Annotated in this window: 201 protein-coding genes, 1 pseudogene and 4 riboswitches (1 of these 206 running past the window's edge); of the genes and pseudogenes, 100 read left to right on the forward strand and 102 right to left on the reverse strand. The window is 69.6% G+C overall.

The genetic code is table 11. The annotated features are described in order from the left end of the window. Together DEIMA_RS08895 and DEIMA_RS18860 are read right to left on the reverse strand one after the other, a co-directional pair. Positions 1-350 carry the 5' end (the start) of a PRC-barrel domain-containing protein gene (locus DEIMA_RS08895; protein WP_013556913.1) on the reverse strand. Its footprint begins 1,300 nt before the window's first position, so only the first 350 of its 1,650 coding nucleotides appear in the window; its start codon is at positions 348-350; its stop codon lies off the left edge, out of view. A 29-nt stretch (positions 351-379) separates the two neighbouring features. Continuing rightward, a complete protein-coding gene (locus DEIMA_RS18860) occupies positions 380-505 on the reverse strand; it encodes a hypothetical protein (RefSeq protein ID WP_013556914.1) in 126 nt (41 codons plus the stop codon). Positions 506-733: 228 nt separating this feature from the next. Here DEIMA_RS18860 and DEIMA_RS08900 point away from each other — a divergent pair, with 228 nt between their 5' ends. The 3 genes from DEIMA_RS08900 to DEIMA_RS08910 all read left to right on the forward strand — a co-directional run bounded on the left by DEIMA_RS08900 (position 734) and on the right by DEIMA_RS08910 (position 2,966). After that, positions 734-1,510 (forward strand): DEAD/DEAH box helicase family protein, encoded by a 777-nt coding sequence (locus DEIMA_RS08900; RefSeq protein WP_013556915.1) that lies wholly within the window; start codon positions 734-736, stop codon positions 1,508-1,510. Continuing rightward, complete coding sequence (locus tag DEIMA_RS08905) at positions 1,501-2,595, forward strand: enolase C-terminal domain-like protein (protein ID WP_013556916.1); 1,095 nt, start codon at positions 1,501-1,503, stop codon at positions 2,593-2,595. Before DEIMA_RS08900 ends, DEIMA_RS08905 begins: the two co-directional genes overlap by 10 nt. Positions 2,596-2,702: 107 nt before the next feature. Further along, entirely contained in the window at positions 2,703-2,966 is a 264-nt protein-coding gene (locus DEIMA_RS08910; protein ID WP_013556917.1) for a hypothetical protein, read from the forward strand. A 161-nt stretch (positions 2,967-3,127) separates the two neighbouring features. Here DEIMA_RS08910 and DEIMA_RS08915 read toward each other — a convergent pair whose 3' ends face one another. From DEIMA_RS08915 to DEIMA_RS08930, 4 genes are all read right to left on the reverse strand, one after another. Further along, positions 3,128-3,796: a hypothetical protein gene (locus DEIMA_RS08915; RefSeq protein WP_148234936.1), complete on the reverse strand. Its 669-nt coding sequence runs from the start codon at positions 3,794-3,796 to the stop codon at positions 3,128-3,130. 103 nt (positions 3,797-3,899) lie between these two features. Next, on the reverse strand, positions 3,900-6,611 hold the full coding sequence (gene acnA / locus DEIMA_RS08920; protein WP_013556919.1) for an aconitate hydratase AcnA: 2,712 nt from the start codon (positions 6,609-6,611) through the stop codon (positions 3,900-3,902). A 141-nt stretch (positions 6,612-6,752) separates the two neighbouring features. After that, entirely contained in the window at positions 6,753-7,259 is a 507-nt protein-coding gene (locus tag DEIMA_RS08925) for a hypothetical protein (protein WP_013556920.1), read from the reverse strand. Between the two features lie 102 nt (positions 7,260-7,361). After that, the gene (locus tag DEIMA_RS08930) at positions 7,362-9,044 is read right to left on the reverse strand and encodes a VanW family protein (protein ID WP_043816605.1); all 1,683 of its coding nucleotides are present in this window, start codon (positions 9,042-9,044) and stop codon (positions 7,362-7,364) included. A 162-nt stretch (positions 9,045-9,206) separates the two neighbouring features. On the opposite strand from DEIMA_RS08930, the gene DEIMA_RS08935 reads away from it, so the two are divergent. Continuing rightward, the gene (locus DEIMA_RS08935) at positions 9,207-10,388 is read left to right on the forward strand and encodes an acyl-CoA dehydrogenase family protein (protein ID WP_013556922.1); all 1,182 of its coding nucleotides are present in this window, start codon (positions 9,207-9,209) and stop codon (positions 10,386-10,388) included. Between the two features lie 56 nt (positions 10,389-10,444). On the opposite strand, the gene DEIMA_RS08940 is transcribed toward DEIMA_RS08935, so the two are convergent. Further along, complete coding sequence (locus DEIMA_RS08940) at positions 10,445-11,185, reverse strand: Crp/Fnr family transcriptional regulator (RefSeq protein ID WP_013556923.1); 741 nt, start codon at positions 11,183-11,185, stop codon at positions 10,445-10,447. 59 nt (positions 11,186-11,244) lie between these two features. Here DEIMA_RS08940 and DEIMA_RS08945 point away from each other — a divergent pair, with 59 nt between their 5' ends. Further along, positions 11,245-11,898 (forward strand): ABC transporter ATP-binding protein, encoded by a 654-nt coding sequence (locus DEIMA_RS08945; protein ID WP_013556924.1) that lies wholly within the window; start codon positions 11,245-11,247, stop codon positions 11,896-11,898. A gap of 46 nt (positions 11,899-11,944) precedes the next feature. On the opposite strand, the gene DEIMA_RS08950 is transcribed toward DEIMA_RS08945, so the two are convergent. Next, complete coding sequence (locus DEIMA_RS08950) at positions 11,945-13,111, reverse strand: S-layer homology domain-containing protein (RefSeq protein WP_013556925.1); 1,167 nt, start codon at positions 13,109-13,111, stop codon at positions 11,945-11,947. A gap of 177 nt (positions 13,112-13,288) precedes the next feature. Here DEIMA_RS08950 and DEIMA_RS18250 point away from each other — a divergent pair, with 177 nt between their 5' ends. From DEIMA_RS18250 to DEIMA_RS08975, 6 genes are all read left to right on the forward strand, one after another. Further along, positions 13,289-13,444, forward strand: a complete 156-nt coding sequence (locus DEIMA_RS18250) for a hypothetical protein (protein WP_013556926.1) — start codon at positions 13,289-13,291, stop codon at positions 13,442-13,444. Continuing rightward, positions 13,441-14,160: a phosphorylase family protein gene (locus DEIMA_RS08955; RefSeq protein WP_013556927.1), complete on the forward strand. Its 720-nt coding sequence runs from the start codon at positions 13,441-13,443 to the stop codon at positions 14,158-14,160. Before DEIMA_RS18250 ends, DEIMA_RS08955 begins: the two co-directional genes overlap by 4 nt. An 11-nt stretch (positions 14,161-14,171) precedes the next feature. Further along, entirely contained in the window at positions 14,172-14,963 is a 792-nt protein-coding gene (locus DEIMA_RS08960; RefSeq protein ID WP_013556928.1) for an enoyl-CoA hydratase-related protein, read from the forward strand. Positions 14,964-14,970: 7 nt separating this feature from the next. Beyond that, entirely contained in the window at positions 14,971-16,011 is a 1,041-nt protein-coding gene (locus DEIMA_RS08965) for a phosphohydrolase (RefSeq protein ID WP_013556929.1), read from the forward strand. Between the two features lie 106 nt (positions 16,012-16,117). After that, positions 16,118-16,558, forward strand: a complete 441-nt coding sequence (locus DEIMA_RS08970; RefSeq protein WP_013556930.1) for a riboflavin biosynthesis intermediates N-glycosidase — start codon at positions 16,118-16,120, stop codon at positions 16,556-16,558. 690 nt (positions 16,559-17,248) lie between these two features. Further along, positions 17,249-18,898, forward strand: coding sequence for a methylmalonyl-CoA mutase family protein (locus tag DEIMA_RS08975; RefSeq protein ID WP_013556931.1), 1,650 nt, complete (start codon positions 17,249-17,251; stop codon positions 18,896-18,898). Between the two features lie 98 nt (positions 18,899-18,996). Here DEIMA_RS08975 and DEIMA_RS08980 read toward each other — a convergent pair whose 3' ends face one another. Next, positions 18,997-20,286 carry a hypothetical protein gene (locus DEIMA_RS08980; protein WP_013556932.1) on the reverse strand — a complete coding sequence of 430 codons (1,290 nt, stop codon included), beginning with the start codon at positions 20,284-20,286 and terminating at the stop codon, positions 18,997-18,999. A 330-nt stretch (positions 20,287-20,616) separates the two neighbouring features. On the opposite strand from DEIMA_RS08980, the gene typA reads away from it, so the two are divergent. Continuing rightward, the gene (gene typA, locus DEIMA_RS08985; protein WP_013556933.1) at positions 20,617-22,398 is read left to right on the forward strand and encodes a translational GTPase TypA; all 1,782 of its coding nucleotides are present in this window, start codon (positions 20,617-20,619) and stop codon (positions 22,396-22,398) included. Between the two features lie 54 nt (positions 22,399-22,452). Here the strand turns inward: typA and DEIMA_RS08990 are convergent, their stop codons facing one another. The 3 genes and pseudogenes from DEIMA_RS08990 to DEIMA_RS18675 form a co-directional block, all read right to left on the reverse strand. Continuing rightward, entirely contained in the window at positions 22,453-23,187 is a 735-nt protein-coding gene (locus tag DEIMA_RS08990) for a class I SAM-dependent methyltransferase (RefSeq protein WP_013556934.1), read from the reverse strand. A gap of 163 nt (positions 23,188-23,350) precedes the next feature. Further along, positions 23,351-23,635 (reverse strand): YchJ family protein, encoded by a 285-nt coding sequence (locus tag DEIMA_RS08995; protein ID WP_280985084.1) that lies wholly within the window; start codon positions 23,633-23,635, stop codon positions 23,351-23,353. A 39-nt stretch (positions 23,636-23,674) separates the two neighbouring features. Next, a pseudogene (locus DEIMA_RS18675) lies at positions 23,675-23,761 on the reverse strand (SEC-C metal-binding domain-containing protein); the annotation flags it as partial. Between the two features lie 35 nt (positions 23,762-23,796). Between DEIMA_RS18675 and DEIMA_RS09000 the strand changes: the two are divergent. The 8 genes from DEIMA_RS09000 (at position 23,797) to DEIMA_RS09035 (ending at position 30,202) form a co-directional block, all read left to right on the forward strand. Further along, on the forward strand, positions 23,797-24,597 hold the full coding sequence (locus tag DEIMA_RS09000) for a TrmH family RNA methyltransferase (protein WP_013556936.1): 801 nt from the start codon (positions 23,797-23,799) through the stop codon (positions 24,595-24,597). Continuing rightward, positions 24,587-25,816, forward strand: a complete 1,230-nt coding sequence (locus DEIMA_RS09005; RefSeq protein ID WP_013556937.1) for a hypothetical protein — start codon at positions 24,587-24,589, stop codon at positions 25,814-25,816. The genes DEIMA_RS09000 and DEIMA_RS09005 overlap by 11 nt, the downstream gene beginning before the upstream one ends. A 207-nt stretch (positions 25,817-26,023) precedes the next feature. Then, entirely contained in the window at positions 26,024-27,268 is a 1,245-nt protein-coding gene (glgC, locus tag DEIMA_RS09010) for a glucose-1-phosphate adenylyltransferase (RefSeq protein WP_013556938.1), read from the forward strand. A 134-nt stretch (positions 27,269-27,402) separates the two neighbouring features. Beyond that, complete coding sequence (locus tag DEIMA_RS09015; protein WP_013556939.1) at positions 27,403-28,155, forward strand: TSUP family transporter; 753 nt, start codon at positions 27,403-27,405, stop codon at positions 28,153-28,155. Between the two features lie 57 nt (positions 28,156-28,212). Next, positions 28,213-28,827, forward strand: coding sequence for a hypothetical protein (locus DEIMA_RS09020; RefSeq protein ID WP_013556940.1), 615 nt, complete (start codon positions 28,213-28,215; stop codon positions 28,825-28,827). 61 nt (positions 28,828-28,888) lie between these two features. Further along, on the forward strand, positions 28,889-29,416 hold the full coding sequence (gene msrA / locus DEIMA_RS09025) for a peptide-methionine (S)-S-oxide reductase MsrA (protein ID WP_013556941.1): 528 nt from the start codon (positions 28,889-28,891) through the stop codon (positions 29,414-29,416). Positions 29,417-29,520: 104 nt separating this feature from the next. Next, positions 29,521-29,859 (forward strand): hypothetical protein, encoded by a 339-nt coding sequence (locus DEIMA_RS09030; RefSeq protein ID WP_013556942.1) that lies wholly within the window; start codon positions 29,521-29,523, stop codon positions 29,857-29,859. A 55-nt stretch (positions 29,860-29,914) separates the two neighbouring features. After that, positions 29,915-30,202 (forward strand): hypothetical protein, encoded by a 288-nt coding sequence (locus DEIMA_RS09035; protein ID WP_013556943.1) that lies wholly within the window; start codon positions 29,915-29,917, stop codon positions 30,200-30,202. Positions 30,203-30,242: 40 nt separating this feature from the next. Here DEIMA_RS09035 and DEIMA_RS09040 read toward each other — a convergent pair whose 3' ends face one another. Continuing rightward, on the reverse strand, positions 30,243-30,878 hold the full coding sequence (locus tag DEIMA_RS09040) for an MOSC domain-containing protein (RefSeq protein WP_013556944.1): 636 nt from the start codon (positions 30,876-30,878) through the stop codon (positions 30,243-30,245). Between the two features lie 270 nt (positions 30,879-31,148). Here DEIMA_RS09040 and DEIMA_RS09045 point away from each other — a divergent pair, with 270 nt between their 5' ends. The 4 genes from DEIMA_RS09045 to DEIMA_RS09060 all read left to right on the forward strand — a co-directional run bounded on the left by DEIMA_RS09045 (position 31,149) and on the right by DEIMA_RS09060 (position 32,842). Beyond that, complete coding sequence (locus tag DEIMA_RS09045) at positions 31,149-31,604, forward strand: tellurite resistance TerB family protein (protein ID WP_013556945.1); 456 nt, start codon at positions 31,149-31,151, stop codon at positions 31,602-31,604. 101 nt (positions 31,605-31,705) lie between these two features. After that, positions 31,706-32,338 carry an ERF family protein gene (locus tag DEIMA_RS09050; RefSeq protein WP_013556946.1) on the forward strand — a complete coding sequence of 211 codons (633 nt, stop codon included), beginning with the start codon at positions 31,706-31,708 and terminating at the stop codon, positions 32,336-32,338. A 68-nt stretch (positions 32,339-32,406) separates the two neighbouring features. Beyond that, entirely contained in the window at positions 32,407-32,595 is a 189-nt protein-coding gene (locus tag DEIMA_RS09055) for a hypothetical protein (protein WP_013556947.1), read from the forward strand. A gap of 58 nt (positions 32,596-32,653) precedes the next feature. Next, on the forward strand, positions 32,654-32,842 hold the full coding sequence (locus DEIMA_RS09060) for a hypothetical protein (RefSeq protein WP_013556948.1): 189 nt from the start codon (positions 32,654-32,656) through the stop codon (positions 32,840-32,842). 51 nt (positions 32,843-32,893) lie between these two features. Here the strand turns inward: DEIMA_RS09060 and leuS are convergent, their stop codons facing one another. After that, positions 32,894-35,359: a leucine--tRNA ligase gene (gene leuS, locus DEIMA_RS09065; protein ID WP_013556949.1), complete on the reverse strand. Its 2,466-nt coding sequence runs from the start codon at positions 35,357-35,359 to the stop codon at positions 32,894-32,896. Positions 35,360-35,715: 356 nt separating this feature from the next. Next, positions 35,716-36,162, reverse strand: a complete 447-nt coding sequence (locus DEIMA_RS09070) for a GNAT family N-acetyltransferase (RefSeq protein ID WP_013556950.1) — start codon at positions 36,160-36,162, stop codon at positions 35,716-35,718. Between the two features lie 248 nt (positions 36,163-36,410). On the opposite strand from DEIMA_RS09070, the gene pckA reads away from it, so the two are divergent. From pckA to DEIMA_RS09085, 3 genes are all read left to right on the forward strand, one after another. Then, on the forward strand, positions 36,411-38,009 hold the full coding sequence (gene pckA / locus DEIMA_RS09075) for a phosphoenolpyruvate carboxykinase (ATP) (RefSeq protein ID WP_013556951.1): 1,599 nt from the start codon (positions 36,411-36,413) through the stop codon (positions 38,007-38,009). A gap of 208 nt (positions 38,010-38,217) precedes the next feature. After that, the gene (locus DEIMA_RS16930) at positions 38,218-38,922 is read left to right on the forward strand and encodes a hypothetical protein (protein ID WP_013556952.1); all 705 of its coding nucleotides are present in this window, start codon (positions 38,218-38,220) and stop codon (positions 38,920-38,922) included. A 99-nt stretch (positions 38,923-39,021) separates the two neighbouring features. Continuing rightward, on the forward strand, positions 39,022-39,492 hold the full coding sequence (locus tag DEIMA_RS09085) for a hypothetical protein (protein WP_013556953.1): 471 nt from the start codon (positions 39,022-39,024) through the stop codon (positions 39,490-39,492). A gap of 292 nt (positions 39,493-39,784) precedes the next feature. On the opposite strand, the gene DEIMA_RS09090 is transcribed toward DEIMA_RS09085, so the two are convergent. After that, positions 39,785-40,606: an alpha/beta hydrolase gene (locus DEIMA_RS09090; RefSeq protein WP_013556954.1), complete on the reverse strand. Its 822-nt coding sequence runs from the start codon at positions 40,604-40,606 to the stop codon at positions 39,785-39,787. Between the two features lie 132 nt (positions 40,607-40,738). On the opposite strand from DEIMA_RS09090, the gene treS reads away from it, so the two are divergent. Then, positions 40,739-42,388 (forward strand): maltose alpha-D-glucosyltransferase, encoded by a 1,650-nt coding sequence (gene treS / locus DEIMA_RS09095; protein WP_013556955.1) that lies wholly within the window; start codon positions 40,739-40,741, stop codon positions 42,386-42,388. A 154-nt stretch (positions 42,389-42,542) separates the two neighbouring features. Here the strand turns inward: treS and DEIMA_RS09100 are convergent, their stop codons facing one another. From DEIMA_RS09100 to map, 9 genes are all read right to left on the reverse strand, one after another. Continuing rightward, a complete protein-coding gene (locus DEIMA_RS09100; protein WP_013556956.1) occupies positions 42,543-43,235 on the reverse strand; it encodes a Bax inhibitor-1/YccA family protein in 693 nt (230 codons plus the stop codon). Between the two features lie 124 nt (positions 43,236-43,359). Then, the gene (gene treY, locus DEIMA_RS09105; RefSeq protein ID WP_013556957.1) at positions 43,360-46,185 is read right to left on the reverse strand and encodes a malto-oligosyltrehalose synthase; all 2,826 of its coding nucleotides are present in this window, start codon (positions 46,183-46,185) and stop codon (positions 43,360-43,362) included. Then, positions 46,182-47,954 carry a malto-oligosyltrehalose trehalohydrolase gene (treZ, locus tag DEIMA_RS09110; RefSeq protein WP_013556958.1) on the reverse strand — a complete coding sequence of 591 codons (1,773 nt, stop codon included), beginning with the start codon at positions 47,952-47,954 and terminating at the stop codon, positions 46,182-46,184. The genes treY and treZ overlap by 4 nt, the downstream gene beginning before the upstream one ends. A 187-nt stretch (positions 47,955-48,141) precedes the next feature. Beyond that, positions 48,142-50,250, reverse strand: coding sequence for a glycogen debranching protein GlgX (glgX, locus tag DEIMA_RS09115; protein ID WP_013556959.1), 2,109 nt, complete (start codon positions 50,248-50,250; stop codon positions 48,142-48,144). A gap of 261 nt (positions 50,251-50,511) precedes the next feature. Beyond that, entirely contained in the window at positions 50,512-51,033 is a 522-nt protein-coding gene (locus DEIMA_RS09120) for a hypothetical protein (protein WP_013556960.1), read from the reverse strand. Positions 51,034-51,085: 52 nt separating this feature from the next. After that, complete coding sequence (locus DEIMA_RS09125; RefSeq protein WP_169311935.1) at positions 51,086-52,054, reverse strand: ABC transporter substrate-binding protein; 969 nt, start codon at positions 52,052-52,054, stop codon at positions 51,086-51,088. A gap of 133 nt (positions 52,055-52,187) precedes the next feature. Further along, positions 52,188-52,961, reverse strand: a complete 774-nt coding sequence (locus DEIMA_RS09130; RefSeq protein ID WP_013556962.1) for a methyltransferase domain-containing protein — start codon at positions 52,959-52,961, stop codon at positions 52,188-52,190. A gap of 333 nt (positions 52,962-53,294) precedes the next feature. Continuing rightward, positions 53,295-56,558 (reverse strand): isoleucine--tRNA ligase, encoded by a 3,264-nt coding sequence (ileS, locus tag DEIMA_RS09135; RefSeq protein ID WP_013556963.1) that lies wholly within the window; start codon positions 56,556-56,558, stop codon positions 53,295-53,297. A gap of 364 nt (positions 56,559-56,922) precedes the next feature. Further along, positions 56,923-57,666 (reverse strand): type I methionyl aminopeptidase, encoded by a 744-nt coding sequence (gene map, locus DEIMA_RS09140; RefSeq protein WP_013556964.1) that lies wholly within the window; start codon positions 57,664-57,666, stop codon positions 56,923-56,925. A 121-nt stretch (positions 57,667-57,787) separates the two neighbouring features. Between map and fsa the strand changes: the two genes are divergently transcribed. From fsa to DEIMA_RS09160, 4 genes are all read left to right on the forward strand, one after another. Continuing rightward, positions 57,788-58,465 carry a fructose-6-phosphate aldolase gene (gene fsa / locus DEIMA_RS09145; RefSeq protein WP_013556965.1) on the forward strand — a complete coding sequence of 226 codons (678 nt, stop codon included), beginning with the start codon at positions 57,788-57,790 and terminating at the stop codon, positions 58,463-58,465. Beyond that, positions 58,462-59,745, forward strand: coding sequence for a transcription termination factor Rho (gene rho, locus DEIMA_RS09150; protein ID WP_013556966.1), 1,284 nt, complete (start codon positions 58,462-58,464; stop codon positions 59,743-59,745). Before fsa ends, rho begins: the two co-directional genes overlap by 4 nt. 155 nt (positions 59,746-59,900) lie before the next feature. Next, on the forward strand, positions 59,901-61,238 hold the full coding sequence (locus DEIMA_RS09155) for a peptidoglycan DD-metalloendopeptidase family protein (RefSeq protein WP_013556967.1): 1,338 nt from the start codon (positions 59,901-59,903) through the stop codon (positions 61,236-61,238). Further along, positions 61,235-61,594 carry a response regulator transcription factor gene (locus tag DEIMA_RS09160; protein WP_013556968.1) on the forward strand — a complete coding sequence of 120 codons (360 nt, stop codon included), beginning with the start codon at positions 61,235-61,237 and terminating at the stop codon, positions 61,592-61,594. Before DEIMA_RS09155 ends, DEIMA_RS09160 begins: the two co-directional genes overlap by 4 nt. Before the next feature lie 61 nt (positions 61,595-61,655). Here DEIMA_RS09160 and DEIMA_RS09165 read toward each other — a convergent pair whose 3' ends face one another. From DEIMA_RS09165 to DEIMA_RS09190, 6 genes are all read right to left on the reverse strand, one after another. Continuing rightward, complete coding sequence (locus DEIMA_RS09165) at positions 61,656-62,186, reverse strand: septal ring lytic transglycosylase RlpA family protein (protein WP_013556969.1); 531 nt, start codon at positions 62,184-62,186, stop codon at positions 61,656-61,658. Next, positions 62,183-63,226, reverse strand: a complete 1,044-nt coding sequence (locus DEIMA_RS09170) for a M24 family metallopeptidase (RefSeq protein ID WP_013556970.1) — start codon at positions 63,224-63,226, stop codon at positions 62,183-62,185. Before DEIMA_RS09170 ends, DEIMA_RS09165 begins: the two co-directional genes overlap by 4 nt. Before the next feature lie 123 nt (positions 63,227-63,349). After that, positions 63,350-64,105, reverse strand: coding sequence for a triose-phosphate isomerase (gene tpiA / locus DEIMA_RS09175; RefSeq protein WP_013556971.1), 756 nt, complete (start codon positions 64,103-64,105; stop codon positions 63,350-63,352). After that, positions 64,102-65,268, reverse strand: a complete 1,167-nt coding sequence (locus tag DEIMA_RS09180) for a phosphoglycerate kinase (protein WP_013556972.1) — start codon at positions 65,266-65,268, stop codon at positions 64,102-64,104. Before DEIMA_RS09180 ends, tpiA begins: the two co-directional genes overlap by 4 nt. 116 nt (positions 65,269-65,384) lie before the next feature. Then, complete coding sequence (gap, locus tag DEIMA_RS09185) at positions 65,385-66,380, reverse strand: type I glyceraldehyde-3-phosphate dehydrogenase (RefSeq protein ID WP_013556973.1); 996 nt, start codon at positions 66,378-66,380, stop codon at positions 65,385-65,387. 134 nt (positions 66,381-66,514) lie between these two features. Beyond that, positions 66,515-67,162 (reverse strand): chloramphenicol acetyltransferase, encoded by a 648-nt coding sequence (locus DEIMA_RS09190; RefSeq protein ID WP_013556974.1) that lies wholly within the window; start codon positions 67,160-67,162, stop codon positions 66,515-66,517. Positions 67,163-67,264: 102 nt separating this feature from the next. Between DEIMA_RS09190 and DEIMA_RS09195 the strand changes: the two genes are divergently transcribed. Next, a complete protein-coding gene (locus DEIMA_RS09195) occupies positions 67,265-68,671 on the forward strand; it encodes an aspartate kinase (protein ID WP_013556975.1) in 1,407 nt (468 codons plus the stop codon). Positions 68,672-69,181: 510 nt separating this feature from the next. Here the strand turns inward: DEIMA_RS09195 and DEIMA_RS09200 are convergent. The 6 genes from DEIMA_RS09200 to DEIMA_RS09225 form a co-directional block, all read right to left on the reverse strand. Further along, a complete protein-coding gene (locus DEIMA_RS09200; protein WP_013556977.1) occupies positions 69,182-69,976 on the reverse strand; it encodes a Cof-type HAD-IIB family hydrolase in 795 nt (264 codons plus the stop codon). Between the two features lie 51 nt (positions 69,977-70,027). Next, positions 70,028-70,756, reverse strand: coding sequence for an LOG family protein (locus tag DEIMA_RS09205; protein ID WP_013556978.1), 729 nt, complete (start codon positions 70,754-70,756; stop codon positions 70,028-70,030). A 46-nt stretch (positions 70,757-70,802) separates the two neighbouring features. Next, positions 70,803-71,693 carry a PhzF family phenazine biosynthesis isomerase gene (locus tag DEIMA_RS09210; RefSeq protein ID WP_013556979.1) on the reverse strand — a complete coding sequence of 297 codons (891 nt, stop codon included), beginning with the start codon at positions 71,691-71,693 and terminating at the stop codon, positions 70,803-70,805. A gap of 64 nt (positions 71,694-71,757) precedes the next feature. Further along, on the reverse strand, positions 71,758-73,512 hold the full coding sequence (aspS, locus tag DEIMA_RS09215) for an aspartate--tRNA ligase (protein ID WP_013556980.1): 1,755 nt from the start codon (positions 73,510-73,512) through the stop codon (positions 71,758-71,760). Between the two features lie 83 nt (positions 73,513-73,595). Continuing rightward, a complete protein-coding gene (gene hisS / locus DEIMA_RS09220) occupies positions 73,596-74,882 on the reverse strand; it encodes a histidine--tRNA ligase (protein WP_013556981.1) in 1,287 nt (428 codons plus the stop codon). Between the two features lie 103 nt (positions 74,883-74,985). Continuing rightward, on the reverse strand, positions 74,986-75,354 hold the full coding sequence (locus DEIMA_RS09225; RefSeq protein WP_013556982.1) for an IPT/TIG domain-containing protein: 369 nt from the start codon (positions 75,352-75,354) through the stop codon (positions 74,986-74,988). A 93-nt stretch (positions 75,355-75,447) separates the two neighbouring features. Here DEIMA_RS09225 and DEIMA_RS09230 point away from each other — a divergent pair, with 93 nt between their 5' ends. The 4 genes from DEIMA_RS09230 to DEIMA_RS09245 all read left to right on the forward strand — a co-directional run bounded on the left by DEIMA_RS09230 (position 75,448) and on the right by DEIMA_RS09245 (position 78,832). Continuing rightward, positions 75,448-76,401 carry a diacylglycerol/lipid kinase family protein gene (locus DEIMA_RS09230; RefSeq protein WP_013556983.1) on the forward strand — a complete coding sequence of 318 codons (954 nt, stop codon included), beginning with the start codon at positions 75,448-75,450 and terminating at the stop codon, positions 76,399-76,401. A 131-nt stretch (positions 76,402-76,532) separates the two neighbouring features. Continuing rightward, positions 76,533-77,486 carry a tyrosine-type recombinase/integrase gene (locus DEIMA_RS09235; RefSeq protein ID WP_013556984.1) on the forward strand — a complete coding sequence of 318 codons (954 nt, stop codon included), beginning with the start codon at positions 76,533-76,535 and terminating at the stop codon, positions 77,484-77,486. Positions 77,487-77,766: 280 nt separating this feature from the next. Next, a complete protein-coding gene (locus DEIMA_RS09240) occupies positions 77,767-78,114 on the forward strand; it encodes an HU family DNA-binding protein (protein WP_013556985.1) in 348 nt (115 codons plus the stop codon). Positions 78,115-78,241: 127 nt separating this feature from the next. Further along, the gene (locus DEIMA_RS09245) at positions 78,242-78,832 is read left to right on the forward strand and encodes a Rad52/Rad22 family DNA repair protein (protein ID WP_013556986.1); all 591 of its coding nucleotides are present in this window, start codon (positions 78,242-78,244) and stop codon (positions 78,830-78,832) included. Positions 78,833-78,986: 154 nt separating this feature from the next. Here the strand turns inward: DEIMA_RS09245 and DEIMA_RS09250 are convergent, their stop codons facing one another. The 4 genes from DEIMA_RS09250 to smpB form a co-directional block, all read right to left on the reverse strand. Continuing rightward, a complete protein-coding gene (locus DEIMA_RS09250) occupies positions 78,987-82,274 on the reverse strand; it encodes an AAA family ATPase (RefSeq protein WP_013556988.1) in 3,288 nt (1,095 codons plus the stop codon). A gap of 93 nt (positions 82,275-82,367) precedes the next feature. Continuing rightward, positions 82,368-82,910, reverse strand: coding sequence for a GerMN domain-containing protein (locus DEIMA_RS09255; protein ID WP_013556989.1), 543 nt, complete (start codon positions 82,908-82,910; stop codon positions 82,368-82,370). Further along, on the reverse strand, positions 82,910-84,235 hold the full coding sequence (locus tag DEIMA_RS09260; RefSeq protein WP_013556990.1) for an N-acetylmuramoyl-L-alanine amidase family protein: 1,326 nt from the start codon (positions 84,233-84,235) through the stop codon (positions 82,910-82,912). The genes DEIMA_RS09255 and DEIMA_RS09260 overlap by 1 nt, the downstream gene beginning before the upstream one ends. Continuing rightward, complete coding sequence (gene smpB / locus DEIMA_RS09265) at positions 84,232-84,654, reverse strand: SsrA-binding protein SmpB (RefSeq protein WP_013556991.1); 423 nt, start codon at positions 84,652-84,654, stop codon at positions 84,232-84,234. The genes DEIMA_RS09260 and smpB overlap by 4 nt, the downstream gene beginning before the upstream one ends. A gap of 158 nt (positions 84,655-84,812) precedes the next feature. Between smpB and asnS the strand changes: the two genes are divergently transcribed. Next, positions 84,813-86,147 carry an asparagine--tRNA ligase gene (gene asnS / locus DEIMA_RS09270; protein ID WP_013556992.1) on the forward strand — a complete coding sequence of 445 codons (1,335 nt, stop codon included), beginning with the start codon at positions 84,813-84,815 and terminating at the stop codon, positions 86,145-86,147. 59 nt (positions 86,148-86,206) lie between these two features. Here asnS and DEIMA_RS09275 read toward each other — a convergent pair whose 3' ends face one another. Beyond that, a complete protein-coding gene (locus tag DEIMA_RS09275) occupies positions 86,207-87,052 on the reverse strand; it encodes a DUF4384 domain-containing protein (RefSeq protein ID WP_013556993.1) in 846 nt (281 codons plus the stop codon). A gap of 106 nt (positions 87,053-87,158) precedes the next feature. Then, positions 87,159-88,628: an apolipoprotein N-acyltransferase gene (gene lnt, locus DEIMA_RS09280; protein WP_013556994.1), complete on the reverse strand. Its 1,470-nt coding sequence runs from the start codon at positions 88,626-88,628 to the stop codon at positions 87,159-87,161. Between the two features lie 49 nt (positions 88,629-88,677). On the opposite strand from lnt, the gene DEIMA_RS09285 reads away from it, so the two are divergent. Further along, on the forward strand, positions 88,678-89,379 hold the full coding sequence (locus tag DEIMA_RS09285) for a metallophosphoesterase family protein (RefSeq protein WP_013556995.1): 702 nt from the start codon (positions 88,678-88,680) through the stop codon (positions 89,377-89,379). Between the two features lie 53 nt (positions 89,380-89,432). Here the strand turns inward: DEIMA_RS09285 and DEIMA_RS09290 are convergent, their stop codons facing one another. The 5 genes from DEIMA_RS09290 to DEIMA_RS09310 all read right to left on the reverse strand — a co-directional run bounded on the left by DEIMA_RS09290 (position 89,433) and on the right by DEIMA_RS09310 (position 94,680). Beyond that, positions 89,433-90,035: a DedA family protein gene (locus DEIMA_RS09290; protein ID WP_013556996.1), complete on the reverse strand. Its 603-nt coding sequence runs from the start codon at positions 90,033-90,035 to the stop codon at positions 89,433-89,435. Between the two features lie 169 nt (positions 90,036-90,204). Beyond that, positions 90,205-91,350: an aminotransferase class V-fold PLP-dependent enzyme gene (locus tag DEIMA_RS09295; protein WP_013556997.1), complete on the reverse strand. Its 1,146-nt coding sequence runs from the start codon at positions 91,348-91,350 to the stop codon at positions 90,205-90,207. Positions 91,351-91,453: 103 nt separating this feature from the next. Further along, positions 91,454-92,032 carry a P-loop nucleotide/nucleoside kinase family protein gene (locus DEIMA_RS09300; RefSeq protein ID WP_013556998.1) on the reverse strand — a complete coding sequence of 193 codons (579 nt, stop codon included), beginning with the start codon at positions 92,030-92,032 and terminating at the stop codon, positions 91,454-91,456. A 68-nt stretch (positions 92,033-92,100) separates the two neighbouring features. Continuing rightward, entirely contained in the window at positions 92,101-93,210 is a 1,110-nt protein-coding gene (locus DEIMA_RS09305) for an acetate/propionate family kinase (protein WP_013556999.1), read from the reverse strand. 618 nt (positions 93,211-93,828) lie between these two features. Next, complete coding sequence (locus tag DEIMA_RS09310) at positions 93,829-94,680, reverse strand: MBL fold metallo-hydrolase (protein ID WP_013557000.1); 852 nt, start codon at positions 94,678-94,680, stop codon at positions 93,829-93,831. Between the two features lie 119 nt (positions 94,681-94,799). On the opposite strand from DEIMA_RS09310, the gene DEIMA_RS09315 reads away from it, so the two are divergent. After that, positions 94,800-95,318, forward strand: coding sequence for a ferritin-like domain-containing protein (locus tag DEIMA_RS09315; RefSeq protein ID WP_013557001.1), 519 nt, complete (start codon positions 94,800-94,802; stop codon positions 95,316-95,318). A gap of 52 nt (positions 95,319-95,370) precedes the next feature. Here DEIMA_RS09315 and trpA read toward each other — a convergent pair whose 3' ends face one another. The 4 genes from trpA to DEIMA_RS09335 all read right to left on the reverse strand — a co-directional run bounded on the left by trpA (position 95,371) and on the right by DEIMA_RS09335 (position 101,078). Further along, complete coding sequence (trpA, locus tag DEIMA_RS09320) at positions 95,371-96,174, reverse strand: tryptophan synthase subunit alpha (RefSeq protein ID WP_013557002.1); 804 nt, start codon at positions 96,172-96,174, stop codon at positions 95,371-95,373. After that, positions 96,171-97,400 (reverse strand): tryptophan synthase subunit beta, encoded by a 1,230-nt coding sequence (trpB, locus tag DEIMA_RS09325; protein ID WP_013557003.1) that lies wholly within the window; start codon positions 97,398-97,400, stop codon positions 96,171-96,173. Before trpB ends, trpA begins: the two co-directional genes overlap by 4 nt. A gap of 199 nt (positions 97,401-97,599) precedes the next feature. Next, positions 97,600-98,469: a tRNA glutamyl-Q(34) synthetase GluQRS gene (gene gluQRS, locus DEIMA_RS09330; RefSeq protein ID WP_013557004.1), complete on the reverse strand. Its 870-nt coding sequence runs from the start codon at positions 98,467-98,469 to the stop codon at positions 97,600-97,602. Beyond that, on the reverse strand, positions 98,466-101,078 hold the full coding sequence (locus DEIMA_RS09335; protein WP_169311936.1) for an ATP-binding protein: 2,613 nt from the start codon (positions 101,076-101,078) through the stop codon (positions 98,466-98,468). The genes gluQRS and DEIMA_RS09335 overlap by 4 nt, the downstream gene beginning before the upstream one ends. 96 nt (positions 101,079-101,174) lie before the next feature. Here DEIMA_RS09335 and DEIMA_RS09340 point away from each other — a divergent pair, with 96 nt between their 5' ends. From DEIMA_RS09340 to DEIMA_RS09370, 7 genes are all read left to right on the forward strand, one after another. Then, positions 101,175-102,593 carry an alpha-amylase family glycosyl hydrolase gene (locus DEIMA_RS09340; protein ID WP_013557006.1) on the forward strand — a complete coding sequence of 473 codons (1,419 nt, stop codon included), beginning with the start codon at positions 101,175-101,177 and terminating at the stop codon, positions 102,591-102,593. Positions 102,594-102,662: 69 nt separating this feature from the next. Beyond that, complete coding sequence (locus tag DEIMA_RS09345; RefSeq protein ID WP_013557007.1) at positions 102,663-103,322, forward strand: HAD family hydrolase; 660 nt, start codon at positions 102,663-102,665, stop codon at positions 103,320-103,322. A 12-nt stretch (positions 103,323-103,334) separates the two neighbouring features. Continuing rightward, the gene (locus DEIMA_RS09350; RefSeq protein ID WP_013557008.1) at positions 103,335-103,571 is read left to right on the forward strand and encodes a hypothetical protein; all 237 of its coding nucleotides are present in this window, start codon (positions 103,335-103,337) and stop codon (positions 103,569-103,571) included. 325 nt (positions 103,572-103,896) lie between these two features. Beyond that, a complete protein-coding gene (locus DEIMA_RS09355) occupies positions 103,897-104,901 on the forward strand; it encodes a dipeptidase (protein ID WP_076736862.1) in 1,005 nt (334 codons plus the stop codon). Continuing rightward, positions 104,898-105,767 (forward strand): C40 family peptidase, encoded by an 870-nt coding sequence (locus DEIMA_RS09360; protein ID WP_013557010.1) that lies wholly within the window; start codon positions 104,898-104,900, stop codon positions 105,765-105,767. The genes DEIMA_RS09355 and DEIMA_RS09360 overlap by 4 nt, the downstream gene beginning before the upstream one ends. After that, positions 105,764-106,978: a Gfo/Idh/MocA family protein gene (locus tag DEIMA_RS09365; protein ID WP_013557011.1), complete on the forward strand. Its 1,215-nt coding sequence runs from the start codon at positions 105,764-105,766 to the stop codon at positions 106,976-106,978. The genes DEIMA_RS09360 and DEIMA_RS09365 overlap by 4 nt, the downstream gene beginning before the upstream one ends. After that, on the forward strand, positions 106,975-107,694 hold the full coding sequence (locus DEIMA_RS09370; protein WP_013557012.1) for a GNAT family N-acetyltransferase: 720 nt from the start codon (positions 106,975-106,977) through the stop codon (positions 107,692-107,694). The genes DEIMA_RS09365 and DEIMA_RS09370 overlap by 4 nt, the downstream gene beginning before the upstream one ends. Before the next feature lie 2 nt (positions 107,695-107,696). On the opposite strand, the gene DEIMA_RS09375 is transcribed toward DEIMA_RS09370, so the two are convergent. The 3 genes from DEIMA_RS09375 to DEIMA_RS09385 all read right to left on the reverse strand — a co-directional run bounded on the left by DEIMA_RS09375 (position 107,697) and on the right by DEIMA_RS09385 (position 109,391). After that, on the reverse strand, positions 107,697-107,945 hold the full coding sequence (locus DEIMA_RS09375) for a hypothetical protein (RefSeq protein WP_013557013.1): 249 nt from the start codon (positions 107,943-107,945) through the stop codon (positions 107,697-107,699). An 88-nt stretch (positions 107,946-108,033) separates the two neighbouring features. Further along, positions 108,034-108,672, reverse strand: coding sequence for a histidine phosphatase family protein (locus tag DEIMA_RS09380; protein ID WP_013557014.1), 639 nt, complete (start codon positions 108,670-108,672; stop codon positions 108,034-108,036). After that, positions 108,669-109,391, reverse strand: coding sequence for an RNA ligase family protein (locus DEIMA_RS09385; RefSeq protein WP_013557015.1), 723 nt, complete (start codon positions 109,389-109,391; stop codon positions 108,669-108,671). Before DEIMA_RS09385 ends, DEIMA_RS09380 begins: the two co-directional genes overlap by 4 nt. A gap of 174 nt (positions 109,392-109,565) precedes the next feature. Between DEIMA_RS09385 and DEIMA_RS09390 the strand changes: the two genes are divergently transcribed. Then, the gene (locus DEIMA_RS09390; protein ID WP_013557016.1) at positions 109,566-110,165 is read left to right on the forward strand and encodes a hypothetical protein; all 600 of its coding nucleotides are present in this window, start codon (positions 109,566-109,568) and stop codon (positions 110,163-110,165) included. After that, positions 110,162-110,941 (forward strand): nucleotidyl transferase AbiEii/AbiGii toxin family protein, encoded by a 780-nt coding sequence (locus DEIMA_RS09395; protein WP_013557017.1) that lies wholly within the window; start codon positions 110,162-110,164, stop codon positions 110,939-110,941. Before DEIMA_RS09390 ends, DEIMA_RS09395 begins: the two co-directional genes overlap by 4 nt. A 29-nt stretch (positions 110,942-110,970) precedes the next feature. Here the strand turns inward: DEIMA_RS09395 and DEIMA_RS09400 are convergent, their stop codons facing one another. After that, complete coding sequence (locus DEIMA_RS09400; protein ID WP_013557018.1) at positions 110,971-113,358, reverse strand: EAL domain-containing protein; 2,388 nt, start codon at positions 113,356-113,358, stop codon at positions 110,971-110,973. 54 nt (positions 113,359-113,412) lie between these two features. Next, positions 113,413-114,486 (reverse strand): S8 family peptidase, encoded by a 1,074-nt coding sequence (locus DEIMA_RS09405; RefSeq protein WP_013557019.1) that lies wholly within the window; start codon positions 114,484-114,486, stop codon positions 113,413-113,415. Positions 114,487-114,526: 40 nt separating this feature from the next. Beyond that, a riboswitch (cyclic di-GMP riboswitch) is annotated at positions 114,527-114,611 on the reverse strand. Positions 114,612-114,759: 148 nt separating this feature from the next. Between DEIMA_RS09405 and uvrC the strand changes: the two genes are divergently transcribed. Continuing rightward, positions 114,760-116,610 carry an excinuclease ABC subunit UvrC gene (gene uvrC, locus DEIMA_RS09410; RefSeq protein ID WP_043816619.1) on the forward strand — a complete coding sequence of 617 codons (1,851 nt, stop codon included), beginning with the start codon at positions 114,760-114,762 and terminating at the stop codon, positions 116,608-116,610. Positions 116,611-116,663: 53 nt separating this feature from the next. Here the strand turns inward: uvrC and DEIMA_RS09415 are convergent, their stop codons facing one another. Continuing rightward, on the reverse strand, positions 116,664-117,188 hold the full coding sequence (locus DEIMA_RS09415) for a DUF4142 domain-containing protein (protein ID WP_013557021.1): 525 nt from the start codon (positions 117,186-117,188) through the stop codon (positions 116,664-116,666). Positions 117,189-117,886: 698 nt separating this feature from the next. Here DEIMA_RS09415 and DEIMA_RS09420 point away from each other — a divergent pair. Continuing rightward, positions 117,887-118,300, forward strand: coding sequence for an oxidoreductase (locus tag DEIMA_RS09420; RefSeq protein WP_148234938.1), 414 nt, complete (start codon positions 117,887-117,889; stop codon positions 118,298-118,300). An 83-nt stretch (positions 118,301-118,383) separates the two neighbouring features. Here DEIMA_RS09420 and DEIMA_RS18255 read toward each other — a convergent pair whose 3' ends face one another. From DEIMA_RS18255 to pdxS, 7 genes are all read right to left on the reverse strand, one after another. Then, positions 118,384-118,545 carry a hypothetical protein gene (locus DEIMA_RS18255; RefSeq protein ID WP_013557022.1) on the reverse strand — a complete coding sequence of 54 codons (162 nt, stop codon included), beginning with the start codon at positions 118,543-118,545 and terminating at the stop codon, positions 118,384-118,386. A gap of 39 nt (positions 118,546-118,584) precedes the next feature. Further along, positions 118,585-119,502, reverse strand: a complete 918-nt coding sequence (locus tag DEIMA_RS16935; protein WP_013557023.1) for a diacylglycerol/lipid kinase family protein — start codon at positions 119,500-119,502, stop codon at positions 118,585-118,587. A 94-nt stretch (positions 119,503-119,596) separates the two neighbouring features. After that, complete coding sequence (pepF, locus tag DEIMA_RS09430; RefSeq protein WP_013557024.1) at positions 119,597-121,420, reverse strand: oligoendopeptidase F; 1,824 nt, start codon at positions 121,418-121,420, stop codon at positions 119,597-119,599. Positions 121,421-121,461: 41 nt separating this feature from the next. Then, the gene (locus DEIMA_RS09435) at positions 121,462-122,250 is read right to left on the reverse strand and encodes an alpha/beta fold hydrolase (protein ID WP_013557025.1); all 789 of its coding nucleotides are present in this window, start codon (positions 122,248-122,250) and stop codon (positions 121,462-121,464) included. Next, complete coding sequence (locus DEIMA_RS09440) at positions 122,247-122,987, reverse strand: alpha/beta fold hydrolase (RefSeq protein ID WP_013557026.1); 741 nt, start codon at positions 122,985-122,987, stop codon at positions 122,247-122,249. The genes DEIMA_RS09435 and DEIMA_RS09440 overlap by 4 nt, the downstream gene beginning before the upstream one ends. Positions 122,988-123,149: 162 nt before the next feature. Continuing rightward, the gene (gene pdxT / locus DEIMA_RS09445; RefSeq protein ID WP_013557027.1) at positions 123,150-123,746 is read right to left on the reverse strand and encodes a pyridoxal 5'-phosphate synthase glutaminase subunit PdxT; all 597 of its coding nucleotides are present in this window, start codon (positions 123,744-123,746) and stop codon (positions 123,150-123,152) included. 57 nt (positions 123,747-123,803) lie between these two features. Further along, entirely contained in the window at positions 123,804-124,712 is a 909-nt protein-coding gene (pdxS, locus tag DEIMA_RS09450) for a pyridoxal 5'-phosphate synthase lyase subunit PdxS (RefSeq protein ID WP_013557028.1), read from the reverse strand. A gap of 214 nt (positions 124,713-124,926) precedes the next feature. Here pdxS and DEIMA_RS09455 point away from each other — a divergent pair, with 214 nt between their 5' ends. Next, the gene (locus DEIMA_RS09455) at positions 124,927-125,382 is read left to right on the forward strand and encodes a YbjN domain-containing protein (RefSeq protein ID WP_013557029.1); all 456 of its coding nucleotides are present in this window, start codon (positions 124,927-124,929) and stop codon (positions 125,380-125,382) included. A gap of 146 nt (positions 125,383-125,528) precedes the next feature. Next, positions 125,529-127,304, forward strand: a complete 1,776-nt coding sequence (locus DEIMA_RS16940; protein ID WP_052303299.1) for a diguanylate cyclase — start codon at positions 125,529-125,531, stop codon at positions 127,302-127,304. A 229-nt stretch (positions 127,305-127,533) separates the two neighbouring features. On the opposite strand, the gene DEIMA_RS09465 is transcribed toward DEIMA_RS16940, so the two are convergent. Then, positions 127,534-128,712: a PucR family transcriptional regulator gene (locus DEIMA_RS09465; protein ID WP_013557031.1), complete on the reverse strand. Its 1,179-nt coding sequence runs from the start codon at positions 128,710-128,712 to the stop codon at positions 127,534-127,536. 156 nt (positions 128,713-128,868) lie between these two features. Here DEIMA_RS09465 and DEIMA_RS09470 point away from each other — a divergent pair, with 156 nt between their 5' ends. The 7 genes from DEIMA_RS09470 to hpaI all read left to right on the forward strand — a co-directional run bounded on the left by DEIMA_RS09470 (position 128,869) and on the right by hpaI (position 136,814). Then, entirely contained in the window at positions 128,869-129,651 is a 783-nt protein-coding gene (locus DEIMA_RS09470; RefSeq protein WP_013557032.1) for a fumarylacetoacetate hydrolase family protein, read from the forward strand. Continuing rightward, complete coding sequence (hpaE, locus tag DEIMA_RS09475) at positions 129,648-131,210, forward strand: 5-carboxymethyl-2-hydroxymuconate semialdehyde dehydrogenase (RefSeq protein ID WP_013557033.1); 1,563 nt, start codon at positions 129,648-129,650, stop codon at positions 131,208-131,210. The genes DEIMA_RS09470 and hpaE overlap by 4 nt, the downstream gene beginning before the upstream one ends. A gap of 49 nt (positions 131,211-131,259) precedes the next feature. Then, positions 131,260-132,750, forward strand: coding sequence for a 4-hydroxyphenylacetate 3-monooxygenase, oxygenase component (gene hpaB / locus DEIMA_RS09480; RefSeq protein ID WP_013557034.1), 1,491 nt, complete (start codon positions 131,260-131,262; stop codon positions 132,748-132,750). Further along, positions 132,743-133,711, forward strand: a complete 969-nt coding sequence (gene hpaD, locus DEIMA_RS09485; RefSeq protein ID WP_013557035.1) for a 3,4-dihydroxyphenylacetate 2,3-dioxygenase — start codon at positions 132,743-132,745, stop codon at positions 133,709-133,711. The genes hpaB and hpaD overlap by 8 nt, the downstream gene beginning before the upstream one ends. Further along, positions 133,701-135,155, forward strand: a complete 1,455-nt coding sequence (locus tag DEIMA_RS09490) for an aldehyde dehydrogenase family protein (protein WP_013557036.1) — start codon at positions 133,701-133,703, stop codon at positions 135,153-135,155. Before hpaD ends, DEIMA_RS09490 begins: the two co-directional genes overlap by 11 nt. 64 nt (positions 135,156-135,219) lie before the next feature. After that, positions 135,220-136,032, forward strand: a complete 813-nt coding sequence (gene hpaH, locus DEIMA_RS09495; RefSeq protein WP_013557037.1) for a 2-oxo-hept-4-ene-1,7-dioate hydratase — start codon at positions 135,220-135,222, stop codon at positions 136,030-136,032. Next, positions 136,029-136,814 (forward strand): 4-hydroxy-2-oxoheptanedioate aldolase, encoded by a 786-nt coding sequence (gene hpaI / locus DEIMA_RS09500; protein WP_013557038.1) that lies wholly within the window; start codon positions 136,029-136,031, stop codon positions 136,812-136,814. The genes hpaH and hpaI overlap by 4 nt, the downstream gene beginning before the upstream one ends. A gap of 43 nt (positions 136,815-136,857) precedes the next feature. Here the strand turns inward: hpaI and DEIMA_RS09505 are convergent, their stop codons facing one another. Together DEIMA_RS09505 and miaA are read right to left on the reverse strand one after the other, a co-directional pair. After that, positions 136,858-137,499, reverse strand: a complete 642-nt coding sequence (locus tag DEIMA_RS09505) for a hypothetical protein (protein WP_043816623.1) — start codon at positions 137,497-137,499, stop codon at positions 136,858-136,860. Between the two features lie 108 nt (positions 137,500-137,607). After that, entirely contained in the window at positions 137,608-138,519 is a 912-nt protein-coding gene (miaA, locus tag DEIMA_RS09510; protein WP_013557039.1) for a tRNA (adenosine(37)-N6)-dimethylallyltransferase MiaA, read from the reverse strand. Between the two features lie 60 nt (positions 138,520-138,579). Here miaA and DEIMA_RS09515 point away from each other — a divergent pair, with 60 nt between their 5' ends. Together DEIMA_RS09515 and DEIMA_RS09520 are read left to right on the forward strand one after the other, a co-directional pair. Beyond that, positions 138,580-138,966, forward strand: a complete 387-nt coding sequence (locus tag DEIMA_RS09515; protein ID WP_013557040.1) for an Hsp20/alpha crystallin family protein — start codon at positions 138,580-138,582, stop codon at positions 138,964-138,966. 165 nt (positions 138,967-139,131) lie between these two features. Continuing rightward, a complete protein-coding gene (locus tag DEIMA_RS09520; RefSeq protein WP_013557041.1) occupies positions 139,132-140,364 on the forward strand; it encodes an MFS transporter in 1,233 nt (410 codons plus the stop codon). A gap of 159 nt (positions 140,365-140,523) precedes the next feature. On the opposite strand, the gene DEIMA_RS09525 is transcribed toward DEIMA_RS09520, so the two are convergent. Next, positions 140,524-141,525: a homoserine O-acetyltransferase family protein gene (locus tag DEIMA_RS09525; protein WP_013557042.1), complete on the reverse strand. Its 1,002-nt coding sequence runs from the start codon at positions 141,523-141,525 to the stop codon at positions 140,524-140,526. Between the two features lie 123 nt (positions 141,526-141,648). Then, positions 141,649-141,774: riboswitch (SAM riboswitch) on the reverse strand. A gap of 411 nt (positions 141,775-142,185) precedes the next feature. Here DEIMA_RS09525 and DEIMA_RS09530 point away from each other — a divergent pair. From DEIMA_RS09530 to DEIMA_RS09590, 13 genes are all read left to right on the forward strand, one after another. Further along, entirely contained in the window at positions 142,186-143,193 is a 1,008-nt protein-coding gene (locus tag DEIMA_RS09530; RefSeq protein WP_013557043.1) for an AAA family ATPase, read from the forward strand. Position 143,194: 1 nt separating this feature from the next. After that, positions 143,195-144,334 (forward strand): vWA domain-containing protein, encoded by a 1,140-nt coding sequence (locus tag DEIMA_RS09535; RefSeq protein WP_013557044.1) that lies wholly within the window; start codon positions 143,195-143,197, stop codon positions 144,332-144,334. A gap of 309 nt (positions 144,335-144,643) precedes the next feature. Then, entirely contained in the window at positions 144,644-145,699 is a 1,056-nt protein-coding gene (locus DEIMA_RS09540) for a LacI family DNA-binding transcriptional regulator (RefSeq protein ID WP_013557045.1), read from the forward strand. Between the two features lie 169 nt (positions 145,700-145,868). Beyond that, positions 145,869-147,119, forward strand: coding sequence for an ABC transporter substrate-binding protein (locus DEIMA_RS09545; protein ID WP_013557046.1), 1,251 nt, complete (start codon positions 145,869-145,871; stop codon positions 147,117-147,119). A 50-nt stretch (positions 147,120-147,169) separates the two neighbouring features. Beyond that, positions 147,170-148,156 carry a carbohydrate ABC transporter permease gene (locus DEIMA_RS09550; RefSeq protein ID WP_013557047.1) on the forward strand — a complete coding sequence of 329 codons (987 nt, stop codon included), beginning with the start codon at positions 147,170-147,172 and terminating at the stop codon, positions 148,154-148,156. Between the two features lies 1 nt (position 148,157). Continuing rightward, positions 148,158-149,030, forward strand: a complete 873-nt coding sequence (locus DEIMA_RS09555) for a carbohydrate ABC transporter permease (RefSeq protein WP_013557048.1) — start codon at positions 148,158-148,160, stop codon at positions 149,028-149,030. A gap of 40 nt (positions 149,031-149,070) precedes the next feature. Next, positions 149,071-150,459: a GH1 family beta-glucosidase gene (locus tag DEIMA_RS09560; RefSeq protein ID WP_013557049.1), complete on the forward strand. Its 1,389-nt coding sequence runs from the start codon at positions 149,071-149,073 to the stop codon at positions 150,457-150,459. A gap of 140 nt (positions 150,460-150,599) precedes the next feature. After that, positions 150,600-152,609, forward strand: a complete 2,010-nt coding sequence (locus DEIMA_RS09565; RefSeq protein WP_013557050.1) for a carbohydrate binding domain-containing protein — start codon at positions 150,600-150,602, stop codon at positions 152,607-152,609. A 76-nt stretch (positions 152,610-152,685) separates the two neighbouring features. Next, positions 152,686-153,690 carry a hypothetical protein gene (locus tag DEIMA_RS16945; RefSeq protein ID WP_013557051.1) on the forward strand — a complete coding sequence of 335 codons (1,005 nt, stop codon included), beginning with the start codon at positions 152,686-152,688 and terminating at the stop codon, positions 153,688-153,690. A gap of 17 nt (positions 153,691-153,707) precedes the next feature. Further along, positions 153,708-155,111 carry a hypothetical protein gene (locus DEIMA_RS09575; protein WP_013557052.1) on the forward strand — a complete coding sequence of 468 codons (1,404 nt, stop codon included), beginning with the start codon at positions 153,708-153,710 and terminating at the stop codon, positions 155,109-155,111. After that, positions 155,108-156,139, forward strand: a complete 1,032-nt coding sequence (locus tag DEIMA_RS09580; RefSeq protein ID WP_013557053.1) for an MBL fold metallo-hydrolase — start codon at positions 155,108-155,110, stop codon at positions 156,137-156,139. Before DEIMA_RS09575 ends, DEIMA_RS09580 begins: the two co-directional genes overlap by 4 nt. 62 nt (positions 156,140-156,201) lie before the next feature. Then, a riboswitch (ZMP/ZTP riboswitch) is annotated at positions 156,202-156,289 on the forward strand. A gap of 46 nt (positions 156,290-156,335) precedes the next feature. Continuing rightward, on the forward strand, positions 156,336-157,868 hold the full coding sequence (purH, locus tag DEIMA_RS09585) for a bifunctional phosphoribosylaminoimidazolecarboxamide formyltransferase/IMP cyclohydrolase (protein ID WP_013557054.1): 1,533 nt from the start codon (positions 156,336-156,338) through the stop codon (positions 157,866-157,868). A gap of 10 nt (positions 157,869-157,878) precedes the next feature. After that, the gene (locus tag DEIMA_RS09590) at positions 157,879-158,745 is read left to right on the forward strand and encodes a bifunctional 5,10-methylenetetrahydrofolate dehydrogenase/5,10-methenyltetrahydrofolate cyclohydrolase (protein WP_013557055.1); all 867 of its coding nucleotides are present in this window, start codon (positions 157,879-157,881) and stop codon (positions 158,743-158,745) included. 135 nt (positions 158,746-158,880) lie between these two features. On the opposite strand, the gene DEIMA_RS09595 is transcribed toward DEIMA_RS09590, so the two are convergent. The 13 genes from DEIMA_RS09595 to DEIMA_RS09655 all read right to left on the reverse strand — a co-directional run bounded on the left by DEIMA_RS09595 (position 158,881) and on the right by DEIMA_RS09655 (position 171,956). Beyond that, complete coding sequence (locus tag DEIMA_RS09595) at positions 158,881-159,621, reverse strand: amino acid ABC transporter ATP-binding protein (protein WP_013557056.1); 741 nt, start codon at positions 159,619-159,621, stop codon at positions 158,881-158,883. A gap of 49 nt (positions 159,622-159,670) precedes the next feature. Next, positions 159,671-160,885, reverse strand: coding sequence for an amino acid ABC transporter permease (locus tag DEIMA_RS17545; protein ID WP_013557057.1), 1,215 nt, complete (start codon positions 160,883-160,885; stop codon positions 159,671-159,673). Next, positions 160,882-161,700: an amino acid ABC transporter permease gene (locus tag DEIMA_RS09605; RefSeq protein ID WP_013557058.1), complete on the reverse strand. Its 819-nt coding sequence runs from the start codon at positions 161,698-161,700 to the stop codon at positions 160,882-160,884. Before DEIMA_RS09605 ends, DEIMA_RS17545 begins: the two co-directional genes overlap by 4 nt. Positions 161,701-161,790: 90 nt before the next feature. Next, positions 161,791-162,627 carry an ABC transporter substrate-binding protein gene (locus tag DEIMA_RS09610; RefSeq protein ID WP_013557059.1) on the reverse strand — a complete coding sequence of 279 codons (837 nt, stop codon included), beginning with the start codon at positions 162,625-162,627 and terminating at the stop codon, positions 161,791-161,793. 202 nt (positions 162,628-162,829) lie between these two features. Further along, positions 162,830-163,648, reverse strand: coding sequence for an amino acid ABC transporter permease (locus DEIMA_RS09615; RefSeq protein ID WP_013557060.1), 819 nt, complete (start codon positions 163,646-163,648; stop codon positions 162,830-162,832). A gap of 126 nt (positions 163,649-163,774) precedes the next feature. Beyond that, entirely contained in the window at positions 163,775-164,530 is a 756-nt protein-coding gene (locus DEIMA_RS09620) for an ABC transporter substrate-binding protein (protein WP_013557061.1), read from the reverse strand. 290 nt (positions 164,531-164,820) lie between these two features. Then, positions 164,821-165,981 (reverse strand): ABC transporter ATP-binding protein, encoded by a 1,161-nt coding sequence (locus tag DEIMA_RS09625; RefSeq protein WP_013557062.1) that lies wholly within the window; start codon positions 165,979-165,981, stop codon positions 164,821-164,823. 200 nt (positions 165,982-166,181) lie between these two features. After that, positions 166,182-168,785, reverse strand: a complete 2,604-nt coding sequence (gene secA, locus DEIMA_RS09630; protein WP_013557063.1) for a preprotein translocase subunit SecA — start codon at positions 168,783-168,785, stop codon at positions 166,182-166,184. Between the two features lie 196 nt (positions 168,786-168,981). Next, a complete protein-coding gene (gene tsaD / locus DEIMA_RS09635) occupies positions 168,982-169,971 on the reverse strand; it encodes a tRNA (adenosine(37)-N6)-threonylcarbamoyltransferase complex transferase subunit TsaD (protein WP_013557064.1) in 990 nt (329 codons plus the stop codon). 54 nt (positions 169,972-170,025) lie between these two features. Next, positions 170,026-170,292, reverse strand: a complete 267-nt coding sequence (locus tag DEIMA_RS09640) for a barstar family protein (RefSeq protein WP_013557065.1) — start codon at positions 170,290-170,292, stop codon at positions 170,026-170,028. Continuing rightward, positions 170,289-170,690 (reverse strand): guanyl-specific ribonuclease, encoded by a 402-nt coding sequence (locus DEIMA_RS09645; protein ID WP_013557066.1) that lies wholly within the window; start codon positions 170,688-170,690, stop codon positions 170,289-170,291. Before DEIMA_RS09645 ends, DEIMA_RS09640 begins: the two co-directional genes overlap by 4 nt. A gap of 23 nt (positions 170,691-170,713) precedes the next feature. Then, positions 170,714-170,941, reverse strand: a complete 228-nt coding sequence (locus DEIMA_RS09650; RefSeq protein WP_013557067.1) for a hypothetical protein — start codon at positions 170,939-170,941, stop codon at positions 170,714-170,716. Positions 170,942-171,125: 184 nt separating this feature from the next. Continuing rightward, positions 171,126-171,956 carry an undecaprenyl-diphosphate phosphatase gene (locus tag DEIMA_RS09655; RefSeq protein ID WP_013557068.1) on the reverse strand — a complete coding sequence of 277 codons (831 nt, stop codon included), beginning with the start codon at positions 171,954-171,956 and terminating at the stop codon, positions 171,126-171,128. Between the two features lie 111 nt (positions 171,957-172,067). Here DEIMA_RS09655 and DEIMA_RS09660 point away from each other — a divergent pair, with 111 nt between their 5' ends. Continuing rightward, the gene (locus DEIMA_RS09660) at positions 172,068-172,646 is read left to right on the forward strand and encodes a hypothetical protein (protein WP_013557069.1); all 579 of its coding nucleotides are present in this window, start codon (positions 172,068-172,070) and stop codon (positions 172,644-172,646) included. A 71-nt stretch (positions 172,647-172,717) separates the two neighbouring features. Here DEIMA_RS09660 and DEIMA_RS09665 read toward each other — a convergent pair whose 3' ends face one another. From DEIMA_RS09665 to ptsP, 3 genes are read right to left on the reverse strand one after another with little or no spacing between them, the layout of a single operon-like run. Continuing rightward, complete coding sequence (locus tag DEIMA_RS09665; RefSeq protein WP_013557070.1) at positions 172,718-174,517, reverse strand: PTS fructose-like transporter subunit IIB; 1,800 nt, start codon at positions 174,515-174,517, stop codon at positions 172,718-172,720. A gap of 3 nt (positions 174,518-174,520) precedes the next feature. Then, on the reverse strand, positions 174,521-175,477 hold the full coding sequence (gene pfkB, locus DEIMA_RS09670; RefSeq protein WP_013557071.1) for a 1-phosphofructokinase: 957 nt from the start codon (positions 175,475-175,477) through the stop codon (positions 174,521-174,523). After that, positions 175,474-177,984 carry a phosphoenolpyruvate--protein phosphotransferase gene (gene ptsP / locus DEIMA_RS09675; RefSeq protein WP_013557072.1) on the reverse strand — a complete coding sequence of 837 codons (2,511 nt, stop codon included), beginning with the start codon at positions 177,982-177,984 and terminating at the stop codon, positions 175,474-175,476. The genes pfkB and ptsP overlap by 4 nt, the downstream gene beginning before the upstream one ends. 174 nt (positions 177,985-178,158) lie before the next feature. Between ptsP and DEIMA_RS09680 the strand changes: the two genes are divergently transcribed. Further along, positions 178,159-178,947, forward strand: coding sequence for a DeoR/GlpR family DNA-binding transcription regulator (locus tag DEIMA_RS09680; protein WP_013557073.1), 789 nt, complete (start codon positions 178,159-178,161; stop codon positions 178,945-178,947). A 3-nt stretch (positions 178,948-178,950) separates the two neighbouring features. On the opposite strand, the gene DEIMA_RS09685 is transcribed toward DEIMA_RS09680, so the two are convergent. The 3 genes from DEIMA_RS09685 to DEIMA_RS09695 form a co-directional block, all read right to left on the reverse strand. After that, positions 178,951-180,084 (reverse strand): sensor histidine kinase, encoded by a 1,134-nt coding sequence (locus DEIMA_RS09685; protein ID WP_013557074.1) that lies wholly within the window; start codon positions 180,082-180,084, stop codon positions 178,951-178,953. A gap of 487 nt (positions 180,085-180,571) precedes the next feature. After that, positions 180,572-180,892 (reverse strand): quaternary ammonium compound efflux SMR transporter SugE, encoded by a 321-nt coding sequence (sugE, locus tag DEIMA_RS09690; RefSeq protein WP_013557075.1) that lies wholly within the window; start codon positions 180,890-180,892, stop codon positions 180,572-180,574. An 18-nt stretch (positions 180,893-180,910) separates the two neighbouring features. Continuing rightward, positions 180,911-180,980, reverse strand: a riboswitch (guanidine-III (ykkC-III) riboswitch). A gap of 177 nt (positions 180,981-181,157) precedes the next feature. After that, entirely contained in the window at positions 181,158-183,464 is a 2,307-nt protein-coding gene (locus tag DEIMA_RS09695) for an ATP-dependent helicase (RefSeq protein ID WP_013557076.1), read from the reverse strand. Between the two features lie 126 nt (positions 183,465-183,590). On the opposite strand from DEIMA_RS09695, the gene DEIMA_RS09700 reads away from it, so the two are divergent. Together DEIMA_RS09700 and DEIMA_RS09705 are read left to right on the forward strand one after the other, a co-directional pair. After that, positions 183,591-184,535 (forward strand): ferritin-like domain-containing protein, encoded by a 945-nt coding sequence (locus tag DEIMA_RS09700; protein WP_013557077.1) that lies wholly within the window; start codon positions 183,591-183,593, stop codon positions 184,533-184,535. Between the two features lie 75 nt (positions 184,536-184,610). After that, positions 184,611-185,078, forward strand: a complete 468-nt coding sequence (locus DEIMA_RS09705; protein WP_013557078.1) for an Rrf2 family transcriptional regulator — start codon at positions 184,611-184,613, stop codon at positions 185,076-185,078. Positions 185,079-185,123: 45 nt separating this feature from the next. On the opposite strand, the gene DEIMA_RS09710 is transcribed toward DEIMA_RS09705, so the two are convergent. Further along, positions 185,124-186,341 carry a cytochrome P450 family protein gene (locus DEIMA_RS09710; protein WP_013557079.1) on the reverse strand — a complete coding sequence of 406 codons (1,218 nt, stop codon included), beginning with the start codon at positions 186,339-186,341 and terminating at the stop codon, positions 185,124-185,126. A 194-nt stretch (positions 186,342-186,535) separates the two neighbouring features. Here DEIMA_RS09710 and DEIMA_RS09715 point away from each other — a divergent pair, with 194 nt between their 5' ends. The 8 genes from DEIMA_RS09715 to DEIMA_RS09750 all read left to right on the forward strand — a co-directional run bounded on the left by DEIMA_RS09715 (position 186,536) and on the right by DEIMA_RS09750 (position 193,661). Continuing rightward, a complete protein-coding gene (locus tag DEIMA_RS09715) occupies positions 186,536-186,952 on the forward strand; it encodes a DUF4395 domain-containing protein (RefSeq protein ID WP_148234941.1) in 417 nt (138 codons plus the stop codon). Between the two features lie 14 nt (positions 186,953-186,966). Continuing rightward, complete coding sequence (locus DEIMA_RS09720; RefSeq protein WP_013557081.1) at positions 186,967-188,517, forward strand: nitrite/sulfite reductase; 1,551 nt, start codon at positions 186,967-186,969, stop codon at positions 188,515-188,517. Continuing rightward, on the forward strand, positions 188,514-189,059 hold the full coding sequence (gene cysC, locus DEIMA_RS09725; RefSeq protein WP_013557082.1) for an adenylyl-sulfate kinase: 546 nt from the start codon (positions 188,514-188,516) through the stop codon (positions 189,057-189,059). The genes DEIMA_RS09720 and cysC overlap by 4 nt, the downstream gene beginning before the upstream one ends. Before the next feature lie 2 nt (positions 189,060-189,061). Beyond that, positions 189,062-189,730, forward strand: a complete 669-nt coding sequence (locus tag DEIMA_RS09730; RefSeq protein ID WP_013557083.1) for a phosphoadenylyl-sulfate reductase — start codon at positions 189,062-189,064, stop codon at positions 189,728-189,730. Positions 189,731-189,820: 90 nt separating this feature from the next. Next, on the forward strand, positions 189,821-190,978 hold the full coding sequence (gene sat / locus DEIMA_RS09735) for a sulfate adenylyltransferase (RefSeq protein ID WP_013557084.1): 1,158 nt from the start codon (positions 189,821-189,823) through the stop codon (positions 190,976-190,978). A gap of 121 nt (positions 190,979-191,099) precedes the next feature. Then, positions 191,100-192,080 (forward strand): ABC transporter substrate-binding protein, encoded by a 981-nt coding sequence (locus DEIMA_RS09740; RefSeq protein WP_013557085.1) that lies wholly within the window; start codon positions 191,100-191,102, stop codon positions 192,078-192,080. Then, complete coding sequence (locus tag DEIMA_RS09745) at positions 192,077-192,895, forward strand: ABC transporter permease (RefSeq protein ID WP_013557086.1); 819 nt, start codon at positions 192,077-192,079, stop codon at positions 192,893-192,895. Before DEIMA_RS09740 ends, DEIMA_RS09745 begins: the two co-directional genes overlap by 4 nt. 25 nt (positions 192,896-192,920) lie before the next feature. After that, a complete protein-coding gene (locus tag DEIMA_RS09750) occupies positions 192,921-193,661 on the forward strand; it encodes an ABC transporter ATP-binding protein (protein WP_043817276.1) in 741 nt (246 codons plus the stop codon). Between the two features lie 46 nt (positions 193,662-193,707). Here the strand turns inward: DEIMA_RS09750 and DEIMA_RS09755 are convergent, their stop codons facing one another. After that, the gene (locus tag DEIMA_RS09755) at positions 193,708-194,784 is read right to left on the reverse strand and encodes a GTP pyrophosphokinase (RefSeq protein WP_013557088.1); all 1,077 of its coding nucleotides are present in this window, start codon (positions 194,782-194,784) and stop codon (positions 193,708-193,710) included. Between the two features lie 330 nt (positions 194,785-195,114). Here DEIMA_RS09755 and metH point away from each other — a divergent pair, with 330 nt between their 5' ends. From metH to DEIMA_RS09770, 3 genes are all read left to right on the forward strand, one after another. Next, on the forward strand, positions 195,115-198,753 hold the full coding sequence (metH, locus tag DEIMA_RS09760) for a methionine synthase (protein WP_013557089.1): 3,639 nt from the start codon (positions 195,115-195,117) through the stop codon (positions 198,751-198,753). Beyond that, positions 198,753-199,505 (forward strand): methylenetetrahydrofolate reductase, encoded by a 753-nt coding sequence (locus tag DEIMA_RS09765; RefSeq protein ID WP_013557090.1) that lies wholly within the window; start codon positions 198,753-198,755, stop codon positions 199,503-199,505. Before metH ends, DEIMA_RS09765 begins: the two co-directional genes overlap by 1 nt. A gap of 88 nt (positions 199,506-199,593) precedes the next feature. Continuing rightward, entirely contained in the window at positions 199,594-200,145 is a 552-nt protein-coding gene (locus DEIMA_RS09770) for a hypothetical protein (RefSeq protein ID WP_013557091.1), read from the forward strand. Between the two features lie 68 nt (positions 200,146-200,213). Here DEIMA_RS09770 and DEIMA_RS09775 read toward each other — a convergent pair whose 3' ends face one another. Continuing rightward, positions 200,214-202,055, reverse strand: coding sequence for an arginine--tRNA ligase (locus tag DEIMA_RS09775; protein WP_013557092.1), 1,842 nt, complete (start codon positions 202,053-202,055; stop codon positions 200,214-200,216). 105 nt (positions 202,056-202,160) lie between these two features. Here DEIMA_RS09775 and DEIMA_RS09780 point away from each other — a divergent pair, with 105 nt between their 5' ends. Then, positions 202,161-202,745 carry a hypothetical protein gene (locus DEIMA_RS09780; protein ID WP_013557093.1) on the forward strand — a complete coding sequence of 195 codons (585 nt, stop codon included), beginning with the start codon at positions 202,161-202,163 and terminating at the stop codon, positions 202,743-202,745. 54 nt (positions 202,746-202,799) lie between these two features. Here the strand turns inward: DEIMA_RS09780 and DEIMA_RS09785 are convergent, their stop codons facing one another. Genes DEIMA_RS09785 through DEIMA_RS09800 form a run of 4 tightly spaced genes read right to left on the reverse strand, consistent with a single transcriptional unit; the run spans position 202,800 to position 204,953 of the window. Next, positions 202,800-203,258 carry a divergent PAP2 family protein gene (locus DEIMA_RS09785; RefSeq protein ID WP_013557094.1) on the reverse strand — a complete coding sequence of 153 codons (459 nt, stop codon included), beginning with the start codon at positions 203,256-203,258 and terminating at the stop codon, positions 202,800-202,802. Then, positions 203,255-204,109, reverse strand: a complete 855-nt coding sequence (locus DEIMA_RS09790) for a bifunctional 5,10-methylenetetrahydrofolate dehydrogenase/5,10-methenyltetrahydrofolate cyclohydrolase (protein ID WP_013557095.1) — start codon at positions 204,107-204,109, stop codon at positions 203,255-203,257. Before DEIMA_RS09790 ends, DEIMA_RS09785 begins: the two co-directional genes overlap by 4 nt. Further along, entirely contained in the window at positions 204,106-204,615 is a 510-nt protein-coding gene (gene nusB / locus DEIMA_RS09795) for a transcription antitermination factor NusB (protein WP_013557096.1), read from the reverse strand. Before nusB ends, DEIMA_RS09790 begins: the two co-directional genes overlap by 4 nt. 2 nt (positions 204,616-204,617) lie before the next feature. Then, on the reverse strand, positions 204,618-204,953 hold the full coding sequence (locus DEIMA_RS09800; protein ID WP_013557097.1) for an Asp23/Gls24 family envelope stress response protein: 336 nt from the start codon (positions 204,951-204,953) through the stop codon (positions 204,618-204,620). Between the two features lie 247 nt (positions 204,954-205,200). On the opposite strand from DEIMA_RS09800, the gene DEIMA_RS09805 reads away from it, so the two are divergent. Both DEIMA_RS09805 and DEIMA_RS09810 read left to right on the forward strand, forming a co-directional pair. Then, the gene (locus DEIMA_RS09805; RefSeq protein WP_013557098.1) at positions 205,201-207,963 is read left to right on the forward strand and encodes a hypothetical protein; all 2,763 of its coding nucleotides are present in this window, start codon (positions 205,201-205,203) and stop codon (positions 207,961-207,963) included. A 79-nt stretch (positions 207,964-208,042) separates the two neighbouring features. After that, the gene (locus tag DEIMA_RS09810) at positions 208,043-208,702 is read left to right on the forward strand and encodes a hypothetical protein (RefSeq protein WP_013557099.1); all 660 of its coding nucleotides are present in this window, start codon (positions 208,043-208,045) and stop codon (positions 208,700-208,702) included. A 60-nt stretch (positions 208,703-208,762) separates the two neighbouring features. On the opposite strand, the gene ligA is transcribed toward DEIMA_RS09810, so the two are convergent. After that, the gene (ligA, locus tag DEIMA_RS09815) at positions 208,763-210,778 is read right to left on the reverse strand and encodes an NAD-dependent DNA ligase LigA (RefSeq protein WP_013557100.1); all 2,016 of its coding nucleotides are present in this window, start codon (positions 210,776-210,778) and stop codon (positions 208,763-208,765) included. Between the two features lie 297 nt (positions 210,779-211,075). Here ligA and DEIMA_RS09820 point away from each other — a divergent pair, with 297 nt between their 5' ends. Next, on the forward strand, positions 211,076-212,176 hold the full coding sequence (locus tag DEIMA_RS09820; protein ID WP_013557101.1) for a BMP family lipoprotein: 1,101 nt from the start codon (positions 211,076-211,078) through the stop codon (positions 212,174-212,176). Positions 212,177-212,242: 66 nt separating this feature from the next. Here DEIMA_RS09820 and DEIMA_RS09825 read toward each other — a convergent pair whose 3' ends face one another. The 3 genes from DEIMA_RS09825 to DEIMA_RS09835 all read right to left on the reverse strand — a co-directional run bounded on the left by DEIMA_RS09825 (position 212,243) and on the right by DEIMA_RS09835 (position 215,470). Beyond that, positions 212,243-213,454, reverse strand: a complete 1,212-nt coding sequence (locus DEIMA_RS09825) for an NAD(P)/FAD-dependent oxidoreductase (RefSeq protein ID WP_013557102.1) — start codon at positions 213,452-213,454, stop codon at positions 212,243-212,245. Next, positions 213,451-214,527: a Semialdehyde dehydrogenase NAD --binding protein gene (locus DEIMA_RS09830; RefSeq protein WP_013557103.1), complete on the reverse strand. Its 1,077-nt coding sequence runs from the start codon at positions 214,525-214,527 to the stop codon at positions 213,451-213,453. Before DEIMA_RS09830 ends, DEIMA_RS09825 begins: the two co-directional genes overlap by 4 nt. Before the next feature lie 136 nt (positions 214,528-214,663). Then, positions 214,664-215,470, reverse strand: coding sequence for a phosphatase PAP2 family protein (locus DEIMA_RS09835; protein WP_013557104.1), 807 nt, complete (start codon positions 215,468-215,470; stop codon positions 214,664-214,666). 111 nt (positions 215,471-215,581) lie between these two features. Here DEIMA_RS09835 and DEIMA_RS09840 point away from each other — a divergent pair, with 111 nt between their 5' ends. After that, a complete protein-coding gene (locus DEIMA_RS09840; RefSeq protein WP_013557105.1) occupies positions 215,582-217,186 on the forward strand; it encodes an ABC transporter ATP-binding protein in 1,605 nt (534 codons plus the stop codon). 85 nt (positions 217,187-217,271) lie between these two features. Beyond that, positions 217,272-217,979 carry a purine-nucleoside phosphorylase gene (deoD, locus tag DEIMA_RS09845; RefSeq protein ID WP_013557106.1) on the forward strand — a complete coding sequence of 236 codons (708 nt, stop codon included), beginning with the start codon at positions 217,272-217,274 and terminating at the stop codon, positions 217,977-217,979. 83 nt (positions 217,980-218,062) lie between these two features. Here deoD and DEIMA_RS09850 read toward each other — a convergent pair whose 3' ends face one another. Both DEIMA_RS09850 and DEIMA_RS09855 read right to left on the reverse strand, forming a co-directional pair. Further along, positions 218,063-219,325, reverse strand: a complete 1,263-nt coding sequence (locus DEIMA_RS09850) for an RsmB/NOP family class I SAM-dependent RNA methyltransferase (RefSeq protein WP_013557107.1) — start codon at positions 219,323-219,325, stop codon at positions 218,063-218,065. Positions 219,326-219,393: 68 nt separating this feature from the next. Continuing rightward, positions 219,394-219,672, reverse strand: coding sequence for a stage V sporulation protein S (locus DEIMA_RS09855; protein ID WP_013557108.1), 279 nt, complete (start codon positions 219,670-219,672; stop codon positions 219,394-219,396). Between the two features lie 340 nt (positions 219,673-220,012). On the opposite strand from DEIMA_RS09855, the gene DEIMA_RS09860 reads away from it, so the two are divergent. After that, positions 220,013-224,539: a glutamate synthase-related protein gene (locus tag DEIMA_RS09860; protein WP_013557109.1), complete on the forward strand. Its 4,527-nt coding sequence runs from the start codon at positions 220,013-220,015 to the stop codon at positions 224,537-224,539. Between the two features lie 54 nt (positions 224,540-224,593). Here DEIMA_RS09860 and DEIMA_RS09865 read toward each other — a convergent pair whose 3' ends face one another. Then, entirely contained in the window at positions 224,594-225,544 is a 951-nt protein-coding gene (locus tag DEIMA_RS09865) for an oxidoreductase (protein ID WP_013557110.1), read from the reverse strand. A 125-nt stretch (positions 225,545-225,669) separates the two neighbouring features. On the opposite strand from DEIMA_RS09865, the gene DEIMA_RS09870 reads away from it, so the two are divergent. From DEIMA_RS09870 to DEIMA_RS09880, 3 genes are all read left to right on the forward strand, one after another. Continuing rightward, complete coding sequence (locus DEIMA_RS09870) at positions 225,670-226,056, forward strand: ACT domain-containing protein (protein ID WP_013557111.1); 387 nt, start codon at positions 225,670-225,672, stop codon at positions 226,054-226,056. 58 nt (positions 226,057-226,114) lie between these two features. Beyond that, positions 226,115-226,588, forward strand: a complete 474-nt coding sequence (locus DEIMA_RS09875) for a hypothetical protein (RefSeq protein WP_013557112.1) — start codon at positions 226,115-226,117, stop codon at positions 226,586-226,588. Positions 226,589-226,668: 80 nt separating this feature from the next. After that, on the forward strand, positions 226,669-227,754 hold the full coding sequence (locus DEIMA_RS09880; RefSeq protein WP_013557113.1) for a prephenate dehydrogenase: 1,086 nt from the start codon (positions 226,669-226,671) through the stop codon (positions 227,752-227,754). Positions 227,755-227,772 lie beyond the last annotated feature (18 nt).

The following is a 227,772-nucleotide window of genomic DNA, read 5'->3' on the forward strand; positions in this document are numbered from 1 at the left end:
GCCTCATCGAAGTACAGGTCCGCGAGTTTCCCGAGGTCGCGGCCGTCGGTGGTCATGAAGGTCAGGCCGCTCAGGCTGCGTTTGTCCGCGAGGAGGTCCGCGACGCGTTCCAGCGCGGTGGCGGGCACGACATCGTTCGTGCTGGGGATGACGACGGCGTCCTCGCCGATGGACCGCACGGACGCGAACGGAATGACGCGCGCGGCGCGGAACCAGCCGCCCTCGTCAACGAGCAGCGCGAGCAGTTGGTTGGCGTCGTGGTCGAAGACGAGGTCGCGGACGGTGTCGATGCGCGCGCCGGAATCGAGCGCGACGATGGGCCGGCCGATGATGTCTTTGCCTTTCAGCATGGGGCCTCCTGGGGCGGGGTGAGGGCGCCTCAGAGGACGCCGAGGTTCCAGATGTTGGTGTAATCCAGGACGGCAAGGACCGCCAGGATGATCACGATCAGGAGCAGAATGGCGCCGAGGCCGCCATTGCTGGTGTTGCCTTTGAGTCGAGCCACGTGGGGGTTCCTCCTTCAGGACGTGGGGTGCGCGTGGGGCGCTTGAGGTTCATTCTGCGTGGGGCGCTGGGCGGGCGCCTTTGCGCTTTCTGAATGCACGTTCCCCGAATGGCGCGCTGGGAGAGCGGGCGCTCCCAGAGGGGCCGGGTTTCCGCCCGCGAGGAGCCTCGACAGCGGGCATGTGGGCTTCCTGGCAAACGACAAATAATTTGATGTTTTTGTTTTAAAATGCTCAGGATGAATGCTGTGCCTCTCTCTGACCTGCACCCCCCAGAGGCCGCGCCCTCCGGCGCCCTCCCGCTCGCACTCGCGCCCCTGATCGTGCTGGTGGGCGTCACGGGGGTCGGCAAGAGCACCACCCTCGCCGCTCTGCGCGACGCGGGCCTGCACCTCCTCCCGGACCGCCGGGACCTGACGGACACCGCCATCATCACGCCCCTCGCGGGCCGCCGCGTCACCGACCGCGAAGAACGCTTCGCGCTGACCGCCCGGTACCGCGCGCTCCACCCGGGCGGCATGGCACACGCCCTGGGCAGCCTCCACGCCTCGGAGCACTTGGCGCGCACCGCGCTGGTGTTCGACGGGTTGCGCGGCCTTGACGAGGTGCAGCACGCCAGCAGCGCGTTCCCCGCATGGCGGTTCGTGAACCTTGACGCGCCCGACCTCGTCCGTGTGCGCCGCCTCCTCGGGCGCGCCGACGCCTTCGACCGGGTCAGCTCCAGCCACGCCGATCATGACCTCGCCGCGCAACTGCGCGCCCTGAACGGCATTGAGGGCGTTTTCACGCCCGCTGACCTCGAGGCCCTGACGGCTCTGCCGAATGAGGGTTTCGCGCCGCAGGACGTGCTGGCGAAGGCGCGGGTCGTCGTCTCCGAGCGGCAGCAGTACGACCCGTCGGCTGCGCTCACGCACCTCCGCACGCTCCCACGCGAACGGGCGCTGCTGCTCGACACGGTCCGCCTCACGCCCGAGCAGGTCGCCGCGGAGGTGCGCGCATGGCTGTGAGCGGCCCGGTCATCACGCGCGTGGAGGGCGTCCCGTACCGCCTCCCGCTGCGCGGCACGCTAGCCTGGGGCAAGCACAGCCGTCTCACGGCCGCCGAACACGTCCTGGTGCGCGTGCACCTCGCGGACGGCACGGTCGGCGTGGCGGAGGCGCCGCCGCGCCCCACCATCTACGGCGAGACGGTCGCGAGCATCCTCGGTCTGCTCGCGCACCTCAGCCCGAACCTGATCGGCATGGGCATCGACGACCAGGGCGCGCTCGGCGGGGTCCTGAACAGCGTCGTCAACAACCACACGGCGCGCGGCGCGCTCGACATGGCGCTGTGGGACGCGCGCGCGCAGGCGAGCGGACGCACGCTGATGGACGTGCTGCGCGGCCCGCGCGATCGCGTGCGCGTGAGCTTCATCCTCGGTATTGCAGCGCCGGACGCGATGCTCCGCGAAGCGGCGGAGGTCGTCCGTGCAGGCGTGCGTTGCCTTAAGGTGAAGGTCGGCCGCGATCACGCCCGTGACCTGCAGGTCATTCAGGCCCTGCGCGCCGAGTTCGGTGACGACGTGCAGCTGTACGCGGATAGCAACGAGACGCTCACCCCGGAAGGCGCGCCGGCCGCGCTCGCCGCCATGCGTGACGCGGGCCTGCTTTACGTGGAGGAGCCCCTGCCCGCGCGGAACCTGCGGGCCCGCGCGGACCTGCATGCGCGTGGGCTGCTGCCGATCATCGCGGATGACAGCGCGTTCACGCCCGCCGACCTGGAGCGTGAACTGGAGTTCGACACCTTCGACGTCCTGAACGTCAAGACGGCCCGCACGGGCTTCACGGACAGCCTCGCCATGATGCACGCGGCGGGCGTGGCGGGCAAGGGCGTCATGATCGGCAGTCAGGCGAGCACCGGCGTGGGCACAATTCACGCGGCGCTGCTCGCCAGCCATGACGTCGTGACGGAGCCGAGCGAACTGAGCTTCCCGCTGAAACTCAGCGCCGACCTGCTGAATGAGGACTTGGTGTTCCGCGATGGGTGGTTGGCGTTGCGTGATCTGGAGGGGTTGCGCGTGGATCCTGAGCGATTGGAGCGCGCGCGCCTGTAACGCCAACGATCAGATTTTTCACATCAGCTGATCACAATGTGTGGTGAACCTAAAGAATTGTTAAGCAATGCGCCTTCTCATGCGCGCCGTTCAGGCATCGTAATGGAGTGAACGAAGAAGGCCTCCTCACCATGCTCGGCCCCCTCCTGTTTGCCACCTTCGGCGGCAGCTGGGGCTACCTGAACCGACCCCAGAAGCGCCCCATGCTGCTGCTCACCCTCACGCTGTTCCTCGTGGTTGGCGCCCTCACCAACTACTGGATGCCGAATACTGGCCTGTTCACGATGCTGCTCCTGTACGCCGTGTACCTCGTGGTCCTGTACGTCCACCACATGCGCGCCGCGCCCACCAGCGACGCCCCCCCCGCCTGAGTCACGTGAGCAGAGGCGCCCCTTCGCAAGAAGGGGCGCCTCTGCTCACGTGACCTGATATCGGTGGCAGTCAGAGAGGTTGGCCCGCAAGGTGCTCCTCAGCAACGGCACAGCCGCACGCCATGGCATCTCGACAACCACCGCCTCAACCTGTACCGGGATCAATAGTCGTAGTGGCGTTCCATGACCGTGGTGGGCGCCGACGGCACCTGCAGACCATAGAGCGCGCCGAACGCCGCCCGGAACTTCAGAAGCTCCGGGCGCAGGCGCCTGAGCGTCTGCTGGGTCGGGAACTCATTGTTCAGGCCCGCCGCGTAAAACCCGTCCGCCAACCCCAGCGACGCGTTCACGATCAGCGACCACTGCGCCCGCCCATTCGGGTGCTCCGCCAGAACGCTGCCCGCTTCCCACGCCCGGTTCAGGTACAGGAACGTCAACTCCGGACTGGCCTTCAGGAGCCCACCGAAATCTGAGCCGCGCTGCGACAGCCGCGCCATGTTCAGGTTCGCCTGGGCGTCCAGGTACACGTCCGCCGCGGCGCGCGTGAACAGGAAGGACGTCCGCGCATCATACGCGCCCTCCGCGAATCCCTTGGACCCCGCGAAGTACACCACCAACCCCGCCTCGATCAGCGTCAGGTCCGGCTTCTGCGCATACGCCTGCACTGCCGCGAAGTTCCCGGCGCGCAGCTTTGCCTGCACGCCCTCATACCGCCCCCAGTCGCCCACGGGAAGCTTCAGTCGGTTCCCGACGTTGTCACGCAGGGCTTCCAGGCGGTGCGCACTCGCGCTGCCGATCATCAACACACTGGCCATCATCCATGTCCGCATGCGCTCAGCCTAAGGACGGACGCCACCCCGGGCGGCGCACCTGCGCTTGAAAGGGGAGGGCCGCTCCTGTATGCAGGAACGGCCCTCCCTGAGAACGCCGGGCTTACGCCTGGACTTCGTTGGTCTTCTTGAGGATGCTGCGCAGCACCGTCTGGAGGATGCCGCCGTTCTTGTAGTAGTCGATCTCGACGGGCGTGTCGATGCGGCACACGACGGTGATGTCGCGGGTGTGGCCGTCCTTGTCAGTCAGCGTGACCTTCACGTCCTGACGGGGTTTGAGGTCCGCCGGCAGGTCGAAGTGGAAGGTTTCCGTGCCGTCAATCCCGAGCGTTTCGGCGCTCTCGCCGGCCTTGTACTGCAGGGGCAGGACGCCCATGCCGACGAGGTTGCTGCGGTGAATGCGCTCGAAGCTCTCCGCGATCACGGCCTTCACGCCGAGCAGGAACGTGCCCTTCGCGGCCCAGTCGCGGCTGCTGCCCATGCCGTAGTCCTTGCCGGCCAGCACGACGAGCGGGATGCCCGCGTCCTTGTAGGCGGTGCTGGCGTCGAAGATGCTGGTCACTTCGCCGTTCAGGAAGTTGGTGGTGAAGCCGCCTTCCGTGCCGGGCGCCAGCTGGTTCTTCAGGCGGATGTTCGCGAACGTGCCGCGCGTCATCACGCGGTCGTTGCCGCGGCGGCTGCCGTAGCTGTTGAAGTCACGGGGCTGCACGCCGTGCTCGACCAGGTACCGGCCGGCGGGGGTGTCCGCCTTGAAGCTGCCGGCGGGGCTGATGTGGTCGGTGGTGACGCTGTCGCTGACCTTCACCAGGACGCGCGCGCCACTGATGCTGCTGATGTCCGCGATGCCGCCGCCGAGGTTCTCGAAGAACGGGGGGTTCTGGATGTACGTGCTGTCCTCGTTCCACTCGTACAGCGCGCCTTCCTTGACGGGAATGGCGTTCCAGTCCTGGTTGCTCTTCTCGATGCCGTCGTACACGCGCTTGAACATCTCGGCGGTGATGGCGCGATCCATGATGTCCTGGATTTCCGCGTTGCTGGGCCAGATGTCACGCAGGTACACCGGCTGGCCGTCCTGGTCCTGACCGATGGGGTCGTTCACGATGTCGTTCACGACGGTGCCGGCGAGGGCGTACGCGACGACGAGGGGCGGCGAGGCGAGGTAGTTCGCGCGGATGTGCGGGTTCACGCGGCCTTCGAAGTTGCGGTTGCCGGACAGCACGCTGGCGACTACGAGGTCCCCTTCGTTGATGGCGGCGACGATCGGCTCGGGCAGCGGGCCGCTGTTGCCGATGCAGGTCATGCAGCCGTACCCGACGGTGTTGAAGCCGATTTGGTCGAGGTACGTCTGCAGGCCGGCGTTTTCGAGGTACTCGGTCACAACGCGGCTGCCGGGCGCGAGGCTGGTCTTCACCCATGGTTTGCTGGTGAGGCCCTTCTCCACGGCTTTTTTGGCGACGAGGCCCGCGGCGATCAGTACGCTGGGGTTGCTGGTGTTCGTGCAGCTGGTGATGCTGGCGAGCGTGACCGCGCCGTGCCCGATCTGGATGTCCGTGCCGGGGATGGTGCCGGTCGCGCCGAGCTGCTCTTCGCTGAGCTCGAAGCCGCGCGCCTTGACGGGCGCCGTGAGCGCTTCCGCGAACACGGTGTGCATGCCGCTGAGGTCCACGCGGTCCTGCGGGCGCTTGGGGCCGGCGAGGCTCGGCACGATGGTGCCGAGGTCCAGTTCGATGACGCTGCTGAACACGGGGTCCGGCGTCTCGTCGGTGCGGAACATGCCCTGCGCCTTGTAGTACGCCTCGACCAGTTCGATTTCGTCCTCGAGACGGCCAGTGCGGCGCAGGTACCGCAGCGCCTCGTCGTCGACGGGGAAGAAGCCCATGGTCGCGCCGTACTCGGGTGCCATGTTCGCGATGGTCGCGCGGTCCGGGAGGGTCATGTTGCTGAGGCCCGCGCCGAAGAACTCCACGAACTTGCCGACCACGCCGGCGCTGCGGAGCATTTCGGTGACGCGCAGCGCGAGGTCGGTGGCGGTCGCCCCTTCAGGCATCGCGCCGGTGATCTTGAAGCCGACCACTTCCGGCATCAGCATGTAGATGGGCTGGCCGAGCATGACGGCTTCCGCTTCGATGCCGCCGACGCCCCAGCCGACGATGCCGAGGCCGTTGATCATGGTGGTGTGGCTGTCAGTGCCGACGAGGCTGTCGGGGTACACGACGACGCCGTCATCCTCGGGGCGGCTCTGGACGCCCTTGGCGAGGTACTCCAGGTTCACCTGGTGCACGATGCCGCTCGCGGGGGGGACGACGCCGAAGTTGTCAAACGCCTGCTGGCCCCAGCGGAGGAACTCGTAGCGTTCGCGGTTGCGTTCGAATTCGAGCGCCATGTTGTTCGCGAGGGCGAACTGCGTGCCGAACTCGTCCACCTGCACGCTGTGGTCGATGACGAGGTCCACGGGGATCAGCGGGTTGATCTTGCTGGGGTCGCCGCCGAGCTCGACCATCGCGGTGCGCATCGCGGCGAGGTCCACAACGGCGGGCACGCCGGTGAAGTCCTGCAGGATCACGCGCGCGGGCTTGAAGGGAATCTCGATTTCCGGGTTGACGGGTTTCCAGTTGGCGACGTTCTTGACGTCGTCCTCGGTCACGTCGTAGTTGTTCGCTTCGCGCAGCACGCTTTCGAGCAGCACCTTGATGCTGAACGGGAGCTTGTCGACGTCCAGGCCTTGTTCCTGGAGTTTGTCGAGGCGGTAGTAGTAGAGCTTTTGGCCTGCGCTGGTGTTGAGCACGTCGCGGGCGCCGAACAGGTTCATCGCCATGTGAACTTCCTCCTTACGGCCGCGCCCCCTCGGGGCGTGGCTGGGCACTGTTCATGTTACTGTTTCGGCCGCGTCAGCGCGCATTTGGCAGGTCGACACCCACGTTACTGTGCGGGGGACAACAAGTGCGTCCGCGGGCGCCTAGGCGAGGTGGCAGGCGCGTTCCAGCAGGTACCGCAACTCATCGCGGGTGAACCGCCGCGGCACCAGCGTCACGTCCCGCGAGAGGGCCGGCGCGCCACCCCCACGCGGGACGTACTGCAATTCCGGTTTCAGGATCAGGTCCCGGTCCCGCGTGAACGCCAGCACGAACACCACTGACAGCAGATACGCCTCGTCCATCAGCGCGCGCAGCGGCGCGGCGTCTCCGCCCAGCAGGGCCGTGAGCGCCGGATGCACCTCGAACCCGTCGTCCAGACTGGCCGTCACGCGGTCCAAGTCCAGCAGCGGCCCGGCGGCCGGCAGCTCGAAGCCACTGATGCGCCGCCGACACTGCCCCTCCGGCGCGCCGCGCGGCGTCGTCACCTGCCGACCCGCGCGCTCCGCCGCGTCGAGGTACGTCCACAGGCGCCGCAAGCTGCTGTACCGCTCCAGTTCCACGTACCCGTTGGGGCGGTTCGGAAGGGGTTCCGTGGGACGATGAGGCACACCCGGAATGTACTCGCGCGCGGCGCGTTGCAGGCGCGCAGCTCAAGATTCCCTCAAGAGGCAGCGGGGAGAGCTTGTGCTCTCCCCGCTGCCTGACAGTGCTCAGCTGGAGCCGACCTCGTACACGGCCCGCCACGGCTTGTAGTTCGTGCTGACCTTGTCCGTTCGGACCGTGCCGCCATCCCGGATGGTCCGCGTGATGTACAGGTTGTACCCGTCCACCGCCCAGTCCACCTGACGCGTCTGCCCACGCCGCAGGTTCGGCGTCGTCACGTACTGCGGCGCCGGGTGCGGAATGCGCGCCAGGATCGTCGCGGGCGAAACCGTGACCTTGCGGGTCTGCGGCAGGCCCCACACCTGCACTTCCAGGCGCTGCTGCGCCGGGTGGTTCACGGTGCGAATCAGGATCGGGCCGTTCGTGTCGTTCTTCATTTTGAGGTCCAGGCCCGGGTCGTACACGGCCGCCTCGAACCCCACCTGCGGGTCGTAGTAGTGGACGCGGTACGCGTGCTGGTTGCGTTCCACGACCGGCAGGCCCGCCTGATACAGCGCGCGGAACGTGGTGGTGCTCACCTGGCAGACGCCGCCGCCCAGGCCGTCCACCGTGCGGCCCCCGCTGATGATCAGGCCCCCCACGAAGCCGTTCTCGGGCGAGATGCTGCCCAGGGCATTCAGGAAGCTGAACGTCTCGCCGGGCGCGACGACCGCGCCGTTGATCTTGCTGGCGGCGACCGAGACGTTCGTGGCGCGCGCGCCACTCGACCCGTAGTACGTGCTGCTGCCCGTGGCGATCAGCGTCAGCTTCTTGACTTCCGGCAGGGCATTCACGGTGAGTGTTGGGGCCTGCGTCGTGCTGGGCAGCGCCATGGTTGCGAGGCTCGGCGTCGTGATCGCCTTACGCAGCAGCGGAAGCGCGGCTTTGACGTCCGTCACGACGCCCGGCTGTTCCTTCACGCGCACGAGCGCGCCGCCCTGGAGGGCGTACCGGGCGTTGCGTGCGGGGCGGTCCACGTTGCTCGTGATGGTCTTCATCGCGCGCGTGATGGCCGCCTCATCCAGTTCGATGCCTTTGGCGCGCACCCAGAACAGGTTCGCGACCTGCAGCGCCGTGAGGGCCGTCTTCCGCTCCCCGAGCGTGAAGGTCATGGGCCGCACCAGTTTGTTCCCGGCGTCCACCTGTACCTGCAAGGCGGCGGCCGTCAGGGCCGCCGAGCGCTTGCTGACGCTCACCTCGAGCGTGGTCGCGTCCGGCGACGCGGCGTAGGTGTTCGCGGCCGCGCTCACGTCCGCGAGTACGCCCGGGCGGTCCGGTACGACCGTGTAGCGGGTCTTGTCAAACACGATGCGCGCGTCCACCGGCGCTGTCTCGAGCGGTTTGACGAGCGCCGCGAGCTTCTGGCGGGTGGTAGCAACGTTCACGCGGGCGCGCAGCGGCAACTCCACGGTGTCCGCCTGGCCGAGCGCCGCCATGACGCGCGCGCCGAGGTTACGGTCACGGGAGGCCTGCACCGCCGCGTCGATGCTCGCCTGCGGGTCCGGCGCCCAGCCGAGGTCGGCGGCGGGCACCACCCACGAGCGGCCGGCGGCGCGTACGGTCACGTCGGGCGCGCTCGGCGTGTGGGCCTGGAGCGCCTGCAGGGCCCCGCGTTCATCGAGGCCGCCGAGGTCGACGCCGCCCACATGAATTCCGGGGGCAATGGTGTCGTTGCTGCTGGCCACGGCACCCAGGGCGAGGGCGCCGCCGAGCAGGGCGAGAGAGGAGAGGGCGATGGTCCAGGCCTTCATATGTTTCCCAGTGTAGGGAAGTGACGTGCCGCGCGCGGTATACATGCACAATCTCACCTTCATGAAGCCGGCGCGCCGCTCAGCGCCCCGCACCACAGTTCCGCGTTGCGGCCCTAACGGTTGTTTGTTAGGCTGAGGCATCTACGCACCACGGAGGAACCCATGCACGACCTGACCGCCGACCAGCGCACCATCCTGAGCGCCCTCACCGCCTTCCTCAAACAAAAAGTCGCGCCTGGCGCCGCCGAACGCGACCAGACCGGCGAATTCCCCCTCGACATCGTCCGCGAACTCGGCGACCTCGGCATCATGGGCGCCCAGACGCCCGAAGAGTACGGCGGCGCCGGCCTCGACACCGCCACCTTCGCGCTCATCATCGAAGAGATCGCCGCCGTCGACGGCAGCCTCTGCCTCACCGTCGCCAGCCACAACAGCCTCTGCCAGGGCCATATCCTCATCGGCGGCACCGAAGAGCAGAAACAGAAGTTCCTCCCCGACCTCGCCAGCGCCCGCAAACTCGGCGCCTGGGGCCTCACCGAACCCGGCAGCGGCAGCGACAGCGGCGGCCTCCAGACCCGCGCCGAACAACAACCCGACGGCAGCTGGATCATCAACGGCAGCAAGAACTTCATCACGCAGGGCTCCGTCGGCGGCACGTACGTCATCCTTGCCCGCACCGACGCCCCCCGCCCCGGCCGCAGCAAAAACGACGGCATCAGCGCCTTCGTCTTCAACCGCGACGAAGTCCAGGGCTTCAGCATCGGCCGCAAGGAAGACAAACTCGGCCTGCGCAGCAGCGACACCGCCCAACTCATCTTCGAGGACATGCGCGTCCCCGAAACCGCCCTGCTCGGCACCCGCGGCCAGGCATTCAAGGATGTCATGCGCGTCCTCGACGGCGGCCGCATCGGCATCGGCGCCATGGGCCTCGGCCTGGGCCGCGCCGCCTTCGACTTCGCCACCCGCTACACCCTCGAACGCGAACAGTTCGGCAAGGCCATCGCGCACAACCAGGCCATCGCCTTCAAACTCGCCGACATGGACACCCACCTTGAAGCGGCCCGTCTGCTCCTGCGCAAAGCCGCTGACCTCAAGGACGCCGGCCGGGACTTCACCGTCGCTGCCGCCCGCGCCAAACTGTACGCCACCGAAGTCGGCGTGCAGGCCTGCGACGACGCCATCCAGATGCTCGGCGGGTACGGCTATATCAAGGAATACCCCGTCGAACGCTACTGGCGCGACAACCGCCTCACCCGCATCGGCGAAGGCACCAGCGAAGTGCAGCGCCTCATCATCAGCCGCGCCCTCATGGCCCGCCACGCCCAGGAACCCACCACCGCCTGAACGCAGGCCACAAGAACGAGGGGCACCCCGTGTGGGGTGCCCCTCGTTCCTTACCGTTACTGGGTGCGGTCCAGGCCGAAGACCAGCGCTTCCAGGCCCTCCTCGTCCAGCAGCTGAATGCCCGTCGCGCGGCCACCCTCATCATCATCACCGCTCTTCGCGCGGCTGCTCAGCGTCACGACCTTCACGAGCCGCTCCTCCTCCAGCTTCCGCAGCACCCGCGAGATCGTCTCCCGCGAACTCGACAGGCGCGCCATCAGGTCCCCCTGCGTGAGCGGCAGGAACGCCGGGTCCTTCACGCCCGCCGCGAGCCGCTGACGGTACAGCGTCAACAGCGCGTAACTCATCGCCGCTTCCGTGTTCACGCCCAGCGCAATCAACTCATCATTGATCTGCGTAACGCGCTCCGCCAGCACCCGCGCGAGGTTCCACAGCACCTCCGGGTACCGCCGCATCACCTGCACGAAATGCTCGCGGTACAGCATCAGCGCGCGCACCGGCTCGATCGCCACGACGCTCGCCACACGCTCACTCGTCACCAGCACCGCAATCTCACCCACCACGGCCGGCGCGTACAGGTACCCCAGCACCCGCTCACGCCCACCGACGCTCACGCGGCTCACGCGCACCACGCCGGACGTGATGATATGTAACGCCTCACCCTGAGCCTCCTGCGACAGCAGCGTCTCACCGGCTTCATAACGGCGTTCCGTCACCGCACGCTCAACCATCGAAATGGCGTCCGCCGGGAGGTCCTTGAACAGCGGGGAACGCAGCAGATCATCACGCCTCGACATCGCCACGCATCCTACCGCTCATCCCCGTCAGGCGGAAGTCCCGCTACCATACGCCACGTATGACGCCCCCCGCCCTCCACGCCCGCGCCGTGCACCACGCCTACGGCCAGACGCCCGTGCTGCACGGCGTCACCCTCAGCGTCCAGCCCGGCGAGGTCGTCGCCGTCAGCGGCCCCAGCGGCAGCGGCAAAAGCACCCTGCTGCACCTCCTCGGCGGCCTCGACACCCCAAAAAGCGGCGAAATCCACTGGGCGGACGTCCGCGCCGACACCCTCAGCACCCAGGCCCGCGCCCACGAACGCACACGCCGCGTCGGCCTGGTGTTCCAGCATCATTACCTCCTCCAGGACCTCACCGTCCACGCGAATCTGCTCGTGCCCGCGCAACTGCTCGGCGTGGACCTCCGCGCCCGCGCCGACGAACTCCTCGCCCGCGTGGGCCTCACGGACCGCGCCCACCTCTACCCCGGCGCGCTCAGCGGCGGTGAACGCCAGCGCGCCGCGCTCGCCCGCGCGCTCATGACGCACCCCGCGCTCCTGCTCGCCGACGAGCCTACCGGCAGCCTCGACCGCGCCAACGCCGACCGCGTCGCTGACCTGCTCCTCGACCTCGCCCGCGCGAACGACACCGGCGTGCTCCTCGTCACGCACGACGAACGCCTCGCCGCGCGCGCCGACCGCACCCTCCACCTCGAAGACGGCCACCTGCACTAAACGCACCAGGGGCCGCGCGTATGCGCGGCCCCTGGAAGTCAGAAGTTTAGAAGAAGAACTTCAGGCCGGCCTTGGCGCCCAGGCCGAAGTTGGCCGTGGTGTTGGTGCCGGCGGGGTTCGCGTTGGAGAGGTAGTAGCGGCCGTTCACTTCGGCGAAGGCGCCGAGGCTGTCCGTGAACTTGTAGTCCACGCCGACCAGGCCGTTGGCGTAGTAGCTGTTGACGTTGCCGCCGGCCGAGGTGCGGCTGCTGTTCAGGCCGAAGCCAACGCCGACGTACGGCTGCAGGTTGCCGTCACCGAGGGTGTAGGTGGCGTTCACGTCACCGCTGATGGTGCCGTTGTTGGGCTGGTACTCGACCGCGACGCGCGCGCCGATCGGCCCGAAGAGCTGTTTGGTGCCGATGACGGCGCCGTAGCTGAGCTGCGTGCAGCCGGTGGCGTTCGCGCAGCCGGCGCTCAGGCCGACGTACAGGTTGTTGGTGTCGCCGGTGCTGACCGTGGTGGGGGTGGTGTCACCAATAACGACCGTATCGGACGGCGTGGGCGTGGTGGTGGTCGTGCCCGTGGTGGTCGTACCGGTGGTGGTGTTGGTGCCGGCGTTCACGCGGGCTTCGAGGGCGGCGAGGCGCGCTTCGAGGTCGGCGGTGTTCGCGGCGGCGCCAGCGGGGCCGGCCGGGCCCGCCGGGCCAGCAGGGATGTTGCGGATGGCGGTTTCGAGCGCGTCGATGCGGGCCGTGAGGGCGGTGGTGTCGCCGCCGGTGCCGGTGCCGATGTTCGCGATCTGGGACTCCAGCGCGGTGATGCGGGCCTGCTGGTCAGCGGTGAGACGCTCGAGGTCGGTGAGGCGGCTGCTGACGGCGGCCAGTTCCGTCGCGACGTCCTGCATGCCGCGGGTGATGGTGGCGAGGTCGGCGCTGCTGAGGTTGCTGCCGCCGAGCGCGCCGGTCTGGAGGAGGCGGTAGAAGATCAGCGCCGCCTGGTAGCGGGTGAGGTTCTCGTTGCCGCGGAACGTGCCGTCGGGGAAGCCCTGGATGAGGCCGCGCTGAACGATGACGTCCACGGCGTCTTTGGCCCAGTGGCCGGCGGGGACGTCGCTGAAGGTCGTGACCTGGCTGGCAGCAGTGGTGGTCGTGGTGGTGTTGGTCTGGGCGCTGGCAGCGCCGAGGCCGAGGGCGGCAGTCAGGGTAGTGAGAATCAGCACGTTCTTACGCATATGGGTTCCTCCGGTGCGTTCGGTCTGGTGCCCGAACACTTGTGCCACACCGTAAGGACGCGCCGTGAGCGAAGCATGAATTACGGCCCTGACGGGGTGGGCGTTCCTCACGTGCGTTGAACAGGAACCAGTCAGGTTTTAGGTTCTGAGAAAAAAATGAGAGAGTATGGTCTTTGAATGAGCGAATTTTTTCGCCTGCAGGCGCACATGTTCAAAAAAAAGACTGAGAAAAATGACGCTTCCTTTACGCAGCGCATTCATGAAAGAATTCTGCAGGGCCTGTTCGCGTCAACGCCCTTCCAGACGCACCCGGCCCGTATACTGCCCGCATGAGCCAGATTCATGTTCGAGCCAACCCAGGCGACATCGCGCCCTACGTCCTGCTGCCCGGCGACCCGAACCGCGCCCGCTGGATCGCCGAGACGTACCTGCAAGACCCCGTGCTGTACACCGACCACCGCGGCCTGCTGGGCTTCACCGGCACCTACCAGGGCGTGCGCGTCAGCGTCCAGACGACCGGCATGGGCTGCCCCAGCGCCGCCATCGTCGCCGAGGAGATCATCCGCCTCGGCGCCACGCACCTCATCCGCGTCGGCACCATCGGCGGCGCCACCCCACGCCTGAAACCCGCTGACCTCGTCATCGCGCAGGCCGCCGTCCCCAACGACGGCACCACCCGCCAGCTCCTCGGCGGCGCCCCCTACGCCCCCTGCGCCAGTTACGCCATCGTCGAAGCGGCCGTGAGCGCCGCCCGCGACGCCGACGTTCCCCACCACGTGGGCCTCGTCATGACCGAGGACGCCTTCTACGCCAGCACGCCCGAACACGCCCGCTCCTGGGCGGCGCGCGGCGTCCTCGGCTTCGAAATGGAAGCCAGTGCCATCTTCCTCGTCGCCGCCCTCCACGGCGTCCACGCCGGCTGCCTTACCGCCGTCAGCAACGACATCGGCGACCCGCAACTCGTGCCGGACGAAGTGCTCAAGCGCGGCGTCCAGCTGATGACCGAAACCGCCCTGAACGCCATCGTCCGCCTCGACCGGAACCACTAAAGGAGTCCCACATGTTCGACGAACTCGAATTCAACAACATCCAACTCGACCAGCACGGCACCATCGCGGTCCTCACCATCAACCGCCCCAAAGCCCTCAACGCCCTGAACGCCGAAACCCTGCAGGACATCGCCCAGGCCACCGAAGCGATCATGGACAACGCCGAGATCGGCGCCCTGATCATCACAGGCGGCGGCGACCGCGCCTTCGTCGCCGGCGCGGACATCAGCGAACTCGCTGAGATGAAAAGCGTCTTCGAAGGCCGCGAGCTCGCCCTTGCCGGCCAGGACGTCCTCCAGAGCATCGCGAACCTCCCGCTGCCCACCATCGCGGCCGTGAACGGCTTCGCGCTCGGCGGCGGCCTGGAACTCGCGCTCGCGTGCGACATTCGCGTGCTCGGCAAGAACGCCCGCGTTGGCCTGCCCGAAGTCGGGCTGGGCCTCATCCCCGGCTTTGGCGGCACGCAGCGCCTCCCCCGCCTGATCGGGCAGGGCCGCGCGCTCGACCTGATCCTCACCGGCCGTCAAGTGCCCGCCGACGAGGCCCTCACCATCGGCCTCGCGAACTACGTCGCCGACAACGCCCTCGAAAAAGCCCGCGAAGTCGCGCAGGCCATGCTCAAGCACGCCCCCATGGCCCTCGCCCTCGCCAAGGAAAGCGTGCGCCGCGGCATGGAAACCAGCTTCGACCACGCGCTCGAAATCGAAGCGGACCTGTTCGGGCTGCTCGCCAGCAGCCAGGACTTTAAGGAAGGCACCCGCGCGTTCCTCGAGAAGCGCCCCGCGCAGTTCAAAGGCGAGTAACGCCGCCATGACCGACGACCAGAGCGAAAAACTCACCCTCAAGGTGGAGGCCGGCGAACTGCAGGACGTCGAGCAGACCCGCGAAGGCCGCGAGGCGCGCGTCGTCGAATTCTCCACACCCAAAGCGAAACTCACGGACGAAGCGAACCGCGCCATCCGCGCGGACCTCGCCGGCTTCCCCCGAGCCCTGCGCGCGTACGAGGCCCTCACCCGCGACCCCGAGGCGCTCGCGCACTGGGACATGAGCAACTACATCACCATGCGCAAGCTCGGGTACAACGACCACGGGCGCACGCACGCGTTCATCACGGGCGCGGCGAGCATGGCGATCCTTGACCTGCTTGTGCGCGGCGGCGTCCGCCCGGACATCGTCGAGAGCGGCATCGGGGACCTCGACGACACGTACCTCGCCGTGATCCTCGGCACCATGCTGCACGACATCGGCAACCAGGTGCACCGCGCGCAGCACGAAGCGCACGGCGTGCACCTCGCTCGCCCGATCATCGACCGCATCCTGGAAGGCATCTACCCGGACGCGTTCAAACGCACGAAGATCCGCAGCTTCATCCTGCACTGCATCAACTGCCACGACCTGAACCCCGCGCCGCTCACCGTCGAGGGCGGCGTGACCGCCCTCGCGGACGGCACGGACATCACCAAGGGGCGCGGCCGCAAAGCGTTCGCGCTCGGCAGCGTCGACATCCACAGCATCAGCGCCCTCGCGGTCGATCAGGTCGTGATCTCCGCAGGCGCCACCCGGCCCGTGCGCATCGACGTGACAATGAACAACAGCGGCGGCATCTTCCAGGTCGAGGAGGTGCTCGCGCCGAAAGTCATCCGCACGCCCATCGCGCGGTACGTAGAGCTGCGTGCCCGCACCCGTCCCGAAGGGGACGAGCAGATCATCACGCGCGTGAAACTCGACGGGGACCACTTCGTAATGGACCTCGAGGACGGCGAGCGCGTCACCGTCGAGGTGCAGGACACGCAGAAGCAGCTGCAGGACGCCATCGTCCAGACCCTGAACATCGGCACCGAAAGCAAGTAGGCGCACTGCACAGGAGACGGCGGGTCATGCACCCGCCGTCTCCTGCATGTTCCGCCCCGCCAGAGCGCGGATGCGCTCCGCAGGCGATGCCCGCGATCCTGAACGCATGAAAGCGATCCGGTTCTACCGCCAGGGCGACGCGTACGGCACCTTCTCGAACTTCAGCGCACACCCCATCCACGTGGACGGCGTCACGTGGCCGACCACCGAGCACTACTTCCAGGCGCAGAAGTTCCTCGACCCGGAACTCCAGGCGATGATCCGCGCCCTCCCGACCGCCGGTGACGCCGCGAAAACCGGACGCCGACGGGACCTGCCGCTCCGCGCCGACTGGGAGGCCGTGAAGGAAGACGTGATGCGCACAGCGCTACACGCCAAGTTCACGCAGCACGAAGACGCGCGGACGCTCCTGCTCAGCACAGGCGACGCGAGCCTGATCGAGCACACCCGCAACGACACCTACTGGGCGGACGGCGGCGACGGCCACGGCCTGAACCGTCTGGGCCTCCTGCTCATGGATCTGCGCGCGGCGTTGCGCCATGCCTGAGCCGCACGTGACCGAGACGCTGGCGGCGGCCCTGCGTGCGTAGGGGAGACCTGGTGGTCCACACGTCGCTGAGCCGGGTCGATCGGGTCGCGGGCGCCCCGGCGGGCCTGCTGTTGGGCAGGTGCTCATGCTGGAAAGCACCCTGGTGATGCCCACGCACACCGGTGACCTGACGGATCCGGCGAGGTAGGGTACGCCGCCCAGTCCGCCGGTGTGGTGAGCGGAAGCGCGGTGTTTGCCCTGGCACGCACGACATAGGCTTGACCGCTGAGTTGGTCCGAACACAGCCCGGCGTGTGCCGCAGCGATCACTCGGAGGTTCCTTCCCAGGATGGGAAAGAGCGCCGTTCGTGATGGACGGCTACGCCCATCTCTGAACGAGGGAGTCCGCCCGCGCGCCTGTACGATCTGTCCGCCCGAGTGCTGCTGATCGGTCCCTAGCCTGCACGTCGCAGAGAAGCGGGGGTATCAGGCCGCGAGGTGCAGAGGGAGGGCAGCGCGGACGACGGTAACACCAGGCATTTCGGGGCCGTCAGGACGACGTGCTTGGCGAATGGGCAGGGGGTGGAGGGCCGCGGCGGGCACGGACTTGCTGCGGTGGCGGTTGCTGATTGAATTCGCGACGGACGGGTTTCGTTCGCATCTGCTACCCTGAGAGGGCAAACAAGCGTTTGTTCCCCGGAGGTGGCTCGTGAAAACCAAGAATCAGTGGCTCCAGAGCGTCTACGCGCCCGCCACGCAGAAATTCCCGGAACGCAAGTACAACTTCAAGACCCTCAGCGACCTCGACCCGGAACCGATCTACACGCAGGACGACCTTGCGCAGGACTTCGACGTCGAACGCGACCTCGGCTACCCCGGCGAGTACCCGTTCACGCGCGGCGTGCAGGCCAGCATGTACCGCGGGCGCCTCTGGACCATGCGCATGTTCGCCGGTTTCGGCAGCGCCGAGCAGACGAACGAACGCTTCCACGCGCTCCTCAAGGCCGGTCAGACCGGCCTCAGCACCGCCTTCGACCTCCCGACCCTCATGGGCTACGACAGCGACCACCCCTTCAGCAGGGGCGAGGTCGGGAAATGCGGCGTGGCCGTCAGCAGCCTTGCGGACATGGAGATCCTGTTCCAGGGCATCGACCCGGAAACGGTCACCACTTCCATGACCATTAACAGCCCCGCCAACGCCATCTGGGCCATGTACATCGCCAACGCCCAGAAACAGGGCAAGGACCTCAACAAGGTCGGCGGCACCATCCAGAACGACATCCTCAAAGAGTTCATCGCGCAGAAGGAATTCATCTACCCGCCCGCGCCCAGCGTGAAACTTGTCATCGACACGTTCGAGTGGGGCCCCCGCGTCCTCCCGAAGTGGAACTTCATCAGCGTGAGCGGCTACCACATCCGCGAGGCCGGCGCGACCGCCGTGCAGGAACTCGCGTTCACCCTCGCGGACGGCTTCCACTATGTTGAGAAGGCCATCGAGCGCGGCCTCGACATTGATGAGTTCGCGCCGCGCATCAGCTTCTTCTGGGACGTCCACAATGACTTCTTCGAGGAAATCGCGAAGTTCCGCGCGGCCCGCCGCATCTGGGCGCGCCAGATGCGCGAACGCTACGGCGCGAAGAACCCCAAAAGCTGGATGTTGCGCACGCACGCGCAGACTGCTGGCGTGAGTCTCCCGGCGCAGCAGCCGCTCAACAACATCGCTCGCGTCGCCATCCAGGCGCTCGCTGCGGTGCTCGGCGGCACGCAGAGCCTCCACACCGACAGCTACGACGAGGCGCTTGCCCTGCCCACCGAGGAGGCCGCGACCATCGCGCTGCGCACGCAGCAGATCATCGCGTACGAAACTGGCGTGGCCGGCGTCGTCGACCCGCTTGCCGGCAGTTACTACATCGAGAAGCTCACGAACGACATTGAAGCTGCCGCGATGGGCTACATCGAGCAGATCCGCGCGCTCGGCGGCGTCGAGGTCGGCATTGATGCCGGGTTCTTCCAGGCGGAGATGGCCGAGGCCGCGTACCGCTACCAGAAGGAAGTCGAGAGCAAGGACCGCATCATCGTCGGCGTGAACGACTTCGTTCAGGACAACGTCGAGGTGCCCATCCAGCTGATCGACCCGGAAGTGGAACGCGTGCAGGCGCAGCGTCTCGCGCGCGTGCGCCGCGAACGCGACCCGAACCGCGCGCAAAGCGCCCTGGACGCCCTGCGTGACGCGGCCGTGACCGGCGCGAACACCATGCCGGCGTTCCTGGAATGCGCGCACGCGTACGTCACGCTCGGCGAGCAGATGGACATCCTGAAGACCGTGTACGGCGAGTACACCGAACCCGTGATGGTCTGACGCAACGCTGCCGGAGAAGGGCGCCCCGGAGAGTCCTCCGGGGCGCCCTTCGTGGTGACTGGTGTGCCGGGCTGGCTGTTGGGTCAGTCGGCCTGCGCTCAGTCGGTCGTGGCGAGTTCTCCGCCGTACACCGGCAGCGTCTGGCGGATCAGCGTGACTGCCTCGGTCAGCACGTCCTCCGGCAGCGTCTCGTACGTGCTGCGCATCAGGCGGCGCGCGAACCCGCCGAACCGCTCCTGCACCCAGCGCAGGCGCAGAGGGCCGCCACGGTGCGTGTGCAGCGCGTCCGCTTCCGGGCCGTACCCGTGCCGCGCGAGGTCCTCCGCGAGGAGTTCCGCGAACGTCCGCAGCGCCAGCGTTTCGTTCAGGGGCGCGCTGCGCGGCGTGGCGCGGCTGGACGGCGGCGTCTCCCCGCGCGCCGTGCGGCCCGCAGCGTCCTGCACGTCGCGCAGTTCGTCCGGCGTGAGGGGAAAGCGCCGGCGGAGCTTGCGGTCCAGCGCCCGGCGCCGCGCGAGCGGCAGCCACGCCCGCACCCGTTCGTACTCCGCGTCGGAGTACACCACGCCGTGCCGCAGCAGGTACGCCAGCCAGTCGGCCGGCGCGAGCGGCTGACGGTGCTTCTCGGCATGCTGCACGGCGCGTTCCAGCGCCTCATCCGCGATCTGCAGGTCCGGGCCGCCCTCCCGCTCGCGTTCGCGGTCCTTCGCGGCCTGTTGCGCGCGCTCCACCGCCGCGCTTACGCGCACCTTGGGCCGCGCGGGCGGCAGCGCCGGGAACTCCGGCACGCCCAGCGCCACGCCGGCGTCCAGGTTGCGTTCGCGCTCCGCATGCAGCGCCGTGAGCAGCTGGTACTCCGCGAGGCGCAGCGGCGCGGGGCGCTCCAGGCGCGCCTCGATGGCGTTGCGGACGCGCGCGGGGACCGTCACGAAACGCTCCTCCTCGCCGAGCGCCACCGGAATCAGCCACCGCAGGGACAGGCTGTCCAGGTACGCGGGGAAGCTGCCCGCCTGCGCGAGCCGCGCCGTGTGCTCCGCGTCGTGCGCGGCTTCCCGTCCGCTGCGTTCTGCACGTGCGACGTGCGCGCCCAGCAGGCGACCTACCGTGCGCGCCGCGTCACGCGCGGCGTCCTCGCCGAGCGCGGAGAACGCCACGGTGAGCGCCAGCGGGCCCAGACGGCCGGCGCGGGGCCGCTCGATGGCCACCGCGAACCGACCGCTGATGGGCTGCCCGGACGCGACGCACGGGTCGTGCGCGTCCGCCGCGAGGAACACCAGTTGCGCTGCGCGGAACGCCACGCGGCGCCCGCTCACCTTCACGTGTAGTGCCGCTTCCGGCGCGTTCAGCGCGCGCGCCAGCGACGGCACGTCATGCCAGTTCACTTCCGTCAAACTCGTCCCTCCACCCCGCAGGGCACCCCACGAAGCCACGCGCCGCCCACGTGCGGGCGAAGTCTCGCGTGTATCTCTTCCTCCTGACCACCACTGCCCCCCATGGGGCTGCGGGACCAAAGGACTCTCAGTGTAGCGCACCCGCGCGGCCGCACGCAAAACCGTGAACCGTGACGCCCTCCATGACGCGCGCGTGACGCGCTCTGCTACAATTTACGTTTGGATGCCCGTCCGAAACGCCCGGCGGGCTTTTTCGTGCAGGCGCAACCGCCCGCACCGCCACAGGCGCACAGCCTGCCGTCAGCTTTTCGGGCGGAGGAGAGGAAGAACATGGAATACCGCAACATCGCGATCATCGCGCACGTCGACCACGGCAAGACCACCCTCGTGGACGGCCTGCTGAAGCAGACCCTGAAGCTCGGCCACGGCGAGGAAATCGCCGAGCGCGCCATGGACAGCAACGCCCTCGAACGCGAGCGCGGCATCACCATCCTGGCGAAGAACACGGCCGTCGAGTACAACGGCGTGAAAATCAACATCGTCGACACGCCCGGCCACGCCGACTTCGGCGGCGAGGTCGAACGCGTGCTCGGCATGGTCGACGGCTGCCTCGTCCTCGTGGACGCCGCCGAAGGCCCCATGCCGCAGACGCGCTTCGTGCTCCGCAAGGCCCTCGAGCTCGGCCTGAAGCCCATCGTCGTCGTGAACAAGATCGACCGTCAGGACGCCCGCCCTGACGAGGTCGTGAACCTCACCTTCGACCTGATGGCCGAACTCGGCGCGAACGAAGACCAGCTCGACTTCCCGATCCTGTACGCCATCGCCCGCGAAGGCAAAGCGTTCCGGGAACTCGACAAGCCCCAGGACGACATGCACGAACTGTTCGAGATGGTCCTCGAGTACGTCCCCGCGCCCAAGGTCGACCTCGGCGCGCCCTTCCAGATGCTCATCACGAACCTCGACTACAGCGAGTACCTCGGCCGCATCGTGCTCGGCCGCGTCACGCGCGGCAAGGTCAAGAAGGGCGAGTTCGTTAACCTCATCCACAAAGACGGCAGCATGACCAAGACCCGCATCGTGCAGCCGTTCACGCACCTCGGCCTGCGCCGCATCGAAGCGGACGAAGTCGGCGCCGGTGACATCGTTGCCCTCGCCGGCATCGAGGACGCCCAGATCGGCGAGACCGTCGCGGACCTCGCGGACCCCGAAGCGCTGCCGATCATCACCGTGGACGAGCCGACCGTCAGCATGGTCTTCCAGCCGAACACCAGCCCGTTCGCCGGTAAGGAAGGCAAGTACGTCACCAGCCGCCACCTCAATGACCGCCTCAAGCGCGAAGTCATGACGAACGTCTCGCTGCGCGTCGAGGAAATCCGCCCGGACGAATTCAAGGTCTCCGGCCGCGGTGAGCTGCACCTCAGCATCCTGCTGGAAACCATGCGCCGCGAAGGCTACGAAGTGCAGGTCGGCGCGCCCCAGGTGATCGTCCGCGAGATTGACGGCGTGAAGCACGAACCCGTCGAGCACCTTGTCATCGACGTGCCCGAGCAGCACGCCAGCACCGTCATCGGCGTGCTCGGCGCCCGCAAAGGCCAGATGGTCAACATGGAACCCCAGGGCACCCGCACCCGCGTGGAGTTCAAGATCCCCAGCCGCGCGCTGTTCGGGTTCCGCACGCAGTTCCTCAGCATGACGCAGGGCGAAGGCATCATGAGCCACATCTTCGACGGGTACGCGCCCTGGGCCGGTGACCTCAAGACCCGCCAGAACGGCAGCCTGGTCAGCATGGAAGACGGCGTCGCGTTCGCGTACAGCATCTTCAAGCTGCAGGACCGCGGGCAGTTCTTCATCGACGCCGGTCAGGACGTGTACGTCGGCATGATCGTCGGCGAGAACGCCCGCGAGCAGGACATGAACGTGAACGTCTGCAAGAACAAGAAGCTCACGAACGTCCGCTCCTCCGGTGCCGACGAGGCGCTGACCCTGGTGCCCTTCAAGCGCCTCACCCTCGAGGACGCGCTGGAGTACATCGCGGACGACGAACTCGTGGAACTCACCCCGCAGAGCATCCGCCTGCGCAAGAAGATCCTCAACCCCAGCTTCCGCAAGTAAGCCGCGGCAGGAGAGGCCCCGACCACGTGGTCGGGGCCTCTGTTAATGCGAGCCCTACGCGCGCTTCAGAACGGCCGTGAACGACAGGCACTCGCCCAGCGGCGCGCGCGGATGCCACGTTCCCGCGCGCGGGTCGAACCGCCCGCCCGGCCACACCTCGTCCAGCACGAGCGCCGTGCCGTGTAGCAGCCGGCGGACATCCTCCGGGCTGTAGCACCGCAGCGACTGCGTGACCGTCTTTCCGTCCGCGCGCGCGTACGTGTCCAGCAGGCGGCAGCGGTCCGCGTCGAACCCGTACGACTGCACGTACGCGGGCGTTTCACGCGTGAAGCCCGCATGCTGCGCCCAGTACCACGGCGTGTACACGTCGACGTACGCGGCCCCGCCCGGCGCGAGCCACTCCGGGAAGCGCGCGAGCAGGCGCGCCTGCTCCGCATCGTCACCGACGCCGAACCCGTCCCAGTACGCGAGCATGTCGAACGGCCCGCCCGGATCGGCCGTGTAGAAGTCACCAGTCATGGCGTTGACCTGCACTCCATGCAGCGCCGCGAGGCGCTGCGTATGCACCGTCCCGGACGGTCGCAACTCCAGCGCCGTGACCGCGTGTCCGACCTGCGCGGCGGCCACCGCGAACTGCCCACCGCCCGCGCCCAGTTCCAGCAGCGATCCGGGCTGACCCCGGTGCGCCGTGAGCCGCGCGGCCAGCGCGTGATGATGCGGGTGAAGGCCGCTGCTGTGGCAGCCCGTCAGCTCGTCCTGCGTGTCGTAAAACGAATGAACCCAATCCATGCGTCCCCCAAGGCGGTATAAAAACCCACCCGCGCGACGCGCGGGCCTCCGAAACAAACCGCAAAGGGGGGTTACCGTAAACGCATGGGGGGCACTCCGTGAAGTGCCCCACCGTACCACGGCCTGCGCGGCCCTCCGCCAACCGGCGGAGGACCACTCAACTTCAGGAGATGACGCCGTCCACGTACACCCACGCGCCGTTCAGGCGTGTGAACTCGCTCCGCTCACGCAGGCGCCGCTTCCGGCCGTGCAGGTGATACATCGCGTCGAAGCTGACGGTGCCGCGCTCATCGTCCGGCCCGCCCGCTTCGGTGCCGGTGATTTTCAGGCTCAGCCACTTCGTGCCGTCATTCAGGAGCAGGTCCTCCGGGCAGGTGTCCGGATGCCACGACGCGCGAATGTACGGCTCGATGTTCAGGACGTACGCGCTGTACCGGCTGCGCATCAGCGCCTCGGCAGTCTCGGCAGGGCGGGACCCGTCGTGGCGCGGCGCGCAGCACGCACTGTAACTGCGGCCACTCCCACACGGGCAGGGCTTGAACGGCGGGTAAGTGCTCGCGGAAAAGGTGCTCACGGCCTCAGCATGCCACTTTCTGCCACAATGACGCTGTGCAGAGTATCGCGCGCGAGATCAGCAGTGTGCAGAACCCCGAAGTGAAACGCCTCACGCGCCTCCGTGAGCGCCGCGCGCGCACGCAGGAACGCGCCTTCCTGATCGAAGGCGCCCGCGAACTCGAACGCGCCGCGCAGGGCGGCGTGCCCCTGCGGACGCTGTACATGTGCGAGGAGCTGTTCAGCCCCGACGCGCACCAGGCGCTCCCCGCCCTCCACGCCCCCGACCGCGTGCACCTGTCTCGCGCGGCATTCGAGAAGGCCAGCGTCCGCGAGAACCCGGACGGCCTCCTCGCGGTCGCGGACCTCCCGGCGCGTCCCGCCCCGGACCTCCCACATGACGCGCTGCTGCTCGTGCTTGTCGGCGTGGAGAAACCCGGCAACGTGGGCGCGCTCCTGCGCAGCGCCGACGGCGTCGGCGCCGACGCGGTGCTCGTCGTCGGCGGCGTGGACCTCGAGAACCCGAACGTCATCCGCGCGTCCCAGGGCAGCGTCTTCACGCAGACGCTCTTCACGCTGCCCGAAGCGGACGCGCTCCCCTGGCTGCGAGCGCAGGGCTTCCGCGTCGCCGCCATCACCCCTGACGGCGCCCAGAACTACTGGGACGCCGACCTCACCGGCCGCGTCGCCGTGTGCCTCGGCGCGGAACACGCCGGCCTGCCTGCCGCGTGGCGCGAGCACCCCGACTTGAAACTCGCCATCCCCATGCGCGGCGCCGCCGACAGCCTGAACGTCAGTACCGCCGGCGCGCTCGTGCTGTACGAGGCGCTGCGTCAACGGGGCCCGCGTGAGCAGTGACCCGTACCGCGAGTGGCTGCGCGCCACCATCAGCGTGGAACTGGGCGTGCACGACGCTGACCGCCTCATTCAGAGCGCCATCATCCGCCGCGAGTGGCCTCTCGGCCGCGCCCTCGGCCCGCGCGAGGCCGTTGCGGTCCTGCAGGACGCGTACGTCCTCCTGATGGACCGCGTGGGCGACGCCCGCGCGGAACGCTGGCTGCAGGGCGCCACCGTCGCCCTCGCGAACCTCGCCGAGCGCGTGCCCGCCCCGAGCGTCACTGAAGTCACCCCACCGCCGCTCACCGCGGCCCTCACGCCCGACCCGCGCCCGGGCATCCGGCCGCTCACGCCGCCGCCCGCGTGGGGGCGGCGCGCCAGTGACCTCGCCCTGATCCTCGCGCGCGCGCAGCAGGACGTCGCGCAGCAGGGCCTCGACGTGATCCGCGCCACCCCCGACCTTGCGCCGCTCGAACCCGTCATGGCCTGGAACGTCCAGGCCGCCGCCGCCGAAGTCGCCCGCGTGGAAACCGAGGATCGCTACGGGAAACTCCGCGCGGACCACGTGCGCCAGGAAGTCGCCGACGAGGTCGCACTCGCGCAGGCTCAGCGGGACGTGCTGAACGTCATGGTGCAGCGCCTGCGCGGCGCCGTCGCGCGCGGCGAGGATGCCAGTGCGCAACTCCGGCATCACGAACTGATGCTCGAACAGTCCCGCGCCTTCCTGACGTACTTCGAGGCGCTGCCCGACGTCCGCCATGACCCGCCCCTCCCGGACCTTGGCACGCCCGACCTGAACGACGCGCGCGTCGCCCTCGCCGTCCCCCTGCACCCGCTCGTGCTCCGCGCCCGCCACGCGTACAACCACGCCCTGTGGCTCACCGGCAGCGCCGAAAGCGAACCGGCCAGCGCCGCCCGCGCGCACCTGCACGCCGCCGAAACGCAGGCGCGCACGCAACTCGAAGGGCAACTCCACGCGGCCCGCGCACACCTCGTCAGCTACAGGGACCTCATGACGCGCCTGCACGCCGTCGAAGCGCACATCGACGCGCTGGAGCGCGCCCTGCAGCCGGATGACCTGGACCTCGCGCAACTCCGCGCGGAAGCCCGCCAGCACCGCAACGCCGCGCGCGCCCAGATGCACCGCTACCACGAAGCCATTCACGTCCTGAACGCCCTGACGAGCGCCCAGTCAGCCCCCAGCCAATCGTTCCCACCGATGACCCCGCCTGGAGCATGAGGCTTCAATGGCTGCTCCGATGAGGACGCGACTGCGGCGACATTGAACCCGCTGCCGTTCGTGGGCGCCCGTCCGCGCCCCACGAACGGCGGTGGCGGCGGACGCGCCGTGCAGGAGGAACGCGGTTTCTAAATGTCCTCTTTAGATTTCCGCCGTCCGGCACGCGTTCGCAGGCCCGGCCCGTACACTGACGCCAGGAGGGACTTCATGACTCAACCTCGTGTTCTCGGGATGGTGCTCGCCGGCGGTCAGGGGACGCGCCTGTCCCCGCTGACCCTGAAACGCAGCAAGCCCGCCGTGCCGTTCGGCAGCAAGTACCGCATCATCGACTTCGCACTGAACAACTTCATCAACAGCGGCATCTTCAGTCAGTACGTCCTGATCCAGTACAAGGCGCAGAGCCTCACGGAGCACATCCAGCGCGGCTGGCGCTTCGGGACGTTCCTGAGTGACTACTTCATCACGCTCGTGCCCGCGCAGATGTACCGGTACGAGGAGCTCGGCCCGGTGTGGTACCGCGGCACCGCCGACGCCGTGTACCAGAACCTGCACCTGATCGACAACTTCAACGCGGATTACGTGGCGATCTTCAGCGGGGACCACATCTACAAGATGAACATCGCGCACATGCTGGACATGCACCGCGACACCCGCGCGGACGTGACCATCGCCGCGTACCCTATGCCGCTCGCCGAAGCGCAACGCTTCGGCGTAATGCAGGTGGACGACCGCTGGCGCGTCACGGACTTCCAGGAGAAGGTCCCGAACCCGCCCACCATCCCCGGGAAGCCCGACCAGGTGCTGACCAGCATGGGCAACTACATCTTCAGCCGCCGCGCGCTGGAGGAACTGCTGGAGCGCAGCATCGCGGGGAACGACGAGGGCTTCGACTTCGGCAAGGACGTCATTCCGCGCGCCCTGCGTGACGGGTACAGCGTGCAGGCGTACGACTTCCACAAGAACCCCATCCCCGGGCAGCTGGTGCCGAACACGTACTGGCGTGACGTGGGCACGCTCGATGCGTACTACGACGCGAACATGGACCTGATCTCCGTGAGCCCGGAGTTCGACATGTACAACGAGCAGTGGCCGCTGCGGACGAGCAGCGAGTTCTCCGCTCCCACGAAATTCGTGCATGAGCAGGGGGACCGGCGCGGGCAGGCGTTTAACAGCCTCGTGGCCGGGGGGACCATCATCAGTGGCGCGACCGTGCGCGACAGCGTGGTGGGCCGGCGCGTGCACGCGCACTCGTACGCGCTCGTGGAGGGCAGCGTCGTGTTCGATAACGTGCAGGTGGGCCGCCACTCACACATTCACCGCGCGATCATCGACAAGGACGTCATCATTCCGCCTGGCACGACCATCGGCCTGGACCACGAGGAGGACCGCGCGCGGGGCTTTACGGTGACGGACAGCGGCGTCGTCGTCGTGCCGAAAAGCTACACGTTCTGACCCTGAGCCCCTGCCGAACGGGCGCGAGGACCTCCCCGCGCCCGTTCGGCGTTCCTTGGGGCCGTGCAGTCGGCGCGCCGGGGCGGGGGAGGGCGCGGGTGTGACGTACGCGGCGAAAGCTGGTAGCGTGACGCGTGCCCCAACTGGACGTGTTGCTGTACGGCCTGCCCCTCGCCTTTCTTGCCGGGTTCATTGACGCGGTCGCAGGGGGGGGCGGCACCATCACCCTGCCGACGCTGTTCCTGATGGGGTTACCGCCCGCGCAGGTCGTCGCGACGAACAAGCTCCTGGCGATTTTCGGGAGTGGGAGCGCGACCGTGCAGTACTGGCGGGCCGGGCACGTGGAGAAGCCGCTGGTGCTGCGGCTCATTCCGCTGGCGTTGCTGGGCAGCGCGTTGGGTGCATTTCTGGTGCGGTTCGTGGACCCGAACACCTTCCGGGCGTTGGTGGCGGTGGTGATCCTCGCAGTGGGAACGCTGGTGCTCGTGAACAAGCGGTTCGGCCTGGAGGACCGCTACCCGGGCTTGACGGGCCGGGTGCTGGCGTTGACGATGCCGGGCGCCTTCGTGATCGGCGCGTACGACGGGTTCCTGGGGCCGGGAACAGGGACGTTCCTGATGTTCCTGTTCGCGCTGGCGGGAATGAACCTGGTGCGGGCGAGCGGGAACGCGCGCACCATCAACTTCGCGACGAACCTGGGGGCGTTCCTGTTCTTCCTGCTGGGCGGGCAGATGGTGTGGTGGATCGGGCTGCCCATGGGCGTCGCGAACGCTGTGGGCGCGGCTGTGGGGGCGCGCCTGGCGATGCTGCGCGGGAGTGCGTTCGTGAAGGTCGTGTACGTGGTGATTGTGGTGCTGGTGGTGGCGAGGCTGCTCCTGTCCCGCTGAGGCGGGGTGGGGCGGTTCATTACGGGCGGATGACAGGGGCGTGGTCCATTAGGGACCGTGAAACGTTTCCTCACGGTCCTCACGCTCACCTTGCTTGCCCCGTCCGCGTCCGCGGTGGCCATCCTGGGTCACCTCTCGAATGCCGCTGTTCTCCCGAGCCTCATGGGCACCGACCAGGACGTGTACGTGTGGCTCACGAACATGACGCAGGGCCGCGTCGTCAGCCGCGCCGCCCTGAAGGACGGTACGTTCCTCCTGAACATCCCCGCCGCCCTCGCCCTGCCGACGCGGCCGCTGGACGTGTGCAGCGGCGTCACCGTCAAGCCAGCGCGCGTGCCCGTGTACCAGACTGAAACGCTCGTCCTGTACAACCGCGCGCATGACCGCCTGCTCGGCCCGCTCGTTCAGGCGGACGACCCCCGCACCCCCACCCGCATCGTCCGCTGGATGTACAGCGACGTCGCCGCCACCGTTCAGGGCCGCTGCACCGGCCTGAACACGACCTACAACCTGAAACTCCGCAAGGGCTGGAACGGCGTCATGACCGTCAGCACCAGCGGGAACTTCCACGTCACGAACCCGGACCGGAACCTGCCGTACTGGTTGCTCGGCGACCTGAAGCTTGACCAGGCGAGCCGCACGCTGCCTGCCAGCTTCTTCAGGCAGCCCTGAACGCGCCGCAAAGGTGCGATGCCGCCCGGTGTGCGTCCGCGCCGCGCGACAGAATGCCCGCATGAACCAAGTGATTCTCGCGAGCGGCTGTTTCTGGTGCACCGAAGCGGTCTTCAAGAACGTCCGCGGCGTGCAGCGGGTGGAGAGCGGGTACATCGGCGGGCACGTTCCCAACCCCACCTACAACCAGGTGTGCGGCGGCGACACCGGTCACGCTGAAGCCGTGCGCCTGACGTACGACCCGAACGTCATCAGCTCCCGGGACCTGCTCGGCATCTTCTTCGCGACGCACGACCCCACGCAACTCAACCGCCAGGGCGCCGATGTCGGCACGCAGTACCGCAGCGCGGTGTTCTACGCGAACGACGAGGAGCGTCAGACGGCGCAGGCCGTCATCGACGAGCTGAACGCCGGGAACGTATTCGACGCGCCGGTCGTCACGACGCTCGAACCGGCCACGACCTTCTACGTCGCGGAAGGCTACCACCAGGATTACTACGAGCGGAACCCGGGGCAGCCGTACTGCATGGCGGTCATCACGCCGAAGGTCATCAAGTTCCGCAAGCAGTTCTCGTCTTACCTCTCGTAACGCTTAAAGGAAGCCGGACCGCCCTGCAGCGGTCCGGCTTCTTACATGCATGCCATAGCGCACTCACGCTCGGCCAGTAAGGTGGCGGAGGTAAAGGAGGGCTTATGCGACCACTCATGCTACTGACCACCCTGGGGACCCTGGCGCTCGCCGTGCCTGCGCACGCGCAGTCCCTGGGCCTCACGGCCTGCCAGAGCGCGTGCGGCTTCCGCCTGGGCAGCACCCTCACCCCCACGCCACCCCTCGCGCAGCAGACGGCGCTCACGAACGCCACGCGCGTTCTGCAGGCAGATGGCTTCATGCTCAGCAACGAGCACACCGACGCGCTCGGGAACCGCACGCAGGTATGGCACAACCCCCGCGAGGACCGCTGGGCCCGCGTGGACATCACCCGCTCCGGCCAGGTCGCCGTCGAGCGCCGCGACACGCCCCCCACCTCCTGAGTTCCCGGCAACAGAGCGCCCGTGACGAGCGGGCGCTTTGTTATATTGAGCCTTCATGCTGGACACGCCCGCCCTGCTCAACCTCCTGCGCGCTCACGGCGGCGCTGAATTCGCCGCGCAGGCCCAGAAGCTCGGGACGCCGCAGGGCACGTACCGACTTGCCGCGCGCGGCGATGACCTGCACGTCACCGCGCCGACCGGACGGACGCATGGGCTCACGCAGGAGCGCTTCGCGGACCTGTTCCGCGGGTACAGCTGGGCGGAGATCACGCGCACAGGGCGCCTCACGGACCTCGGCCCGCTGTTCGAGCCGCTCGGCGACGCCGTGAACGCGTACAGCTGACCCACCCGGTGGCACGAAAGCCCCGCGGCGTGGGTGCGCTTCAGCTGTTCAGGCGCGTCTCGAAATCCGCGCGGGCGCGCTCGGCCACCGGGAAGCGCAGCATGCGCGCCAGGACGTCCCTCGGCGTCTGCCGGTCGTAGAACGCGTCGAACATCTCCATGACGGTCGGCGCGTCGTGCGGTGCAGAACGCACCTGCACGGCGTCGCCGGCGCTGATCTCGCCGGGTTCGAGCACGCGCGTGTAGAACCCGGGGCGGCGCGCCTGCGTAAACGTCCGCACGAACTGCGGATCGTTCATGCGCGCGGCCAGCGTCGCGCACGGGATGCGCGGCGCGGACACCTCTAGCAGCACGCCGCCCACGCGGTAACGGTCCCCGATGCGCACGGGGTCCGTGCCGAAGTCGGTGAGCGTGAGATTCTCGCCGAACAGACCCGCGCTGGGGGTGAAACCCAGCATGACCGCCCACACGTCGTAATCGGTGCGGCTGTACACGTATACGGCCTGGTCCAGCCCGCCGTGGTGCCGGGCGTCACCGATGTGATCGCCGTCCAGACCGAGGGGGCCGACACGGACGGGCCCGCTCGCGGGGCGTTTGTCGATGCCGCTGGGTTTCGGCTGCTGGCCAATCATGATGGGCTGAAGGTGACCGATGTTCACGGATTCCACGCGGAGCATGCCTCACGGTACGCGATCCCCCACTAGGGCCGCACGGGCTGAGCCAGGACGCCGTACGGCAGGGCGCCGATGCTTGCCCGCGCCGTGTACGCTCAGACCGGCCACCCACGCGCCGAGCGGACCTGCCCACCGGTACGCTGGCCCTTACTGCGCGCGTATCAGGAACCGCAACGCCGCGCGGGCCACCGTGGCACTTCCGTAACGCTGGAATCGACGTGTATGCCGCCGCCCGCGCCCGTACACTGGGGGCGGACCTACGAAGGAGGAGCCATGAGCTTTCTGAACAACCTCAAGAACAGCCTCAAGAACGCCGGGAACCAGCTGGGCGACCAGGTGGCCCGCTTCAAGTCGAACGACTTCGCGGACGCCGCGATGGCGATGTGCGCGCTGATCGCCGCGGCGGACGGTCAGGTGGACGCGGCGGAGCGCAGCAAGACGGCGCAGTTCATCATGAGCAACGACGCCCTGCGCGTGTTCAACGCGGCGGACCTGAAGACCCGCTTCGACAAGTACTGCGATAAGCTCACCAGCGATTACGACTTCGGGCGGATCGAGGTGCTGCAGGTGGTCGGGAAGCTGCGCAGCAAGCCGGATCAGGCGCGCGCGGTGATTCAGCTGGGCATCGTGATCGGCGGTGCGGACGGCGACTTCGAGGAATCCGAAATGCGTCAGGTGCGCGATGCGGCGAACGCGACCGGGCTGAACCCGTCCGAGTTCGGCGTCTGATTCGGGTGTGAGCCGGGGCGGCAGCGCGTGCGCGCTGCCGCTTCACTTGTGGGGGAGGGCACGAGCGGGGACGTCAGAATGAGTTACGCTGCAAACAGAATATGTCGTTGTCGGACCGCCCCACGCTCCACCATAGCCCCACCCTCGCCGCGCTGTTCACCGCCCTCAGCAAAGCGCAGGGTCAAATCCGACCTGCGCTCAAAGACGCCACCAACCCTCACCTGCGCAGCAAATACGCCGACCTCGCCAGCATCTGGGACGCCTGTCGAGACACCCTCACCACCCATGGGCTCAGCGTCAGCCAATGGCCCACGCAGGCCGAAAGCGGTTACATGGCCCTTACCACCGTCCTCGGCCACGACAGCGGCGAGTTCATCAGCAGCACCTACCGCATGCGCCTCGCCAAAGACGACCCGCAAGGCAGCGGCAGCGCCCTCACATACATGAAACGCTACGCCCTCGCCGCCGTCCTTGGCATCGTCGGCGAGGACGACGACGACGCCCACGCCGCCACGCACCCCCGCCCCACCCGCACCGCCCCACGCCGACTGGGCGATCACGAACCCATCGGCGCGCACCACGCCGAACGCCTCCACGACGAACTGCGCGCACTCGGCATTCCCGAACCGCTCCACTACGCCCGCACGCACCTCGGCGCGGACCTCCCCGACCTCGGGCACGTCACCGTCGCGCAGGCCCGGCACCTCAAACACGCCGTCACGCCCGCGCCCTGAACGGCGAAGGTCAAGGCGCTTGAAGGCCCCGTTCATGCGCTCAGAGTGCACGCGCCTACGCTGGGAGCATGACCGACCATAAACAGACCGAGACGCAGGACTCCACCCTGATGGACGACACCCTGAACCCCACACCGCACCCCACGCACGGCGAGGGCGGCCTCGGCAGCGGCGCCAACATGGTGCCCACTGGCGACAACAGCCAGGAAGAAGCCGACGACCTCGACAGCAGCGCCGCCGCCGGCCCCGCCCTCTGACACTGCAGGCGGGGCTTCCACCGCCCCGCCTTGCGCCGGAACCGGACAAGGAGCGCCCATGACCAGTGATCACGACACGAACCTCCCCGCCGGGCAGGACGCCACCGACGAGAGCGGCGCGAGCGCCGGTGCGGGCGCGACCCCCAGCGGCGGTGACACTCGCGAGCCCGTCGCCACCCCCGGCACCACCGACGAGCACGACGCCACCGACGAAATCCCCGGCGAAACGGTCGGCCCGCAGGCCTGACCCCAGCGCAGCGCGTCCCCTGCCGACGCAGGGGACGCGCTCAATCTTGCCTCAACCTTTGACGACGATGTTGATGATGCGGCCCGGCACGAAGATCTCCTTCACGGTGTCCTTGCCGTCCACGAACTTCGCCACGTCCGGGTTGGCGCGCGCGGCGGCCATCGCGTCCGCCTGCGTGGCGGTCTTGCTGATTTCCACCTGCCCGCGGACCTTGCCGTTCACCTGAACGGCCATCGTGACCGTGTCGCGGACGGTCGCGGTCTCGTCCACGCTCGGCCACGCCTCTAGGTGCACGCTCTGCGCGTGGCCGGATTCGCGCCAGAGTTCCTCGGCGATGTGCGGCACGATGGGCGCCAGCATCAGGTTGAAAATCCGCAGCGCTTCCGCCCACGCGTCCGTTCCGAACGCCGGCGAGCGTTTGGCCTTCACCAGCGCGTTCGTGTACTCCATCAGCGCCGCGACGATCGTGTTGAAGCTCAGGCGCTCGAAGTCGCCCGTGACCTTCTGCAGCGTCGTGTGCGTCGCGTACCGCAGTTCCGCCTCGGTGGTGTTCTCGGCCGGGCCGCTCGCGTTCTCGTCAAAGTACAGGCTCCACACGCGGCTCAGCCACTTGCTGGGGCCGTTGATGCCACTCGCACTCCACGGGCCGCCCACCTCCCACGGCGCGATGAACATCAGGTACGTGCGCACCGTGTCCGCGCCGTACTCCTGCACCAGGTCGTCCGGGTCGATGACGTTCCCGCGGCTCTTGCTCATCTTCTCCTGGTCCTCACCCAGGATGATGCCCTGGTTGCGCAGCGCCCGGAACGGCTCGCTGTTGCTGGTCAGGCCCAGGTCCCGCGCGACTTTCGTCCAGAAGCGGCTGTACAGCAGGTGCAGGATTGCGTGCTCGATGCCGCCCGTGTACAGGTCGATGGGCGTCAGGCGCTCGGCGGCGTCCTTGTCCCAGGGGGCCTGATCGAAGTGCGGGCTGGTGAAGCGGTACATGTACCAGCTGCTGTCCACGAAGGTGTCCATGGTGTCCGTGTCGCGCTCGGCGGGCCCGCCGCACTTCGCGCAGGTGGTTTTGCTCCACGTGGGGTGCAGCTTCAGGGGGCTCTGGCCGGTCGGCAGGAACTCCACATCGTCCGGCAGTTCAATGGGCAGCTGATCGTCCGGGACGGGCTGCGCGCCGCACGTGTCGCAATACGTAATGGGAATGGGCGTGCCCCAGTAGCGCTGGCGGCTGACCAGCCAGTCGCGCAGGCGGTACGTAGTCTTCGCGCGCACGCCGTACCCGGCCAGTCGCTCAATGACCGGACCGATGAAGGCCTTACCGCCGCGCATGCCGTTCAGGTCGCCGCTGTTCACGATGACGCCGTCACCGGTGTACGCCTCGGTCGCGGCGTCCATGTCCAGCGCTTCAGCCCCTTCAGGGCGCACGACCTCGACGATCGGCAGGCCGTACTTGCGGGCGAACTCGAAGTCGCGCTGGTCGCCGCTCGGCACGGCCATGATCGCCCCGGACCCGTACGTGACCAGTACGTAATCCGCGATCCACACGGGAATGCGCTCGCCCGTGATCGGGTGCGTGGCGTACGCGCCGGTGAATACGCCGGTCTTCTCGCGCCCTTCCGCCTGACGGTCAATTTCGCTCAGGCGACCGGCGGCTTCCTTGTACGCGCCCACGGCCTCACGCTGCTCGTCGGTGGTCAGCGGATCGACCAGTGGGTGCTCCGGCGCCAGCACCAGGAACGTCGCGCCGTACAGCGTGTCCGGACGCGTCGTGAAAACCGTGACGATGCCGGCGTCCGTGGCGAAGTCCACCTCGGCGCCCACGGACTTCCCGATCCAGTTCTGCTGCATCAGGCGCACGCGCTCGGGCATGTCGGTGCCGCTGAAGTCCAGCAGTTCCTCGGCGTACTCGGTGATCTTGAAGTGCCACTGGCTCATCAGGCGCCGCTCGACCAGCGCGCCGCTGCGTTCCCCGCGGCCGTCCACGACCTGTTCGTTGGCCAGCACCGTCTGGTCGACGGGGTCCCAGTTCACGAAGGATTCCTTCTTGTACGCCAGGCCGCGCTCGAACATCCGCGTGAAGAACCACTGGTTCCAGCGGTAGTACTCCGGCTGGCACGTGGCGAACTGACGGGACCAGTCGATCATGGTGCCCATGCGGCGGAACTGCCCGGTCATGTACTGGATGTTGTCCAGCGTCCACGTGCGCGGGTTGATGCCGCGCTTGATGGCGGCGTTCTCGGCGGGCAGGCCGAACGCGTCGAAGCCCATGGGGAACAGGACGTTGTAGCCGCGCATGCGCATCCAGCGGGCGCGCGCGTCCGGCACGACGTACGCGTACCAGTGGCCGATGTGCAGGTTCCCGCTGGGGTAGGGGAACATCGTCAGCGCGTAGTGCTTCTGTTTGCGGGGGTCCTCGTGGAAGGCGTACAGGCCGGCTTCGTCCCAGGCGGTTTGCCATTTCTGCTCGATGGCGTGCGGGTTGTACCGCTCGCTGCGCGGTTCCTGGATGTTGATGGTCATGGTGGTCCTCCTGAAGGGTTGAGCGATCAAAAAAACGCCCCGGCTCACGGCAGCCGGGGACGCGCGAAGCAAGCTGGTGGCTAGTCGCGTGTCCCCGGGGTCGTAAGCGCAGAGCGGATCATGCGCACAGTGTACGCGCGGAATCCACGCGGGTCAAAGGCAGGGGCGGGCGCCGGTCGGTGCGCCAGGGCGAGGGGCAGCCGAGATGACGGGCGGGTGGGAGGGCCGCCGTCGGCCGTGCGCAGGAATCTTCTGCGTTTCCCTTGCGTGGGGGGGTGCCTGCCGGGGTGCCTGGAGGGAGCGTTCTACCCTGCAAACTTCCTCATTTCGTGCGAATGGCGCGGATGTTCCGGGTTTTACAGCGGGCGGGTCATTTTGATCTGGTGCATGCCGGGCGCGAAGCCGTTCTCGATGCGGTCGGTGACCCGGAACCCGTGGCGTTCGTAGTACCCCTGTGTGAGGTGGCTGGTGTCGATGTACAGCTGCTGAACGTCGGGACGGTGGGTGCGCAGCCAGTCGAGGCGCGCGTTCAGGAGGTGCGCGCCGATGCCCTGGCCGTGCTGGTCGCGGCGGACCATGGCCCAGCTGAGGCCGGCGGTGTATTCGGGCAGATGGGCGCCGAGCCACAGGCCGCCGCACGCGACGATGCCGGTGTCGTCCTCCAGCACGAAGTACGGTTCGGGCTGATGCAGGAAGTCCTCGTAGAGTGCGCGTTCGGTGGAGTCGAAGAACGGCGGGGTGTTGCTGTCGAAGAGGGCGAGGCAGGCGGCGCGGTCCTGCGGGGTGAACGATCGAAAAGTCATTCGGGTCACAGCCTGTCATGTTCGTATAAACCCCAGGGTTTTGCGAGCGATTATGCAGCGGAACGCCCGTTTGTTACCCTGGAGGTACAAGCCAAAGAGGGGTTTTTTCCGCTGTTTAGCGTGCTTGTGACGCTTAATGTTCCCCCTGGCGTGACGACGATTCGGCTTGCGTCGGGACCGTTTCCGCAGTCACAATGGGGCACGATTGCTTTGCGAACGGTCGTTCGTTTTGCACGCACGGAGGGAGCATGAGCCAAGTCACCACACCGCCGCAGCAGCCCAGGGTCGCCGACACGCTCGGCCTCCCGAACGCCACCATCCACGTCAACCTCGGCGTGCCCGAACTGTACGAAGCCGCCCTCCGCCTCGGCGAAGGCGTCATCACGCAAGGTGGCCCACTCGCCGTCCGCACCAACAAAACCGGCCGCAGCCCCAAAGACCGCTTCATCGTCGAAGACGACCACACCCGCGACACCGTCTGGTGGGGCGGCTTCAACACCCCCGTCCAGGCGGACGTCTTCGACCGCCTGCTCGAACGCATGCAGGCCCACGCCGCCCACAAGGAACTGTTCGTGCAGGACCTGTACGCCGGCACGGACCCCCAATACCGCCTCGGCGTGCGCTTCGTGCACGAAATGGCGTACCACAGCCTGTTCGTCCGCAACATGTTCGTGCGCCCCACCAGCGACGAACGCGAGCAGTTCCGCGCCGACTGGACGGTCCTGAACCTCCCCAGCTTCAAAGCCGACCCTGAACGCGACGGCACCCGCACCGACACGTTCATCCTCGTAAACTTCGCCCGCAAGATGATCATCGCCGGCGGCACCGAATACGCCGGCGAGAACAAAAAAGGTATCTTCGGCGTCCTGAACTACCTGCTGCCCGAACAGGGCGTCATGCCCATGCACTGCAGCGCCAACCGCGGCCCCGACGGCGACGTCGCCCTGTTCTTCGGCCTGAGCGGCACCGGCAAGACCACCCTCAGCGCCGACCCGGAACGCCAGCTCATCGGCGACGACGAACACGGCTGGACCGACGAAGGCGTCTTCAACTTCGAAGGCGGCTGCTACGCGAAGGTCATCAACCTGAACGCCGAAGCCGAACCCGCCATCTACCGCACCACGCAGATGTTCGGCACCGTTCTCGAGAACGTCGTCGTCCGCGACGACCGCACCCTCGACCTCGATGACGGCCGCCTCACCGAGAACACCCGCAGCGCGTACCCCATCGACTTCATCCCGAACATCGTCCCCGAGGGCCGCGCCGGGCACCCGAAGAACATCGTGTTCCTCACCGCCGACGCGTTCGGGGTGCTTCCGCCCATCGCGCGCCTCACGCGCGAACAGATGATGTACCAGTTCATCAGCGGCTTCACTGCGAAGATCCCCGGCACCGAAGACGGCGTCGTGGAACCGCAGCCGACCTTCAGCACCTGCTTCGGCGCGCCGTTCATGCCCCGCCACCCCGGCGAGTACGCGGCGCTGCTGGCCCGCAAGGTCGAGGAGAGCGGCGCGCGCGTGTGGCTCGTGAACACCGGCTGGACCGGCGGGAAGTACGGCGTCGGCAAGCGCATGAGCATCAAGCACACCCGCGCGCTCCTGAACGCTGCCCTCAGCGGCCAGCTCGACGACGTGCCCTTCACGCACGAGCCGTTCTTCAACCTGGAACTCCCCACGCAGGTGCCCGGCGTGCCCGCCGAAGTCCTCAACCCCCGCGAAGCGTGGGCCGACAAGGACGCGTACGACCACACCGCCCGCGAACTGTGCGCGATGTTCCGCAAGAATTTCGAACGCTTCCAGGACGGCGTGGACCTCAACGTCACCGCCTGCATGCCTGAACACCTGTAACGCCCCCGCGCGAACGAGGCCGACCCACACGGGTCGGCCTCAACTTCTTGATGGTAGCAGACCCGCAGCTGACGCAGTGAAGACACACCACAAGGCGCCCCTCACGCTCCGATGACGAACGGCTGATACGCCCCGCCGACCATAAGGGCAACATTCACACCCTGATGCCCCTTCGGCCCAAGCGCATTCAACCCCCACGGAGACCGCCATGAACGACCCCATCACCGTCCGCCACGACCTCGAAACGTACGCCTTCCCGACTGCCCTGCACGACCGCCTGATGCGCGAGCAGGCCTGGACGACCGAGCGCACCCGCCGCGTCCTGAACGAATACCGCCGCTTCCTGATTCTCGCGGCGCTGAGCGGCGAGAGCGTCACGCCCAGCCGCACGGTCGACCATGCGTGGCACGCGCACCTGGAATTCACGCAGGACTACTGGGACCGGCTGTGTGACCGCGTGATCGGTGAGCGCCTGCACCATCATCCCGGCGGCACCGACGAGGACGCTCGCTACCGCGAGCAGTACCTGCGCACCCTGGATCTGTACCTGCGCACCTTCCAAGCGGTGCCGCCCCGCGACCTCTGGCCGGACCCGCGCACCCAGCCGCAACAGCACCGCGGAGGCGCGCTCGGCTGCGGGGTGCTCATGGCCGCCTTCGGTGGGGGCGCGGCGGTCGCGTTGATCACCGGGTGGTGGCTGGCGCCCTTCCTGATGCTGCTCGGCGGGATGGCCGTCGCCGGAGCAGTCGACCCCGCGTTCCGGACGGCCGCGGGCAGCGGCGGCGACACGACCGGCGGTGGCCTGCTCGGCTTCTCGTGGGACGCTGGCGGGGGCGACAGCGGCAGCGTTGACGGCGGCGCGAGTTGCGGCAGCAGCTGCGGAGGTGGCTGCGGCGGCGGGTGCGGCAGCTGACCCTCAATTTCCCCGGTGGGCGACGCGAGCGCGTCCCTTTTTTTGCCCTGCGCAGGCGACCGGGCGGTGCCGGACCGCGCGGGGTGTCAGAATCGGCCAATGACCGATGCAGAAACGCAGGCGCGCATTGAGGCGCTGGAACGCGAGGCGCAGACCGTCCCGACACCGCTGAGCATCAGTGCCCTGCAGGCGCTCACGGAGCAACAGCGGGCCGTGGTGCCGCACCTGCCGATGCATGAAGTGCAGGAGGAGCGGTTCCGGGTGGTGATCGGCATGGAGCGCAAGAACCACTTGGAGATGCGGGTGGCGCTCGGTGAGGACGCGCCGCTGCCACCGCGCACGGCGGCCCTCGCGAGCGTGAAGGGCCCAGCGTTGGTGGAGGTGTTATGGGCCGCCCGGGCCGAAACCCTGGCCCTGCTGGCGCTGGTGGCGGCGAGAGAAGGGGAGCGGACCTTTACGGTATGGGCCCTGGGCGAGCAGGTGAGCGTGCGGGCGTATGCGCTCAACCTCCGTGCGCGCTTGGAGCGCCTCGCCACGCACCTGTTGGGACATGATCAGTCAGAGCGATAAAATTCACGATCCGGATTATCGTGAAAGTATTCACATGTCAGTTTTGATTCGCTTCCTTGGCCACGCCTCACGATTAGGCAGGTTCCTTTCAACGCACGCCCACCTGCCCTCGACCATCCGTAAAGCCAAGCGATCCAGCATTCCGCCGCAGTTCGACCAGTCATCTGCGGAAAAGCACCCGACCGCTCGAAACGTCCAGACACGCGCGTCAAGGCCACTCATCGGACCGCCGTCAAGCTGGCCGAAACGACCCGGGAGAAGCAGACACCCTGCTTCCCCCGGACCTCAACCTTCAGGGCGTGCGCGTACGCCCGTCTAGCCAGGCGAGCAGGTCGCGGATCAGGTCCTGCCGCGTATGGTCATTGAACAACTCATGGTACCCGCCGGGAATTTCCGTGTACGTGAAATCCTCGCTGCGCGCCAGCCCTGAGAACCGCCGGGAACCGTTCACGTCCGCCAGGCGGTCCGCGTCCCCGTGGATGACGAGCGTCGGCACGCGCCACGTATGCGCCCGCGCCCACAGGCTCGCGCCCGCGCGCATCATGCTCGCGCCCGTCCCGGCCCGCACACGCCCACGGTACACCAGCTCATCCGCGTCGTACCGTGCGCCCACGGACGCGTCCTGCGCGAGATGCGCGGACGACAACTCGATGGTCGGCGCGGTCGGCGCCAGACGCCCGAGCAGCTGCGACACCGCCCGCACCGGCGCGGGCAGATCCGAGCCGACCAGCAGGGCCGGGCTGCTCAGCACCACGCCCGCCAACCCCCGCGGGTCCCGCAGGACACTGAGGGCCGTCACCAGACCCCCCAGGCTGTGCCCGAACGCGAACAGCGGCGTGCGGCCCTCCAGCAGAGCTGCGCGCGCCGCAATGTGGTCGTCCACGAAGGCGTCAACGTCCACCAGCGCACGCGTCCCACTGGACCGCCCGTGCCCGCGCTGATCGAACCCGTACACGCTGTACCCGCGGCCCCGCAGGTCCTGAATGAGCGGCTCGTACCGGTGCGTGTATTCCGCCAGGCCGTGCGTCAGCAGCACCCGCCCGCGTTCACGTTCCGCCTGCCACGCCCACCCTTCCAACGGCCGCCCGAACGACCAGTTCACCGGTGTGTTCATGCCCGCAGTGTACGCGAGGCCCGCAGGCTGGGCCGAGGCCGAACGAGGCTGCGGGGCTCCCTGAAGCCTTCCGCGAGGGGACTCTCACGCTGAACCGTAAACGCTTCCAGACGCGCGGTGTACACTCGCGCCATGATCCACCCCGACTGGTACAAGCGCGCCGTCTTCTACGAACTCAGCGTCCGCACGTTCCGCGATGGCAACGGCGACGGCAAAGGCGATTTCCCTGGCCTGACCAGCAAACTCGACTACCTGAAGTCCCTCGGCGTGGACTGCCTGTGGCTCCTTCCGTTCTACCCGAGCCCCCTGCGGGACGACGGGTATGACGTCGCGCACTACACCGACGTCCACCCGGACCTCGGCACCCTCGAGGACTTCCGGGTGTTCCTCCGCGAAGCGCACGCGCGCGGCCTGCGCGTCATTGGGGACCTCGTCACGAACCACACCAGCAGCGACCACCCCTGGTTCCAGGAAGCCCGCAAAGGCAAAACCGTCGACGGGCAACCCAACCCGTACCACGACTACTACGTGTGGAGCGATACCGGCACCGAGTACGCGGGCGCGCGCATCATCTTCACGGACACCGAGACGAGCAACTGGACGTACGACGAGCAGGCCGGACGGTACTACTGGCACCGCTTTTTCAGCAGTCAGCCGGACCTGAACTTCGACCACCCGCCCGTTAAGGAGGAACTGAAGAACGCCATGCGGTTCTGGCTGGACCTCGGCCTCGACGGATTCCGCGTGGATGCCGTCCCGTACCTCATCGAGCGTGAAGGCACCAACTGCGAGAACCTCCCGGAAACGCACGGCATCCTCAAGGAACTCCGCGCGCTCGTGGACGCCGAATACCCCGGGCGGCTGCTGCTCGCCGAAGCGAACCAGTGGCCGGAAGACGTCGTGGAGTACTTCGGGACCGAGGAGGAACCCGAGTTCCACATGTGCTTCAACTTCCCCGTGATGCCGCGGCTGTACATGAGCCTCAAGCGCGAGGACACCAGCAGCATCCGCGAGATCATGGGTCGCCTCCCGCAGATTCCGAGCTTCGGGCAGTGGGCGACGTTCCTGCGCAACCACGACGAACTGACCCTCGAAATGGTCACCGAGGACGAACGCGCGTTCATGTACGCCGCGTACGCCCCGGACCCCCGCATGAAAATCAACGTCGGCATCCGCCGCCGCCTCGCGCCGCTTCTCGACAACGACCGCCGCCGCCTGGAGCTCCTGAACGCCGTGCTGCTCAGCCTGCCCGGCAGCCCCATCCTGTACTACGGCGACGAGCTCGGCATGGGCGACGACCTGGGCCTCGCGGACCGCAACGGCGTCCGCACGCCCATGCAGTGGAATGCCGGTCCGAACGGCGGATTCAGCACCGCCGACCCGCAGGACCTGTTCTTCCCAATCATCCAGGACCCCGTGTACGGCTTCCAGCGCGTGAACGTGGAAAGCGCGGATCACGACCCTGGCAGCCTGCTGACGTTCACGCGGCGCCTGCTGGACCTGCGCCGCCAGAACCCCGCGTTCGCGACGGGCACGCTCACGTTCATCGACACGGACAACCCGGCGGTGCTCGCGTACCTGCGCGAGGAGGACGGGCAGCACCTGCTGGTCGTCGCGAACTTCGCCGCGAACGCGCAGGCGGCACACCTGCACCTGGGCGCGCTCTGCTGCGGGCGCACGCCCGTGACGCTCACGGGCGGTGCGTCCTTCCCGCCCATCACGGACGCGCCGTACCCGATCGCCATCGGCAAGCATGACTGGTACTGGCTGAAACTCAACTGAGCGAGGGGGGCGCGCGGGCAATACGCCCGCGCCGTGGAGGCGGCCCAGGTCGGTCCTGCGGGCGGTCAGCCACCAGCTCACGCCGGTGCACCCCGCCCCGGCCGTCAAAGAAGGAAGGCCGCCCACCGGGCGGCCTTCCTGACGTGTGCGGCGCTCAGTCGCGGCTGCTAAACAGGCGCAGGATGAACAGGAACATATTGATGAAGTTCAGGTACAGGGTCAGCGCGCCGTAGATGGCGCCCTTCTCCTGCGTGTGCGCGTCGCCGAAGCCCTGGAGGGCCATGTTGCGCAGCATCTGCGTGTCGTATGCGGTGAGGCCCGCGAACAGCAGCACGCCGACGGCGCTGATGATCAGGTTCAGGGTGCTGCCGCCGATGAAGATATTCACGATGGACGCGATGATCAGGCCGATCAGCGCGAACATCAGGAACGTGCCCATCGGGGCGAGGTTGCGGCGCGTCAGGAACCCGAACGCGCTCATCGCGCCGAACGTCCCGGCGGTCGTGAGGAACGCGGCGGTGACGTCGCTCGCGGTGTAGAACTGGAAGATCACCCCGAACGTCAGGCCGGTGACGGCGCTGTACGCCATGAACAGCAGGCCGGCCACGGTCGCGGACACGCGCGGCGCGAGGAAGCTCAGGAACATGACGATGCCGAGTTGCACGAGCGGCAGCAGGAAGCCGCTGCGGCCAATGCTGACCATCAGGTCCGGGTTGCGGCCCACGAAGTACGCGATGGCAGCCGTGAGCGCGAGGCCGGCGGTCATCCACGAGTAGGTGCGACCGATGAACGACCGAACAACACTTTCCGAACGGGCGGACAGGGTAGAGGGGGGATACTGGTTCATCACTCCCAGAGTACGCGGTGAAGATGGGCGGGGTTCCCGCCGGGCCGTCACGTGGCGTTTAGGCAACCGTGCGGGCATGGTCAGGTGCACGGGGCCCTGCTGGTGCGAGGCCCCGCGCGTAAGGTTAGGTGTCCTGCCGGATCAGCAGGGCGAGCGGGAAGGTCCGCAGGAGGGCCGCGAGCGGCAGGCGCGGCTCGCGGCCACGCGCGCGGTGCCGTTCACCCGTGAGGACGTTCACGTACACCCCCGCGCTCGGCAGGGGAAGCGTGCGGCTCCCCCACGCCGCACCAACCGCCCAGGCGTGCGGATCGCGCGTGAGGAGGGCCGTGAGGCGCGGCGTGACCGTCACGGCCACCTGCGCGCCGTGCGTCCGCGCGAACGCGAGGACGTGGCGGCCCGCCGTGATCGGCGTGTACGTGCCGTGCATGAACAGCTCCGGATGCGCGCGCCGCGCCTGCAGGGCTGCCCACGTGACCAGCAGTTTCACGTCGCCGGTCATGAAGTCCCTCAACAGCGTCTGCGCGAGCTTCAGGGCGTTGCGCGCGGCCTCCCGTTCAATGCGCGTCAGGGTCCGCCCGAGCGCGGGATACGGCACGGGGCGGCGGTTGTCGGGGTCCACCAGGGACAGGTTCCAGCCTTCACTGCCCTGGTACGTGTCGGGCACGCCCGGCGCGGTGAGGCGCACCAGGGTCGCGGCGAGGCCGTTGCTGGCGCCCGCCACGCGCGTGCGTTCATGCAGGTCCCGCAGGACGCCGACGGCGCGTTCGTCCGCGAGCAGGCCCCGCACGAAGTCCGTGAGGGCGCCCTCGTACGCCTCGTCCTGCTGCGCCCAGCTGGTGTGCACCTTCGCTTCGCGCGCGGCCTTGAGCATGTAGTCGACCATGCGGCCCACGAACGCCTCGTCGGTCACGCCGGTCCACGCGCCGAGCGCGTTCTGGTAGAAGGCGTACTCGTCGGCGCGGCTGGGGGCGCGCACGCCGCCCAGGTCGCGGGCGTACTCCTCGCCGACGTCGCTGAGCGTCTCGATGGCGTCCGCCCACACCTGCGGCATTTCCGTGAGCGCCGTGAGCCGCGCGCGGGTGTCCTCGCCGCGCTTCGTGTCGTGCGTGCTGGTGGCGAGCATCGCGTGCGGCCACGCGTCCGCCCGCCCGCGCGTCTCCTTGTGGAACGCGTTCAGCGACGTGCCGAACAGCGCCGGATCGCCGCCCACCTCGTTGAGCGCCACGAGGCGCACGTACCGGTAGAACGCCGTGTCCTCCGCACCCTTCGCGGTGACGGGGCCGGTGAGCTGCTGGAAGCGCAGCGCGAACCCCGCGTACGCCGCGCGGTGCGCCTCGTCCGGCGCGCGCAGCAGCAGCACGTCCTCCAGGTATTGCAGGACCGTGGGGTCGAGGTCGCGGTTCAGGCGGCGCGCGTCGCGCACGGCCGCGCGGATGTGCGCGTCGTCGCCGGGCTCGCGTGAGCCGTCCTCGCGGACGTAGCTGCGGTACACGGGGAACGCGGCGATCACCTCGCGGATCGCGTCGCGCAGGCTGCTGAGCGTGAAGTCACGCGAGCGAAGGTCCGCTTCCGCGATGCGCAGGAGGTGCTCCGCGAGGACGTTCACTTCCGACGACAGGCTCACGCGCTGAATGAGGTGCTTCGTGCTGTGTAAGGTCTCCCCGTACGACGCCTCCGCGCCGGTGAACCACCGGAACGCGCGCGTGAAGTCCCGTTCGGCCCGCTCGTTCACGAACACGCCGTTCAGCTGCGCGAGGAAGTCGTACCCGGTCGTCCCGTGAATCGCCCACGAGGCGGGGAGCGCCTCGCCCGGCTCCAGGATCTTCTCCGCAACGACGTACAGCGGCTTGTCGTCCGCTTCGGCCGCGCCGAGGGCCGCGCGGGCGCGGTCCTGCAACGCCTCGAAGTACCCGCGCGGGTCGTACAGGCCGTCCGTGTGGTCCAGGCGCACGCCTGTGATCAGGCCGTCCCCCAGCAGGCGCAGCAGCGCGCTGTGCGCCCAGTCGAACACGTCCGGGTCCTCCATGCGGAGCGCTGCGAGGTCGTTGATGTCGAAAAACCGCCGGTAGTTGATTTCCTCCGCGGCGACGCGCCAGTACGCGAGGCGGTAATTCTGCTCGCTGATGAGCGCGTCGAGCTTCACGGGGTCGGCGTTCAGTTCCGTGATGGCGGCGTCCAGCGCGCGCCCCACCTCGGGGGCGGCTTCCGTGAGGCCCTCCAGGCGGCGGCGCATGACGAGCGCCTCCTGCGCCCGCATGACGCGGTCCTCGCGCGCGAGGGCGTCCGTGGCGCCCGGCAGGTGCGCGGCCTGCAACGCCACGGACGCGAGTTCCAGGCGGGACGGGTCGTCCGCGCCGAGCGTCAGCAGTGCCCCGGCGCGCGTGAGCAGCGGCGCGAGCGTGCGCGGACTCAGCGGGAGCTTCCGCTCCCAGTAGGCCAGGAACAGGCGGCCGCCCGTGCGCGTGACCTGCAGTTCGTTGCGTTCCAACACGCGCCCGTACTGGTCCCCGAGGGTGGGCAGCAGCACGCGGTTCTGCAGGCCGCGCCGCAGCGGGTTCCAGTCGATGTCGAAGAAGTGCGCGTACCGCGACGCCTGCCCGTGCTCCAGCACGTCCTCCCAGTACGGGTTCGCGCCGCCCTCCACGCCCATGTGGTTCGGAACGAAGTCCACGAGCACCCCCAGGCCGCGCGCGCGGGCGTCCCGCGCGAGGCGCGTGAAGGCGCGTTCGCCGCCCAGCTCGTCGGACACGCGCGCGTGGTCGGTGACGTTGTACCCGTGCGTGCTGCCCGGCGCGGCCTGCCAGATGGGGGAGAGGTACACGTCGGACACGCCGAGGCGCTCCAGGTACGGGAGGGCCCTGCGGGCCGCGTCGAAGTTGAAGCCTGCGTGGAGCTGCAGGCGGTACGTGGCGCGCGGGATGCGCGCGGCCTGCTCGGCGGGGGCAGTCACGCGCTCACCGCCAGCAGGGCCGCCTCGCCGGGCTGCAGGGTCGAGTCGTCGCGCGCCTCGCTGTGCAGGCGGATCTCGCCGCCGTCCGCGTGCGTGCGGGCGTCCACGGGGCCGCCACCGAGGTTCCACACGAGCACGCGCGTGCCGTGCTCATCCGCGCGGCGCACGATCAGCACGTCGCCGTCCGCGCGCGCGTGGAGCGTGTCGCGGCTGGGGCTGCGCAGGACCGGGTCACTGCGGCGCAACCCCAGCGCCGCGCGGTACAGCGCGCGCGTGCGCGCATGCTCCCCCTCGTCCAGTTCCGCCCAGTTGAGTGTGCTGTTCAGGAAGGTCGCGGCGGCCTGCGGGTCCGGGACGTCCCCGCCGGCGAAGCCCTCGAAATGCTGGAATTCCCTGCGGCGCCCCTCGCTCACGAGCGCGCCCAGTTCGCCGTGGTGGTCCGTGAAGTACTGGAACGGTGTGCTGGCCGCCCATTCCTGCCCCTGGAACAGCAGCGGCGTCATGGGGAGCGTAAGCAGCAGCAGGCTCGCGGCGCGGTACTGCGCGGGCGTCACGTCCTCACGGTGGTGCAGGCGGTCCCCGGTGGGGCGGTTCCCGATCTGGTCGTGGTTCTGCAGGGTGTACACGAAGCTGGGCGCGCCGAGCGCGTCCGCCGGCGCGCCGCGCGGCTCGTCGTTGAGCGGCCACGGCTGCCCCTCGAACGACCACCCGCGGTTGATGACGTGCGCGATCGCGGCCGCGCCCCCCGCGTACGGCGCGTAGTACCCTTCGTGCTCCCCGGTAAGGGTCACGCGGACGGTGTGGTGGAAATCGTCCGCCCACACGCCCGTCAGTTCATCCTCGGTGACGAGCGCGGGAAGGTTACGGGGGTCCTCCGCGAACAGCAGGTGCTGGCCGCGCATGGCGCGCACCTCACGCGCGAGTTCGCGCAGGAGGTGCGTGGGGCTGTCGTCGTGAATCTCGTGCGTGGCGTCAAGGCGCAGGCCGTCGAAGCGGTACTCCTGCAACCACATGCGGGCGTTGTCGAGAATCAGGCGGCGCATGTGCGGCTCGCGGTAGTCGAGGCCCTGTCCCCACGGCGTGTGGAAACGGTCGGTGAAGTACCGGTCGCTGTACGCGTGCAGGTAGTTCCCGTCCGGCCCGAAGTGGTTGTACACGACGTCGTTGAGGACCGCGAGGCCATGCCCGTGCGCCGCGTCAATGAACGCCTTGAGGTCCTCAGGGCGGCCGTACGGCGCGAACGGCGCGTACAGCATCACGCCGTCGTACCCCCAGCCGCGTTCGCCCGGGAACGCCGCGAGCGGCATCAGTTCGATGGCGGTGACGCCCAGGTCCCGCAGGTACGGGAGTTTCGCCATGGCCGCGCGGTACGTTCCCTCGGGGGTGAAGGTGCCCACATGCAGTTCGTACAGGACGCACGCTTCGGCGCTCACGCCCGGGAAGTCCGCGTGCTGCCACGTGAACGCCGGGTCGATGACTTCCGCGTCAGCGTGGACGCCGTCCGGCATGAAGCGCGCGTACGGGTCGGGCGTGACCTGACCGTTCAGCACGAAGCTGTACCGCGCGCCCGCGCCGACCGGCAGGGCCACTTCATACACGTCGTCACCGACGGGCGCCATGCGGTGCGTGTCGCCGTTCACGCGGACGGCGACGTCGTCCGTGGTCGTCACCCACGCGCGGAAGCGGGTGCCGCCGGGCACGAGGTGCGCGCCGAGCTGCGGGGCGAGCCCAGGCTTGGCGGCAGAGGAGGCGGATTGGGTGTCAGTCATGGCAGGGCCCTCCAGCAGGATCAATGGTTGGGGCGCCCCGTTCGGGGCGTTGGCTTTTCACACTACGAGGCTGCAGCACGCGGGCGTGTGCGCGCCCTTCAGGAACGTTTACCTTCGCTGGGCGGACGCTGAAGCCCCCCGGGCCCCGCGCGGCCCGAACGCCGGCAGGACCCGGGGGGCGGGCCGCTCAGGCGGACGCGCGGCGGAACAGCTTCATGCTGCGGCCCGCGAGGGTCGTGGCCTCGCCGACGGGCTGGTCGCCGCCCGCGTCGTCGTCGGCGGTGTCGAGCAGCAGCGTCCACGGGCCACCCGACCCGAATTCCGGCAGCACGAACGGCAGGTCCACGTGGCTGGCGTTCAGCAGGATCAGCAGGTCATCGTCGAGGATGGGCTTCCCGTCGGCTGTCGTGTCGTTCAGGCCGCGCCCGCCGAGGAACATGCCGAGGCTCTGCGTGTTCGGGTTCTGCCAGTCCTCGTCCGTCATGTCCTGGCCGTCGTGCCGCAGCCACATGATGTCGCGCTCCTCGCTGCCGCGGATGGGCCGCCCACTGAAGAACTTGCGGCGGTGCAGCGCCGGGTGCTCGCGGCGCAGCCCGATGAGTTTGCGGGTGTAGCGCAGCAGCGCCTCGTCCACCTGATCCCAGTGGAACCAGCTGATCTCGTTGTCCTGGCAGTACGCGTTGTTGTTGCCGCGTTGCGAGCGCCCGAACTCGTCCCCGCCGAGCATCATGGGCGTTCCCTGCGACAGGAACAGCGTTGCGAGGAAGTTGCGTTGCTGGCGCGCGCGCAGGGCGTTCACCTCGGCGTCGTCCGTTTCGCCCTCGACGCCGCAGTTCCACGACTGGTTGTCGTTGTGGCCGTCCTGGTTGTTCTCGCCGTTCGCTTCGTTGTGCTTGTCGTTGTAGCTGACGGTGTCGCGCAGCGTGAACCCGTCGTGCGCCGTGATGAAGTTGATGCTGGCGTACGGCTTGCGACCGTCACTCTGGTACAGGTCGCTGCTGCCGGTCAGGCGGTACCCGATTTCCGAGGCGAGGCCGCCCTCGCCCTTCCAGAAGGCGCGCATGGCGTCGCGGTAGATGCCGTTCCACTCGGCCCACTTCACCGGGAAGTTCCCGACCTGATAGCCGCCCTCGCCGACGTCCCACGGTTCCGCGATGAGTTTCACCTGGCTGATGATGGGGTCCTGGTGAATGATCGTGAAGAAGCTGCTCAGCTGATCCACTTCGTGCAGGCCGCGCGCGAGGGTGCTGGCGAGGTCGAAGCGGAAGCCGTCCACGTGCATGACCTGCACCCAGTACCGCAGGGAGTCCATGATGAGCTGCAGCGTCTGCGGGTGCCGGACGTTCAGGCTGTTGCCGGTGCCGGTGTAATCGAAGTAGTGGCGTTCGTCGCCGTCCACGAGGCGGTAGTACGTGGGGTTGTCAATGCCTTTGTAGCTGAGGGTCGGGCCCATGTGGTTGCCTTCGGCAGTGTGGTTGTACACCACGTCGAGGATCACCTCGATGCCCGCGCGGTGCAGGGCCTTGACCATCTCCTGGAATTCGCGGACGGCGCCGCCGCGTTCGCCGCGCTTCTCGTACGCGCTGTAGCGGACGTCCGGCGCGAAGAAGTTCAGCGTTGAGTACCCCCAGTAGTTGCTGAGGCCCTTGTCGAGCAGGAACGGGTCGTCGACGTGCTGGTGCACGGGCATGAACTCGATGGCGGTGATGCCGAGGTCCTTGAGGTACGTGAGGACGGGTTCGGTGGCGACACCCGCGTACGTGCCGCGCAGGTCCTCGGGCACGTCCGGGTGGAGCATCGTCAGGCCCTTCACGTGCGCCTCGTAGATGACGGACTGGTGGAACGAACAGTTCGGCTGGTGGTCGCCTTCCCAGTCGAAGCTGTGCGGGTCGATGACGATGCCGAGCGGCGCGCCGCGCTGCTCCTCGGTCTGCATCACGAGGTCGTCTTCGCCCATCACGTACGCGAACACGCCCTGGTCGAAGCGTTCCGTGCCGTCGAGGGCCTTGGCGTACGGATCCATCAGGACCACGTTCGGGTTGAAGCGCAGGCCCCGTTCGGGCGCGTACTCGCCGTGCACGCGGTACCCGTAGCGCTGGCCGGGCTGCAGGCCGGGCACGTAGACGTGCCAGACGAACGCGGTGTTCTCGCGGACGGGAATGCGGGTTTCGTTGTTCTGGTCGTCGAACAGGCACAGCTCGACATTGCGCGCGTTCTCGCTGAACAGCGCGAAGTTGACGCCCTCGCCATCAAACGTGGCGCCGAGCGGGTAGGGTTGTCCGTGTCGTACGTTCATGGGCTCTCCGTCGGAGCGCCGTGAGGCGCAGCCGCCCAGTTGGGCTGGGCGGCGGGTTTCGCGCGGCGTTGGGGGTCGCTGCGCTCCTTCAGAATGCTCTCACAGCTGTCGCGTGCCGGTCCTGAAGATGAACTTAACGTCCCGTTACGGGATGGCATCGTTTCCAGGCCGACGAAGCGCGGAAAACGCAGCACCCGAGCTTCAGCCCGGGTGCCGCAGGGCGACCCCTCCTTCAGTCGCCGCCCCGCGCGGAGGCGGGCGTCAGAACCCCAGGCGCGCGCGCGGCTTCTGCAGCTGCGCGAGCTTCTCGGTGGTCCACAACTCGTACGTGTACATCGGGTACTGCCGCTTGAACCGCCCGACGCGGTCCCACACTTCACGTGACTCGCGCGGCACGACCAGAATCAGGCGCACGACCGTGTCCATGTTGTCGTAGATGTAGAAATCGAAGTGGAACGCCTGCTCACTGCCGCCCGGCGTGAACAGCGGGAACGTGAACGGCCGGTACCGCCACGCCTTGTTGTGCTCCGTGAGGATCTTCGCGGCGACGCGCTTCAGGGCGCTGTCGGGGAACGTGAGCTTCTCACGGTCGCGGTCCCGGAACACCGCTCCAACGGGCGGCGCGTCGAGCTTGACGCCCGGGGCCGCGCCGCGCGGCGCACCCTGCTTCTTCGGCGGGGCCTTCTTCGCTCCGCTCGCGCCGCCCCGGGTGTCCCCGGCGGGCGCGTCGCCACTCTGTTTGGGGCGGGCGGCGCGCACCCCGTAACGTTTCGGTCCAGTCATGCGTGCAGTGTAGCGCCCGCCCCACGCGGAGGGCGGGCGTCCAGCGAGCGCGTTACTTCGCGAGGCTGCGGACGAGGTCGAGGTCCACGAACCGGGCGAGGTCCGGGACGTCCCGCGCGAAGCCCGCTTCCTTGTTGAGCTGCGCGTACTCCCCGAGCGTCTTGAGGTTGATGTCCCAGGTGATTTTGGTGCGCGCCAGACCCTTGAAGAGCGTGTCGCGGTCCGGGCGCTGCCCGGTGAACGCGTAGATCTGGTCGCTGATGGCCTTCTGCGCGCCGGCGTTGCTGCCGCGAATGAAGTTGATGGCCGCGAGGTGTCCGCGCAGCAGATCCTTCACGGCTTCCGGGTTCTTCTTGGCGTACTGGGTGTTCACGACGAGGACGGTGGTGGTGTAGTCGCCGCCGTTCCAGATGCCTTTTTCGTTCACGAGAAGTTTCGCGCCCTGCGCTTCGAGCACGGCCCCCCAGGGTTCCTGCACGAGCGCGGCGTCTACCTGTTTGCTCGCGAACGCCGCGGGCATGTTCGCCGGGTCGATGGGCACAATGGTGACGTTCCCGCCCTCGTCGCTGGCCTTGAGGCCGTTCACGTGCAGCAGGTGACGGAGGCTGATGTCCTGCGTGCTGCCGCGCGTAGGCACGGCGACCTTGCGGCCGGCGAGGGCGGTGACGCCGCGGAGTTTCAGGTCGCCGCGGCCGACGAGGACCGCGCCGGCGCTCGCGGCGCCGCTGATGACCTGGATGGGCACGCCGCGCATGAAGGCGTTCATGACGGGGCCCGGGCCGACGTACGCGGCGTCGATCGCGCCGGCGGCGAACGCTTCGTTCACCTGGCTGCCGTTGGCGAATTCCTTGACCTGCAGTTTCACGTTGCCGAGCTGTTTCTGGAACAGGCCCTGTTTGATGCCGACGAGGCCGGCGGCGTGCGTGACGTTCGGGAACACGCCGAGGCGCAGCGTGGTGGCGCTCTGCGCGTTCGCGGCGCCCAGGGTGAGGAGGAGGGTGAGGGGGAGGAGCAATCTCATAGGCGGAGTGTAGCGCATTAAACGACCAAAATTATCAACTAAGACGGGCCGGCGGCGCGCTCCATATGGGGATGACACAGCGCAAACAGCACCTGGCCGTGGCACCCTTGCCCACGGCGCCGCAGCCAGATGCTCAAGCAGGCTTCTGCGCCACGAACAGCACCCGCGTGAAGGCGTAGTACACCCGGTCGCCGGGCCAGCGGGCCCGCAGCCGAGCGCGGTACGCCTCGAGGAACGCCGCGCCGGTCGCTTCGTCCAGCCGCGAGAGGTACGGGACGAGGGCGGTGCCGCGCACCCAGTCGAGCACGCCTTCCGCGCCGGGCAGCACGACCGGGTACACCTTCTCCAGCGCGGTGACGTTCGCGGCGCCCAGCGTGTCGAGCAGCTCCGCGTAGCGTGCAGGCGTGAGGACCGGGGACGCACCCTGAACCGGGCCGAAGCGCGTGAAACCGCCCAGGGCCTCGCGGAAGTCGTCGGCGGTTTCGCCCAGGAGGCGGTGGCTGTCGTGGCTGTGGTTGCTGGGGACCTGCACGGCGAGCGTCCCGCCCGGCCGAAGGTGCGTCCAGAGACCCGCGAGGAGTGCAGCGTGGTCCGGAAGCCACTGAAGGGCCGCGTTCGAGAAGATCAGGTCGTAGGTGCCGTGCAGGGCCTGAATCGCACCGAGGGTGAAGTGGAGGTTGGGCTGGTGGTGCGTCCGGGCGCGTTCGAGCATTTCGGCGCTGCTGTCGAGGCCGGTGACCTGCGCGTCCGGGTGTTGCTGGGCGAGGGTGGCGGTGTGATCGCCGGTGCCGCAGCCCAGATCGATGATGGCGCGGTACGGCGCCTCGGGGAGCAGCTGAAGGAGGTCGCGGGCGGGCGCGTCGCGGGCGTCGCGGAAGCGGTGGTACTGGTCAGGGTTCCAGGCCATATGCCGAGCGTAGCGAGACCAACCTCGTCTTGTGCGTACTCCGGTGGTAACAAACGATTTTCAAAGGTCGTCTCTGCTCCTTGCCCGGCGTACAGCAACCCCAGTAGGCATTCGGTCGACGGGAGGTAACGACTGCTGTTCTGGCCGGGTTAGAGTCTTTGTCCCCGTCCCCAGGCTCGCAGTGCAGCGTGAGGGCAACGCGCTCAGGGCGAAGAGAGCCTGTGGCTCAGCAGGAAATCTACTCGATTGACGCAAAATTTCACGAGCCCGATTTATCGTGAAACTATTCACTTAAATTCTTGAAGGAAAGGCGGGGAAGACCCCCGCCCACCCTCAGACGCGCGTCAGGAAGACCCGGCCACCCTCCACCGTCGCCTCGAACCCATCGCCAGCCTCGAACGACACGGCCTCCGCCAGCGTCTCCTCCGCGATGTACGCCTGCCACGCCTCCGCCGCCTCGCGCGCATCTCCGCTCAGGTCGAACGCGACGCGAATGCGGTCCTGCACCTCGAACCCCGCCGCCTTCCGGGCCTCCTGCACGCCACGGACCACGTCGCGCGCGAGACCCTCCAGCACCAGCTCGCGCGTCAGCTGCGTATCGAACGCCACCAGGAAGCCGCCGTCCTCAGCCGCCGCGAGCCCTTCCGGCGCGGAGGCGTCCACCAGCACCTGATCGCCCGTCAGCTCGAACAACGCGCCGTCCGCCTCGACGGTGAACGGCTGCCCGTCACGCACCGCGCGCGCCACCAGCGCCGCGTCCGCTCCCGCAAGCGCCGCGCGGACCTTCGGCAGGTCCTTCCCGTACACCTTCCCGATCACCGGCAGGTTCGGGCGCAGGCTGTACTGCACGAGGTCCGTGTACTGGTCGAGGAGATTCACGCTCTTGACATTCAACTCCTCCTTGATCTGCGTCTCGAAGCGCGCGAGGGCGGCCGTCAGCTCTGCGGTGCTCGCGCGGACCGTGACGCCCGCGAGCGGCTGGCGGGTCTTCAGGTTGTGCTGCCCGCGGACAGCGCGCCCGAGGTCCACGACTTTCAGGACCGCCGCCATTTCCGCGGTGAGCTGCGCGTTCAGGCGCTCCGGGCGCACCTGCGGCCAGCGCGTCAGGTGCACGCTCGCCGGGTGCTCCCCGGGCAGGGCCGCCACGAGGTTCCCGTACAGCGCGTCCGCGAGGAACGGCGTGAACGGCGCGGTCAGCTGCGACACGACCAGCAGCGCTTCGTGCAGCGTCGCGTACGCGCTGGTGTCCACACTGCCGCCCGCGCCCCAGAAGCGGCTGCGGTTGCGGCGCACGTACCAGTTGCTCAGGTCGCTCACGAAACGCTCCAGCGCGCGCCCGCCGCCGCGCGCGTCGTACGCGTCGAGCGCGCTCGTCACGTCCCGCACCGTTTCCTCCAGCCGCGCGAGCAGCCAGCGGTCGATTTCCGGGCGATCCGCCACGGCGGGCGCGTCCGCGAGGTTCGGGCGGTCCAGGTTCGCGTACAGCACGAAGAACGCGTACACGTTCCACAGCGTGTTCACGTAATTACGCTGCGCTTCCGCGACGAGACGCTCACTGAAGCGTTTCTGGTCGCCGGGGTCGCTCGCCGTGAACATGTACCAGCGCACCGAGTCCGCGCCGTACTTGTCGAACATCGGGATGGGCTCGATCACGTTGCCCTTGCTCTTGCTCATCTTGGCGCCCTTCTCGTCCACGATGTGCCCGAGGCAGATGACGTTTCGGTACGCCGGCTGGCCGTACAGCATGGTGCTGATCGCGTGCAGGCTGTAGAACCACCCGCGCGTCTGGTCGATGGCCTCGCTGATGAAGTCCGCCGGGTAGTGCCGCTCGAACTGCGCCTTGTTCGCCTCCGCGCCGGGCAGGGCGCGCGCGCCCGTCTCGTCGGTGAGCAGGTGCCACTGCGCGTACGGCATGCTGCCCGAGTCGAACCACACATCCAGCACTTCCGGCACGCGGCGGTACACCTTGCCGTCCTGCTCGAAGGTGATGTCGTCGATGTACGGGCGGTGCAGGTCGAGGTCCGTGAGGTCACGGCCCGTCAGGGCGCTCAGTTCCTGCACGCTGCCCACGACGATCAGGTCGCCGTCCTCGCTGACCCAGAAGGGGAGGGGCGTGCCCCAGTAGCGTTCGCGGCTGATCGCCCAGTCCACGTTGCCTTCCAGCCAGTTGCCGAAGCGGCCGTTCTTGATGTTCGCCGGCACCCAGTTGATCTTCTGGTTCTCCTCGACCATGCGTTCCGCCATGGCGTTCGTGCGGATGTACCAGCTCTTCTTCGCGAAGTACAGGATCGGGTCGCCGGTGCGGTCGTGGAACGGGTAGCGGTGGCGCAGGGTGCCGCTGCGGTACATCAGGCCGCGCTCCTTGAGGTCCGCGATCAGGCCCTTGTCGGCGTCCTTGAAGAACTTCCCGCGTTCGGTCGTGACCTGCAGGACGCCGTGGTCGTCCACGCCGAACATCAGCGGCACGCCGTACTTGCGGGCGAGTTCCAGGTCCTCCGCGCCGTATGCGGGCGCTTCGTGCGCGACGCCGGAGCCGTCCGCGGCACTCACGAACTCCGCGAGCGTCACGAAGTGCATGACGGGCCGCCCGTCGTCGCCGCGTTCATGCAGGGCTTGGACAGCGCCGAGTTCCACGGCGACCTCCGGGAAGGGTGGCTCGTACTCCACCCATTCGAGGTCCGCGCCCTTGAAGGTCGCGAGGACTTCGAGGGGCGGCGTGTCCTTGAGCAGGCTGCTGAGGCGCTCCACGGCGTCCTCCGCGATGATGACCGTGCCCATGGGGCTGCGCGCGGCGACGTACGTGAGGTCCGCGTTCACGGCTGCGAGGGTATTGCTGGGGAGCGTCCACGGCGTCGTCGTCCACACGACGAGCGCCAGGGACGCGCGGTCCTCCTCGTTCAGGCCGCCGAGGACCGCGAGGGCCCGTTCGGGCAAGCTGCTCCAGATCACCGGGAAGCGGACGTACACGCTGGGGTCGTCCACCTCGCGGTAGCTGTCCACCTCGCCGAGTTCCGCGCGGGAGAGCGTCGTACTGATGCGCGGGCTGAGCGGCACCACCTTGTAGTCCTGCACGACGAGGCCCTTGGCGTGCAGGCGCTTCAGGAGGTTCCACACGGTCTCGATGTAGTCGTTCTCGTACGTGATGTACGCGTCCTGCAGGTCCACCCAGTACCCGAGGCGCTGCGTGAAGGTGTTCCAGTCCTGAATGGTTTCCCACACGCTGGTGCGGCACAAACGGTTGAACTCCTCGAGTTCCTCGCGGCTCGCGCCGTGGTTGCGGCCCTGCAGCCCGAGCTTCTTCTCGACGCTGATTTCCACGGGGAGGCCGTGGGTGTCCCAGCCGCCCTTGCGGGTGACGTGGTAGCCCTGCATGACCTTGTAGCGCGGGAAGAGGTCCTTGAAGCTGCGCGCGAGGACGTGGTGCAGGGCGGGCTTGCCGTTCGCGGTGGGCGGGCCTTCGTAGAACACGAATTCCGGCTGGCCTTCGCGGCGTTCCTGCGTGCGTTCGAACACGCGCTGCGTCTGCCAGAGGTTCTGGATGTCCGCTTCGAGGTCCTTGAAGCGCGGCTGGGAGTTGACGGGTGTGAACAGGGTCATGTGGCCTCCTGAGGCAACAAAAAAAAGCGTCCCGGCGCTCAATGCCGGGACGCTCGGGGTTTCAAGCGTGGTACCACCCAACTTCGCCAGCACGCGCTGGCCTTGTTCGCCTCGCTGTCGGGGAGGGGCCGGAGGCGTCTACTGCGCCCGGGTGGACGGTTCTTGCCTCTGCGCGGGAGGGGATGTTCGGCGCGGCGCGGTTCCGTCAGGCTCTCACCGTCCCTGACTCGCTCGTGGTCGCATGTCCTCGCGTACTGGCCTCACGGTCGCGTTGCGGATTGTCGCTCCGCCGGGGGAGCGCCCTCATGGTAGGGGTGCGCGCGTGGGGGGTCAAGGTCGGCCACCGGGCGCACCCGCGTGCGGGTCAGGCGGTCAGGATCACCGGGCGTCCGCGCGTGATCATGACAGTGTGCTCGTGGTGCGCGGCGAGGCCGCCGTCGCGCGTGCAAATGGTCCAGCCGTCCCGGCGCGTCGCGGTGCGCCACGCCCGCCCGCTGGAGATGATCGGCTCGACCGCCAGGACGAGGCCCTCGTGCAGGCGCGAGCGCGCACCGGGATGCGGGAAGTTCGGCACGTCCGGCTGCTCGTGCAGCGCGCGGCCCACGCCGTGCCCGGTGAGTTCCCGCAGGACCGTGAAGCCGCGCCGCCGCACCTCTGTGTCCACTGCGCGCCCGATGGCGTTCACCGGCTGGCCCGCGCGGGCCACGCGCATGGCTGCGTCGAACGCCGCTTCCGCGCACGCGATCAACTGGAGCGCCACCGGCGATGCGGGCGGCACCGCGACCGTCACGGCTGCGTCCGCGATGAAGCCGTCGACGCTGGGCGTCACGTCGAAGCTCACGACGTCCCCGGCCTGCAGGGGCCGCGTGGTCGGCAGGCCGTGCACCGCGTCGTCGTTCACGCTGATGAATACATTGACGGGCGCGTCGTACGTGAGGCGCGGCGCGGACTGCGCGCCGTGCCGGGCGAACACCTGGCCGGCGAGCGCGTCGAGTTCGGCGGGGGTCACGCCGGGCTCCAGCGCTTCACGCAGCGCGCGCAGCGTGTCGGCGACGACCTGCCCGGCGCGGCGCATGCCCTGAAGTTCCCGTTCGTTCGTGATGGTCATGCCTCACTGTACGGCGCGCTCAGCGCCACGCGGGGTTCTGAGGGGACGCTGAAGGCTCCGGCGGCGCTTGTCAGGACACACATCACGTCCGCGAGACGCATATTCCCGTACAATCGTATACATGAAATTCTTCATTGATACCGCTGTCGTCGACGAAATCCGCGAGATTCACGCGTGGGGCGTCCTGGCGGGCGTCACCACCAACCCCAGCCTGGTGGTCGCGTCGGGCCGCGACTTCAAGGAAGTCGTGCAGGAGATCGCGCAGCTGGTGCAGGGGCCGACCAGCGCGGAAGTGACTGCGCTGGACGCCGAAGGCATGATCAATGAGGGCCGTGAGGTCGCCACGTGGAGCGAGCACGTCATCGTGAAGCTCCCCCTCACACCCGCAGGCCTGCAGGCCTGCAAGGTCCTCACGAGCGAGGGCATCAAGACGAACGTCACGCTGTGCTTCAACGTGCCGCAGGCGCTGCTCGCCGCGCGCGCCGGCGCCACGTACATCAGCCCCTTCGCCGGCCGCGTCGACGACATCGGCTGGGACGGCATCGAGCTGATCCGTCAGATCAAGGAGGCGTACGTGATGGGCGACATCCAGACGCAGGTGCTCGCCGCGAGCGTCCGTCACCCGCAACACGTCGTGCAGTCCGCCCTCGCCGGTGCGGACGTCGCCACCATCCCGTACAAGGTCTTCAAGCAGATGATCAAGCACCCCCTCACCGACGCGGGCCTCGAAGGCTTCATGAAGGACTGGGCGACGCGCGCCAAGGTGGCTGAAAGCACCAAGGGGAGCGACGCGAAGTGACCGAACCCCACCTTGACGCCGAGGTTCTGCCGTTCCACGAGCTGCAGGCGAAAATCCTGCCGGAACTGCACCTGATTGCCGCGAACCTCGGCATCGAGAACTACCGCAAGCTCAAGAAGGACGCTCTCTCGCTCACCATCCTGGAGCGGCAGGCGGACCGGGAAGGGCAGGTGCTCGCGCGCGGGTACCTCGACATCAGCCCCGACGGGTACGGCTTCCTGCAGCGCGACCTGCTGGACGCCGAGAGCCGCAGCGTCCTCGTGACGGCCGGCATCATCAAGCAGTACCACCTGCGCACCGGCGACGAGGTCATCGGCCGCGCCCGCAAGCCGCGCGAGAACGAGCGGTACGGCACGCTCACCCGCGTGGAGGCCGTGAACGGCATGGACCCGATCACGGCGTCGCGCCGCCCGCGCTTCGACGACCTCACACCGACCTTCCCGGACGACCAGCTGGTCCTCGAGGACCCCACCATGGACGACGGGCTGAGCCTGCGCGTCGTGGACCTCCTCGTGCCCATCGGGAAGGGCCAGCGTGGGTTGATCGTCGCGCCGCCAAAGGCCGGGAAGACGACGCTGCTCAAAAAGGTCGCGAACAGCATCGTCAAGAACTACCCGAACATCACCGTGATGGTGCTGCTGGTGGACGAGCGCCCGGAGGAAGTCACGGACTTCCGCGAGAGCGTGCAGGGCGCGCAGGTCATCGCCAGCACCTTCGACGAGCCGCCCGCGAACCACGTGCGCGTCGCGGAATTCGTGCATGAGCGCGCGCGGCGCATCGTGGAGGAGGGCGGCGACGTCGTCATCCTGCTGGACAGCATCACGCGCCTCGCCCGCGCGAACAACCTCGTGACGCCCCCCACCGGGCGGACCTTGTCGGGCGGTCTGGACAGCAACGCGCTGCACTGGCCCAAACGCTTCCTCGGCGCGGCCCGCAACATCCGCGGCGGCGGGAGCCTCACGATCCTCGCGACCGCCCTCGTGGAAACCGGGTCCCGCATGGACGACGTCATCTTCGAGGAGTTCAAGGGCACGGGCAACATGGAACTGATCCTGTCGCGCCGCCTGGAAGAGCGCCGCATCTTCCCCGCCATGGACATCCTGAAGAGCGGCACGCGCCGTGAGGACCTGCTGCTCGACGGGAACGTCATGCAGAAGATGTGGCTGCTGCGCAAGGTCATCAGCGACATGGACCCCGCCGACGCGATGGACATGCTGCTCACGCGCATGGGCAAGACCGCGAACAACATGGAGTTCCTGTCCACCCTCACGGGCCGCTGAACCCCCCTGGGTCGGCGCCTGCCAGGCGCAGGTGCCGACCGACCTGACAAATGCACGCGCTCACCGGTGAGCGCGTGCATTTGTCAAGGCGCCAGGTCTTCATCTGGCCTAGACTTCTCACTGGGCTTCGCTTTATGCTGCGCCCCGGAGGATCAGTGCCCAAGCCTTTTCGTCGTCTGTTCGCCCTGTTCACGCTGAGCTTGATCGCGCACGCGCCCGCCGTGCCGCTGCTGTCCCCGCCGGACCTCGGCCAGGCAGCCCTGCCGCTGACCATGCAGCGCCTGCAGACCACCCCGACCAGCGGGTACGTGTACGCCATCAGCGAGCGCGGCGATCGCCCGCGCGACATTGCCGAGGAGTACGGCGTGGACCCCGCCAGCCTCGGCGTGAACCCCGACGCGCCCCTGACCGCCGGCACCGTCGTGAAGTTCAAGGTGTCCGTGGACGCCGACACGCGCCTGCCGCCCGGCGTCGTCACGTACACCGTCCGCGCCGGTGACACGCTCGCCCGCGTCGCCCGCCGGTTCGACCTGACCACCACCGACCTGGTCAGCGCCAACCTCGACACGCAGAGCCTCGACGACCTCGTCGTGGGCGACACCCTGCTCATCCCCACCCGCGAGACAGGCCTGCTCGTCCGCGTGAAACCCGGGCAGACCGCCCTGGAACTCATCCGCGCGTACCGCGCGGACCCGGTCGCCGTCGCGCGCGCCAACAGCATTGTCGCGCCCCAGGAACTCCGCACCGGCGATCACCTGCTGCTGCCCGGCGTGCGCGCCGACAGCCTGATGGACGAACTGCTCGCGCGCCGCGCGCGCGCCGTCGAAAACGAGCGCCGGCAACGCATTCAGGCGCAGTACGAGAAGTACCTCGCCTACCAGGAAGCCGTGCACGAGCGACGGTTGCGCGAAAAGTATGCACGTCAGGCGCAGTACGAGAAGTATCTTGCGTATATGAACAGCCCGGAGCGTCGGCGCGCGCAGGAGCGGTACGCGCGACAGGCCGCCTACGAGAAGTACCTCGCGGCGCAACAGGAGCGGCAGCAACTGGCCGCGCGCACGGCTGCTGTGGCCTCGGCCGCTCCGGTGGTGCGCAGCGCGAGCAGCGCGTCCGGCACGCGCCTCGCGTGGCCGATGCGTTCGTTCCGTCTGACGTCCATGTTCGGCGAGCGGGACATCGAGTTTCACAAGGAGTTCTTCCACGGCGGCATCGACCTGGCCGCGCCGTACGGCACGCCCATCTACGCCGCGACGGGCGGCGTGGTCCGCGAGGCCGGCCCCGGTGCGTTCGGGCTGAACGTCTGGACGGACAGCGGGAATGACACGTTCATTTACGGCCACATGAGCCGCACCGCCGTGCGGGCCGGGCAGACGGTCGAGCAGGGGCAGCTGCTCGGGTACGTGGGCTGCAGCGGCATCTGCACCGGGCCGCACCTGCACTTTGAAGTGCGCGTCGGGGGGCGCGCGATCGACCCGATGGGTCTGCTGCCGTGAGCGCCCCGCACCTCCTCCTCGTCGATGATGAGCGGCAGATTCTGGAGCTGCTGGAGTTGACGCTCACCATGAACGGGTTCATGGTGTCCACCGCGCAGAGCGGCGCGGAGGCCGTGGACCTGGCGGCGCAGCGGCACTTCGACCTGATTCTGCTGGACGTCGTGATGACGCCGTGCGACGGGTTCGAAACGGCCCGGCAGTTGCGGGCGCGCCCGGGCTGCCCGCCCATCGTGTTCCTCACGGGCCTCGGCGGCGACGACGAGCGTCAACGCGGCCTGGATCTGGGCGCCGCGTACCTCGTGAAGCCGTTCCGGCCCGCGCAGCTGCTCGACACCATCCGCGCCACGCTCGCCTGAGCCCCCCGAGCACCGCAGAGGGCCTCACCCCCATAGGAGGTGAGGCCCTCTGCGAGCTTGATTAGCGGCGCACGTCGAGGCGGACGGGCGCGACCCCTTCACTCAGCATGCCGAGCGCGCGGGCGGCGCTTATGGACAGGTCGATGACGCGGGCGCTGTTCCCGAACGGGCCGCGGTCGTTGATTTTCACGAGGACGCTCTGACCGGTGCGTTCGTGCGTGACCCGCACCCACGTGCCGAACGGCAGGGTGGGGTGCGCGGCCGTCATGGTCGTTTCGGCGTCCGCGCGGCCGCCGTAGTACACGGCCTGCCCGCGCCCGGCAGGGGCCCAGTCGGCAGTGGGGGCGCTGCGCGCCGTGGCGGTGGCGGCCGGGACGCTGGGCACGGGCGCGGCGCCGTTGACCGTGAGGGTCATGCCGACGCGGATGGTGTCGCCCGGCAGGTCATTCCAGGCCTGCAGGTCCGTGACGCTCACGCCGGCGCGCCGCGCGATGCTCCACAGGGTGTCGCCGGGCTGCACCGTGACGCTGTCCGCGGTGGCCGCGCCGGCGGTCAGCAGGACCGCGAGTACGGCCGCGCGGGGGAGCCTCACACGGGCTCCTTCGGGCTGGTGGAGAGGACCTCGTACCCGTCCTCGGTGACGAGCACGAGGTCCTCGATACGGACGCCGCCGAGGCCGGGCAGGTACGCGCCGGGCTCGATGGTGATGACCATGCCGGGTTCGAGGACGTCGTCGCTGGTGCCGCGCAGGCTGGGGCCTTCGTGGACGGCGAGGCCGACGCCGTGCCCGAGGGAGTGCGCGAACGCCTCGCCGAGGCCGTGCCCCGTGAGGATGTCGCGGGCGAGCGTGTCGAGGTCGGCGGCGCGTACGCCGGGCCGGACGGCGCGGATGGCGGCCTCCTCGGCTTCGAGGACGGCGTGGTAGATGCGGCGCAGTTCTGCGCTGACCTCGCCGACGCGGACGGTGCGGGTCATGTCGCTGACGTACCCGTCGTACACGGCGCCGATGTCGACGGTGACGAGTTCGCCGTCCTGGAGGACGCGGTCGCTGGCGTGCCCGTGGGGGAGGGCGCCGCGTTCGCCACCGGCGACGATGAAGCCGTGCGCCCAGCCGCGCGCGCCGCGTTTGCGCATCTCGCCTTCGATGGCGAATTCGATGTCGCGTTCGACGGCGCCGGCGCGGATCAGCGGGCGGACGGCCGCGAAGGCCTCGTCGGCGATGCGTTGCGCCTGGCGGATGCGTTCGATCTCGTCGGGGGTTTTGATGAGGCGCAGCGTTTCGAGGATGCCGGTGGTGGGGACGAGGGTGGCGTCCGGCCAGAACCGGCGGAGGTCGTCGAGGGCGGCGACGGTGAGGGCGTCGGCTTCGAAGCCGACGCGCAGGCCGCGGACGCGTTCGGCGGCGTGTTCGAGCGTGGCGGGGGGGCGGGCGATGAACTGCTCGGCGCTCGATTCGAGGCGGGCCTGTTCGGTGTAGCGGGCGTCGGTGTAGAGGACGGCGCCCTGTGGGGTGAGGAGGGCCTTGCCGTCTTCGGGGCTGGTGAAGCCGGTGACGTAGCGGACGTTCTCGGGTCGGCTGACCCAGAGGGCGTCGACGCCTGCGCGGGTGAGCGCTGCAGCGAATTCTGGCATGAGGGGGAGTATAACATCCTTCTCATCAGGAAAAAGTTAAAGGAGGCAAAAAATTCACGAACCAGATTTATCGTGAATAATTTCACTAAATGGGTGCGAGTGGGGGATACACCCCCACTCGCCTTAAGCCAATGCCTCCACCATGCTCAGCACGCTGCGCAGGTCCAGGGCCGCGCCACCCACGAGCGCGCCGTTCACGTTCGGCTGCGCGCAGATGTCGGCGATGTTGTCCGGCTTCACGCTGCCGCCGTACAGCACGCGCACGCCGTCCGCGAAGTCCGGGTACACCTCACGCAGCGCCCCGCGAATGGCCGCGGCCAGTTCCTCAGCGTCCGCGCTCGTGGCGGTGCGGCCCGTCCCGATCGCCCACACTGGCTCGTACGCGATGACCAGCTGCTCGGCGCTGCCGGGCTGCACGCCCTCCAGGCTGCTGCGCAGCTGCGCCAGCGTGTAGGGCACGTGCTCACCCGCCTCGCGGACGTCCAGGCCCTCGCCGACGCACACGATAGGGGTGAGGCCGTGCTCCAGCGCCTTGCGCGCCTTCGCGGCCACGACCGCGTCCGTCTCGCCGTGGTACGTGCGGCGTTCGCTGTGCCCGACAATCACGTACGCCGCGCCGACGTCCTTGAGCATCGCGGCGCTCGTCTCACCGGTGTACGCGCCGGATTCGTGCGCGGACACGTCCTGCGCACCGAGGCCGGCGCCGCTGCCGTACAGGTGCGCGGCAACCAGGCTGAGCGTGACCGCCGGGGCGCACACGACGAGCTCCGCGTCGGTCTGCGGCAGTTCCTCCTGCAGGGCCTTGGCCCACTCGCCCGCTTCGGTGGGCGTCTTGTTCATCTTCCAGTTCAGGGCCAGCAGCGTGCGCGGCGTGCTCATCGCATCGCCTCCACGCCCGGCAGCTGCTGCCCTTCGAGGAGTTCCAGGCTGGCGCCGCCGCCGGTGCTGACGTGACTCACCTGATCCGCGAGGCCGCTCTTGTTGATCGCGGAGACGCTGTCACCGCCGCCCACGACGGTGTACGCGCCCTGCAGGTCCGCGACGGCGCGCGCCACGGCGTTCGTGCCGTTCGCGAACGCCGCCATCTCGAACACGCCCATCGGGCCGTTCCAGAACACGGTTTTCGCACCGCTGAGCGCCTGCGCGTACGCCTGCTGCGTGTCCGGGCCGATGTCGAGGCCCATCCAGCCGTCCGGGATGGCGTCTGCTGGGACGACTTGCGTGGCGGCGTCCTCCGCGAAGCGGTCCGCGGCGACCACGTCGACCGGCAGGAGCAGGCGTTCGCCGTGCTCGTCCAGCAGGCGCCGCGCGAGGTCCAGCTGGTCCGCTTCGTGCAGGCTGTTGCCGATCTGCCCGCCGCGCGCCTTGATGAACGTGAAGGCCATGCCGCCGCCGATCAGCATGCGGTCCACTTTCGGAAGGAGGTTCTCGATGACCTTGATCTTGTCGCTGACCTTCGCGCCGCCGATGATGACGACGTACGGCTGCTGCGGGTCGTTCAGCAGGCGGTCCAGGGCGTTGACTTCCGCCTGCAGGAGCAGCCCGCCGGCGTGCGGGAGGGCAGCCGCGACGCCGCTCACGGACGCGTGCGCGCGGTGCGCGCTGCCGAACGCGTCGAGCACGAACGCGTCACCGAGGCGCGCGAGCGCCTGGACGAGCTGCGCGTCGTTCTTTTCCTCGCCGGCCTCGAAGCGGACGTTCTCGAGCAGCGCCACCTGCCCGGGCTGCAGCTCGCGGACTTCCTTGAGGGCTTCCTCGCTGCTCGGCAGGGCGTGCACGAAGTGCACGGGGACCTGCAGCAGCTGCTCGAGGCGCGCCGCGACGGGCTCCAGGCTGTATTTCGCTTCGGGGCCGTTCTTGGGGCGGCCGAGGTGGCTCATCAGGACGAGGCTGGCGCCGCCGTCGAGGAGGCGCTTCAGGGTGGGGAGGCTCGCCTGGATGCGCGTGTCGTCCTGAATGACGCCGTCCTTGAGGGGCACGTTGTAGTCGACGCGCACGAGGACGCGTTTGCCCTGCACGTTCAGGGCGTCGAGGGTTTGCATGGGGTCCTCCTGGGTGAATCGATCAGCCGTCAGCGTTCAGCGTCCACGCTGAGCTGACGGCTGAAGGCGGGGGTTCAGGTGGGAAGGCCAGAACAGGGTGTTCTGGCCTTCGGGGTTCAGTTGCCTTTTTCCAGCACGAGCTGGGTGAGGTCCGCGATGCGGTTGCTGTAGCCCCACTCGTTGTCGTACCAGCTGAAGAACTTCACGAGGTTGCCCATGGCCATGGTGAGGCCGCCGTCGATGATGGCGCTGTGGCTGTCGCCGACGATGTCCGCGAGGACGATGGGGTCCTCGGTGTACGCGATGATGCCCTTGTGGCTGCCTTCGGCGGCGTTCTTGAACACCGCGTTGACTTCGTCGACGGTCACTTCGCGGCCGAGGATCACGACGACGTCGCTGATGCTGCCGACGGGCGTGGGGACGCGCAGCGAGGTGCCGTCGAACTTGCCTTTGAGGGCCGGGTACACCTGCGACACGGCCTTCGCGGCGCCGGTGCTGGTGGGGATGATGTTCACGGCGGCGGCGCGCGCGCGGCGCAGGTCGCTGTGCGGCAGGTCCAGGACGCGCTGGTCGTTGGTGTAGCTGTGGACCGTGGTCATGATGGCCTTCTCGATGCCGAACGCTTCATCGAGGAGCTTCATGGGCGCGCCAAGGCTGTTGGTGGTGCAGCTGGCGTTGCTGATGATGTGGTGGTTCTTGGGGTCGTAGTCCTGCTCGTTCACGCCGAGCACGACGCTGAAGTCCTCACCTTTGGCGGGCGCGGTGATGATGACTTTTTTCGCGCCGCCCTGCAGGTGCTTGCTGGCGCCCTCGCGGCTGGTGAAGATGCCGGTGGACTCGATGACGACGTCCACGCCGAGTTCGCCCCACTTGATGTTGGCGGGGTCGCGTTCGGCGAGCGCCTGGATCTGCTTGCCGTTCACGGTGAGGCTCGACTCGTCGTACTCGACGGTGCCGTCGAACTTCCCGGCGGTGCTGTCGTACTTGAGCAGCGTCGCGAGGGTCTTGTTGTCGGTGAGGTCGTTGATGGCGACGACGTCGACGCCGCGTGCGGTGAGGATGCGGAACACCAGGCGGCCGATGCGCCCGAAACCGTTGATACCAACCTTCATTGCGTCCTCCTTGTTGAAACGGCTCCTCTGTCGTGAGCGCGTTTCGCGGCCCCAGTGTACACCGCGTTCGGGGCGCGTCCCGCCGTGAGTTTCAGCTTTCGCCCCAATATTGGTGTGAGTTCAACACAAATCCCTCATCCGCCGAGCACCGCGTCCGCGTCGTCCAGCAGCCGCTGCACCTCCAGGAAGTACCGCCCGACATGCACGCCGTCCATCAGCGCGTGATGCCCCTGCACCGCGAGCGGCATCACGCGCCGCCCGTCCTGCACGGTCACGCGGCCCGTCGCGAGCCGCGGGAAGCTGTCCGCCGGGCCGAGGGGCACCGGGTGCTGCACGCTCGTGAACGCCACCCACGGCAGGTTCGTGATGAAAATCAGGTCGTCCGCGGCCGCGTCCTCCTCCAGCGACGGCTGCGTCTTCGCGCGCGCCATCCGCGCGCGCGCCTCGCCCGCGAACGCCGCGAAGTCCGGCGCGTACGGCAGCGTGCAGAACCCGAACAGGTCCCCCTCGCCCAGCACCGTCACGGAACAGCTCACGCGGTCGTGCTGCACGACGCGCTCGCCCCGCAGGCGCTGACGGAACTCCGGGAAGGCGTCCGCGTTCGCTGCGCGCGTCAGGACGTACGCGGAGGCGGCCGTGAACGACGCGCCGCGCGCCTTCACGGCCGCGTGCAGCGCCGTCACGTCCACGTTCGCGCTGAGGTTGAAGTACGGTAGGGCGAGCGTGCGGAAGAACGCGTAATGCTGCCGGCGCGGCCAGGTGGTCAGGTCAATCTCGTGCATCCCAGGGGTTCTAGCGCATGCCGTCCGCGCGCGTCTGTGCAGACGCCTGACCGCGCGCGCAGGCCGCTCAGGTACACTGCTGGGAATGTTCTGGAGGACCGCATGCTCGTGATGAAGTTCGGGGGGACCCTGATGGGCGATCCCAAAGCCATCGCCCATTCCGCCAGCCTCGCCGCCGCGTCCGTGCGCGCCGGCGAGCGCGTCGTCGTCGTCGTGAGCGCCATGAGCGGCGTCACGGAGACGCTGCTGAAAATCGCCGCGAGTGCCGAAGGGGGCGACATCGCCTTCGCGAACGACGAGATCGCCATCCTGCGCAGCCGCCACTTCGGCGCGGCGCAGGCACTCGGTGCCGCGCCCGACAGTGACGCCGTGCGCGAGATCCGCGAACTGCTCGAGACGTTGCGGCAGACGGTGTACGGCGTGTACCTGCTGCGCGAACTGTCCCCGCGCACCCGCGACCTGATCGTGAGCTTCGGCGAACGCCTGAGCGCCCCCCTGATGGACGTGGCGCTCGGCGGCGCGGGCGTGCGCGCCCACCACCTCACCGGCGGTGCCGCCGGCCTCACCACCGACGCGCACTTCGGGAACGCCCGCCCCCTGCCGGGCGCGTACCCGCGCATCCGCGACCGCATGAGCGGCCTGTTCGAAGCGGGCCTCACCCCGGTCGTGACCGGCTTCATCGGCGAGACCGAAGATGGCGTCATCACGACGCTCGGGCGTGGCGGCAGCGATTACACCGCCACGATCCTCGGCGCGGCTCTCGGCGCGACCGAGGTGTGGACGTGGAAGGACGTGGACGGCGTCATGAGTGCCGACCCGCGTTTCGTGCCGGACGCCCGCAATCTCGCGCACCTCAGTTATCACGAGGTGATGGAACTCGCGTACTTCGGTGCGAAGGTCCTGCACCCGCTCGCGGTGACGCCCCTGCAGGAGCGGGGCACGCCGCTGCGCGTGAAGAGCGCCGCCGACCCGGACTTCCCCGGGACGCTCGTGACGAGCGAAGCGCACGCGGACGCCGCGCACCCCGTGAAGGCCGTCACGGCCATCCGGGGCGCGACCGTCCTCACCATCGAGGGTGCGGGCAGCTTCGGCGCGCCGGACGTCCTGGTGGACGTGTTCCGCGTGCTCGCCCGCGAGAACCTTACGGTGCTGATGGTGAGCCAGTCGAGCAGTATGAGCAACGTGTCGCTGGTGATTCCACGCGCGAGCGGTCCGCACGCCCTGGCCAGCCTGAAGCAGGAGTTCGGGCGGGATGACCGCGTCCGCGACTTCACGCTCAACGAGCATGTGGCGGTCGTGGCCATCGTGGGTGAGGGCATGCGCGGCACGAAAGGCGTTGCCGCGAAGCTGTTTGGCGCACTCGCCATTGAGGGCGTGAACCTGCTGATGATCTCGCAGGGGTCTAGCGAGCTGAACATTTCGTGCGCCATTGACGAGTCGGACGTGGACGCGGCGCTGCGCGCGGCGCACGCGGCGTTCGACCTCGGGAAGGAACGCGCGACCGCGTAAGCGTCCAGGCAGGGGAGGGGTAGGCCATTTGCGTGGCCTGCCCCTCGGCCTTGTGGATGATGTGGTGCTGATGCTTGTGCGGGCATCATAAGGGCGGTTGGGAAGGCCTTAAGCCCGTCTCCGACGCCCTTTTGCGGGCGTCCTCCTGAGGAGGAAGCTCATGACCACCCCGTACGCTCTATTGGTGTCTCTGGCCCAGGATCGCCTGAACACCCTGCACACTGAAGCTGCCGCTGCCCGTCTCGTCCGCCAGTCGTTCGCTCAGCCTGAAGTGCCTCATCTGGTGCGCGCCCCTGCTCCCCAACCCGCGCGCCCATTGCCCCTCGGCTGACCGGTCACCACGGATGACAGCGCCCCACAACTTGTGGGGCGCTGTTTCACTGGTACTCGTGAAATAGGGCTAAGTTTCACGAGTCAGATTTATCGTGAACATATTCACTAACTATGGCCCTCGTAGCGCCCACGCTCAACCACAACGTGGAACGCTGCCACTCCCCCTGAACCCTCACCTCAGAGGGTGAAGGCCAACTCGATCGCCTCGGCCAGACCTCCGTCATCCACGTGCCCGACGGTGTACCGTGCCGCCGCGCGCGCTTCCGCGTCCGCGTTGCCCATCGCGACGGGGTGCCCGACGACCTGCATGGCGAGAACGTCATTGTGCCCGTCGCCGACCATCATGACGCGCTCCATGGCCACGCCGAGCTTCTCCGCGACGCGCCGCACGGCGCTGCCCTTGTCCACACCAGCGCGCGTGACGCTCACGAACATGGTGTCCGGCATGACCGGGCTGCCCGCCGGGTGCAGCGTGAGGCCCTCGTGCGGCTCGGCGAGGAGCGCGTCCGTCTCCTCAATGGGAATCACCCATTGCGTGCGCACGACCGTGCCGGGCAGGCTGTCGAGCGGCCGCAGCTGGAAGGGAAGGCCGAGGAGGTCCGCGTGCGCGCGGGCGCGCGGCACGTCCTGTTCCACGGCCATGTCCGTGTCGCTGTAGACCTCCAGCAGGCGCCCGGTGGCGCGCGCCTGCTGGATCTGGCGGTGCAGGGCGTCTTCCGGGAAGGCGGCGCTGAGGCTCTCGCCGGTGCCGACGTGCACGATGCTCGCGCCATTCTGGAACACGTGCCAGCCATGCGGGTCGAGACGCTGCGCGTACGCGCGCGCCTTCGCGAGGGCGGGGCGCCCTGAGCAGAGTGCGAGGTGCACGCCGCGCTCGCGGGCATCTTCCGCTGCGCGCCACACGACTTCAGGAATCACGCCGCCACTGCCGACCAGGGTGCCGTCCACATCAATACAAATCAAACCTAGCATCCGCGCAGTCTACCCGCCGGGCCGGGCAGCCCGGCGGGCGCTGTCTACGGTTCAGCCGCCGCGCGAGGTGGGCACGTCGCCGCGCGCGCGCGCGCGGTCCGTGTCGGTGGGGCGCTTGAAGCCCGCGTGCTCGCCCGCGTGGTACTGCTGAATGTCCGCCGGGATGGCGCTCACGTCATCCACGATCTTGAACAGGTCCAGGTCGTCGTCGGCAATGGCGCCAGACGTGATGAGCGTCTCCCGGAACCACCCTTCCAGGCCCGCCCAGTGCGCGCGGCCCACCAGGTACACCGGCATGGCCGGCATCTTGCGCGTCTGCACGAGCGTGAGGATGCCCGCGAGTTCGTCGAGCGTGCCGAACCCGCCGGGGAACACCACGAACGCGCGCGCGGCCTTCGCGAGGAGTTCCTTGCGGGTGTGGAAGTACTCGCATTCGAGGCTTATGGTCTGGTACGGGTTCGGGCGCTGCTCGTACGGCAGGATGATGTTGATGCCGACGCTCACGCCGCCCGCCTCGAACGCGCCGCGGTTCGCGGCCTCCATGATGCCGGGCCCGCCGCCGGTGATGACGGCGAAGCCGGACGCGGCAAGGTGCGCGCCGAGGTCGCGGGCGAGGCCGTAGTACTGGTCGCGGATGCCGGTGCGGGCGCTGCCGAACACCGTCACGCCCGGGTGCGGGAGTTGTGCGAGCCGGTCGAAGCCGACGGCGAGTTCCCCGAGGACGCGCAACATCCGCCACGCGTCCCGCGTCATGTTGTCCAGCGATTCGTGCTCGGTCATGCGCCAGTCTAGGGCTGGCGGGCGCGCGCGGTCGTTGCGGCGGCGTTCATGCGCCGCGCGGGTCGTGGCGACCCTCGCGTTCCACGACGGCGCAGCCGCCTACGCGGACGCTGCTCGCGCGGTCCCGTTCGAGCGTCACTTCGACGCTCACGTCGCCCGGCTGGCCCATCGCGTGCCCCTGGTAGCAGGTGCCGGCTGCGAGCGTCCCGCGGCGTGGAATCAGGCCGCGCTCGGCGAGCAGCGCGATGAGCGCGCCGCTCGCGCTGCCCGTCACAGGGTCTTCCGGGATGCCGACGAGCGGTGCGAAGTCCCGCGCGGCGAACCGGTCCGGGCCCATCGGCGCGTACGGGTGCAGGCCCGTGACCCCCAGGTCCTCGCTGAGCGTGCGGATGGCGTCCATGTCAGGGTCGAGGCTGTCGACGACCATGGCGTCCACCAGCGGCACGAACGTCGTCCACAGGCCCGTGTACGCGGACGCGAGCGGCAAGCCGCGGTGGAAGACGCGTTCGTTCACGCCGAGCGCCTCGGCGATGCGGCCGCGCAGTTCGCGCGGCACGTCGCGGACCTCCAGGGTGGGCTGCTGCATCCACACGCGGTGTGGTCGGCCGTCCTGCACTTCCAGTTCGAGTGGGACCGTGCCGACCAGCGTCTCCAGGTGGAGCGGCTCGCCCCGCCAGTGGCCGCGTCCGGCGAGCATCAGCCCGAGCGCGACGGTCGCGTGCCCGCAGAAGTCGATCTCCTGCGTGGGCGTGAAGTACCGGACGCGCGCGCGGCCAGGGGAGACGTCCGTGACGAACACGGACTCCGGCAGGCCGATGAACGCGGCGAGCCGCTGCATTTCCGCGTCCGTCAGCGCGCCCGCTTCCAGAATGACGCCCGCGCCGTTGCCCATGCCGGGCGTTTCCGTGAACGCACTCACCTCGCTGTACTGCACCATACGGCCCAGGGTAGCAAAGGGGGGCGGCCCGCACGTGCGGGCCGCCCCGAACCGCCCGGGCCGCTCAGGCTTCGGTGGGCTCCGGTATCTTCACCTGCACGCCCACGTCCGCGAGTTGCGCCGCGTCGACGGGCGCGGGCGCGTCCGCCATCAGGTCCGCGCCGCGGTTGTTCTTCGGGAACGCGATGACTTCGCGGATGTTCGACGCGCCGCTCATCAGCATGATCAGGCGGTCGAAGCCCCACGCGATCCCGCCGTGCGGCGGCGTGCCGCTCGCGAGGGCGTCCATGAAGAACCCGAACTTCTCGCGCGCCTGCACTTCCGTGAAGCCGATCGCGCCGAACATCTGCGTCTGCACAGCTGGGTCGTGGATGCGGACGCTGCCGCCGCCCACCTCGAAGCCGTTCAGGACGAGGTCGTACGCCTGCGCGCGAATCTCACCCTGGCGGGGCGTGCCGAACAGCGCAACGTCATCCGGGTGCGGCGCCGTGAACGGGTGGTGCATGTACGTCCACTCGCCCGTTTCGGGGTCCTGGTCCAGCTGCGGAAAGTCCGTGACCCAGCCGATGTGGAAGCGCGGGCCGTGCGCGGCGAGGTCGAACAGGTCTCTCAGGGCGTTGCGGACCGCGCCGAGCGCCGTGACGGCCGCCCGCCAGTCGCCCGCCGCGAACAGCAGCGTCCCGCCCTGCTCCACGCCCGTCGCGTCGATCAGTTGCGCGCTCACTTCGCCCACGAACTTGCTGATGCCGCCCGTGAACGCGTCCCCGTCGCGCTTCAGCCACGCGAGGCCGCGCGCGCCGTTCTGCTTCGCGACGCGTTCCAACTCGTCGATCTGCTTGCGCGTCAGCTCCGGCGCCACCAGGACCTTCACCGTCTGCGCGTCCGCGAACGCCTTGAACGCCCCACCCTGGAACAGGCCCGTCACGTCCGTGAACGCCTGCCCGAAGCGCAGGTCCGGCTTGTCCGACCCGTACCGGTCCATCGCCTCAAAGTACGAGATGCGCGGGAACGGGTTCGGGAGGTCCTCGCCGAGCACCTCACGGAACACATGCCGCAGCAGCCGCTCGTTCAAGTCGAGGACGTCGTCCTGCTCCACGAAGCTCATCTCCATGTCGAGCTGCGTGAAGTCCGGCTGGCGGTCCGCGCGCAGGTCCTCGTCGCGGAAGCAGCGCGCGAACTGGTAGTACCGGTCCAGACCCGCGATCATCAGCAGCTGCTTGAACAGCTGCGGGCTCTGCGGCAGCGCGTAGAACTCACCCGGGTTCAGGCGGCTCGGCACGAGGAAGTCCCGCGCGCCCTCCGGCGTGCTGCGCGTCAGCATCGGCGTTTCCACGTTCACGAACCCCTCGCTGTCCAGGAACCGCGTCACTTCCGCCTGCACACGCGAGCGCAGACGCAAGACGTCCTGCATCTCCCGGCGGCGCAGGTCCAGGTACCGGTACTTCAGGCGGATGTCCTCACCCACCGTCACGGGGCTGCCGTCCACCTGGAACGCCGGCGTCGTCGCGCGGTTCAGGATGCGCAGCGTCGTCGGGATGACCTCCACGCCGCCCGTGGCGTACGCGTCCGTGCGCTGCGCCTCACCGCGCGCGCGCACGACGCCCGTGACCTCCACAACGTACTCGCCGCGCAACTCCCCGGCCGTCTCGTACGCGGCGTTGTCCGCCTCGACCGTCACCTGCACGATGCCCGTGCGGTCCCGCAGGATCACGAAATACTGCCCGGGGAAGTCCCGAACGCGATTCACCCAGCCCGCGAGGTTCACGGTCTGCCCGGCGTGTTCCGGGCGCAAGTCTCCACAGTAATGCGAACGCTTCATGACAGGACATTAGAGCACGAGCGGCGCAACCACCCCCAAAGCAGCGGAGCGGGAGCACACGCTCCCGCTCCGCTGCGCGCGCCCTACTGCGCCAGGAACGCCGCGAGGTCTGCCAGAGGCACGTCCGCCTGCGCCCCCGACGCGAGCGCCTTCACGCGCAGCACCCCCGTCGCCGCCTCGTTGCTGCCCACCACAGCCGCGTACCGCGCGCGCTTCCGGTCCGCCTCCTTGAACGCCGCGCCCGGCTTCATCGCGCGGTACGCGAATTCCACGTGCGCGTCCGCGCGGAGCTCCATGGCCACCCGCGCGACCAGCGGCACGTTCTCCGCGTCCATCGCCGCGAGGAACAACGCCGGGCCGTCCGGTTCCGGAATGACCAGCCCCTCCTGCTCCATGGCGATCAGCAACCGCTCCACCCCGAACGCCCACCCGATGCCCGGCGTTTCCGGCCCGCCCAGCTGCGCCGCCAGGCCGTCGTACCGTCCGCCGCCCCCCAGGGCGCTCTTCGCGCCGATGTGCGCGTGGTGTAGCTCCCACGCCGTCCGCCGGTAGTAATCCAGGCCGCGCACGATGCTCGGGTCCACCTCGAACGGCACGCCCCACGCGCGCAGGTACCCCTGCACCACCTCGAAGTGCGCGCGCGCCTCCTCCCCGAGGAACGCCAGCATCGGCTGCACATGCAGGCCCGCAATGAGCCGCTGATCCTCGTCGCTCTTGCTGTCCAGGATGCGCATGGGGTTACGGTCCAGGCGGTCCTGGCTGTCGCCGCTCAGCCGCTCACGCTCCGGCGTGAACAGCTCCCGCAGGTACGCGTTGTACCGCTCACGGTCCTCCGGGTCGCCGATACTGCCCAGCTTCACGCCCACGCCCGTCAGGCCCAGCGCCTCCACGACCCGGACCATCAGCGCAATGGCCTCCGCGTCCACCAGCGGGTCCGTGCTGCCCAGCACCTCGTAATCCACCTGATGGAACTGCCGGTACCGGCCCTGCTGGTTGCGTTCCGCGCGGAACATCGCCCCCGTCGTCCACAACTTCAGCGGCGCCGGCAGCTGCTTCAAGCCGTTCTGAATGTACGCCCGCACGATCGGCGCCGTCCCCTCCGGCCGCAGCACGTACCCGCCGTGCTCGCCCTGGTAGAACACCGTGAACATCTCCTTGCGGACGATGTCGGTGCTGCCGCCCACGCCGCGCTTCACGACCTCCGCCTCCTCGAACATCGGCGTCGCCATGAACTGCGCGCCTGCGCGCTCCAGCACGCCACGCGCCACGCCAATCACATGCTCATGCCCCCGCGCGCTGCTGAACGCCTTGAGGGTCGGGGAGCCGCTGGGAAGGAGATCATTCGTGCCCTGAGGGCGCTGCAAAGCCATGAAACGCAGTCTAGCGCGCGCCCGCCCCCACCCGCACGGCCCAAATGGCAGGGGAGAGGTACGTCAAAAGGCGGCCCGCAGGCCGCCCCCGAAGCAACGAAACTTACTGACGCACGCTGAACGGCAGACCCGTGCTCAGCATGTTGTTCACGCGCACGAACAGCCACCCCGCGCCCGGCACCGCATTCGCCGGCACGCGGAACTGAATCTCCGTGTCTGTCCAGCTCACGATGTCCGACGCTGGCACCACGTACCCGTCCGCGCCCGACTCCGTCGCGCCCAGAAGAATGCGGCCCGTGCTCGGCCCCCCCAGGTACCGGCCCTGCACCGTCACCGTCTGGCCACGCTGCGCGCCCTCACTCACCTTCACGACCATCGGCGTGACCGTCACGCCCACCACCGTATTCGCCCGCGGCGCGCACGACGCCAGAGCCCCCGCCAGCAGAATCCCGCTCACCAGCAACACTTTCATGAATCAACCTCCGTGACGCGAGTGTACCGTGTTTCCCCGAACGCGCCATGCGTAACTCCACATGAAGGCCACGCCCCAGGAGCGGATGCTGTAATGAACCTCATGACGGCCGCTCTCGACTCGACCACCGCCCCGCGCGTCCTGGTCGTCCACAACCCCAAATCCGGCCAGGGCGACAGCCAGCTCCCCACCTTCCTCGACCGCCTCCGCGAACGCGGCGTGCACATCGAGGAACGCGAACTCAGCGTCGACACGCCCATCGCCGACCTCGTCCACGACCTCGAGGACTTCACCGCCCTCGTCGGCGCCGGCGGTGACGGCACCGTCAGCGCCCTCGCGTACGCCGCCCGCGACCGCGAAATCCCGCTCCTCGCGTACCCCGCCGGCACCGCGAACCTCATCGCGCAGAACCTCGAACTGCCCCGCGACCCCAACACCCTCGCCGACATCCTCATCGCCGGCCACACCATCCGCCTCGACCTCGGCGAAATCGAAGTCGGCAGCGAAGGGCAGAGGCACGGCTTCGCCATGCTCGCCGGCGCCGGCGCCGACGCCGCCATGATCCGCGACAGCGAAGAACTCAAGGAACGCTACGGCGTCATGGCGTACGTCCTGAGCGCCATGAAGCAGGTCAACCCCAAGAAAACCACCTTCAACCTCGTCGTCGACGGCGAACCCCGCCAGTTCGAAGGCATCGGCGTGATGGTCGCGAACTTCGGCATGGCCAACTACCGCCTGCCCATCACCAGCGACATCAGCCCCAGCGACGGCCGCTTCACCGTCGTGCTCCTCAAAGCCGGCAACATCTTCCGGCTCATCCCGAACCTCATCGACTCTGTCCGCGCCAAACTGAACCTCGGCGACCCCATGTTCAGCGGCAACCTCGAAACTTTCGAGGCGCACGAAGTTACCGTCGACGCCGCCGAGCCGTTCCCACTGCAGTACGACGGCGAGCTCCACGTCGAAACGACGCCGTTCACCGCGCGGATCCTGCCGGGCGCCATCCGGTTCTTCACGCCCGCCGCGAAACAGGACCTCGACACCTGAAGGTGACTCAGGGCGAGCCGGCCTTCCTGAACCGGCTCGCCCTGAGTGTGCGGTGCTGAGGCCTGAGCGCAACGGGTTCTCCCCTGCATTGTTTTTCACTAATTTGACTTAGTGCTAAAATGGGTGTTGAGATGACCCTCGTCCGATCCTCCGAAGCGCTCGCCCTCGCCAGCCTCAACGACCAGGCCCTGCGCGTCCGCGCCATCCAGGCCGCCAGCACCTACGACACGGACCTCCTCGTGCAACTCACGCAGGCGTACATGACGACCGCCAGCAAGAAAGGCGCGCGCACCAGCCGCAAAACCCTGGAGGCGTACGCGCTGGCCGTGCGGGACTTCGTGCCGTGGGCGCAGGCCAGCGGCGTGACGCTCCTGCACCCGGGCCGGCGCGACGGCGGCCGGTACGTCGCGCACCTGCAGACACGCGAGAATCACAGCCGAGGTCGCCGCGGGCCGTTATCCGCAGCGACAATCGCGCAATACGTGGCGGGCGCCCGCGCCCTGTACCGCGCGTTCCGCTGGTCAGGCGCCACGGAAGCGCAGCCGTTCGAGGACGCGCACGTGCCGCCCGACCCGACGCCCGGCATCGTGAAGAACCCGCCGTACACGCGCGAGGTCGACGCGGCCCTTGCCGTGATCGATGACGCTTCGCTGGCGGCCCTGCTGCTGCTGTGCGCACATACGGGCCTGCGCGTCAGCGAGGCGTTGAGCCTCACGTGGGCGGACGTGACGCCCACGCGCGTGACCGTCCACGGCAAGGGCGGGAAGGTGCGCGTGGCGCCGCTCGGCCGCCGCGTCCGCGAAGCCCTGGCGGCCCTCGTGCGGGGCGCGCCGGCGGACCGGCTGTTCACGTGGTCGTACCATCAGGCGGTGTACCGGATGCAGAAGGCCTTCCGCGCGGCTGGGTGCGGCGAGGCGTGGCGGGGGTTTCACGCAGCGCGGAAACACTCGGGAACGCGCCTGTACGCGGCGACAAAGGATTTCACGCGGGTGGGGTTGTTCCTTGGGCACAGCAGCGTGGATACGACGCGGCGATATGTGGCGGTGCAGGAGGACGACGTGTCGGGTGAACTGGAGCATTTCTGAAAGGTGACGTTCTCCCCTGCTGTGGCTTGCGCGACAGCAGGGGGTGGTTGGGATGGTCGGGTGGTTTGCTGTTTTGCTGTTTTGCTCTCAGACTTTATCCGAGGATGTAAAGATAGTTAGTGAATAGATTCACGATAAATCTGGCTCGTGAATCTATTCGTTCTTTCAAATCTCCATCTTTTTCTGGCGTCCGCGTGAAGGAATTCAGGGATTGCGCTCCAGGCACATTCGTGTATAAATGCCGTTCAGGTCGCGTCCTGTGACCTGGGAGGAACTCACCATGACCAAACGGAACGCCAGCAAAGCCGCGCAGACCACTACCGACCAGGGCGACAGCGCCGGCAACGACAGCAGCAAGGTCGGCAAGACGCAACTCGTGGATCTGGTCACGGACCGCACCAGCCTGAACCGCAAGCAGTCCGCCGAGGCTATTGACGCCGCGCTCGGCATCATCGTGAGCGCCCTGCGCGACGGCAAGAGCGTCGGTCTGCCCGGTCTGGGGACGTTCGCAGTGCGCGCCACGGCGGAGCGCACGGGGGTAAAGCCCGGCACGAGTGAGCGCATCACCATCGCGGCAGGCAAGAAAGTCGGCTTTAAAGTCGCGAGCACCCTCAAGGGCAACTTGTAACGTCGTTTGAGCCCGCAGGAGCAGGCGTTGGCCTGCTCTTTTGCTATGCAATCGTTCTGGTGTTCACCTCTCCCCTGCACGCTGGTTACGCATTGACCAGAATTACATTCTGTTATAAACTAAACATATGAAGCTGAGCGATGTACAGAGACGACTGCGCGCGCCCTTCCCCGCCCACTTCGTCGGCTGGAAGCCGCAAACCATCAGCAAGGACCGCACCCGCGCGCTCATGCTCGCCTACGTCGACGCGCGCGCCGTGCAGGACCGCCTCGACGCCGTCGCACCCGACGACTGGACTTTCCAGGTGGACGTCATCCCCGGCACCACGCACCCGACCGTGAAAGGCCGCCTCACCATCCTCGGCGTCACCCGCGAGGACATCGGCGAAGCCGAAGGCGACCTCGCCAGCATCAAAGCCGCCACCAGCGACGCCCTCAAACGCTGCGCCGTCCAGTTCGGCATCGGCCGCTACCTCTACGACCTCCCCAAACAGTGGGTCGACTGGGACGACGCCCGCCACGCCCCCACCACCACCCCCGAACTGCCGGAATGGGCCCGCCCCGACATGGAACGCAGCCCCGGCGGCGCCCACCTCGTCCAGGCCATCGAACAGCTCCGCTACGAACTGCCCGACGACGTCGACCTGCAACGCGAGGTCTACAAGCACCTGCGGGCGGCGCTCGCCAGCATCCAGCCGTCCAGCGGGCAGGCCGCGTGACCCCGGCCCCCCGCCAGGACCCTCCCGGCGCGCGCGCGACCGCCGCGATGCTCACCGTGGTCCTGCTCGGCGTGCTGCTCGCCGGCCTCACCCTGCACCTCCTGTAACCACAAAACGCGGGCGGCATGGAGGCGCCGCCCGCGTTTTATAGCCCTCAGACCGGCAGGCGATCCTCGTCCTGCCGGATGCTCAGCACCCGCGACGCTCCAGACGTGTCCGTCGTCACGCCCCACAGGGAATGCGCGACCTCCATCGTCGCCTTCTGGTGCGTCACCAGCAGGAACTGCGCCCCGCGCGCCGCGAACACCTCCAGGAACCGCGTGAACCGCCGGATGTTCGCCTCGTCCAGCGGGGCGTCCACCTCATCCAGCACCGCGAGCGGCAGCCCACCGGACTCGGTTGCGTGGTTCAGCGCGAACAGGAACGCGAGGCCCGCCATGGTCCGCTCCCCGGCGGACAGCAGCGTCATGCTGCGCGTGCGCTTCCCGCGCGGCTGCACCGCGAGGCGCAGGCCGGTCAGGTGCCCGCGCTCGTCACGGTCTGCTTCCAGCTCACCGACGCCACCCAGCAGCTCCCCCGCGTACTCCCGGAAGGCGTCTGCCACCCGCGCGTACGCCACCCCCAGCGCGGACTGCGCGTCCCGGTCCAGCGCTTCGAGGTGCTCACGCAGCTCCTCGGTGGCGCGCGCCGCGTCGTCCCGCTCCGCACGCAACGCCGCGAGCCGTTCGGCCTCCTCGGCGTGCTCCTCGCGCGCGCGGGCATTCACGGTGCCGAGCCGCGCGAGATCCGCGCGCACGCGCGTGAGTTCCGCCTGCCATTCGCGCGCCGCGCCGGGCGGCTGCGCGCCGGGCGGGACTTCCTCCAGGCTGCCTTCACGCCGCGCCGCCGTGAGGCGGGTGTCCTCCAGCTGGGCGCGCAGGGCGTTCTGCTGCGCGATCAGCGCGGCGTACGCGCGGTTCGCGTTCTCCCGGGCGGCCACGAGCGCGGTGTACGTGGAATCGTCGTACTCGCCGAGCTGCGCGCGGCGCCGCTCAACCTCCTCGGCAGCGCTCGCCAGTCGGGCGCGCTGCGCCTCGAGGGCGCCCGCGTTTTCGGTCAGGCGGGCGTCGAGGTGTGCGGCGCGCGCGGCCGCGTCCGCGTGTGCCCGCCACGCGGACGCCAGCGCCTGCGCGTCCAGCACGGCGGCGCTGGCGGTCCGCTCAAGTTCGCGCGCGTCATCCACGTGGGCGCGGGCGTCCGTGAGCTGCTGCTCCAGTGCCTCGGGCGGCGCGGGGGGGGCACCCGGGACGGGCGCGGCGTCTGCGCTGAGGCGCGCGAGGTACGCGTCGTGCTGCTTACGCGCCCCGCGCGTCACGGCTTCCAGTTCGGCCACGCGCCGCTCCAGCGTGCGTTCCGCCTGCGCCGCCCGTTCCCGCTCCGGACTGGTCCCGTCCGCGCCGAGCGCTTCGAGGTCCCGGGTGAGCTGCGCCTCCTCCCGCGTGAGGGTCGCGCGCTGCGTATCGGACGCGGCCAGCTCGTCATCCAGGTCCGCGAGGCGCCGCTGGTCCGCGAGGACGTTCAGGCCGCCGTCGCGCAGGCGGCCGCCCGTGAGCGCCCCGCCGCTCTCCAGGAGTTCCCCGTCGAGCGTCACGAGGCGGGGTCGGCTGGCGTGCGCGCGCGCGAGGCGCGTGGCGTCCGCGAGGGTCCGCACCACCAGCGTGTCCGACAGGAGGTTCTGCCCGACAATGTCCGGGTCGGTGGGCAGCAGGTCCGCGAGGTTCCCGACGACGCCCGGCTCGCGCAGCAGGTGCGCGTCCCGGCGCGGGCGGGCGCGCAGCAGGTCCAGCGGCAGGAACGTCGCGCGCCCGCCCGCACGTTTCAGGTGCTCGATCACTTCGCGCGCGACCCCCGACGACTCCACGACCACCTGCTCGAGGCGACGCCCGAGCGCGGCCGTGACGGCCGTTTCCAGTTCGGCGGGTACGGTCAGGAGGTCCGCGACCGACCCGATAATGCCCGGGTGGTCGAGGCGCAGCGCGTTCCGCGCGCCCTCGCCGTAACGCGCGTAGCTGTTCAGGGCCGCTTCGAGGCGCTCGCGTTCACGCACGGTGGGCGCGCGGGCCGCGTCGAGGCGGGCGATGTCCGCGCGGACGTCCCGCAGGCGCGCCGTGACGTCCGCGCGGCGGCGCGTCGCGTCCGCCGCGCCCGCGTCGAGCTGCGCGCGGTGCTGCGCGGTGCCCGTCAGGTCCGCGCGCGCGGTTTCGAGGGCGGCTTCGTCGTGTTGCAGTTGCGCCTGCAGGCGTTCCACCTCGCCGAGCAGGGTGTCCCGCTCCGCGCCGAGGCGCGCCTGCGCTTCCGCGGCGCGCGCGAATGCCGTGCGGGCGCGTTCCAGGTCCACTTCCAGTGCGCGCACGGCCCGTTCCGCCGCGTCGAGGGCTGCGCGGGCCTCGTGGGCGGCGCGGCTCAGCGCGGCCGTGTCCGGCGCGGGCCGTTCAGGCGGCGTGAGGGGCAGCGCGGCCCGCTCGGCCATGAGGGCGTCGCGTTCGCGTGTCAGGTGGCCGAGGTACACGTCCGCCTGACGGTGGGCGTCCTGCGCGGCGCTCAGCAGTTCCAGCGCCTGAGCGTGCGCGGCGCGCTGCGCCTGCGCGTCCGTGAGGGCCACGCGGGCGCGTTCCAGCGCCGACTGCGCCGACTGTGCGTCGTCAGCGACGCGGGCGGACGCCGCCAGCAGGTCCGCCTCGCGGGCGCGCAGCGCGCGGATCTCCTCGGTCGTCGCTTCGAACCGCGCGCGCGCGAGCGCGTCCGTGAGGGTGAGGCTGCGCAGCGTGAGCGCCTGGTGCGCGGCGGCGTCCTGCGCGGCACGTTCCAGGCGCGCGACGCGCCCGGCGAGCTCCTCCTCGACGGGGCGGAGGTTCGCGAGGTGCGCGTCCGCGTCGGCGAGGCGTGCGCGCGTCTCGTCGCGCGCACTGATCATGCGGCTGAGGCCGGCGGCCTCCTCCAGGTATCCCAGGAGCGTGCGCCCCTCGGCCTGTACGACGCTCGACACTTCGCCCTGTCCGATGACAGCGAGGCCGCCCGAGCCGAGACCGGTGCCGCGCAGTTCCGCCTGCACGTCGCGCGCGCGGACCGCGCGGCCGTTCACGTCCTGTTCGGCGGTGCCGTCGCGGTAGATGCGGCGCGCGAGGTTCAGGCGTGCGCGGCCCGGCAGGTCCCGCAACTCCACCGTGACTTCCGCGAGGCCGAGCGGCGCCTTCCCGCCGCTGCCGTGGAAGATCAGTTCGGTCGCGCGGCCCGCTCGGAGTTCACGGGCGCGCGCGTTGTGCGTCGCCCAGCGGATGGCTTCCACGACGTTGCTTTTGCCGCTGCCGTTCGGGCCGATGACGGCCGTGACGCCCGGTCCGAATTCGAGGCGCACGCGGTCCGCGAAGCTCTTGAAGCCTTGTAACGTGATGCTGGCAATCAACTCAGGTTCCTCCCGGGCGCGCGTGCGGAGCGGCCCGGCGCGCGCTGCGTCCGGGCCGCTTGCGGGGCGGGCAGGCCCCGGCGCCGCTGTACTTCAGTCTTCGCAGTCGTCGCGCAGGAACGGCGAGCGCAGGTCCACGTGCCCCAGCAGCGTTTCGACGTTGCGGCCGTTCAGCAGGAACGTGACGTCGCGGCCGCGGCTTTCCAGCAGCGTGCGCGTGAGGGTACACACGATCATGCGTTCCCCGTCCGAGCCGTAGTTCAGGCGCGCGTATGCGGCGGGCAGGTTCACGAAGTAATGCTCGCCCCGCACCCAGACGTTCGGCACATCCGACCCTTTCGGCACGACGGGCAGCGCGTCGCCGGAGGTCGGCCCGGCCACCCAGGCTTTCAGAGCGGCGCGCGCCACGGCGTCCGGTGCGTTCGACGTGGCGCTCACGGTGCGCACTTCCGGCCGCATGGCCTGCACCTGATCGTCCGTGAAGTAGAGGCGCGCGCGGACCTGCTCGACGCTCCCGAGCTGCAGCTTCGGCGGTTTCGGCGCGGCGGGCGGCTGACTCACGACGTGATCGACGAACGCGGCGCTCACGAGCAGCAGCGCGCTGATCACGTTGAACGGGGACAGCAGGGGCCGCATCACGCGCCGCCTTTCGTGACGCGCGCGGCGAGGTACGTGGCGATGCTGCGCGCCACGGCCTGCGCGAGGTTCGCGCGCGCCTCGGCGCTCGCGAGGCGCGTGCGGTCCTCGGTGTCCTGCGGCCACCCGAGCTCCAGTTCGAGCGCGGCGTGCGGCGCTTCGCGCAGCATCAGGCGGCGAGTGTCCACGACGCGGCGGGCGTCCAGACCGTCGTTTTTCAGTTCGCCGCGCAGCATGTCGCTGAGGCGGCGCGTCTCGCCGACGTCCCCGACGACGTACCGCGCGAGCGGGAACGTCTTCCACTGCCGGAAGGCGCTCAGGATCTCGCTGTCGGCGGCGCCGCTGCTCTCCACGACGGTCAGGCCGGAGCGTTTCGCGCCGGGGAAGCGGCCCACGGTGAGGCTCACGAACACGTCGCTGCGGCGCGCGAGTTCCGCGCGTTGCGCGGGCGTCGTTCCGGCCTCACGGGTGAGTTTCACCTGCCAGCCGGCCTTGGTGAGCAGTTCGCCGGTGGCGCGGGCGACTTCGAGGGCGGCGTCCGCGTCGCTGTCCGGGTCGAGGACCACCAGGGGACGGGCGACGTTCGCCGTGATGGCCGGCACCGTGAGGGGCAGGCCCGGACCGACGTCCAGCACCACGCGGACGCTGCCGGGCCGCACCACCTTGAAGGCGCGGTAGCCGCTGCCCGCCGTGAGAGGCGCGGTGACGACGAGGCCGGCGTCGCCGGACGCGACGGTGACGCGCGGCAGGTACGCGCCGCGCGTGGTGTACGTGCCGGCCTTGCCGCGCGCGCCGCCGAGCGTGAGGCGCAGCTCACCGTTCACGAGCTCCTCGGTGAGGGGCACGTCGCGGTTCACGTCGAACACCAGGCGGTCCACGCGCTGGCCGGCGCGGCTGCTCACGCCCGCGACGGTCGGGGCGGGCAGCGCGAACGTGCCGGGCGTGTACTGCGCGCCGAGGCCGCGCGCGAGCGTGTCGAGCGGCAGGTACAGGCTGCCGTTGATGATTGTGGCGGTGCGGGCGTTCACGCGTTGCGTGTCGAGCTGCACGGTGTTGAAGTCGGTGGTGGCGCGTTGCTGGTCCTCGTCGAGGGGCAGCAGCAGGACGTGCCCGAGACCTTCGGCGCGAATGACGCTGCCGTCGCGGGAGACGCGCAGGACGCTCGCGAGGGCGTCGTCACGCGCGTATTCCGCGCCGTACAGAGTGACGCTGGGCGTGGCGCGGCCGAACAGGTTCAGGCGGGTGAAGGCGATCTGGGCGCTGGCGAGGCCGGCGGCGAGGAGCGTGGCGGCGGCGAGCCAGCGCAGGCGAGGGCGGGGCGTCATGCGTCGCGCATCTCCCGGCGCGCTTCGCGGTCCTGCTCAGCGCGGCGTTTGTCGTGGAGTTTCTTGCCGCGCGCCACGGCGACTTCCACCTTGAAGTGCCGCCCTTTCTGGTACAGGCGCGTGGGAATCAGCGACAGGCCTTTCTGGGTGAGGGCGCGGCGGAGCTTCTCGATCTCCTGGCGGTGCAGGAGCAGGCGGCGGGTGCGGCGCGGCGCGTGGTTGTTGTAGGTCGCGTCCTTGTACTCGGGGATGTAGAGACCCTCGAGGTCGACGTTGCCGTTCGTGACGCGGGCGAAGGCGTCGCGGAAGTCCACGCCGCCTGCGCGGACGCTCTTGACTTCGCTGCCGGTCAGTTGGATGCCCGCCTCGAATCGCTCCAGCAGTTCGTATTCGTAGTGCGCGCGGCGGTTCGTGTACACGGCGGCATTCTAGCAGCCCGGATGAGACAGACTGAAGTAAGTGAATAGTTTCACGATAAATCGGGTTCGTGAACGAATTCTTCCCAAGCTGACCTTTCAGGCCCCACCCTCCACCAGACACGCGCTGCGGACCACGGCAGCGTCCGTATAATCGTCGAATGACTCGCATTCGCGACCTGCAAGCCCACATCGGCCAGACCGTCACCCTTGACGCCTGGCTCACCGACAAGAGCGGCAAAGGCAAGATCCAGTTCCTCAAACTCCGCGACGGCAGCGGCTTCGTGCAGGCCACCGTCTTCAAGAACGACGTCACCGAGGACGTCTTCGAGAGCGCCAAACGCCTCACGCAGGAAAGCAGCGTCCGCTTCACCGGCGAGGTCCGCGCCGACGAACGCGCACCCGGCGGCGTCGAGCTCGCTGTCCGCGACCTCTCCCCCGTCCAGGTCAGCCTCGGCGAGTACCCCATCACCCCCAAGGAGCACGGCATCGAGTTCCTGATGGACCACCGCCACCTGTGGGCCCGCCACCGCCGCCCCTGGGCGATCCTGCGCGTCCGCGACTGCGTGCAGCGCGCCGTCGTGGACTTCTTCCACGGCGAAGGCTTCATCCGCTTCGACGCGCCGTTCTTCACCCCGAACGCCGCCGAGGGCACCACCGAACTCTTCGAAATCGACCTGTTCGGCGAGGACAAGGCCTACCTCAGCCAGACCGGCCAGCTGCACGCCGAAGCGGGCGCCCTCGCGTTCGGCAAGGTCTACACCTTCGGCCCGACCTTCCGCGCCGAAAAGAGCAAAACGCGCCGACACCTCCTCGAATTCTGGATGATCGAACCCGAAGTGGCGCCCAGCAACCACACCGAGAACATGAACCTGCAGGAACGCTTCGTGAGCTTCCTCGTGCGCCGCGCCCTGGAGGAATGCACCGAGGAACTCCAGCTGCTCGGCCGTGACCTCGACAAGCTGCGGCCCGCCGCCGAAGGGAACTACCCGCGCGTCACGTACACGCAGGCGCTCGACATCATCCGGCAGCACATCGAGGACCGCGACCTGCCGCCCAACGTGCAGGACGACGTGCAGCCCGTCGAGTGGGGCGACGACCTCGGCGCGCCGCACGAAACCATCCTCGGGTACCACTTCGACCGGCCCGTCATGATCGAGAAGTACCCGGCGGCCATCAAGGCGTTCTACATGCAGCCCGACCCGCAGGACCCGACGGTGGCGCTGTGCGACGACATGATCGCACCCGAAGGGTACGGCGAGATCATCGGCGGCAGCGAACGCATCCACGACTACGAACTGCTCAAGGGCCGCATCGAGCACGAGGGCCTGCCGCTCGAGGCGTTCGACTGGTACCTCGATCTGCGCCGGTACGGCAGCGTCCCGCACGCCGGCTTCGGCATGGGCCTGGAGCGCGTCATCGCGTGGATCACCGGCATCGACCACATCCGCGAGGCGATTCCGTTCCCGCGCATGCTCACCCGCATGCGCCCCTGAAGCGCCACCCGGCAGAAGGCCGCCCCCGCAGTCCGGGGGCGGCCTTCTGCCGGGGTCGGTCAGCTTTTCGTCTGGCGCTGAATGACCACGTCGTACGTCATGGACTGCGCGCGGCGCTTCACGGTGAGTTTCGCGGTGACGCCCTGCTCGTACGTGAAGTCCCCCGTCATCTGGCCGGGGCTGGTCGTCGACAGGCCCGCCACGTACCCCTGCGCCTTGAGCTGGTTCGCGTAGAAGTTGTACGTCTCACGCAGCGACAGCGTCGACTGGAACGTGGACTTCCACGAAGTCGTCGTCGTGGTCGTCGGGACGGGCGGCGTCGCCACCTTCGAGGAGATCTGGTACTGCGCGACGTCCGTCACCCAGTCCTTCGACGGGAGCGGCTTCACGACGATGCTCAGCGCCTGCGCGAGGCCCGTCTGACCGGACACCGTCACGGTCGCGAACCCGGTCTTCTGGTCGGCCTTGAACTGCGCGATGTCGTCGAGGTTCAGTTTCGTTTTGCTGGCGAGCGCCAGGACCTTGTTCACGCCGGCCGGACCGGCAATGTCGAACGTGAACTTGTCCTGCTGGCTGGGGAACGCCTTGGTGGTGTTCGCCCGCACGAAGTTCTCGCCGCTCGCGAAACGGTTCGGGAGGATCAGGTCCACGTTGCCTTTGCCGTCCACGTTGAACAGGTACACGTACGCGTCCTGGTTCGTTTTCACGTTCAGGGTGATGTGCTCGCCCGCCACGTACGTCGGCACCTTCGTGCCGGTCGTGTCCTTGGCGGTCCACACGTTCACCTGCAGGTCCGGCTTCACAGGGTTGACGATGATGCTCTGCGAGCTGATGGTCGGCGTCGTCTGCGCGGCGGCCACACTGGCGGCGGCGGCGATAGTCGCGGTGATCAGGAAGTGTTTCATGCCTTCACCGTGCCACGCTTCACCTGACGAAAGCTGAGCGGCGCCTGACGCCCGCGCGCGGGCGTCAGGTTCACGCGCCTTGAGCACGGCGTTCAGCGTGCGAACATTAATAAAGGCGGCGGCGCCGCGCCCGCCCGTCCACCCCGACGGCCAGCAGCACCAGCAGCGCCGCCGCGACCAGCGCGGGCGCGTCCCCCACGCGGACGTACACCGTCTGCGCCGTGGACGGCACGAACCGTGCGTGCAGCACGCCCTCGCCGTGGTCCAGGCGCTGCACGACGCGGCCCAGGTCGTCAATGACGGCGGCCACGCCACGGTTCACGCTGCGCAGCACGTACCGGCGCGTCTCGATGGCGCGCACGCGGCCCATCATCAGGTGCTGCTCCACGCCCCACCCGACGAACCACCCGTCATTGCTGACGTTCACGAGCACCTGCGCGCCGTTGTGCGCGAGGGCGCGCGTCACCGCCGGGAAGATGCTGTCGTAGCAGATGTACGTGCCGTACGCCACGCCGTTCAGGGTGAGAGGCGCGCGCGCCTCGCCGGGGCGCGTGGACGCCAGCGGAAAGTGCGTGATGTGCTGCTCCACGGCGGCGTACACGGCGTTCAGTTCGTCGCGCAGGGGGAACAGCTCCCCGAACGGCACCGGGTGGGCCTTGTCGTAGCGCGCGCCGATCCGCACGTCCGGCGTGATGCTCACGGCGGTGTTCATGCGCGCGGTGAGCTGCCCGCGCTCGTCGAACGTGAAGAAGCCCAGGCCGCTCAGGCCGGGCGCGGGGAACTGCGGCAGGTACGACGGGTCCGGCAGGGCCGTCTCGCTCCACACGACGATCTCGTCCGGGCGGCGCGCGGCGGACAGCGTGCGGCTCTGCTCCACCAGCGGGACCGTGGCGCTCTGCGTGGCCTTCTCGAACGAGTCGATGTCGGTGCGCAGCAGCAGCGCGCGCCCTTCGGGGCCGCCGGCGGTGAGGGGCGCGCGGCCCGCTATCACGCCGTACGTGGTGCCGCCGGCGAGCAGCACGAGCACGCCCAGCAGGGGCCGCCACGCACCCCACACGGCCGCGACGAGCGCCGACGCGGTAAGGGCCACCAGCAGGTTCAGGCCGTGCACGCCCACGAGGTCCGCGACCTGCACGAGCGGCGTGGGCAGCAGGGTGTACCCCACGTCCGCCCAGGGGAACGGCAGCGGCCCGAGCGTGCGCGCGTACGACAGCAGCGTCCACGCGCCCGCCAGCGCCCACCCGCGCGCGAGCGGCTCGCGGACCGCGCGCGCCGTCAGCCACGCCGTGAGCGCCCAGAAGCCCGCCTGCAGCAGGATCACCGGCACGAACATGACGGCGCCGAACGCGCCGAACCCGGCAGAGAAACTGACCGGCAGCCAGAACAGCTGCACCGTGAAGTACGCGAGGCCCGCCCAGAACGCGGCGGCGCTCGCGGCGCGGGCGGTGGGCGCGCGGGCGATCAGCGCGAACACCAACGCGAGCGGCAGGGCGCTCAGGGCACTCCAGGGTTGAGGAAGGCCGCACGCGGCCAGCAGGGCCCCGGCGAGCGCGGGCGCGACGACGGTGATGAACACCCGCCCACTTTACAAGCCGGCGCGCGCGGTGGTGTATCGTGGGGGCACCTTGAGACTGGCGTTCCTTAGCGACTTGCACGGCAACATTCACGCGCTCACCGCCGTGAAACGCTTCCTTCAGGAGAACCCTGTGGACAGCGTCATCGTCACTGGCGACCTCGTCGGGTACGGGGCGAGCCCAGGGCCGATCATCGACTTCGTCCGCCGCGAAGGCTGGCCGTGCGGCATGGGCGGCAGCGACGCGCGCGTGGCGTTCAGCTTCCAGGAGCGAAGCGAACGCAAGGGCGTCGCGGACCAGGTGCTCGCGTGGACCCGCACGAACCTCACCCCGGACCAGCTGGAGTTCCTGCGGCGCCTCCCCACCGGCGGGCGCGTCATGACGCCGCTCGGGCGGCTGCGGTTCTTCCACGGCAGCCCGCACAACCCCGAGGAGCGCCTGAACCTGATGGCGCCCGACCAGGAACTCGAAGCGGTCGCGCAGCAGCTCGGCGCGCGCGTCGTCGTGGTCGGCGGCACGCACATCCCGTTCATGCGCACGGTCGGCGAGACGACGTTCGTGGACCCGGGCAGCGTCGGCCTCACCCTGAACCACGAGCCCGGCGCGGACGTCGCCATTGTGGACGCGTCGGGCCGCCGACCGAAAGTCACGCTGCACAAGGTGCCGTACGACTATCACTCGGCGGCGTTCGACATCATGGCGTGGAGTCTGCCGCCGGTCATCGCGGACGTCATCCGTAACGGCCGCATGTGACGCAAAGTGTGAGGGGCGCGCACCCAGACAGGTGCGCGCCCCTCACACTTTGCCTACTTCTGCCGGCGGCGCCGGCGAATGACGCTCACGACGATGTACAGCAGCAGGCCGCCCAGGATGAGGTACGTGGCGGGCCCGAGGTACTGCTCGACGCGTTCGTAATGCTCGCCGAGCAGCAGGCCGAGCGACGCGAGCAGCGTGGACCACAGGGCCGTGCCGATGCTGGTGTACAGCAGGAACTTCGGGAGCGGCATGCCGGAAATGCCCGCCGGGATGGAGATCAGGCTGCGCACGCCCGGGACGAGGCGCACGAACAGCACCATCTTGTGCCCGTGCCGGTCGAACCAGTCGTCGGCCTTGCGGATCTCATCGCCGGACACCGTGAGCCACGCGCCGTACTTGTCGGCCCACTTCACGAGGCGTTCCTCGCCGACGACCTTCCCGATGTAGTAGAGCGGCAGGGCGCCCAGCACGGAACCGACCGTGCCGGCGATCACGACGCCGACGAAGGTGAGGTCGCCGCGCGAGGCAGTGAAGCCCGCGAGCGGCATGATCAGTTCGGACGGAATGGGCGGAAAGACGTTTTCCAGGCACATCAGCAGCGCGATGCCGATGTACCCCATGGATTGCATAAGGTGTTGAATCCAGTCCAGCATGAGGTCTCCTGGGCGCCCGTCGGGGCGCGCCGACTGCACCGTACCGCAGGGGCGCGCGCTTCGACCTTGCCTTGAAGTTCACGAAAGCACGCGGGGGCGCGCGCGGCGTCCACCGAAAGGCGGAGGGTGACCGTGCGCACGGCCGCCCTCCGTGGGGGTGCGGGTGGGTTCAGGCGGGAACGGCGGCGAGCGCGTCGTCGAAGCGCGCGCGCAGGCCGGGGGCGCCCAGCAGGTCCTCCAGGGCGGTCATGAGGGTGCGGTACGGGGCGGGGCGCGCGGCCTCGCCCATCAGGCCGAGGCGCCAGATCAGGCCGGCGGTGGGGCCGAGACCGCCGGTGATGCTGATGTGCCGCTCGCGCAGGGCGCGGCGGACGCCCGCGTCGTCGAGGCCGTCCGGGAGGCGCAGCGCGAGGACGGTGGGGAGGCGCGCGGCGGGGTCGCGGACGAATGGCGTGAACCCGAGGGGCGCGAGGGTCGCCTGGATGGCGCCGCTGAGGTGCCGGACGCGGTCGCGGCGGGTGGTGAGGCCCTCGTCGAGCGCGGCGCGCAGTGCAGCGTGCAGCGCGAAATGCAGGTTGACGGGAACGGTGTGGTGGTACGACTGGCGCTCCCAGTAGTCGCGCAGGCCGTCGAAGTCGCAGTACCACAGGGGCGTGCGCTCACGGCGCGCGTGGAAGCGGTCGAAGGCGCGGTCACTGATCATGACGGGCGCGACGCCGGGCGGGGCGGACAGGCACTTCTGCGCGCCGGTGTAGGCATAGTCCACGCCCCACGCTTCGGCGTGGAAGGGCTCCATGCCGGCGGTGGTGACGGCGTCGACGGTGAGGAGCGCGCCGCTTTCGCGCGCGAGGCGTGCGATGGCCGGGACGGGGTTGAGGACGCCGGTGCTGGTTTCGCCGTGGACGACGGCGACCATGCGGGCGCCGTCGAGGTGTGCGGCGACCTGCTCGGGGTCGATGGGTTCGCCGAGGGGGGCGGTGACGGTGCGGACGTGCGCGCCGTACCGCTCGGCCATTTCGGCCATGCGCGCGCCGAAGCTGCCGTTCGCGCACACGACGACCGTGTCGCCGGGCTCGACGAGGTTCGCGAAGCCGGCCTCCATGCCGAGGCTGCCGGTGCCGGCGAGCAGGGCGGTGAAGGTGTCGGGGGTGGCGCCGTACATGGTGCGCAGGTCCGCCTGAATTTCGCGGTTGAGGGCGAACACGTCGGGGTCCATGTGGCCGAGCATGGGGCGGGTGAGGGCGTGCTGCGCGTGTGGGTGCAGGGGTGTGGGGCCGGGCGTCAGCAGGGTGTGTTCGGAATGCTCGGGCAACATTTGGCGCACAGTATACCCCTCAAAGAAATCAAATTGCGCCGAGTATCCGCAAAGGGCTAGGTTTGGTTTTTTTATTGCGCGGAGCTTCGTACACGCGCGCGGATCAGTTACAGTCCGGCGGGCACGACGTCACCTGTTGCGCGTGCGCGAGAATCCGCTCCACCGCCGACTCCACTTCCAGCGTGCAGGTGTCCAGCTCCAACGCGCCCGGCTCCGGCGGCAGCAGCGCATGACGCGCCATCAACGCCGCGAGTGCCTCCGGGTCCCGCAGCTTCAGGCGTGCCGCGCGGTCCTCGTTTCCCACCCGCGCCAGCAGCGCGTCCGTCGAGCACATCAACCACACCGGCACGAACCGCGACTGCCGCGCCCGCGCCAGCGCCTCCACCCGCGCGAAGTGCGCGCGGTCCTCGTCCGCATCGACCAGCACGTTCGTGAACACGTAACTCAGGTCCGGCGGCGCGACTGTGCGGATCGCGTCGAACACCACGTCCGCCACGCGCGCCACCAGCGGCCACGCCCCGTCCGGAACGGGCCGCACGCCGTCCGCGCCGATCGCCTGAAACACCGGATCGTTCATCAGGTGGTTGTCGATCAGGCGCGCGCCCGTGCGCCGCGCGAGCTCCACGCCGATCGTCCGCTTGCCAGAACCGGGCCAGCCCACCAGGTAGTAAAGGCAACGCATGCCCTCAGCATGCCACCACGCGCGACGCCGCGCCCCCGCCCGTCACTTCATGCACGGGCCCGCGACGGTCAGGCGAGCAGCGTCGTCGCGGTCTGCCGCGCGATCTCCCCTTCCTCGTCTGTCGGAATGACCAGCGCCGCCGGCATCTCCCCGGCGAGCGTGATGCGCGTCGTCTGCCCGCGGCGTTCGTTGCACTCCTCGTCCAGGTGGAACCCCAGGAACGACAGGCCGTTCACGACCTGCGCGCGCACCCACGGGTCGTTCTCGCCGATGCCGCCCGTGAACACCAGCGCGTCCAGGCCGTTCATGGCGGCAGCGTACGCGCCGACCTGCTTGCGCAGGCGGTACACCATCACCTGCAAGGTCAGCTGCGCGCGGTCCGCGCCGGCCAGGGCCGCGCGGTGCAGGTCGCGCAGGTCGTTGCTCACGCCGGACAGGCCCAGCAGGCCACTCTCGCGGTTCAGGATGTCCGAGGCGCGCGCCGGGCCGTGCTTCGCGGCGAGCCATAGCGCAATGGCCGGGTCGATGTCGCCGCTGCGGGTGCCCATCACGAGGCCCTCCAGGGGCGTGAAGCCCATGCTGGTGTCGACGCTCACGCCGCCCTGAACGGCAGCGGCACTCGCGCCGTTCCCGAGGTGCAGCGTAACGAGCTTCAGGTCCCGGAGGTCCTGGCCAAGGACGTGCGCGGCTTCCCGCGCGACGAACGCGTGGCTGGTGCCGTGGAAGCCGTAGCGGCGCAGGCCGTGCTCGCTGTACAGGTCGTATGGGATGGCGTACGTGTACGCGTGCGGCGGGAGGGTCGAGTGGAACGCGGTGTCGAACACGGCCACCATGGGCACTGCGGGGAGCAGCGCGCGGGCGGCGCGGATGCCCTGGAGGGCGGGCGGGTTGTGGAGTGGCGCGAGGGTGCTGAGGCGGTCGAGGTCCGTGAGTACGGCGTCGGTGATGCGGGTGGGGGCGCTGAAGCGCTCTCCCCCGTGGACGACGCGGTGCCCGACGGCTTCCACGCGGGCGGTTTCGGGCAGGGTCGTCATGGCCTGGTGCAGCGCGGCGGTGTGGTCGGGGACGTCGGTGCCGATGCGTTCAACCAGGCCGCGCGTGAGGACCTCGCCGGTGTTGGTGTCGATGAGTTGGTATTTGAGGCTGCTGGAGCCGGCGTTCAGGACGAGGACCTGCATGGGCGTATCGTATGGGCTGCAAAGATGAAGTGGTATTAAGTGAATAGTTTCACGATAAATCATACTCGTGAAACTATTCTTCGCTGTAAAGAGACGCCTGCACGATGCAGGCGTCTCTTTACAGGTCAGGTCAACAGTGGGAAGGCCGCTGCACAGGCCGGGCAACAGCGGCGCTCCTGCACGATCTGTGTGCCCTGGCCACCCGGATCGGGGCGCCGCGTCCGGCGACGGACGCGCACACGGCGCCGGTCAGGCTGACCGAGGCCTGGATGCGCCCGTGGGCGCGCGGGGAACGTGACTTGCCGGGTCTGAACGGTCAAGAGCACGCTCGGCGTGCCCGGGATCTGCGTCTGTCCGCAGGATTCGCAGTGGTACATCAACACAGCCTTGGTGTGGGCGACGGCTGCAGCCCATGAGGTGCCCGCACGAACAGCGGGGCGCGGCTTCAGATGAGGCGTCGAAGCGTCGCAGTATTAAGTGAACATCCTGGCGGCGTTGGCGAGGGAAACCCAGCATAGGGTCAGGCCGCGTCCCGTGAAGTGAACGCAGCGTAACACGCGCCGCCACCGCAGGCAAGGCGCCCCCAAAGCAGGGCGGGCGCCTTGCCTGTGCGCGGGCCTACTGCTCGCCGAACACCGGAACGGCCGTGTACCCGCGCTTCGCCGACTCGAACCGGCCGAACGGCGCGTGAGGGTCGTGCGGTGGCGCGATGATCGCGCCGGCTTCCGCCCACGCTGGAAAGTACCGCTTGCGGACTTCCAGGTTCGTGACCGGGTACAGGTCGTAGCCCATGTTGTACGCGTACGGCGCGTGCACCAGCGTCGGCATCAGGTCCGCGCACGCCACCAGCATTCGCCCGCCCGACTGCAGCACGACGCCCTGCTGCCCGAGGTTATGGCCCGGCAGCGGCACGACGCTCAGGCCCGGCAGCAACTCTGTCTCGCCGTCCACCACCTCGAACAGGCCCGCCTCGTGAATGGGCATGAACGTGTCCGGAATGTAACTCGCGCGGTTCCGGTCGTGCGGGCTGAGGGCGTCCTCGAGTTCCTGACGCTGCACGACGTAGCGCGCGTTCGGGAAGGTCGGCTGGCCGAGCGCGTCCGTGTTGCGTCCGCAATGGTCGAAATGCAGGTGCGTGTTGATCACCAGGTGGATGTCGTTGGGCGTGAGGCCCACGGCGCGCAGGCCCGTAAACAGCGTCTCGTCGCGCTCCACGGCGTACATCGCGTCGAACTTCTCACCGCCGCGGTCCCACATGCCCGTCTCGACAAGGACGTTCTGGCCGCCCAGTTGAATCAGCAGGGGGTTGATGCGCAGCGGAATGCGGTTGTCCTCGTCGGGCGCGGTCAGGTTCGCCCACAGGGCTTTCGGGACGACGCCGAACATCGCGCCGCCGTCCAGGCGGAACTGCCCGTCGGTGAGGGACGTGACGCGGGCGTCGCCGAGGGTCAGGGTATGCAACCAGGTCATGCGCGGAGTCTAACAAGTGTTAGGCGAACAGGCGTAAAGGTCACTTCATGCCGCTGCCACGCGCACGGGCACAGCCCTGCCAACACTGAAGGGCAACGCCACCCCAAGGAGGAGCCACCATGACGAACCCCGAGCCCAGCCTGACCCTGCCGATGACCGACCTGCACGACCTGTACCTCGAACAGCTCCGCGACGTGTACTCCGCCGAGACGCAACTCGTGCAGGCCCTGCCGACGATGGCGGACGCCGCCACGGCGCAGGTCCTCAAGGACGGCTTCCACGCGCACCTGCAGGAGACGCTCGGGCAGGTCGAGCGGCTGGAGCGCATCTTCGCGGACCTCGGCGAGCAGCCGGGCGGGCACACCTGCCAGGCCATGCAGGGCCTCATCGCCGAAGGTCAGGAGATGATCCGCGAGAAGGCCGTGCCCGCCGTGCGCGACGCCGGCCTGATCGCCGCCGCGCAGCGCGTGGAGCACTACGAGATCGCCGCGTACGGCACCGTCCGCACGTACGCGGACCTGCTCGGGCACCCGGAGCACGCGATGCTGCTGCGCACCAGCGAGGACGAGGAGAGCGCCGCCGACCAGCGCCTCACGGCGCTCGCGGGCCGCATCAACGTGCAGGCGATGCAGGGCTGAGCAGTAGAGAGAGGCGGCCCGCGCGTGTGCGCGGGCCGCCTCTCTACTGCGGTTACTTGCGGGTGCCGCTGCGGATGGCGTCCGCGAGGGCGGCGGCGTCCTCGCCGCGCTCGATGGCCTGAATGAAGGCACTGCCGACGACCACGCCGTCCGCGCCGGCGTCCACGGCGACCGCGCGGGCCGTCGCGGCGTCCTTCACGCCGAACCCCACCGCGACGGGCAGGGACGTATGCTGCCGCGCGAGCGCGACAAGCGCCGGGACTTCCCCCAGGGCGCTGCCCTCACGCGCGCCCGTCACGCCCGTCACGCTCACGGCGTACACGAACCCCGTGCACGCGCGCGTGACCAGCGCCACACGCTCCGGCGTGCTGGTCGGCGCGATCAGAAACGTCAGGGCCAGGCCCGCCTGACGGGCGAGCGCCTGAATCTCCTCGTCCTGGTCGGGCGGCAGGTCCGGGAGGATCAGGCCGTCCACGCCGGCCTCCACGGCGAGGCGCATGAAGCGTTCCGGGCCGACGGCGTACACGGGATTGATGTACGTCATGAGCAGGATGGGCGTGCTCGACTCGGCGCGGAGCGCGCGCACGTACTCGAAGGTGCGCAGGGTGCTGCTGCCCTCGCGCAGGACCTGCTCGCTGGCGCGCTGGATGACCGGACCGTCGCCGAGCGGGTCGCTGTACGGCAGGCCCACCTCCATCAGGTCAGCGCGGTCCAGCAGCGCGCGCGCGACCGCGTGGAAGCCCGCAGCGTTCGGGTAGCCGGCCGTGAGGAACGGGATGAACGCGGCGCGGCCCTCGGTGCGCGCGCGGTCGAACGCGGCGTGAATCCGTTCCGTGCGGGTCTGCGTGACGGTCATGCGTGCACCTCCTGGCGTTCCACGCCGTCCAGGAGGCGCATCACCTCGACGACGTCCTTGTCGCCGCGGCCGCTGAGGTTCACGACGATGACCTTGCCCTCGCCGAGTTCACGGGCGGTTTCGATGGCCTGGTGAATGGCGTGCGCGCTTTCGAGCGCGGGGATGATGCCTTCGGTGCGCGCGAGCAGCTGCAGGGCGTCGAGGGCCTGCGCGTCCGTGACGGGCACGTACGTGGCGGCGCCCGTTTCGCTGTACCAGCAGTGCTCCGGACCGATGCCGGGGTAGTCGAGGCCGGCGCTGACGCTGTGCGCCGGGAGGATCTGGCCTTCGTCGTCGTGCAGGAGATACATCATGCTGCCGTGCAGCACGCCGACCTTGCCGCCCGCGACGGACGCGGCGTGCCGACCGCTCTCGACGCCCTCACCGGCCGCTTCCGCGCCGATCAGGAGGGGGCGGGGCTGCTCGTACGCGAACGGCGCGAAAATACCGATGGCGTTGCTGCCGCCGCCGACGCAGGCGATGATCGCGTCCGGGACGCTGCGGCCTTCTTTTTCCTGCAGCTGGCGTTTGACTTCCTCGCCGATGACGCTCTGGAGGTCGCGGACCATGGCGGGGTACGGGTGCGGGCCGACGACGCTGCCGAGGATGTAGAAGGTGTCGCGGACGTTCGTGACCCAGTCGCGGATGGCTTCGTTGGTGGCGTCCTTGAGGGTGCTGGTGCCGCTGGTGACCTCGCGGACCTCGGCGCCGAGGAGTTTCATGCGGAAGACGTTGAGGGCCTGGCGGCGGATGTCCTCGGCGCCCATGTACACGACGCACTGCAACCCGAGCAGGGCGCAGGCGGTGGCGGTGGCGACGCCGTGCTGCCCGGCGCCCGTTTCGGCGATGATGCGCTGCTTGCCCATGCGGCGGGCGAGGAGGGCCTGGCCGACGCAGTTGTTGATCTTGTGCGCGCCGGTGTGGTTGAGGTCCTCGCGCTTCAGGTAGATTTTTGCGCCGCCGGCGTGGCGGGTGAGGTTCTCGGCGTAGTACAGGGGGCTTTCGCGGCCGACGAAGTCGCCGAGGTAGTACGCGAGTTCGCGGAGGTACTCGGGGTCGTTCTTGGCTTCGGTGTAGGCGCGTTCGAGTTCGTCGAGGGCGGGAATGAGCGTTTCGGGGACGTAGCGTCCGCCGAAGCGTCCGTACCGTCCGCGCGCGTCGGGTTGGGGGTACGTGGGGAGGGACATGGCTTTATGCTAGGGCGAACGGGCGTTCGGGCAAGGGAGGCAAACTTAGACAAGCTGTCTAAGTTTTCGTATGACTGCCACCCGCTCCATGAGGCCAACACACGGAAGGCCATGAGGGTCCAGCGCCTTCAGACAACCAGGCCCCACCCGCCACCAACTCACAGCGTGCGCGCCCACACGGTCGTCACGACCTTCCGGGTCAGTCTACGCCGCCCTCACGGCCAGTGGCCCACGCACGCCACAGCGGCAACAGCTCACCGGCCGTGACCTCCTCCGGCACAGCCCAACCCAACGACTGCGCCAGCGCCGACAGCACCCGGCCCGGGCGTTCACCCGCCTCGCGGAGCGCCATGACAGGCGGCGCGCCCCCCCGCTTCGCGAGGCGCGCGCCCGCATAGTCCGTCATCAGCGGCACATGCCAGTAGCGCGGCGTCCCGTACCCGAGCGCGCGCTGCAGCGCCACCTGCCGCGGCGTCGCGGGCCACAGATCCACGCCGCGCACGACGTCCGTGACGCCCATCAAGGCGTCGTCCACCACGACCGCCAGATGGTACGCGAACGCCCCGTCGTTCCGCGCGAGCACCACGTCCCCCACGTCCCGCGCGAGGTCCTGGCACAGCACGTTCCCGCTCAGGTCATCGCGGGCGCACACCTCCCCTGCCGGGACGCGCCAGCGCAGCGCCGCCGGACGCCCGGGCACGCGCGCTGAGGGCTCACGGCACGTGCCGGGGTACACCACCTCCGCGCCGTGCGGCGCGCCCACCGCCTCCAGCACCTCACGGCGCGTGCACGTGCACGGGTACGCGTCCAGACGCGCTGCCGCCGCCCCGTACAGGGCCGTGCGCTCCGACTGCGTGAACTCCTGGTCCCAGCCGAGGCCCAGCCACTCCAGGTCCCGGCGGGTCACGTCGTACGCCCACGCGCGCACCCGCCCCGCATCCAGGTCCTCGAAGCGCAGCAGATGCCGCCCCCCGAGCGCGCGCGAATGCAGCCACGCGAGCAGCGCCGTGCGGGCGTTGCCGAGGTGCATGGCGCCCGTGGGGCTGGGTGCGAACCGGCCGACCCTCATGCACCCGGCAGCGTGAAGTGGAAGGTGCTGCCCTCCCCGGGCGTGCTGTCGAGCCACAGCTGCCCGCCGTGCCGCTCGACGATCTTCTTGCAGATCGCCAGGCCGACGCCCGTCCCCTCGTACTGCTCGCGGGTATGCAGCCGCTGGAAGATCTCGAACACCCGCTCGAAGTACGCCGGTTCGATGCCGATGCCGTTGTCCTGCACGGTGAAGTGCCACAGGGGCCCGTCCGGTGCGGCGCGCACGCGTACGCGCGGCGGCACGCCCGGGCGGTGGTACTTCAGGGCGTTCCCAACGAGGTTCTGGAACAGCTGATCGAGTTGCCCCGCGCCGATCAGCACGGTGGGGAGGGCCGCGCGGTCCACCTGCCCGCCCGCCGCGTCCATCTCGACGCGCATGCGCTCCAGCACACCGTCCAGGACGGCGCCACTGTCGGTGGGCTGCACCGTGCGCTCCTCGGTGGTGACGCGGGAAAACGCGAGCAGGTCGTCCACGAGGCGTTTCATGTGCTTGCCGCTCTGCGCGATCTGCCCGAGGTACACCTGCCCGCGCGCGTCCAGGCGGTCCGCGTACTTCCGGGCGATCAGGTCCGCGAAGCTCGTCATGGCCCGCAGCGGCGCCTGCAGGTCGTGACTGGCGATGTACGCGAACTGCTCCAGCTCCTGGTTGCTGCGGCGCAGTTCCTCGTTGCTGCGCCGCACGGCTTCCTCCGCGACCTTGCGTTCGGTGAGGTCGTGCATGGCGACGACCGCGCCGAGCGGCTCGCCGTCCTCCGTGAAGATCGGCTGGCCGTTCGCGACGAGGCTACGCGCCGGGCCGTCGTCCGGGCGGATGACGATTTCGGCGTCCCGGACGCGCTCGCCCTGCCACGCGCGCACGAGCGGAATGCGGTCCGTGGTGAGCGGCGTCGCGCCGTCCGCTTCGAACAGCTTGTAATGCGCCGGCCACGCCTCGGGCGGGAGCGTCGACGCGTCGAGGCCGTGCATGGTGCGCGCCGCGTCGTTGAAGAGCGTGAGCTGCCCGTCGGGCGCGCACGCCACGACGCCTTCCGCGAGGCTTTCCAGCACGGCGCGCAGAAAACTGCGTTCCCGCTGCAGTTCGCGGTTGCTGCGCTCCAGCTCCTGCGAGCGCAGCGCGAGCTCCGCCACGCTCTGCGCCCGCTCCAGCGCCTGCCCGAGGCTGCGCACGACCGTCTCCAGAATCGCGCGGTCAATGGCCGTCCAGCGGTGCGCGCTGAACAGCGCCACCCCGAACACGCCCACCGGCACGCCGTTCACGAGGACGGGCAGGGTGGCGGTGGTGCTGACGTGCTGCACGAGCGCCGTCAGGTCGTCGGTGCTTTTGTCGTACGCGTCCTGGTAGTGCGCCTGCCGGGTCGTCCAGGGCAGCACGAGGTTGCGGGTGGCAGCATACGGCAGGCCCGCGTCCACGACCGCCTGCAGCTCGGGGTTGCGGAGGTCGCCGGTCTGCGCGCGCAGGCGCCACGTGTCGCCGTCCAGTTCGTAGTACACGGCGTACCCTTCGGGCAGCATGGACAAGGCGACGTCCTGGGCGCGCTGCACGAGTGCGTGCGCGTCGCGTTGCGCGCCCAGGTCGCGTGTGAGCGCCGCGAACCCTTCGAGCGCGCGCGTGCGCGCCGCGAGCTCGGCGTTGCGCCGGGCGAGGCGCGCCGTCTGCTCCGCGCGCTCGACGGCGAGGCTGAGGCTCCGCCCGACCGCGCGGAACACGGCGCGGTCCCGGTCGGACCAGCGGGGCGTGTCGCGCAGGCCGATGGACAGCGTCGCCTGCACGCGCCCGTCGTGCAGCAGCGGGTACGCGGCGGCGCTGGCGAACTGCCCGGACTGCTCGATCTGCTCCGCGGCGGCGTCCCACTCCTCGAAGAACACCGGCTCGGCCGTGCGGGCGACGCGCGCGAACGACGGCGTGTCCTGCGGCAGGCCCGCCCGCAGGATCGCCAGGAGGTCCGGTGAGGCGTTCAGGTCCTCGGACCATACGCGCAGCGTCCAGCGGTGCTGGTCCAGTTCGTAGTACCCGCCGGTGCAGTTCGGGAACTGGGCGCGCAGGACCTCCACGGCGCGCGTGGCGAGGGCGTGCAGGTCCGTGTCGGTGCCGACCGCCTCGGTGAACGCCACGAACGCGGCCTGCGCGGCGCGTTCCTCCTCGAGCTGCTGCGTGCGTTCCTGCACGCGCGCCTCCAGGGTGGCGTTGAGGTCCTGCAGGGCATGTTCGGCCTGCTTGCGCGCGGTGATGTCGCGGGACAGGCCGTACAGGCGGATGGCCTCGCCGTGGTCGTCGCGTTCCACGAGGGTGTGCTGCTCCACCCAGATGGGCCGACCGTCGTCGCGGATGAAGCGGTACTGCACGACGGATTCGTCGATCTGGCCGCTGCGCAGTTGCGTGAACGCCTCCAGGATGCGCGGGCGGTCGTCAGCGTGGACGTTGCTGAGGTAGTCCGCGAGGCTGGGCGAGCCGTTCTGGACGCCCAGCAGGTCGCGCAGTTCCGGGGAGCGGTAGCCGGCGTTCGTGCGCAGGTCGTACTCCCATGCGCCCTGACGTGCGGCTTTCAGGGCGAGGCGGAATCGCGCGTCGGTCGCGGACGGGTCGGACATGGCGACCAGCATACCGTCCGGGTGGGCGGCGAGAACTTGCGGTTTTTCGCGTGTCCGGCCCGGGCCGCGCCGGATGGAAGCGGTATCATCCTGGGCATGAAGCACCTCCTGCTGCTGGGCCTGCTCACCGCGCCTTCCGCCCTCGCTGCCAGCGCGGACGCCTGGCGCGGCCAGGTGATCTATCAGGTCCTCCCGGACCGCTTCGCGGATGGCGACGCTGGCAACAACGCCGGCGTGAACCGCGACGACCTGCGCGCGTGGCACGGCGGGGACCTGACGGGCCTCACGGCGCGCGTGCCGTACCTGCACGACCTGGGTGTCACCGCCGTGTGGCTCACGCCCGTGTACGCGCAGCAGCCCGGGCGGTCCTTCGACACGGACGGCTACCACGGGTACTGGCCGGCGGACTTCCGCAACACCGACGCGCACTTCGGGACGCTCGCGGACTTCGACACGTTCATCAAGACCGCGCACAGCAGCGGCCTGAAGGTCATGCTCGATCAGGTCGTCAACCACACCGGGTACACGGCGCCGCTCGTGCGGGAGCGCCCGGCGTGGTTCCACAACGAGGCGAACTGCGCGGCCCTCGGCAACAAGGACGTGTACTGCCCGCTGTCGGGCCTGCCGGACCTCGCGCAGGAACGCGCGGACGTGCGCGACTTCCTGTACGGCAACGCGGACTTCTGGCGCGCGCGCGGCGTGGACGGCTTCCGGTACGACGCCATCAAGCACGTCCCCGAGGATTTCCTCAAGAACCTCGTGCACCGCGACGCGGACGCCGGCACGTTCACGCTCGGCGAGTACTACGGCGGCGACGCCGGCACGCTCGCCGCCTACCAGCGTCAGGGCCTCAGCAGCCTGTTCGACTTCCCCCTGCAGGCCGCGCTCAAATCAGCCGTCATGACCGGCAGCAGTGTCGGCGCCGTCCGCACCGTCCTCGAACAGGACCAGCAGTACCCGGACGCGAACCTGCTCGCCACGTTCCTCGACAACCACGACGTACCCCGCTTCGCGAACGGGTCGCTGTTCGAGGACGAGGCGCGCGCCCGCACGGTGTACGGCGTGCGCGCCCTCATGACGCTGCGCGGCATTCCCGTCCTCTACCAGGGCACCGAGATCGCCATGCGCGGCGGCGGCGACCCCGACAACCGCCGCGACATGCGCTTCCCCGACGCCTGGACGCCCGAGGAACGCGCCGTGTACGAGGCGACGAAAGGCGCCATCGCCACGCGCCAGGCCAGCCGGGCGCTCAGCGTCGGCAGCACGACGCTCGTGAGCGTCCCCGAAGCGCACGCCGACGACCTGCTGCTGTTCGAGCGAACCGCGAACAGCGAGCGCGTGATGGTCGCATGGAACAACGCCCGCGACCGCCGCACGTACAGCGTGAAGTTCAGCGGCGACGCGCGCGCCCTCACGCGGGACCTGTTCGGGCAGGACGCGAAGCTCAGCGTGAGCGGCGGGTACCTGCACGTCAGCCTGCCGGGCCGCAGCGCCAGCGCCTTCACGCTGAAGTGAACCTCCCGCGCCGCGCGCCCACCCCGGGCGCGCGGTTCCTCACGGGGGAATCTGGTATCACTGCTGCTGATGACGATTCAGGCCGTGCTGTTTGACCGTGACAACACCATCGCCTTTACGGACCCGCAGGTGTACCGCGAAGTCGCCGCGTACGCGCACGCGACGTACGGCGTCGACCCACGCGCCGCGCTGGAGGCCCTGTCGAGCGAGTGGCAAGCGAGCGAGAACGCCTGGTGGGACCTGCGCAGCCACGAGGACGAAGCGGCATTCTGGACGGCGTACGCCGGGCGCCTCGCGGGCCGCATGGGCACCCCGGACGTCACGGCGCTGCTGGAACGCTACCCGTACCACGCGTACCTGAAACCCGCCCCACACGTCCGCGAGGTGCTGGAGGCGCTGCGCGCGCAGGGCGTGAAGATCGGCGTGCTCAGCAACACGCTCCCGAGCGTCGCGGCGTCCCTGGAGACGCTCGGCGTCCGCGACCTCGTGGACGTACCGCTCGCCACGTGCCTGCTGGGCGTACACAAACCCGAAGCGCAGGCGTTCACGCTCTCGGCGGACGCGCTGGGCGTCCCGCCCGCCGAGATCCTGTTCGTGGACGACCTGCCCGAGAACATCGAAGGGGCGCGCGCCGCCGGCCTGCGCGCGCAGCTGATCGACCTGACCGGCGAACGCGCGGGCGCCATGCACGACCTCAGGGCCCTGCTGCCGCTCGTGCAGGCCGGGTAAGCTGAGGGCCTCATGACGGACGCAGACTGGGCGCTGATGGAGCGGCGCGTCGCGAACCTGGAGGCGCTGCTGATGGCGGTGTTCCGGCGGGACGCGCGCGCCACGTACGAGCGGGCGTGCGCGGACGGCGTCGCGCACGCGGAGGCCGTGCAGGCAGCGCTGCAGGACGCGCGCGCGTGGACGGCGGGCCTGGACGCCGCACTGCAAGACGGCGTGCTGCGCGCCGTCGCGCGGCAGTTCGAGAACTAACCGGGCGCGGCCCGGACAAGGGGGTCAAGGGCGGCGGTTCAGCCTGAGCCGAGGGCCGCCGCGCACCCACGCACCAAACGGGAATAACACGCGGCACGTGGCCGCGCTGCAGACGTCCGTGCCGCCGTCCTCGCTGACCGCGTGGGAACGCGAGCTGCTCCGCCTTGCGGAAGCGGGCGCGACCGGGCGGCAGACGGCGCGAGCAGTCGGGCTCTGCGAGGGCACCGTTCGGAATCGCGTGGAGGCGGCGCGGCAGGCGCGCGCGCACGGGCCGCCGCGTCCGGCCTCGGGTGTCCGTGGCGGCGGCGCGCCGTAAGCTGAGCGGGTGATAGTGGACGGACACCTGGATTTGGCGATGAACGCGGCGCTCGGCCGGGACCTCACGCTCCCCCTCGCGGAACTGCGCGACCTGGAAGGACCGGTGGGCGATCAGGAGGCACTCGTGACGTTCCCGGCGCTCCGCTCGGCGGGCGTTGCGGCGTGCTTCGCGACGCTGTTCGCGTGGCCGGCATCGTCGGGCATGCCCGGCGGGTACGAGACGGCGCAGGAGGCGCGGCGCATGGCGCTCGCGCAACTCGACCAGTACGCCCGCTGGGAGGAGGCGGGGCTCGTGCGGGTACTGCGCACGGCGGACGACGCGCGCGCGCACTTCGCGAGGTGGTCGGCGGAGCGGGACGTGGCGTCGCCGCTCGGCGTGGTGCTGCTGATGGAGGGCGCCGACCCGGTGCGCGACCCGAACGAGGTGGAGTTCTGGGCGCGTGAGGGCGTGCGCGTGATCGGGCCGGCGTGGGGGCGGACGCGGTACGCGGGCGGCACGGACGCACCCGGCCCGCTCACGGATGCGGGCGTGGATCTGCTGCACGCCATGCGGGAGGCGCGCGTGGCGCTGGACGCCGCGCACCTGGACGACGCGTCGTTCTGGGGGGCGGTGGACCTGCACCCGACGGTGATCTGCACGCACGCGAACGCGCGCGCGTTCGTGCGCACGAACCGGCAGCTCACCGAGGACATGGCGGCGCGCGTGGCGGCGTCGGGCGGCGTGATCGGGCTGGTGCCGTTCGGGAAGTTCCTGCGCGAGGGCTGGACGTCCGCGCAGCCGCGCGTGCCCGTGTCGGATCTCGTGCGGGTCGCGGCGCATTTCGCGGGCGTCGTCGGGTGGGCGCACGTGGCGCTCGGCACGGACTTCGACGGGGGGTTCGGGCGGCCCACGCTGCCGCGCGGCATCGACAGTCACGCGGACTTGGGCGCGTTCCTGGAGGGCGTGCCGGATGAGTTCCGCGAGGGCGTGGCGAGCGGGCACTGGCGCGCGTGGATGGAGGCGCACCTGTGAGCGGCGCATCCGGTCTGGACGCGCGCGTGCACGCGGTTGACGCGGCGCGGCGCGTCGCGGAGGTCGCGCTGCGGGACCAGCTGGAGGGCGAGTGGACGTACCTGACGCCCCGGGCGGCGTGGGCCGCGCGGGGCCGAGTGAGCCTGCGCGCCGCGCCGGACGAGCGTACGGCGCAGGTGACGGAGGCGCTGCTCGGTGAGGCAATGGAGGTGCTGGAAGCCCTGCCGGACGGGTGGGCGTGGGTGCGCACCCGGCATGACGGGTACCTGGGGTTCGCGCGCGCCGGGGCGTTCACGACGACGGCGCCTGAGCCGGCCGTGACCGTACAGGTGCCGCGCGCGCACCTGTTCTCGGCGCCGCGTGTGAGCGCCCCGATTCTGGACGACGTGAGTTTCGGCGCGCGGCTGCCAGTACTCACCGAGGGTCCGGCGCAGGAGGGCGCGTACGGGTGGTGGCGCGTCGCTTATCACGAGGGGGAGGCGTTCCTGCACGCGGCGGCCACGCGCGTGCCCGCGGGTGGCACGGTGCGGAGCGTAGCGTTCCTACAGCGGTTCCTGGACACGCCGTACGTGTGGGGAGGGCGGAGCGCGTGGGGGCTGGACTGCAGCGGCCTGACGCAACTGTGGGCGGGGCCGGGCGTCCTGCCGCGCGACGCGGACCAGCAGCAGGCGGCGCTCGCGCCCGTGGAGGTGCCCAGCGCCGGGGACCTCGCGTTCTTCCCGGGGCACGTGGGCATCATGCTGGATGAGCGGCGCATGCTGCACGCGAACGCCACGCACATGCGCGTGACCGTGGACACGCTCGGTGAGAGTGAGTACGGCGCGCGCCTCGCGGCGGACCTGCTGGGGTTCGGGCGGCTCCCGTGACGCCCGCGCCGTCCGTGGCGGTGCTCGGCTGCGGGAACCGCGGCGGGGACGTGTACGCGCGGCACCTGACGGCGCAGGGCGCGCGCGTGACGCACCTGGTAGATGCGCGTCCCGCGCGGCTCGCGGAGGTCGCGGTGCGGGGTGGCGTGCCGCCCGAGCGGACGTTCACGGACGCGGCCGCGTTCTTCGCGCTCGGGCGGGTCGCGGACGCGGTAGTGATCGCCACGCCCGACGACGGGCACGTGGAGCCGTGCCTGGAGGCGCTGCGGCTCGGGTATCACGTGCTCCTCGAGAAGCCCATCTGCCTGAATGAGGCGGAGCTGGACCTGCTGCTCGCGGCGGAGTGCGCGTCGAGCGGGACGGTGACGGTGTGCCACGTGCTGCGCGCCTCGCCGTTCTTCCGGGCGGTGCGGGCGGTGCTGGACCGCGGCGTCCTGGGGCGCCTGGTGGGCGTGACGCACGCGGAGAACGTCGCGTACTGGCATTTCGCGCATTCGTTCGTGCGGGGGAACTGGCGCGCGTCGCCGCCGGCCGCGCCGTTCATCCTGGCCAAAGCGTGCCATGACCTGGACCTGCTGCGGTGGTTCGTGGGCGCGCCGCCCGCGCAGGTGAGCAGCGTGGCCGGGCGGCATCACTTCCGGGCGGAGGACGCGCCGGCGGGCGCGTCGGACCGCTGCGTGACGTGCCCGGTCGTCGCGTGCCCGTACGATGCGCGCCGCATCTACGGCGCGCGCGCGCCCGGAGTGTGGCCGGTGACGGTGCTCACGGCGGGCGGCGTGACGCTGGAGGAGGCGCTGGAGGCGGGGCCATACGGGCGCTGCGTGTACGCCTGCGACAACGACGTGCCGGACCATCAGGCGACGCTGATCACGTTCCGGAACGGCGTGCAGGCGACACTGACGGTGAGTGCCTTCACGCACGAGAACACGCGGACGCTGCGCCTGCTCGGGACGCACGGGGAGCTGCGCGGCCACCTGGACCGCGGGGAGCTGGAGGTGCACGACTTCCGCACGGGCGCCGTGGAGGTGCAGCGCGTGGACGCGAGCGGCAACCACGGCGGCGGCGATGAGGGCCTCGTGGCGGCGTGGCTGGCGTTCCTGCGCGGGGACGCGCCCGGGACGCCCACGCCGCTGGCGGAGTCGCTGGATTCGCACCGGCTGGCGTTCGCGGCGGAACGGGCGCGCCGCGCGGGCACCGTGGAGGCGCTGTGAACGGCGTGGAGGCCGTGCGTTCGCGCGGGGCGAAGGTGGACGCCGCACACCTCTCGCGGTACGCGCGGGGGGGCGCTGTGGGGACGTTCGGTACGGCCACCGCGGGGTACGTGGGGGCGGACCTGCCCGTGAACGCCGCCGTTCTGACGGGGGCAGCGGTGGAGTGGCCGGCGCTGGAAGCGTTCTTTGAGGCGCGTGGCACGGCCCCGGTCGTGCAGGTGTTCTCGGGGGACGTGGCCGTGCACGCGGCGACCCTCGCGGAGCGCGGGTACACGCTGAGTATGCTGCTGCACGTGCATGCGCGCGGCCTCGTGGACCTGCCGCCGGCGGGGCATGATGTCCGGGAGCTGCTTCCGGCGGCGTGGTCGGTGCTGGCCGCGCGGGCGTTCGGGCCGGGCAGTGAGCGCGTCATGCAGGTGACGGCGGCGCGCGAGGACACGACGCTGTTCGCGTGCAGCGTCGCTGGCGAGCCGGTGGGGGTGGGCGCCCTGAGCGTCTTCCAGGGCGTGGCGCTGCTGTTCTCAGCGGGAACGGTCCCCGGGGCGCGCGGGCAAGGGGTGCAGGCGGCGCTGCTCGCGGCGAGGCTGGAACGTGCCCGTGCCCTGGGCGCGCAGGCCGCGATGGTCCTGACGACGCCCGGGTCCGGCAGTGAGCGGAACGTGGCCCGCGCGGGGTTCACGCTCGCCGCGGCGCGGGCCACGTTTCAGCGCCGCTGACCTCAGCGGCCGTCCGTGAGGCCCTTCTGCACGCCGTCACCGACGGCGTCCGCTTTCTCCCCCAGGTCCTTGGCGCCTTCCTGAAGGCGGTCGCCGAGCTGTTCGGCGCCGTCCTGAATGTTGTTCACACCTTGCTGCACGTCCTGCTCCAGTTGCGCGTCACTTTTCGGCGAGCACGCCGTGAAGCTGAGCAGGAGGGCCAGGCCGAGCGCCGGCAGCGCTCGGCGGCCCTGTGGTCCGGACTGTCGCACGGTCACCTCCCTGAGCGCCGCTGGGCGGCGTCCCCCTGAGGGTACGCGGGAAGCTTGAGGCGCAGTCCAGCCCCGCGTGAGCGTCCCTTCACGCCAGCGTGAGCAGGTGGTCGCCGCGCGCGAGGTCCGCGGTGAGCACCTCGCCGCTTTCCGGGTCGAGCGTGAGCGTGGAGTACGCGGTGTTGTCGTGCAGGGTGGTGCGCGCCGCCCAGGTTTCGCGGTAGTCGAGGTTCAGGAGGCGCACCAGCAGCGCGCTGAGGGCGACGCCGTGTGACACGAGCACCAGGGTTTCCCCTGCGCCGGGGCGGTGCGCGGTGAGGTGCGCGTGCACGCGTTCGGCGAGTTCCGAGGGCGTCTCGCCGTTCGGGGCGCGGAAGTCCGGGTGGCCGTCCCAGAAGGCGCGGTACAGGTCCGGTTGGGTGGCGCGCAGCGTCTCGAACGTCTGCCCTTCCCAGTCGCCCATGTGCAGTTCGCGCAGGGCCGCGTGGGCGCTGAGCGTCCCGCCGAGGCGCTCGTGGAGGGCGCGGGCGGTGGCGTGCGCGCGGGCCAGGTCGCTCGCGTGGATGGTGGGGGCGCGCACGCCGTGGGCGTGCAGGTGCGCGGCGAGGGCGCGCGCCTGCGCTTCGCCGTGCGCGTCGAGCGGCACGTCCGCGTACCCCTGGAAGCGCCCTTCGGCGTTGTGGGCGGTGCGGCCGTGGCGGACGAGGATCAGCGTGGCGGGCGTCATGCGAGGGAGTGTAGCGTGCCGCGCAGGCGCGCGAGCAGGGCGTCGTCCTCAGCGCGCAGGACGTTTGGCCGGACGACCTCGCCGTCCTGGAAGTGCGCGCCTGTCACGTACGCCGGCTGCACCCACTTGGCGACGAGCAGCACGCGCCGCGCCCGCTCGACGCGGTAGATGAACCCCTCAGGGGGCGTGCGGGCGCCGTGCCCCCCGTGCCCGCACGCGGCGTGGAGCGCGGCGAGGTCGCGGGCGCCGTGCGCGTGGAGGTGCGGGGTGACGAACCCGCCGCGCAGGCGACGGTGCAGGTCCGGGAGGGGTGTGCGTTCGTGGCCGCGCATCAGGTCGAGGGCGACGAACGGCTCGTGCGGGAGGTGGTAGTGGGTGCCGTGCGCGTACAGCAGCCACTCGCCGATCAGACGCTCGCCCGGTTGCAGCACCGCCAGGAAGCGCGGGGCGTGGTGGTGGACCCACGCGTCGAACAGGCGGCCCTGGAGGCGGCGACTGTCGCGCGCGCGGTACCCGGCGCGGTTCAGGGCGATCAGGTCGTCGCCGACGCGGGCCACGGCGACGTTCGTGCCGTCGAGCTTCTCCTGCACCCATACGGTGTCGTGCGGGCCGGGCGTCAGCGTGCGCGGCAGGTGCTCGTCGTCCGCGCCGGCGCGGCTGCCGGGCAGGTGCGGGATACGGCCGTACGCCGGGTGGCCGAGCGGTCTGCGGGCGTCCATGCCATGCATTAGGCCACGCGCGCCCGGCGGGGGGCATGCGTCGGCGGCGTACGCCATTGTCCGGTCGGCGGCGCGGGCGGGGAACGCTATGCTGCTCGAATGCTTCGCACGTGTTTTGTCCTGACGGGTCAACGGTGCGCTGCGCCCGTTCGGGGCAGCGCGGAGACGTATGAGGTGCACCTCACGACGGTGCCGCTGCACGGCGGGGCGCTCGACGCGTACCGGGCGGCGTGCACGGCGCTGCGCGTGAAGGCCCTCGTGATTGAGCTGTCGCCGGCGTTGCCGGTGCAGCCGATGACGTGCCTGCGCGTAACGGGTTCGTTCGCGGACGCGATGGCGGAGGCCGCGCGGGTGCGTGACCTGCTGGCCGCGCAGGGGTTCCCGACGACGCGCGTGAAGGTGGAGGCCGCGCCGTGGAATCCGGGCGTGCCCGTCACGGACGCGCAGGGCATGGCGGAACCGCCGGGACGGTACTTCGAGTACCACGCGCGCCTGACGCTGCCGGACGGCGCGGACCTGTCGGGGCTGCGTGAAGCGTGCGCGCAGCACAGGGCGCATGTGTCACGCAACCCGCTGAAGGTCCGGGAGGACGGGCTGCAGGAGCGGTTCGTGACGCTGCGCGCGTACGGCGTGGGGCGTGAGGCGGTGGAGGCGCGAGCGGCCGAGCTGGAGGGCGCGCTCAGGCGGGCGGGGTGGACGGTGGCGTCCACGGTGCTGGAGTACTGCGTGCATGACGATCACCTGGCGCTGGACGGCGGCTGGGGGCAGCCGTGAGGGCCGCGCGGCCGGATGAAGCGGTACGGCCGCTGCTGCTGGGGTGGCTGCGCCGCGCCGGTCACGTTCCGGAGGCGGCGGCGCTGGTGCTGCGCGGCAGCCTGGTGACGGGCGCGTACTGTGGGGCGGGGCGGGCGGCGGCGGACGTCGACTACCTCGTGATGGGCGCGTTCGATGCCGCCGCCATGCACGCCGTGGCGGAACGTGTGGTGGCCGTGCCGGACGCCCGCACCGCCCTGCGGCTGGTGAGCACGGAGGTCATCTGGGCGGAGACAGCCTTCCCGGGGCTGCGCGCGCACGTGGCGGGCGACGCGGGGGACGGCGTGGAGCGCACGTTCCAGGTGGATTTCGCGTTTGGGGACCCGATGACGCAGGCGCCGACGCGGCTGACCCTGCCCGGCGTGGGGCCCGTGCAGGCGTGCGCGCCGGAGACGCTGTGGGCGTGGAAGCTGCACGGCCTCGTCGAGTTCGGGCCGGGCCGGTGGCGCGCGAAGGACCTGTACGACCTGCAGCTGCTGGACGCACGGGTCGCGCTGGACGCCGCCGAGTTACGCGCGGCGGTGGAGGTGGCGTTTCAGAGCCGCGGCGCCACCTTCGCGGACTTGACGGACCTGTTGACGCGGGCGGCGTGGGGGTGCTCTGCGTCGAACCGGCGGAAGTGGCGGGCCTTTGAGCGGCGGTACGGCGTGTCGGCGGAGTTCCTGGCGGTCCGGGACGCGGTGCACGCCCGCGTAGCGAGCGTCGTCGGGCCAGCCGTGCAACGCGCGCGGCGCTGACGCTCGCCGCGCGTCCGTGGGCGCGGCGCTCAGCCGGGGTGCGCGGCGAGGTGCCGCGCGAACGCCTCGGCGCCCTGCGGGTGCGCGAACAGGAACCCCTGCACGGCGTTCACGCCGAGCCGCGCGAGGAACGCCTGCTGCTCGGGCGTCTCGACGCCCTTGGCGATCACGTCGAGGTGAATGGCCTGCGCGAGGCGCACGACCCCTTCGAGCATCGCCTCGTCCCGGCCGTGCGTGCCGTCTCCCTTGAGGTCGCGCACGAGCGCCGGGTCGAGTTTCACGCCGTCCACGCCGGCATGCTTGAGCGCCGCGAAGCTCGTGAAGCCCGCGCCGAAATTGTCGATGACGATGCGGACCCCCAGGGCGCGCAGGGCCGTGAGGGCGGCGCGCGCGCGGTCCGGGGCGCGCTGCAGCATCTCCTCGCTGACCTCGAGTTCCAGCAGGTGCGGGCTGAGGCCGGACGCGTCGAGTGCGTCCTGCACGAAGGTGGTGAGGTCCGGGTGCGTGAACTGCCGCGGGCTGAGGTTCACGCTCAGGACGCGTCCGTCCCAGTGACGGGCGACGCGGCACGCTTCCTGCAGGACCCACGCGCCGATGGGGACGCTCAGGCCGGTGCGTTCCGCGAGCGGCAGAAACACGCCGGGCGGGACGCTGCCGAAGTGCGGGTGCTCCCAGCGGAGCAGCGCTTCCGCGCCGCGCACGCGCCCGTCGGGCAGGGTGAGGGGTTGGTACATCAGGTCGAACTGCCCGAGCGCGAGGGCGTGATGCACCGCACCTTCGAGCGTGATGGGCGCGAAGCCGCCCTCGTCGCCGGCGGCGTGCCGCTCGAAGCCGCTGCCGCGCGTCTTGGCGTTGTACATGGCCTTGTCGGCGTGCTCGAACAGGTCCTCCCAGGTGCGGGCGTCGTCGGGGTACACGGCGACGCCGAGGCTGGGGCGGACGTTCAGGTCGTGCGTTTCGAGCGTGAAGGTCGGGTCGAACGCGGCGACGACGCGGCGCGCGGCGTTCAGGACGGCGGCGTCGTCGGGTGTGTCGCGCAGGATCAGCACGAATTCGTCCCCGCCAGTGCGGGCGACCGTGTCGCGCGGGCCGATGACCGGCTCCAGGCGGCGCGCCACCTCGATGAGCAGCAGGTCGCCGATGTGGTGCCCGAGCGTGTCGTTGATGTGCTTGAACTTGTTCAGGTCGATGACACCGAGGGTGAGGCGCTCGCCGTGCGCGCTGGCGTGCTCCACGGCGGTACGGTAACGGTCGGCGAGCAGCAGGCGGTTCGGGAGGCCGGTGAGGGCGTCGTACAGCGCCTGACGTTCGAGTTCCACGAGGCGTTCGCGCGTTTCACGCTCGGCCTTCTCTTTCGCTTCGCGTTCCGCGTCGTACTTGCGGCGCTGCGCGTCGAGGTCCTGGCGGGCGCGTTCCAGTTCGTACTGCGTGGTGAGTTGACGCGTCTGACGGTCCGCTTCGGCGCGCAGGACGTCCGCTTCGGCGGTGTGCGCGCGGCGCGCGACGGTGTACGCGCGCGCGTGCGCGCCCTCCTGGGCGTGCGCGGTGGCGAGCAGGTCGAGGAGTTTCGCGCGGGTGCGGTGCCGTCCGGCGTCCTCGGCGAGGATGATGGCGTCTTCCAGCGCGGCGCGCGCCTCGGCGGGCGCGCCGCGCTTCAGGTGCGCCTGCGCCTGACTGGTGATGATGGCGAGCTGCGCGTCGAGGTCCTCGCCGGCGCGGGCGAGCGGCAGGGCGCGGTCGTACGCGCGCAGGGCCTCGTCGGTGTCGCCCTCGTCGGCGTGCAGCTGGCCGAGCATGTGTAGGGCCGCGCCGGCGGGGGCGCTGCGGTCCCCGGCGAGGGCGAGGGCGCGGTCCAGCAGGCGCCGCGCGTGGTGGTAGCGGCCGTGCTTGCGCTGGAAGTCGCCGTAGTTCATGGAGAAGATCATTTCGCCGTCCGCGTGCCCGTTGGCGCGCGCGAGGTCGAGGGCCTGGCGGTAGTGCGCCTCGGCCGGTTCGGGCTGCTGGAGTTCCTCGTACACGCGGGCGAGGTTCGCGGCGACGTTGCTGGCGCGCACCGGGTCGTCGTGGCCCTGCAGGGTGGTGGACGCCGCGAGCAGGTGCTCGAGGGCGGTGTTGTAGTTGCCGAGGTCGGTGTAGAGCGCGCCGAGGTTGCACAGCACGGCGGCCTGCCCGGCGGCGTTGCCGACCTGGCGGTGCAGGTCGTGCGCCTCGCGGAGGCGCACGAGGGCGGCGTGACTGTCGCCGCGCGCGTGCTCGAGGCCGGCGAGGCCGTTGAGGGCATCCGCGAGCAGACGGCCGTCGCGGGCGTCGCGGGCGAGGGCGGCGGCCTGCTCGAACAGCAGCGTGGCGCGTTCGTCGTCCACGCCGCGGTACGAACGCGCTTGCTGCAGGATGTGCGGAATGGACGGGGAGGTCATCGGGCCCTTTCGGCGGAGGCGCGCCCGGCGGGCGCGCGCCGCGCCGGGGTCCGGTCAGTGCAGGTTGGAGAGCAGGGTGGCGGCGTCGAGCAGGCCGTCCCGGGTGGCGTCCTTGAGTTCGTCGGCGAGGTCGGCGGGGCGCGCGCCCTGCCCGAGCGCCAGTGCGAGCGTACCACTCACGAGCGGCGCGCTGAAGCTGGTGCCGGTGGCGTGCACGGCGCGCCCGTCCGGGTACGCGGCGGTGAGGGCCACGCCGGGGGCGTTCACTTCGCTGCCGCGGTTCGTCCAGGCGGTGAGGGTGCCGGCGTTGTCGGTGCCGCTGACGCTCAGCGCGCGCTCGCCGGCCGGGTCGGGCTGGGCCATCTGCACGGCAGGCGCTTCGGGGCGGGGCGCGCCGGTGTTGCCGGCGCTGCCGACGACCAGGACGCCGCGGCGGGTGACGTCCACGATGGCGGCGCGGACACCGCCGTTGGGGGCGGCGCCGCTGACGCTGAGGTTGATGATGTTCGCGCCGCGGTCGGCGGCGTCGCGGATCGCGCGGGCGACGTCCGCTTCGCTGCCGCTGCCGTCCGGGCCGATGACGCGCATGGACAGGAGTTTCGCGTCGGGCGCGACTTGCAGGACCATGCTGGCGACGGCGGTGCCGTGCCCGTACGCGGGGTCGCCGTCGCGGCCGCCTTCCGCGCCGTCGTCGAGGTCGCGGAGGTAGTCGTGGCCGCCGGTGACGCTGCCGCGCAGGACGGGGTGGTCGGCGTCGACGCCGGTGTCGATGATGGCGACGGTGACGCCGGCGCCGAGGCGGGGGGCGCGGGCCTGCGCGCGGTCCAGGCCGATCAGGCGGAAGGCGGCGGTGTTGTCGGGAGCGGGTTGGAAGGTGCCGTCGCTCCACATGCGCTGCCCATCGCTCCACATGCGCTGGCCGTCGCTCCACATGCGGAAGCTGTCACTCCACATGCGCTGGCCGTCGCTCCAGATGCGCTGGCCGTTGGTGGTGCTGGCGGCGCTGAGGTGCGCGCCGGCGGTGGGTTGGAAGGCCGCGCCGTACAGGGTGCCGTCGGCGGGCGTGGTGGGTTGACTGCACGCGGCCAGGCTGACCGCGAGCGTCAGGAACAGAATCGTCTGGCGCACGTCTTTCTCCTTGTCTGGTCTGCCGCGCGGGGGCGGGCAGGGAACCAATAGTCGGTCGCACCACTGGCTCTGCGCGTCCCAGGTGCCCGAGTACGGGAGCGCGCGTCGCAGCCTCTACCAGTCAGACTGAGTGTCTGTGCTGATGCGCCCAGCATGACAAAAACCTCACGCGCGCACCATGAAAAATCCCGCGCTTGAGCGGGGCACGGTTCGTGAGGGGGAATGTTGTGTCTTCTAACCGTCATCGTTACGTTCTGGGCGTACACTGAAGCAATGCAGTTCGAGGAATTGCCAGTCCTGCCCACGCAGAGCGGCGTCTACATCTTCCGCAGCGTCAGCGGCACGCCGATCTATATCGGCAAAGCCAAGAACCTGCGTGCACGCGTCACGCAGCACTTCAAGGCCGGCGGGAAGAGTGGCAAATTCACCCGCGAGGCCGCCAGCCTGGAATTCATCACGGCGCGCAACGAGGTGGAAGCGCTCGTCCTCGAAGCGAACCTCATCAAACAGCATCGCCCGCACTACAACGTGCTGCTCAAGGACGACAAGCACTACCCGTTCCTGAAGCTCACCAGTGAGGAATTCCCGATGCTGATCGTCACGCGGCGCGTCCTGAAGGACGGCGGCAGCTACTACGGCCCGTACCCGGACGCGTCCGCCGTGCGCCGCGTGAAGAACCTCGTCGACACCATGTTCCCGCTGCGCAAGAACAGCGGCATCCCCCTCCAGAAAAAACCCCGCCCGTGCCTGAACTTCCACATGGGCCGCTGCCTCGGCCCGTGCGTGGACGCCGCCGACCGCGCCGAGTACGCCCGCGCCGTCGACGACGTCAAGGCCCTCCTGGAAGGCCGCGCGGGCAGCGTCGTCACGGGCCTCAAGGAGCGCATGCGCGACGCCGCGCTGAAACAGGACTTCGAACTCGCCGCGCGCCTCCGCGACCGCGTGCAGGCCGTCGAGAAGCTGTTCGGCACCGAGCAGCACGCGTTCGTGTCCGACGAAACCGACCTGGACTTCCTGGGCCTCGCCGTCGCCGGCGAGTACGCGATGGTGCAGCTGTTCCGCATGCGCGGTGGCCGCGTCGTCGGCCGCGACAAACGCTTCCTCACGAACGCCGGCGACAGCGAACGTGGCGAGGTGCTCGGCGCGTTCGTGCAGGACTACTACACGCAGGCCACGCACGTTCCGCCGCTCGTGCTGATTCCCGAGGAGTTCGAGGACGCCGCCCTGTGGAGCGAATTCCTCTCGCAGAAAGCCGGACGCAAGGTGGAGTTGCGCACGCCGCACCGCGGCGACAAGGTGGACCTGATCGAGATGGCGCAGCGCAACGCACAGAACGGCCTGGAATCCGAGATGCTGCTGCTCGAGAAGCGCGGCGACCACCCGGGCCTGGAAGCCCTGAAGGAAGTGCTGGCCCTGCCGGAACGCCCGTGGCGCATCGAAGGGTACGACAACAGCAACCTGTTCGGCACGAACATCGTGTCCGGCATGGTGGTGTTCGAAGGCGGACGCGCCCGCAAAGGCGAGCACCGCCGCTTCAAGGTGCGCGGCCTTGACCACCCCGACGACTACGCCGCCATGCGGCAGACCGTGCACCGCCGCTTCAGCGGCAGCCTTTCCGACAAACTCCCCCTCCCGGACCTGATCCTGATCGACGGTGGGCGCGGGCAGGTGAACGCCGCCCTCGACGCGCTGCGCGAACTGAACCTGCACATTCCCCTGGTGGGCCTCGCGAAACGCGAGGAGCGCATCGTGCTGCCCAGCATCTACGGCGCGCAGTGGTGGTTGGACACCGGCACGGAAGTCGGCCGGAACCGCGAGCTGCTGCTGCCGGAAACGCACCCGGCGCTGCGCACCCTGATCGGCGTGCGCGACGAGGTGCACCACTACGCCATCACGTACCACCGCAAACTCCGCGGCGAAGGGATGCTGCGCAGCGTCTTCGACGACCTGCCCGGCATCGGTCAGAAACGCCAGGACGCGCTGCTGGAACACTTCAGCAGCCTGGAGGACCTCGCGAGCGCCAGCGTCGAGGACATCGCGCGCGTGCCCGGCATGAACGCCCGCGCCGCGCAGGCCGTCAAGGCGTTCCTGCAGGCTCGCGAACAGAACAGCGCGCCCGCCTGAGCCCCCACACAGGAACGGCCCGGAGCTGGCCGGGCCGTTCCTGTGACTGCCCTTCAGGGCGTGGCGGGGGCCGCCGTCGCGCCCGGCAGGGTGCGCGCGTGCTCCAGGTGCTGCTGGATGATCGGCACCTGCGCCTGCGCGTACGCGCGCACGTCCGCGTCCTTGCCGGCGGTCAGTTCGTTCTGCTGCACGCTGAGGTTCAGCTGGTGGCTGACAACCTGCTCCTGCGCGTACGCCGCGTCGAACGCCGCGCCGGTCAGGCCGGACAGCGACGTCACTTTCAACTGCAGTTCCGGCGGCAGCTGCGTGGGGAGCGGCACACCGCGCGCCGCCGCCAGGGCCGTGAGCTGGTTCTGCGCGGTCGTGTGATCCGCGATCATCTGCTGCGCGAAAGCGCGCACCGCGTCCGAGGTGGAGTTCTTGAGCGCCACTTGCGACGACTGAATCTCAAACAGGTTCCCACCCGCCGCCGCCTGCATGTACAGGCCGTCCACCGTCGTGGCGTTCGGAGCCATCATCATGGGCGCGCAGGCGGCGAGGGTCAACGGGGCCAACAGGAACAACGCATGTTTCTTCATGGAACCTCCGGAGTGTCGGCGGGGCGCGGGTTTCTCGGCAGCCACGTCTCGCGTTCCAGCTTGCCCACGCCATTCGGACGTTAAGTAGGAAACGCGTGAACGCCCCTGGGGTTCCCCTCATGCCACGCTCTGAGGCCCAGCTGATGCCCTTAGGGCTGCTGTGACCCACCTCACATGCGCCACCCACGCGCGGTGCGGTCCGTGACCTGCGTGCGGAGCGTCGGTGGACACCCTTCTTGAGGGACGCGAGCATCGCCGCACGTCCGGTGGGGGCTGCGGTGCGCTGCGCCCGTGGTGCGGCGCGGAGTGGAGTGTCTAGTGCGACGGACCAGCAGAGCCGCCCCGCCTGAACGTGCTGCAGCATGCTGAGGAGCATCCCGAGGCGCTGCGCGCGCAATCGGAAGTCCGAACGCTGATCATGCGGGTTCACCGTCAGGTTCGTCAGCGGCAGCAGGCCGCTGCGGCGCGCGAACAACCTGCAGACGTCGGTATTCCGTCTGCAGGCAGCGCCAGACTGAGCATCATCACGTCGCGCCTGGCGCGGACCTCCTCTGGATGCAGGCGGGAACGCCCGACGTACAGGCATTCCCGCTTGGTCTGCTTGACGTGGATGAGCGGCAGGTGGGCCTGCGGGCGCGCAACAGCTGGACGGCGCGACTGGCGGACGTGGACACCGCGAGTTGTTGGAGATGCAGCTGGTGTACACCACCATGCCGCGCATGCTGTGCATTCAGCTGAAGCCGTTGCTGCGTTGGCCATTCGAGCGGCGATTCATCGTGAATGTGGGCGTCCTGGAAAGAGCCGCTCGCGCGGGCGCAGCACACCGACCAGACCCGCATACGAACAGGACCAAGGCGGCGCTGAATAGGCGGACACGCACCAGCGGCGCGGATTACGCCCGCGAGGGCATCTCCATGACCCGTATGGATACGGGCTTCACCCACGAGAATCCGCGTGCTGTTGCGGAGCGGATGGCCGCGGCGGAGTGCACCCCGCCGCTGGACGTGGATGATGGGGCGGCCAGGGTATACGACCCGGTCGTGCGCGGCCTGAATGAACCGGGTGTACCGACGTTCGGGGCGTTCCTGAAGGATGAGGAGCCATGCTCATAGCGACGCTGCAACCCCGGCGCTGAACGACGGGACCGGCAGCGCCGGAGCGGGCCTGACCCCGGCGCTGCCGGTACGGTGTGTATTCAGCTGTGGCCGGGGTCGCTGTCGTCGGTGGGTCGCCCGTGGGTGCCGGAGTCGCCGTCCTGCTGCTGGTCGTCAGAGACCGGGGTTTCGTCGCGGGTGCCTTCGTCGTTCGGTTGGCCCTGGGGGGTGTGGGCGTCGGGCGTGGTGTCCTGGTCGGTCATGTGGGGCCTCCTGCGCTGCCGGGCGGGCGAGCGGTGCCCTCACCTTCGGGGGTTGCGGGCGCGGATCGTTGTGAATGGGATGAACGGCCCTTGAGGGTGAGGGTCAGCGGCCACGACGCGCAGGGCACGGGCGCGCACCTCGACGTGCAGGGCGGGCGCGCTGAGCAGGTCCCCGTCGATGTTTGCGGTGAGGGGCGCGCCGTCGTGCGCGCGCAGGTGCAGCGTGCGGAACCGCTGGACGCGCAGCGCGCGGGTGTCACCGAACCACCAGCGCAGGCCGTGCAGGAGCAGGCCGAGGGGTGTGCGCCCGCGGACGCTCACGAGGACGAGCTGGCCGTCCTCGTAGTCCGCGCCGGGAATGCGGAGGCGGCGCGCGACGTCGTCGGCGTTCGCGAGGATGAGTTGCGCGGTGTGGAGGCGCAGGGGGCGTCCGTCGAGGGTGAGGTCGTACGTGCGGGGGCGTTCGCGGACCAGGGCGGGCAGGCCGACGAGCGGATACGCGAGCAGCCCCAGGCGGCGTTTGATGCCGCCCCGGAGGGCGCGGGCGACACCGCTGCTGACGCCGAGCGTGACGCTGTTCAGGAAGGCGCGGCCCTGCACGATGCCCACGTCGATGTCGCGGGTGCGGCCCTGCACGATGGCGCGGGCGAGGGCGCGCGGATGGCGGGGCACATGGAGGTTACGCGCGAAGGTGTTGCCGGTGCCGAGCGGCAGGACGGCGAGGGCGATGCCTGTGCCGGTGAGGGCGGTGGCGACGAGGCCGAGCGTGCCGTCTCCGCCGGCCGCGGCGATGACGCGCGCGCCGCGGCCGGCGGCGTGCGCGGCGAGGTCGTCAAGTTGGTCGTCGCGGGTGGCGGTGGTGAGGGTGGGGTGCAGGCCCGCGCGGAGGAACGCGTGGAGGTACGCGTGGACGCGCGTGGCGCGGCGCGCGGCGGGGTTCAGCAGGACGGGCAGCATCACTCCGGAATACGCGGCGGGCGCCACGGTCGTTGCGTGCCGCAGCGGAGGGGACGCCCGGGTTCGGGCGTCCCCTCCGCTGCGCGGGGCGACTTCAGGCGTTCTGGGTGTGGTTGCGGGCGGCGACGAGTTCTTCGAGGCGGCGGACGTACCCGTCGAGCACGGCGAAGGTCCGCTCGACCGCTTCGGGGGTGCGCATGTCCACGCCGGCCGCCTGCAGGGCGTCGAGCGGGTCGAGGCTGCCGCCGGCGCGCAGGAACGTCAGGTACGCTTCGCGGGCCGCATCGGGCTCGTCGTCGAAGCGGGCGCGCAGCTGATGCGCGGCGCTGATGCCGGTGGCGTACTGGAAGGTGTAGAAGTTGCTGTACAGGTGCGTGCTGAACTGCGCCCACATGATGCCACTCCGTTCGCGGTCCATGCGGACGGTGTCGCCGTACCCTTCGCTGAGCAGGTCCGCCATGAGGTCGTTCATGGTGGGGGCGCTGAGGGGCTTGCCGGCTTCGGCGCGCTGGTGCGTTTCGAGTTCGAAGCGCGCGAGGGTCGGCATGATGAAGAAGTACCGGTGGAAGTTGCTCATGGCCTCTTCGATGAGCGCCACCTCGAAGTCCGGGGTGATGTCCGTGCCGAACAGGTGGTGGCGGACCATCGCCTGGTTGAAGTTGCTGGCGACTTCCGCGGCGAACAGCGTGTAGCGGGCCTGCGGGGTGGGTTGCGTGCGGGAGGAGAGCAGGCTGTGCATGCTGTGCCCGATCTCGTGCGCGAGGGTGCTCATGCTGAACAGGCTGTCCTGCCAGCTCATGAAGATGTAGGGTTTCCCGCCGGGCAGGCCGGTGCTGTACGCGCCCTGGCGTTTGCCTTCGTTCGCGCCGTAGTCGACCCAGCGTTGCGTGGTGAGGCCGTCGCGCATGGTGCGGGTGTAGTCCTCGCCGAGCGGGGCCATGCCGTCGGTGATCCAGTCGACAGCCTGCGCGTACGTGACGCGGGGCGGGTTGGCGGTGAGTGGGGCCTTGACGTCGTACTCGCGGAGTTCCGGCAGGCCGAGCCATTTGGCGCGGGCGCGCCAGTAGCGGTGCCAGGTGGGCGTGTGCTGGCGGTACGTGTCGAGGAGGTTGTGGAACACCTCGGCGGGGAGGTGCAGCGGCGCGAGCGCGGCGCTCAGGCTGTCAGGGTAGTGGCGGGCGCGGGCGAGGAAGACGTCCTGGCGGAGACCGGTGGCGAGCGCGGCGGCGAGGCCGTGCTGCACGTTGAGGTGCGCGTCGGCGTAGCTCTCCCACGCTTCGCGGCGGGTGTCGCGGTCCGGGTGTTGCGTGAGGGCGTCGATGTTGCCCTGACCGATGGGAACGCGCACGCCGTCCTCAACGGTCGAGCCGAGGTCGAGGTCCATGTTCACGAGGGTGGGGTGAATGCCGCGCGCGCTCGCGAACGGCGTGCCGAGCTGCCCGAGCAGCTCCTCGACTTCGGCGCTGCGCACGTGCGGGCGTTCACGCCAGATGAGTTCCAGCGGGCGCGCGAACGCCTGGAGGTTCTCGCGTTCCAGCCAGGGGCGGACGGTGTCGGGGTTCAGGGCGAGCAGCTCGGGTTTCGCGAAGGCGGTCGCGGCGGCGTACTGCGCGAGGAGGCCCTGCGCGCGGTCGCGGCGCGCGGCCGCTTCGGGGTCGCGGCCGTCGGTGCTGGCGGACATGCTGGCGTACTGCATGAGTTTGCTGACGCGCAGGCGCGCGTCCTCCTGCGCGCTCAGGAACGCCGCGAGCGCTTCGGGGCCGCGGCCGAGCGTGCCGGCGTATGCCCGCAGGGCCTCAAGTGTGTCGGGCAGGGCGCTGGCGTCCGCGTCCCACGCTTCGGGCGTAGGGTAGATGGCTTCGATGTCCCAGGTGACGTCGCGCGGGAGGTCCGCGCGCGGGGGGAGTTGGTTGCTCATAGTGCGCGTACCATAACACCCGCGCCGCCCGGCGCAAGGGGTCAGTGCGGGTGGTCGCGCATGAACGCGACCGTGAGGGCGGCGACCTCGTCGGCGCGGCTGTCCATGATGGCGTGCGACCCGCCGGGGATCACGTGCGCGTGCGCGTGCGGCAGCAGTTCGCACAGCGTCTCGATGGTCCACGGGCGGATCACCGGGTCGCGTTCGCCTTTGAGGATCAGGACGGGGCACTGCACGCGCGGGATGAGCGGGCCGGTCATGTGGGCTTTCTGGTCGCGGGCGAGGGCGTAGATGCGGCGCAGGCCCGCGCGGACGTACGCGCCGGCCGCGCGCGGCCACAGCGCCGGGCGTTCCAGCGGAAGGTCCTGCAGGAACCGCAGTGCCTGCACGCGGACGCTGGGATTCTCGGGGATGCCGGTGGGGGCGAGCAGCACGAGGCGGGCGGGCAGGTCCGGCCAGCGCGCGGCGAGGTCGATGGCGACCTCGCCGCCGAGGGAGTGCCCGAGGACAGTGGCGCCCTGCAGGCCGCGCCCGGTCATCCACGTGGCGAGGTGGTCGGTGAGGTCCTCGATGCCGTGCGGGTACAGTGGCGCGCGGTCGAGCGGGCGGGGGCGGCCGCGACCGCGGCTGAGGCCGTGTCCGGGCGGGTCGTAGCGGACGACGCGGACGTGCTCGGCGAGGCACCCCGCGAGGCGGCGGTACATCCACGACGCGCAGCCGAGGCCGGGGACGATCACGACGGTGTCGGCGTTCCCGCCGTCGCCGCAGGTGGCGTCGTGGGTGAGGGTGCCGTGCACGCGCGTGAAGGTGCGGCGTTGCGGGGTGGTCACGCGGCGGGCACCTGCGCGGCGAGGAACGTGAGCACCTCGCGGTTGAAGTCGGCGGCGGCGTCGACCATGGCGACGTGCCCGGCGCGGGGGAACACGACGAACTGCGCGCCCTGAATGCCTTCGGACAGGGCCTTGCCGAGCGGCAGGGGCACGAGGGCGTCGCGCGCGCCCCACACGACGAGGGTCGGCACCTGAATGCGCGCGAGGAAGTCGGTGATGTCGTCCGCGAGGAGGCTGCGTGTGGCGCGCACGAGCGTGACAAGGCCGGCGCGGGCCGCGTCGAACATGATGGTGGGCAGGAAGTCGGCCTTGCCGGCAAGCGCGGCGCGCGGGAGGTGCAGCGCGACGCGCCACCAGTCGCCGCGCAGCAGGCCGCTCGCGCACACGAGGACGAGCGCGGCCACGCGGTCCGGGTGGCGGGCGGCGAGGTGCGCGCTGATGTGCCCGCCCATGCTGTGCCCGACCACGGCGGCGGGAGTGAGGTTTAGGCTGCCCATCCAGCGGGCGATCAGGTCGGCGCTTTCACGTACGCCGAGGGGCCGCTGGCGGCGGGCGCTGCCGAACCCCACGAGGTCCACGACGTACACGGTGTAGTGGGCCTGCAGGGCGTGGAGGTTGCGGCGCCACCATCGCCGGGAGCCGCTCAGGCCGTGGATGAGCAGCATGGGTGGGCCGCTGCCGTCCACGGTGTACGTGAGGCGATACGTTCCGTCGCGGTACTCGTGCCGCTCGTGCATACCGGCAGGATAGAGTGCGCGTCCGGGCGGGAACTTGAGGTGTTCTTGGTGATCGCGCATCTCCGCCCGGCGCCCGGGAAGGGCGGGGTGCTCCGTGGCCGTCAAAGGTGAGGGGCGCCGGGCGGAGATGCGCATCTTTGCCCGGCGCCCCTCACCTGCGGTTCAGGCGCTCTGCGCGAGCGTCAGGAAGTGGCGGTGCAGGGCGTCGCCGTCGCCGAGTTCCGGGTGGAAGCTGCAGGCGAGCAGGCGGCCCTGCTGCGCGAGGACGATGTCGTCGCCGTGGCGCGCGAGGACGTCCACGCCCTCCCCTGCCCGCTCAATGATGGGCGCGCGGATGAACACGGCGTGGACGGGTTCCGTCAGCCCCTGAACGTGCAGGTGCTCCTCGAAGGAGTCTACCTGGCGGCCGAAGGCGTTGCGGCGGACGGTGATGTCCATAAGGTCCAGGCCGGGTTGCACGCCGCCGAACTGTTTGGGCGCGCCGTGCACCTCGCGGGCGAGGAGGATGGCGCCGGCGCAGGTGCCCCAGAGGGCGCCGCCGCGTGCGTGGAAGTCGCGGATGGGGTTCCGGAGATCGTAGTCGACGAGGAGTTTGCCGATGGTGGTGCTTTCCCCGCCGGGGATGACGAGGCCGTGCAGGCCGTCAAGGTCGCGCGGCAGGCGCACTTCGGTAACGCGCGCGCCGAGGCGCTCCAGGGCGTGTTTGTGTTCGCGGAAGGCGCCTTGCAGGGCGAGGACGCCGACGTGGGGGGTGGTCATGGGGGCCTCCAAAGGCGCGGGAGCGGCATGCCGCTCCCGTGAGGTGGTGGGGTGGGGTTACCAGCCGCGTTCGGCGAGGCGTTCGCTGGGGATGAGGCTGTCGATGTTGATGCCGGTCATGGGCGCGCCGATGTCTTCGCTGATTTCCGCGAGGATGTCGGGGTTCTGGTAGTGCGTGACGGCCTTGACGATGGCGCGCGCGCGTTTCTCGATCTGGCCGAGGTCGCCGCCGCCGCTTTTGAAGATGCCGCTGCCGACGAACACGCCGTCGAGGCCGAGGTGCATCATGAGGGCCGCGTCGGCGGGCGTGGCGACGCCGCCGGCGGCGAAGTTCACGACGGGGAGCTTGCCGTGTTCGTGGACGTAGCGGACGAGTTCGTACGGCGCCTGCAGGTCGCGGGCGACGGTCATGAGTTCCTCGACGGGGCGGGCCTGGATGGCGCGGATTTCGCCGAGGACGGTGCGGGCGTGGCGGACGGCCTCGACGACGTTGCCGGTGCCCGCTTCGCCTTTGGTGCGGATCATGCTGGCGCCTTCGCCGACGCGGCGCAGGGCCTCACCGAGGTTCTTGGCGCCGTTCACGAAGGGGACGGTGAAGGCGTGTTTGTCGATGTGGTAGCTCTCGTCGGCGGGCGTGAGGACTTCGGATTCGTCGATGAAGTCGACGCCGAGCGCCTGGAGGATCTGCGCTTCGACAAAGTGGCCGATGCGGACTTTGGCCATGACGGGGATGCTGACCGCGCCGATGATTTCCTTGATCATCTTGGGGTCGCTCATGCGGGCGACGCCGCCGTCGACGCGGATGTCGGCGGGGACGCGTTCGAGGGCCATGACGGCGGTGGCGCCGGCGGCTTCGGCGATGCGGGCGTGTTCGGCGGTGACGACGTCCATGATGACGCCGCCTTTGAACATTTCGGCGAAGCCGGTTTTGACGCGGAGGGTGCCGGTGTGCGGGGTGGTGGTCATGGGGTCAGCGTACGCATGAACTGCCCCCATGAGTAGGGGCAGAATCTGGGGTCACATGGGGGCAGTTCTGGTGGGATGTGCGCGTGCCCTGCAGGTTTCCCGTAGTATGATCGTCCGGGCAATACGTTCAGAGCGGTTCGCGCGAAAGGCGTTCACGACAACTCTGAGTCGGGCGGTACGTCCGCCCGATCCGTTACACAGGAGGAACATTCACATGGCTGACACTGCACTGCTGACGCTGGAAACCATCGCCAAGTACCTGCGCGAGAAGGAAGTCCAGCTGGACATGGAAGAGAACAACGGCCAGCGCTTCATCCGCATGGGCTGGCGCTTCGAGATGGGCGACGCCGCCGTGCTGGTGAGCGTCAACGACGGCCCCAACAACACGAGCCGCCTGGAAGTCACCTGCGTGACCCAAAAGACCTACACCGAGCGCAAGGCCGAAGTCATGACGATGCTCAACGAGCGTAACCGCGAGCGCGCGTTCAGCCGCAGCATCGACAACGACGGGAACGTCTGGCTGGAGTACGTGGGCTTCTACCCCACGCTCACCGAGATGCCTCAGGAAACCTTCGACACGCTGTTCGGTGGCGTCCTGATGCACTTCCAGGATGACTACGCGTCGCTCGAAGGCTACGTGCCCGCGCAGGGCCAGCAGCCCCAGGCGTAAGCCGGTTGCCCTCCCCTGGTGGAGGGCATTCTCCTACCTCTATTAGTGAATAGTTTCACGATAATTCCTGCTCGTGAATAAAAACGTTGCTTTCAGAGCTCCACGTAAGCACGCTGTAAGCCGAAATTCGCCATAGTAGAGGCACCATGCCCGCGTCGCCCCCTCCTGACCTGCCTGCGCGCCTCCAGGCGATGCACCGTCAGGCCGCGGCCCTCCACACGCAGGACATGCACGCCGCGTGCGCCCTCAACACCGAAGCGCTCGCCCTCGCCGAACAGCACGGCACCCCCACCCAGATTGCCGACGCACTCCTCGCCACCGCCAGCTCCCTGCTGCTGCTCGGTGAATACGCCGCCGCCCGCCAGCACACCGACCGCGCCAACGCCCTGCTCGGCCCACACAGCAGCGCCGCGCAACGCGCGCGCGTCCTGCTCGTCCACGGCAAGATCGAAAGCGCCCAGGGCCGCTACCCCAGCAGCAGCGACGCCCTGCAACGCGCCCTCGCCCTCACGGAAACCAGCGGGCAGACCGAGCACCTCGGCGACATCCTCAACAACCTCGCCGTCAACGAACACCACCTCGGCCAGCGCGACGCCGCCCTGCAATTCTACCTGCGCGCCCTCGACCAGTACGAAGCGCAGGGCGACGAAACCGGCGCCGTCAAGGTCCTCGTCAACATCGGCGGCCTCGAAGAGGAACTCGAGCAGTACGACACCGCCCTGCGCCACCTGCGCGCCGCATACCAGCGGGCCCGCCGCGCCGGCAACGCCCGCAGCGCCGCCCTCGCCGTCGGCAACATCGCCTGCGTCCACCAGAGCCAGGGGCAGCACCGCCAGGCCATCCGGTACTTCCACCTCGCCATCCGCCTGCAGGAGCACCTGAACTACCGCAAAGGCGTCCTGGAACTCCACGCCTTCCTCGGCGCGTCGCACGCCGCCCTCGGCAACTTCGACACCGCTCACGCGTGCTTCGAACTGGCCCGCCGCCTCGCCGACGACCTCGGCGACCGGCGCATGCGCATCGAAATCCACCTGCGCGAAAGCCGCTCCCTGCTCGACGCCGGTCACCTCGACGACGCGCTCGGCACCCTCAACCGCGCCCTGCAGGACGCCACCGACGCGCACTACATCGTGCAGACGCACGCCGCCCACACGCTGCTGTGCGACCTGCACGAAGCGCGCCACGACCACCGCGCCGCCCTGCAGCACCTCAAGGCCGCGCGCGCCCTCGACCGGCACCTCAACACCGAAGCGCAGGAGCGGCGCCTCCAGGGCCTGCTGATCGAACACGACGTGAAACACACCCGCGAAATCGCGGAAGTGCAACAGCAGCTCAACGCGGAACTTAAGCGCAAGAACGACGCCCTCGAAGCTGCGTACCGCGAGCAGGAAGCGCTGCTGCAGCAACTCCGCTGGCAGGCGGAGGAACTCGCGCATCAGGCTCGCAGTGACGCGCTCACCGGCCTTCCGAACCGGCGGTGCTTCCTGGAACGCTTCGAGCAGGAACGCGCGCGCGCCGACCGCACCGGCGCGCCCATCGCCGTGGCCCTGATCGACATCGACTACTTCAAGCGCGTGAACGACGAACACTCGCACGCCATCGGCGACGCCGTCCTGTGCCGCATCGCTGAGCTCCTCACGCAGGGCGTCCGCGCCTCCGACACGGCCGCGCGCTACGGCGGGGAGGAATTCGCGCTGCTCATGCCCGACACGGACACGTACGGCGCGCGCCTGACCTGCGAACGCCTGCGCGTTGCCATCGCCGCGCACGACTGGTCCACGGTCCACCCGAACCTGCAGGTCACGCTGAGTATCGGGCTGCACGTGGCGCACGGCCCGGAAGGCGCGGAGCGGATGCTGGCCAGCGCGGATGCCCGCCTGTACCGCGCCAAGGCCCTCGGCCGGAACCGCGTCCAGGGCTGAGCACCCGAAAACCTGCGGCCCGTACCCGCTTGCGTACGTCAGTCCGTCAGGCCTGGCGTTCGGCACGCCGTGGACATGGGAAGAGGCGCCGACCCAGCTGACAGGCACGCTTCGCCGGCGCGTCTGTTGAGGGAATCGCCGGTATGCGGCGTGAGTCGAGGGGCTGATCGGCCGAGCGATGCGGAGGCGCCCGCCATAGCGGCGTCCTGGGGTGGCTGTCCCCGTGCGGCTACTCGTGGCCGAGGGCGAGGTAGAGGCGGGCAAGCGCGTCGGGGCGGCGCAGGTCCACGCCGAGGGCCTCTTCAGCGCGGCGCAGGCGGTAACGGAGGGTGTTCGGGTGGACGTTCAGGCGTTCCGCGAGGGCTGGGAGGGGGCCGGCGTGCGCGAGGTAGGCGCGGAGCGTGGCGGTGAGTTTCCCGTCGGCGTCGTGCGGGGCGAGGCGCGCGCGGACGTGGTCCCGCAGGGCGCCGGTGGCGTCGGTGTGCAGCAGGGCGTGCAGCGGGTCAAGGCGCGTGTAGGTGGTGTAGGCGCGCGGGGCGGTGGTGCCATCCAGCGCCTGCGACGCCTGCCGCAGCGCGGTGGGGGCGGCGGCGTACCCGGGGTGGCGGAGGCTCACGCCGAGGCGTACGTCTGCGGAGGTCGCGGCGAGGAGGGCGGCGTGGAGGTCGCGCGCTTCGCGTTCCGGGTCCAGGCTGTGCCAGAGCCAGACAGCGCGGTCCCGGCGCACGGTGGTGTACGCGGCGAGGCCGCGCTCCCGGAAGTACCCTTCTCCGGCGCCGGCGAGGACGTCGAGGGCGTGTTCGCGGGCTTCGCGGGCGCGCGTGGAGCGTGGGTACGGGGCGTGGAGGGCGAGGACCCCGACGGCGCACGGTTCACCTTCCTCATGGGCCTCGCCGCTCAGCAGCGCTTCGAGGAGGCGTTCGCCGACGCGGCGGCGCGCGGCACCGGCAGCGGCGGTCTGGAGGCGCGCGAGGCGCGCGAAGGGCGCGGCGAGGTGCAGAAGCGGCGTCCATTCTGCGGGGGCGGCGAGGCTGAGCGTGCCGACGTGGCGGCCTTCGTGTTCGAGACGGACGGCTTGCGGGGGACCGCCGGGCGTGCCGCTGAAGGCGATGATGTCGCCCCAGCTGGCGCGCACTTCGGCGTACCCGCCGCTTAGGCGTGCCAGGAGGTCGGCGAGGTCCCGTTCAGGGCGGGGGCTGTGGAGCGTGCCGGTGAGGGCGTGCAGCAGGTCCGGACTGCCAGGGGTGTGGAGGGTGGCGTGGGCGAGGATGGCGAGGGCGGCGTCGTGTACGCGGGCGTGGGGCAGGTGCGGGAGGGCGGCGAGCGCATCGGCGACGCTGTGCAGGGGGGCGTCCGGTTCGGTGAGTGGGAGGCCGAGGCGGCGGCGCAGGGTGTTGAACGTGGCCATTTGTCCAATGTTACAAAACGCTCGTTTGTTTTTGGTCAATCGTCCATTGCCGCCTGTCTGCGCCCCTCGGTACGCTCGGGACACGTCGGTCACAATCCCTGGTTCCTTTCGGAGGTTTCCCATGCTGCATGTCCTCTCCCCCTTCGGCGGCGCGCAATGAAGCACGCCCGCGTTCTCATTCATGGCCACGCGCAAGACGTCACCATTGACGGCGAGTTCGTCGTCACCGCCGGCGGTCACCGCTACCGCCACGACGACGTCACGTGGCTGCCGCCCGTGCAGACCGGCACCATCCTCGCGCTCGCGCTGAACTACGCCGACCACGCCACCGAACTCCAGCTCGACAAGCCCGAACAGCCCGCGCTGTTCGCCAAACTCCCGAATACCCTCGTGGGCCACCTCGGCACGGTCATCCGCCCGGCCGGCGTGCAGTACATGCACTACGAGAACGAGCTCGCCGTCATCATCGGCAAGCCCGCACGCCGCGTCAGCGTCGAGGACGCCATGGACCACGTGAAGGGCTACACCATCTTCAACGACCTCGTCGTGCGCGACTTCGTCATCAACCACTTCCGCCCGCCCATCAAACCGAAGAACTTCGACACCTTCGGCCCGATCGGCCCGTGGTGGGTGGACGCCGCGGACATCGCGGACCCGCACAACCTGAACATCACCACGTACGTGAACGGGGAGCTGCGGCAGGAAGGCAACACCCGCGACATGGTGTTCAACATCCCCGAGATCATCAGCTACGTCAGCCAGTTCATGACGCTGCGCGAAAACGACGTCATCTGCACCGGCACGCCCAAGGGCATCAGCCACATCCACCCCGGCGACGTCATGGAACTGCACATTGAGGGCATCGGGATGCTGCGCAACCGCGTGATCGCCGAGGAGGAACTCCTGGAAGGCGCGATGACGGCGGAGGTGGCGCGATGACTGCCACGATGGACAAGGCCTCGGAGCTGCGCGCCGCCCGCGCCCGCAGCGGCCTGAAGCACTTCATCGGCGGCGCGTGGGTGGACAGCGCGTCCGGTGAGACGTTCGAGACGCACGCGCCGAGCGACAACAGCGTCATCACGCACGCCGCGAGCGGCAACGCCGAGGACATCGACCGGGCCGCGCGCGCCGCGCACGACGCGTTCCCCGCCTGGCGCGCCCTGGACGGCAAGGCCCGCCGCAAGATTCTCTACAAGGTCGCGGCGCTCATCGAGGACCGCGCCGAGGAGATCGCCCTGCTCGAAAGCCTCGACACGGGCCAGCCGATCCGCTTCATGCGCAGCGCCGCCGCGCGCGCCGCCGAGAACTTCCGGTTCTTCGCGGACCGCGCGGAAGGCGCGCAGGACGGCCTGAGCCTCCCGGCAAAAGGCTTCCTGAACTACACGGTGCGCCAGCCCATCGGGCCGGTGGGCGTGATCACGCCGTGGAACACGCCGTTCATGCTGTCGTCGTGGAAGATCGCCCCGGCGCTCGCGGCGGGCTGCACCGTCGTGCACAAACCCGCCGAGTGGAGCCCCGTGACCGCCACGCTCCTCGCGGAAATCCTGGACGAAGCGGGCGTGCCCAAGGGCGTCGTGAACCTCGTGCACGGCTACGGCGAAACCGCCGGGAAAGCCCTGACGGAACACCCGCTCATCAAGGCCATCGCGTTCATCGGGGAGAGCAGCACCGGCAGCCTCATCCAGAAGCAGGGCGCCGACACCCTCAAACGCACGCACCTCGAACTCGGCGGGAAGAACCCCATGGTCGTCTTCGCGGACGCCGACCTCGACCGCGCGCTCGACGCGGCCGTGTTCATGCTGTACAGCCTGAACGGGCAGCGCTGCACGTCGTCGAGCCGCCTGCTGGTGGAGCGCGGTATCTACGAGGAGTTCGCGGCGGGCATTGCGGAACGCGTCGCGAACATCCGCGTGGGCGACCCGCTCGATCCGGACACCGAGGTCGGTCCGCTCATCCACCCGCGCCAGTTCGACAAGGTCTGCTCGTACTTCGACATTGCCCGCCAGGACGGCGCGACCGTCGCGGTCGGCGGGGAGCGCCTCGGGGACACCGGAAACTACGTGCGCCCCACGCTGTTCACGAACGCCCGCACGGACATGCGCATCGCGCAGGAGGAGATCTTCGGGCCGGTCCTGACGGTCATTCCCTTCGATGACGAAGCGGACGCGCTGCGCATCGCGAACGACGTGAAGTACGGCCTCGCCGGGTACCTGTGGACGAATGACGTCACCCGCGCGCACAACTTCGCGCAGGGCCTCGACGTGGGCATGGTGTGGGTGAACAGCGAGAACGTCCGCCACCTCCCCAGCCCGTTCGGCGGCATGAAGGCCAGCGGCATCGGCCGTGACGGCGGCGACTACAGCTTCGACTTCTACATGGAGACGAAGAACATCGCCGTGAACCTCGACGGGCACCGCGCGCAGAAGTTCGGCGTCGGCGAGCGCGGCAGCGCGAAACCCACCCTCGGCACCGCACCCGAGAAGAAACTCGCGGAATAACCCCCGACCGGGCCGCCCCGACGCGCGGGCGGCCCACAAAGGAGCACTTATGGGCGCACGTAATGGTCAGGCCTTCCTGGACCGCCTCCGCCAGCAGCCTCCCACGCTGTACGTGGACGGCGCGCGGGTCGAGGACCCCACCACCCACCCCGCCACGCGCAACATGGCGCGCAGCCTCGCCGGGCTGTACGACCTGCAATTTGACCCCATGCACCGCGACCTCCTCACGTACGAGGAGAACGGCGAGCGGTACGCGACGAGCTTCATGGTGCCGCGCACGCCCGAGGACCTCGCGAAGATCGGCGAGGCGCACCGCCTCCGCGCGAACTACGCCCTCGGCTTCCTGGGCCGCGCGCCCGACTACATGAACGCGAACGTCATGGCGGCCGGCATGGCTAGCGACTACTTCGAGGCGTGCGAGGGGAGCGGCGAGATCGGCTCGGGCCGCAACTTCGGCGAGAACATGCGCCGCTACTACGAGTACGTGCGCGATCACGACCTGTGCCTCACGCACGCGCTCACGAACCCGCAGGTGAACCGCGCGCGAATGGCGTCCGAACTGCCCGACCCGTACATCGCGCTCGGCATCGTGCGCGAAACGGAAGAAGGCGTCGTGGTGCGCGGCGCGCGCATGCTCGCCACGCTGCCCATCGCGGACGAGATCCTGATCTTCCCCTCCACCGTCATCAAGGAGAACGGCGATCGCAGCCGCTACGCCATCGGGTTCGGACTGCCCACGAACGCGCCCGGCCTGTCCTTCCAGTGCCGCGAGCCGTTCGACACCGGACGGGACGTGGAGGACCACCCGCTGTCCAGCCGCTTCGACGAGCAGGACGCCTTCGTGATCTTCGACGACGTGCTCGTGCCGTGGGAGCGCGTGTTCCTGATGTACGACATGAACCTCGCGAACCAGGCGTACGCGCGGACCGACGCGGTGCTGCACATGGCGTACCAGGTCGTGAACCTGAAAATCGCGAAGACCGAGGCGATGCTCGGCGTGGCGCAGAGCATCGTGAACACCATCGGCAGCGGACAGTTCCAGCACGTGCAGGGCAAGGTCAGCGAACTGATCCTCACGCTGGAGATCATGAAGGGCCTGGAGGTCGCCGCGCGGGCCGGCGCGACCGTGAACCAGTACGGCGTGCTCACACCCGCTCGCGGGCCGCTCGACGCCGCCCGCAACTACTACCCGAGCGTGTACCCGCGCCTGCAGGAAATCATTCAGCTGCTCGGCGCCAGCGGCATCATCATGATGCCCGGCAAGGCCGACCGCGAGGGTCCCATGGGCCCGTTCATCGAGAAGTACCTCCAGGCGGCAGGCGCCAACGCCGAGGAACGCCTGCGGCTATTCCGCCTCGCGTGGGACATGACGCTCTCCAGCTTCGGCGCGCGGCAGAACCTGTACGAGAAGCACTTCTTCGGCGACCCGATCCGCATGTCCTCGGCGCTGTACGAGAGTTACGACAAGCAGCCGTACGTGGACCGCATCAGCGCGTTCCTGAAGCGTGGCCAGACGGAACTGGTGGGCGCCGATGACTAAACCAAACGTTACGCGCATCGCGCACGGCGTGCTGTACGTCACGGACCTCGCTGCGTCCCGGCGTTTCTACGTGGACCTGCTGGGCCTGAACGTCCTGCACGAAACTGAAGGCGCCCTGTACCTGCGGGGCGTGGAGGACCGCGAGTGGACGCTGAAGCTGGAGCGCGCCCCCCAAGCGGGCGTGAAGCACCTCGCGTACCGCGTGCACGACGAAGCGGACCTCGACGCGCTGGTGGCGCTGGCCGAGGCGCAGGGCCTCCCCTACCGCTGGGAGGAGGAACTCGACCGCCCGCGCCTGCTGCGCATGCAGGACCCGTTCGGCGTGCCCGTGGCGTTCTACGCGCGGCCCGTCACGCACCCGTGGCTGCTGCAGGAGTACCACCTGCACCGCGGCCCCGGCATCGTCCGCGTGGACCACGTGAACGTCATGACGCCGAACGTGAAGGGCATGGTCGACTGGTACGGGGACGAACTCGGCTTCCGCCTGTCGGAGTACACCGAGGACGACCAGGGGCGCATGTGGGCCGCGTGGATTCAGCGGCGCGGCAGCGTGCACGACCTGGCGCTCACGAACGGGCGCGGGCCGCGGCTGCATCACTTCGCGTTCTGGATGCCGGACGCCATGAGCATCATCCGCACGTGCGACATCCTCGCGGGCGCGCGCCAGCCGGAAAGCATCGAGCGCGGCCCGGGGCGGCACGGCATCAGCAACGCGTTCTTCCTGTACATCCGCGACCCGGACGGGCACCGCATCGAGCTGTACACCAATGACTACGTGACCGTCGACCCGGACTTCCAGCCGATTCGCTGGTCCCTGAACGACCCGCGCCGCCAGACCCTCTGGGGCGCGAAGACGCCCCGCAGCTGGTTCGAGGAGGGCTCTGTGATGGAGGCCTTTGGCGGAGGGTGGGTGGGTGAGCGAGAATCCGACCTGGAGGGCTTACCCGTTCATGTCATCTGAAATCACCCGGCAGGAAACAACGGCGGCCATTGAAGTGGTCCCAAACGTCATCGCGGGCGAGGCCGTCACGACCGGCGCGCGCGAACAGGTCCTGAACCCGTACACGGGCGAGGTCCTGTACGAGGTGCCGCAGGCGGGCGAAGCGGAACTCCGACGCGCGCTGGACGCGGCGGTCGCCGCGTTCGCGGACGTGCGCCGCTGGCCCGCGCACCGCCGCGCCTCGTGCTTACGGGAGGCGTCGCGCCTCCTGCGGGAGCGCGCGGAGGACGTGGCCCTCACCATCGCGCGCGAAGCCGGGAAGCCCCTGAAAGCCGCGCGCGTCGAGGTGGGCCGCAGCGCCGAGAACCTGGCGTTCGCCGCGGACGCTGCCGCCGACCTCGCCGGTGAGGGCCTCCCGCTCGACGCGAGCGTGTACGGCGAGGGCCGCGTGGGCTTCACGGTCCGCGCGCCGCGCGGCGTGATCGCGGCGATCAGCCCGTTCAACTTCCCGCTGAACCTCGCGCTGCACAAGGTCGGTCCGGCCCTCGCGGGCGGGAACACGGTCATCCTGAAGCCCGCGCCGCAAACGCCGAAAACCGCCGTGATTCTCGCGCGCCTTCTGGTGGAGGCGGGCTTCCCACCCGGCGCGATCAGCGTCCTGCACGGCGGCGCGGACCTCGGGAACGCGCTGGTGACCGCGCCGGACGTGGCGATGGTGAGCTTCACCGGGAGCCCGCAGGTCGGGCAGGCCATCGCACGCGCGTGCGGCCTGAAGCCGGTGGTGCTGGAACTCGGGAACAACAGCGCGAACCTCGTGGACGAGCACGCCGACGTCGACGCCGCCGCGCGGCTGCTGGCGGTGGCGGGCTTCGCGTACGCCGGGCAGGTATGCATCCACCCGCAGCGCCTGATCATTCACGAACGCGTGTACGAGCAGTTCCGGGCGACGTTCCTCGAAGCCGTCGGGACACTGAAGGTCGGCGACCCGCTCGACGACACCACGGACGTCGGGCCGCTCATCAACGATGCGGGCGCCGCGCGCCTGAACGCCTGGGTGGACGAGGCCGTGAGCTTTGGCGGCACGCTCCTCGCCGGCGGGCACGCCGAGGGCCGCCTCATGCCGCCCACCGTGCTGGAGGACGTTCCGGAACACGCGCAGCTCGTGTGCAACGAGGCGTTCGGGCCGGTCGTCGTGCTGCAGCGTGTGGACAGCTGGACGGACGCCATCGACACCGCAAACCGCTCCCGGTTCGGGCTGCAGACGGGCGTGTTCAGCACGTACCTGCCGCACGTCCTCCAGGCCGTGCGGGACATCGAGGCGGGCGGCGTGATCGTGAACGACACGAGCGCGTTCCGCGTGGACCAGATGCCGTACGGTGGCGTGAAGGACAGCGGCGTGGGCCGGGAAGGCGCCCGCGCCGCCCTTGAGGAACTCACGTACGTGAGAAGCGTCGTCCTGCGCTGACACGCGACCCTTCCCGGCCGCTGACCTTCCCCGTCAGCGGCCGGGCATTGTACAAGGAGGCAGCATGCTTAAACCCCAACAGATCGCGGACGCCGCCCAGCGCCTGAACGAAGCCGAACGCACCCGCACCACCGTCCGGCAGTTCTCGCTGGAGCACCCGGACATGACCATCGACGACGCGTACGCCGTGCAGAAGGCGTGGGTGGACCTGAAGCTCAGCGAGGGCCGCATCCTGAAAGGCCACAAGATCGGCCTGACGTCCCGCGCGATGCAGATGTCGTCGAACATCACCGAACCGGACTACGGCGCGCTCCTCGACGACATGTTCTTCCCGGAAGGCTCGGACCTGCCCATGAGCCGCTTCATCACGCCGAAGCTGGAAGTGGAGCTCGCGTTTATCCTGGGTGCGGACCTGAGCGGCCCGGACTGTACCGTGTACGACGTGCTGCGCGCCACGGAGTACGTGACGCCTGCCGTGGAGATCATCGACGCGCGCATTGAGCGCATCGACCGCGACCGTGGCGTGACCCGCAAGGTCACGGACACCATCAGCGACAACGCCGCGAACGCCGCCCTGATCCTCGGGGGCCGCCCGGTGCGCCCGCACGACGTGGACCTCCGCTGGGTCGGCGCGCTCCTGTACCGCAACGGCGTGATCGAAGAGACGGGCGTCGCCGCGGGCGTCCTGAACCACCCCGCGAACGGCGTGGCGTGGCTCGCGAACAAACTCCACCCACACGGCGTGACGCTGCGCGCCGGGCAGGTGATCCTGGCCGGGTCGTTCACGCGCCCGGTGGACGCCCGCCCCGGCGACACGTTCCACGCGGACTACGGCCCGCTCGGCAGCATCGCGTGCCGCTTCGTGGGGGACGCATGAACCCCTTCAAGGTCGCGCTCGCGGAGGGCCGCGCGCAGATCGGCCTGTGGCTGGGTCTCGCGGACCCATACACCGCGGAAATCAGCGCCGGCGCGGGCTTCGACTGGCTCGTCGTGGACGGCGAGCACGCCCCGAACGACCTGCGCAGCATCCTCGAGCACCTGCAGGTGCTCGCCGCGTACCCGGTCGCGCCCGTCGTGCGCCCGCCGGAAGGCACCACCTCGGGCATCAAGCAGCTCATGGACATCGGCGTGCAGAACCTGCTGATCCCCATGGTGGAAACCGCCGAGCAGGCGGCGTCCCTCGTGGCCGCCACCCGCTACCCGCCGCGCGGCGTACGCGGCGTGGGCAGCGCGCTCGCGCGCGCCAGCCGCTGGAACCGCACGCCGGAGTACCTGCACCGCGCGGACGACGACGTGTGCCTCCTCGTGCAGATCGAAACGCGCCTCGGCCTGGAGAACCTCGACGCCATCGCGCGCGTGGAGGGCGTGGACGGCGTGTTCATCGGCCCGGCGGACCTGTCCGCGTCGCTCGGGCACCTGGGAAACCCCGGGCACCCGGACGTCACCGCCGCCATCGAGGACGCCATCCGGCGTATCCGCGCGGCCGGGAAGGCGCCCGGCATCCTGATGTCGGACGAGGGAGGCGCCCGCCGCGCGCTGGCGCTCGGGAGCACATTTGTGGCGGTCGGCGTGGACACCAGCCTGCTGGCGCGCGCCACGAGCGACCTCGCCGCGAAATTCAAGGGCGGGGAGGCCACGAAGGGCGACGGCGTGTACTGAACGCCGCGAAAGGGGACCGGGCGGGCCTCCCCACCCGGTCCCTTCAGGTTGTGAGGGCGATGACGGGAACGAGCATTTCTGTGCTGCTCCAGCCGCCGTGCAGGCCCCACAGGTCCTCAAACATGTGACCGACCGGGCTGGTACGGCCGAGCGTCTGGTCGTCACGGGCGACGGCGATGAGGTTGCCTGTGCGCGCGCGGAAAGAGGAGCGCGGCGGACCGAACAGACCGGCGTTCCAGAGGTCGCGGGCGCCGTACACGTGCGCGTGCAGCGTGAGAAGCGCCCTGACTTGCGTGAGGTGCCGTTCCGGAACGTTGAGGTACGTGACGCGTTCCTCGCCGAACGGTACGCCGCTCAGCAGCGCGGTCAGTTCGGGCGTGCGCGTTGGCCAGCGGAGCGCTGCGGGGTGCAGGTCGCGGCGCCCGTGGTCGGCGGTGATCAGGAGGAGTGTCCGGTGGTCACGTGGGAGGGTATCGGCGAGGTGCGCGGCTGCTTCCGCGCTGGAAGGGCCGAAGCGGTGGCAGATGGCGTCGTACGCCGGTACGTAGGGGTGGACGTAGGCCGGGTCGGGCAGACGAGCGGCCGCGATGAGCGCGGGCAGGTCGTCGTCGCCGTGGCCGTGGAGGGTGGCGCCGGCCGTGGACCAGCGGGTCAGGGCGCTGTTCAGCGTGAAGTTCGACTGCATGACGACGGCGTGGAGGGATTCGTACTGCCGTGTTCAGGATGCTGCCGCCATAGGCGGGGCGGACGTCGGGTGCGAGTATGGCGGGAGGATCCGTGAGGGCCGCGCCGGTCAACGGCGGAGGGGTGGGGTGAGCAGGCGCGTCAGGTGCGTTTCGGCGCTCTGCGGGTCGAGGAGGGGCGCGTGCAGTTGCGTGCGCGTCCAGGTGAGTTGCCGTTTGGCATACTGGCGCGTGGCGAGCGTCACGGCCGCGATGGCGTCGTCGACACTCAGGTGCCCGTGGTGGACGGCGAGCGCTTCGCGGTAGCCGATGGCCTGCCACGCGGTCGGGCGGGGGTCGCGGTTCGGGGGGACTTGCGTGGCGAGCCAGGCGGCTTCGGCAGGCAGTCCAGCATCGAACATGGCGTGGACGCGCGCGGCAATGCGGGCTTCCAGTTGCGGGTGCGTGAACGCGACGGGCGCGTACGTGAACGCGGGGGTGCTGTGCCCGAACTCGCCGGGGAAGCGGCCGGTGCGGCGGTGCACTTCGAGGGCCCGGATGATGCGGCGCGGGTTGCGTTCCATGCGGGCGGCTTCCTGGGGGTTGAGGGCATGGATGTCCGCGAGGAGCGCGTCGAGGCCGCGGGCGTGCAGGTCCGCTTCGACGGCCGCGCGGATCTGCGGGTCGCTGGGGGGGGTGAGGGGCAGGCCGCGCATCAGGCCCGTGAGGTAGAAGCCGGTGCCGCCCACGACGAGCGGGACGCGCCCGCGCGCGAGGACGTCGCGGATGGCCGTTTCGGCGTCACGGACGTAGCGGGCGACGTCGTAGTCTTCGGTGACGTCCACGACGTCCACGAGGTGGTGCGGGACGCGCGCGCGTTCGGGCGCGGTGGGTTTGGCGGTGCCGATGTCCAGCCCGCGGTACACGTTGAACGCGTCGGCGCTCACGATCTCCAGGGGGTGCTGCGCCGCGAGGTGCAGGGCGAGGGCGGTCTTGCCGCTCGCGGTGGGCGCGGTGAGCAGGGGGATCGGGGTGGGCGTCACACGCGCGATTGTAGCGGGGCGCTGGCGGTCTCGTCCGGGCGTGTGTTTTAGAATCAGGGCATGAACGAACCGGCCCTGGCCCGACTGAATCACCTCATGCGCATCCGCGAGGAGGTCGAGACGCTCAGTGAGCATGGCCCGTGGACGCCGCCAGCGGACTGGGTGGACAATGGCACGCACCTGACGCTCGTCATGGACGTCCCCGGCGTGGACGCGGACAGCCTGAGCGTGCAGGACGACAACGGTGAGACCGTCACGGTGCGTGGCGAGCGCGCGCCGCTCGACCTGGACGGCGAGGCGGTGCAGGTCGAGCGACCCGGCGGGGTGTTCACGCGGGACCTCACGCCGCCGAGCGAGGTGGTGCCCGGGACGGGCGCGGCGAGCCTGCGCGCGGGCGTGCTGATGATCACGTTCGAGAAGCGGCACAAGACCATCGACCAGCGTTGACGCGGCGCTTCAGGGCGCCGTGGGGGCACCCCGGGCGGGTGCCCTTGCTCTTGTCGGTCGGCGGGCGTAACGTGCGCGGGTGAGACGAGAGGTCAGGGCCCGTGCGCGGCCCTCCATTGACGTGTTGGTTTCTGAGTTGACGTGCGTGCGGGGAGGCCAGACGCGGTGAGGCGCGAGCGCGGATGGCGCACCTGGAACGCGAACTACCGCCTGGGCGTCCTGAACGGCTGGCTGGTCTTTATCGGCGACGGCTTCCTGAGCGCCACGGTGGTCCTCACGGGGTTCGCCGCGAAGCTCGGCGCGACGAACGCCGTGATCGGGCTGCTGCCCGCTATTCAGCAGGGCGGGTGGATGCTGCCGCAGATTCTCGTGGCGAGCCGCCTGCGCGGGCAGGCGTACAAACTTCCCACGTACCGGAGTGCCGCGACCATCCGGACGCTCACGTACGTCACGATGGTCGCGCTGTCCGCGACGCTGTGGTCGCACCCGGCGCTGCTGTTGACGCTGTTCATCCTGGCAATGCTCGTGAACGCGCTCGCGTCGGGCGTGAGCGGCCTGCCGTTTCTGGAGGTGACCGCGAAGGTCGTGCCGTCCGCGCAGCGCGCAGCGTTCTTCGGCACGCGCAACCTCGTGGGGGGCATTCTGGCGTTCCTGGCGGGCCTGATCGTGCGCGAGGTGCTGGCGTCGCCGCTGCCGTTCCCGTACAACTACACGCTTATTTTCGCGCTCGCGACGATTGCGTACACCATCGGGTACGCGTTGTTCGGCCGGGTTACGGAACCGCCGGATGAGCCGCTGCCCGTCAGCAGCCTGCACGAGGAACTCCTCACGATTCCGCAGACGATCCGCGCGGACGCGCATTTCCGTGCGTTCCTGCGCGTGCGGCTGCTGCTGGCGTTCGCGGGCGTCGCGGAGCCGTTCTTCGCGGTGTACGCGCTGCGGAAGCTGCACTTCCCGGCGAGCACGCTGGGGGTGTTCCTGATGGCGGTGACGGCGGCGGCGCCCCTGTCGAACCTGGTGTGGACGCGCGCGGCGCAGCGGTACGGTTCGCGGCGCATCATCCGGTACTCGGCGGCGTTCGCGGCGTTCGCGCCGCTGCTGGCGCTGCTGCTGGGCGGCGCGGGCGCCGTGCCGTACGCGCTGGTGTTCGTGCTGTCGAGCGTGGCCGCGCAGGGGTTCAACCTCGGGCACACGAACCACCTGCTGAACCTCGCGCCGCCGGGCGCGCGCTCGCGGTACATCGGCACGCTGAACACCGTGGTGGGCGTGGCGCTGTTCGCGCCGGTGCTGGGCGGCCTCCTGGCGGACCACGCGGGGTACGAGGCGGTGTTCGCCGCGTCGAGCGCGCTGTACGCGGTGGCGTGGTTCGCGTGCATGCGCCTGCGGCGTGACGCGTGACGCCGCCAGGCACCCCGGTGACGCTCCGCTGAGTGGAGGAAGGGGCAGGCGCCGCATGGTGGTCACTGGCTCCCGCGAGGGGTGTCCCCAAGGGTTCAAATCCCTTACGCAAACTGCACTCCGCCCCATTGGGGCGGAGTGCAGTTTGTTGCCCTGCTGTTATTCCTGGGGGTGGAGGGTCTCGTGGATGCGGTCGTTGAGGGTGTCGGCGTCCATCAGGAAGGCGTCGTGGCCGTGGATGCTGTCGAGTTCCCAGTAGCGGGCGTTGCCGAGCGCGTCGGCGACGGCGCGCACCTCGTGCGGAGGGTACAGGACGTCACTGCGGATGCCGACGACGAGGGTGGGCACGTGGACGCACGCGAGGTCCGCAGGGGTGGTGCGGTAGGCGTCCATGGCGCGGGTGAGCGTCAGGTACGTGCGTTCGCAGAAGCGCTCGTGGAGTTTCTGGCCGTGGTGCTGGAGGTAGGTGGTGATGGCGTGCTCGCCGCGCGCGCGGGGGCTGGGGCCGGCCTGCGTGGCCGCGTAGCTGTCGGGGCTGCGGTAGCTGAGCATGGCGATCTGACGCGCGACCTTGAGGCCTTCGCCGCCGGGCGCGGCGCGGATGGCGGCGCGGGCGGCGCTGTTCAGGCCGATGGCCCAGGGGCTGTGCTGCGCGGGCGCGGCAATGACGACGGCGCGGTCGATGAGGTCCGGGTACGCGCGGAGCCATTCGATGGCGTGCATGCCGCCCATGCTGCCGCCGATGACGGTGACGCGGCGCACGCCGAGGTGCGCGAGCAGTTCGCGGGCCGCGCGGACCATGTCGGGGATGCTGAGGTCGTCCGTGCCGAGCTCGGCGGGGCCGCTGCTGCCGGCGCAGCCGCCGAGGACGTTGCTGCACACGATGAAGTGCCGTTCGGGGTCGAGGGCCTTGCCGGGACCGAACAGGGCGCCCCACCATTCGTGGACGGCGCTGGTGCCGGTGAGCGCGTGGAGGACGAGGATGGCGTGGTCGCGGGGCGTGCCGTACGTGTGGTACGCGAGGCGGACGTTGCTGACGATGTGGCCGTTGTCGAGCAGCAGCGGGCGATCGCGGAACAGCGTGGCGGTGCGCAGGCGCGGTGCGGCGTCGGGCTGGGGGGTGGGAACGTGGGGGCGTGCGGGGGCTGTGTGCGCGGTCATGCGAGGACCTCGCGCGCGGGACAGTCTGGTTCGGTCATGGGTTCACTCCGGGGTGGGAGGCGCCATGAAAAAGCGCGGCTCCCGGTGGTGAAGGGAACCGCGGCGTGCGCTCGGGTCACCCTTCCCGTATCGTTCCGACCGTCGGTCATCGTTGACCTGAGGTGGGCTGGCGTTGAGCACCGTGCCGTGATGAGGGCCGGTTGCTGCGACGGTCACTGGGCCAGGTCCCTGCGTCGCTCCTGATAGGGGTTGGGTCCCGTGGGCGGGACTGCCTTACAGGCTACGGCAAGGGCGCCGGGGGGGTCAAGGGCGCGCGCCGGTCAAAGTCGCCGGTTGGAGCGGATGGTCGCGGAGCAGGGCGCGCGTGTTGAGGCCTCTGCTGCTGCTTCGGGCGGGGCGTTCCTGGTGGTCATGACTGTCCGGGCGTACCGCCAGGCTCTCGCACGGCGGGCCGGTACGGCGTCAACGACCCGGACGCGCCTGGCGTGAGGAACGGGGCGCGCTCGTTGGTCGGGGCCGCGCAGTGATGAAGGCCCCGAGCGTCCGCCCCGTCCATGAGTCTGAGGCCCACGGCCTGCGGCGCGCAGGCGCGGGGTTGAGCGCGTGTTCCCGCGGTCTCGCGTAGTGTGGGGGCATGATGCGTGTGTCTGGAGGCCTGCGTTGAGCCTGTCCCCTGCGGAACTGGAACGGTTCCTGAGTGCCGTCGTTCGTGATGAGTTGACGCTCAGCCTGATGATCTGGGGCGCGCCGGGCGTTGGGAAGAGCAGTGTGGTGCAGCAGGTGGCGAGCGCGCACGACCTGGGGTTCGTGGATGTGCGCCTGTCGCAGCTGGCGCCGACGGATCTGCGGGGCCTGCCGGTCGCGGAGGACGGCGTGAGCCGCTGGTACCCGCCGGAGTTCCTGCCGCGGTCCGGTCGGGGGGTACTGTTCCTTGATGAGATCAACATGGCGCCGCCGACAATGCAGGGGATGGCGCAGCAGCTGATTCTGGATCGCCGGGTGGGCAGTTACGTGCTGCCGGACGGGTGGTTCGTGTGGGCGGCGGGGAACCGCAAGGAGGACCGCGCGTCGGTGTTCGATATGCCCGCGCCGCTCGGGAACCGTTTCCTGCACCTGGAGGTGCGGGCGGAGTTCGAGGCGTGGCGTGCGTACGCGCTCGCGCGGGGGCTGCATGAGCATGTGCTGGCGTTCCTGACGTTCCGGCCGGAGCTGCTGCACCGCCTGGATACGGTCTCGCCGGCGTGGCCGAGTCCGCGCTCGTGGGAGATGGCGTCCAGGCTGCACCGCTCGGGCCTGCCGGTGGGACCGGCGGTGGGTGAGGCGGCGGGCGCGGAGTTTGAGGCGTTCGTGCGGCTGTATGACCGCCTGCCGGACCTGCTGGACGTACTGGAGGGCCGGGCGGCGGGCGTGTCGTTGCCGGCGGAGCCGAGCGTGCGGTACGCGGCGGTGGTGGGGTTGGCAGCGCGGGCGCGCGGGGCGGAGCAGGCGCACCGGGCGTTCCGGTGGCTGGCGGACGGTGCGGGTGCGGAGTGGCTGCAGCTGTTCGTGGCGACGCTGATTCCGCGCCTGAGCGCGAGCGGGGAACTGGGGGAGCTGGCGGCACTGATGGAGCGGGACGCGGACCTAGCGGCGTTGGTGCAGGACGCGCTGAGTCTCGCGGAGGCCTGAGGTGGCGGCGCTGCGGCTCGCGCCGGATGAGGCGCGCGCGTTTGACCGTGCGGTGAGCGGTGCGCGGTTGCGCCTGCGTGGTCGGAGTGCGTTCTTCGCGACGTTGATGCTGCACGCGCGGATCGTGCCGTCGCGGGAGGTGAGCGTGGCAGCGACGGATGGGGAGCGGGTGTACCTGAATCCGGACGCGGCGGAGCGTGTGCCGCGCGACGTGCTGGATGGGCTGCTGCTGCATGAGGTGCTGCACGCGGCGTTGTCGCACGTGCCGCGGCGTGGGCCGCGCGAGCGGGAGCGGTGGAACGCGGCAGCGGACGTGGTCGTGAACGGCATGATTGCGCAGTCGGGGTTGCCGTTGCCGGAGCGGGCGGCGCGCGCGGGCGACCTGGAGCACCTGAGTGTGGAGGAGGTGTACGCGGCCCTCGTGGAGCATGACCTGGAGGGGCAGGGCGGCGATGACCTGCTGGACGGCCCGCCGGGCGACGCGCCGGAGGACGGTAAGGGTCGTGGGCATCCGGCGGCGAACGAGCGGGCGTGGCGGCAGGCGGTGGAGCAGGCGCGCGCGGTGGCGAGCATGGCCGGGCAGGGTGACGAGGGGTTGGGGGCGTTCCGGGAGCTGGCGCGCCTGCGGGCGCCGCAGCTGGACTGGCGCGCGCACCTGTGGCGGTTTCTGACGCGCACGCCGGTGGATTTTGGCGGGTTTGATCGGCGGTTCGCGTACCGGGGGTTGTACCTGGAGGCGCTGGATGAGGACAGCCTGCGGGTGCTGGTGGGTGTGGATACGTCCGGCAGTATCGATGAGGGGGCGGTGGCGGCGTTCCTGGGGGAGATTCAGGGGATTCAGGGGGCGTACCCGCACGTGCAGGTGACGTTGTATTACGCGGACGCGGCGTTGTATGGGCCGTTCGAGTGGGCGCGTGGTGAGGCGGCGCCGCCGATGCAGGGTGGGGGCGGGACGGATTTCCGACCGCTACTGGGGGTGGCGGACCAGGGGGAGCATGACGTGCTGGTGTATCTGACGGATGGGTTCGGGGAGTTTTCGGTGCGGCCTCCGCAGACGCCGGTGTTGTGGGTGGTGCTGCCGGGTGGTTTGGAGGACGGGCAGTTTCCGTTCGGCGAGGTCGCGCGGTTGGCGGAGGGGTGAGTGAGTGCTGCTCACCCCTCCTTTTTGAAACCGCATTCATCATCATGAAGATCGCTGTGGAAGCCTTTCCGCAGGTCATCCGCGGTTGAACCACGAGGTTGTTTTTTGCTGTCCAGATTGAAGTTTTTCACGCTTCAGCCTAGACAGTGCCCTGGAGATCAAGCATATTGTGATCATCAGTCGCACAAATACACATGATGATCATCGTCCAGGAGCGGCTTGACAGCGCTTTCATGAACGCCTACGCTACACACACAGAAGCAATCCTGAACTCCACCGGCGGACACCTCATCCGCCCGAGGTTTAACCATGACCGAAAGCGTCATCACGCTTGAAGACGTCGCGCGTGCCGCCGGCGTTTCCCCCAGCACCGTCTCCCGCGTCCTGAACGGCAGCGCCAAAGTTGCCGCCCCCAAACACGACACCGTCATGCGCGTCGTCCGCGAACTCGGCTACCGCCCCAACCCCATCGCGCAGGGCCTCGCCAGCGGCCGCAGCATGAGTATCGGCGTGCTCACGCAGGACATCACCAGCCCCTTTTACGGCGACATGCTGCACGGCATCGAAGAAGGCCTGTACGGGAGCCCTTACCACCCCGTATTCGCCAGCGGCCACTGGCACGTCGAGGACGAAACGTCCGCGCTGCACACCCTGCTGAACCGCCCTGTCGACGCCCTCATCGTTCTCGGCGGGCACACGCCCGACGCGTCCCTGCTGGCCCTTGCCGGCCGCGTACCCGTCATCGCCGTGGGCCGCCGACTGCACGGCCACGACCTCGCGTGCCTCAACATCGACAACGTCAGCGGCGCGCACCAGGGCGTCCAGCACCTCCTCGACCTCGGCCACACGCACATCGCGCACATCGCCGGACCGAGCGCGCACCGCGACGCCCGCGACCGCCTCGACGGGTACCGCCGCGCCCTCCAGAACGCCGGGCTGCCCATCAACGACCAGCTCATCGTGGAAGGCGACTTCATGGAGCCGTCCGGGCTGCTCGCCGTCGAGACGCTCATCACGCGTGGCGCGCCGTTCACGGCCATTTTCGCCGCGAACGACCAGATGGCGTACGGCGCGCGCCTAGCGCTGTTCCGCCGCGGCATCCGCGTGCCGGAGGACGTGTCCCTCGTCGGCTTCGACGGCCTGCCCGGCTCGGCGTTCACGACGCCGCCCCTCACGACCGTCCGCCAGCCGACCTTCGAGATGGGCCGCGCCGCCGCGCAGGCCGCCCTGAACGCCCTGAACGGCAACGCGCCGCACCTGCCGCGCCTCGCCACTGAACTCGTCGTCCGCGAATCCACCGCCCTGCACCGCGCGCGCACCGCCCGCCGTGCGCGCAAGACCGTCACGGTGGGAGGTGCGCCATGAACGTCACCTGACGCGCGGGCGCACCCCCCAGCCACCCTCAACCGCTGCCCTCCCCTCCCCGTGCCTGACGGGGTGGTCAGACCCCTATTGCCCTGTCAGGCACGCCCGCTCACTTCCATTAAGGCTCATGTCACGGCGCCGCACCGGCGCACCCCTGGAGGACACCATTATGACTACCCCCCGCATGCTCGCCCTTACGGCCCTGCTCACGGCCACCTTCGCCGGCGCCCAGGCCAAAACGACCCTCACGGTCGGCGTGTTCCCGGACCTCGACAGCGTCGTGAAAGCCGCGCTGCCCGGCTTCAACAAACTCCACCCGGAAATCGAGGTGAAGATCAGCAGCCTCGCGTACGCCGACCACCACAACGCCCTCACGACCGCGCTGTCCACCGGCAAGGGCGCACAGGACGTCGTCGCCATCGACTTCGGGTACATCGCGAAATTCGCGGAAGGCAACGGCCTCGTGGACCTCAGCAAGGCCCCGTACAACGCCGGGCAGTTCCGCAACCAGATCGTCGCGTACACCTACCCGCAGGCGACCGTGAACGGCAAGATGGTCGGCATGCCCACCGACATCGGCCCCGGCTCGATGTTCTACCGCACGGACCTGCTCAAGAAGGCCGGCGTGAAAGCCACCGACCTGAACAAGAGTTGGGAGTCGTACATCAGCAGCGGCAAGAAGGTCGTCGCCGCGAACCCCGGCACGTTCCTGCTGCCCGACGCCAGCACCGCCGCCTCCATCATCATCCGCACCGGCCTGAAGAACGGCGAAGGGCTGTACTTCGATAAGGCGGGCAAAGTCCTGGTCAGCCCGGACAACGCGCGCTTCGTGCGGGCCTTCACGGTCGCCAAGCAGATCCGCGACGCGAAACTCGACGCGAAAGCCGGCGCGGCCTTCTCGCCCGAATGGACCACCGCGTTCCAGAAAGGCAACCTCGCCACCGAATTCAGCGGCGCGTGGCTGGTCGGCCACATGCAGAACTGGCTCGCGAAGGACTACACCGGCAAATGGAACGCCCAGAACCTCCCGGGCAACACCTTCGCCAGCTGGGGCGGCTCGTTCTACGGCATTCCCGAGCAGAGCAAGAACAAGGCCGCCGCGTGGGAACTCATCAAGTACCTGACGACCAACAAGTCGCAGCAGGTCCTCGCATTCAAGACCACCGGCGCGTTCCCGGCACTCAAGACCGCCGGCACCGACAAGATCTTCGAGGAAGGCGTCCCGTACCTCGCCAACCAGAAGGCCCGCATCCTGTGGCGCGCCGCGACCTCCAAGATCCAGCCGATCGACGTGAACCGCCTCGACCCCATCGCGGAGCAGATCGTCAACGACGAACTCACGAACGTGCTGAACGGCAACAAGTCCGTCCAGGCCGCCCTCACGGACGCGCAACGCCTGATCGAGCGCCGCGCCCGCTAAGGCCGTACCACGGGCGACCCTGACGGGTCGCCCGTCCTGAGAGGAGTGCCGTGCAAGCCAACACCCCTGCCCGACCCGCCATCCAGCCACGCCGCACGCTCGGTGCGCAGTGGGACAACTTCCAGCGCAAGAACGCCCCCTACATCTTCATCAGCCCCTTCTTCCTGCTGTTCGCGGTGTTCGGCCTCTTCCCGATCCTGTTCAGCGCGTACCTGTCCTTCCAGGAATGGCAGCCGGGCAGCGGCCTGGGCGACATGAAGTTCGTCGGGTGGCGCAACTACACCGACAACCTCACCGACCCGACGTTCTGGCAATCCCTCAAGAACACCGTGATCCTCGCGGTGGAATCCGGCCTGCCGCAGCACCTGATCGCCATTCCGCTCGCGTTCGCCATTCACATGGCCCTCAAGCGCGTGCAGTCGCTGGTGACGGCCGTGTACTTCCTGCCGTACATCACCAGCATCGTGGCGATCTCGGTGGTGTTCTTCACGCTGCTCAGCTGGCAGTACGGCGCCATCAACGCCGCGCTCGTCGCCATGCACAAACTGCCGCTCATCGGCGGGCTGTTCCCCGCCGAGAACGTCAACTGGCTCGGCGAGAAGAAGTACCTGCAGCCCGCCATCGCCATGGTGATCGTGTGGCGTTACACCGGCTGGAACGTCCTGCTGTACCTCGCGGGCCTGCAGGCCATTCCGAAGGACGTGTACGAAGCCGCGAGCGTGGACGGCGCGAGCCGCTGGCAGCAGTTCCGGTTCATCACGCTGCCGCTGCTGCGCCCCACCATGTTCCTCGCGGTGACGCTCAGCCTGATCGGCGGGTTCCAGCTGTTCGAGGAGCCGTTCATCCTCACGAACGGCAGCGGCGGCGCGGAACAGTCCGGCCTGACGACCATCATGTACATGTACCGCACGTACTACCAGTACTCGGACGCCGGCGTGTCCGCCGCCATGAGCTGGTTGCTCTTCATCGTGATTGGGGTGCTCACCATCATCAACAACCGCGTGTTCGGCCGCAGCGGCCTCGCGGGGCGGGAGTAACATGGCCGCCCCCACCCTTCCCGCCCCCGCCCGGCGCCGCACGAACGGCGGCGTGAAACCCCTCGGCCGTGCCGGCGCGATTCTGCTCCTGGTGCTCGGCGGCCTGCTCACCGTCCTGCCGTTCTACTTCATGTTCGTGTTCGCCACGCACCCCCGGCAGGAGATCTTCCAGCTTCCGCCGCCGCTGTGGTTCGGCGACCACCTGCAGGCGAACTACGACAGCCTGCTGGAGCGCACGCCGTTCTGGCGGAACCTCTGGAACAGCCTGTACCTGGCCGTGATCACGACCGTCACGACGCTGTTCTTCTGCACGCTCGGCGGATACGCGTTCGCCATGTACGAGTTCAAGGGCCGCGAGGTGCTGTTCGGCGTCCTGCTCGCCACCATGCTGATCCCCAGCACGCTGAACATCGTGCCGTTCGCGCTGATCATGCAGGCGCTCGGCTGGATCGACACGCCCCGCGCGCTGTGGGTGCCGGGCATGGCGAGCGCGTTCGGGATCTTCCTGATGCGGCAGTACATCGGCACGGCCATCCCACGGGAACTCGTGGAAGCCGCCCGCCTGGACGGCGCCACCGAGTTCGGCATCTTCCGCCGCGTGATCGCGCCGCTGTGCGGCCCGGCCATGGCCACGCTCGGCCTGGTGACGTTCGTGCAGTCCTGGAACAACTTCATCGGGCCCCTGATCATCTTCCGCAGCGCCGAGACGTACACCGCGCCGCTCGCCCTGCGCGCCCTGCAGGGCATCGCGAACACCGACTGGGGCGCCCTGATGTGCGGCGTTGCCCTCACGGTCCTGCCGCTGCTGGTGCTGTTCGCCCTCGCGTCGCGGCAACTGATCGCGGGCCTCACGTCCGGCGCCCTCAAGGGCTGACCCTCCCCCTTCGCCTTCCCATCCCGCCACAGGAGGCTCCATGACCGCCACACCCGACCCCCTCCACCGCGCCGCGTTCCCGGCCGACTTCACGTTCGGCGTCGCCACGTCCAGCTTCCAGATTGAAGGCGCCACGAACGCCGACGGGCGCGGCGTGAGCATCTGGGACACGTTTTGCCGCGAACCCGGCCGCATTCATGACGGCAGCACCGGCGACGTCGCCTGCGACCACTACCACCGCTGGCCCGAAGACCTGAACCTCATGCGGGACCTCGGCGTGGACGCGTACCGCTTCAGTGTCGCGTGGCCGCGCATCCAGGCGGACGGCCGCGGCCCTGCGAACACCAAGGGGCTGGACTTCTACGACCGCCTGGTGGACGGCCTGCTGGAACGAGGCCTGCAGCCGCACATGACGCTGTACCACTGGGACCTCCCGCAGGCCCTGCAGGACATCGGCGGCTGGACGAACCGTGACGTCGCCCTGCGCTTCGCGGAGTACGCCCGCATCGTCGCGGAACGGCTCGGCGGGCGCGTGCGCAGCATCGCCACGCTGAACGAGCCGTGGTGCAGCAGCATCCTCAGTTACCAGATCGGCGAGCACGCCCCGGGCCTGCGGGACCGCCGGGCCGCCGTCGCGGCGGCGCACGGGCTGCTGCTCGGGCACGGCCTCGCCATGCGCGAAATGCGCGCCCTGACCCTGGACGCGGACCTCGGCATCGTCCTGAACCTCAACCCCGCGTACCCCGCCTCGGACCGCCCGGAGGACGTGGCCGCCGCGCGGTTCGTGGACGGCACCTTCAACCGCTGGTTCCTCGACCCGATCCTGCGCGCCCAGTACCCGCAGGACATCGTGGACGCGTACGGCGCGGACGCACCGGACGTGCACAGCGGCGACCTCGACATCATCGCCGCGCCCATCGACTTCATGGGCGTGAACTACTACAGCCGCAGCGTGAGCAGTGCCGACGGCGCCATCCGGCCCAGCACGTCCAGCTACACCGACATGAACTGGGAAGTGTACCCGCAGGGCCTCACAGACCTGCTCGTGCGCCTCCATCACGATTACCCGAACCTGCCGCCGATCATGATCACCGAGAACGGCGCCGCGTATCCCGACGCGGACGGCCCCGACGAGCACGGCATCGTGCACGACCCGGAGCGCGTGCAGTACTTCCAGCAGCACCTGGGCGCCACCCTGAACGCCATTGATGCGGGCGTCAGGGTCACCGGGTACTTCGCGTGGAGCTTCATGGACAACTTCGAGTGGGCGTACGGGTACAAGAAACGCTTCGGGCTGTTCTACGTGAACTACGGCAACCAGATGCGGCACTGGAAGGACAGTGCCCGCTGGTACCAGACGTTCCTGAACGCCGCACCCGCCGCTCACGCGCCGCAACCCGAGGAGGTGATCGCCGCCCCGCAGCACTGAATCCTTTTGCACCACTCCTGGGGCGGGGGGCAGGCTGGCCGGCTTGCCCCCCGCTTTTCTCGGCTCACCGCTCACCGACTGTCGGTTTCCGTCTCGCTTCATTGTTCGGCGTCCGCCTCGCGCGGCCGCCCGGGGGAACTATGCACCGAACCATCACCCGTCCGCTGTCCCGAACGCTCATCCTCACGGCCCTGTGCACGCTCGCTGCGTGCACGGACGCGCAGCCCAGCCCCAACCCGAACGCGAACCTCGTGTGGTCCGACGAGTTCGGCGGCAACGCGCTCGACGCGGCCAAATGGGGCCCGCAGTTCGGGAATGGCTTCGGCAGCGGCAGCGGCTACACGGCCGGGTGGGGCAACAACGAACTGGAGTTCTACACCGACCGGCCCGAGAACCTCCGCGTGCAGGGCGGCAACCTCGTCATCACGGCCCGCAAGGGCGCGTACACCGGTGACGCGAACGGCACGCCCAAGACGTTCGACTGGACGAGCGCGCGCATCCGCACCGCCGGGAAGTTCAGCCGCACGTACGGCCGCTTCGAGATCCGCGCGAAGTTCCCGACCGGGAAGGGCTTCTGGCCGGCCATCTGGCTGCTGCCCGACGACCAGCCCGGCGCCCCGTACGGCACGTGGGCAGCGAACGGCGAAATCGACATCACTGAAGGGTGGGGCAGCAAACCCGACCAGGTCGCGCACACCATCCACTACGGCGGCATGTGGCCGAACAACGTCTACTCCGGCGAGACCGCCAAGTACCCGAACGGCGGCCGCATGGACGAGTGGCACACGTACGCGCTGGAGTGGCGCCCCGGCGAGATCCGCTGGCTGATCGACGGGCAGGAAACCGCGAAGCGCACCGCGTGGTGGAGTTCGAAGGCGACGCCGCCGCAAAGTGACGCGGACCTGAACGCGTGGCCCGCGCCGTTCGACAAGCCGTTCCACCTGCTGCTGAACCTCGCTGTCGGCGGCAACTTCGACGGCAACCCGGACGCGAGCACCCCAAACGAAGGGCAGATGCTGGTGGACTACGTGCGCGTGTACAGCCTGCCCGACGAGAACCGCGACCCGGGCGCGCGCCCGCCCATGAAGTACCCGTGGACGCCCATGCCCGCCCGCCCGGCCCTGGCCGACGGGAACCTCGTGTACAACGGCAGCTTCGACTGGACCGCCACGAACGAGCACGTCACGCCCGACGCGCCGCAACTCCCGGCCGTGCCGAGCTCGTACTTCTGGACGCTGTACACCAGTGACGGCAGCGTGAACCTCAGCAACGACGCCGCGCAGGACCACGCGCTGCGCGCGGACATCACGAACCCCGGCGGCGTGAACTACGCCGTGCAGCTCCGCCAGGACGGCCTGAACATCGTCAGCGGCCACAAGTACGAGGTGAGTTTCGACGCGTGGGCGAGCGCGAACCGCACCATGATGCTCAAGGTCGGCGGCGGGCAGGACCGCGGGTTCGCGGCGTACTCCGGCGAGCAGACCGTCACGCTCGGCACCACCCGCGAACGCAAGACGCTCACGTTCAACATGACCGCCACGTCCGACGCGGCCGCGCGCCTGGAATTCAACATCGGGAACGCCGGCGCGAACACCGTGTGGTTCGACAACGTGACCGTGCGTGACCTCGGGGACGCGGGCACCACGGCGCGCCCGCCCACCCCGGACGGCAACCTGCTGTACAACGGCAACTTCAGCCAGAACGACGCTGCCGACGCCGGCATTCCCGGCGTGCCGAACACCGCGTTCTGGCGCACATGGGAGAACGGCACCAGCGGCCTGAGCACCACCACGGGCGGCGGGGAGGTGGAGCTCAAGGTCGCGCACGTGGACCCCACGAACAACTGGCACGTGCAGCTCAACCAACCGGACGTACCCTTAAAGGCCGGGCGGACGTACACCCTCACCTTCCGGGGCCGCGCGGACAGCGCCCGCACGGTCGGCGTCGTCATCGGCGAGAACGGCGGCAGTTACGCCCGCTACCTCGACCAGACGGCGGCGCTCACGCCGGACGCGCAGGCCTTCACGTACACCTTCACGGCGCCCGTGAACAACCCGAACGCGCAGTTGCAGGTGCTCGGCGCGGCCGGGCAGCCGGGCGACGCGTACACGCTCGGCTTCAGCGACTTCCGCCTCACCGAGCAACCCTGAGGTGCAGGGAGGGCGCCCCGCGCGGGGCGCCCTCCCTCCCTGCACGGGGCGGGGGGCGCTTCGGGCACACTGAAGCATGGCGACGCCCACCGCCCCAACCGCCCACCTCGCCGCCCTGAACGCCAACACGAGCGTGCAGGTGCTCGGCGAACTCGCGGCGCGGCACCCGCGCGAGGTGCTGCGCAACCCGGCCCTGGCCCTCCACCGCCTCGCCAACCCCGCGTTTCTGGGTGCGTGGCCGCTGGAGGGCCTGCTGGCGCTCGTGCGCGAACCTGACGTGCCGGCGTGGCTGCTGGACGCCGCCGGACGCCACCCGGACGTGCGCGCGCCCGGGCGCGGCGTCGCGGGCCTGACGGGCAGCCCGAACCCCTTTGTGCGCGCAGCCGTCGCGGGGCGCGCAGCCCTGCCCGCCGAGGCCCTCGGGGCCCTAGCTGCAGACGACGTGGCGAGCGTCCGCGGCGCGGTGGCCCTTCACCCTCTCCTGCCGACCGAGTGGCGGGGGGCGCTGCTGCGCGACCCGTACGCGGGGGTGCGCGCGGCAGTGGCGGGCCGCGCGGACCTCACGCTCGGGCAGATGGCGGTCCTCGCCGCGGACGCCCACCCGGACGTGGCGGGCGCCGCCGCCGCCCGCGCGGACCTGCCAGGGTTCCTGCTGGCCCGCGCGGCCACCCACGCGGCCTTCCGCGTGCGCCTGACGGTGGCCGCCCACCCGTTCCTGCCGCCCGACCTGCACGCGCGCCTGAGCGCGGACCGCAGTGCGGGCGTGCGCGCCGCGGCGCTCGGTGAGCGCGCCGCGCACCTGCACGGCCCCGGCGCGCCCGAGGCCGTGCGCGTGGCCCGGGGCGGCCCGCGCGACGCCTCGCTGCTCACGCACCCACTGGCGGTCGTACGGCGCGTCGCCGCGCGGGCGTGGCCGCTGCGCCCCCCGGAACTGGCCGCGCTCACCCGCGACGCGGACGCGGGCGTGCGCGCCCTCCTGGCCGAACGTGCGGACCTCCCCCGGCACGCCGCGCGCGCCCTGGCGCACGACGCGGACGTGCTCGTCGCGCACGCCCGGGCCACCTGCGGCGCACGCACCTGAACGGTATCCTGAGCACCATGACGACCTCCGATCTGGACGTCCCCCCCACCCCGGAGGGCACGGCGCTGGCCCGCGCCACCGCCGAGGACCGCGCCACGGACGCCGCCACACTCGCCCGCCTCGCCGACCACCCCGACCCCGGCGTGCGCGAGCGCGTGACCGCCCACCCGAACACGCCCGCGCACGTGCTGGAGGACCTCGGCGCGGCCTATCCCGCCGCGTACCTGCGCAACCCGGCCCTGACGCTTCTGCGCCTGGCGCGGCCCGGCCTCGCGCGGGAACTGCCGGAGGAGACGCTGCTGGCCCTGCTGCGCCTCCCAGACGTGCCCGCGTGGGTGATTGACGGGGCCGCCGGGCACACGTCCGACGTGGTGCGCGCGAAGCTCGCCGCGCGGCCCGCCCTGCCCGGCGCGCGCGTACGGCAGTTCGCGTCGGACATGGCCTGGACCGTCCGCGAAGCCATCGCCGCGCGCCCGGACCTGCCGGAGGACCTGCTGGCGCGCCTCGCCGAGGACAACGACTACGACGTCCGCAAGGCCGTCGCGGCCCGCCCGGACCTGCCGGGCACCCTCATGGCGCGCGCGAGCGAGGACGACCACCCGTTCGTGCGCGGCACCGTCGCCCGCCGCGCCGACCTCCCCCTGGACGTGCTGCTCCGCCTCGCGGACGACGAGGCGATTGACGTGCAGGCGGCCCTGGCGAGCCGCACGGACCTGCCGCGCACCCTGCGTGAACGCCTGCGCACCAGTGAGCAGCCGACCGTACGCGCCGCCGCGCTGCAGGCGTGGCGCGTGCCGGACGCGTGGGTGCACGCGGCCCTGAACGACGCCGACGCGGACGTCCGCGCCGCCCTGACGCGCCGTCCGGACCTGCCGGTGGACCTGATGCTGGCGCTCGCGCAGGACCGCGCGCCGGAAGTGCGCCGCAACCTCCTGAACCGCGACGATCTCACCGAGGACGCCATCGTCGCCCTCGCGGGCGACCCCGAGCAGGACGTGCGCCTGCACGTGGCCGCCGCCGTGAGCGTGCCGGTCTCGGCACTGGAGGTGCTCGCGGCCGGGAACGACTCGACGGTGCGCGGCGTCGTCGCGGTCCGCCCGGACCTCCCCGCGCCCCTGATGGCCCAGCTCGTGCGGGACGCGCACCCGGACGTGCGCCGCACCGCCGCGCTGAACGACGCCCTCCCCGAGGCGCTGCTGCGCGCCCTCGCGGCGGACGCGCACGTGGGCGTGCGCCGCAGCGTCGCGCAGCATGACCGCCTGCCGGACGCGGCGCTCCGCGCCCTCGCCGCCGACGAGGACGCCGGCGTGCGCCTCGTCATCGCCGCGCGCGCGGACCTGCCGGCCGACGTCCGCGCCGCCCTGCAGCACGACCCGAACCCACTCATCGCCGAGGAAGCCGCTCGCGGAGGCACCCCATGACCAGCACGCACCACCGAACCATTCACGGCGCGCCCGCGCGCTTCCCCACGGGCCTGCAGGAAGTCGCGCCAAGCGTGTTCGCGTACCTCATGCCGAACGGCTCGTGGAGCGAAAGCAACGCGGGCCTGATCGTGAGTGGTGACGAGGCACTCCTCGTGGACACGCAGTTCGACCGGCACCTCACGCTGCGACTCCTGCAGGCCGTGCATGCGCGCGTGCCGCACGCGCACGTCCGCACGCTCGTGAACACGCACGCGGACGGGGACCACACCTTCGGGAACAGCGTCGTGCGCGCTCCGGAGGTCGTCATGACCGAACGGGCCGCGCGGGACGCCGCGCACGAACCGCCGGGCGGTATCCGCATGTTCCAGCGCCTCATGGGCGGCGCGCGCGGGTGGCCCCTGCCCCCCGCGTGGGCGCGCACGCGCGCGTTCGTAGCGGACATGCTGCAGCCCTTCGACTTCGACGGCGTGAGCGTGCCGCCGCCCACGCGGACGTTCAGCGGCAGCGTGACGCTGAACGTCGCGGGGCGCCGCGTGGAAGTCGTGGAGGCCGGGCGCGCCCACACCGCGAGCGACGCGGTGGTGATCGTGCCGGACGCGGGCGTGGTGTTCGCCGGGGACCTGCTGTTCGTCGGCGTGACGCCGGTGATGTGGGCCGGGCCGGTGGAGGACTGGATCCGGCACTTGCAGTGGTTGCTGACGCTCGACGCGGCCGTGTTCGTGCCGGGGCACGGGCCCGTATGCGGCGCAGAGGGCGTGCAGGCATTGATCGGGTACTTCGAGTTCCTCGCCATTCAGGGCGGCGCGCGCCTGCGGGCGGGCCTCAGCCCGTACGCGGCCGCGCGGGACCTGCTGCTCTCCCCCACTTTCCGCGCTTCGCCGTACGCGGCGTGGCTGAACCCGGAGCGGGCCTACGTGAACCTGCTGACCATGAGTCGGCCCGGTGGTGTCGGGGAGACGCCTGCCGGACCGCTGGAGCGCGTGCGCGCGTTCCACGGCATGGCGCAGCTTGCCGCGCTGCGCTGAGCGGACGCGGCGCGCGTGTCGTTCGTCCCGCGCGCCGCCGGTACGGGCGGGTATACTGCCGGTGGACCGGCGGTGACTGGCGTTGAACGTGGGGAACCACGGGGAAGCCGCTTCGGGAATTTCAATGGATCGCACGCCTGGGTCGGACACGGTCGCGCACGCGCGCGCCGCGTCCGTTTTCGCTTGGAGGGCTGCAATGGGGAAACGCGCGTTGATTTCCGTGTCGGACAAGAGTGGCGTCGTGGAGTTCGCCCGGTCGCTGGTGGAAGGCGGCTGGGAGGTGCTGTCGACCGGCGGGACCATGACGGCCCTCGCGGAGGCGGGCGTGCCCGTCACGAAGGTCAGTGACGTGACGGGCTTCCCGGAGATTCTGGACGGCCGCGTGAAGACGCTGCACCCGAACATCCACGGGGGGATTCTCGCGCGCCGCGAGGACGCGCACCTCGCGGAACTGGCCGCGCACGGCATCGGCACCATTGACCTCGTGTGCGTGAATCTGTACCCGTTCCGTGAGACCGTCGCGCGCGGCGCGCCGCTCGGCGAGGTTGTGGAGAACATCGACATCGGCGGGCCCGCCATGATCCGCGCCGCCGCGAAGAACTTCGAGGGCGTGCTGATCCTCGTGGACCCCGCGGATTACGGCGTGGCGCTGCAAACGCACGTGAGCCTCACGGAACGCATGCGGCTCGCCGCGAAAGCGTACGCGCACACCAGCGCGTACGACGCGGCCATCACGGCGTACCTGGAAGGGCAGGTGAACGCTGCGTCCGCCCCTGCCGCCGAGCCGGCGTTCCCGGCGGAGGTCCGCCTGGACCTCGCGCAGGTCACGGACCTGCGGTACGGCGAGAACCCGCACCAGGGCGCCACCGTGTACCGCCTGGGCGCGCAGACCGGCCCGGTGCTGGACGCGCGCGTGCTGAGTGGCAAGCCGATGAGCTTCAACAACTACGCGGACGCGGACGCCGCGTGGGCGCTCGTGGGCGAGTTCAGCGCGCCCGCGTGCGTGGCCGTGAAGCACGCGAACCCGTGCGGCGTGGCCGTCGCGGAGGACGTGCGGACCGCGTGGGAGCGCGCACGTGACGCGGACACCGTGAGCGTGTTCGGCGGGATCGTCGCCGTGAACCGCCCCGTGGACCTCGACATGGCGAAAAGCACGCGCGGCACGTTCCTGGAGGTGCTGATCGCGCCTGACGTGGCCGAGGACGCCCTCGCGTGGTTCCGGGAGAAGAAGCCGGACCTGCGCGTTCTCGTGGCGGGCCCGGCGGCGTTCGGCGGCGTGGAGTACCGTCCGCTCGCGGGCGGGTTCCTCGCGCAGGCGCGCGACGCGCGCACGTGGGATGACCTGTGCCCGGAAGTCGTCACGGACCGCGCGCCCTCCCCGCAGGAGTGGCAGGACCTGGAGTTCGCGTGGAACGTCGCGAAGCACGCCCGCAGCAACAACGTCGTCCTGGCGCGCGCGGGCGTGACGGTCGGTGTGGGCGCCGGCGCCGTGAGCCGCATCTGGGCGGCGGAACGTGCCGTCATGAACGCCGGCGAGGCCGCGCGCGGCAGCGTCATGGCGTCCGAGGCGTTCTTCCCGTTCGATGACGTGGTGCGTCTGGCGGCGGGCGCGGGCGTCACGGCGGTCGTGCAGCCCGGCGGCGCGAAACGCGACCCGGAAGTCATCGCCGCTGCGAACGAATTGGGCGTCAGCATGATCTTCACCGGCAGCCGCCACTTCCGGCATTAAGGTGGAGGGCATGAGCGAACACGCGCACACGGCACGGCGGCTGGAAGGCAAGGCGCTCGCGCGGGACGTCACCGCCCGCGTCCGCGCGGACCTGCGGGGTCTGGGCGCCGCGCCGCACCTCGTGGCCGTCATCGCGTCCGGCGACCCGGCCACGCGCGTGTACGTCGAGAGCAAGGCCCGCACGGCCGAGAAGCTCGGGGTGCGCTTCACCCTCCGCGACCTGGGCGCGGGCATCACGCAGGCGGACCTGCACGCGGAACTGCACCGCCTGTCGGACGACGCGGACGTGCAGGGCGTCGTGCTGGAACTGCCGCTCGCGCCGGGCCTCGACGCGGACCGCGCCATGCTGCACCTCGCGCCGGAAAAGGACGTGGAGGGCCTCACGCCCGCGAACCTCGCGCTCGTCGCGGCAGGCCGTGAACCCGAAGCGCTGCTGCCGCCCACGCCGCGCAGCGTCCGCTTCCTGCTCCGCGAGGCTCTTGACCTTGACGGCGCGCGCATCGCGATCATCGGGCCGGGCCGGACGGTCGGACGACCCCTCACGTGGATGCTGAACAACCGCGGCGCGACCGTCACGCTCTGCAACGAGCGCACGCGCGACCTCCCGGCGGTGCTGGCCGGTCAGGACGCCGTCGTGATCGCCGTGGGCCGCGCGGGCCTGCTGAAGGCCAGCATGCTGCAGGCGCATCAGGTGGTCGTGGACGCCGGCATCAACGTCACGGACGCCGGCGTGGTCGGTGACGCCGAACCGGGCATCGCGGAGGTCGTGCGCGCCCTCACGCCGGTGCCGGGTGGTGTCGGGCCGCTCACGAGCGCGCTGATGTTCCAGAACCTCGTGCGCGCCGTGAAACTCCAGCGCGGCGAACCCGTCGACTAAGCGAGGGTTCCTGAGAGGAGGAAGGGCCGCCGTGGTGGCGGCCCTTCCTCTTTGCCTGGGAGCGCCCGGAACCACCAGCGCCTTTCAGGAGGGCAGGGCGAACGCCTGCGGGCATCCGGCCTGCCCTCCCCTCTGTTAGTGGCCGAGGATCTTGCTAAGGAACGCTTTGGCGCGTTCGTGCTGGGGGTTGTTGTAGAACTGCTCGGGGGTGGTGTCCTCGACGATGTTGCCGGCGTCGAAGAAGACGACGCGGTCGGCGACTTCGCGGGCGAAGCCCATCTCGTGCGTGACGCACAGCATGGTCATGCCGCTGCGCGCGAGTTCCTTCATGACGTCGAGCACTTCCTTGATCATTTCCGGGTCGAGGGCGCTGGTGGGCTCGTCGAACAGCATGATTTTGGGTTCCATGGCGAGCGCGCGGGCGATGGCGACGCGCTGCTGCTGCCCGCCGCTCAGCTGCGCCGGGTACTTGTCGGCCTGTTCGCGGATGCCGACGCGGTCGAGGAGCTCGAGGGCTTTTTTCTCGGCGGTGGCCGCGTTCTGCTTGCGGACGCGCATGGGGGCGAGGGTGATGTTCTGGAGGACGGTGAGGTGCGGGAAGAGGTTGAAGCTCTGGAACACCATGCCGACCTCGCGGCGGATGGCGTCGAGGTTGCTGCCGCGTTTGAGTTCGATGCCGTCGATGGTGATGTTGCCGCCGTCGTGCGGTTCGAGGGCGTTGAGGGTGCGGATGAAGGTGCTTTTGCCGCTGCCGCTCGGGCCGATGATGACGACGACTTCGCCCTGACGGACGGTCATGTTGACGCCTTTGAGGGCGTGGAACTGCCCGTAGTGCTTCTGGACGTTTTCCGCAGTGATGATGTTCTGGGCGGTCATGCTGCCTCCATTATGGGCGCGGGGGGCGGGGTTGGGGTGGGGGTGGCGTTCAGATGGTGTTTTCGGGGTTGGTGGCGCGGGCGACGCGGCGGCCCGTGGGCGCTTCGAGGCGGCGGGCGGCGCTGCTGAGCGCGTACGCGAAGATGAAGTAGAGCACGGCGACGGTGAGGTAAATCTCGAACGTGGCAGTAACGACGCGGTTGCCGGTGATGCGGGCGGCGCCGGCGAGTTCGATCAGGCCGATGATGCTGACGAGGCTGGTGTCCTTGAAGAGGCTGATGAACTGCCCGACGAGCGGTGGGATCATGTTGCGCAGCGCCTGCGGGAGGATGACGCTGAGCATGGTGTGCGTGCCGCTGAGGCCGAGCGCGCGGGCGGCTTCGTCCTGGCCGCGTGGGAGAGCGCGAATGCCGGCGCGGACGATTTCGGCGACGTACGCGCCCGTGAACAGCGCGAGCGCGAGAATGACGGCCCAGAACTGCGTGCCTTCGCCGAGGACGTACGGCACGAAAATGAAGAACCAGAAGATGACGGTGATGAACGGGAGCCCGCGGAACAGTTCGATGTAGACGGTGCTGACGGCGCGCAGCAGCGGCAGGGCGCTGACGCGGCCAATGCCGAAGAACAGGCCGAACGGAAGGCTGAGCAGCAACCCGAGCACCGCGAGGATGAGGCTGAGGGCGAGGCCGCCGATGCGCACTTCAGGCGTGACGGTGGGCAGCAGGACGACGCCGCCAGCGAGCAGGCCGAGCAGGGCGGGGAGCCACGCGGCGCGCACGTGGGCGCGCGCGAGGAGCCAGGTGAGAGCGCCGCCGGCGGCGATGGCCGCGAAGCCCCAGAGGCGCCAGCGTTCATCAGCGTAGTCGGCGGAGCGGAAGCGACCAATCAGGAAGAACAGGAAGTTGCGGTGCACCTGGTCCCAGCTGGGCAGCGCGATGATCCAGCGGCCGAGCAGGTCGAGGAGCAGGACCGCGAACGCGGCGGCGATGAGGGTGGACCAGCGGCGGTAGGTGTCCTGGGCGTGTGCGGCCGCGTCGGCACTGCGGCGTCCGCGCGCGCCGGCCTGGGCGGTGAGGCCCGCACCGACGTGCAGCGCGAGGAGCGTGAGGACCGCGAGGAGTTTCGCTTCGGGGTGCGGGCCGCGCAGCGCGCCGAGCGCGGTGGGCCACAGGATCAGGGCCGCGAGGAGGTACTGCGCGCCGAGCAGGCCCGCGCCGGTGAGGAGCTGCCCCAGGCCGGGAATCAGGTACGAGAGGGCGCTCATGCGCGCACCCCGGGGAGGTGCAGGCGGGCCATGAGGAGGTTCAGGAGGCCGGTGATGGCGAGGCTGAGGATCAGGTACGCGATGGTGATGGCGGTGATGCTCTCGAACCCGCGGAAGGTGTAGCTCTGCACCTGCGTGCCGTAGTAGAAGAGTTCGGCAACGCCGATCTGCGACGCGAGCGAGGAGTTCTTGGTGAGGTTCAGGAACTGGCTGCCGAGCGGTGGGAGCACCACGCGGAACGCCTGCGGGAGGATCACGAGGCGGAGCGTGTCGAGGCCGCCCAGGCCGAGGCTCTGCGCCGCTTCGGTCTGGCCGTGCGGGATGCTCTGGATGCCCGCGCGGATGGTTTCGGCGATGTAGCTGCTGGTGTACACGCTCAGCGCGGCGATGACCGCCCACTGTTCAGGCTGGTGCGCGTTCAGCCAGGTTTTGGCGGCGTCGGGAAGGACGTTGAGGACGCCGAAGTTCCAGAAGAAGATCTGCACGAGCAGCGGGGTGTTCCGGAAGAACTCGACGTACGCGCTCGCGGCGGTGCGGACGACGGGGTTGGCGCTGAGGCGCGCGACGCCGACGACCGTGCCGAGCAGCAGCGCGAGGGCGATGCTGATGAGCGCGAGGCGGACGGTGAGCCACATGCCGATGAGGATGGTGGTGAGGTACGTGCCGCTCGTGAGCTGGCTGGGCTTCCCGAAGATGCTCCAGTCGAGGGTGACGTTGTTGCGCGCGAAGCCCGCGTGGACCTGCCAGACGATGAAGCCGAAGGCGAGGATCAGGAGGGCGCCTGCGATGAGCTGCTGCGTGGTGTCTCGTTTCATGCGTGTCCTGGGGGCGTAGGCGTGCGGGGGAGCGCGCGGCTCCCCCGGGGGTATGGTGGTGTTATCGGGCGCGTTGCCCGGACGCGGCGGTCAGCGGCGGACGGGGAACTGTTCGGGGACGGTGACGGTGCGTTTGGGGTCGGGGAGGTTGTATTTGGTGTTCGGCCCGAACCATTTGCGGAAGATCTTCGCGTACGTGCCGTCGGCGGCCATGCGCGTCAGGGATTCGTTCACGAAGTTGCGCCATTTGCTGTCGTTCTGCTTGAGGATGATGCCGTACGGTTCGTTGCTGAAGTACGCGCCGACGATCTTGAATTTGCTGGGGTCGGGCGCGCTGGCTTTCAGGCCGAGCAGGATGGTGCTGTCGGTGCTGACGGCGTCCACGCGGCCCTGCTGCAGGGCGGTGAAGGCGTCGGTGTACTGTTGGAAGCTGACGACGCTGGCTTTGGGCGCGGCGGCTTTGAGGTTCGCTTCGCTGGTGCTGCCCTGAGCGGTGCCGACGCGTTTCCCGGCGAGGTCCTTGACGCTCTTGATGGCGCTGTTGGCGGGCACGAGGAGGCGCTGGCCGTCAATGAAGTAGGTGTTGCTGAAGTCGACGACGTCCATGCGGCCGTACGTGGCGGTGGCGGTGGCGGCGGCGAGGTCGACGGTGCCGTTCTGCACGAACTCGATGCGGTTCTTGCTGGTGACCTGCTTGAGTTCGAGCTTGACGGTTTTCTTGCAGGCGGCGCTGAGGTCCTTGGCGATTTCCTTGACGAGGTCCACGTCGAAGCCGCCGACGTCGCCGTCTTCGTTCACGAAGCCGAACGGGGGGCTGTCGTACTTCACGCCGGCAGTGAATTTGCCGTCCTGGCAGATCTGGTCACGAACGGAAGCGGCGGACGCGGTGGCGGCAAGCGCAAGGGTCAGAACGGCAAGTGTACGCATATGAACTCCTGAGGTCACGGGGAAATGAACGGAGATGGTTGGCCCTGGACAGTATGGGTCAGAGGCACGGCGGGGGCCGTGCTGGCGGAGGTTCATGCTGTCGTGCCCTGCATTGTATGCAAAATCAGGTTTGCGTGTGCGTGGTGTTCAGGCATGAAAAGGCCGCGCCCTGGTGGGGGGCGCGGCCTTCCGGTATGGGTGTTCAGCGGCTGACGATCTTGGTGCGCCGCTCGAGCTGGTCGGTGAAGAAGGTCAGGACGGTGGTGAGCGCGAGGTACACGCCGCCGATGGTGGCGAGCGACGGGACGGGCTTGAAGGTTTCGCTGCTGACGCGGTTGCCGGCGAGCGTGAGTTCGAGCAGCGCGATGCTGGATACGAGCGAGGTGTCCTTGAGCAGCGCGACGACGTTGTTCACGAGGGGCGGCACGACGATGCGCAGGGCCTGCGGGAGGATGATGGTGAGCATCGCCTGGCCGCCGCTGAGGCCGAGGCTGCGGGCCGCTTCGCCCTGGCCGCGCGGGACGGCCTGGATGCCGGCGCGGATGACTTCGGCGTTGTACGCGCCGACGTTCAGGGCGAGGGCCGTGATGCCCGCGATGATTTCCGGGCCGCCTTCGATGGGCCAGGTGCCGGCCCAGTCCATCAGGGCCTTGAACGGCGGGAACAGCAGCGGGAGGGCGTTGTAGACGAACAGGATCTGCACGAGCAGGGGCGTGCCGCGCATCAACCAGACGTAGAGGCTGGCGGGCGCGCGGACGATCCAGTACGCGCTGGTTTTCATGAGGCCCGCGACGACGCCGAGGATCAGACCGATGACGCCGGAAGCGACCGTGAGGTAGAGCGTCATGACGGCGCCCTGCACGAACAGGTCAGCGCGGCTGCCGATGGGTTCCGGGGCCTTGCGGAGGATCAGGGTGATCAGGAGGAACAGCAGGTAGAACGCGATGCCGGCGCCGATCACCCACAGGGCCAGGGCGCCGCCTGACATGGGGGTGCGGCGGGGGCGGGCCACGCTCGTCATGCGCGCCTCGTGAAGTGCATAACAATTCGCATATCGGTCATGATGGCATATGGGTTCGGAAGTGTCAGCCGCGCTGACATTGACGCAGTCGGCGCGGGCCTCAGCCCGCGCCGCGCGGCGGGTTCCTTATTTGCAGCGGATGTCCTGCCCGAAGTACTTGCCGCTGATCTTGGCGTACGTGCCGTTGCCCTGAAGCTTCTGGAGGGTGGTGTTGAGTTCCTTGAGGAGGCTGGCGTTGCCCTTCTTGACGGCCATGCCGATCCGCTCCTGGAACAGCAGATCGCCCTGCTGGAGTTTGCCGGGGTTGGCCTTGATGGCGTCGATGGCGAGGAATTTGTCGCTGACCCAGGCGTCGGCGCGGCCCATCATGATGGCCTGCTGCGCGTCAGTGTCCTTGGGGTAGGTTTTGACGCTTTTCACGCCGGCGACCTTCTTGACGTTGTCGAGGTACGTGGTGCCGACCTGCACGGCGACGATTTTGCCGCTCAGGTCCTTGGCGGTTTTGGGCCCGCCGGTCTTGCTGACGATCAGGCCGCCGGTGCAGTAGTGGGGGGCGCTGAAGTCCACGGCCTTCTGGCGTTCAGGGGTGATGCCGTGGCTGGCGATGACGAAGTCGTAGCGGTCCTGGTTCAGGCCGATGAGCAGGCCGTCGAACGGCTGCGTGACCCACTGGACTTTCATGCCAAGCTGTTTGGCGATGGCGTTGCCGAGTTCCACTTCGAACCCGGTGAGGGTTTTGCCTTCGAAGTAGTTGAAGGGCTTGAAGGCGCCTTCGGTGGCGATCTTGATGGTGCCGCTACTTTTGATCTGGTCCCAGGTGCGGGCCTGGGCGGGGCTGGCGGTAGCGGCAAGGACGGCAAACAGAACGAGGGTGCGCTTCATGGTTCCTCCGGGGGGGGGGGCGCGGCGTCTGACGTGGTGCAGCCAGACGAGCAGGATTGTGGGCTGCGCTTACTGTAGCGGAATCCTGGGGGGGCGTAAAGCGCAGCGGTGTTGTGCTGGACGGCATTTTTCCAACTTGCCGCCTGCAGGCAGCGCGGCATGCGGAGCAGTATATACGAAAACTCTAAACTCTTCTGAGTTTACGTTTGACAACTGACCGGGGCCTGATGTGACACAAGAGAGCAGGCCAGCCTGATAGTTCAGGCTGGCCTGCTCTCGGAAAAATTCGCTCAGGCTTTGGTGAGCGCCGGGCGGCCCTGCAGGCTGTCCGCCTGACCCAGGCCACCCATAGGCGTGCCACGGTCCAGCGCGTCCTCGGTCTGGTAATCGAAGGCGTGCAGGCGGCTGCGATCCACGACCAGATCCACGGTGTCGCCGGGCTGCACAAGGGCGTGCCCCTCAACCTTCGCCGTGACCGTCTGCCCGGCGATCTCCACGATCAGGTCCGTCTGCGCGCCCAGCGGCTCCACCACCAGCACGCGGCCACGCAGGACGTTCGCGCCCTCGGCCACGTCCGTCATGCCGCGCACGCCGAGGTGCTCGGGGCGGATGCCCATCCACACCTGCTTGCCTTCGAAGCCGCGAACGCTACCCGCCAGCTGCCCCTCGGGCTCCACGGTGCTGTCACCGACAATGAAGCGCCCGTTCTGCACGGTGGCCGTCACGAAGTTCATGCTGGGGCTGCCGATGAAGCCCGCCACGAACTTGTTCTTCGGGAAGTCGTACAGGTTCAGCGGCGTGTCGACCTGCTGGATCAGGCCGTCGCGCATCACCACGATGCGGGTGCCCATCGTCATCGCCTCGACCTGGTCGTGCGTCACGTAGATGACGGTCGTGCCGAGGCGGCGGTGCAGCTGGCTGATCTGCGAGCGCATCTCCACGCGCAGTTTCGCGTCGAGGTTGGAGAGCGGCTCGTCCATCAGGAACACTTTCGGTTCGCGGACGATGGCGCGGCCCAGCGCGACGCGCTGACGCTGACCACCGGACAGCTCCTTGGGCTTGCGGCCGAGCAGGTGCTCGATCTGCAGGATCTTCGCGGCGTCACGGACGCGGCGGTCGATCTCCTCGCGGGGCGTCTTGCGCAGCTTCAGGCCGAACGCCATGTTGTCGTACACGTTCATGTGCGGGTACAGGGCGTAGTTCTGGAAGACCATCGCAATATCGCGGTCCTTCGGGGGCATGTCGTTGACGATGCGGTCGCCGATGCGCAGCGTCCCGTCGGAGATTTCCTCCAGGCCCGCGATCATGCGCAGCGTGGTGCTCTTCCCGCAGCCGGACGGCCCGACGAACACCATGAACTCCTTGTCGCGGATGTGCAGGTTGAAATCCTTCACCGCGTGGTGCTTGGTGCCGTAACGCTTGTTAACGTGTTCCAGAATGACTTCGGCCATGATGCCTACCTCGAGGCCCCATCTCTCGCCCGTGAGCGTCCTCGGGCGACCGGGGTTGATCGTGAGAGTTCCCAGGTTTCCTCTGTTGCTGATCCGACGCGCGCAGCATACCAGAAAGCGCTTGCACCCGCGAGCGGGACCCGTCTAGAACAGAAGCGGACCCGGCGCGCCGGGTCCGCTTCCTTCACTTGTCCCTCAGGTCAGGCGGTGTTGACCTGCATGCGGAACATGAACTTCGTCACTTCCGTCTTGAGCGTATCGATCATCTCGTTGAACATGTTCGTCGCCTCGAACTTGTACTCCGTGAACGGGTCACGTTGCCCGTACCCGCGCAGACCGATGCCCTGACGGAGCACGTCCATGCCGTGCAGGTGCTCCTTCCAGTACTGGTCCACGACCTGCAGCAGCACGTAGCGCGACAGGCTGTTCAGCAGGTCCGCGCCGAGTTCCGCGCGGCGCGTCTCGAACGCGTCCGCCGTGAACTCCAGCACGCGCGTGTGCGCGTCGGCGACGCTCATGCCGCGCAGCGCCTCGAAATCGAACCCCTCGAACGCCGGCACGGCGTCCGCCAGGGCGGTCTTGAGGCCGTCCAGGTCCCACTTCTCCGGCTCCTCGTCAATGGGCGCGAACTCGCCGAGCTTCAGCTCCACGAAGTCGCCCACCATGCCCTCGGTGCTCTCCTCGACGTCGGCGTCGGCGCCGAGTAGCACTTCGCGGCGCTGCGCGTAGATGATCTCGCGCTGCTTGCTCATGACGTTGTCGAACTCCAGCAGCTGCTTACGCGTCGCGAAGTTGCGGTCCTCGACGCGGGCCTGCGCGCGCTCAATGGCGCCCGTGACCATCTTCGCCTCAATGGGCTGAGTATCGTCCATGCCGAGGCGGTCCATCATCGCGACGACGCGGTCGTTCGCGAACAGGCGCATCAGGTCGTCCTCGAAGCTGACGTAGAAACGGCTGCTGCCCGGGTCGCCCTGACGGCCGGCGCGGCCACGCAACTGGTTGTCGATGCGGCGCGACTCGTGCCGTTCGGTGCCGATGATGTGCAGGCCGCCCAGTTCACGGACCTTCGCGCGGTCCGCGTTCACCTGATCGCGCAGCGCCTGCGCTTCCGCCAGGAAGTTCGCGGGGACGTCCGGCAGCGCCTTGATCAGCTCGGCGGCGCGTTCGTCGCCGCGCATGATGGCTTTCGTGAACTCCTCCGCCTCGGGCGCGAAGCGGTTCACGCCCATGCTTTCCAGGCGGTCACCCATCAGGAATTCGGCGTTGCCGCCCAGCATGATGTCCGTCCCGCGGCCCGCCATGTTCGTCGCGATGGTGACGGTGTTGCTGCGGCCCGCCTGCGCGACGATGGCCGCTTCGAGCGCCTCGTACTTCGCGTTCAGCACCTGGTGCTTGATGCCGGCGGCAGTGAGCATGCGGCTGAGCAGTTCGGACGTTTCGATGCTCACGGTGCCGATCAGGACCGGGCGGCCCGTGGCGTGCATCTCGCGCACCTCGTTGACGACCGCGCCGAACTTGCCCATTTTCGAGCGGTACACGAGGTCATCGTGGTCCTGTCGGATGACGGGCAGGTTCGTGGGGATCACGAGGACGTCGCTGCCGTAAATATCGAGGAATTCCTTCTCCTCGGTCTTCGCGGTGCCGGTCATGCCCGCGAACTTGTCGTACAGGCGGAAGAAGTTCTGGTACGTGATCGTCGCGAGCGTCTGGTTCTCGTTCTCGATCTTCACGCCTTCCTTGGCCTCGATGGCTTGGTGGAGGCCCTCGCCGTAGCGGCGGCCCGGCATGCTGCGGCCCGTGAACTCGTCGATGATGATGACTTCGCCCTCGGCGGACACGATGTAGTCGGTGTCGCGGTGGTACAGGTCCTTGGCGCGCAGGGCCTGCGTGATCATGTGCGCCTTCTCCATGTGCTCGGGCGAGTACAGGTCGTCGATGCTCAGGAGCTTCTCGATGCGGTTGATGCCCTGCTCGGTAAGGTGGACGCCCTTGCTCTTCTCGTCGACGGTGTAGTCGCCGGTCGGTTCGGTGCGCTTGCCGGGCTCGGCCGGCTCGCCCTTCTGGAGGCGCTTCACGAGCTTCGCGAAGATGAAGTACTGGTCGGTGGCCTTTTCCGCCTGGCCGCTGATGATCAGCGGCGTGCGCGCCTCGTCGATGAGGATGCTGTCCACCTCGTCGACGATGGCGTAGTGCAGGGGGTGGTCGGCGCGGAGCACCAGCTGGTCCGGGGACTGCGCCATGTTGTCACGCAGGTAGTCGAAGCCCAGCTCGGAGTTCGTGACGTACGTGATGTCGCACGCGTACGCCGCCTGACGCTGGTGCGGCTGCATGTCGCGCGCGGCGAGGCCGACGGTAAGACCGAGCGTGCGGTACAGCAGGCCCATCTCCTCCGCGCCGACGCGGGCGAGGTAGTCGTTGACGGTGACGAGGTGGCAGCCTTTCGCTTCGAGGGCGTTCAGGGCGAGCGCGAGGGTCGCGACGAGCGTTTTGCCTTCGCCGGTGCGCATTTCCGCGATGCGGCCGTAGTGCAGGGCGGCGCCGCCGATGAGCTGCGTGTCGTAGTGGCGCTTGCCGATGCTGCGGCGGCCCGCCTCGCGGATCAGCGCGAACGCGGGGACGATCACGTCGTCAAGGGTTTCGCCGCCCTCCACGACCCGTTGGCGGAGGTTCATGAACGCCTCGGCGAGGTTCTCGACTTTCATCGTTTCCTCTTCGAGTGCGTTCACAGGCTGCACGACGTTCTTGATGAGCTTCTGCACGTCGCGCGCGTTGTTGTCGAAAATTTTGTTCAGGACACGGAACATTGCCGGTCAGTATACCGCTTGGCGGCGCGCCGTACGCGCACGATCTCAGCGGAGCAGACTCAACTTCCTTTATAAGCACCGGCGATGCCGGGAGGCTCACCCCACACCCGCCGACTGCCCGAGGCACACGCCCGCGCCTCAGGCGCAGGGGGAACCCCCACGCGAGGACGCTCCCCCGTTCCCGCGCTCCCTGAACTCAGGCGTTCGCGAGGGGAGCGTAGGCCGTTGCGCCCGCGCTGAGATCACTGGGGGCGCGCCCCGCGCGAATGGCCGCCGCGCCGGCCAGAGCGATCATCGCGCCGTTGTCGGTGTTCAGACCCTTGCCCGGGAACACCACGTTCAGGCCCGTCGCGGCGAATGCCGCCCGCAACGCACGGTTCGCCGCCACCCCGCCCGACACGACCACCGTGCGGCGCCCGTGGTGCTCGGCCGCCCGCACGGTGGTCTTCACGAGGCTGCGCACAACCGTCCGCTCGAAACTCGCCGCGAGGTCCTCGGGGTTCACGCCGCGCTGCGTGGCGAGCAGCGCGGCCGTCTTCAGCCCGCTGAAGCTGAACTCGAACCCGCTCTGCCCTTGCAGCGGCTCCTTGAGCGGCACGGCGTCCGGGTTGCCGCGCTCGGCCGCCGCGCTGATGGCCGGGCCGCCCGGGTACCCCAGGCCGCACAGGCGCGCGACCTTGTCGAACGCCTCCCCTGCCGCGTCGTCACGCGTGGCGCCCACGAGGACGTACGCCCCCTCGCGCGGCACGTCGAACAGGTGCGTGTGCCCGCCGCTCACGACGAGCGCGAGGTACGGCGCGCGCAGGTCCGCCTCGCTCGCCGCCGCGTAGATGTGCCCCTCCAGGTGGTGCGCAGCGTAGAACGGCACGCTCAGGCCCTGCGCGAGGCCCTTGCCGTAGCTCAGGCCGACCAACAGTGCGCCCATCAGGCCCGGCCCGTTCGTGGCGGCCACCGCGCCGAGGTCCGCCACGCGGACGCCCGCCTCGTTCAGGGCGTCCTCCAGGACAGCGTCAATACGTTCCACGTGTTCGCGCGACGCGAGCTCGGGCATCACGCCGCCGTAGGTCGCGTGGATCGCCTGCGACCACACGCGGTTCGCGCGCACGCGCACCTGCCCGGCGTCCGTGAGTTCCACGACGCCGACGCCGGTGTCGTCGCAGCTGGTGTCAATGCCCAGAATCAGCACGCGGGGCAGTGTAGCAGGCGCGCCCGCCCGCAACGGTAACGCGGGGCGGCGGTGCTACCGCTCGTCCTCGATGACGACCGGCAGGCACGCGTCCCGGAGCACGTCGCGCAGGAGCGCCGCCATGTCCGGCGAGCGGTGCTCGAATGCCGCGAGGCCCCGCACGGTCAGGGTCGCGCCGTCCGGCCACAGGGCCGCGTCGCACAGCACGTCCGCGAGGGCGTCCCAGTTGTCCCCGAAGTACCCGGGCAGCGGCAGGTCCCGGCGCGCGGCGCGCATCAGGTCCGCGCGTCCACGCGCCCGGGACACGTCCAGGACGATCACGGTTCCACCCGCGCGAAGCTCGCGTAATGGTCCGCGGTGTAGTAGCACTCCAGACGGGGCGCGCACACGAGACGCCGCGCGCCCCGGTCGCGCTCGCCGGGCGTGCGGACGGTGTACTCGCGGTACGTGCCGCGCGGCCGGGCGGGAAGCAGGCGCTCGCGGTTCCCGAACACCTGGCCGTCCTGCGCGTGCGGGAAGGGCCCGCCCGCGCGGATCAGCGTGAACGTGCGGCGCGCTTCGGGCGGGAGCGTCTGCAGCGCCACGATGGGGAGGCCGCTCTCGGCGTCCGTCCGGGCCTGCCGGTTCGGGCTCTGGCAGGCGGTGAGCGTCACGAGCAGGGCAAGCAGGAGCGCGCCGCCCCACCGGGGGGCGCGCGTGGTCGGGCGATGGCTGCTCATGCGGGAGGCCTCACCATGGCGGGTCAGGCGGTGCGGACGATGGTGTACGTGACGCCGTCGAGTTCCGCCTCGCCACGCTCGGGCGTGACGGAATCGCCGATCAGGCGCCACGTCAGCTCCATGCCCGCCAGCGCTTCGCAGGCGGCCTTGGCCTCGCGGAAGTCACCGGCGGTGCCGCGCCCCTGCGGGTCGGTGGCTGTGCGGTCGTGGGCGTCGTGCATGGGCGTGCGGCCAGTCGTGTATTCGTACATGCCTCAACCCTACGTTCCGCCTGCGTTCGGCTGCACTCAGGGTCCTTTTAGAGTTCGCGGACCGCGTGGGCACACGGAGGGCGCGCCTGCGTACGCGCCCCGTGTGCCCGCGCTCCTCAACCCGGAGTCGACGCTGCAGCGCGGCGCCCGCTCCTGGGGGCGGGCGCCGCGCTGCACGTGCGCTTTACACGCGGATGGTGTCGTGAATGACGCCCGTGGCGATCAGCGCGAGGATGACGGCGCCCGCGATGATGCGGTAGATCGCGAACCCCTTGAAGTCGTGCTTGCTGACGTACTGCAGCAGCCACCCGATGGCGAAGTACGCGACGACGAAGCTGGTGATGAAGCCGATGGCGACGCTGCCCATGCCGATCTCGCCGAGCACGTCGCGGTTGCGGATGAAGTCCACGAGGGCCGCGCCGCCCAGCGTCGGAATGCCGAGGTAGAAGCTGAATTTCGTGGCGGTCGGGCGGTCCAGGCCCATGAGCATGCCGCCCAGGATGCTGCTGGCGCTGCGCGAGAACCCGGGCCACAGCAGCGCCAGGCACTGCGCCGCGCCGATCAGGAACGCCTTGCCAACGCCGATTTCCTTGAGTTCCCGCACGCGCGCCTGGCGGGGCCGCAGCTCAATGAGGTACATCAGGATGCCGCCGACGATCAGCGCCCACGCCACGACGGTCGGCCGGAACAGCACCTCCTTGATCTTGCTGCTGAACAGCACGCCGAGCATCAGCGCGGGGAGGCACGCGGCGACGACGCCTGCCCAGAGGCGCTGCGTCGGCTGGTCGTGGCCGATCACGCGCGCCTGCCCGAGCAGGTCGCGGGCGTAGTACACGAGCACCGCGAGAATCGCGCCGCCCTGAATGACGACCTCGAAAGTGTCCCCGGCGGCTTTGCTCCAGTCGGGTTTGAGGAGGTCACCGGTCACGATCAGGTGGCCGGTGCTGCTGATCGGGAGGAATTCGGTGACGCCCTCCACGATCCCTTGAATGATGGCGATCAACCAGTTTTCCACGCCCCGCAGAGTACCGCGCCGCGCGCCTGCGGCGGTCTCTGCCCCGGGATATACCCCTTCGTGAAGGCGGCGCGAAGGCACACCCGGGCGGGCGGGCGGTACGCTCCACGCATGAGCGACCCCACCTCCCACACGAACGCCGGCGATCAGGCGGCGCTGCAGGCGCGCGCGCAGTACACGCAGGACGAGTGGTTCAAGATCATGAACGGCCCGGGACGCGCGGGCGTCATGGTGATCGCCGCCGGGCCGAGCGGCATCACGGGCGTCCTCGCGGAAATGCAGGAGGTCGCGCTGAGCCTGCAGGAGGGCACGCGCGGCCTAGACGCGCCGCCGCTGCTGCGTGCCATGCGGGACGCGCTCACGAACACCAGCCCCGAGGAGGTCAAGGCGCTGCGGGACGCGCAGCCGCACGAGCGCGCGCGGAATACGGAGGACCTGAAGGCGCAGGCGCGTGACGGCCTCCGGCAGGCGGCGTGGCTCGTGAGCGCCAAGAGCAGCCCTGAGGACGCGGCGGCGTACAAGCAGCTGATCGTGACGACGGCGGAGCGCGTGGCCGCCGCCGCGAAGGAGGGCGGGTTCCTGGGCATCGGCGGCGTGCAGGTGAGCGAGGGCGAGAAGGCCGCGATCGAGGACATCCGGCATCTGCTGGGCCTGAGCGGCAGTGCCGACGCGGGCGTGCCGGGCGCCTGACGCGGCGGCCTACGGCGCAGAACCGCAGGGAGCGGGGAGGCACGCTCGCCTCCCCGCTCCCTCTTGGGTCTTCAGTCTACGGCGTTGGGCGTCGTGTCCGGCGAAGCCACGGGCGCGGGAGTCGCGCTCACGAGGGGTTTTTTCAGGACGCCGAGCAGCACCGTGCTGAGGATGGTCCCCGCGATGATCGCCACGGCGTACATGCCGACGTGCGTGACGGCGTTCGGGATGAACATGACGAAGATGCCGCCGTGCGGGGCGCGCAGCTGGCACCCAGCGGCCATGCTGATGGCGCCCGCCAGGGCCGAGCCGGCCACCATCGCCGGGATGACGCGCAGCGGGTCGCGCGCCGCGAACGGAATGGCGCCTTCGGTGATGAAGCTGATGCCGAGCACCGCGGCGGCCTTGCCGGCTTCGCGTTCGTCGGGCGTGAAGCGGTTCTTGAACAGCGTCGTGGCGAGCGCGATCGCCAGGGGCGGCGTCATGCCGGCGGCCATGGTGGCTGCAATCGGGCCGTAGACGTTGTTGCCGAGCAGGCCGGTGGAGAAGGTGTACGCGGCCTTGTTGATGGGGCCGCCCATGTCGAACGCCATCATGCCGCCGAGGACCGCGCCGAGCAGGCCGGCGCTGCTCTGCCCGAGGCCCTGCAGCCACGCGGTCATGCCTTTGAGGGCCGCGGCGACGGGCGTGCCGACGACGTAGATCATCAGGAGGCCCACGCCGAGCGTGCCGAGCAGCGGGAGCAGCAGGGTCGGTTTGAGGCCCTCAAGGGTGCGGGGCAGGCGGATGCTGCGGTTCAGCCACTTCACGAGGTACCCGGCGATGAAGCCCGCCGCGATGCCGCCCAGGAAGCCGCTGCCGGTCGTGCCGGCGAGGAACCCGCCGACGAGGCCGGGAGCGAGGCCGGGCCGGTCGGCGATGGAGTACGCGATGTACCCGGCGAGGACGGGCACGAACAGCCCGAACGCGCCTTTCGCGCCGATCTGGAAGAGGTTGTAGCCGAGGGTGCCGGCGTACTTCTCGTCGTAGATGAAGATGCCCTGGTCGCCGTACTGGAAGGACCCGATGGCGAACGCGAGGGCGATGAGCAGGCCGCCGGCGACGACGAGCGGCAGCATGTGCGACACGCCCGTCATGAGGTCCTTGTAGATGCCGCCCACGCCGGGGCGGGCCGCTTTGGCGTCCTGGATGGCGTCCGCGTAGGTGGGGGTCGCGCCGTGGGGTTTCGCTTCGGCGAGGGCCGTCTGCACGAGCTGCTGGCCGTTGTGGATGGCGGGCTTCGTGCCGGTCTGGTACACGCGCTTCCCGGCGAAGCGGCTGAGGTCCACGTTCGTGTCGGCGGCGATGATGACGAGGTCGGCGTTCGCGACCTCCTCGGGCGTGAGGGCGTTACCGGCGCCCACGGACCCCTGCGTTTCGACGCGGACGTGGTGGCCGAGCGCTTTCGCGCCGTTCTCGAGGCCTTCGGCGGCCATGAAGGTATGCGCGATGCCGGTGGGGCACGCGGTGATGCCGACGATGCGCAGGCTGCCGCTGCTGGGCGCCGACGTGGGCGCGGCGACGGGGGTCGCTTCCCCGAGCGCGCGGTTCAGTACCCCTGCGGCGTCCCGGATGGCGTCGGCGGTGCGGGCGTCCACGACGCGTTTCCCGGCGAAGCGGTCGCGGTTCACGTGGGTGTCGGCTGCGAGGATGACCACGTCGGCGCGCGCGATGTCGGCGGCGCTCAGGGGCGTGCCGGCGCCTGCAGCCCCCTGCGCTTCGACGTGAATGTCGTGTCCGGCGCTCTGGGCGGCGCGGGTGAGCGCCTCGGCGGCCATGAAGGTGTGGGCGATACCCGTGGGGCACGCGGTGACGGCGACGATTCGGGCCATGATTCAAACCTCCTGGGCGTGGTCGGCGTTGCGGACGTCCACCTGCCGGGCGAATGCGGTGAGGGTTTCCGGGTCGGGCAGGTGCGCGCCGACGCGGGTGATGGCGCCGAGCGAGAAGCTGGTGGCGGCGCGGGCGGTGTCGTGCAGGGTCAGGGCGCGCGCGCGGGCGTTCACGAGGCCGGACAGCATGGCGTCGCCGGCGCCGACGGTGCTTTTCACGGCGACGCGTGGCGGGCGGGCCATTACCGCTTCGGCAGCAGTGACGAGCAGCGCGCCGCGTTCGCCCATGCTGACCGCGACGAGTTCCGCGCCGCGCGCGATCAGGGTGCGCGCGGCGGCGAGCAGGTCCGCGTCGCTCACGAGGTTGCGGTCGAGTGCGAACTTCAGCTCGTGAATGTTGGGCTTCAGGAGGTGCGGGAGGGCGCCCGCCTGCAGGGCCGCGCGCAGGGCCGCGCCGCTGGTGTCGAGCGCCACGGTGCGTCCGGCGGCGCGGAGCCGGGCCGTGAGCTGCACATAGAGGTCCTGCGGCGCGCCGGGCGGGAGGCTGCCCGCGAGGACGAACACGTCATGGTCCTCCGCGAGGGCGTCGAGGGTGCCCTGGAGGGCCTGCAGGTGCTCGTTGTTCGGGGTGAGGCCGGGGAGATTCAGGTCGGTGGTTTCCTGCGCGAGTTCGTCCACGACCTTCACGCCGATGCGGGTGGCGCCGGGCACGCGGATGAAGGCGTCGCGGACGCCCTTGTCGCGCAGGAGGGCCTCGAAGCGCTCCGGATTGTCGGCGCCGAGCAGGCCGGTGGCGGTGACGGTCATGCCGGCGTCCGCGAGGAACGACGCGACGTTCACGCCCTTGCCGCCCGCGTCGAATTGCGCGCCCTGCGCGGTGTTCACGTCGCCCTGCCGCCAGCCGTCCGCGCGGATGGTGAGGTCGAGGGCGGGGTTCAGGGTGACGGTGGCGACCTTCATGCCTGCACCTGCGCGGCGTTCAGGACGTCCGCGACGAGGCCGCGCACCTCCGCGGCGTCGTTCGCGGCGAGGGCGCGTTGCGCGAGCACCTGCAGGTCCGCCAGGCGCTGGGTGCGCAGCGCGGCTTTCACGGTGGGCACCTGCGGGGTGCTGACGCTGAGTTCGTGCACGCCGAGGCCGGCAAGGACGAGCGCGCCCGCCTCATCACCGGCGGCGCCGCCGCACACGCCCACCCACCGGCCGTGCGCGCGGGCGGCGCGGACGGTAAGGTCCACGGCGCGCAGCACGGCGGGGTGCAGGGCGTCTGCCTGGCGGGCGAGGACGGGGTGCAGGCGGTCCATCGCGAGGACGTACTGCGTGAGGTCGTTCGTGCCGATGCTGAAGAAATCCGCGTCGCGGGCGAGTTCGTCGGCGGTGAGGGCGGCGCTGGGCACCTCGATCATCAGGCCGAGCGGCACTTCGGGCGCGCCGAGTTCCGTGCGGACCTGCTCGGCGATGTTCCGGGCGCGGCGGAATTCGGCGGGCGTGGCGATCATCGGGAACATCACGCGGATGTTGCGGCCGCCGTCGCGCGCGGCGCGGTAGATGGCGCGCAGTTGCGGGAGGAACAGGTCGGGGCGTTCGAAGCACAAGCGGATGCCGCGCAGGCCGAGGAAGCTGTTATCCTCACGCTGAAGGCCGAGGTACGGGACGTCCTTGTCCCCGCCGATGTCGAGCGTGCGGATGATGAGGGGGTGCTCGCCGAGCGCCTCGCTCATGGCGAGGTACGCGGCGTACTGGTCGTCTTCGCTCGGGGCGCTATCCGCTTCGAGGAACAGGAATTCGGTGCGCATCAGGCCGACGCCTTCGGCGCCTGCGTCGAGCGCGGCCGGCGCGGCGTTCGCGCGGTTGATGTTCGCGGCGACCTCGACGGTGTGGCCGTCGAGGGTGGTGGCGCGCTGGTGGCGGGCGGCGCGGGCGGCCTGCGCGGCGCGGTGCTGCGCGGCCTGGTGTTCGCGGGCGGAGGCGAGGTCGGCGTCGCTGGGGTTGAGGTACACGAACCCGGCGTCGCCGTCCACGATGCAGGGGGTGCCGTCGGGCACGGTGAGCAGGGCGTCGCCGGCGCCGACGACGGCGGGCAGGCCGAGGCCGCGCGCGATGATGGCGGTGTGCGAGGTGGGGCCGCCCTGCGCGGTGCACAGCGCGAGCACCTGCTGCGGGTCGAGGGTGGCGGTGTCGCCGGGCGCGAGGTCCGGGGCGAGCAGCACGACCGGCGCGCCCGCCTGCATGGGCGTCTGGGGTTCGACGCCGAGGAGGTGGCGGACGACGCGGCGGGTGACGTCGCTGAGGTCGGCGGCGCGCGCGGCGAGGGTCGGGTCGTCGAGGCGGGCCATGGCCTGCGCGCGGTCCTGCCCGGCGGTGTACACGGCGTGGGCAGCGCTGGCGCCATCGAGGATGCGGGCGGTGGCGTCGCGGAGGAGGTCCGGGTCCTGCACGAGCGTGGCGTGCGCGTCGAAGATGGCGGCGCGGTCGGCGGCGCCGCGCGCGCGCAGGTCGGCGGCGAGCGCGCCAAGGTCGCGGAGGGTCGCGTCCAGGGCGCGGTCAAGGTGGGTGCCTTCGGTAAGGGCGTCGCTGCCGTGTTCGGGGACGGTCAGGTCCTGCTGGCGGTGCTGGCGGGTGACGCCGATGGCGAGGCCGCCGGACGCGCCGAGGCCTTCGAGGGTGCTGGTCGGGGTGCGCGGGGTCCAGTCGGGCGCGCGGCGGGTGGGTGCGGCGCTCGGGAGCGGCGCGTTGAGGTCGTCGCCGAGGCCTCGGGCGATGGCGTCGCGGAGGGCGGTGAGGGTGGCGTCCGCGCCGGGCGCGTCGGTGCTGAGGACCAGTTCGCTGCCGCGGCGCGCGCCGAGCTGCAGGAGTTGCATGATGCTGCTGGCGTCGGCGGTGCGGTCGCCGACGCGGATCTGCACGTGGGTCCCACTCGCCTGCGCGAGTTTGGCGAGGACGCTGGCGGGACGGGCGTGCATGCCCATGGGGTTGGGGAGGGTGACGGTCAGCGCGTGCGGCAGGTCGCGGGGCGCCGGGGAGGGCGCGTCGGCGGGGGCGGTGCCGGTGAGGGCGGTGATGATGTCGGCGGCGTGGGTGGTGCGCGTGAGGTGTTCGGCCTGGGCAGGATCGGCGAGGACGCGAGTGAGTCGGCGGAGGACTTCGATGTGTTCGTCGCCCTGCGCGGCGATCCCGACGATCAGGTGCGCGCGTTCGCCGTTGTCGCCCCAGGGGACGCCGGCGGGCACCTGGAGGACAGCGATGCCGGTGTGGCGGACGAGGTGTTTGGTGCCGGGGGTGCCGTGGGGAATGGCGACGCCGCTGCCGATGTAGGTATTGGCGGTGCGTTCGCGGTCGAGCATGCCTTCGGCGTAGTCGGGGTGGATGTTCCCGGCGTGGGCGAGGAGGGCGGCGACGTCGCGGATCGCCTGGGTTTTGTCGGCGGTGTGCGCGCCGAGCTGCACGAGGTTCGAGGAGAGTTCGAGCATGGGGCCCCCTGAAGTGAGCGTCGGCGCCTTTGCGCAGACTTGACGAATTCTGGTGAATTCTGAGCAATTTTGATCATAGTCCTGTCTGTCGGCGATTGCAAGCCAGGGGCAGAAGCTCGCCTCAAGCCCTCCAGCACGGCCTCCGCACCCTGCTAGACTCCTCCCAGGAACTGCATGACCCAGCCGCTCGCCGAAGAACGCCACGCCCAGATCCTCAGCCTCCTGATGCAACGCGGCTCATGCCGCACCACCGAGATCGTCGACCGGCTGGGCATCAGCGGCAGCACCGTCCGGCGCGACCTCGACCTGCTCGCCGAACGCGGCCTGATCCGCAAAGTCCACGGCGGCGCCATCATCAACAGCCAGGACCAGGTGTACCAGGAGCGCCAGACCCTCGGGCAACGCGAGAAAGAACGCATCGGACAGCTCGCCCTCACGCTCCTCGCCCCCGGCCAGATCCTGTACCTCGACGCCGGCACCACCGCCCTGCAAGTCGCCCTCGCCCTCAAACGCACGCCCGCCCTCACGCGGACGCTGCGCGTCGTCACGCACGGCATCAACGTCGCGTACGAACTGAACGGCGAGTGCCAGTTGATGGTCATCGGCGGCGAAAACTACGGCAGCACCTACAGCCTCGTCGGCCCGGACGCCCTCTCCATCATCGAGCGCTACAGCTACGACGTGTTCCTCGTCGGATGCACCAGCATCGACCCGGCGCGCGGCCTCACCAACAGCAACCTCATCGAAGCGCAGCAGAAAACCGCCATCATGGCCCGCGCGCGCCAGAGCGTCCTGATCGCGGACCACAGCAAATGGAACGTCCCCGGCTTCGCGACGTTCGCCGCGCTGAGCGACGTGCGCACCTGGGTGACGGACGCCGCCCCACCCGACGCCCGCACGCACTTCGAGCGCGCCGGCGTGCGCGTCCTCGACGAACGCCCTGCCCAACCCCCACAACCCTGAGCGTCACTCCAGCACGGTGGGCCGCTTGGGCCACGCGAACCAGAACGTCGCGCCCACATCCACCTTGCCTTCCGCCCAGCAGCGCCCACCCACCCGCTCGCACAAGCGGCGGACGTTCGCGAGGCCGATACCGCTGCCCTCGTACGTCGTGGTCGAATGCAACCGCCCGAACAGCCGGAACAGCTTGTCGCGCTGCCGCATGTTGAACCCGGCGCCGTTGTCGGCCACGCCAATGTGGTACTCCGTGTCCGTTTCGCGCGCCACGATATGGACCTGCGCTGTTTCCCGCAACTTCGTGAACTTCAGGGCGTTCGCGATGTACTCTTCGAGGATCAGCATAAGCGCCTGACTGTCGCCCTCCACGACCGGCAGGGCCTCACAGACCACGTCCACCTTCCGGTCCGCCATGGCCGCGCGCTCCTTTTTCAACACTTCACGCAGCACGACGTTCAGGTCCACCGGCCGCAACCGCAGCCGTAACCGGCGGCCCTGCATGTACCGGTCCAGTGACGCGCTCAGCGCGAAAACCGCCTGAATGGCCCGCTCGGTCTGCTCCAGCGCCCGCCCCCCCACGCCGTCCACGTCACCGACGCTCTTCCGCAGCAGGGACACGAAATTGACGGCGCGCGCCACCGGTAGGTTCAACTGCTGCAGGAAGCTGGTGATGATCCCCTCCAGTTCCTCGTTCAGGGCGCGGATCTTCACGCGTTGCGCCTGCACCTGCGCGTCCAGCGTCGTGGTCGTGTCCAGCAACGTCCGGTGCGCGCTCTTGAACGCGCTCACGTCCGTGGCGACCACCTGCCACGCGGGCGCGTCACCCGCCCCGGCGGCCACGTCCAGAAGCACGTCCAGCGTCGCCCCATCCGGGCCCAGCAGTTGCGTCTCCACGCGCTGCCGGCCAGCCCCCTCGACGGGCCGCGCCAGGAGCGCCGCCACCGGCGCCTGCGACTTCGTGGGAATCAACGCCGAGAACGCCCGGCCCACCACGCCCTCAGCCGTGACGCCCAGCAACGCCAGCCCGGCCGGGTTGACGTCCTGCACGCGACCCTGCGCGCTCAGGATGAAGCAGGCGGCGGGCAGCGTCGTGAACGCGTCATGGTGTGGGGGAGCCGGAAGTCCAAATCGATCATCACTCATCAGAGAAAAAACCTTTCTGGCCGGGGCGCTGCCCTGCACGGCGGCAGGCAACGGCGCAACACCCCACAGTAGCCCTGCCCGCCACCCGCCTGCCCCTTGCTCAAGAGTGCCTGAAGGCCAGAGAGCCGCGCTGAACGGCGTCCAGAAAGGCTCGTCGGGACGCCTGACGGCGCGCACCACGGGTCCCGCACGTCGGTCACCCCCACTGCCAGAAACCGGGAAGCACGACGCACCGGGGAGGTTCAGCTGCCCGCGCCCCGGCGCTCTCCCCTCCCTCACTGGGCCGCAGACTCGCCCGCCGCCGAGCGTCCCCTGCCTGAACTCAAAAAAGCGGCCCGAGGAGGCCGCTGATGGAACCCAGAATCACGCCATATGCATGAAGGGTCAACTTCATGCAGCCTGTGTCGGCGGCCCCACCACCGCCCGTCCAGCGCGCCGCACCATCAGGCCCGGCCGAATCGGCGCGCCACCCGGCAGGCCTGCGGCGTCAGTGACCGCTGGTGGCTTTGAGGCCCACGATGGCGACGATCATCATGCCGAGAAAGGCCAGGCGCGCAGGGGTCGCCGGCTCCTTGAACAGGACGATGCCCAGGACCGCCGCGCCGACCGCGCCGATGCCCACCCAGATGCCGTACGCCGTGCCGATCGGCAGTGTCTTGGCGGCCACGCCCAGCAGGCTCATGCTGGCAATCATGCTGCCGAGCGTCAGCAGGGTCGGCACGACCCGCGTGAACCCCTCGGTGTACTTCAGCCCGATAGCCCAACCGACTTCCAGAATGCCCGCAATGATCAACAGCGTCCACGCCATGACATGACACCTCCATGTGTCACGCCGTCTTGTCTTGACCGGGTACGGCGGTGCTCTCGTCCGGGCGTGGCGCCTGCACACGCGAGCGCCACAACGCCCTGGAGTGTACGCAGGCAGGCCGCGTGGTGGGTGAGCAGGCGGTAAGCCGTGGGCGGGGGACCCGCGCGAGGCGAGCCCCGCGGGAAGCTACGCACGGTCACGTCCGCTCGTCACCGGCCATCAAGGCAGAGGCCGCCGGGGCGTCCGGCGGCCTCCCACGCGCGGCTTACACCTTCTGGAGGTTCGCGAACTTCACGATCAGTTTCTTCACGCCGGCGGACGCGAAGTGCACGGTGACTTCCTGCTTGTCGCCGACGCCGGCCACTGCGAGGACCTGCCCGTCGCCGAATTTCGGGTGCTTCACCTTCTCGCCGCCGCGGTACGCGAGTTCACTGGTGAGGGGGCTGGTGCCTTTCACGGCGGTGGGCGTGGGGGTGTTCATGTGGCGCGTGGCGGTCGGGCGGTAGTCCCGCCAGGTCTTCTGGGTGTACTCGACGACCTGGCCGTACTGGTCGACGCTCTCGAACCCCTGCCCGAGTTCCTCCAGGAAGCGGGAGTCCTCGGTGCTGTTCGTTTTGCCGTACTGCATGCGGTTCTGCGCGGCCGTGAGGTACAGGCGGTCCATGGCGCGCGTGATGCCGACGTAGAACAGCCGACGTTCCTCCTCCACACCGCCGGGTTCGATAAGGGCGTTCTTGCTGGGCAGCAGGCCCTCTTCGGTGCCGACGATGAACACGACGGGGAACTCCAGCCCTTTGGCGTTGTGGAGGGTCATGAGGGTGACGGCGTCCTCGGGGGCGTCCTTGTTCTCGGTTTTGGTGCGCATGTCGTCCACGCTGGAGAGCAGCGCGGCGTCGTCGAGGAAGTCGGCGATGGTGCCCTCGTGGTCCTGCGCCCACTCCTCGGCGGCGTTCACGAGTTCCTCGAGGTTCTCGATGCGCGCCTGGCCTTCGTTGTTGTTCTCGGCCTTGAGCATGTCGAGGTACCCGCTCGTTTCGATGAGGTAGCGCAGGAACGCGCCGGGACTGTACGCCTCGACGGCTTCGCTGAAGGCGTCCATGAGGTTCGCGAACTCCACGGCTTTGTTCGCGCCGCGCTCCAGGATCTGTTCGGCGTTGTGGCACGCGACGAGGATGGGGACCTTGTTGATGTTCGCCCATTCGATAAGTTTCGCGAGGGCGGTGTCGCCGATGCCGCGGCGGGGCCGGCCGATGATGCGGCGCAGGGCGACGTCGTCGGCGGGGTTGATGCTGAGGCGCGCGTATGACAGGATGTCGCGGATTTCGCGGCGGTCGTAGAAGCCGACGCCGCCGACGATTTTCGCGGGGATGTTCACGCGCCGCAGGGATTCCTCGATCACGCGCGACTGCGCGTTCGTGCGGTACAAGATGGCCATGTCGCTGAACTTGATGCCGCGGTGGTGGTGCAGGGTGATCTGCTCGGCGACGAAGTCGCCTTCGCCGCGGTGGTCGTTGGCGCGGTGGAACAGGACGGGCTCGCCGGAGTCCTTGACGGGCCGCAGGACCTTCTCGAGGCGTTCGGTGTTGTTCTCGATGAGTTTGTTGGCGAGGTTCAGGACGCGGGCGCTGGAGCGGTAGTTGTGCTCGAGGCGGTACACCTTGGCGTCCGGGTAGTCCTTCTGGAAGTCGAGGATGTTCTGGATGTCGGCGCCGCGGAAGCGGTAGATGCTCTGGTCGGGGTCGCCGACGACGAGGAGGTTCCGGTCGCGGGACGCGAGCAGGCGCGTGAGTTCGTACTGGGCTTTGTTGGTGTCCTGGTACTCGTCGACGTGGATGAAGAGCGCGCGGTCCTGTACGCGCTCGAGGACGCCGGGGACTTCCTTGAACAGGCGGACGGTTTCGGTGATGAGGTCGCCGAAGTCGATGGCGTTCTGCGCGCGTTTGCGGGCTTCGTAGCGGGTGTAGACCTCACTGGCGGCGTCCTTGCGGATGCCGCTGATGAACGGCTCCGGGTGGCGGAGCAGGTCGCCGGGCGTCCAGAGGTTGCTTTTGGCTTTGTCGAGGATGCTGCGCAGGACGCGCGGGTTGGTATCCGGGCCGAGGCCGGGAACGTTGCCGATCAGGTCCTTGAGGATGTCGAGTTGGTCGTCGTCGTCATAGATGACGAAGCCGCGTTTCAGGCCGATGTACTCGCCGTACGCGCGGAGGATGCGGACGCCGGCGCTGTGGAAGGTGCTCATCCAGAGCTGGTTGGCGCCTTGGACGAGGTGGCTGGCGCGTTCGCGCATTTCGGCGGCGGCCTTGTTGGTGAAGGTGACGGCGAGGATCTCGCCGGGGTGCACGTCGTAGTGCTGGATGAGGTGCGCGATGCGGTACACGAGGGTGCGTGTTTTGCCGCTGCCGGCGCCCGCGATGACCAGGGCGGGGCCGGTGTGGTGGTCGGCGGCCTGGGCCTGGTTCGGGTTGAGCTGCGCGAGAAGATCGGAGGGACTCACCTGGGGATTGTACCGCGCGGTTACGTCCGGGGCGTAAGGGTGTGGGCGGGGGTGCGACCGGAACCACAGCTTTTTCATCAAGCGTTAACGATCGTGAGCGCTGCACATCCACTTGGCAGTGGAACGCGAATGACTGGACGTCGGAGTGCAGGAGCGCGGGAGGTCCGCGGTTCAGGTCTGCGCCCGCATCTGGGAGGAACCACCATGTCGAACAGCAACATCAGCCGCCGTAAAGCCCTTGGAACGTTCGGTCTCGTCGGCGCGGGTGCCGTCCTGGGCGCCTGCGCGCCCGCGATGGCGGTCACGCCCCCCAAAGCGAACCTCGACGCGACCATCTTCAACTTCGCGCTGAACCTCGAGTACCTCGAAGCGGCGTTCTACCTCGCGGCGGTCGGTCGCCTGGGCGAACTCGACGCGGCGGGCGGCAGCAGCGCCCAGGTGATCCTCCCAGCGGGCTTCAACGGCAAGGACGGCGTGGGCATTGCGAGCCTCAGCCCCGAGATCCGCGCGCTCGCAAACGAGATCGCCACGGACGAACTCGCGCACGTGAAAGCCATTCGCGACAAGCTCGGCATCAACGCGGTCGCGCAGCCCCAGATTGACCTCGACGCGTCGTTCAAGGCGGCGGGCAAGGCGGCCTCCAACGGCGCCATCACCGGCTTCGACCCGTACGCGAACGAGCTGTTCTTCCTGCACGGCGCGTTCGTGTTCGAGGACGTCGGCGTGACGGCGTACAAGGGCGCGGCGCGCCTGCTGGTGGACGACAAAGCGGGCGGCAACCTCGAGAACGCGGCGGGCATCCTGGCGGTGGAGGCGTACCACGCGGGCGCCATCCGCACGCTGCTCAGCCAGCGCCGCACGCAGGCCGCCGCGGCGGGCCTGACCGTGGAGCAGGTCGTGCAGGCCATCAGCAACCTGCGCGACAACGTGGACGGCCCCAGTGACCTCGACCAGGGCATCTCCCCGGTGGGCACGGGCGCCAACGCCGCGTCGAACGTCGTCCCGACCGACGTGAATGGCATTGCGTTCAGCCGCACGCCCCGTCAGGTGGCGAACATCGTGCTGCTCGACACGACCGGCAAGGCGGCCACCGGTGGCTTCTTCCCGAAGGGCCTGAACGGCGACTTCAGCGCGATCCTCGCACTCTGAGCCCAGCCTCCCCCGACCGCCCCCGTTGGGGGCGGTTTTTCATCGTGCCCAGCGGGACGCGCTACACTCGGGCATATGCGCCTTTCGACCACGGATGTCTATGCGTTTCAGGCGCTCGCGTACCTGGGCATGCAGGGACCGGACCGCTGGATCGCCAGTGAGGAGATCAGCGAACAGACGGGCGTCGCACGGCCGTATCTCGTGCGGATTCTCGCGGCACTCGCGGCCAAGGGCGTCGTGAAGAGCAAGAAGGGCATCGGCGGCGGGTACGCGCTGGCACGCAAGCCGCACCTCGTGAGTCTGTGCGAGGTGGTGCGCGCCATTGACGGGCCGGTCGCGCCGCTGTCGTGCATCAGCCTGAACTGGCGGGAGCCGTGCCCGGAGCAGGACCGCTGCCACGCGCGCAACACCATCTACACCCGCATGCGCGACGCGATGCTGACGGTGCTGCAGGATTTCAGCGTCGCGGACCTCGTGCAGGACCGCACGGCGGGCGTGGATTACCACTACTGTCTGGGGCACCTGCTGAAACCGAACGCCTGAACGTCAGGGCCCGCCGGCACCTCGGCGGGCCCTGACGCTGTGGGCTTACCAGCGCACGGGGAGATGCCAGAGGCCGCGGATGAGCATGCCGGGGCGCCACTGGAGCTCTTCGGGGCGGACGTCGAGACGCAGGTCCGGGAAGCGCTGCAGGAGCGTACCGATGGCCACCTGCCCTTCAAGGCGGGCGAGGGGCGCGCCGAGGCAGTAGTGGATGCCGTGCCCGAACGCGACGTGGCGGTTCATGGCGCGGGTGATGTCGAGGTCCTCGGGGCGTTTGAAACGCTCGGGGTCGCGGTCGGCGCTGGCGATGACCACGAGCACGGCCTCGCCGCGCGGGATGGTGGCGCCGCCGAGCTGGACGTCCTCGGCGGCCCAGCGCATGGTGGACGTCTCGACGGGACCGTCGTAGCGGAGGAGTTCCTCGACGGCGCTCTCGATGAGGGTCGGGTCGGCGCGCAGGTGCGCGAGCTGGTCGGGGTGGGTGAGCAGCGCGAGGGTGCCGTTGCCGATCAGGTTGACGGTCGTTTCGTGCCCGGCGACGAGCAGCAGGAACATCATGCTGAGCAGTTCGTCCTCGTTGAGGGCGTCGCCTTCGTCGGTGGCGTGGATGAGTTCGCTGGTGAGGTCGTCGGTGGGGCGCGCGCGTTTCTCGGCGATCAGGTCGCGGAAGTACTGCGTGAACGCGACGAGGTCGTCGGCGGTGCTCTGGAAGGTCTGCGGTTCGAACGGGTTGACGGACACGATGATGTTCGACCAGGTGCGGAAGCGTTCGCGGTCCTCGTGGGGCACGCCGAGCATGTCGCTGATGACGGTGATCGGCAAGGGGAACGCGAGCTGTTCGATCAGGTCGCCCTGGTTGCCTTCGGCCATGCGGTCGATGAGGTCGTCGGCGATGGCCTGCACGCGGGGCCGCATCTGTTCGACGTAGCGGGGCGTGAAGGCGCGGCTGACGAGGCGGCGCAGGCGGGTGTGGTCGGGGGGGTCGCTGGAGAGCATGTGGTGGCTCAGGACGCGGAAGGCTTCGCGGCCGCGGGGCAGCTGGCTGAGCGCTTCGGGCGGCATGGCGCTGGCGGGGTTCTTGACGAGGCGCGGGTCCTTGAAGGCGGCGATGACGTCGTCGTAGCGCGTGACGAGCCAGAGGGGCCGGCCGTCGGGAAGGGTTTCGCGGCGGACGGGCTGGGTGTCGCGGAAGTGCGCGTAGGTGGGGTACGGGTCGGTTTTGAAGGCGGCGCTGAACAGGGGCGGATGCGTGGTGTGGCTCATGAGCCCTCCTTGGACCGTCCTATTGAACGCCTGCGGGTGCGTACCTGGGCGTGAAGTTCGTGAGGGAGAGGTCAAGGGGAAGTAAATGGACTGGGTCCGGTCAGGAAAGGTGTTCTAGACACTCCTGCTTAGTTGACGAACTTTGTCCGTTGAATTGGTTTACACTTTTGGTCGACTATTCCACGGAGGCCCACATGACCGACCAGACCGCCCTGAAATTCAACCAAGTCACCGTCGTGAGCCTCACGACCCTCGCGCTCGTCACGCGAATGCCTTGGCTGATGGCCGGTCTGGGCGCCGCCATGCTGCTCGGCGCTCTCCGTCCCCAAACTGCCCCGCTCCGCGCCGCGTACCGCGCCCTCTCCCCCATCCTGCGCCTGCGCGCGAACACCGTGCAGGACGACCCACGCGCGCACCACTTCGCGCAGGGCGTCGGCGGCACCTTCCTGCTCGCCAGCGCCCTCGCCGGCCTTGCGGGCCTGCAGGTCCTGAGCGCCCTCCTCGGCGTCACCGTCATCGCCCTCGCCCTGCTGAACCTCACCACCCGCATCTGCGTCGGCTGCCTGATGTACTTCCAGTGGCGCATGCTGCGTTACCGCCTCACCCGATAACTCCCGGAGACCCCATGAGCGACATCGAAACCCTCAAAAAAGAACTCCCGCCCTTCCAGATCTTCGACCTGATCCCCCAGTACGCGCAGCAGGGCTTCATCGACCCGGAAAAGATTGACCTGCTCAAATGGGCCGGCGTGTACCCGCAGCGCCCGCAGGAAGACGGCTTCCTAATGATGCGCGTAAAGGTCCCCACCGCCGAATTCAGCGCCAGCACGCTGCGCGGCATTGCGGGCATCGCCGAGGACTACGGCCGCGGCTTCCTCGACGTCACGGACCGGCAGGCGTTCCAGTTCCATTACCTGCGCATTGAGCACATCCCCGCGATCTTCGAGCGCCTTGAAGCCATCGGCCTGCACACGAAGGGTGCGTGCGGCGACACGGTGCGCGCCGTCATCGCCTCGCCCCTCGCGGGCCTCGACGCGCGCGAGGTGATTGACGTGCGCCCCATCGCGGCCTCCATGGAAGGCAGCCTCAGCGGCAACCCGGACTTCCAGGACCTGCCGCGCAAATTCAAGATCAGCCTCACTGGCACGCCGGAACTCGAAGGCATCCACCTTATCAACGACATCGGCTTCCTCGCGCACCGCGTGAACGGCGAGGTCGGCTTCGACGTGTGGGTGGGTGGCGGCCTCGGCGCGGTCGCGCACCTCGCCAAACGCCTCGGCGTGTTCATCCGCCCCGAGGAGGTCGTGGAGGTCGGGCAGGCCATCACCGCCGCGTACCGCGACCACGGCTACCGCCAGAACCGCAAGAAGAGCCGCCTGAAGTTCCTGATCAAGGACCTCGGCGTAGAGAAGTTCCGCGAGATCGTCGAAAACGAGTACCTGGGCCGCAAGCTCACGGACGGCCCGCAGGCGCCCGTCGCGCGCTTCGGCGGCAACGACGTGCTCGGCGTGCAACCCCAGAAGGACGGCCTGAACTACGTCGTCATCAGCACCACCGTGGGCCGCATCAACCCCGAGAAGGCCCGCGCCCTCGCGGGCCTCGCCGAACGCTACGGGCAGGGCATGCTGCGCACCACGGCCTTCCAGAACATGATGATCCCGCACGTGCGCGCCGAGGACGTCGAGGCGCTCACGCAGGCCCTCGCGGCGCTTGACCTCGCGCCGAAGATCACGCTGCGCGGCACCACCATCGCCTGCACCGGCACGCAGTTCTGCCGCCTCGCACTCACCGAAACCAAAGCGCGCACCGCCGGCCTCGTCGACCAGCTCGAAGCGAAGTTCGCGGACCTCGACGTGCCGTTCACCATCAACCTGACCGGCTGCAGCAACGCCTGCACCCGCTACCAGGTCGCGGACCTCGGGTTCATGGGCGCCCTGCGCGGCGAGGAAGAAGTCTACAACGTGCACCTCGCGGGCAGTATCGGCCAGGCGCAGCGCACCGGGAACAAGCTCAAGGGCGTGGTGCCCGCCGTGCGCCTCACCGAGTACACCGAAGGCGTCCTGCGTGACTTCCGCGCGCACAAACTGCCGGGCGAGAGCTTCGTGGAGTACGCGGACCGCGTGGGTCACGAGCGCTTCACGCCCGACGCGGTCCTCAACGCCGTGGTGAGCGCATGACCGCCACCGAACCCCGCCCAGCCGCCGTGACGGGACACGGGCGCGTCGTGTGGTTCACGGGCCTGTCTGGCGCGGGCAAGAGCACCCTCGCGGGCGCCCTGCGCGACGAGCTCGAAGCGCGCGGCGAGCGCGTGGAACTCCTCGACGGCGACGCCGTGCGCGAGAACCTCAGCAAGGGCCTCGGGTTCAGCCGCGAGGACCGCGACACCAACGTGCGCCGCATCGCGTTCGTGGCGGGCCTGCTGGCGAAACACGGCGTGACCGTGCTCGTCAGCGCCATCAGCCCCTACGCGGACACGCGCCGCGAGGCCCTCCAGGCACTCCCGAACGCCCTGGAGGTGTTCGTGGACGCGCCGCTGGACGTCGTGACGGAACGCGACGTGAAGGGCCTGTACGTGCGGGCGCTGCGCGGCGAGATTCCGCACTTCACGGGCGTCAGCGACCCATACGAGGCGCCCGAACAGCCGGACCTGCACCTGCGCACCGACCGCATCAGCGTCCGCGAGGGCGTGGACCAGCTGCTCGCGCGCCTGGGAGGGTGAGCATGACCGTACTGGAACGCCCGAACTTCACGCCGGACACCGACCCGCGCGACGTGATCCGCTGGGCGCTCGCGCAGCACCCGGACGCCCTGATGCCCAGCGCGTTCAACCTGAACGGCGTCGTCCTGCTGGACCTCGCCGTTCAGGCCGGGTACCGCGGCGAGGTGGTGTTCGTGGACACCGGCTACCACTTCCCGGAAACGCTGCGCACGCGGGACGCCCTGCGTGAACGCTACCCGAGCCTGACCTTCGTGACGTTGCACCCCGCCCCGGACGCGCCGCAGGACACGTACGCGGACGACCCGGACGGCTGCTGCGCCGCGCGCAAGGTGCAGCCGCTGCAGTCGTATCTGCGGCTGCGCGCGCCGGGCGCGCTGCTGAACGCCCGCAGCCGCGAGCAGGCCACCACCCGCGCGGACATCCCGTTCGTGGAGGACGGCGGCGCGCGCCTGCGCGTGAACCCGCTCGCGTACTGGACGCGCGAGATGCTCGAAACGTACGCCCGCGAGCATGACCTGCCCGTGAACCCGCTGTACTGGGACGGCTTCCTGAGTGTCGGGTGCTGGCCGTGTACGCGCGCCGTTCGCCCCGGCGAGGATGCCCGCGCAGGCCGCTGGGCCGGCAAGGGCAAAACCGAGTGCGGCCTGTGGGTCGGCGAGAATAAGCTGTAAGGCCGCGCCCTGCCGGGCTTTTCCTCTCTTTTTTCGCTAATAGTTGATCACTTTCATCACCCTTCTCGTTTCCTCCCCCTCCGAGGCCCCATGATCACCGTGACTGACTCCCTGCTCCCCACCCCCCTCGGCGGCACGCTCATCAACCGCGTGCGCCCCCTCCACGACGCCTCGGAACTGCGCGGCCTCCCCACGCTCGAACTCACGGACCGCGCCTACGCGGACCTGGAACTCATCGCCACCGGCGCGTACTCCCCCCTCACCGGCTTCCTCGGCGAAGCGGACTACCTCGCCGTCATCCACACCCTGCGCCTTGACAACGGCACCCCGTGGAGCGTGCCCATCACGCTGCCCATCCCCCGCGAGGACGCCCGCACGTACCGGGGCCGCGTCGTCCTCACACGCAGTGGCGCGCCCGTCGGCCTGCTCGACGTTACCGAGCAGTACGATGCCCGCAAGGCCCTCGAAGCGCGCGAGGTGTACCGCACCGAAGACGCCGCGCACCCCGGCGTCGCCGCGCTGTACGCCGCGGGCGACGTGAACCTCGCCGGCGACGTCACGCTGTTCGACGTGCCGCGCGGCGCGTTCCCGCACCACCACCGTACGCCCGCTGAAGTGCGCGCCACCATCGAGGCGCGCGGCTGGCGCAGCAGCGTCGCGTTCCAGACCCGCAACCCCATCCACCGCGCGCACGAGTACCTCCAGAAAGTCGCGCTGGAACTCGTCGACGGGCTGCTGCTGCACCCGCTCGTCGGCACCACCAAGGGCGACGACGTGCCCGCCGACGTCCGCGTGCGCGCCTACGAGGTGCTGCTCGAGAAGTACTACCCGCACACCCGCACCCTGCTGAGCGTCTACCCGGCCGCCATGCGCTACGCCGGCCCGCGCGAGGCGATCCTGCACGCCCTCAGCCGCCGCAACTACGGCGTGACGCACTTCATTGTCGGCCGCGACCACGCCGGCGTCGGCAGCTACTACGGCACGTACGACGCGCAGGAGATCTTCAGCGCGTACACCCGCGAGGAACTCGGCGTGCAGATCCTGAAGTTCGAGCACACCTTCTACTGCCGCACCTGCGGTCAGCTCGTCAGCCCCCGCACCTGCCCGCACGACGCCGCGCACCACCTCGTGCTGAGCGGCACGAAAGTCCGCGAGAAGCTTCGCGCCGGCGAGCACCTCCCCGCCGAATTCACGCGGCCCGAAGTGGCCGAGGTGCTGCGCGACGCGTACCTCGCCGCCGGCGACTGACCCTGCGCCCCTGACAGCCCCTTCATGAATTAAAGGCGCCTTCATGCGGCCTGCGTGGTCCCCGAGGAACACATCGTGTTCACTCAAAGGACCACGTTGCACACCTCAACAAGGAGACCACATGCCTGCGAAACGCACCATCCTGGCCGCCCTCACCCTCACTCTGCTCAGCGGCGCCACGGCCCAGAAGGCCACCACGGTCCGCCTCGGGTTCTTCCCGAACCTCACGCACGCGCCCGCCCTGATCGGCATCGAGAAAGGGTACTTCAAGGCTGCGTTCGGGAACACGAAACTCGAAACGAAGGACTTCGTGAGCGGCACGACCCTCACGGAAGCGTTCGCCGCCGGGCAGATCGATATCGGGTACGTCGGGCCGGGCCCCGCCATCAACGCGGCGGCGCGCGGCATGCCCGTGCAGGTCATCGCGAACGCCGCGAACGCCGGCGCGGTCCTGATCGCCCGCAAGGACGCCGGCATCAAGACGTTCAAGGACCTCGCCGGCAAGAAGGTCGCCGTGCCGTCCCTCGGAAACACGCAGGACATCAGCCTCCGCCACCTTCTCGTCGAGAACGGCCTGAAAACGAAGGACGCCGGCGGGAACGTCACCATCACGCCTGTCGCGCCCGCGGACGTCGCCGCGGCGTTCGCCAGCAAGCAGATCGACGCGACGCTCGTGCCTGAACCGTGGGGCGCGCTGCTCCAGAAGCAGGGGCACGTGCTGGTCGGGGATGAGAAGACCATCTGGCGCGGCGGGGACTACCCGACCGCCGTCGTGATCGTGAACGCGAAGTTCGCGCAGGAGAACCCGAACCTCGTGCAGGCGTTCCTGAAAGCGCACCTGCAGGCGATCACGCTGCTCAGCAAGAACCCGCCAGCCGCGCAGCTCGCCGTGAGCGCGCAACTGCAGAAGCTCACCAACCAGAAGGTCGACCCGCGCGTCCTGCAGCTCGCGCTGAAACGCACGAAATTCACCGCGGACCTGAACCTCGACGCGTTCCGGGAGTACGGCGACCTGAACAAGGAAGCTGGGTACGCGCGCACCCTGCCGGACTTCAGCACACTCGTGAACCTCGCCCCCCTGAAGAGCGCGCGCGGGAAATGACGACGGTCCTGCCCGCCACGCCCGCCCGCCCGAAACGCGGGCGGGCCCTGCTCTGGCAGGCGCTCGGCCTGCTGCTGATCCTGGTGGCGTGGTACGTCGCCACGGACGTCCTGAAGCTCTACCCCCCGTACGTGTTTCCCAGCCCGAAAGCGGTGTGGCAGGAAATCTCGTACGGCCTGTGGGGCAGTGGCCCCCAGGACGGCAAGCTGCTGCTGTCCATCGGGAACAGCCTGCGGCGCGTCGCCATCGGGTACGCCGTTGCTGTCGCGCTCGGCCTCGGGGTGGGCCTCCTGCTCGCCACGTGGCGGGGCCTGCGCGACACGGTCGGCGCGTACCTCACGGGCATCCAGAGCGTGCCGAGCATCGCGTTCGTGCCGTTTGCCATCTTGTTTTTCGGCCTGAACGAACGCGCGGTGCTGTTCGTGGTGATTCTGGAAGGGTTCATTCCCGTGGCGCTGGCGGTGTCCGGCGCGCTCCTGAACGTCCCGCCCGCGTGGCGCGTCGCGGGCCGCACGCTCGGGTCGCGGGGCCTGCCGTTCACGCTGAACGTGATGGTGCCCGCCAGCCTCCCGCACATCGTGGGCGGCCTGCGCACCGCGTGGAGTTTCGCGTGGCGCGCGCTGGTCGGCGGGGAGCTGCTGACCGCCAACCCCGGCCTGGGGCAGCAGCTCGAAGTGGGCCGCAACACCGGCAGCGTCGCGCTGGTGCTCGCCACGATCATCATTATCGGCATCATCGGGGGCGTGTTCGACGCGGTCATCCGCGTGATCGAGGCGCGCATCCGCCGCAATTACGGCCTGGAGGTCATGGCATGAGCACGACCGCGCTGGAGGTGGCATGATGAGCCTCACCATGACCAGGCCCGAAGCGACCACCGCCGCGCGCGCTCAGGGTGCGCCCCTCACCTTGGACGGCGTGACGTACCGTTACGACGGGCGCGCAGGCGTCGGTCCGTTGGACGTGCAGGTGCGCGCGGGCGAGTTCGTGTGCGTGATCGGCCCGAGCGGCAGCGGCAAGAGCACCCTGCTGGCGCTACTCGCGGGGTTCCTGGCGCCCCAGTCCGGGCGGATCCTGCTCGGCAAGGGGGAGGTGCGCGGCCCGGACCCTCGCCTGACGCTGGTGCAGCAGGAGCACGCGCTGTTCCCGTGGCGGACGGTGCTGGGGAACGTGACGTTCGGCCTGGAGGCGCGGCGGGTGCCGCGGGCGGAGCGGGTGGCGCGCGCGCAGGCGGCGCTGGCGCTGGTGGGGTTGCCGGACGCCGGGAAACGCCGCGTGCACCAGCTGAGTGGCGGGCAGCGGCAGCGGGTGGCGCTCGCGCGGGCGTTGGCGGTGCAGCCGGAGCTGCTGCTGCTCGACGAGCCGTTCAGCGCGCTCGACGTGCAGACGCGCGAGACGCTGGGCGACGAGGTGCTGCGGTTGTGGCGTGAGGCGGGCTGCACGGTGGTGTTCGTCACGCACCACCTGGATGAGGCGTTGTCGCTCGGGCAGCGGGTGATTGCGCTGAAGGACGGTGAGGTGGCGCTTGACGCGCCCGCCGCGGACCTGACGCGCGAGGAGCTGGCGCGCGTGATCCGGCAGTAACGGCCGCACGCGTGGCCGGAGGGGGCGCGCCCCCTCCGGCCGTTGGTTATTCGGCGGCGTAGGCTTCGCGGGCGAGGTGTACGAGGCGTTCGGCGCCGCCGACCTCGCCGCGCAGGTCGAGGTGGTCCACGAGGGCGGAGGCGTCCACGGCAGGGTTCGCGCACGCGCGCCATAGGGCGTAGCACACGACGCTCACGCCGGGCCGCAGGCCGCCCACGTCTGCCCAGGTGTCCGGCACCTGCGGAAGGAGGCGCAGGCCGAACGCCTCGACCTGCGGGCTGGTGCGGCGGAGTTCCTTGAGGAGCTGCCCGGCGCTGTGCACGCCGACGAGTTGCAGGACTTCCGCGAGGCGCTGTGGGCGTTCCTCGTCGAGGACGTTCGTGAGGAGCGGCACGCCGAGGCCCGCAGCGAGGCGTTCGTCATGCGTGCGGATGTCGGCGCGCGGGAGGAGGTACGACATGCTGGCCGCGTCGATGAAGACGTCGTCGGGTTCCTGCGCGATGCGGTCCGGCAGTTGCGCGGCGTAGTCGCGGACGAGCCGGTCGATGGCCATGAATTCCTCGTCGGCGACTTCGAGGAGGCCGGCGAGGCGGGAGAAGCGGCGGCGGATCTCGCGGGGGACGGCGCCGGCGGATTTGTAGCCGAGGTCGTGTTCGATTTCCGCCCAGGCGTGCTGAAGGATGCTGCGGATCTGCACTTCGAAGTGCGCGCCGCTCATGGGGCCGAGCATGGTTTCGCCGCGCGCGCCGAACCGCAGGACGTAGTGCACGCCCATGTACCCGAAGCGGTCCGGGTCGAGCAGTTTGCTTTTGTCGGCGCTGTGGTCCCAGTCGACGTCGAAGGTGCTTTCGAGCAGGCGGGAGACCTGCCACACGTCCCGCTCGAAGTACGTGATGACGCGCACGCCGACGATGTCGGTGACGTCGGCGAGGGTGCGGTACCGTCCGGGTTTGCGGCGGAGTTTGTCGAGGAGGCTGTCAGGGCGTTTGAGGCGTCCGGTGACGTGGTGGATGTTCAGGCCGGCCTGCCGCAGTTGCGCTTCGATGTCGGCGACGGCGACGTCGCGCAGGCGTTCGAACCGGGGGCGGACGGCGTGGTAGGCCTCGAGGACGCGGGACGTCATGGGTGAGGTTCATGATAAGCGTGTGGCGCGGCGGGGTCCTGCGGCGTTTCTTTGGATTTGTCTACGGCGCGTGGCGCGCGGCGCGGCGCGTGCGCTATGATGGGCGTTAACGTGCTTCGGCACGTTCCATAGCGAAGCGCCCGAGGGAACTGGCCCAGGGACGGCGCGGCAACCGGCCCTCATCGCGGCAACGGTGCTTCAAGCCAGCCCGCCTGCAAGGGGTCAACGATGACCGGGGACGGGACCGATGGAACGCCGGGGCAGCATTCGTGCTGTACGTCTTTTTGCGCGCGGGCCATCCCTGGCCCGCGTGACTGTTGTAGGTGCACAGTGACGCAACGCAACGACCGAACGCAAGAGTTACTCAGCATTGCGCGCGAGCGCATTTTGATTCTGGATGGCGGCTGGGGCACGATGCTTCAGCGCCGTGGCCTCACGGAGGCCGATTACCGCCGCGCGGAGTTCGCGTGGGACGTGCAGTACAAGGGCAACCATGACGTGCTGCAGCTGACGCGCCCGGACGTGATCCGGGAGATTCACCGCCTGTACTTCGAGGCGGGCGCGGACATCACGAGCACGAACACCTTCAGCAGCACAAGTATCGCGCAGGCGGATTACGGCCTGGCGCACCTCGCGCGGGCACTGAACGTGGCGGGCGCGCGCCTCGCGCGGGAGGTCGCCGATGAGCTGACCGCTCAGGATGGGAAGCCGCGGTTCGTGGCGGGGTCGGTGGGGCCGACGAACCGCACGGCGACGCTCAGCCCGGACGTGGAACGCCCGGAGTTCCGCGCGGTCACGTTCGACGACCTGGCGGCGGCGTACGAGGAGGCCGTGGAGGGCCTGCTGGAGGGCGGCGCGGACCTGATCCTGATCGAAACGGTGTTCGATACCCTGAACGCGAAGGCGGCGCTGTTCGCGTGTGAGGCGGTGTTCGAGCGGCTGGGGCGGCGCGCGCCCGTGATGCTGTCGGGGACGATCACGGACGCGTCGGGCCGCACACTGAGCGGGCAGACGCCCGAGGCGTTCACGGTGAGCACGGAGCACGCGCCGCTGTTCTCGCTGGGGCTGAACTGCGCGCTCGGCGCGGACCTGCTCCGCCCGCACCTGCGCGCCCTGGCGCGCAGCACGGACGTCCTCGTGAGCGTGCACCCGAACGCGGGGTTACCGAACGCGTTCGGGGAGTACGACGAGACGCCGGAGCACACCGCGGGCGTCCTGCGCGAGTTCGCGGAGGACGGCCTCGTGAACATCGTGGGCGGCTGTTGTGGGACGACGCCGGAGCACATCCGCGCGATTGCGAAGGCGGTGCGGGACGTGAAGCCGCGCGTGGCGGCCCCTCTCCCCCGTCAATTGCGCCTGTCGGGCCTAGAGGCGTTCACCGTGACGCCCGAGGTGAACTTCGTGAACGTCGGGGAGCGCACGAACGTCACCGGCAGCCCGAAGTTCTCGCGGGCGATTCTGGAAGGCGATTTCGACGCGGGCCTGAAGATCGCGCGGCAGCAGGTGGTGAGCGGCGCGCAGGTCATCGACATCAACTTCGATGAGGGCCTGCTGGACGGCGAGGCCGCGATGGTCCGCTTCCTGAACCTGCTCGCGGGCGAACCGGATATCGCGCGCGTACCGATCATGCTGGATTCCAGCCGCTGGAGCGTGCTGGAGGCGGGCCTGAAGCGCATTCAGGGCAAGGGCATCGTGAACAGCCTGTCGCTGAAGGAGGGCGAGGCGGCGTTCCTGGCGCAGGCGCGCACCATACGCCGCTACGGCGCGGCCGTGGTGGTCATGGCGTTCGACGAGCAGGGGCAGGCGGACACGCTGGAGCGCCGCACCGAAATCTGCGCGCGCGCGTACCGCCTGCTGACCCAGCAGGCGGGGTTCGCGGGGCACGACATCATCTTCGACCCGAACGTCCTGACGGTCGCGACGGGTCTGCCCGAGCATGACCGCTACGCCCTGGACTTCATCGAGGCGACGCGCTGGATCAAGGCGAACCTGCCGGGCGCGCTGGTGTCCGGCGGCATCAGCAACGTGTCGTTCAGCTTCCGTGGGAACAACGCGGTGCGCGAGGCGATGCACGCGGTGTTCCTGTACCACGCGATTCGCGCGGGCCTCGACATGGGCATCGTGAACGCCGGGATGCTCGCCGTGTACGACGACCTCGACCCGGAACTGCGCGAGCACGTGGAGGACGTGATCCTCGCGCGGCGCGCGGACGCCACCGAACGCCTGATCGAGCTCGCGGAGCGCTTCAAGGGGGAGAAGCGCTCCGCGAGCAGCAACGCCGCCTCGTGGCGGGACCTGCCGGTGCGCGAGCGCCTGTCGCACGCGCTCGTGCAGGGCATCAGCGACTTTGTGGAGGTGGACGCCGAGGAGGCGTACCAGCTGCTCGGGTCGCCGCTCGCCGTGATCGAAGGGCCCCTGATGGACGGCATGAACGTCGTCGGGGATCTGTTCGGTGCCGGGAAGATGTTCCTTCCGCAGGTCGTGAAGAGCGCGCGCGTCATGAAGCGCGCCGTCGCGCACCTCACGCCGTACCTGGAGGCGGAGAAGGCGAGCGGCAGCAGCAAGGGCCGCGTGGTCATGGCGACCGTAAAGGGCGACGTGCACGACATCGGCAAGAACATCGTGGGCGTCGTGCTCGCCTGCAACGGCTTCGAGGTGACGGACCTGGGCGTGATGGTGTCCGGCGAGCGCATCCTCGACGAGGCGGCGCGCCTGAACGCGGACGTGATCGGCCTGTCCGGCCTGATCACGCCCAGCCTGGACGAGATGGTGAACGTCGCGCGCGAGATGGAACGCCGCGGCCTGAACACGCCCGTCCTGATCGGCGGGGCGACCACCAGCCGCGCGCACACCGCCGTGCGAATCGCCCCGGCGTACAGCGGCCCGGTCGCGCACGTGCTGGACGCCAGCCGCGCCGTGACCGTCGTGCAGGACCTGCTGGGCGACCCGGACGGCTTCAAGGTCCGCGCGGACGCGGAACACGAGCGGCAGCGCGCGCGCCACGCGGACCGCACCGTGCGGCTCACGCCGCTGGACGCCGCGCGCGCGAACGCCCTGAAGCTCACGGCCCCGGCGCAGCCCTCACCGCGCGAACCGGGCCGGCAGGTGATCGAGCAGCCCCTCGGGGAGCTGCGCGCGTTTATCGACTGGACGCCGTTCTTCATCGCGTGGGAATTGCCGGGCGTGTACCCGAAGATCCTCGACGACCCGCGCGTCGGCGCGGAAGCCCGCCAGCTCCTCGCCGACGCGAACGCGCTCCTCGACCGCGCGGAACGCGAGGGGCTGCTCACCGCGCAGGGCGTCATTCGCCTCGCGCCTGCCACGCGTGACGGCGACGACATCCTCCTCGCGGACGGCACGGTGCTGCACACGATCCGGCAGCAGCGGGAGCAGCAGGGCCCGAACGTCGCCCTGTCGGACTTCGTCGCGGACGGCGGCGACCACGTCGGCCTGTTCGCCGTCACCATCCACGGCGCGGAAGCGCTCGCCGTGCAGTTCGAAGAGGCGCACGACGACTACAACGCCATCCTCACGAAGGCCGTCGCGGACCGCCTCGCGGAAGCGTTCGCGGAGAAACTCCACCGGGACGTCCGGACCCGCCACTGGGGGTACGCGGCCGACGAGCAGCTCGACCATGCCGCCCTGATCCGCGAGAAGTACGTCGGCATCCGCCCCGCACCCGGCTACCCGGCGCAGCCCGACCACACCGAGAAGCGCACGATCTTCGCGCAGCTGCGCGCCGAGGAGATCGGCCTGACCCTCACGGACAGCTGCGCGATGCTGCCCGCCGCAAGCGTGTCTGGGCTGTACTTCGCGCACCCGCAGAGCGCGTACTTCGCGGTGGGGCGCATCGGCGAGGACCAGGTGCGGGACTACGCGCGCCGCAAGGGCTGGACGCAGGCGGAAGCGGAGCGGTGGCTCGCGCCGATCCTCGCGTACACGCCGGCGCTCACCGGGGGGGTGCGCTGATGCGCGTCAGCGTGGAACTTGTCCCGCGGGACGCGGCGTCGCTCGCGGAGGAGCTCGCGCAGGTGCGCGCGCACCTGCCGGGCGTGAACACCATCAACATCCCGGACCTGTCGCGCTTCCCGCTGCGCTCCTGGGAGGGCTGCGCGCACGCGAAGGGGTGCTTTGGGGATTCTGGCCTGCAGCACGTCATCCCGCACGTGCGCGCCATCGACGTGAACCCGAACCGTCCGCTCGCCATCGCGGCGTACCTCGCGGAGCACGGCATCGACGAGGTGCTGGTCGTCACGGGGGACGCGCCCGCCGACATGAGCCGCCCGATCTACAACAACGACGCGCTCGGCGTGATCCGCAAGTTCCGTGAGGAGTTGCCGCACGTGCGGGTGTACGCGGGTCTGGACCCGTACCGTCAGGGGTTCACGCGCGAACGGGAGTACGCGCAGCGCAAGCTGGACGCGGGCGCGTGCGGGTTCTTCACGCAGCCGTTCTTCGACGTGCGCCTGATGGACGTGTACGCGGACCTGATGGACGGCGTGGACGTGTTCTGGGGCGTCACGACCGTCACGAGCACCCGGAGCCTGCGGTACTGGGAGACGCGCAACCACGCGGTATTCCCGCGTGGGTTCCAGCCGACGATGGACTGGAACCGGCAGCTCGCGCGCGACGCGTTCGCCTTCGCGCGCGAGCGGGGCGCGCACATCTACTTCATGCCGGTCCGCGCGGACGTGCGCGCGTACCTTGAGGGGATCGTGTGACCTGGGGCGACAGGTCAGGCGTGTGATCTATCCGACATACCTCCTTTGACGGACGCCGAAGGGCGCGCGCGCAGCGCATGCTGCTCGCATGAGAGTCGAGCTTCGTGAAGTGCGCGCCGCCGCCGTTCAAGCCCTGCAGTTCCCGCCGTCCGCGTTCGGCCTTCAACCCGACGCGGACGGCTGGGTGGACCTGAACGCGCTGCTGCTTGCCCTCGCGGGCTCGCGCCCCTCGTGGGCGCGGCTGAGCGCACGTGAACTGCGCCTCGCCGACGAGCAGGCCGACGTCAGCGGCCTGGAGTTCACGGTGCCGCACGGCGCGGGCGGGTTCGTGCGCTCCCGCCTGAATGCGCACGGGCAGGTGCGCGGCCTCAGCCTGCGCGGGCAGGGCCTCCCGGCGTGGCTGTACTGCGCACTCGACGTGGACGACGCCGTGCGCGCCGTCCGCGCCGGGCTGCTCGGGGACGGCGGGGTGACGCTGCAGGACGAACCGGCCGCGTGCGTCGGAGGCGCGCTGGTGCTCGCGGTGCATACGCGCAGCGCGGCAGAGCGGGGCGTGGGGTTCCGCGCGCGCGGCACGGGCCGCTGGTGGGCGCCGCGCATCCCACGCGAGCATCTGATGGTGTACACCAGCCGCCAATGAACCCAGCAGCAGAGCGGCGCACCTCACGCGGGTGCGCCGCTCTGCTGCATTTACATCATTTACATCATTTACATCGCGCTGGGCACCTGAATGCCGAGCAGGTCGAGGGTCTCCTCGAAGGTCGCGCGGAGTTTACGCACGAGCGCAAGTCTCGCTTCACGCTGCCCGGCGGGACTCGCGAGGACGTTCGTGGCCGCTTTGCCTTCGGGCGTTTTCGCGTTGTACCAGCTGTTGAACGCACCGGCGAGGTCCAGCGCGTACGCGGCGACGACGTGCGGGCTGTGCACGCGCACGGCAGTCCCGATAACCTCCGGGAGGCGCATGACGGTCTTCGCGAGCGTCAGGTCGAGGTCCGTGAGTTGCGCCCAGTCGGCGCCCGCGCCGTCGCTGACGTACCCTTCGGCCGCAGCCTTCTTGAGGATGTTCCCGGCGCGCACGGCGGCGTACTGCACGTACGGCGCCGTGTCGCCCTGGAGGGTGAGGGCCTGCTCCCAGCGGAAGTCGATCTGGCGGGTGGGTTCGTTGCGCATCATCGCGAAGCGCAGCGCGCCCAGGCCGATGCGGCGCGCGATCTCCTGCGCCTCGTCGGCGGAGACCGTTTCGCGGCTGCTCTGGCCTTCCTTCTCGACGAACAGCGCCCGCGCCCGCTGCGTCGCTTCGTCCATGACGGCGTCCGCGCTGACGGCGCCGCCCTTGCGTCCGGAGATGGTCTGCCCCTCGAAGGTCACGAACGCGTAGCTGAGGTGAATGCTGCGCGCCTCCTCGTCCGGGTGCCCGGCCACGCCCAGGGACGCCTTCACGACGCGTTGGGGGTGCTCCTGGCGGGAGTCGATGACGTTGATGACTTCATAGGCGTGCGCGAAGCGGCGCTCGCCGTCCACCTCGCCGTCGGGCGCGCTCGTCCACACCGTCTTCCCTTCCGGGTCGGTGGTGAAGGGCTTGAACTTCATGCCTTCGAACAGGCCGAACTTCCAGAACTGGTACCCGATGTCCTTCGCGGCGTACATGGCGGTGCCGTCCGAGCGGACCAGCACGACGTTGCTCTCCTCCAGGCCCGGCATGAACGCCGCGACGTTCATGACGAACGCCCCGGCGTACTTCCCGTCGGTGGGGTGGCTGGTGTAGCTGCTGCCCTGCAGGATGTTCATGGCCTTGCTCAGGAAGCCGCTGCCGACCACGTCGGATTCCCAGTTGAGCAGGTCGTAGCGCGCGCCGAGGCGGTGGCAGGTGTCGAGGTGCGCGAGGACGATACGTTCCACTTCGCCGCGCAGTTCGCCCGCCTCGAGGCGGTGCATGATGGCGCTGATGCCGGGCTCCAGGTCCGCTTTCTGCGGGTCGGCGTTGAGCCGCACGTACCCTTCGCCCATCCAGTGGTCGTACTTCTGCTGCCCGTCCCACACGCGGCCGTAATGGTCGCGCGCAAACAGGCTCTCGGCTGCCTGACGGCCGGTGTCGTCAATGTAGTTCTGCACCTCGACGGGGTAGCCGGCCGCGCGGAAGATGCGCGCCATGCTGTCCCCGAGGACGACGTTGCGGACGTGCCCGACGTGCAGTTCCTTGTTGGGGTTGACGGACGTGTGCTCAATGACGATCTTCCCGCTTTGCGCCTCGGGCGTCGCGGTGTCCTCCACGATGCTGCGCACGAACGTGCCGACGTCCACGAAGAAGTTCAGGTACGGGCCCATCGCTTCGGCGCGGGCGATGCCGCTCGGCAGTTCGATGGTGCTCGCGAGCTGCGCCGCGAACGCGGCGGGGTTGCCGCGCAGGCTCTTGGCGAGCAGGAACGCGGCGGGCGTGCCGTAGTCGCCGGGCTTGCCGGGCGGCGTCTCCTGAATGACCGCCTCGATGTCCGCGCCGAGGGTCCGGGCTGCGGCTTCCACTGCTGCTTTGAGTTGCGCCTTCACGTCCATAAGGCCAGAGTTTAGCACTGCGTGAAGGGCGGCTCCCGCTGCGCTTCACGGTCTGCTGGGCGCGTCATCACGGACGCGTCAGCTTCAGCGGGCACAGTGGGAAGCATGAAGAAGCTTCTCGGTCTGGTTGGCGTCGGTGTGGTCCTGGCAAGTTGCGGGGTGTCTTCGGATGGCCGCTCCGCGATTTTCGCACCGGAGTTGCGTACGGAGTTCTACGACCTGACCACGAAAACGTACGTGTCATGCGCGAACCTGAACCAGCAGAGCGTGCCGACGCAGGGCGGCGTGTCCGTGGGCGCGACCGGGGCGCTGGCGCGCATTCACGTGCAGCTCAAAGGCCAGACGACCACGGCGTACGATCAGAATTACGTGGCGGACTTCTCGCAGAGCGCGGGCACCCTGGAGAAGAACGGGGACCGGTACGTGTTCGTGTTCGACGCGCCCAACCGCACCGAAGCGGACTTCCTGCCGCAGAGTGTCGGGGCGCAGGGCATCATCGTCAACCCGGCGAAACGCACCATCAAGAACGTGGCTGCGTCGGACCGCGTGGGCAACGGCCAGGGCGGCTTCTACGCGCAGCTGACCGGGTACTCCGACACGGGCGCGTCCACGCCGGCGATCACGAGCCAGGCAGTGCCGGTGTACGCGAACTGCCAGCTGATCAACGACACGGGCAAACCGGTGTTCTGAACGGCGCACAAGGAGGCCACGCCTGCTCAGGCGTGGCCTCCTTCCTTGCCGGCTTCAGGGGATCCAGAGGAACGCGACGCAGCCGGCGAGGATGCCGAGCAGGGTCCCGACGAGCACTTCGAGGTACGTGTGGCCGAGCAGGACGCGCAGCGGCGTGGGCGCGAAACCTTCGCGGACGACGGCGCGGAGTTCCTCGACGAGTTCGTTGAGGAGCCGCGCCTGCTGGCCGCTCGCATGGCGCACGCCGGTGGCGTCGTACATGACGATCAGGCTGAAGGTGACGCACGCGGCGAACAGGGGGCTTTCGGTGCCCTGTGTGATGCCGATGCCGGTGCTGAGGGCGGCGACCATGGCGCTGTGGCTGCTGGGCATGCCGCCCGTTTCGAGGAACTTCTCGGGGCGCCAGCGGCGCTCCAGCAGCAGGATCAGCAGGACCTTCACGACCTGCGCGAGCGTGCTGGAAAGCACGGCGGTCCACAGCCAGCGGTTGTTGAGGGCGTCGAGCAGATTCATGGGTGGGCGTGGTGGTGCGCGGCGGTGACGGTGTTCATGAGGAGTTGCGCGACGGTCATCGGGCCGACGCCGCCCGGCACGGGCGTGAGCGCACCGGCGACGCTGCGCACGTCCGGGTGGACGTCGCCCACGAGGCGGGGGGGCTCGTCGGCGACCGCGTGGCGGTTCACGCCGACATCAATGACGGTCGCGCCGGACCTGACGTGTGCGGGCGTGATGAGGTGCGCGCGGCCCACGGCGGCGAACAGGATGTCCGCGGCACGGGTGACGGCGGAGAGGTCCGGCGTGCGGGAGTGCGCGACCGTGACGGTGGCGTCCCGGGCGAGCAGCATGGCCGCGAGGGGCTTGCCGACGATGTTGCTGCGCCCCACGATCACCGCGCGTTTCCCCGCGACCGGGACGGCGTAATGGTCGAGGAGTGCGAGGACGCCGGCGGGCGTGCACGGTGGAAGGCGCGTCTCGCCGCTCCACAGACCACCGACGTTCACGGGATGAAAGCCGTCCACGTCCTTGTCGGGGTCGATGGCGCGCAGGACGCGCGAGGCGTTCACGTGGGCGGGCAGCGGGAGCTGCACGAGGATGCCGCTTGCCGCCGGGTCGGCGTTGAGTCGCGCGATCAGCGCGAGTAGGTCCGCTTCGGGGGTGGCGTCCGGCAGGGCGTGCACGGTGCTGCGCAGGCCCACCTCGCGGGCCTTGCGGTCCTTGAGGCGGACGTAGCTGACGCTGGCGGGGTCGTCACCGAGGCGGATGACGTGCAGGTGCGCGCCGCCCGGCAGCGCCGCGAGGCGTTCGCGGGCGCGGGCGAGCAGGGCTTCCGCGGCGGGCGCGCCGGGCAGCGCGCGTGCCGTCAAGCGTCGTCTCCGCTGCCGTCCGGGCCGGGCAGCGGCAGGGCGCCCTGCTCCTCGATGGTGCGGGACACGCCGCTGAGGACGCCGTTCACGAAGCGGCCGGAGTCCTCGCCGCCGAACTTGCGGGCGACGCGCACGAAACTCTCGATGATGGGCGGGTGCGGGTCCTCGCCGCGCAGCATTTCCGCCGTGGCGAGGCGCAGGACGTTCAGGTCCGTCTGGGCCATCTGCTCGAAGGTCCAGCCGCGGATGGTGCGGGTGAGGAGGCTGTCCACCTCGGCGCGGCGCGCGGTCTGCGCCCCGAGCAGGTCCCGGGCGAAGTCCACGGCTTCGTCGCCGAGTTCCGGGTAGGTGTCGTCGCCGTGCGCCATGTTGAGGCGGGCGCGATTCAGGGCTTCCTGCAGGGGCACCTGCCCGCGTTCACTTTCGAACAGCACGCGGAAGGCGAATTCGCGCGCGGCGCGGCGGGAGTTGCTGGGGGCGCTGGCTTTCTCTCGGCGGCGCGTCAAGGTCAGGCGCCTTTCGGGAGCGTGAGGCCCAGGACGGTGACGTTCACGGCGCGGACCTTCAGGCCGGTCATGAGCTCCACGTTCTCGGTGAGGGCGCGCTGGGCGTTTTGCGCGAGTTTCACGAGGTTCTGGCCGTACTCGATGTTCACGCCGAGGTCGAAGCTGAGCTGCTCACCTTCGCGCTGGACCTTGATGGCGCGGGGGCGGCCACGGCCCGCCTGACGCTGCAGGACCTCACCGACCTTGATGGGGGCGGGCGCGACTTCGAGGCCCTCGATGCGGTCGAGGGTGGTGGTGGCGATGTCCAGGAGGACGTTTTTGCTGATGTCGAGTTCCACGGGGAACCTCCGGGTGGGGTGAAAGGGTGGGTTGGGGGTGGCAATGCGCCACCGGGTGACTCAGTGTAGCAGCGGCCTGCCCGGGACCCGCGCGGCGGGTGAGGCCGTGCCCGCGCGTGGACACGCCGGCCTCTCTCCCATCACCCTGCGTGCAGGCGGTGAAGGGTAAAGGCGCCCCTGCTCGGTCCAGCTGGACGGGGGCGTGCGTTTGCCGCAGACTCCGGAGGTGCTCAGGCGGGAGCGGTTGATGGCGCGCGTTCAGGGGACGCGCGCGCCGGTCCTGCTCGTGATGGGGCCCGTGGGGTATGGGAAGAGCGTGCTGCTGCAGGACCTGGCGAGCGTGAGCGCGGCGGTGTTCGCCGTGGCGAGCCGTGACGAGCCCGTGGCGGAGACGCTCCACCGCGCGCTCGCGAAAGTGGGCGTGGTGGCCGAATCGCTGGAGGCGGCGTTGGCGACCGTGCGCGCGCCGACGCTAGTGCTGGTCCCGCAGGCGCACGTGCTCGACCGGGCGCAGCAGGAGTCCCTGCTGGCGCTGGCGCTCGCGGGGCCGCCGGGCGTGCGGTGGGTGCTGGAGGTCCGGCATGCGCACCTGCCGGGCGTGCAGTCCGGCCTGCTGTCCGGTCGGCTCGATATCCTCGGCCCGGACGCGCTGCGGTTCACGCCCGAGGAGGCCGCAGCCCTGCAGCCGGACCTGAACCCCGGGGAGCGCGAGGACCTGGCGCGGCATGAGGGGTGGCCGACGGTGGTCGCGCATTATCACCTGCCGTACGTGCACCCGGAGGCGCTGTTCGAGGAGCTGGTGGGGGCGCTGCCGCCCACGGCGCGCCGGCTGATCGCGCACCTGCGCCGGCCGGACGACTGGTCGCAGGTGCGCGCCTCGAACCCGGACGTGCTCGCGCTGCTGGACGCGGGCCTGCCGCTTCTGGAGCGCCGGGGGGTGTTGCGGCCCACCGTGGCGTTCCAGTCATGGCTGCAGGGGGCGGGCGACGCGGCGCCGACCAGCTTCGAGGAGACGTACGTGGGCGTGCAGGTGCTGCTCCAGAGTGGGCATGTGGACGAGGGCGTGCGCGTCGCGGACGCGTTTGTCGCGGCGCACGAGGTGCCGGCAGGGCAGCAGGAGCATTTCCTGACCCTGCTGCAGGGTGTGGGGCAGGCGGCGCTGACGCCGCGCCTGCGGGACGTCCTGGCGTACGCGGCGGTCATGTGCGGGCGCGTGGAGTGGGGGTGGACGCTGGCGACGTGGCAGGAGCAGCAGGGGCTGGCGACGTTCACGACGTACAACACGTTGCTGGTGGCATCGGAGCGGCGCAATGACCAGTTCAGCAACTACCTGCGGTATTCCGAGCGGTGCGAGCAGCACGCCCGAACGCCGGGGGAGCACTTCCGGGTGCTGATTCAGCGGGCGTACGCGTGGATTCTGCAGTTGGACGGCGTGCAGGCGTTGCAGGCGTCCCTTGACGCGATGCGGTTCACGGAGAGCGATCCGGCGCGGATCACGACGGCGTTGGAGCACCGCGTGCAGGCGCATCTGCTGCTGCAGGACGCGGCGGGCGTAGAGGCCGCGTACCGGGAGGCGGTGGCCGTCGCGGACGCGTGGGGGGACAGGCGGCTGCTGCGCGGCGTGAACATCCTGATGGCGGAGTACCTCAAGGACGTCGGGCGTTACGACGACGCGGCGCGGGTGCTGGACGATGCGTTGTTCGACGGTGCCGCGGAGCGTCCGGACGGCGCGGAGTACCACCAGCTGGTACGGGGGTACGTCGCCTCGGATCTGGGTCGGTACGTGGAGGCGACGTCGCACTTCGAGCGGTCAGTGGCGCTGTTCGAGGACCGGCAGCACTATGTCGGCATCATCATGCCGCTGACGTTTCTGGTGTACGTGCTGTGGCGGCTGGGAGATGTGGAGCGCCTCAGGGGGTACGCTGAGCGGTTGCGGACTGTGGTCCGGCTCTACTGGAATGACGTTCCGGCGGGTTCGACGGAGGCCGCGAGTGTGTATCCGCTTGCCGAGGGGCTGCTGGCGTACGTGGAGGGCGACGTGGATCGGGCGCTGGCGTGCGTGGAGGGCATCCGGACGGCGCGCGCGGAGTATTACGATTCGGTGCTGCTGGCGGCGCTGCTGACGTGTCAGTGGCGTTACGAGCGTGGGGAGCTGACACCGACGCATGTGTCGCGATTGTTGCAGTTCAGCGCGGCGCGGCCGCTCGGGAGTGACGCGACGCTGCGGGCGCACGCGGGCCGGCATCACCGGGCGTTGCTGGCGTTCTGTATTGAGCGGGGGTGGGGGGCGGCGCGGCTGGAGGCCTGCCTGTCGGCGCGCGGCGGGCGTGCGCGGTCGGCGGTGACGCTGCTGACCGCGCCGCCGACATGGTCGGGGACGGAGGAGGCGCGGACGGTCCTGCGTCCGGTGGAGGCGTTGCTGCTGGCGTACTGCGTGGATCGGGCGGCGCGTGGGGAGGGGGCAGCGACGGTCGACGAGGTGCGGCGTGACGTCTGGGGTGGTCAGCGGTCCAGGGCGACGGTGGCGTCCCAGCTGAGTCGGGTGCGGCGTCGCCTGCGGGCGGACCGGCACGCGGTGGCGGTGCTGTCGGGCACGTCCGCCGTGGGGGATGTGGCGTTGGATGTCACCGAGGCCGGCGCCGCAAGCCAGCTTCCGGCCATCCTGGCTTTTCTGGGTGCGCTCCGACACTGGGACCAGTACGCGGAGTTCGGTGGGGGGTGGGTGTTGGAGACGCAGCGCCGGCTGGTGCAACGGGCGAAACGAGCGGTGCAGGGTCTGCCGGACCTGGGTGTGGGGGTGCGCGCGGACCTGTGGTTGCGGCTGTGGCGCGTGGCGCCGGAGGATGAGGAGGTGCAGGCGGCCCTGAGTGCCCTGCTGCTTCACCCGGCGCTCTCGCCGCTCGCGAGAGTGTTCGCGGCGGAGCGGGGGTGGGACGCTGATCTGGTGGACGTGGCGCTGCATGTCCTGCGGACGCAGGTGGATCTGGGAACCGCCTCTGCAGACACGTGAGTTTTCTGCTTTTCAAATGGTATCTTGACTCATCGGAAGCTCATTTGATGGTGCAATCCCTGCGCTCTAGGCTGCAAGCATGACGCCGATGATCGCCGACCACTTCGTGGCCGACGCCCCCCACGCCGGCCTGTTCGCAGTTTCCACCGCAGAAGCCGGGCTGGCCATCCGTCTCGACGGTGGCCTGATGGTGGCCCTGCACGCCACCCGCTCCGCGCCGCAGATCGTCGCAGATGAACTCTGCTGCCCGGCGGTGATGGCGCACCTGCGGCAGAGCCATGCCCGCGTGATGGTCGGCCTGCACCGCATGACCGGCCTGCACCTGCTGCTCCCCGTGGACCCCAGTCCCCTGGCCCCCAGTGCCCGCGACACTCTGGAGCGCGCCCGCCTGCTGCGCGACACCACCCTGCACATGCTCGACCCTCAGGGGCTCTGGCTGCGCGCCTCGGACGCCGCCACCTGCACCGCCCTCGCCGCCGCCTACCCGGACAGCGCCCACGCGCACGAGTGGGCACTGACCTCCTCGCTCGCGCCCTGGCCGGACGTTCTGAGCACCGCGGAACAGCAGGGCACCCCGGGACTGATGGTCGCGGACTTCGGGCCGCATACCCCCCTCGCGCACACGGCGCTGCTGCAGCGCACGGCAACGCCGGGGAGCCCCGTGCCGGCCGCGCTCGCGCAGTACGCGCCCTTCCGCGCGCAACCCCACACGGACCACCTGGGAACGCCCGCTCACTGAGCTTGCAGCTGCAGGCGGGGCCCACTCGATCCTGAGTGGGCCCCGCCTGCAGCTGCTGATTCAGGGGACTGGGGGTGCGTCGCGTTCGGTCAGCAGGGCCCCGAGGGCCGCCTCGTCGAGGATGGTCACGCCGTTCTCGCGGGCCTTGTCGAGCTTGCTGCCGGCGTCCTCTCCGGCAAGCAGGTACGTCGTTTTCTTGGTGACGCTCCCGCTGATGCGCGCGCCGAGCGACTCCAGGTGGGCCTTGAACACGTCGCGGGGTCGGCTAAGCGTCCCCGTGATCACGAACGTCGTCCCGGCGAGCTGCTCGCCTTGGGGCGCGTCGACCTCCTCGACGGTGTTGAGGTCGGCGGCGCGCAGGCGCCCGAGCAGGTCCGTCATGGTTGCGTCGTGCAGGGCTGCGTGGACACTCTGCGCGAGGGTTTCGCCGACGCCGTGAATGGACGCGATCTGCTCGGGCGTGGCGGCGAGGAGCGCGTCCAGGCTGGGGAACGCGCGCGTGAGCACCTGCGCGTTGCGTTCGCCGACGCCGGGCATACCGAGGGCGTTCACGAGGCGCCACAGCGGTTGCTTCTTGCTTTCCTCCAGTTCGCGCAGGACGTTCTGCGCTTTCTTGGTGCCGCTGCGCTCCAGCCCCGCGAGCTGCGCTTCCGTGAGGCTGTAGAAGTCGGCGGCGTCCCGCACGAGGCCGCCCTGCAGGAGTTGCTCGATGAGCTTCTCGCCGAGGCCGCGGATGTCCATGGCGCCGCGGCTCACGAAGTACCGCAGCCGTTCGTACGCCTGCGCGGGGCACGCGGGGTTCACGCAGTAGGTGTTCGCGTCCCCTTCGGCGCGGACGGCGGCGTGACCGCATTCCGGGCAGTGCGTGGGGAACTCGAAGGGTTCGCTGTGGTCCGCGCGGAGCTCGGTGAGGTTCCGGACGATTTCCGGGATGACGCCGCCGGCTTTGCGGACGAGGACGGTGTCGCCGATGCGCAGGTCGAGGTTGCGAATGAAGTCCTCGTTGTGCAGCGTGGCTTTGCTGACGGTGCTGCCCTCGATGAGGCGCGGTTCGAGGTGCGCGAGCGGCGCGAGCTTCCCAGTGCGGCCGACGTTGATGGTGATGCTCAGGAGTTTCGTCTGGACTTCCTCGACGGGGAACTTGTACGCGATGGCCCAGCGGGGCGCGCGGCTCGTGAAGCCGGCGTCCTCCTGGGCGCGCAGGTCGTCGAGTTTGATGACGGTGCCGTCCGCGTCGAACGGGAGGTTCGCGCGGTCCGCGACCATGCGGGCGTGGTATGCGGCGGCCGCTGGGAGGCCCTGAACGCGTTCGCTGTACGCGCTGGTCGGGAAGCCCTGCTCCGCGAGCCAGGTCAGGACGTCCCATTGCGTGCGGGCGGGCACGCCGTCGCGTTTGCCGAGGGCGTACAGGATGGCGCGCAGGCGGCGTTTCGCGGTTTCTTTCGGGTCTTTCTGCCGGAGGGCGCCGGCGGCGCCGTTGCGGGGGTTCTTGAGGAGCGGCAGCCCGAGTTCTTCGGCGAGGGCGTTGTAGCTGGCGAACTCCTCGCGGCTGAGGTACACCTCGCCGCGCACTTCCAGTTCGCCTTTGAGGCCGGGCAGGGTGCGGGGGATTTCCGGGATGGTGAGGACCTGTTCGGTGACGATCTCCCCCACCACGCCGTTGCCGCGCGTGGCAGCCCACTGCAGGACGCCGTCCACGTAGTAGAGGTTGACGCTGAGGCCGTCGATTTTGAGTTCGCAGGTGTAGGCGTAGTCGGCGGTGTCCGGGGCGGCGCCGAGCGCGCGCGCGAGTTTGGCGCCCCAGTCCGTGAGTTCCTCGTCGTTGAATACGTTGTCGAGGCTGGTCATGGGTGTGGGGTGCGTGACGGGCTGGAAGGCGCTGCTGGGGGCGCCACCGACCTTCTGCGTGGGCGATTCGGGCGTGATCCATTCGGGGTGTGCGGCCTCGGCGGCGCGCAATTCCCGCATGAGCGCGTCATACTCGGCGTCGCTGATTTCGGGGGTGTCCTGCTCGTAGTAGAGGCGGTTGTGGTGTTGGATGGTCTGGATCAGTTCCCGGTAGCGGGCCTCGGTCATGGGGGAAGCCTACCACTCAACTACGCTGTGGGCGGAACGCTTTTGGGCCCTCAACATGCCGGACTTTACATCTGCGTGGAGCGTTCATGAAAATGAGAGATGTTTTACGGAGGCTGTGCACGCCCATGAGGAGCGTCACAGAACATCGTCCTGCTCAGCGTTCTGCGCTTTTCCCTGATCTGGAGCTGACATGCAGGCCTCTGGCTTGCATGAGAATGACATCAGAATCGTTTGTTTATTTCCCCATTGTATTCGCTATACTCCGTTGCGGGAATCACCCCAGGAGGAATAACAACCATGAAAAAAGCACTGACCCTCGGTCTGCTTGCCGCCCTCAGCGGTGCCCTTGCCCAAGGTAGCCTTCGCGTCGGCATGGCCTACGACGCTGGCGGTAAATTCGACAAATCCTTCAACCAGAGCGCCTACGAAGGCAGCCAGCGTGCCGCGAAAGCGGGCGGCGTCACCGTCAAGGACTTCGAACCCACTGACCCCAGCCAGGTCGTGCAGGGCATCCGCAGCTTCGCGAACGACGACTTCGACCTGGTCATCGGCGTCGGCTTCAACAACAACGCCAGCATCACCACGGTCGCGAAGGAAAACCCTGACCTCGCGTTCGGCCTGGTCGACGACGTGAGCCCCCAGAAGAACGTCGCCAGCCTGCTGTTCGCCGAAGAGCAGGGCAGCTACCTGGTCGGCTACCTCGCCGGCATGAACAGCAGCACCGGCGTGGTCGGCTTCGTGGGCGGCATGGACATCCCCCTGATCCACAAGTTCGAAGCGGGCTTCACCGCGGGCGCCAAGGCCGCGAACAAGAACGTCAAGGTGCTCGCGCAGTACGTCGGCACCACCCCTGAAGCCTGGAACAACCCCAGCAAGGCCAAGGAAATCGCGGCCAGCATGAAGGCCAAGGGCGCGGACATCATCTTCGCGGCCGCGGGCGGCAGCGGTAAGGGCGTCGTCGACTACATCAAGCAGACGCAGTGCCTCAAGGCCGGCAGCCTGCCCAAGGGCGTGACCTTCAAGACCAACAACTTCGCCAAGGTCGCGAAGAGCGCCAGCTACGCCAGCGCCTGCGCCGGCAACACCCGCCCGATGTTCTTCATCGGCGTGGACAGCAACCAGAACTACCTGGGCGACTTCGACAACAAGCCCACCACACTCAACCACGGCCTGACCAGCATGCTGAAGCGCGTTGACAACGCCGTGTTCGCGCTGATCAACGACGTGAAGGCCGACAAGTTCAAGGGTGGCGAACGCCGCTTCGGCCTGAAGGAAGGTGGCGTCGGCTACGCCGTCGACCAGTACAACAAGGCGCTGATCCCCAGCAGCCAGATCGCCAAGGTCGAAGCCATCAAGGCCCAGATCATCAGCGGCAAGATCAAAGTCCCCAGCAAGTAAGCCGGGCAAAGGGGAGGGGCGGAACGCGCGCGTTCCGCCCCTCCCCTTTTGGCATTTCGGCGTGGCTTACGCTTCCGGCACCGTGGACGCCCGGACCGCCCGGGGAACGCGGGGGCGCGTCAGCCACGCGTGCAGGACGCGTGCGCCGCCACGCTTGGTCGGCATGTACCAGACGAAGAACAGCAGGCGCATCAGCCAGCCCAGGCGCCCCGTGAACTGCATTCCCTTGAGTTCCGTGATGCCCTGACCGACCCGGAAGGCCGCCCCCTGCCCCAGCCCGCGGTAGGCGAAGGGCCGAGGCGCGCGCCCCTGCACGGCGCGGCCGATGTTACGCCCGGCGCACATGCCGTGCTTCATGGCCCACAGGGCATTGGTGGGGCAGGCGCCTCCGGTGACCGGGTGGGTGACGTGCGCGGCGTCACCGCCCGCCCAGATGTTGGCGTACCCCGACACGCGCAGCGCGTCGTCGGTGAGCAGGCGCCCGTCCGGGTGGCGCGGCAATTCGTTCAGTCCGGGGACGTCCTGCGCGGCGAATCCGGCGGTGACCAGAACCAGGTCGGCGGGCAGGTGCGCGCCGCTGCTCAGGCGCGCGCCGCGGGCCGTGACCTCCTGCACGCGGCATTCGCGGAGGATGTGAATTTCGCGCGCGCGCAGGGTCTGCTCGGCATACTCCGCGAGGTGCTGGTACTCCGGGCGGAGGGTGGTGAGGAGCTGCGGGGTGGCGGACGCCAGGTGAATCTGAAGTTCGGCGGGCGTGAAGCGCTCGCGCAGCGCGGCGGCCATTTCCACGCCGGCAAAGCCGCCGCCGACGATGAGGGCGCGCGCACCGTTGGGGGACCACGTTTGCAGGTGTTGGTGGAGGCGCTGCATGTCAAGGGTGTCTTTCAGGCCCCAGCCGTGTTCGCGCAGGCCCGGAAGGCGGTCGAACGGGTCGCGGGCGCCCACGCCGACCAGCAGGTGATCGTAGGGCACCACCGTGAGCGCGCCGTTGGCCTGCGTGACCTGCACGGTCTGGGTGTCCGGGTCCACGCGTGTGGCGCGGCCCAGCACGAGGCGCGCGTGGGGGAGCACGTCGGTCAGGGGCGTGAGGGTGCGCTCCAGCGGGAGCACGCCGGCGAGCACTTCGCCCGTCCAGCCGTGGAAGGTGTGGTACGGCTCCGGGGTGATGACGGTGATGCGCGCCGCGCCGCGCCGCACGTCGCGCCCGAGGGTGCGCATCAGCGAGCGGTACGCGTCGATGGTCACGTAGCCTCCGCCGAGCAGGACGATGTCGGTCATGCCAGCACCGGTTGCCGCGCGTGGGGGGTGACGGTGAGGGGGCGACTGAAGCTGTGCGGCGCCGCGATGTGGAACCCGAGGTCTGCGTGGGCGCGTGCCAGTTGGAGCATGTGTTCGGCCTGGTCCACGGAGGAGGCCCCGATGGAGAAGTGGCCTGCGTGGCCGCTGAGGCCCAGCAGGAGCGTTTCGGCGAGGCAGGCGTAGGCGACGCCGCGGGGCAGGCCGATGCTGCCGCGCATGCGCATGCCTGGTATCTCCACGAGGCCACCGTCGATGATGGTGACGTCCGGGCGCGTGTGGAGCAGGGCGGCGTCGGTGTTGCGGGGTTGGGTGTCGTCCAGGACGACGGCGTGCGGTTTGAGGTGTTCGCTGCGCAGCAGCGCTTCGGTGGCGCTGGTCAGCAGGACCACGAGGTCGGCGCCGCGCGCGTCGATCATTGTGGTGGAGGCGTGGGCGTCGGCGCCGCTGGCGGCGATGTCGTCGCGCAGTGCGTGGAGGCGTTCGGGGTTGCGGGCGATGAGGGTGAGGCGCCCTCGGTGGCGGCGCGCGAGGAGGCGGGTGAGGCAGGCGCCGACGCTGCCGGTGGCGCCCACGAGGGCAATGTGCGCGCGGTCCGGGTCGGGGGTGTACTGGAGGGCCTGGTGGACGCCCTGGAGGGTCATGGCGGCGGTGAAGGCGTTGCCGTTGGTCACGCCGATGTCGGTGCGGTGGGTGAGGGTGGCGCCGCCCCGGGTGGCGGGGGCGTTGAGGCCGCCGAGGCCGACGACGCGCGCGCCGAGGTCGCGGGCCCGGCTGACGGCGTCCTCGAGTTTCGCCTGCACTTTCGGGCGGGGCAGGTGGAGGAGCTGGGCGGCGGTGAGGGGCACGGTGATGAGGTGCGCGGCCAGGGTATCGGGCGCGTCGGTGTAGCGGATGTGGCCGGTGACGAGCGGAGGAATGGGGAGTCGGCGCAGGGCCTGGGCGTAGACGCTGTTGGGAATCCGGGCGAGTGCGGGGTGGAAGAGCTGGGCCAGATCGGCGGCGACGTTGACGCGCGGGTGAATCAGGAAGGCCACGGGTTGGCGAAAGTTCATTAAGACATCATAAATAAATGGTGTGGATTTTTCCACACAAGACTCACAAAAGGTGCACAGCCCACGGTTGTCAGGGGCAATCCTGCAACAGTGCGGGGGCAGCCTGTCCGCTGCCCCCGTCCGGTGGAACCGCGCCTTACGCGCGGGTGGGCATCCAGCGCCGGAACACCAGGGGCACGAGTTCCGTGGCCGTGAGCACGGTCAGGAAGTGCCGGATGGCTGTGCCTGCCCCAGAGTGCCGCAGTTCCTCCGGGACCACGCGGAACCCGAAGTACACCGCGAAGACCAGCAGCAGACCGCCCAGACCCACCAGCAGGCGGGACGCCGCGCCGCGCGGCGCGGCGTACTCGAAGCGGGACATCAGGAAAGCGCCGAGGATACTGAGCCCAACCGCGAGGGCCGCGAGCGAGGGGAGCAGCGCGAGCGCGAACGTAAACGCCCCCACCCAGGTGAGGCGCGGCACATCCCGCGTGGCCACCCACGCGAACGCCGCCCCAAGCAAAAGACCCACGACGACGTCCGAAGGAAAGTGAACGCCCAGGACCAGGCGGGACAGGCTCACAAGCACCACGAGGGCGATCGCGAGGGCCCACACGCCGCGGCGCTGCAGGGTGGCCGCCATGCCGAGCCAGAGGGTGGCGGTCATCTGCGCGTGGCCGCTGGGCAACCCGGGCCCGCCGGCGGTGGCCTGCGCGGCGCGGCCGGCCACGGACGGGTCGAGGTGGAAGGGGCGAGGGAGGTCCAGCGCGAATTTCAGGCCGGTGTTCGCGAGGTAACTGGTGGCGAACGCGACGCCGAGCGCGCGGGCGCCGCGCGGGTTGACCAGCCAGGCGTACAGGGCGATGACGATGATGAACACCTCGTCGCGGCCCAGGGACGTGATGAGCAGCCAGATGCTTTCCGGCCCGCCGAGCGTGTCGTGCAGGGTCTTCACAATGTTCATGGTGCACTCAGCATACGTCCCGGCTGGGACTGATGCGGCCGCGTCCGACCGGCAGGAGGCGGGGCTTCAGGTGGTCTTAACCGGAGGGGAGCCGGCTGGTACACTGTAGGGATGACGAAGGCAGACGTCCTGCACGCCGGGCATCAGCACGCCAGTGTGAACGCCATTGAGCTGCGCGGTATCACGAAACGCTTCCCGTTGGTTCTCGCCAACGACAACATCAGCATGACCGTCAAGTGGGGCAGCATTCACGCGCTGTGCGGCGAGAACGGCGCCGGCAAAAGCACCCTCATGAAAATTTTGTACGGCGTTCAGCCGCCCACCAGCGGGGAAATCCTCGTGGACGGGCAGGTCGTGAACCTGCAGGAGCCGAACGACGCGATTAAGCTGGGCATCGGCATGGTGTTCCAGCACTTCATGCTCGTCGAGCCGCTCACCGTAACGGAAAACGTCATTCTGGGTCTGGAGCCGGGCAGCCCGCTCGCGCTGAACTACAACGCCGCGCGCAAACGCGTCGCGGAACTCATCAAGCAGTTCAACTTCGACCTGTCCCCCGACGACAAGATCGAGGACCTGCCAGTGGGCCTGCAGCAGAAGGTCGAGATCCTCAAGACGCTGTACCGCGGCGCGCGCATCCTGATTCTGGACGAGCCGACCGCGGTGCTCACCCCGAACGAAACCGAGGAGCTGTTCGAGTTCCTCAAGAACCAGTACACGAAGGCGGGCAACAGCGTCATCTTCATCAGCCACAAGCTGCAGGAAGTGCTGGAGATCAGCGACGAGATCAGCGTCATCCGCGACGGCAAGATGATCGGCAGCATCCCGGCGGCCGGCGCCACGCGCGAGCAGCTCGCGAAGATGATGGTGGGCCGCGACGTGAACCTGCGCGTCCAGAAGGCGCCCGCGCAACCGGGCGAGGTGGCCCTGAACGTCCAGAACGTCAGTGTGCGCGGCGAGCACGGCAAGATGGCCGTGAACGGCGTGTCGTTCAACCTGCGCGCGGGCGAGATCGTCGGGATCGCGGGCGTCGAGGGGAACGGCCAGAGTGAACTGGTGGAGGCCATCACGGGCCTGCTGCCCGTCGCGAGTGGCGAGATCACGTACATGGGGCAGCGCGTCACGGGCGGCGCGCGCGCCGTGAGCGCTGCGGGCGTGTCGCACGTGCCGGAGGACCGCAACGAGCGCGGCCTGGTGCTGGACATGACGACCGCGGAGAACTTCATTCTGGGCGAGCATGACCGCGCGCCGTTCGCCGGGTCGCTCGGGTTCCTGAACCTGGAAGCGATCGAGGAGAATGCGCGCACGCTCAGTGAGGCGTACGACGTGCGCCCGCGCAGCACGAGCCTGCACGCGGGCCGGTACTCGGGCGGGAACGCGCAGAAGATCATCGTGGCGCGTGAGATGCGCAAGAACCCGAAGATTCTGGTGGCGTCACAGCCGACGCGCGGGGTGGACATCGGCGCGATCGAGTTCATTCACGCGCGCATCGTGGAGGCGCGCGATCAGGGCCTCGCGGTGCTGCTGGTGAGCGCGGACCTCGGTGAGGTCATGAACCTTTCGGACCGCATCCTGGTGATGTTCGAGGGGCAGATCGCGGGTGAGGTGAACGCGCGCGAGGCGAGCGAAACGCAGCTCGGCCTGATGATGGCGGGCGCGCACGAGGGCGCCGCGCAGCATACGCACACGAAGCCGGAACTGGACACCCGCCGGCAGTAAGCGGACCGTCGGGGAGTGGTCACGTAGGCGTGACCACCCCCCCTCGTGTACTTTTGACGTAAAGAGCCGCTATAGTGTGTCGGTTATGAGCATTCACCTGAACGCCAAGGAAGGTCAAATCGCGGAGACCGTGCTGCTGCCGGGCGATCCGCTGCGCGCGAAGTACATCGCGGAGACGTTCTTCGAGGACGTCGAGCAGCACAACACGGTGCGCGGCATGCTGGGCTACACCGGCACGTACCAGGGCCAGCGGGTGAGCGTGCAGGGCACCGGCATGGGCATCCCGAGCATCAGCATCTACGTGAACGAACTGATCCAGTCGTACGGCGTGAAGAACCTCGTGCGCGTGGGCACGTGCGGCAGCTACCACGAGAACGTGCGCGTGCGCGACATCATCCTGGCGCAGGCTGCCAGCACGGACAGCGCCATCAACCTAGACCGTTTCGGCGGGTTCACGTTCGCGCCCATCGCGGATTTCGAGCTGCTGATGCGCGCGTACGTGGCGGCGCAGGCGCAGGGGTTCCGGACGCACGTGGGGAACGTGTTCTCCAGCGACACCTTCTACCAGGATGACCCGGAGTCGTTCCAGAAGTGGGCGCGGTTCGGGGTGCTGGGCGTGGAGATGGAAGCGGCGGGGCTGTACACGCTCGCGGCGAAGTACGGCGCGAAGGCCCTGACGGTGCTGACGGTGAGCGATCACCTGATCACGCGCGAGGAGACGACCGCCGAGGAGCGTCAGCAGACGTTCGGGCAGATGGTGGAAGTGGCGCTGCGCGCCGCCCTCAACCTGTAAGCGAGTCGGAAGGAGGAGGCCGCCCTGTGGGGCGGCCTCCTCCTTTACATCCCCGTGAATAAAACGGGCGTTTGTTTGTATGACTATGCGCCTTGGGCGCGACGATGCAGCCGCACGATGAAAAACCCATCCACGCCCTCAACCGGAACCGTCCGCACGCCCGGACCGGCCTGCACGACGGGCACGTGCAGGTCCGGCAACGCCTCGGCCTGGAAGTCCGGATGCTCGGCCAGGAACGCGGCCGCGACCTGCGGCCCCTCGGCGTCGGCGAGGCTGCACACGCTGTATACCAGCGTGCCGCCTGGCTGCACCAGGTCCGCAGCGCGTGTCAGCAGGGTGCGCTGCAGGGCCGCCATCTCCCCCACCGCCGGCTCGGTCAGGCGAAGCTTGATTTCCGGGTGGGCCCGCAGGGTGCCGCTGCCGGTGCACGGGGCGTCCAGCAGCACCAGCGGCGCGGGCGGCGCGTTCAGCGGCCGGGTCAGGTCGGCCGTCACGAATTGCGCCTGCACGCCCAGCCGCGCGAGGTTCTCACGCGCGGCCCGGTGCTTCCCAGCGATTTTGTCGACGCTCGTGACACGCGCGCCGCGCCGCGCGAGCATCGCGGCCTTCACGCCCGCTCCTCCCGCGAGGTCGAGCACCGGCAGGCCGTCCACGTCCCCGAGCGCCAGCACGCACGCGTGACTGGCCGGGTTGATGGGTTGCGCGTGCCCGGTACGGTACGCGCGCGTTTCGCGCAGTGGGCGATCCAGGGCCACGCGGTATACGTCCCCGCGTCCGCCCTCGACGGCGCTGCCCTCCTCGTCGAGGGCGCGGACGCCGGCGTCGTCGAGGTACAGCCACAGCGGGGACGGTTGCAGCTGGTCCAGCATGGCGTCGGGGGCGACCTCACCGAACGCAGTGCGGAATTCCTGCTCCAGCCACGAGGGCAGGGCGTACGGGCTGGCGTCGGGGGCGACGTCCACGCGGCGCAGCACGGCGTTCACAAGCCCGGGCGACGCGAAGCCGTCCCGGGCGAGCGTGACGTACTCGCTCACGGCCGCGTGTGGGGCGGTGCCGAGCACCAGTTTCTCGAAGGCCCCGGCGAGCAGCAGCGCGCGCGCCTTGATGGGTGTGCTGCCTTTGAGGAGCGCGTCGAGGGCGGGCAGCAGGGTGGGGGCGTGGCGGAGCGCGCCGTACACGATGTGCGTGGCAAGGCCGGCATCGCGCGCGGGTAGGCGGGCGTGCGCGAGGGCCTCGTCGAGGGTCGGGGCGGCGAAGGCGCCGCCCAGGACGCGCGCGAGGACGCGCACAGCGACGGCGCGCGCGGGGTTCGCGCGGCGGGGCGCGCGGGTGGGAGCGTCGGTCATACCGCCCAGGATAGTGCGCGCCTGCGCCGCCGAACACGCGGGGGCGTTCGGCGGGCGTGGGCGTGGGTTCAGGCGACCGGGTCGATTTTGTGACCCTGGATGGTGAAGCGCACGGCGGTGCGTTCTTCGTCTTCCAGGTCGAGTTTTACGAAGGACGGCTGGGTGCTGAGGTCCAGCTGGTCAGGGGTGATGTAGCCGCGGGCGATGGCGATGGCTTTGACTGCTTGATTCACGGCGGCAGGGCCGATGGCCTGCACTTCAACTTGTCCGTTGGATCTGAGCAGAGCCGCTATCGCTCCGGCGACGGCATTGGGGCGGGATTTGCCGGATACGCGCAACGTTTCCAAGACGGACCTCCGGGATGGGTGATGCCCTCAGTGTAAGCTCAGAATCCTCATTCAGTCAATGCAGGGTGGCCGAGTCCAGGGTAAGCGAGAGGGCGCCCAGCACGGCGAGAGCTTCTGTTGCTCACTCGCGCAACATTATGAAACGGACGAGCACTTTTCAGCCTGTTTACCTGTCACCTGGCAAGGGGCATCTGGACAGGTGCCTCCAAACCACCCCGAAGTTGGTCTATAACGGAATGAATAAATTCCCAATGGTGTACGCATGACGCCAAGTGCCTCAGCCGCACCCGAAGGAACGCATTCCGGCACACGCCGGCACGCTCACGCCAGGAGGCCGACCATGACCCGCGCAGCCCACACCCCCGACCACCCGGACCAACAACCCACGCGCGCCCCTGAGAGCCTGTACCGCCAGGCCGAACGCGCCCGCCTGGAGCCCCGCTTCCCCGGCAACTTCGACGAGATCGGCCATGACGCCTGCGGCATCATCGCCAAAATCCGCAAAACCGGAGAAGCCACACACGGCAACGTCACGCGCGCGCTGGAGGAACTCGCGCACATGGCGCACCGCAGCGGCGAAGTCCGCGGCGAGGGCGACGGCGCCGGCATCCAAACCGACATTCCCCGCCTGATCTGGAAGCGCTACCTCGACGAGGCTGGCCTCGACGCGAGCGTCGTGGACACCGCCGACTTCTGGGTCGGGCACTTCTTCGTCCCGCAGGGCCACAACCCCCGCGAACTGCTCGACGCCCTGCGCGTCCACGCCGGCCGCTACGGCCTGCAGGTCCTGCTCGAAAAGCAGGGGAACGTGTACTCCCGCGCGCTCGGCCCCGTCGCGCGCCTCACCGAGCCGCAGTTCGTGCAGGTCGCCGGCCTCGTCACCGGCGACAGCAACCACGAACGCAACGGCAAACTGTTCACGCTCGGCCTCGACCTCGAAGCGAAACTGCCCGTGCACGTCGTGAGCCTCAGCACCGCCAGCGTCGTGTACAAGGTGCGCGGCAGCGCCGAACTGCTGCCCCGCTACTATCCGGAACTCAGCCTGCCGGACTTCATGAGCGTGTGCACCATCGGCCACAACCGCTACAGCACCAACACGCTCAGCACCTTCGAGCAGGTGCAGCCGTTCACGCTCCTCGCGCACAACGGCGAGATCAACACCATCGACCGCCTCCGCAAGGAAGGCACGCAGCTGGGCCTGCCGCTCACCGGCGGCAGCGACAGCCAGGACCTCAACCGCGTGCTGAGCGGCTACATCTTCGACCGCGGCATGAGCCTGCTCGAAGCCATCGAGAGCGTGTTCCCGCCGGTCATCAGCGAACTGCGGCACTTCAGCAGCAGCCTCCAGAACGCCTACATCGGCCTGCGCGTCGGCGGCGGCCCGCTCGCGCAAGGCCCCGCGGCCATCATCAGCCGTCAGGGCAACGAGTGCGTGTTCAGCGTGGACGCCATGGGCCTGCGCCCCCTGTGGTTCGGCGAGACCGAGAAGGAGTACTTCTGGAGCAGCGAGCGCGGCGTCATCCCGCTCGGCACCATGGTCCGCGACCCGCAACCGTTCGCGCCCGGCGAGAAGATGGTCGCGTGCCTCAGCGGCGGCACCGTCAAACTCCACTACAACCAGAACGTCCAGAACCTGATCCTGGAGCGCGTACACGGCAAGGGCTACAACTTCGACGACGCGCACGTGCGCATCGAGGGGCCGCACTACGCCGCGCCGACCAACGACGCGGCGCCCGCCTTCACGAAAGCTGCGCGCGCCGCGTTCGGCTGGGACCGCTGGGACGAGGACTACGTCAAGGCCCTCGCCGACAAGGGCGCCGAGCCCATCGCGTCCCTCGGGTTCGACGGCCCCATGGCGGCCCTGCGGCCCGAGAAGCCGAACCTCGCGGAATTCTTCAAGGAGACTGTCGCGGTCGTGACGAACCCCGCCATCGACCGCGAACGCGAAACCGAGCACTTCAGCACCCGCGTGCTCCTGGGCCGCCGCCCCCTGCCGGGCAGCAGCGACGGGCACAGCGTGGACCTGCTCACGCCCGTGCTCGCCACCACGGAAGCCGTCGCCGGGAAGTACGGCACGCTCACCGTGCAGGGCTTGCAGGCCGCCTTCCACGTGGCGACGCTCACCCCGAACCTCCGCGCGGACGAGCCGCTGAGCGTGGCCCTCACCCGCCTGAAACGCGCCGCTGCCGACGCCGTCCGCGCGGGCGCCGAGGTGCTGCTGCTCGACGACACCGCCCTGTACGCGAACGGCGAGGCGGCCCTTGACATCCTGCTCGCCGTCGGCGCGCTCGACCGGTACCTCACGGCGGAACGCGACGAGGACGGCGTGAGCCTGCGCCGCCTCACCAGCGTCGCCGTGCGCAGCGCCCAGATCCGCAACCTGCACGACGTCATGGTCCTGATCGGCCTGGGCGCGGACGCCGCCGAACCCAGCGCCATGTACGCCCTGTACTCCGGCGAGAGCGCCGAGGCGAACCTCGTGGGCGGCCTCACCAAAGGCATCGAGAAGGTCATGAGCACCATGGGCATTCATGAGCTGCGCGGCTACGGCCAGAACTTCAGCGCGCTCGGCCTCGCCAGCGACCTCCTCACGGAACTCGGCGTGCGCGGCTTCTGGGGCGGCGAGGCCGGCTACACCCTCACCGGCCTCGAAGGCACCCTGAAAAAACGCCTGGAGAAGTACGGCGCGAACAGCGAGGTCATGGACCGCGACCAGCGCTTCAACCCGCGCGTGTTCAAGGCCGCGTTCTCGCTCGCGAACGGCGAGATCAGCGCCGAGGACTACCAGCAGCGCATTCGCGCGCTCGAGCTGGAAATGCCGCTCAGCGCCCGCCAGCTGCTCGAATTCAAAACGCCGGACGGCGCGGAGCACGTCGACCCCGACGGCGTGGACCTCGCCATCGGCGGCCACAGCCTCCCCTTCGTGATCAGCGCCATGAGCTTCGGCTCGCAGGGCGAAACGGCGTTCCGCAGCTACGTGGAAGCCGCCAAGCGCCTGAACATCGTCGCCATGAACGGTGAGGGCGGCGAGATCCCCAGCATGATCGGCCAGTACAACCACTGGCGCGGCCAGCAGGTCGCGTCCGGCCGCTTCGGCGTGAGCAGCGTCATGCTGAACAGCGCGCACGTCATCGAAATCAAGGTCGGTCAGGGCGCCAAGCCCGGCGAGGGCGGTCACCTGCCCGGCAAGAAGGTCAGCGTGAAGGTCGCCGCCGCGCGGCACGCCGTGCAGGGCACCGACCTGATCTCCCCCAGCAACAACCACGACGTGTACAGCATCGAGGACCTCGCGCAGCTCATCGAGGAACTCAAGACGGTGGCACCGCAGGCGAAAATCAGCGTGAAGGTTCCGGTCGTGCCCGGCATCGGCACCATCGCGCTCGGCGTCGCGAAGGCGGGCGCGCACATCATCACGCTGTCCGGCTTCGAGGGCGGTACAGGCGCGGCGCGCAGCCACGCGCTGAAGTACGCGGGCATGCCCGTGGAGTTCGGCGTGAAACGCGCGCACAAGGCACTCGTGAGCGCCGGCATCCGCGACAAGATCGAGTTGTGGGCGGACGGCGGCCTCAAGACCGCGCTGGACGTCGCGCGCGTCGTCGCGCTCGGCGCGAACCGCGTGGGCTTCGGGACGCTCAGCATGGTCGCCATCGGCTGCACCATCTGCCGCGGCTGTCAGCTGGACACCTGTCACGTCGGCATCACCACGCAGGTCGAAACCGAGGAGGAAGCCAAAGCGCACGGCTTCAAGCGCTTCGTGCCGCGCGTCCTGCCCACCGAGGTGGACCGCCTCGCAGCGTTCTACGGCGGTCTCGCGGAGGAACTGCGCCGCATCGTCGCGCGCCTCGGCCTGCACAGCCTGCAGGACCTCACGGGCCGCAGCGACCTGCTCGTCGCGCAGGGCGCCGCGCTCGACTTCACGGAACTGCTCACGCCCGCCGAGGACGTGCCCGCGTGGAGCAGCCTGGGCCGCCGCGTCATCCACAAGCCGCTGAACTACATGACCCGCATGGTGAGCGAGTGGGTGAACGACGCCATCGAGGACGAGGGCGAGGACGAGATCGTGTACCGCGACGGGCCCGTCGCGAGCGCCGAACGCGCGCTCGGCACGCACCTGGTCGGCACCCTCACGCGCCGCAAACCCAACGCAAGCCGCGTGAAACTGCACTTCGAGGCGGGCAGCATCCCCGGGAACGGCCTGGGCGCGTTCAACAACGCGCCCGTGGAAATCCAGGTGGACGGCGGCGCGCAGGACGGCGTCGGCAAGAGCAGCCTCGGTGGGCGCATCGTGATCCTGAAGGGCCGCAACCACCAGGGTGAACGCGTGGACGGCAGCGTCGGCAAGAGCTTCGCGTACGGCGCCATCGGCGGGCGCTTCCTGATTCAGGGGAACGCCGACAGCCGCTTCTGCGTGCGCCTCAGCGGCGCGGACGTGGTGCTCGGCGGCGAGCTGCGCACGCCCGTGGACGACACGCTCGGCGGCCTCGCCACCCGCGCGAACGCCAAAGGGTACGCGTTCGAGTACATGACCGCGGGGCGCGCCGTGGTGGTGGGCGACCCCGGCCCGTGGATCTGCAGCGGCATGAGCGGCGGCGTCGTGTACCTCCGTCACGAGCCGGAGCACGGGCTGGACGACGCCGCGCTAAACCGCCGCCTCGCGCGCGGCAGCAACGTCGTCATCCTGCCGCTGAACGCCACGGGCGTCGCGGACCTCCGCGAGCTGCTCGGCGACTACCACCAGACGCTCGTGAAGAGCGAGCAGCACGGCGCGGCGCGCCGCATCGCGGAACTGCTGGTGGACCCCGCCGCGCATTTCCGGATGGTGCTGCCGGCCGCGCAGAGCGTGGATCAGAGCGTCGCCACCGAGTGAGCTTCCACGCAGAAGGCGCCCACCGGGTGGGCGCCTTCTGCAGTCGTGGCGGGGTTACGCGCCCAGCAGGCGTTCCGACAGCGCCCATAGTTCCGCCGCGCGGGCCGCGTCCAGCGCGTACGGCTGCACGCCCTCGTACGGCTGGGCCGGGTCGAACGGGCGCGCCTCGTGGATGTCCTCCAGGTACAGGCCGCCCACGCCGTCCAATTCCGGCCCGACCGCCGCCCAGATGCTGGTCGCGGCGCCCTGCTCGGGCGTCTTGAAGCGTGGGTTGCTGCGGCCCTCGTCGTCCATCCAGCCCATCGCGCGCTGTTCCTCCTCGGGAATGAACTTCTGCAAGCCCGTGAGGATGCCGCCCGGGTGCACGGCGTTCGCGGTGACGCCGTCGTGCGCGTGCCGGGCGGTGACGCCCACGGCGAACAGCGCGTTCGCGGTTTTCGAGCGGGCGTACGCGATCCACTTGTCGTACGGCTGACGCTCGAAATTCGGGTCAGTGAGGTCCACGTCGCTCATGCGGTGCGCGAGGCTGGACAGCGCCACCACCCGCGCGGGCGCGGCGGCGCGCAACGCCGGGAGCAGGCCCGTGAACAGCGCGTGGTGCCCGAGGTGGTTGGTGCCGAACTGCAGTTCGAAGCCGTCCTGGGTGCGGCTCGGCGGGGTCGCCATCACGCCCGCGTTGTTGATCAGGACGTGCAGGCGATCCTCGTGCGTTCGGAACGTCTGCGCGGCCGCCCGAACGGAGGCCAGGGACGTGAGGTCGAGGGGGAGGACGCGCGCGTCGGCGTTGCCGGTGGCGCTGCGGAGCGCGTCGGCGGTCGCTTCGCCGCGTTCGGGGTCGCGGACGGCGAGGTACACGCGCGCGCCGGCGCTCAGCAGGGCGCGCGCCGTTTCCACGCCAAGGCCGGAGGTGGCGCCGGTCACGAGGGCCACGCGGCCGGACAGGTCCTGACCGGCGATCACGTCGAGGGCGGTGGCGCGAGGGTCGAACGTCGAATCGATGGGCATAGGGTCCTCCGGAGCGCGCCGCTGGACTGCCCCTGTGGGGCGGGCGCGCCGAATGCCTGGACTGTAGGCCTTTGAGCGCGCTCGAAGTCAAGCGGAGGGGTGGGCGCGCACGCTACGCTGCACGCATGCCTCTGACCCTCAGCGTCCTTCCTGGTGTCTTCGCTGTCGCGCAGCTCTCCCCGGACGCGCCCCCGCCCGTCTGGGCCATGCAGGGCGACGTGTGGCACGTGACCCGCACCGACGACGAACTCTCGGTGGTCACCGCCGAAGCGCACGTGCCCGACGGCGTGCGCCACGAGGGCGGCTGGGCCGCGCTGAAACTGCACGGGCCGTTCGCGTTCCACCTGACGGGCGTGCTCGCCAGCATCCTGAACCCGCTCGCCGCCGCGGACATCGGCATTTTCGCGCTGAGCACCTTCAATACGGACTACGTGCTCGTGAAGGCCGAGCGGTTGAACGACGCGCTCGGCGCGCTCCGTGCCGCCGGGCACACCCTGCGGGCGCCGCATTGAGCCTCGCCGGCCAGGCCGCGCGGAGGGTGAGCGCCGCTCCGCCGTCCGGGTGGGCGTGATGCGACTGACGCTGAGCACCACCCTGAACGCGCCCGTCGGCCGCGTGTGGGCGCACGTCCAGCAACCTGCCCTCCTGCGGTTCGTGGCGGCGCCGCTGCAGACGTTCGAACCGCTCCGGCCAGCCACCTGGCCGGCCCGGTGGGCGGCCGGCGAGTACGTCGTGCACGTGCGCGTGCTCGGCGTCCGGCTGTCGGGAACGCACTGCATCTCGGTGTCGTTCCCGGACCCGGACACGATGCGCGGGCGCGAGCGGTTTGAGCTGCACGATCACGGTCACGGCCGGCTCGCGCGCACGTGGAATCACGACATCATCGTGCAGGCGCTGCCGGACGGTCGCACGCGGTACACCGACCGGGTGGAGGTCCGGGCGGGCCTTTTCACGCCGTTCGTCTGGGCGTACGCGCAGGTCTTCTACCGCCACCGGCAGCGGCGCTGGCGGCAGCTGGTGCGTCAGGCGTTCCGTGGCCTCTGACGCGCCGCACGTGACAGCCCCGCCGGCCGGTCTGGACGGGTGTTCCAGCCGGGTTCGCGCTGCGTGGTAGGTTGCGCGTCATGAAGCCTGCCCCGCTGTTTGAGACGGCTGTGATTGCGGGCGTCGGCCTGATCGGGGGGAGCGTCGCGCATGGGCTGCGCGGGCGGTTCCTGGCCCGCCGAGTGATCGGGTACGACGCCAACTCGGATGCGCTGCGCACCGCCGAGGCGCTCGGCGCGATTGATGAAGCGCGCGCGACGCCCGGCCCGTGGCTGAACGGCGCGGACCTCGTGGTGCTGGCCGCGCCCGTGAAGGCCCTCCCGAAGCTCGCGGCGGACCTCGCGCCGCACCTGAACCCCAAAGCACTCGTGACGGACGTGGGCAGCGTGAAGGGCCCGGTGGCCGACGCGCTCGCGCAACTGGGTGTGCGGAATTTCGTGCCGGGGCACCCGATGGCCGGCAGTGAGCGCGGGGGGGTGGAGCACGCGTCGGCGGCGCTGCTGGAAAACGCCATCTGGGTGCTGACGCCCACGGACGACACGCCGCTCCCGGCGCTGTCGCGGGCGCGGACGCTGGTGGAGCACCTGGGGGCCGCGCCGGTGGTGATGCCGCCGGACGCGCACGATCATCTGGTGGCGACGATCAGCCACCTGCCGTACCTGGCGTCGCTGGCGCTGACGCACATGGTGGCGCGGGATGAGCGGCTGTCGCTGCTCGCGGCGGGCGGGTTCCGAGACCTGACGCGCGTGGCGAGCGGCGATCCGCGCATGAGCCGCGACATGGTCGTGGAAAACAAGGAGGCGCTGCGGGCGGCGCTCGTGCGGTTCCGGCGGGAGCTGGAGCGCCTGGAAGCGGACCTGGACGCGCCGGAGGAGTTGCTGGCGGCGGCGCATGAGGGGAAGCGCACGCGGGACAGCCTGCCGGTCGTGAAGCGCAGCCTGCTGCCGCCGAAGTTCGATCTGGTGGTGGCCGTGCCGGACCGGCCGAATCAGATCGGCGCAGTCACGCAGGCGCTGGGCGCGGCAGGCGTGAACATCAAGGACATTGAGGTGCTGGCGATCCGCGAGGAGGGCGGCGCGATTCGCCTGGGGCTGGAGAGCGTGGAGGACGTGGCGAGCGCGCGGACGTTGCTGGAGGGCCTGGGGTTCGAGACGCGCGGGCGGTAAAGGGACGGGTGTGGCCCG

Source organism: Deinococcus maricopensis DSM 21211 (genome assembly GCF_000186385.1).
Classification (GTDB): domain Bacteria; phylum Deinococcota; class Deinococci; order Deinococcales; family Deinococcaceae; genus Deinococcus_B; species Deinococcus_B maricopensis.

Bases quoted from the DNA above. Each gene is read 5' to 3' on its own strand.
- DEIMA_RS09255 (WP_013556989.1), bottom strand. From the start codon at position 82,910: ATGCGGCCCCTGCTGTCCCCGTTCAACGTGATCAGCGCGCTGCTGCTC.
- DEIMA_RS09705 (WP_013557078.1), top strand. From the start codon at position 184,611: ATGCGCCTTTCGACCACGGATGTCTATGCGTTTCAGGCGCTCGCGTAC.
- typA (WP_013556933.1), top strand. From the start codon at position 20,617: ATGGAATACCGCAACATCGCGATCATCGCGCACGTCGACCACGGCAAG.
- DEIMA_RS09820 (WP_013557101.1), top strand. From the start codon at position 211,076: ATGAAAAAAGCACTGACCCTCGGTCTGCTTGCCGCCCTCAGCGGTGCC.
- DEIMA_RS09830 (WP_013557103.1), bottom strand. From the start codon at position 214,527: ATGAACTTTCGCCAACCCGTGGCCTTCCTGATTCACCCGCGCGTCAAC.
- DEIMA_RS09195 (WP_013556975.1), top strand. From the start codon at position 67,265: ATGCTCGTGATGAAGTTCGGGGGGACCCTGATGGGCGATCCCAAAGCC.
- DEIMA_RS09595 (WP_013557056.1), bottom strand. From the start codon at position 159,621: ATGACCGCCCAGAACATCATCACTGCGGAAAACGTCCAGAAGCACTAC.
- DEIMA_RS09870 (WP_013557111.1), top strand. From the start codon at position 225,670: ATGCCTCTGACCCTCAGCGTCCTTCCTGGTGTCTTCGCTGTCGCGCAG.
- DEIMA_RS09290 (WP_013556996.1), bottom strand. From the start codon at position 90,035: ATGCTGGACTGGATTCAACACCTTATGCAATCCATGGGGTACATCGGC.
- DEIMA_RS09400 (WP_013557018.1), bottom strand. From the start codon at position 113,358: ATGACCTCCCCGTCCATTCCGCACATCCTGCAGCAAGCGCGTTCGTAC.
- DEIMA_RS09825 (WP_013557102.1), bottom strand. From the start codon at position 213,454: ATGACCGACATCGTCCTGCTCGGCGGAGGCTACGTGACCATCGACGCG.
- fsa (WP_013556965.1), top strand. From the start codon at position 57,788: ATGAAATTCTTCATTGATACCGCTGTCGTCGACGAAATCCGCGAGATT.
- hpaB (WP_013557034.1), top strand. From the start codon at position 131,260: ATGGGCGCACGTAATGGTCAGGCCTTCCTGGACCGCCTCCGCCAGCAG.
- DEIMA_RS09560 (WP_013557049.1), top strand. From the start codon at position 149,071: ATGACCGCCACACCCGACCCCCTCCACCGCGCCGCGTTCCCGGCCGAC.
- DEIMA_RS09685 (WP_013557074.1), bottom strand. From the start codon at position 180,084: ATGAGTGATGATCGATTTGGACTTCCGGCTCCCCCACACCATGACGCG.
- DEIMA_RS09225 (WP_013556982.1), bottom strand. From the start codon at position 75,354: ATGAAAGTGTTGCTGGTGAGCGGGATTCTGCTGGCGGGGGCTCTGGCG.
- DEIMA_RS09310 (WP_013557000.1), bottom strand. From the start codon at position 94,680: ATGACCTGGTTGCATACCCTGACCCTCGGCGACGCCCGCGTCACGTCC.
- hpaD (WP_013557035.1), top strand. From the start codon at position 132,743: ATGACTAAACCAAACGTTACGCGCATCGCGCACGGCGTGCTGTACGTC.
- DEIMA_RS09850 (WP_013557107.1), bottom strand. From the start codon at position 219,325: ATGACCGACGCTCCCACCCGCGCGCCCCGCCGCGCGAACCCCGCGCGC.
- DEIMA_RS09060 (WP_013556948.1), top strand. From the start codon at position 32,654: ATGACCAGTGATCACGACACGAACCTCCCCGCCGGGCAGGACGCCACC.
- pfkB (WP_013557071.1), bottom strand. From the start codon at position 175,477: ATGAAGGTCGCCACCGTCACCCTGAACCCCGCCCTCGACCTCACCATC.
- DEIMA_RS09100 (WP_013556956.1), bottom strand. From the start codon at position 43,235: ATGAACCAGTATCCCCCCTCTACCCTGTCCGCCCGTTCGGAAAGTGTT.
- DEIMA_RS09695 (WP_013557076.1), bottom strand. From the start codon at position 183,464: ATGAAAAAGCTGTGGTTCCGGTCGCACCCCCGCCCACACCCTTACGCC.
- DEIMA_RS09545 (WP_013557046.1), top strand. From the start codon at position 145,869: ATGACTACCCCCCGCATGCTCGCCCTTACGGCCCTGCTCACGGCCACC.
- asnS (WP_013556992.1), top strand. From the start codon at position 84,813: ATGACTCGCATTCGCGACCTGCAAGCCCACATCGGCCAGACCGTCACC.
- DEIMA_RS09125 (WP_169311935.1), bottom strand. From the start codon at position 52,054: ATGAGATTGCTCCTCCCCCTCACCCTCCTCCTCACCCTGGGCGCCGCG.
- DEIMA_RS09090 (WP_013556954.1), bottom strand. From the start codon at position 40,606: ATGAACACACCGGTGAACTGGTCGTTCGGGCGGCCGTTGGAAGGGTGG.
- DEIMA_RS09880 (WP_013557113.1), top strand. From the start codon at position 226,669: ATGAAGCCTGCCCCGCTGTTTGAGACGGCTGTGATTGCGGGCGTCGGC.
- uvrC (WP_043816619.1), top strand. From the start codon at position 114,760: ATGCAGTTCGAGGAATTGCCAGTCCTGCCCACGCAGAGCGGCGTCTAC.
- cysC (WP_013557082.1), top strand. From the start codon at position 188,514: ATGACCGCCACCGAACCCCGCCCAGCCGCCGTGACGGGACACGGGCGC.
- DEIMA_RS09840 (WP_013557105.1), top strand. From the start codon at position 215,582: ATGACGAAGGCAGACGTCCTGCACGCCGGGCATCAGCACGCCAGTGTG.
- DEIMA_RS09645 (WP_013557066.1), bottom strand. From the start codon at position 170,690: ATGAGCAGCCATCGCCCGACCACGCGCGCCCCCCGGTGGGGCGGCGCG.
- hisS (WP_013556981.1), bottom strand. From the start codon at position 74,882: ATGGCTTTGCAGCGCCCTCAGGGCACGAATGATCTCCTTCCCAGCGGC.
- DEIMA_RS09295 (WP_013556997.1), bottom strand. From the start codon at position 91,350: ATGTTGCCCGAGCATTCCGAACACACCCTGCTGACGCCCGGCCCCACA.
- gap (WP_013556973.1), bottom strand. From the start codon at position 66,380: ATGAAGGTTGGTATCAACGGTTTCGGGCGCATCGGCCGCCTGGTGTTC.
- DEIMA_RS09590 (WP_013557055.1), top strand. From the start codon at position 157,879: ATGAGCGAACACGCGCACACGGCACGGCGGCTGGAAGGCAAGGCGCTC.
- aspS (WP_013556980.1), bottom strand. From the start codon at position 73,512: ATGAAGCGTTCGCATTACTGTGGAGACTTGCGCCCGGAACACGCCGGG.
- DEIMA_RS09240 (WP_013556985.1), top strand. From the start codon at position 77,767: ATGACCAAACGGAACGCCAGCAAAGCCGCGCAGACCACTACCGACCAG.
- msrA (WP_013556941.1), top strand. From the start codon at position 28,889: ATGAACCAAGTGATTCTCGCGAGCGGCTGTTTCTGGTGCACCGAAGCG.
- DEIMA_RS09040 (WP_013556944.1), bottom strand. From the start codon at position 30,878: ATGCTCCGCGTGGAATCCGTGAACATCGGTCACCTTCAGCCCATCATG.
- DEIMA_RS09720 (WP_013557081.1), top strand. From the start codon at position 186,967: ATGAGCGACATCGAAACCCTCAAAAAAGAACTCCCGCCCTTCCAGATC.
- hpaI (WP_013557038.1), top strand. From the start codon at position 136,029: ATGAACCCCTTCAAGGTCGCGCTCGCGGAGGGCCGCGCGCAGATCGGC.
- map (WP_013556964.1), bottom strand. From the start codon at position 57,666: ATGACCATCACGAACGAACGGGAACTTCAGGGCATGCGCCGCGCCGGG.
- DEIMA_RS09230 (WP_013556983.1), top strand. From the start codon at position 75,448: ATGAACCTCATGACGGCCGCTCTCGACTCGACCACCGCCCCGCGCGTC.
- DEIMA_RS09380 (WP_013557014.1), bottom strand. From the start codon at position 108,672: ATGACGCCCGCCACGCTGATCCTCGTCCGCCACGGCCGCACCGCCCAC.
- DEIMA_RS09525 (WP_013557042.1), bottom strand. From the start codon at position 141,525: ATGACCGCGCACACAGCCCCCGCACGCCCCCACGTTCCCACCCCCCAG.
- DEIMA_RS09190 (WP_013556974.1), bottom strand. From the start codon at position 67,162: ATGCACGAGATTGACCTGACCACCTGGCCGCGCCGGCAGCATTACGCG.
- DEIMA_RS08945 (WP_013556924.1), top strand. From the start codon at position 11,245: ATGACGCCCCCCGCCCTCCACGCCCGCGCCGTGCACCACGCCTACGGC.
- DEIMA_RS09575 (WP_013557052.1), top strand. From the start codon at position 153,708: ATGACGACCTCCGATCTGGACGTCCCCCCCACCCCGGAGGGCACGGCG.
- DEIMA_RS09030 (WP_013556942.1), top strand. From the start codon at position 29,521: ATGCGACCACTCATGCTACTGACCACCCTGGGGACCCTGGCGCTCGCC.
- DEIMA_RS09235 (WP_013556984.1), top strand. From the start codon at position 76,533: ATGACCCTCGTCCGATCCTCCGAAGCGCTCGCCCTCGCCAGCCTCAAC.
- DEIMA_RS09780 (WP_013557093.1), top strand. From the start codon at position 202,161: ATGAAGAAGCTTCTCGGTCTGGTTGGCGTCGGTGTGGTCCTGGCAAGT.
- DEIMA_RS09765 (WP_013557090.1), top strand. From the start codon at position 198,753: ATGCGCGTCAGCGTGGAACTTGTCCCGCGGGACGCGGCGTCGCTCGCG.
- DEIMA_RS09340 (WP_013557006.1), top strand. From the start codon at position 101,175: ATGAAGCACCTCCTGCTGCTGGGCCTGCTCACCGCGCCTTCCGCCCTC.
- DEIMA_RS09775 (WP_013557092.1), bottom strand. From the start codon at position 202,055: ATGGACGTGAAGGCGCAACTCAAAGCAGCAGTGGAAGCCGCAGCCCGG.
- DEIMA_RS09275 (WP_013556993.1), bottom strand. From the start codon at position 87,052: ATGAAACACTTCCTGATCACCGCGACTATCGCCGCCGCCGCCAGTGTG.
- acnA (WP_013556919.1), bottom strand. From the start codon at position 6,611: ATGGCGATGAACCTGTTCGGCGCCCGCGACGTGCTCAACACCAGCGCA.
- DEIMA_RS09610 (WP_013557059.1), bottom strand. From the start codon at position 162,627: ATGCGTACACTTGCCGTTCTGACCCTTGCGCTTGCCGCCACCGCGTCC.
- pdxT (WP_013557027.1), bottom strand. From the start codon at position 123,746: ATGACCACCCCCCACGTCGGCGTCCTCGCCCTGCAAGGCGCCTTCCGC.
- treS (WP_013556955.1), top strand. From the start codon at position 40,739: ATGATCCACCCCGACTGGTACAAGCGCGCCGTCTTCTACGAACTCAGC.
- DEIMA_RS09465 (WP_013557031.1), bottom strand. From the start codon at position 128,712: ATGGCCACGTTCAACACCCTGCGCCGCCGCCTCGGCCTCCCACTCACC.
- DEIMA_RS09615 (WP_013557060.1), bottom strand. From the start codon at position 163,648: ATGACGAGCGTGGCCCGCCCCCGCCGCACCCCCATGTCAGGCGGCGCC.
- leuS (WP_013556949.1), bottom strand. From the start codon at position 35,359: ATGACCATCAACATCCAGGAACCGCGCAGCGAGCGGTACAACCCGCAC.
- pepF (WP_013557024.1), bottom strand. From the start codon at position 121,420: ATGAGCAACCAACTCCCCCCGCGCGCGGACCTCCCGCGCGACGTCACC.
- DEIMA_RS09715 (WP_148234941.1), top strand. From the start codon at position 186,536: ATGACCGACCAGACCGCCCTGAAATTCAACCAAGTCACCGTCGTGAGC.
- DEIMA_RS08900 (WP_013556915.1), top strand. From the start codon at position 734: ATGCTCAGGATGAATGCTGTGCCTCTCTCTGACCTGCACCCCCCAGAG.
- DEIMA_RS09710 (WP_013557079.1), bottom strand. From the start codon at position 186,341: ATGAGCCACACCACGCATCCGCCCCTGTTCAGCGCCGCCTTCAAAACC.
- DEIMA_RS09045 (WP_013556945.1), top strand. From the start codon at position 31,149: ATGAGCTTTCTGAACAACCTCAAGAACAGCCTCAAGAACGCCGGGAAC.
- DEIMA_RS09205 (WP_013556978.1), bottom strand. From the start codon at position 70,756: ATGACCGAGCACGAATCGCTGGACAACATGACGCGGGACGCGTGGCGG.
- DEIMA_RS09750 (WP_043817276.1), top strand. From the start codon at position 192,921: ATGAGCCTCACCATGACCAGGCCCGAAGCGACCACCGCCGCGCGCGCT.
- hpaH (WP_013557037.1), top strand. From the start codon at position 135,220: ATGCTTAAACCCCAACAGATCGCGGACGCCGCCCAGCGCCTGAACGAA.
- DEIMA_RS09810 (WP_013557099.1), top strand. From the start codon at position 208,043: ATGACGCCGATGATCGCCGACCACTTCGTGGCCGACGCCCCCCACGCC.
- DEIMA_RS18255 (WP_013557022.1), bottom strand. From the start codon at position 118,545: ATGACCGACCAGGACACCACGCCCGACGCCCACACCCCCCAGGGCCAA.
- DEIMA_RS09130 (WP_013556962.1), bottom strand. From the start codon at position 52,961: ATGGCCTGGAACCCTGACCAGTACCACCGCTTCCGCGACGCCCGCGAC.
- purH (WP_013557054.1), top strand. From the start codon at position 156,336: ATGGGGAAACGCGCGTTGATTTCCGTGTCGGACAAGAGTGGCGTCGTG.
- pdxS (WP_013557028.1), bottom strand. From the start codon at position 124,712: ATGACCACCACCCCGCACACCGGCACCCTCCGCGTCAAAACCGGCTTC.
- DEIMA_RS09700 (WP_013557077.1), top strand. From the start codon at position 183,591: ATGTCGAACAGCAACATCAGCCGCCGTAAAGCCCTTGGAACGTTCGGT.
- DEIMA_RS09455 (WP_013557029.1), top strand. From the start codon at position 124,927: ATGGCTGACACTGCACTGCTGACGCTGGAAACCATCGCCAAGTACCTG.
- deoD (WP_013557106.1), top strand. From the start codon at position 217,272: ATGAGCATTCACCTGAACGCCAAGGAAGGTCAAATCGCGGAGACCGTG.
- secA (WP_013557063.1), bottom strand. From the start codon at position 168,785: ATGTTCCGTGTCCTGAACAAAATTTTCGACAACAACGCGCGCGACGTG.
- DEIMA_RS08915 (WP_148234936.1), bottom strand. From the start codon at position 3,796: ATGCGGACATGGATGATGGCCAGTGTGTTGATGATCGGCAGCGCGAGT.
- DEIMA_RS08955 (WP_013556927.1), top strand. From the start codon at position 13,441: ATGAGCCAGATTCATGTTCGAGCCAACCCAGGCGACATCGCGCCCTAC.
- DEIMA_RS09050 (WP_013556946.1), top strand. From the start codon at position 31,706: ATGTCGTTGTCGGACCGCCCCACGCTCCACCATAGCCCCACCCTCGCC.
- DEIMA_RS08960 (WP_013556928.1), top strand. From the start codon at position 14,172: ATGTTCGACGAACTCGAATTCAACAACATCCAACTCGACCAGCACGGC.
- DEIMA_RS16930 (WP_013556952.1), top strand. From the start codon at position 38,218: ATGAACGACCCCATCACCGTCCGCCACGACCTCGAAACGTACGCCTTC.
- DEIMA_RS09085 (WP_013556953.1), top strand. From the start codon at position 39,022: ATGACCGATGCAGAAACGCAGGCGCGCATTGAGGCGCTGGAACGCGAG.
- DEIMA_RS09805 (WP_013557098.1), top strand. From the start codon at position 205,201: ATGGCGCGCGTTCAGGGGACGCGCGCGCCGGTCCTGCTCGTGATGGGG.
- DEIMA_RS09625 (WP_013557062.1), bottom strand. From the start codon at position 165,981: ATGGCCGAAGTCATTCTGGAACACGTTAACAAGCGTTACGGCACCAAG.
- DEIMA_RS09070 (WP_013556950.1), bottom strand. From the start codon at position 36,162: ATGACTTTTCGATCGTTCACCCCGCAGGACCGCGCCGCCTGCCTCGCC.
- ileS (WP_013556963.1), bottom strand. From the start codon at position 56,558: ATGACCCTGTTCACACCCGTCAACTCCCAGCCGCGCTTCAAGGACCTC.
- glgC (WP_013556938.1), top strand. From the start codon at position 26,024: ATGACTCAACCTCGTGTTCTCGGGATGGTGCTCGCCGGCGGTCAGGGG.
- DEIMA_RS09740 (WP_013557085.1), top strand. From the start codon at position 191,100: ATGCCTGCGAAACGCACCATCCTGGCCGCCCTCACCCTCACTCTGCTC.
- DEIMA_RS09505 (WP_043816623.1), bottom strand. From the start codon at position 137,499: ATGCAGTCGAACTTCACGCTGAACAGCGCCCTGACCCGCTGGTCCACG.
- DEIMA_RS09170 (WP_013556970.1), bottom strand. From the start codon at position 63,226: ATGCCAGAATTCGCTGCAGCGCTCACCCGCGCAGGCGTCGACGCCCTC.
- DEIMA_RS09605 (WP_013557058.1), bottom strand. From the start codon at position 161,700: ATGAAACGAGACACCACGCAGCAGCTCATCGCAGGCGCCCTCCTGATC.
- treZ (WP_013556958.1), bottom strand. From the start codon at position 47,954: ATGACTGACACCCAATCCGCCTCCTCTGCCGCCAAGCCTGGGCTCGCC.
- DEIMA_RS09260 (WP_013556990.1), bottom strand. From the start codon at position 84,235: ATGACGCCCCGCCCTCGCCTGCGCTGGCTCGCCGCCGCCACGCTCCTC.
- DEIMA_RS16940 (WP_052303299.1), top strand. From the start codon at position 125,529: ATGCCCGCGTCGCCCCCTCCTGACCTGCCTGCGCGCCTCCAGGCGATG.
- DEIMA_RS09680 (WP_013557073.1), top strand. From the start codon at position 178,159: ATGACCCAGCCGCTCGCCGAAGAACGCCACGCCCAGATCCTCAGCCTC.
- trpA (WP_013557002.1), bottom strand. From the start codon at position 96,174: ATGACCGTCACGCAGACCCGCACGGAACGGATTCACGCCGCGTTCGAC.
- DEIMA_RS08930 (WP_043816605.1), bottom strand. From the start codon at position 9,044: ATGAAGGCCTGGACCATCGCCCTCTCCTCTCTCGCCCTGCTCGGCGGC.
- DEIMA_RS09055 (WP_013556947.1), top strand. From the start codon at position 32,407: ATGACCGACCATAAACAGACCGAGACGCAGGACTCCACCCTGATGGAC.
- DEIMA_RS17545 (WP_013557057.1), bottom strand. From the start codon at position 160,885: ATGAGCGCCCTCTCGTACCTGATTCCCGGCCTGGGGCAGCTCCTCACC.
- DEIMA_RS09555 (WP_013557048.1), top strand. From the start codon at position 148,158: ATGGCCGCCCCCACCCTTCCCGCCCCCGCCCGGCGCCGCACGAACGGC.
- DEIMA_RS09120 (WP_013556960.1), bottom strand. From the start codon at position 51,033: ATGACTGGACCGAAACGTTACGGGGTGCGCGCCGCCCGCCCCAAACAG.
- DEIMA_RS09335 (WP_169311936.1), bottom strand. From the start codon at position 101,078: ATGTCCGACCCGTCCGCGACCGACGCGCGATTCCGCCTCGCCCTGAAA.
- DEIMA_RS08940 (WP_013556923.1), bottom strand. From the start codon at position 11,185: ATGTCGAGGCGTGATGATCTGCTGCGTTCCCCGCTGTTCAAGGACCTC.
- DEIMA_RS09745 (WP_013557086.1), top strand. From the start codon at position 192,077: ATGACGACGGTCCTGCCCGCCACGCCCGCCCGCCCGAAACGCGGGCGG.
- DEIMA_RS09620 (WP_013557061.1), bottom strand. From the start codon at position 164,530: ATGAAGCGCACCCTCGTTCTGTTTGCCGTCCTTGCCGCTACCGCCAGC.
- DEIMA_RS09650 (WP_013557067.1), bottom strand. From the start codon at position 170,941: ATGTACGAATACACGACTGGCCGCACGCCCATGCACGACGCCCACGAC.
- DEIMA_RS08990 (WP_013556934.1), bottom strand. From the start codon at position 23,187: ATGGATTGGGTTCATTCGTTTTACGACACGCAGGACGAGCTGACGGGC.
- DEIMA_RS09035 (WP_013556943.1), top strand. From the start codon at position 29,915: ATGCTGGACACGCCCGCCCTGCTCAACCTCCTGCGCGCTCACGGCGGC.
- DEIMA_RS09730 (WP_013557083.1), top strand. From the start codon at position 189,062: ATGACCGTACTGGAACGCCCGAACTTCACGCCGGACACCGACCCGCGC.
- pckA (WP_013556951.1), top strand. From the start codon at position 36,411: ATGAGCCAAGTCACCACACCGCCGCAGCAGCCCAGGGTCGCCGACACG.
- DEIMA_RS09385 (WP_013557015.1), bottom strand. From the start codon at position 109,391: ATGGACGCCCGCAGACCGCTCGGCCACCCGGCGTACGGCCGTATCCCG.
- DEIMA_RS09580 (WP_013557053.1), top strand. From the start codon at position 155,108: ATGACCAGCACGCACCACCGAACCATTCACGGCGCGCCCGCGCGCTTC.
- DEIMA_RS08935 (WP_013556922.1), top strand. From the start codon at position 9,207: ATGCACGACCTGACCGCCGACCAGCGCACCATCCTGAGCGCCCTCACC.
- glgX (WP_013556959.1), bottom strand. From the start codon at position 50,250: ATGAACGTACGACACGGACAACCCTACCCGCTCGGCGCCACGTTTGAT.
- DEIMA_RS08965 (WP_013556929.1), top strand. From the start codon at position 14,971: ATGACCGACGACCAGAGCGAAAAACTCACCCTCAAGGTGGAGGCCGGC.
- DEIMA_RS09415 (WP_013557021.1), bottom strand. From the start codon at position 117,188: ATGAAGAAACATGCGTTGTTCCTGTTGGCCCCGTTGACCCTCGCCGCC.
- DEIMA_RS09490 (WP_013557036.1), top strand. From the start codon at position 133,701: ATGTCATCTGAAATCACCCGGCAGGAAACAACGGCGGCCATTGAAGTG.
- DEIMA_RS09345 (WP_013557007.1), top strand. From the start codon at position 102,663: ATGACGATTCAGGCCGTGCTGTTTGACCGTGACAACACCATCGCCTTT.
- DEIMA_RS09875 (WP_013557112.1), top strand. From the start codon at position 226,115: ATGCGACTGACGCTGAGCACCACCCTGAACGCGCCCGTCGGCCGCGTG.
- DEIMA_RS09180 (WP_013556972.1), bottom strand. From the start codon at position 65,268: ATGCAAACCCTCGACGCCCTGAACGTGCAGGGCAAACGCGTCCTCGTG.
- sugE (WP_013557075.1), bottom strand. From the start codon at position 180,892: ATGGCGTGGACGCTGTTGATCATTGCGGGCATTCTGGAAGTCGGTTGG.
- DEIMA_RS09565 (WP_013557050.1), top strand. From the start codon at position 150,600: ATGCACCGAACCATCACCCGTCCGCTGTCCCGAACGCTCATCCTCACG.
- DEIMA_RS09665 (WP_013557070.1), bottom strand. From the start codon at position 174,517: ATGGCCCGAATCGTCGCCGTCACCGCGTGCCCCACGGGTATCGCCCAC.
- DEIMA_RS09200 (WP_013556977.1), bottom strand. From the start codon at position 69,976: ATGCTAGGTTTGATTTGTATTGATGTGGACGGCACCCTGGTCGGCAGT.
- DEIMA_RS09785 (WP_013557094.1), bottom strand. From the start codon at position 203,258: ATGAATCTGCTCGACGCCCTCAACAACCGCTGGCTGTGGACCGCCGTG.
- ptsP (WP_013557072.1), bottom strand. From the start codon at position 177,984: ATGCTCGAACTCTCCTCGAACCTCGTGCAGCTCGGCGCGCACACCGCC.
- DEIMA_RS09540 (WP_013557045.1), top strand. From the start codon at position 144,644: ATGACCGAAAGCGTCATCACGCTTGAAGACGTCGCGCGTGCCGCCGGC.
- DEIMA_RS16935 (WP_013557023.1), bottom strand. From the start codon at position 119,502: ATGCTGCCCGTCCTGCTGAACCCCGCCGCGCGCCGCGCCACGCGCGTC.
- DEIMA_RS09470 (WP_013557032.1), top strand. From the start codon at position 128,869: ATGAAGCACGCCCGCGTTCTCATTCATGGCCACGCGCAAGACGTCACC.
- hpaE (WP_013557033.1), top strand. From the start codon at position 129,648: ATGACTGCCACGATGGACAAGGCCTCGGAGCTGCGCGCCGCCCGCGCC.
- DEIMA_RS09305 (WP_013556999.1), bottom strand. From the start codon at position 93,210: ATGCAGGTCCTCGTCCTGAACGCCGGCTCCAGCAGCCTCAAATACCAA.
- DEIMA_RS09755 (WP_013557088.1), bottom strand. From the start codon at position 194,784: ATGACGTCCCGCGTCCTCGAGGCCTACCACGCCGTCCGCCCCCGGTTC.
- DEIMA_RS09350 (WP_013557008.1), top strand. From the start codon at position 103,335: ATGACGGACGCAGACTGGGCGCTGATGGAGCGGCGCGTCGCGAACCTG.
- sat (WP_013557084.1), top strand. From the start codon at position 189,821: ATGATCACCGTGACTGACTCCCTGCTCCCCACCCCCCTCGGCGGCACG.
- DEIMA_RS09315 (WP_013557001.1), top strand. From the start codon at position 94,800: ATGACGAACCCCGAGCCCAGCCTGACCCTGCCGATGACCGACCTGCAC.
- tpiA (WP_013556971.1), bottom strand. From the start codon at position 64,105: ATGAGCACGCCGCGCACGCTGCTGGCCCTGAACTGGAAGATGAACAAG.
- DEIMA_RS16945 (WP_013557051.1), top strand. From the start codon at position 152,686: ATGGCGACGCCCACCGCCCCAACCGCCCACCTCGCCGCCCTGAACGCC.
- DEIMA_RS09245 (WP_013556986.1), top strand. From the start codon at position 78,242: ATGAAGCTGAGCGATGTACAGAGACGACTGCGCGCGCCCTTCCCCGCC.
- DEIMA_RS09210 (WP_013556979.1), bottom strand. From the start codon at position 71,693: ATGGTGCAGTACAGCGAGGTGAGTGCGTTCACGGAAACGCCCGGCATG.
- DEIMA_RS18250 (WP_013556926.1), top strand. From the start codon at position 13,289: ATGAGCGAATTTTTTCGCCTGCAGGCGCACATGTTCAAAAAAAAGACT.
- DEIMA_RS08950 (WP_013556925.1), bottom strand. From the start codon at position 13,111: ATGCGTAAGAACGTGCTGATTCTCACTACCCTGACTGCCGCCCTCGGC.
- DEIMA_RS08905 (WP_013556916.1), top strand. From the start codon at position 1,501: ATGGCTGTGAGCGGCCCGGTCATCACGCGCGTGGAGGGCGTCCCGTAC.
- DEIMA_RS09770 (WP_013557091.1), top strand. From the start codon at position 199,594: ATGAGAGTCGAGCTTCGTGAAGTGCGCGCCGCCGCCGTTCAAGCCCTG.
- DEIMA_RS09440 (WP_013557026.1), bottom strand. From the start codon at position 122,987: ATGCACGAGCGGCACGAGTACCGCGACGGAACGTATCGCCTCACGTAC.
- DEIMA_RS09860 (WP_013557109.1), top strand. From the start codon at position 220,013: ATGACCCGCGCAGCCCACACCCCCGACCACCCGGACCAACAACCCACG.
- DEIMA_RS09660 (WP_013557069.1), top strand. From the start codon at position 172,068: ATGAGCGACCCCACCTCCCACACGAACGCCGGCGATCAGGCGGCGCTG.
- DEIMA_RS09515 (WP_013557040.1), top strand. From the start codon at position 138,580: ATGAACGAACCGGCCCTGGCCCGACTGAATCACCTCATGCGCATCCGC.
- DEIMA_RS09835 (WP_013557104.1), bottom strand. From the start codon at position 215,470: ATGAACATTGTGAAGACCCTGCACGACACGCTCGGCGGGCCGGAAAGC.
- gluQRS (WP_013557004.1), bottom strand. From the start codon at position 98,469: ATGAGGGTCGGCCGGTTCGCACCCAGCCCCACGGGCGCCATGCACCTC.
- trpB (WP_013557003.1), bottom strand. From the start codon at position 97,400: ATGTCCCTCCCCACGTACCCCCAACCCGACGCGCGCGGACGGTACGGA.
- DEIMA_RS08970 (WP_013556930.1), top strand. From the start codon at position 16,118: ATGAAAGCGATCCGGTTCTACCGCCAGGGCGACGCGTACGGCACCTTC.
- ligA (WP_013557100.1), bottom strand. From the start codon at position 210,778: ATGACCGAGGCCCGCTACCGGGAACTGATCCAGACCATCCAACACCAC.
- DEIMA_RS09865 (WP_013557110.1), bottom strand. From the start codon at position 225,544: ATGCCCATCGATTCGACGTTCGACCCTCGCGCCACCGCCCTCGACGTG.
- DEIMA_RS09300 (WP_013556998.1), bottom strand. From the start codon at position 92,032: ATGCGTTGCCTTTACTACCTGGTGGGCTGGCCCGGTTCTGGCAAGCGG.